The organism is Rothia nasimurium, assembly GCF_928381415.1.
Taxonomy (GTDB): Bacteria; Actinomycetota; Actinomycetes; order Actinomycetales; family Micrococcaceae; genus Rothia; species Rothia nasimurium_H.
In genome coordinates this window covers 1-230,686 of the sequence record NZ_CAKMSF010000006.1, presented here as the reverse complement: position 1 = coordinate 230,686, position 230,686 = coordinate 1, and the positions used below count along the sequence as shown (strand labels likewise).

Genomic DNA, 230,686 nt, shown 5'->3' with positions numbered 1-230,686 from the left:
ATGAGCAGGCAGCCGAGCGAGCAGAACAGAACCTGCCCGCTGCATAACGGCCTCTTAGCGACCACCGGTTAGCTGGTTCAGCAGCTCCTTCACGAAGGCCTCATTATCGGTATCCCCTGCCTGCGCATAGTGCTCTGCTGACCGCATAAGGTGAGCCTGGGCGGCGTCCGCGTCCCCGCCCTGAGCAGTAACTAGAGCCAGCAACTGGTAGGTTTCGCCCAAGAAGGCGTGGTCTTCCAGCTCACCGGCGAGGTCGAGGGCTTCGGTCAGCAGGGGACGGGCGGCGTCCGTATCCCCTAGCGCCAAGAGCCCCTGGGCCTGGGCGTTGCGCACGTGCATCAGCTGCACCGTGTGGTTGCCCGTCTTGTAAAGGTTATAAGCCTGGGCTAGGTAATCCTGGGCTTGCGCTTCGTCCTGAGCCTGCCGGGCCAGCCCTGCCAGCGCTACCAGGTTGTGGGCCTGCCCCTCAGTATTACTCAGGGCTTCATAGCCGCGCAGCCCCTGGGTGTACCAGGTTGCGGAGCGCTCAAAGTCGCCCAGTTCAGCGTGCAGGGAGCCTACCTCGGTAGCGAAATCGGGGAGCTGCTCCGCGTCGGGCTTAGCCTCCGCCAGCAGGGCATGTGCACGGGTTACCTGGGTAAGAGCAGGGGTGGGGTTGCCCAGATCGCGGTTGACCTCACTCAAAATTTTCAAGGAAAGAATCTGCCCAAAGACCTCGCCAGCGCTCTCAAAACCACCCACGGCAGTTTCAAGCGCGGGCAGGGCTTCGGTCAGCTGCCCGGCAGCGATGAGCTCCTGGGCGCGGGCAAGTTCGCGGTCGGCTTTTTCAAGAGGAGTTAGGTTCTGGGTCATGGCTTCCTAGTGGTGGTGGGCAGACGCGGCAGCCCGCCGCAGGCCCGCAATAGCGGCTTCGAGGTCGTCCGCCCCATAGACGGAGGAACCGGCAACAAAGCAGGTAGCCCCTGCCTCTGCCGCGCGCACAATGGTTTCTTCGGTAATGCCACCGTCCACCTGCAGAATGACATCAGCCCCGGAACCCTCAATAGCGGCAGCTGCCCGCTTGATCTTGGGCAGGGTGACGTCCAGGAAGGCCTGGCCGCCAAAGCCTGGTTCCACGGTCATGATCAGGAGCATGTCGAGCTCGCTGAGCATGTCCATGTAGGGTTCAACACCGGTAGCCGGGCGCAGGGCCATACCCGCTTTCGCGCCGCTTTCTCGCAGGGTACGGGCCAGCTTGATGGGAGCGATAGCGGCCTCAGCGTGGAAGGTCACCGACTCACACCCAGCTTCAGCGTAGGCAGGGGCCCAACGGTCGGCGTCCTCAATCATCAGGTGAACATCAAAAGGAATGGGCGAAACCTCTTTGAGGCGCTTGACCACGGGCAGCCCCCAGGTCAGATTGGGCACGAAGTGGCCATCCATCACATCGATGTGGGCGGCGTCAGCGGTCGAAATAGCGGCCAGCTCCTCCCCCAGCCGGGAGAAGTCAGCGCTCAAAATAGAGGGGTTAATCAGGCAGGTCATGGGCGTCCTTTCATCACTGGTCTACTACCCATCGTAGTGCCGCGCTCCCGGGCAAGCGAAAAGCAAGCCCCGTCACAGTCCAATGGGTGGTTTTCAAGGACGCCCCACGCCTAGAGAGGACTACACTTTAACGGTCTTTGACATATTTATTCAACGGTTAGGAAAATTATGAACTCGGTTCTGCTTGCGGTCCTGGTCATGCTCGTCCTCTCCGCAGCACGCGTACACGTCGTCCTCGCACTCTTCATTGGAGCTCTCGTGGGTGGCCTTCTCGGCGGGCTCGGACTGGACGGAACCATGGTCGCCTACCAGGAGGGCCTCTCTGGCGGCGCCATGCTGGCCCTCTCCTACGCCCTACTCGGCGCCTTCGCCATGGCGGTATCCAGCTCGGGCCTGCCCCAGCTCATCGCCAACGGCATCATTGCCAAGGTCGGTTCAGAAAGTTCAGAGACCAACCATCGCATCGAATTCACCGTCAAGTGGATGTTGCTGGCCGGTATTCTGGCCATGTCGATTATGTCGCAGAACCTCATCCCCGTTCATATCGCCTTCATTCCGCTGATTATCCCGCCCCTGCTGGCTGTCTTTAACCGCCTAAAGCTAGATCGCAGACTCATTGCCTGTGTGCTCACCTTCGGTTTGGTCACCACTTACATGTATGTGCCTGTCGGCTTTGGCGCGATCTTCCTGAACGATATTCTGCTGGGCAACATTGAACTGGCTGGCATGGACACCAGCGGAATCAACGTCATGACCGCCATGGCTATCCCCGCTCTGGGTATGGTCATTGGTCTGCTCTTTGCCATCTTCGTTAGCTACCGTAAGCCCCGCGCCTACCAGACTGTCGATCTAGCTCCCACTGAGACAGCCACCACCGAGATCAAGAAGTTCAAGGTCATCGTTGCCATTGTTGCTATTATCGCCACCTTCCTGGTTCAGGTAGTCATGCAGGCTTTGGGCACCGAAGCTAACTCGCTGCTGGTCGGCGCCCTGGTCGGTCTGACCATCTTCATGGTCACCGGCGCGGTCAAGTGGAAGGAGGCCGACGACGTCTTCACCGCCGGTATGCGCATGATGGCTCTGATTGGCTTCATCATGATTTCAGCCCAGGGTTTCGCTGCCGTCATGGACGCCACCGGCGATGTTGACCCCCTGGTCACTACCGTGGCTGACCTTTTCGCTGGCAACAAGGCGGCTGCCGCCATAGCGATGCTGGTGGTGGGTCTGATTGTCACCATGGGTATTGGCTCGTCCTTCTCCACCCTGCCCATCATCACCACCATCTATGTGCCCCTCTGCCTGGCTCTGGGTTTCTCGCCCCTGGCTACCGTGGCTATTATCGGTACTGCCGGTGCCCTGGGCGACGCGGGCTCCCCCGCCTCCGACTCCACTCTGGGCCCCACCGCCGGTTTAAACGTGGACGGCCAGCACGACCACATCCGTGATTCGGTGATTCCCACCTTCATCCACTACAACATCCCCCTGATGATTGCAGGTTGGGTAGCGGCGATGGTTCTCTAGTCGCCCTGTGCCCTAGGGGGACCTCAAAACTTAAAAAGGACCGCGTATTTTGCGGTCCTTTTTAGGTTTTGCGGTCCCCTTGTTTTCAGTGAAAGCTCAGGAGCCTAGTTCTTGCGGAAGAGGGCGAAGAACATAGCATCGGTGCCGTGGATGTGCGGCCAGAGCTGGGCGGTCGTTGCCCCCTCAGCTAGGGTCGCTCCCTTGGGGGCCTCCGGGGTGAAAGCCGGGTCCAGCTCCCCGGCAAGGACGGACGCCCCCGTCTCGTCCCTGCGGGCAACGGCCCGGAGGGCGGCGCCGGAGTCCAGCAGGGTTACATCGACCTTGCGCAGAATATCGTGAACAATACTCTGGGTTTCAGCCGTGTGGGGCGAGCAGGTCACGTAGGCAATCAGGCCGCCGGGGCGGGTCACCGAGGCAGCTGCCTTAAACAGGTCGAGTTGCAGGGGCAGCAGTTCAGCGATATCGCGGGGGCTCTTGCGCCAGCGGGCTTCGGGGCGGCGGCGCAGGGCGCCCAGACCGGAGCAGGGCACATCGACCATCACTCGGTCAAAGCGCACATCGCTGGGCATTCCCTCGGGCAGGTTGGTACCCGCAGCGACGGTGCGCTCAATCTGGCGGCCGTCACCGGCCACTACCGAGTAGGAGGCGGACGGCAGCGGGGCCAGGGAGCGGCGCACCAGCTCGGCCCGGTGCTCGGCAGCTTCGTTGGCCAGCAGGCGGGCCCCGCGCTGGGCGCCCAGGGCACCGAGCAGGGCAGCCTTACCGCCGGGGCCGGCGCAGAGGTCAAGCCAGTTACTGTCGCTGCCCTCAAGGGGGGCGTCAGCCAGGGCGCGGGCAACCAGCTGGGAGCCGGCGTCCTGGGCTCGCACAACCCCCTCCCGCACCGATTCAAGGCGGGCAAGGTCGCCTGCCGAGTAGAGGGCGGAGCCCTCGACCAGGGGGCCGTCCTCGGCACCGGCGGCGCGGGCTTCGTCCAGGGTTCCCAGGCCCGGCAGAGCGACCAGGTTGACCACGGGTGAGGCGTTGTCGGCATCCAGCAGGGCCTCAACTTCGCCAGGGTTACGGCCGTGGGCAGCCAGAGCCTGACGGAAGGAGCGCACCACCCAGGCCGGGTGAGACTTCTCAAGGGCCAAGCGGGTGAGCTCGTCGGGGGCTTCCTCGGCGATAAGGGCGTACCAGTCTTCGGGGGTTCGCTCAGAAACCCTGCGCAGTACCGCGTTCACAAAGTTAGCCGGGCCGGTGCCGATCTCGGCGCGGGCCAGGGCAACCGTCTGGTTAAGGGCGGCGTGGTCGGGCACGCGCATAGCCACCAGCTGGTGGACGCCCAGGCGCAGCACCAGCAGAATCTTGGTACCGATTTTCTCCACCGGGCGGTCAACGCAGCGGGCCAAAATCGCATCGTAGGTGCCCTGGTTGCGCAGGGTGCCGTAGGTCAGCTCGGTGGCAAAGCCAGCATCGCGGGCATCAAGCCGGGCGGAGCGAATCGCCTTGGGCAGCACCAGGTTCGCATAGGAGTCGTCCAGAGCAACAGCGCTCAGCACCTCAAAGGCCACGGCGCGGGCCCTATCTGCTGTGCGGGCGCGCTGGGAGGGGGCGGACGCCGAAAACGCCCGGTCCTTGACCGCCTTGCGGTTGCGCTCGTGCCCCTTAGCATTACGGCGGGTCTCTCCCCCGCCGCCGCGCTTGGCCTGGGGCTCGCCGCCTGGGTTGCGGTTACCGCGCGATCCACGGGGGTTCGGGGTGCCCCCGGCCTGCCCCTGCTGGGGGCGGTCATCGCGCTTGCGAGCCCCGCTGCGTCCCTGGCCAGCCCGGTTAGCACCGGATCGGTTAGCCCCCGCCCGGCCCTTGCCGCCGTTCGAGCGTCCGCCTGCGTTCATGCTCATACCAGCACCACTTTCCCTTCTGCCAGGGCCGAGCCCTGACCGCGCGCCCAGTCGGCGGCGTTCATCATTTTCTTGCCTGCAGGTTGCACCTGGGTCAGTTCTAGAGCACCGTCGGCGCAGGTGACGGCCACCTTTTTACCGGCCCAGAAGAGGGTTCCGGGCTCCCCCACAGGCTGCGCCTGGCTGGCCTTGGCCATGCCGAGTTTGAAGCGGGCTCCGTCCAGTTCTGCCCAGGCCCCGGGTTCGGGGGTCACACCGCGCAGCTGGGCAATAACGTCAGCGCAGGAACGGGCAAAATCAACCCTGCCATCGGCAATAGTGAGCTTGGCTGCGTGGGTGGCCTCCCCGGCCTGCGGGGTGCCGGTAGCCCCGGCGGCAATATCGTCAAAGGTAGCAGCCAGCAGGGCGCCGCCGGTCGAAGCCAGGCGGTTGAGCATGTCCCCGGCGGTATCGAGTTCCCCCACCGTGGCCGATTCGGAGCGGAATACGTCGCCGGTATCAAGCCCTGCGTCAATACGGAAGGTGTTGGAGAAAATCTCGGTCTCCCCCGCCATCAGGGCCCGCTGCACAGGAGCTGCCCCGCGCCAGGCAGGTAGCTGCGAGAAGTGCAGGTTCATCCAGCCCTGGGGCAGCAGGTCGAGGGCGCTCTGCGGCAGCAGGACGCCGAAAGCCACCACCGCCGCGATATCGGCACCCAGCTGCGCAACGGCGTCCGCAACCTCATCGGACCAACGGTTAGCCTTGATGATAGGCAGGCCCAGCTCCTGGGCGCGGGCTGCCACCGGGGACGGGGTCAACACCCGTTTGCGCCCCACGGGGGCGTCCTCGCGGGTGAGCACTCCCACCACCTCGTAGCCAGCCTCAAGCAGGCCGTTCAAGGGCGCGACGGCGACCTCCGGGGTACCGGCGTAGAGAACCTTCATGCTTACCTTTCCACTCAAACTTTCGAACCAGCAGGTTTAGATACCAAAAGCGCCGGGCTTTTTAGCAGCACCGAAGGAACCACCCAGGGCACCAAAGCCCGATGAAGTTTTCGCGGCGCGTTCACCCTGCACAGCGGCGGCTACCTGGTTGTAGTCGGCCTGGCGAATCTTGCGCCAGATATTTTTCTTGTCTTCGCCCTCAACCCGGTCGATGAACATGGTGCCGTAGAGGTGGTCGGTTTCGTGCTGAAGCATGCGGGCAAACAGGCCCTCACCCTCGTAGACCACCGGCTCGCCCTTACAGTTCACGCCGGTCACGCGCGCCCAGTTCTTGCGCGGGGTGGCAGCCGACAGGCCCGGTACTGACAGGCAGCCCTCGCCACCCTCCTGCGGTTCGTCGCCTACCTCAAGCACGGGGTTGATGATGTGCCCCTCACGGCCGTCAATATTGCCGAAGGTAAAGATGCGCTTAGAGATACCCACCTGGGGCCCAGCTAAACCTACGCCCTCTACGTCGTACATGGTTTCGAGCATGTCGGCCACCAGTTTTTCAAGGTCGGCGTCGAACACGGTGATGTCGTCGCACTCGGTGCGCAGAACGGGGTCGCCTACAGTGCGAATGGGCAGAATAGTCATGCTTCTCTTTCTCGTCGGTGAGGTTAGGACGCCGCTGCGTCGGGTAAATCTGTACCGGTAGCAGGCGGGGGCGGCACCACCGGCATGAGGGAATCTTCGGGGGTTTCTGAGAGATCGCGGTTGAGGTCCCAGACCCGTTTGAGGGCGCAGAACTTGTACCAGTTGCGCTCTAACACCTGGGGGTTGGCCTGCTGGGGTACCACCTGGGTCTCACCCAGGGCTACACCCATCAAAATGCTTGCGCCCCCGTGCTTCCAGGGTTCCCAGGTGCCGTGCTCGGCGTCAATGAGGGCTTCTTCAGCCTTGACCCCGGCGACCAGCTGCATCACGACCTTATCGTCGAGCGGCTTCACCCGCCCCTTCCGGTCGGTTCCCTTGGTCTTGTAATCAATGATGCAGGTGTGCCCGGCTATCTCGGCCACCAGGTCGAGGGTGCCCGCGTAGCCAACCGTCTCGTTCCAGATAGTAACTTCGGTAGCCAGGGGCTTGGGCCGGTAGAGTTCCCACCACTCATCAAAGCGGTCGGCGTAGGCCTGCTCGCCGTAGGCAATGAGGTTCTCCCGGTAACCCTCAACTTCGTGGGGCAGCCCCATGGCGCGCAGGGCAACCTGCTCTGCATAGTTGTGCACGCGGTCCCCCCGCGCCGCCGCTGCGTCGCGGTAGCGCTCCGAGGCGGCTGCGGCGTCCCGAATCACCGCGAATTTAAGCCCGGCCGAGCTAGAAGCCCGGTAGGAACGCTGGTCTTCCAGGGCGGCCTTGGCGGCCATATAGCCGTGCCAGCCCGCGAGGTCGTTAGCCTGCTGCCCAATCACCGTGGTAATCGAGGGAACCAGTAGCTCCCCGCCGACCGTGCGCGCGTACATGCGACCGTGGTCGGTTGCTGACGCTAGCATGGGTGTGGTCACGCGGCCGTCCTGACGTCGGGAGAAAAATCGAAAAGCGCCCAGCCTTCACAGCGTATCTGGCGCTCTATCGATTATACGCACCTCTCTTCCCGGGCACGAGAGGGCGGGCGGGTTAGACCGCTTACCCTAGCTCCACTGGCGGGCACCGGCCTCAGCCGCCCCCATAGACTCAACAATCTGCTGAACGCGGGCGTTGGACTGCTGGGCATAGTCTTCATCAACACAGTCGGAGGCAGGACGGCTGGGTGAGGTAATGCAGTAACGGTAGGCAGGGTTATCGACCATCGTGCTAGAAACCCAGCGGAAATCGCGTACCTGCCAGGTGCCGTCCTCCCCTCGCTCAAAAATAGGGTTGACCATAATTCCCTCGTTGTTGGCAACGTAGGAGGGTGAGAGCTCGGTGAGGTTGTTCCCCATGCCGTAGACAATCCAGGTTCCCTTGTAGTGTTCAATGGGCTGCACGGCGTGGGCGTGCTGGCCCACGATCAGGTCGAACTCCCCTGAATCAACGAGAGCGTGTGCCACCTCGACCTGCTGGGCGGAGGGCTCGTACACGTACTCATCGCCAGCGTGCATGTTGGCGATGACCAGGTCAGCGCCCTCTTCGCGGGCACGGGCAGCCTTAGCAATCATGGCTGCTGAGTCGAGCATATCGACCTGCCAGGGGTGTTCAGGAACGTAACCGTTGAGACCGTAGGTTCCGGTGATAATCGCTACCCGGGCACCGTTGGCGGTGGTGAAAATATCGGGCTGGGCTGCCTCTTCTTCGGTAAGAGAAGTGCCAGTAACTCCCATTCCCGCCGCTTCAACCGCGCGGTAGGTTCGCTCCAGCCCCTCGGTGCCCTGGTCGTAGGAGTGGTTAGATGCCGTCATACAGACATCCCACCCGGTTTGAGCGGCCGCCGTCAGAATCTGGGGCGGCACGTTGAAGTTGGGGTAGCCAGAAAAGGGGCCATCCGCATCGGCGACCACTGTTTCCATCTGGCAGACCGCCAGGTCAGCACGGTCTAGGTAGGGGCGCTGTTCGCTGATGAGGGGTGTGAAGTCCAGGCCCGAGCTACCGGCTGCCGCCGCGTCAGCCTCTGCCTGATCCCAGAGCATATTGTGCATCAGAAAATCACCGGTAAAGAGCAGGGAGACGCAATCCGCCTCGCCGCAGGCCCCACCGGCAGCTGAAGCGGTCAAGGTACCAGGCTCACTGGTCGGCCCCGCCTCTGCGCGTGTCACCTGCCCCTGCCCGTCCTGCTGGACGGCGGCGTCCGCCCCGCTACTTTCCGTGGTCTGCGGGCTACAACCTGCCAGGGTCAGGGTGCTCAGGCAGAGGAAGGTGAAGAGGCGACGGTGCACGGTGGGGTCCTTTCAGCAGGGGTGTTACCACCACAACCCTACCTAAAGGTGCCGCAGGGCACATATTGTTACCAGATGTCTACGCCTGCCAGGGCGTAGGTTGAAGCCCCGCCCTGCAACTCGATGGACGTTACTGTAGCACCATGCAGCTCATTGGGTAGGGTCAGGCAGATATGAGACTCGCGTATATACCCGCCGTTGGCTCACCGCGCAGGTTGCGGGGCCGATAAGAGGCCAGAAGTTTGAGCAGCCGGGCTGTGCGCTGACCGGTGTCTGGCTGGACGTCAATGACGGCGCACCTGCCGATACCCTCACCGGCAATCAGCTGCAGGCCGTGCAGCTCAGCCGGCACGCCGCGTCCTGCCTGGAGAGTAAGCGTTGTCCCCTGCCAGCTATCTTCAATGTAGGGCGTTGAGGTTTCTACCACCAGGTTACAGCGTAGCCTGGCCGCTATCTCATTCGGGTTCGGCGGCTGTTCAGGGTTGAGCTGGCGGGCAATCTCAGCCAATGTAGCGGTGCCGATGAGCGAGAAGGCCCCGGCATACACCAGGTTCTGCCGGGGTGCGAAGGCCAGGGCCACAGGCTTTCCTAGGTAGGCGCTGAGGGCTATGTTGACCGGGTGGTCGTAGACCGCAAGCTGTTTCTCGGCGCCCCAGGAGGTGAAGGTGCTGGTGGCAGCGTTGGTGAGGGCTGGGACTGTGTAGCTGCCTGCCCCGGGTATGTGCAGGGTGAGGTCTGTCTTTCCGTCGCGGGCAGTTAGATCGGTGGTGATGCCCATCAGGGTCGGGTGGGCGACGGTGCGCAGTACGGTGCGGTCGGTGGGTGAGACGAGGGCCCAGCGGCGGTTGTAGAGGGGGCCGGACGCGGTGATCTCGGCTGTGGTGCGCGCTTGATGGCGGGCGCCTTTGAGGGGGCTGTAACCGAAGTGCGTGACGGTGAGGTGCATGGTTCTAGTCTTGCACAGTGTGGTCTGATGTATGCGGGGCAAGTAAAAGGCTCCCTGGCCGAAGCCGGGGAGCCTTTCTTTGTGCGCGATACTGGGATCGAACCAGTGACCCCTTCCATGTCAAGGAAGTGCGCTACCGCTGCGCCAATCGCGCGTGGAGGTGAGGACGGGATTCGAACCCGCGTACACGGTTTTGCAGACCGTTGCCTAACCACTCGACCACCCCACCACACGCTCAGACCGTGGTCTGAGTTGCGAAAACGAGTTGTTTTCGAGAGAGCGGTTGACGAGACTTGAACTCGCGACATCCACCTTGGCAAGGTGGTGCTCTACCAACTGAGCTACAACCGCAACTCGCATTACTTTACACGAAGCCAGGCAGAGTTTCAACCGAGCTGCCTAGCTCGCTCTACGCCCGCTCAACTTCCCTGCCAGATCGAGGCCGCCCCGTGCGTCCGCCCCCTACACAACGAGCGTGCACCATATCGCCGAGCGTGCATCTTTCTGCCGCACGCTCGGCGATATGGTGCACGCTCGCCAAAAAGCTACCCCGGCACTAGGCAACTGGCTTCAGCCCGTGGCGCATCAGCAGGTCTTTAAGGTTCTCAGGGTGCGCGGTAATGTCGTCCCACCTCACACGCACCACAACGTATCCGAGCTGTTCCAGCTCTCTTTGTCGCAGGTGCTCCCGCTGTATCACCCCGGTCGGTTCTCCGTAGGTGCCATCGTATTTGATGGCTCCATCGACTTCTAAGATGAGCTTCAGCTCTTCCCACAGAAAATCTGGCCGATAAACCTTTCCTTTAACCACCAGCTTGGCCTGCTCTTGTGGCCGGGGAAACTTCCAGTCAATCATGTGGTTTCTGGCAATCGTTTCTGCAGGAGAGGCCGCGTGCCGACTCATTCGTTGCGCAATCTGGCGGGCCCGCGCAACACCTCGCCCACTCACGTTCATCAGCAGTGGTTTCAAAGCAGCCGGCGAGCAGAGCTTACTGTTCAGCATGTAGTCCACGATGCACAGTGCCTCAATCAGAGGAAGGGTGCGGGCACAATCAACCGAGGTCTGCAGCGGGTCGGTCAGGTAGACCCCTTCGTGCAGTAGCGCCCGCTCGCACTCTACTGCTCGATTAGAAAAAATCTTATGATGTTGCGTTCGCGCCCTAATATGCGCCGAGGGCACGCTAGCCCAGATATGGCCAGGCAGGCTCAGAAAAGGGGCACCCCAGAACAGTGCCGCCGAGGCATGGCTCAGAACATACCCCGGGTGATTTTTAGCGAATGCGTAGTGTCTGACTTTTAGTTGTTGTTCTGGGGTGAGGGAATTCCATTCGCGCGTTAGGCAGTAGCTGTTGGGGGCAATTTTGGCGTAGACCCCTTGTGCGCAGTAGGTGCGGACGCGCGTGTGCGAGATCCCTCTCGCGGCAAGTTCTCGTGAGGTTTTGACCCGATCTCTAAGTTCTTTCATAGCGCTATTGTGAGATGCCTTAGAGCGGGAACCGTTTATTTCTGAAGATTTCAGCGACACTGTGGATAACTCGGGGTTTTCAGCGGCCAATCAGCGATTGAACCGGCAGTTTTCCACAGGTCAGACGAGAGAACCGCACACTTCCCTAGTAGGACGAGGCCTGCCCCGCCTGGATCCACCGCCCCGCGCGTCCGCTCGTCTTATCCGTCCTGCGCATACTGTTCCAAACCGTGCACCGCCAGGACGCGCCGCACACTGCCACGCACTGCCGCGCCACGAGCGTGCGCCTTATCACTGAAAGTGCGGCAGACAGATGCACGCTCGGCGATTTGACGCACGCTGGGCAGAAAAACCTTAAGCCATGCACCACATGCACACGCTCACACGATATAAAACAAAAACCCCGGCTCAATGAACCGGGGCTTATCTGGAGCGGTTGACGAGACTTGAACTCGCGACATCCACCTTGGCAAGGTGGTGCTCTACCAACTGAGCTACAACCGCATATGCAATTATTTGCAATGGATTTTCATCCAGTGCGCGATACTGGGATCGAACCAGTGACCCCTTCCATGTCAAGGAAGTGCGCTACCGCTGCGCCAATCGCGCTAGACACTCGCAAGGAGTGTTGCGAGCGGTTGACGAGACTTGAACTCGCGACATCCACCTTGGCAAGGTGGTGCTCTACCAACTGAGCTACAACCGCATTGTGTTTCAATTCCTTTGGGGAACCGAACCAACGAGTAAATACTTTACACACTTTTCTGGCTCCTGCCAAATCAACACGCACCTTCGCGTAAACCCTTTTTTACCGCGTGTTTTCGCGGTTTTTACCGCCGCAACCCCGCTCAGTTCAAAATTTTTCTTCTATGCCCTGTGCCACATCTTTGGGGGCGTACACTGTAAAAAACATTTCTATTCATCGTGGAGTTTTCATGCACCCCCAGCTTCTCACCGAACGTTTCACCCTGCGCCCCTTGCGTGAGGCCGATGCAGCGGCGATGGCTCAGGCTTGCCAGGACCCGGACATTATTCGTTTTTGCCTATCCGTACCCCTGAACTATACGGAAGAGACTGCCCGCGATTTCGTTGCCTACACCCATCAGGCAAGCGAGAGCGGGCATGAGCTGGTCTGGGGCATCGACGCGAGCGGGGTTTTCGCCGGTGTGGTGAGTCTCTTTAACATCACGGGTTCTTCGGCTGAGGTCGGCTACTGGTTAGCACCGGGTAGTCGCGGTCAGGGCTTACTGACCGAGGCCCTGGGCATGATGGTGGGCTTTGCCCTTGACCCCCAGGGGCTGGGCCTCGACAGGCTGAGCTGGAAGGCGCTTGCTGATAATGATGCCTCTGAGCGGGTGGCTCGCCGGGTTGGGTTTACCGATTTCCGTACGTTGGTGAAAAGCGAGCCGGGCCGCCCGCTTGAGGACGGCTCCACTCCCCTGCTTGATATGCGCGCCGCTGAGCTGACGCGCGACCGCTGGGCACAGCTGGGCTTCCCCGGCTAGGGCGGTTTTTATATACAAGGACGCCGGGGCGCACCTACCTGCTGCAGGCAGGCTGGTGTGCCCCGGCGTCCTGGTTTCACGCCGTCTTATCGTCCAGCATCCCCTCACGTGCCAGAGCGGTAAGGCGTGAAACCGCACGGAAGTACTTTTTCTGGTACCCGCCGGTCATCATTTCTTCGGTGAAGACCCGGTCGAAGGGTACGCCGGAGGCGATGATGGGGAGGTCTTTGTCGTAGAGGCGGTCGGCGAGGACGACGAAGCGCAGGGCGACTGCTTGTTGGGTGATGGTGGTGACGTTGCGCCAGGCGATGGCGTCGAGGCCGTCGATGAATTGGCGGTAGCGGGAGGGGTGCACGCGGGAGAGGTGGTCGATGAGGGCTTCGAAGTCGTCGATGGCGACGGTGCCGAGCCCGTCGAAACGACTATCGACCAGGGAGTCGAAATCAGCATCTGCGACAGGTGCGGGGGCGGCGGGTAGGCCGCGGTGGCGGAAGTCTTCGCCGTCGACACGCAGCACGTCGAACTGGTCGGCGAGTACCTGTATTTCGCGTTTGAAGTCGGCTGCGGCGAAGCGTCCTTCGCCGAGGGCGCCGGGCAGGGTGTTGGAGGTGGCGACGAGTTTGACGCCTGCTTCGGCGAGTTCGCGCATGAGGCGGGACATGAGTACGGTGTCGCCGGGGTCGTCGAGTTCAAATTCGTCGATGCAGACCAGCTTGTAGTTAGAGAGAGCTTCGACGGTTTTGCGGAAGGTCAGGGCGCCGACCAGGTTGGTGTATTCGACGAAGGTGCCGAAGGCTTTGGGCCCTTCGACCATGTGCCAGAGGGAGGCGAGCAGGTGGGTTTTACCCACGCCGAAGCCGCCGTCGAGATAGAGGCCGGCCTTGGTGTCGTCCTTCTTTTTGCCGCCACCGAAGAGTTTGCCGAAGAAACCGCCCCCGCTGGTTGCTCCGCCGCGGTTGATGTTTTCGCCGAAGGCGCGCAGGGCATCGACGGCCGCCTGTTGGGAGGGCTGGGCGGGGTCGGGGCGGTAGGTGTTGAAAGACACTTCACCGAAGCGTTCTGAGGGTCTGAACCCTGAGAGGAGTTCGTCGGCTGATACGTGGGGGGTGCGGTCGGTGAGGTGGGTGTAGGTTGCCACGTGTGGTCTTTCCCTTGGGCGCGACGGTGCGCTGGTGATTCGTACACCCACAGTCTAGTAGCTGGTGGGCAGGTTGCCCAATGTTGCGGGGGTCTTAGGGCGAACCTGACTCTAAGCCGGTTGGCTTGTTCACAGATTTGATGGTCAGGCTCTGGGCGGACGCCGGTGGGCAGCTTCTCGTTTTAGGCTGGTAGGTGCATACCTATTGACGTGAGTGAAAGGGAAGAGAAACGGTGGCGAAGGCGAAGAAGAAGGGGGCGGCTACGGCTGCTCTGGCTCTGTTGCAGCAGACCGGTACCGCTTTTGAGGTGCGCGAGTATGAGCATGTGGACGGTGAAACCAACTTTGGTCTGGAGGCTGCCGAAAAGCTGGGCCGCTCCCCCGAGCAGGTTTTTAAGACCCTGATGATTACCCACGAGAAGGATTTTGCGGTCTGTGTGGTGCCGGTGGGTGGCAAGCTGAATGTGAAGGCTGCTGCGGCTGCGCTGGGTTGGAAGTCTGCGAAGATGGCTGCCCCTGATGTGGCGGAGAAGCGCACCGGGTATGTGGTGGGCGGTATTTCTCCCCTGGGGCAGAAGACGGCTCACCCTACCCTGGTGGACGAAACTGCCCAGCTTTTTGACACGATTTTGGTGTCGGGAGGGCGCCGCGGCCTGGATGTGGAGCTAGCTGCCGACGACCTGGTTGCGCTGACGCAGGGGGCTTACGCCGATATTGCGGCTGCTTAGCCAGTCGGTGACGGTGTCGAACCAGAGCTGCGGGTCTACGTTCCATTCCCTGGTGTGGGGGGCCTTTTCGAAGGGCACAAAGTCCACCAGAGGAGATAGTTCCGCCAGGGCCTGTGAGGGCTGGTAGGGCACATAGGTATCATCGACCGAGTGCATGATCAAAGTAGGCACGGTAATGTCACCTGCCCGGTGAGGCCAGGAAATCTGTTGCAGGCTGATGGGTTCTTTCAGCCCGGTGAGAGTGCTGAGGGCGGGGTGGGTGATCATCTGTACACCCAGCTGACCGATGCGCAGCGGGATCTTGTTCAGGTGCGTGTGGTACTGGATGAGCTCAAGCCAGTCCAGGGCAGGACCGTCCAGCACCAGGGCTTGAATAGCCCGGCGGTTACGGGCCAGGTCGGCGGTCTGCATACAGATTGACCCGCCCATAGACCACCCAAAGAGCACCACGCTGCGAGCGCCGTGGGCCAGGGCATAGTCGATAGCGACTTCAACGTCCCGCCATTCGGTGAAGCCTAGACCGTAGCGGCCGTCTTCGCTGGCGGGTGCTTCGCGGTCGTTGCGGTAGCTCATGTGCAGGCTGGTGAGGCCCAGGGCCTGGGTGGCGTCGAGGGCGCGCAGGGTTTCGGCGCGGGTGGCGCCCATGCCGTGCACCATGATGGCCCAGGTGTCGCTCGGTTCAGGGGTACCGGGTTCGCCAGTTGCTTGGCCCTCCGTTGTTTGCTCGCCCAGTGCAGCCCCGGGGTGTACGACCCAGGCAGGGGCGGGGCCTACCGGCAGGGACAGCTCAATATCTTCAGCCCGATAGCCAGCCATAGCGGGGTCGGTGGCAACAACCCCGGTCAGGCGTCCGCGCTTTATATCTGCCATTGTGCCCCGGTAAATTTTTTCGATGCTCCGCACCACAGTCTTGTCCCCCGGCAGGTAGGAGGTCAGCTCCCCCAGCAGGGCAAAGCCCGCCCCGCCTGAGAAGTAGAAGCCGTAGTGGCCCGGGGCCAAGGTACGCTCGGTGGCGTCTATACGGATGCTGGTAGGCTGCTGGCCCTCGGCGATGTCGGCGCTGCTGTAGCCCAGGGAGTGCACGCGGACGTCCTCAACCGGTGCCTTGGGGGGAACCACGATTTTGCGGGCGAAGTGGGTGGCGATTCCTGCGGTGCCCAGGGCAGCGGCGCAGGCCAGGGTCGCTCCGGCGGCCCCGGCAACCCCCGCTACGGTAGCTAGGGTGAGGGTGCGGGCGGGTGTGGGGTGTACGTGCTCAGTAGCCATAATGCCCAGTGTACGGGAATAAGGGCCCCCTGCGCCTGCTTATACTGGTGCACAGATACAGCCGTGATGAAAGCGAGCAAGCCATGAGTGATTCTCTGCCCGGCCTTGGTGCCATTGCCAAGAACTGGAAGGAAGTTCTGAACCCCGATGAGTACGCGGTGCTGCGCCAAGGTGGCACGGAGCGGGCTTTTACCGGTGAGTATTGGGACACCACCACCGAGGGCGTCTACGCCTGTAGGGCCTGCGGCACCGAGCTGTTCCGGTCGACCGAGAAGTTTGAGAGCCACTGCGGCTGGCCCTCTTTCTTTGAGCCGCTCGCTGCTGACCGGGTGCGCTACATTGAGGACCGCTCTTTAGGTATGGTGCGCGTTGAGGTGCGCTGTGCCGCCTGCGACTCCCACCTGGGCCACGTATTTGAGGGTGAGGGCTACGATACCCCCACCGACCTGCGCTACTGCATCAACTCAATTAGCCTGACGCTGCACGAGAAGCCGGTCGAAGGTTAGGGCGCACTAGCCCCGGCCAGCGGGGTAAAGCTGGCATAATAGGGAGGTAGTTTTCCACCGGGAGGGAGTTTTATGGTGGCGCAACCTGTAGGGGGAACAGGTTCTCAGTTTGATTTACCTGAGGGGATTAGTATCCCCGAGGTGGTGTATCTCGACGAGCCTGAGGGAGGCACGCCGAGCGTCATTAACACCGAACGCGGCCTGCACCGCGTTGCCGATATTTTGGCGGCCGAGAGCGGCCCGGTTGCTGTTGATACCGAGCGAGCTTCTGGCATTCGCTACGGTCAGCGAGCTTTTTTGGTCCAACTCAAGCGCGGTAATTCCGGGGTGATTCTGATTGACCCCGAGAGTTTTGACGACCTCACCCTGATTAACGATGCCCTGGCCGGGGCTGAGTGGGTCTTGCATGCCGCAACCCAGGATTTGCCGTGTTTGGCGGAGATCGGCATGTACCCCGATGCCCTCTTTGATACCGAGCTGGGCGGACGCCTGGCCGGGTTTGAGCGCGTGGGGCTGGGGTACATGGTAGAGAACCTGTTGGGCTACAAGCTGGCCAAGGAGCACTCTGCCGTGGACTGGTCCCACCGTCCGCTCCCCGCCGCCTGGCTGAACTATGCCGCTTTGGACGTTGATATTCTGCTTGATCTGCGCGATGCGGTGGAAGATGAGCTGCGAGCCCAGGGCAAGCTGGCCTACGCGCTTGAGGAGTTCCGCTACGTGTGCGAGCACCCTGAGCGTGAAGAGAAGCCCGACCCCTGGCGCAAGACCAAGGGCATTCGCGATTTGAAGACCCGCCGACAGCTCACCGCCCTGCGCAACCTCTGGTACGAGCGTGAGCACCTGGCGCAGAAGAAGGACGTTGCCCCCAAGCGCCTGCTGCCCGATGCGTCCTTGATTACTGCTGCCCGGCTCATGCCGCGCACCGTCCCGGCTATTTTGCAGATTCCCGGCTTTCAAACCCGCGCTCTTAAGCGGGAGGCTCCGCGCTGGCTGAAGGCCCTGGCGGACGCGAAGAAGGAGGCGGAGCCCGTCCCCTTCACGACCCCGGCGTCCGGTCCCCCGCCGCTGAAGGCGTGGGAGGTCAAGCGCCCCGAGTCCGCCCTGCTCATTGCTGAGGCAAAACCTGCGGTGCTCGCTGTGGGCGAGCGCCTGAACATGCCGCAGGAGAACGTCCTTGCCCCCGATGTGCTGCGCCGCCTGTGCTGGGACCCGCCTGCCGGGTCGTCCGTTGAGGAACTTAGGGTAGCCCTGCTTGAACTTGGGGCACGCCAGTGGCAGATTGAACTTATAGCCCCTGACCTGGCTGATGTTTTTGCCCGGGTTAGACATTCATCTACAAAGTAAGGTTCAACTATGTGCACTACCTGTGGTTGTCAGAAGGAAAACAAGGACGCTCCCGCCCCCGCTGAGCAGGTCGAGACCGGTGGGCGCGGGCTCACCCGCCGCCAGGCGGTAGCGGGCACTGCGGGTCTGGGCGCCGGTGCCGCGCTGCTAACTGCCTGCGGTTCTTCTGACGAGTCTGAGAGCCTGACCGCCAACGACGGCCGCCCGGCACAGGCCACCGACATGGCCGCGGTTGCGGACGTCCCCGTAGGCGGCGTCATTCAGGCCAACAACGACGGTGTGACCGTCATGATCACCCAGCCGTCTGAGGGCACCTTCCACGCCTTCTCATCGGTCTGCACCCACCAGGGCTGCCAGCTGAACGCACAGAAAGAAAAGACCATGACCTGCCCCTGCCACGCCTCAGTATTCTCACTGGAGGACGGCTCGGTCCAAGGCGGCCCAGCAGAAACCGCCCTGCCCGAGTTTACGGTGGAGGTCAAGGACGGCAGGATCTGGGTTTCCTAAGCTAGCCATAACGGATGCACGGGCTCACAGCGAAGCTGTTGGCACGGGGCTGGCGTGAATCGCTTGTGAGCGCTAGCGAACCAGCGAGAGGGTCGACAGCGAGCGTGAGCCCGTGCATCCTGTTCTAAGCACGCTTTGCGGCCCCTTAATTGCCGCCTAGCTAGTGTGCTTAGGCTTCTCACCTTCGGTGCGGGCGAAGGGCACCATGTTCCCGGCGAGCTGCGCGAGAATATCGGCACTAATTTTCTGGGGGGTAAGCCCGACTTCTTCGAGGATTTCGCCGCGTTCGGCGTGCTTGATGAATTCGGCGGGTAGGCCGAGTTCGTTGAGGGCGGTGTCGATTCCGGCTGCTCGCATTTCTTGGCGGATGCGGGAGCCTACGCCGCCTGCCCGCACGCCGTCCTCCATGGAGACGACGATGCGGTGTTCGCCGGCGAGGGTTACTACGCTGGCGGGTACGGGCATGACCCAGCGGGGGTCGATGACGGTTACGCTCACGCCCTGCTCGGCGAGTAGGTCTGCGGTGTCGAGGGCGAGACGGGCGAAGGCACCGACTCCGATGAGGAGCACGTCGCGCTGGCCGCTTTCGGGGTTGGGTTCGCCGTGGCGGGCGAGGACGTCCGTGCCGTCTGCCAGGCGCTCAAGTGCGGGGATGTCGGCGCCCACTGAGCCCTTGGGGTAGCGCACCACGGTGGGGGCGTCCTCGATGGCGACGGCTTCGCGGAGTTCTTCGCGCAAGGTTACAGCGTCGCGGGGGGCAGCTAAGTGCAGGCCGGGGATGAACTGCAGCAGGGCAAGGTCCCACATGCCGTGGTGGGAGGCTCCATCGGGGCCGGTGACGCCGGATCGGTCCAGCACTATGGTTACGCCGGCCTTGTGCAGGGCGACGTCCATGAGCAGCTGGTCGAAGCCGCGGTTGAGGAAGGTCGCGTAGAGGGCGATCACGGGGTGCTGGCCGCCGTAGGCCAGGCCCGCGCTCATAGCGATAGCGTGCTGTTCGGCGATACCCACGTCGATGACGCGGTCGGGGTGGGCGGCAGCCATAGGCTTGAGGCCAACGGGAATGAGCATAGCGCCGGTGACGCCGACGATGTCGTCGCGTTCATCGGCAATATCTTTGATTTCTTGGGCAAAGACGCTGGTCCAGGATTTTCCGGATGACTTGGCTAGAGCTTCGCCGGTATCGGGGTCGATGACGCCGACGGCGTGGAACATGTCGTCCTTATCGCTCACAGCAGGCGCGTAGCCGTGGCCCTTTTCGGTGATGGCGTGCACGATGACGGGCCCGCCAAAGTTTTTGGCCGATTCCAGGGCGGTTTCTACAGCTTCCAGGTCGTGCCCGTCGATGGGGCCCACGTACTTCATGCCGAGGTCTTCGAAGATACCGCCGGGTACCATGACGTCCTTGATGCCGGCCTTCATGCCGTGCAGGCCGCGGTAAATCATCTGGCCGACCGAGCCGCCCTTTTGGAGCTTTGTGCGGGCTGCGGCCAGGGTGCGCTCGTAACGGGAATCCAGGCGCACCTTATCGAGACGGTTCTGCAGTTCGTGCTGCAGGGCAGCCAGCTGGTTGGCAAAGCCGCCGACGGTAGGGGCGTAGGAGCGGCCGTTGTCGTTGACAACGATGACGACCTTGCGGTTTTTATCCGCTGCGATGTTGTTGACCGCTTCCCAGGCCATACCGCCGGTGAGCGCACCGTCGCCGATGACGGCTACGGTGTAGCGGTCGTCCTGCCCGGTGAGCTGGTAGGCGCGGGAGATGCCGTCTGCCCAGGAAAGGGACGAGGACGCGTGCGAGGACTCAACGATGTCGTGGTCAGATTCTGCGCGCTCAGGGTAGCCTGCAATGCCGCCCTTCTGGCGCAGGGTTTCAAAATTCTGGCGGCCGGTCACCAGCTTATGAACGTAGGACTGGTGGCCGGTATCAAAGACGATGGAATCGTGGGGGGAATTGAAGACCCGGTGAATGCCCAGGGTCAGTTCAACAACGCCCAGGTTGGGGCCCAGGTGCCCGCCGGTTCGCGAGACATTGTTAACGAGGAACTCACGAATCTCTTGGGCAAGCTCGGTGAGCTGCTCGGAGCTCAGAGCGTTCAGGTCGCTCGGCTCACCAATAGTTTCTAGTAGTCCCACGATTACTCCCCCGTTCACCGGCTAGCTGCACCCCAACGTCCTTGTAGCTGTGGGCGGCGGTCACCGGTCAAAAGTCTAGTGTGTTGCAATTAAGTAACTTTACCCGCTCAGTGCTGGTTTAGCGATTCACAGTGTGGGAAGCAGTGTAGCGCTTGTGTTTCAGTTAGGTTTCATCACGCGTGGCACTTTTCAAATGTATATACGAGCCGCTAGTATCAGTGTTCAACAGCTCACACTGTGCACTGGCACACAAATATAGGTCACAGTGAGACTGAATCATTACCAGGCTAGTTCCCTCACTAGCCCCGCACGAATGGATTTCTTCTATGACCGCAGCAATCGACTGGGCGAACAGTATTATCTGGTCACCCGTGCTGGTATATCTTTGCCTGGCTGTTGGCGTGTACTTCACCATCCGCACCCGCCTGCTCCAGATCCGTCAGATTCCCACCATGATTCGCGCGACCTTCAAGGGCGAGTCATCTAAGGACGGCGTCTCGTCCTTCCAGGCCCTTGCCATGTCACTCGCTGGCCGCGTAGGCACCGGTAACATCGCCGGCGTTGCCACCGCCATCGCCTTCGGCGGTCCCGGCGCCGTCTTCTGGATGTGGACCGTAGCCTTCCTGGGCTCATCAACCTCCTTCATCGAGTCCACCCTGGGACAGATTTATAAGGAACGCGATAAGGTCACCGGCGAGTACCGCGGCGGCCCTGCCTACTACTTTGAAAAGGCCTACCGTCACACCAAGTACTCCGGGCTCTTCAAGGTCTACGCCTCCATCTTTGCTTTTGCCACCGTCCTTGCCTGCGGTTTCTTCCTGCCGGGCGTTCAGGCTAACGGTATTGCAACCTCCATGCAGGGAGCCTTCCCCGAGGTTCACCCCTGGATGACCGCCACCGGCATCACCATCCTGCTGGCCTTCATCGTCGTTGGTGGCGTCAAGCGTATTGCAACCTTCGCCTCTGTTGTGGTTCCCTTCATGGCTATCATCTACATCGTGCTGGCCATGATCGTAGCCTTCATCAACATCAACATGCTGGGTGACGTTATCAACCTGATCTTCTCATCAGCATTTGGTCTGCACGCAACCTTCGGTGCCATCATCGGCACCGCCGTTGAGTGGGGCGTCAAGCGCGGCATCTACTCCAACGAAGCTGGCCAGGGCACCGGCCCCCACGCCGCTGCAGCTGCTGAGGTCAAGCACCCCGCCGCCCAGGGCTTCGTACAGGCAATGGCAGTCTACATCGACACCCTCTTCGTCTGCTCCGCTACTGCCTTCCTGATCCTTTCAACCGGCATGTACCGCGTCTACGAGGGCGGCTCAGCCGATACCCCGGTCCTGGCTGAGGGCTCGGGCAACCTGGCCGAAGGCGCTACCGTTGGTCCGGCATTTGCACAGTCCGCCTTCGATACGCTGATCCCCGGTGCTGGCCCGATCTTCATCGCAGTTTCACTGGGTTTCTTCGCCTTCACCACCATCGTGGCCTACTACTACATGGCAGAAACCAACCTGCGTTACCTGACCCGTAACCTGCAGAACAAGACCCTGGGCAACGCCCTGTTGCGTTTGCTGCAGCTGCTGATTCTGACCGCAACCGTTATTGGCTGCGTCAGCACCGCAGGTGCCGCCTGGGCCCTTGGCGATATCGGCGTAGGTCTGATGGCCTGGCTGAACATCGTGGGTATTCTGGTCATTCAGAAGCCCGCTCTACAGGTGCTCAAGGACTACGAGCAGCAGAAGAAGCAGGGCCTTGACCCCATGTTCGACCCCCGACCTCTCGGCATCAAGAACGCTGATTTCTGGGAGACCTACTACGATGTGAAGACCGGTGCTATCCCGGTTCAGGACGCCAAGTAAGACAAACTAGGCTTTAGCTACTCAGGCGCCCCGCACAGTCAAGGATTGTGCGGGGCGCTTCTGCGTGTAGGGTGGGGTCATGAGCACTCTTCATCCCTCCCCGCTGGGCGACCAGCGCCCCACTCGGGAGCAACTCCAAAACTTTGTCAACGGAACCCTAGATGACAGATTGCCCGTAGCTGGTACTCCCCTGCGCATGCTCATTGTTGGCATCAACCCTGGGCTGTGGACGTCCGCCGTTAACGCCCCCTTCGCTGGATCGCGCCGGAATCGTCACTCCTAGGGTGGACGCCTCACGCGGCCTGAGCGACGAGGTAGAGGAACAGCTAGCCCACCTGGGAATTGGTATCACCAATCTGGTTGACCGGGCAACTGCGCGGGCTGACGAGCTCACAGTCCAGGAGCTGAAGGACGCCCTCCCCCGGCTAGTTACCCTCACCCACGCCTATAGACCGCAGGCTGTAGCGATTGCGGGCATCACAGCCTATCGGACAGCCTTCGGCGATAGGAAGGCTCAGCTGGGGCGACAAGACACCTCCCAGATTGAGGGATGGAACCCGGCGAGCCAGCTCTGGGTCGTGCCTCAGCCTAGCGGTTTGAACGCCCACGAAAATATTGATTCCCTAGCGGATAAGTGGCGGCAAGTCTGGGACTCCACGCAGCCGCTCACCTAGCCACGCCCGTCCCTGCCCCCGTCCCCGCTACCGTTACCGCTACCGCACATAAGGGACCAGATTCCTCCCCAAATCCTCAATGCCTACCGATACTTCGAACAGTTATCTGGTCCCAACTTTATAGAAAACAAATAAAAAGGTCTGTGGCCCCCACTCGAAAGTGGGGGCCACAGACCGTGAACCTGTTAGCGCTCTAGAACTTAGGAGCCGCGGACCAGGTTGCGCAGAACGTACTGCAGGATGCCGCCGTTGCGGTAGTAGTCGGCTTCACCGGGGGTGTCGATGCGAACTACAGCGTCGAACTCGGTGACCTTGCCGTCTTCAGCGGTGGCGGTGACCTTGAGGGTCTTGGGGGTGGTGCCCTCGTTCAGTTCGGTCAGGCCGGTGATATCGAAAGTTTCGGTACCGGTCAGGCCGAGTGATTCGTGGGATTCACCGGCGGGGAACTGCAGGGGTACAACGCCCATACCGATCAGGTTTGAACGGTGGATACGCTCGAAGGATTCAGCGATCACTGCCTTGACGCCCAGCAGGGTGGTGCCCTTAGCAGCCCAGTCACGAGATGAACCGGTGCCGTATTCCTTACCGCCCAGAACAACCAGCGGAATGCCAGCTGCCTGGTAGTTCATGGAGGCATCGTAGACGGTGGACTGCTCACCGCCCTGGGTGAAGTCACGGGTAAAGCCGCCTTCAACGCCGTCCAGAAGCTGGTTCTTGATACGGATGTTGGCGAAGGTACCGCGAATCATGACCTCGTGGTTACCGCGGCGGGAGCCGTAGGAGTTGAAGTCCTTGCGTTCTACACCGTTTTCGATCAGGTACTTACCTGCGGGGGTGTCTGACTTGAAGGAACCTGCCGGTGAGATGTGGTCGGTGGTGACCGAGTCGCCCAGCTTGAGCAGCACGCGGGCGCCCTTGATGTCCTCAACGGGGGTGGTTTCCATGGTCATGCCCTCGAAGTACGGGGGCTTGCGCACGTAGGTGGACTTGTCGTCCCACTCGAAGGTGGAGCCGGTGGGGGTCTCCAGGGCCTGCCAGCGCTCGTCACCGTCGAAGATGGTGCCGTATTCCTTGGTGTACATGTCGGTATCGACTGATTCGTCGATAATCTTCTGTACTTCTTCGGGGTCGGGCCAGATGTCCTTGAGGAAGACCTCGTTGCCATCGGCGTCGGTGCCCAGGGCGTCCTTCTCGAAGTCGAAGTCCATGGTACCGGCCAGGGCGTAGGCGATGACCAGCGGCGGGGAGGCCAGGTAGTTCATCTTGACGTCCGGTGAGATACGGCCTTCGAAGTTACGGTTACCCGAGAGAACCGCGGTGACGGAGAGGTCTTCGCTCTGGATTGCCTCTGAGATTTCGGGCTCCAGGGGGCCGGAGTTACCGATACAGGTGGCGCAACCATAGCCGACGACGTAGAAGCCGAGCTTCTCGAGGTCAGGCAGCAGACCTGCCTTCTCGTAGTAGTCGGTGACGACCTTTGAGCCGGGGGCGATGGAGGTCTTGACCCAGGGCTTGGCGGTCAGGCCCTTGGCGGCGGCGTTGCGGGCGAGGACGCCTGCTGCCATCATGACCGAGGGGTTGGAGGTGTTGGTGCAGGAGGTAATCGAGGCGATGGACACCGCACCGTTCTTGAGCTCGAACTCGCGGCCGTCGGCCATGGAGACCTGGGCTGACTTGTCGGTCTCGCCGTCCTTGGCGTAGTTCTTGATGTCTGATTCGAACTGGCTCTTGGACTCTGAGAGCAGGATGCGGTCCTGGGGCCGCTTGGGGCCTGCGATAGAGGGGACCACGGTGGAGAGGTCCAGTTCCAGGTACTCGGAGTACTCAACGTCGACGGAGGGGTCGTGCCAGAGGCCCTGTTCCTTGGTGTAGGCCTCGACCAGGGCGACCTGCTCTTCGCTGCGGCCGGTGAGGCGTAGGTACTCGAGGGTCTTCTCGTCGATGGGGAACATGGCGGCGGTGGAGCCGAATTCGGGGCTCATGTTACCGATGGTTGCACGGTTTGCCAGGGGCACCTGGCCGACGCCTTCGCCGTAGAATTCAACGAACTTGCCGACGACGCCGTGTTCGCGCAGCATTTCGGTAATGGTGAGGACGACGTCGGTTGCGGTTGCGCCGGAGGGGATGGAGCCGGTGAGCTTGAAGCCGACGACGCGGGGAATCAGCATGGAGACGGGCTGGCCGAGCATTGCTGCCTCAGCTTCGATGCCGCCAACGCCCCAGCCGAGAACGCCCAGACCGTTCACCATGGTGGTGTGGGAGTCGGTTCCTACAACGGTGTCGGGGTAGGCGCGCAGGACGCCGTTGACCTCGCGGGCCATGATGGTGCGGGCCAAGTATTCGATGTTGACCTGGTGCACGATACCCATGCCGGGAGGAACGACCTTGAAGTCGTCGAAGGCGGTCTGACCCCAGCGCAGGAACTTGTAGCGTTCACCGTTGCGCTGGTATTCGATGTCCATGTTGCGGGTGATAGCGTCGGCGGTGCCGAAGGTATCAATCTGCACGGAGTGGTCGATGACTAGCTCGGCAGGTGCCAGGGGGTTGATCTTGGAGGGGTCACCGCCCAGTTCCTTCACGGCCTCGCGCATGGTGGCAAGGTCAACGACACAGGGTACGCCGGTGAAGTCCTGCATGATGACGCGGGCGGGGGTGAACTGGATTTCGGTATCGGGTTCCGCAGAGGGATCCCAGTTGGCGAGTGCCTTGATGTGGCCTTCGGTGATGTTGGCACCGTCTTCGGTGCGCAGAAGGTTTTCGAGTAGAACCTTCAGGGAGTAAGGCAGCTTCTGTGAGCCGTCTACTGCCTTCAGACGGAAAATTTCATAGTCGGTTCCGTTGACGGAAAGTACGCCCTTTGAACCGAAGCTATCCACAGTGCTCATATGTGGGACTCCTCTCGACACTGTCTTGCGATTGGCTCGTGCGCCGGTGGGCACCGTCGCGTCTGCGCGACGGGTGTGTGATGCTCGCTCTTGAGCCTGTGGGCACGAGGCCACTGCCTTTTAGTGTACCGCGTATCACGTTGTTCACATATTTTGAAGACGGTTCGTAAGCAAATGTTTCGTCTGCATGTTTCAGGGAGCGGACGCCCGCCCCAGCTCGGGCGCGACTTTTCGGCTTTGGCAAGGAAAATGTGCCGTTAATATATTGCGTTCTCGTGCCAGAATAGGGGCATGACGGTTTCTCCTGGACACCTGCACCGGGCACAAACAAGGCCTGTGGCAAACACACTCAATGTAGCCTTTCGGTGGCTTCTTATCGGTAGCGCTGCGGTTTTTGCGCTGGCCACCTCGGTAGCTCTAGCGCTCCCCCACCCGACCTCAGTTCAGCTTGAGTCGATGATCAGCTGGGCGGCAGTGCTTTCTTTCCTTGCGGGTGCCACCTCCCTATTGGGAGTGGGTATCACCGAGATTTTTCACAGTACATCCGCTGAAACGAAAACCAGCAGGGAGTATGTTAAGCCGACCCCGGGCGTCCGTCTGCCTCTTTCCTTTTGTGGGTTGGGGCTGGTGTTAGCTATCTACTACGGTTTGCATGTCTTTTGGTGGAATCCCCTAGCAACAGCCCCAGGCTACACCCTCAGCGAGATTTACAGCCTGATGAAGGAGACCAACCAATTTAGCCTCTTTGTCGTGATTGTGTGGGGCTTTATCGTTGCACTTCTTTTAGCCGCCCTGCCGAACGTGCACGAGTGGTTGCGGGGCATGGCATCCTACAGCACCAAACGCGCTATCGGTTTCTGTTCTCTTGCTGTAGCTATCGCTTGCTTCCTTCTCTTTCTGGGGTGGGGCTGGCACATGGGCGTGGGGCTGGCAGATACATTCATAACGACCGGCGGTGAGCACTCCCCCACAGCTGTTCCGTTTGGGGTAGCTACCCTCGTGCTCGGCGCGCTGGGCATCTACGGGCTCTTTGTACCTGCCCGTACCCGCTAGCACCAGCATCCAACCTGCTAGCGGCCCCCTTTCGCGGTAGAATAAACGAACCTATGTTCGAATTCCCAGGAAGAGGTCTCGATGGCTCGCCGCACCACCGCGCACGATGACTACCCCACCGACGTCGTCGAAAATATCGTCGATATCGACGTGACCAGCGAGATGGAAACCAGCTTCCTGGAATACTCCTACTCGGTCATCTACTCCCGCGCCCTACCCGATGCCCGCGACGGCCTCAAGCCCGTGCAGCGCCGCATCCTCTACATGATGCAGCAGATGGGCCTGCGCCCCGACAAGGGCCACGTCAAGAGCGCCCGTGTGATCGGCGAAGTCATGGGTAAGCTGCACCCCCACGGCGACGGCGCCATCTACGACGCCATGGTGCGCCTGGCCCAGCCCTTCTCTATGCGCCTGCCCGTGGTCGACGGCCACGGCAACTTCGGCTCCCTGGACGACGGCCCGGCAGCTTCCCGCTACACCGAGGTCCGCATGGCCCCAGCGGCCCTCGCCATGACCGCCAACCTGGACGAAGACGTCGTGGATTTCGTCCCCAACTACGACAACCAGTTCATGCAGCCGGCCGTCCTGCCCGCTGCCTACCCCAACCTTTTGGTCAATGGCTCAGCCGGTATCGCTGTCGGCATGGCCACCAACATGGCCCCCCACAACCTGCGCGAGGTCATAGCCGCTGCCCGCCACCTGCTCGATAACCCCGAGGCCACCCTCAAAGACATCATGAAGTTCGTGCCCGGCCCTGACCTGCCCTCCGGCGGCACCATCGTGGGCACCTCCGGCATTAAGGACGCCTACGAAAAGGGGCGCGGCATCTTCAAGACCCGCGCCAAGGTCTCCATCGAACAGGTCACCGCCCGCAAACAGGGCATTGTGGTCACCGAACTGCCCTACCTGGTTGGCCCCGAAAAGGTCATCGAAAAAATCAAGGACGGCGTCAACTCCAAGAAGCTGCAGGGCATCTCAGACGTCGTTGACCTGACCGACCGCAAAAACGGTCTGCGCATGGTCATTGAAATCAAGAATGGCTTCAACCCCAAGGCCGTGCTCGCCGCCCTCTACAAGCACACCCCGCTAGAAGACTCCTTCGGCATCAACAACGTAGCCCTGGTAGACGGCCAGCCCCAGACCCTGGGCCTGCTCGACCTGCTGCACGTCTACGTCAACCACCGCCTGGACGTCGTGCGCCGCCGCACCAACCACCGCCTAGGCAAGCGCCGCGACCGCCTGCACCTGGTCGAGGGCTTGCTGGTAGCCATCGTCGATATCGACGAGGTCATCCAGATTATCCGCTCCTCCGACGAAACCGCCCAGGCCCGTGAGCGCCTCATGCAGATTTACGACCTGAGCGAGGTACAGGCCAACCACATTCTCGAACTGCGCCTGCGCCAGCTCACCAAGTACTCCCGCATCGAGCTTGAAGCCGAACGCGACGAACTCTTGGCAGAAATCGCCTCCCTCGAAGAAATCCTCGGCTCCGACGTAAAACTCCGCGCCCTGGTCTCCGAAGAACTACAGCAGGTCGCCGACGAATACGGCACCGACCGCCGCACCAAAATCGTCACCAAGGACGAGCTAGCCGACGCGGTTGCCGCTCTGTCGGCGTCCGCCTCCAAGGCCAAAAAAGAAGCCGGCCTCTCCCTCGAAATCGCGGACGACCCCTGCTGGGTCCTGCTCTCCACCTCGGGCCAGCTGGGGCGCACCAGCGGCGTCAAGGGCCAACGCCCCACCCTGCTCGACCCGGGCAAACGCATCAAACACGACGCCTACCTCTCCATCGTGCCCACCAGCGCCCGCGGCGAAATCGGTGCGGTAACTTCAAGCGGTCGCCTGATTCGTGTGCCCGTCATCGACCTACCCGTCCTCGAAGAAGCCGGCGGCACACCCCAGCCCACCAGCGGCGTCAAAGCCGCAGACGCCATCACCCTAGCCCGCGGCGAAAAACTCGTCGGCCTGGCACCGCTCAATGCCATCCTGGCCCTGGCCACCGAACGCGGCGTCGTCAAACGAGTCAACCCCGACTACCCGCTCAACGCCACCGAGTTTGAGATCATGAAACTCAAGCCCAAGGACGCCGTCATCAGCGTAGCCGTCTGCGACTCCAACGACGCCCTACTCACCTTCATCACCGAACAAGCCAAACTCCTCACCTTCGACGCCGCCAAGGTCCGCCCCCAAGGACGCACCGGCGGCGGCATGGCCGGCATGAAGGTAGCCGACGACGACAAACTCATCGCCTTCGGCGTCACCGCTCCCGGCGCGGACGCCCAAGTCGTCACTATCACCGACGGCGGCGAAGACGGAGCCACCGCCAAAGTCACCGAACTCACCGAATTCCCGCAAAAGGGACGCGCAACCGGCGGCATGCGAGCCCACCGCTTCCTCAAGGGAGAAACCGCCCTCGCCCTCGCATGGGTGGGCGTCGGCCCCGCCAAGGCAGTCTCATCCGCCGGTGTTGCCCGCACCCTACCCACCGAATTCGGCCCTCGCGACGGATCCGGCGTACTCCTAGCCCAGAGCATCGACGCAATCGGCCCCAACTACCAGGCACTGACCTCCCCCGCACCTGTATCAGAGCTATCAGAAGAACCCGCCGACCAGCCTGAAGTTCAGGTTGAAGAGGACGCTCTCTTCTAATAAACCTGGTTAGCGGGGAAGGGAGTGTTGGTGTGCCTGCCGACCCTCTTGGGCTCGCGCTGGGGCGCTCGCCCAATTCACGCCAGCCCCGAGCCAGCAGGCACACCAACACTCCCTCCCCTGAAATCAGTTGCGGGCGCGCCCGCTACTTTCTTCCATTACACTGCTGAACGCAGCCGGGAATTCACTTCAGCAACCACCTGCTCGGGGTTGGTAGCGGACGCCGTCACCCGCCTACCGTTGATCAGGGTAAAGGTAACGGAGGGGCCGCCGGTCAGATAGCCGGTGTTACCTCCGCCCATAATTCTGAGACCGGCCCCCTGTGCCAGACCGGTTTCTGGCCCCACTTCTGCCTTCTCAATCTCGCTGTAGGGTAGCTCTTTCGAGAAGACCTTCATGGTGGTGATTTTGAGAGAAGTATCGAGCAGGTCAATGCGGGTGCTGCTAAAGATCATCGGAATAATAACCAGCGCTACGGAAGCTCCCACAAGCGCTGAAACGAGAAGCCCCTGGCTGGTGCCGTCCTTATCAACGGGGCCAAAAATCATGATGGGCAGTGCAACACTCAGCAGCACAAAAACTATGACCCCGCACAGAAACAGCTTGAACTTCTTAGTCAGGGGCGCAACGTAGCTGTGCTCTTGAAGAGTAGGCATGGGATTCACTCACTATCTGTAGCTCGAGCTCTAGAAATTTATTACCTAGAACACATTTTATCCCCCCATGGTAAATTTCCAGACAGCAGATACATTTACGCTGCCACTCTAGATACAGAAAGCCCCTCCCGCGTCGTCCTTTGATAGGAACCTTGGGAGGGGTCTTCTGCCAGCTATCGAAGCTTCACCACGGTATCGCAGGCCGCGATGTCCTCGGCGCGGTGGGAGACTAGGACGACCGCAGGCAGCTTGGTCTTGCCCTTGACCTTCTGGCCGGGGGCGCGCTTAGTACCGCGGGCAACCTCATTAATCAGAGCCACCGCAGCGGGGGCATCGAGGTGGGCGGTCGGCTCATCCATCAGCAGCAGGGGCGAATCCACCAGCAGGGTGCGGGCAATCGCAATACGCTGACGCTGACCGCCCGACACATAAGAACCACCAGCCCCCACCAGGGTCTGCAGGCCAGCAGGCAGGGACCGCACAAAATCGCCCAGCCCTACCCGGTCAAGCACCTCGTACATCTCTTCATCGGTGGGGCGCTCGTCCGCCGAACGGGCAATCGCCAGGTTATTAGCGATAGTGGACTCAAAGATATAGGCAGACTGGGGGCACCAGGCCGCGTACCCGCGCAAAGACTGGGCGTCAAAGGCACGACCGTTCACTCGAATCTGCCCCTGCTCAACGGGCAAGAAGCCCAGCAGGGTAGCCAGAGCAGTTGTCTTGCCCGAGCCCGAGGGGCCGGTGATACCCAGCCACTGCCCCGACGATACTGATGCTGACAGGCCGGTAAAGACAGGCTGCTCCATATCGGGCCAGCGGGTAGCGAGCGAATTCAGTTCCAGGGTGATGGACTTATGCGCTGCCCGGTTCTTAGCCCCGATACCGGGATCCCCAAGAATATCTCGGATCTCGCCCGTACCGGCGTCCTGCCCCTCAACTGCGGCGGTAGCGTCCACGGTCTCAAAGTTAGCGCGGGTGCGGGCAACCAGAGCCGCGAAAGCGGGCCAGCCGCGGACAGCGTCCAGGTGGGCGGCGGTGCTCTCGAACAGGCCGGTCATCATGAGAATGACGATGGCAGCGGTCGGCGCGGTTACAGTACCGGCTTCAACCGCCGGCCAAACACTAGCAACCACAGCTAGGGCGGCGCCCCACCAGGTTACGACCATGAGCCCCTGCCCCACACCAATGGCGCGGGAGCTCTTGAGACGGGAGGCTTGGGCGTAGCCGTCCTGACGGGAAACAGCCAGGGCAACGGTTTGGTCAAGGCCGTTGTTGTGCAGGTCGGTGGCAGCATCAAGAGCCGAGACGCCCAGGCGGAGCATGGCCGAGGTTTCCCGGCGGGCGACGGCGTCTGCGCGCTCGTCCGCACGCAGCACCACTGCCGGAATCACGAAGGTAGAGATAAGAATAGCGATGACGACCGGTAGCAGGGCCTGCGGGGTAGCCCAGGCCGTCACGCCCAGCACCAGCAGCATAACAATCAGGTGGGAGGCAAGGGGCAGGATTACACGCGGAATAGCGTCGCGTAGCTCATCGATATCTCCGACCAAGCGGTCGAGAATCTTATCGCCTCGCAGCAGGGAACGTACAGAAAGCACGGTTCGCCCAGCGGCATCCCAGGCACGCACGCGCAGGGTATTCGCTGCCCCCAGCACCAGGTCATGAGTACGTAGGCGCTCAGCATAGCGGGAGGTAGCCCGGCCCAGGCCGAAGAAGCGGACGCCAGTCACAGCAACCAGCAAGTACATCATGGCAGGCTGTTCGGCGGCACGCACAATCAGCCAGCCTGAGAGGGCGGTGAGGCTGACGGCAAAGACTACGGTAAGGACTGACAGTAGAATCGGCAGGGCCATATCGCGCTTGCGGATGCCGGTGAGCTCCCCCAGGTGGCGCAGGGTTTTCAGGACGCCCGCCGCGGCCGGCTCTGCCGCCTGTTCGGTTGAGCTTGCAGCAGCCTGCACGGGGGCAGAGTCTTCGAGCTCGCCGGTGGCGACGGCGTCCGCCAGGGTCGCAAGTGCGTAGCCGCCTAGTCCGTCGGTGTTCTGGGCGGTGAGCTCCCAGGTAACGCCGTGGGGCTTTGAAGTCGCCTGGAGCAGGTTGTTGGTGGCGGCAGCCAGGGCTGTGTCGTGGGTGACGATAATCAGGGTTGCGCCGGTTTCCTGCAGGGCAGCTAGGGCGACGTTCACCTTGGCCGCTGAAACCGGGTCGAGGTGGGCGGTGGGTTCGTCAATCAGTACGGTGACGCGTTCTTCCTGGGCCTGAAGTGTGGCAACGCGGGCCAGGGCACGGGCAATAGCAAGACGGCGCATCTGGCCAGCTGAGAGGGCTTCCGGCGGCAGGTCGGCGAGGTCAGACAGCCCTACCGAGTGCAGGAAGGAGGTGAAGTAATCGCGGTCCTCAGCGGTGAAAGCGACGGAATCATCGAGCAGGGTTGAGGCGTAGTTGATGCCTTCGAGGGCACCTTCGCCGCGGGTTACGGTGGCGTAGAGGGCGACCTCTGCCAGGGCTGTGGGGGCGATGAAGGTGGGTGACTGGCTAATCCAGACGGTGGAGCCGGTGCCAGATACCAGGCCGGAGACGTGCACCGGTTCGGTGGTGCCGGTGGGCACCAGATCGTTGCGCAGGGCTCCGCCCAGTACCGAGAGCAGGGTGGTTTTGCCGCAGCCGGAAGGCCCTGTGATTGCGGTGGTGGTTCCGTGGCGCAGGGTGAAGCTCACGCCGGTGAGGGTGCGGTCGCGGCCCGGGTAGGCGACAGAGAGCTGGCGCACCGAGATGCGGTCGCCGCCGGGGGCGACGGTGGCGTGGGGAATGGGCTGGTCGATGATGGCCTCGGCGCGGCGGAGGGCTGCCACGCCGTCCTCAGACTGATGGTAGGCGGTGCCCACATCGCGCAGGGGCTGGTAGCACTCGGGGGCCAGCAGCAGGGCGAAGAGGGCGACGTCGAGCCCCAGGTTCCCCTCCACTAGGCGCAGGCCAATCAGCACCGCTACCAGGGCTACCGAGATGGTGGTAATCAGTTCCAGGGCCAGCGATGAGAGGAAGGCCGAGCGCAGGGTGTACATGGTGGCCTTGCGGTAGCGCTCCCCCAGATCGCCCAGCGCCTTGGACTGGGCCCGCGAGCGCCCCAGACCCACCAGCACGGGCAGTCCCTTGACCAGTTCGACGATGTGGTCAGAAAGACGCAGCAGGTCGCGCTGGGCGCGGGCGGTGTCTTCTGCTGTGGTTCGGCCGATGAGCACCATGAAGAGAGGGATCAGCGGCAGGGTGCAGATGATCACCAGAGCTGAGACCCAGTCGTAGAAGGCGATGAAGATGAGCAGCAGGGTGGGCACTACGGCTGTGGAGACAAAGGCGGTAAGAGTCTTGGTGTAGTAGTCATCCAGGGCATTGAGGCCTCGGGAAAGCAGGACGGCGGTGGCACCGGTGCCGTCGGGGGTGTCGATACCGCCGGTGGCAAGGACGCGGCGGATGAGTTTGCGGCGGATGGTGGTTTTGGCACCCACCGCTGCCTGCTGGGCGTAGAAGCCCAGGGACCAGTCGGCGGCTGCGCGCACCAAAAGTGCAATGACGCCGGTGACCGCCAGGGAGAGCAGGCCCGGCTGCATGAAGGGGGTGGCAAAGAAGATACCGGTGAGCTGGGCCTGGCCGTTACCGGCGAAGATGGCAAGCTGCTCGGCGTGGGCAGAATCGTAGGTTTTACCCTCGTAGAGCACCGCATAAGTCATGCGGGCCAGCAGGGTGATGGCGGTGCCCAGCACCGCGGCAAAGACAATGAGCGCCAGGGTTTTGAGTGCGGTGAGCACGGCAAAAACGGTGAGGTTTCTCTTGGCATGGGGCCCCAGCGGGGGCCGCTTGCTCGTTGTGGGAGCGGTCATTCTCGATTGTGTCCTTGGTGCCGCGAACAGTTTGTTCACTATTCTAGTGGGAACTTTGTAGCCGGGAATACTCGGGGTCAGTGGCTGGGCCGTGGGTATGAGCACACCTGCCCACCCCGGGTAGGCGAAAGGACGCCGGGAGCTGCTCCCGGCGTCCTTGTCAGCTTCAGCCTTGAGCTAGCTGCTAGGCGTTGTGGGCGCTTGCACGAGTGGCGCGGGTGGCCAGCTCGGTGGCGTCGTGAGCATCGGGGATGCTCTCAACGCGCAGGCGCTTACGGAAGACCCAGTAGGTCCAGCTCTGGTAGACGAGCAGAATCGGGATGCCGAAGAGACCGACCCAGCTCATCACGCGCAGGGTGTACTCGGAGCTTGATGCGTTAGCGATGGTGAGGCTGTAGGCCTCATCGAGGGTTGAGGGCAGGACGTTGGGGTACAGGGCCAGGAAGATGGCCAGGACGCCGAAGCCCACAAATACCGCAAAGCCGGAGAAGGCCTTACCCTCGCTCCTGCGGCTGGCGAAGAACCAGGCAGCGGCAAGAGCCAGCACGGCGAGTACGGTCAACACGTAGGAGATGCCGTTACCGGTGGTCACCTGCATGTAAACGACCCAGACGACAACCGGGAGCACCAGCAGGGGTGAGAACTTGACCAGGGCAGCGCCGGCGCGGTGGCGCACCTCGCCGTCGGTCTTCAGCGCGATAAAGGCAAGACCCATAACCAGGGAAACACCGACCATGGCTAGGCCGCCCATAAAGACAGCGGGGGTCAGCCAGGCGAAGGCACCGCCCACACGGTCACCGTTTGCGTTGATGGGCAGGCCGGTGGAGGTCAGAGCCAGCAGGGCACCGACCAGGAAGGCGATGAAGAAGGAGCCCAGGGAGATAGCCAGGGTCCAGCCGGCAATCCAGCGCTCTGAATCCTTCTTACCGCGGTACTCGATAGCAACAGCGCGGAAAATTAGGGCCAGCAGGGCCAGGGTCAGCGGGATGTAGAGGGCCGAGAAGAGGGAGGCGTACCAGAGGGGGAAGGCGGCGAAGGTGGCAGCGCCACCGGTCACAACCCATACCTCGTTGCCATCCCAGACCGGGCCGATGGTGTTCAGCAGCAGGCGGCGTTCTTTCTCGTTTTTGGCAAAGATTCGGCTCATGAGCATGCCTACGCCCAGGTCGAAGCCGTCGAGGATGATGTAGCCCACCCAGAAGAAGCCGATGACGGCGAACCAGAGCGTCGGCAGAAGAGGCTGATCAGCAAAAAGCTCAAACATGTGTATAAGCCCCTTTCTTAGTAGGCGAACGCGAGCACGTCGCGGTCGTTCTTCTCGTCGGTATCGTGCGGGTCTTCAACAAGCTCGGGCATGGCCGCTGCCACACCGGCCTTGACGTACTTGGCCAGCAGGTAGACCTCAACAACCATCAGGACGCCATATACCAGCCCCAGGGAGATGAGCGAGAAGAGAATCTCGTAGCCCGAAACACCGGGTGAGACGGCTGCGGCGGTAAACATCATGATGGCGGGGTTGCCGTCGGGGTTGGGGGCAACCACGAAGGGCTGACGGCCCATTTCGGTGAAGATCCAGCCGGTGGCATTGGCGCCGAAGGGGGCTAGAATACCCGCGATCGCCAGGTTTGAAATCCACTTGGCTTCGGGTACAGTACCTTCGCCCTTCTTGCGGGTCACCCACAGAACGTAAAGGAAGGAGAGGGCGCTGATGCCGCCGAAGGTGATCATGCCGCGGAAGCCGTAGTAGGTCACTTCCATCAGGGGCAGGTACTCGACCTCGGTACCGGCACGTTCCCCGTAGAGCTCGGGGTTATCGGGGATGGTGGTGCCGTAGGTTTCTTCGTACTGGGGCAGCAGGGTGGTGATGCCGGGGACGTCGGTGGTGAAGTTGTTGTAGGCCAGGAAGGAGAGCAGGCCGGGAATTTCAATCACTGCCTGGACCTCATCACAGTTCTGGGCACCAGGTGATGAGAGAGAAAGGACAGAGAAGCCGGTGCCGTCGTGGCAGGCTGCCTCGGCAGCTGCCATCTTCATGGGCTGCTGCTCAATCATGAGCTGGGCCTGATGGTGGCCGGTAAAGGCGGTGCCAATGAAGGCTGCAAAGCCAACGATAGCGCCGATGCGCAGGGACTTGAACCAGACGTTGAAGTCGGTCTTGTCGCGGGCACCTTCGGTAGTTTCGCCGACGATAACCTTGCCGTCTTCTCCGATGGTGTCGATACCGTCGCGGCGGCGCTTCCAGAGCTTGTACCAGGCGATACCGACCAGGAAGCCACCGGCAACCTGCAGGGCACCGAAGATAGCGTGGGGGTAGGCCACCAGGGCGGTGTTGTTGGTCAGCACAGCTAAGACGTCGGTCATGACGGGGCGGCCGTCAATCATTTCAACGCCAACAGGGTGCTGCATCCAGGAGTTAGCCACGATGATGAAGTAGGCAGAGAGCCAGGAGGCCGCTACAGCAATCACCAGGCAGGCTGCGTGTACCTTGGGGGCAAGTTTGTCCCAGCCGAAGATGAAGAGGCCCAAGAAGGTGGACTCGACGAAGAAGGCCAGCAGGCCTTCCATCGCCAGAGGGGCACCGAAGACGTCGCCCACAAAGCGGGAGTATTCGCTCCAGGCCATACCGAACTGGAATTCCTGCACAAGGCCGGTTGCAACGCCCATGATGAAGTTGATGAGGTAGAGCTTGCCCCAGAACTTGGTCATGCGCTTGTATTCGTGCTTCTTGGTTCGCACGTAGGCGATGTAGAAGCCAGCTACAACGGCACCCAGGCCCAGGGTCAGCGGAACCATCATGAAGTGGTAGACGGTGGTGATACCGAATTGCCACCGCGCTAGTTCGAGGGGATCCATTGACATCCTTGAGAGTTAAAGTGATGCACCGCCTGCGGGCTGGCAACCTGCCGTGGGCCCGGCGCAACGGTGCGGGTGTGTTTTGCTCTAGGATAGCGGGCTTGCATGAGCGTACCCTTAGGGTAGTTTTGACCTCTTCACCAGGTGATTTGACGCTTCACTAAAGGTCACTTAAACGCTAAGACTCCCGCTGACCTAGAGGGTTCAGCGGGAGTCTCAGCAGGTTTTTTACACCGGGCACCCAGTTAGTGACACTTTGTCTAGTCACGCCGGGGCGGGCGTCTTAGCGGGGCCCGAGCAGGCCAAGCTGGGCGACGGCGTCCTTCTCTTCAACCAGCTCAGCCACAGAGGCCGCGATGCGCTGGCTGGCAAAATCTGAGTGCTGCAAACCGTGAACAATCTCATATCCACCTGATGAACATTTGACGGGGAAAGAGCTGATGAGCCCCTCGGGCACCCCGTAGGAGCCGTCGGAGGGCACCGCCATAGAGGTGGTCCGCTCCCCCGTTCCCAGCACCCAGTCACGCACGTGGGCTAGGGCGGCGTGGGCAGCTGAGGCGACGGACGACCCACCGCGCACCGCGATAATTTCGGCTCCACGCTGGGCAACGGTGGGGATGAAGGTTTCTTCGATCCAGGTCTGGCCAAGGTTATTGTCGGCAAGTGCGTCGATAGCGGGGCGGCCGCCGACGGTGGCGTGGAAGAGGTCGGGGTACTGGCTGGCAGAGTGGTTACCCCAGATGGTGATGCCGTCAATTTCGGGCACGGTAGCACCGGTGGCGGCAGCCAGCTGGGCAACCGCCCGGTGGTGGTCAAGGCGGGTGAGGGCGGTGAAGCGTTCCAGGGGGACGTCCGGCGCATGGGAGGCGGCAATGAGGGCGTTGGTATTAGCCGGGTTACCCACCACAGCTACTTTCACATCGTCAGCAGCCCGGTCGTTAATGGCCCTTCCCTGCACCGAGAAAATACTGCCGTTAGCTTCGAGCAGGTCGGCACGCTCCATGCCCTTTGTGCGGGGGCGGGAGCCAATGAGTAGGGCGATATTGGTGCCGTCGAAGCCAACGGAGGGGTCATCGGTGATATCGACAGATTCAAGCAGGGGGAAGGCGCAGTCGGCAAGCTCCATTGCGGTGCCCTCAGCGGCCTTGAGACCGGCAGGAATTTCGAGCAGGCGCAGGCGCACGGGAGTATCTGGGCCCAGCATTTCACCTGCTGCGATGCGGAAGAGGCTGGCATACCCAATCTGGCCAGCGGCGCCAGTAACGGTGACAGTAACAGGGTGCTTCATTGCATGTGTCATGCACAACATTTTACCCTTCCCCTGCCCACAACACGCTTAGGCGTCGATAGCTGTGTGGTCGAGCTTAGTCGCACCGCGAATGATGAAGTCCTTACGCGGTGCCACTTCTGAGCCCATCAAGAGGGTAAAGGCCCGCTCGGCAGCCTCGGCGTCCTCAACCCGCACGCGGCGGAGCATGCGGTGGCGGGGGTCCATAGTGGTCTCCGCCAGCTGGTCGGCATCCATCTCACCCAGGCCCTTATAGCGCTGGATTGGTTCCTTATAGCTCTTGCCCTCAGCTTCCAACCTATCCAAGAGCTCGTGGAGCTCCTTCTCAGAATAGGTGTACACCATCTCATTAGCCTTGCCACGATTAACCACCTCAACCCGATGCAGGGGCGGTACGGCAGCGTAAACGTGGCCTGCCTCAACCAGCGGCCGCATGTAACGGTAGAAGAGGGTCAGCAGCAGGGTGCGAATGTGGGCGCCGTCCACGTCCGCGTCCGTCATCATGATGATCTTGTTATAGCGCTTCTGCTCCAGGTCGAAGGTGCGGCCAGAGCCAGCCCCAATGACCTGAATAATGGCGGCGCACTCGGCGTTAGCCAGCATGTCGGTCAGGGAGGCCTTCTGCACGTTCAGAATCTTGCCGCGAATGGGCAAAAGGGCCTGGTAGGTCGAGGACCGCGCTAGGCGGGCTGTGCCGAGTGCCGAGTCGCCCTCCACAATAAAGAGCTCAGACTTCTCAACATCGGTAGACCGGCAGTCCACCAGCTTGGTGGGCATCGACGAGGTTTCCAGGGCATTCTTGCGGCGCTGGGTTTCCTTGTGAACTCGCGCCGAAATACGCGACTTCATCTCGGCGACCACCTTTTCAGACACAGCCGCTGCCTGGGTCTTCTCGCCCCGGGCGGTGGAGTTCAGCTTGGCCGCCAGCTGCTTGGCAACCACCTTGGAGACAATCTGGCGCACCGCCGGGGTACCCAGAATCTCCTTGGTCTGGCCCTCAAACTGGGGCTCGGCCAGACGCACGGTGAGCACGGCGGTCAGCCCCGCCAGTACGTCGTCCTTTTCAATTTTGTCGGTGCCCGCCTTGAACTTACGCGCATTATCGGCAATGTGCTTGCGGAAGGTCTTGAGCAGGCCCTGCTCAAAGCCGGTCTGGTGAGTGCCGCCCTTGGGGGTGGCGATGATGTTAACGAAGGTGCGCAGCTTGGTTTCGTAGCCGGTACCCCAGCGCAGGGCAACATCAACCTCGCACTCGCGCTCCACTTCGGTCAGCTGGGAGTGCCCCTCGGCATCGAGCACGGGGACAGTCTCGGTAAAGGTATCGGTGCCGGTGAAACGCCAGATGTCGGTCACAGCCTGGTCGTGGGCCAGGTAGTCCACGAACTCAGAGATACCACCATCGTGCTGGAAGACCTCTTCGTGGGTCTCAAACTCGCCGGGTGTGCCGGGCAGGCGGCGCTCATCGCGCACGGCAATCCGCAGACCGGGAATGAGGAAGGCAGTCTGGCGCGCACGAGCCGCCAGGTTCTCGTAGCTGAACCGGGCGTCCGGAGTGAAAATCATGGGATCGGCCCAGTAACGCACGCGGGTGCCGGTGACCCCGCGCTTAGCCTTACCCACCACCTGCAGGGCGTCGGTGGAAGCGGTGAAGGGGGCGTCGGGCTTGGGAGTGCGGGCGTCCTCAAAGATGCCGGGCACGCCGTGGCGGAAGCTCATCTGGTAGGTCTTGCCACCGCGGTCCACCTGCACGTCCAGGCGGGAAGAGAGCGCGTTGACGACCGAGGCACCCACACCGTGCAGACCGCCCGAGGCGTTGTAGGAGCCGCCGCCGAACTTACCGCCGGCGTGCAGCTTGGTGTAGACCACCTCAACGCCGGAGAGTCCGGTGCGGGGTTCAATGTCGGTGGGCACACCGCGGCCGTCGTCCTGTACCTCAACTGAGCCGTCCTTGTAGAGGATGACCTGGATGGACTGCCCATACCCGGCCAGGGCCTCATCGACCGAGTTGTCGATGATTTCCCAGAGGCAGTGCATGAGGCCGCGCGAGTCGGTGGAGCCGATGTACATGCCGGGGCGCTTGCGCACGGCTTCGAGGCCTTCGAGCACCGATAGGTTGCGGGCGGTGTAGTTGTTTGCTGCCACGAAACTCTCCTGCAGGTATGGACGGGGTGCCTATCTAGTGTAGTACACGTGTTCGGTTTGGCGGGTCTTTGGCGGCGCGGACGCCCGCGGCAGGCGGGGAGGGCGGGTTTAGCGCTGTGGGCGAAAGGACGTGCGGGGCGGCCCGGTCGGTGGTTGTATGGAGGGTGAGGAAGAAAGCTTTTGAAAGGAGCCTATCGTGAGTGCAACTCTTGAGACCCGCCGCGAACTGACTGCTGCTGACCGTTGCGATGCCTGCGGCGCCCAGGCCTATGTGCGTGTGGTGATGGAGTCAGGTCTCGACCTGCTCTTCTGCGGCCACCATGCTCGTGCCAAGGAAGAGGCCCTGCGCGCTGTAGCGGCCGAGTGGGACGACCAGACTGACCGCCTGAGCTAACGTCTGCTCCCCTGCCCGCCCCACCCCGCCGGGTAGGTACCACCTAAATCAGAAAAACCCACCAACTAGGTGGGTTTTTCTGATTTAAATGGTCTTTTCTGGGAACCGCTAGGCCCCGTACCGGCTAAACACCGCTACCGCTTCTACATGGTGGGTGTTGGGGTACATGTCGAAGGCTTCGACGCGTACAAGTCGCCAGCCCGCTGCGCGCAGGTAGCCGGTATCGCGCCCCAGGGCTGCCGGGTCACAGGCAACATAGACCAGGGTGGAGGGGTTCAGGTCAGATACCTGCTCCATCACGGTACGGCCTGCGCCCTCACGAGACGGGTCGCAAATCACCACGTCAGGGGCGGCGTAGCGCCCCTCGGCCACCTCACCGCTGATCTTCTCAAGCACCCGGGCGACGTCCCCGCGTTCCACGCGCACACGCGTCCGCTCAGACCTGTGGGTACGTGATGGGCCTTCGTCGCCAAAGTTCTCGGAGGCGTTGCCGCTGGTCAACGGGGATCCCTCAACGGACAGCACCGTGCCCCTGTCCCCCACCGCGTCAGCAGCCAGGGCGGTGAAGAAGCCAGCACCTGCGTAAAGGTCGTAGACCGTCATCCCCTTTTTCAGGCGGGCAGCCTCAAGCACGGCGTTACCCAGCACCTCGGGGGCAGCCCGGTGAATCTGCCAGAAGCCGGTAGCCGCCACGTTCCAGTAGAAGTCCTGGGCGTAGACGGTGGCGGTCTCCAGCAGGTTGGGGTTGGCGGCACCGGCGATGACGTCAGCGGGTTTGGTGCCGCGGCGGCGTCCGCCCTTTTTCTCGGGGGTAAAGACCAGGGTAATCATGCGCTCTTCCAGCGACCCCCACAGGGCCCGGGCCTGCTCTTCGATGCCTTCGGCAATCTCAGCAGGCGTAGTCCGCGCTGACACGGTAAAGACCACAGCTAGCATATCGGTGGCTGCTACAGCCACATCAACCCGGGTGATACCGGCCAGCTTGAGCCGGTGCAGTTCGAGGGCCTCAACGCGCTCATCGGCCAGGGGAAAACCGGTAACGGGCACGGGGGTTGGGCTAGAGTGCGGGAACATGGCAATCTGCTGGCTTTCGCGATCCACCGCAAAATGCACGCGGGTGCGCCAGTGCAGCCCCCGGTCATCGCCGGGCAGGGCGTGAACGGGTAGGGAGGCCAGCAGGGGGTGATGTTCAGGTAGCCCGCCCAGGCGCACCAGCTGTTCCTTCACAATCTGCTGCTTGTAGGCCCGCTGGGTCGCTAGGTCCAGGTGGCCGTATTCCATGCCGCCGAGGGGGTGAGCGGATGCGAGCGCGTCCGCCGGTGCCCAGGGGTGGGGGCGGCGCTCCGGTGCGGGGGCCGCTACGGAGACGACGTCTGCGAAGAAGAAGCGACCTTTGGGGCCGCGGCCGGTGATGCGGGCGGTGGCGGTCTCCCCCACGACTCCGTGGCGGACGAAGATGACGCGGTCGTCCGCTCTAGCGACGAGGGCGCCGCCGTGGGCCGGACGCTCGGGGGTGAGTTCTAGGAGGTCGCCGATAGCGGGTTCGGGTGTGGTGGGGGTGGTAGACATGTGTTTCTCGCTTTGAGGGTGGCTCGGTGGGTTTGTATTTTATCGTTCGATTTGCCAGGGCACGGAGGCTACAACGACGCCCGGTTCGTGGCGCAGGCGGGCTTTGAGTTTGTGCACGGTGCGGCGGTGGAAGATGCCCTGCCACCAGTAGGAGACCACGTATTCGGGTAGGTAGACCACGAGCACGTCGCGGGGGGATTTTTGGCGCATCTGTTGCACGTATTCGAGCACGCTGGCGGCGGGGTTGCGGTAGGGCGAGTCCAGTACGGTCAGGTCGACGGGCAGTTCGAGGGCTTCCCAGGTGTCGATGTTTTCGCGGGTGCGGGCTTCGTCCACGTTCACCACGAGAGCTTCGATGGACGAGGGGCGGGAGGCCCGTGCGTAGGCGAGGGCCCGGAGCACAGGTTTGCGTACCCGCTCAACGTAGATGAGGGCGTGGACGCGGGAGGGTAGCGCCCGGTCTGCGGCCAGTTGTTCGGGGTCGGCTGAGAGGGCTAGCTGCCGGTCGATATTGCTGTAGTGTTTGTTGGTTTTGATCATGAGCCAGGTCCGAAGAAGAATGAGCAGCACGGTGACCCAGGCACCGTGGGTGAACTTGGTAAGAATAATGACCACGAGTACGGTAACCGAGGCACCGGTACCGATGGCGCTGATGCCGATGTCGCGCCAGAGGGTGCGGCGTTTTTTGGTATCGAGGGTGATGCGCTGGGCCCGCCAGCGGTTGCGGAGCACCGCGTACTGGGTGAGGGTCATGGCGGTAAAGACACCCACAATGTACATCTGCACCAGGGCGTGCACGTTGGGGCCGACGATAGCGACCAGTAGCATAGAGCTGGACCCCAGGGTCAGCACGCCGTTGGCGTAGAGCGCGGTGGAGCTGCGCGCTGAGAGGTGCACCGGTAGGTACTGTTTTGCGGCAATCGTGGTCGCTAGCATGGGGAAGCCGGTGAAGGCTGTCATGGCCGCCACGAGCAGCACTCCGATGGTGGCAGTACCTAGCAGAATGCTGGCTAAGGGCAGGCCAAAGATAGCATCGGTAATTTGCAGGAGCACGGGTACCTGGTGGAAGTCCTCCCCCACCGGCTGGCCGTTGACGAGTAACCCATGGGCCGGGTCGAGGACGCTGACCACCCCGGTTTGCCGGGCCAGGTAGAGGACTCCCAGCAGGGAGAGGGCAGACAGGCCGCCAATCACCATCAGGCTGGTGGCCGCGTTGCGCTGACGCGGCGGCGCGAAAGCCTTGACCGCGTTACTGACGGTGTTAACTCCTGTCAGGGCCACAGAGCCAGAAGCAAAAGCCCTGACCAAGAGCAGGCCCACGCCGAGCTGCGTGGTCAGCACCTCGGCAGCACCGTCGGGTACCACCACCGTGTACTCAGCCGATACCGCGCGCCCGAGCTGCCCGGTGGCGTCCGCAATGAGACCGCAGGCAACGGTCACCGCAAGCAGCACCAAAAAGACATAGGAGGGAAGGTGCGACACCCGCAGCATCACCTTGAGGCCGCGCAGGCAGATAAAGGTCACCAGAGCAATGAGGAAACAGGCAATCAGCCGCTGATGCCCCAGCAGTACCGGGGTAATCGATTCAAGGTACTGGGCGGCAGAAGACAGCGACACCGCAACCGTGAGCATAAAGTCAACCATCAGGGCAGCGCCCAGCACGATAGCGGCGGTTATCCCCAGGTTCTGGTGCACCAGGGCGAAGTCGCCGTGCTCCCCCACATGCTGGATGTTATAGCGGTAGGCACCCACCACAACCAGCAGAATCAGGGCAATGCCCAGCCCCACCAGGGGCGAGTAGGCTAGGGCACCGTGGCCGGCCAGGAGCAGGATCAGCAGAATTTCGTCGGGGGCATAGGCAACCGACGAGAATCCGTCCGCCCCGAAGAGGGGTAGGGCACGGCGTTTGGGCAGGTTGCCCTTCTTAGCGTGCCTGCTGGTGACGGGGGCACCAAAAATCAGGCGGGTGGCCGCGCTCCTAATATTTCTCACAGGCTCTAACCGTAGTCGGTAGAGCGGGGAAAACACAGCTATACACACCACATTTTGCTCGTGGGTCAGGACGCCTCCGCGCGGCTATGGCGCGCCGGTTGGGTGGTGGGGCCGCCGGGCGTAGACTAGAGGCAACCCTGCTGTGCGGGGTTTATGTTTGTTTCCGTCGTGGTTTCGTGAGGTGCTAAGTGCCCCATTTTGTGATTATGGGTGCTGGTCGTGTGGGCGTTATGCTGGCCCATACCCTAGAAGATGCGGGTCATTCGGTTGCTGTAATCGATCAGGATGACCGGTCTTTCCGCAGGTTGCGTAAGGATTTTGCGGGTAAGAAGGTGACCGGTGTGGGCTTTGACCGCGAGACCCTCAAGCGGGCCGGCATTGAGCACGCCTACGCTTTTGCCGCGGTGTCTTCTGGCGATAACTCCAATATTATTGCCTCCCGTGTAGCCCGTGAGACCTTTGGGGTGCAGCACGTGGTAGCCCGTATCTACGACCCCAACCGGGCTGAGTTCTACCAGCGTCTGGGTATTCCCACGGTGGCTGCGGTGCGCTGGTCGACCGACCAGGTTCTGCGCCGCATTTTGCCGGAGCAGGCTATGGCCGGTGATTTCCGTGAGGCTTCGGGCCGCCTGATGCTCGGTGAGCTGCAGCTGCACGAGGACTGGGCTGGGCACGCCCTGACCGAGATTGAGCAGGCTGCCGGTGTGCGCGTGGCCTACCTGACCCGGTTTGGGGAGGGCATGCTCCCCACCAAGGAAACCTCCTACCAGCAGGGCGATACGGTGCACGCCATGATGCGCACCGAAGACATCAACGACATTGCCAGGGTGCTGAGTGCTCCCCCGGCACGCAACGCTGAGGGGGATCTGGAATGGAAGTAATCATTATCGGCGCTGGTTCGGTGGGCTCATCAAGCGCCCGCGAGCTGCTTTCTCACGGCCACACGGTCACCATTATCGACATCAAGCCCGAGGCGATTTCCCGCAGCGACATTCAGCATGCCCACTGGGTGATTGGGGACGCCTGCGAGCTGTCCGTCCTGCGCCAGGCCAAGCCCGAGAACGCGGACGTCATTGTGGCAGCCTCCGGCGACGATAAAACCAACCTGGTGGTATCGCTACTGGCCCGCAGTGAGTTCGGGGTGCCCCGTACCGTGGCCCGCGTGAACAACCCCAAAAATGAATGGCTCTTCGACGACTCCTGGGGCGTGGACGTTGCGGTTTCTACACCCCGCCTCATGACCGCTCTGGTGGAAGAGGCCGTTGAGGTGGGCGATGTGGTGCGCCTGCTGACCCTCAAGACCGGCAGCGCCACCCTGGTCGAGTACACCGTACCCACCGACCACCCGATTATTGGTCACACTGTCGATAACGTGCAGTGGCCCTACGAGACCACCCTCACCGCCATCCTGCGTGACGGGGTGCCGATTACCCCCAGCGGCGACGACGTGATTGAGGGCGGCGACGAGCTCTTCTTCATCACCACCCCCACCGGTGAGGACGATATCCGCGCCCTCTTCAGCTAGCCCCCCTTCCTGCTTTTCAGCAAAAAGGACGCCGGCCCCACCTTCTTCGCCGAAGGTGGGGCCGGCGTCCTTGTGCCTGCTACTAGAGGGCCGGAACAATCTCGTAGCGTGGGTTGTACATGAGGGGCTTCTCGCGGGTGCTCAGCATGCCCGAAACCCGAAGATAGCCGCCTGCCTCTATTCCCGGCACCTGACGCTGGCCCTGCCAAATCAGGGTCAGCACCGTACCTGGGCTCAGGGGCGGGAACTCCGGGTAGAGCACCCGGGGAGCCGCCCTGTTGACGCTAAACCGGGTGGTGAAGCCGGTCTCCTCATCCAGCACAGAAATCTGACCGGTTGAGGTGTCTTCGGTGGTGCTCACATCGGTGGTGTCATCAAGATCTTCACCGGTCTCTGCAATGGGCATACCCGTCATGGGGTGGGTCTTCGCCGGAGGCAGGGGCTTAGACTTATCGACCAGCAAGGTCACCTCGAACCGGGGGTTAGCTCCCACATGCGACATATGCACGCGGGTTACCCGCCCGGCGGCCCTGGCGCGAAACCGCTCGGGGTACTCTTCCAGACGGGTCACCGGCCCGGCAACCCGCTGCTGGGTAAAAGGAGACTCAGTCTCAGGCATGGGCGCTAGCCGATTTCAGTGATTTCGGGGCCGCGGCGGGGCACCTCAACAGTGGGCTTCTTCTCAGCCTGGGCAGCCGCTGCGGCAGCGGCCTGGGCGGCGGCGGCGTCCTGAATGTTCTGGGGTACGCGCATGGGCAAAAGATCGCGCGGGGGCATGGGGTCAGAACCACGGTTGACCACGATGGTGCGGAAGACCTCTTCAAGGGCAGTAGCGCTCTCACCGGATAGCACGGCCTTGCCCGAGAAGACACCGCGGACGAACCAGCGGGGCCCGTCCACACCCACAAAGCGGGCAATACGGAAGCCCTTGCGTCCGTCGGGGAGTTCAGCGGGTACGCGGGAGATCAGCTGACGCCCGAAGGGGCCGTCATTGATATCAACCTGGCCACCCTGGCGGCGCACGCTCTCAGACAGTTCCTTACGGATCTCATCCCAGATACCGCGGCTCTTAGGAGCCGCAAAAGCCTGCACCTGCAGGGTGCCCTCGCCCAGCTGCAGGGTCACCGCGATAACCTGCTGGGTCTTCTGGTCAGCCTCAAGGCGCAGGTTCAGCCCGGGGTTGCTCTTGACCAGCAGGCCGCCCAGGTCGATGTAGCTAGAGCCGGTGCGCTGCTCGGTAATGTCAAAGGGGCCGTTATCACGGGTAAATTCCACGAAAGACGCCGCAGGCTCCTGCTGCGCGGCAGGCTGCTGGGTGCCGACCTGGGCAGCCTCAGCAAGTGCCTCTTCAGCGGCGATTTCCTTCTCGTCGCTCTCTACAGCTGCCGCGCCCTGCTCACGCTCAGTCGCAGCGTCCGCGTCATTCTTTTTCTTACCAAAACCAAACATAGTGCCTCCTTCGGCCCTCGCCTATCTACTGCTCTTACTGTACGCCCGTTGAACCAAACCCGGCAGTTCCACGCTCAGTTTCGCTCAAACTCTGCACCACATTAAAAGTAGCCGACTCAAACCGCTGAATAACCAGCTGGGCAATGCGGTCACCGCGCTGAATCTCAAAAGCCTGCTCTCGGTCGGTGTTGAGCAGGCAGACCATGAGCTCGCCCCGATACCCGGAATCAACTGTGCCCGGTGCGTTCACAATCGTAATGCCGTGCTTAGCAGCCAGACCCGAACGAGGGTGTACCAGACCCACATAGCCCTCAGGCAGGGCGATCGCCACACCGGTCGGCACCAGGGCCCGCTCACCCGGTTGCAGGGTGAGGTCCACGCGCGAGCGCAAATCAGCACCGGCATCCCCGGGCTGGGCGTAGGCAGGGGGCTCAATTCCCTCATCGAGCATCTTGATATCAATCTTAATCTGGTTCATCACCCCTTTACTGTACCGGCTTAAGCTCTCCGGTGCCGCCCACATCGGGCGCCAAAACCCCTTAGACTAGAACCTGTGCGCCGGGTTTGCCCCGGCTCATACTTCACAATTTGTCCCTCGTCGAAGGAAGCTATGCCTGCTACCGCCCCCACCGTGCTGTACCGTGAACGTCTGGCCCCCGGAATCGGCCTGTGGATAGGCTGCCTGGGTGTTGGCCTAGCCTCTTTCCTTGTCGGCGCACCGATTAATATCACCGCTGGCATTATTGCCGGTATCGTGATGTTCCTTCTGGTCGGCGGAATACTCTACGGCAGCTCCCCCACCATCGAAATTACCGAGACCACCGTGCGTTTTGGCAGGGCCCGTATCGAACGTGACTATGTTGGTCGAGCCTACGCCTTCCGAGGTGAAGAGGCCCGCCTCGCTACCGGCCCGGCCCTCGATGGCCGCGCCTACATGTGTTTCCGCGGGTGGATTACCTCGGTCATTCGTGTTCAGATCACTGACCCGGCAGACCCCACCCCCTACTGGATTGCGTCCTCCCGCCACCCCGAAAAAATTGCCGCCATCCTGAATGAGGGGCTGCCCGAAGAAGACTAAGACACCCAAAGACTGTTAGCACCTGGCAGACCTAAGTCTCTAGGCGATACGAGGGCGGGCCCGCGTTGTATAACGCGGGCCCGCCCTCTTACTTTTGAAAGTTTCTTAGTCTTTAGCTCTCGCACTCGATGCAGAACTTGAGATCGCCCTCTTCGCGGGCAATCTGGGAACGATGACGCACTAGGAAGCAAGAAGCACAGGTGAACTCGTCGTCCTGTGCAGGGAGCACCACAACGTTCAGCTCTTCATTGGAGAGGTCAGCACCGGGCAGCTCAAAACTTTCGGCCGCTGCGTTTTCGTCCTCATCCACTGCACCTGACTGCATTTCTGAGGGGCGTGAACGCAGCTCCTCAAAGGACTGGTCCTTGCTCTCTTCATCCTGCTTGCGAGGTGCATCGTAATCGGTTGCCATGGTTTTCTCCGTATTAAGTGTGCGAAGGGTAGATACCCCCTCTGTCTGGTCTGGGGTACCTGCACCTCGGTCTTGGTGTCGACCAACTCTGCGCTCGTCAGGGTCTACGACTGTGTTGAGGTGACGGGTAGAATTGTTCACCATTGCCCCTGATAATGCAAGTGGAAACTTCATGTTCTCTCTCAGCGAGTCACAATGGCTCAGACAGGGCTGATACGGGAGCAGAAAAATATTTCAAGCTCTTGCTGAACTTGAGCGAAAAACCCTTGAAAAACCGGGTTTTTCCAAAACTTCTCTCCCGTCCCCAGCTACTTTAGCTTTCAAGCACAGCTTGAGCCGGTAGTCTTTCAAGTAAGTGTAAAGATTGAAGTGAGCACCCCTCTCTGCTGAGGTGGTGCCCGGCCCCATCTAAGGAGACCGAGCAGTGCGAGAACTGCGACTTGCTGGCATTCACGACGACGGTGAAAACCTCGTCCTCGAATCATCTGACGGTGCAACCTACCTCTTGCCCATCGACCAGAACCTACGGCAGAGCATTGCCCGCGCCCGCCGCATCAGCCCCCTGCGCGGGGGAAGCGCTAGCGGCACCTTTGGCCCCCGCGACATCCAGACCCGTTTCCGCCAGGGCGCAACGGTTGAAGAGATTGCCGCAGAGTCAGGGTGGGAGCCGGAGCGCGTGCGCCGCTACGAGTGGCCCATCGTCGCTGAACGCGCCAACATCATCCAGACAGCCCGCACCGTGGTCATCTCCCCCGCCCCCGGCCAGGGCGGAGCGGCACAAAGCCTCAACCAGCACATCGAAGCCGTATCTGAGCGCTTCGGCTTCGCCCAAGCCCCCATGGAATGGAGCACCTGGCAGCAGGAATCTGGCCAGTGGACCGTGTCTGTCGATGTAGAGCTAGGCGAGGACGCCCAGGCCAACCTACCGCGCGGCGTCATGTTCCCTGCCCGATGGAACTTCAACCCTGCCAACCAGAGCATCTACGCGTCCAATGAAGCTGCCTACTTCCTCATGGGCCGCGACCACTCCCACGATGCTCCCATTCCGGGCCCGACTAAACAGGCTGCAGCTCATCAGGAGGACTCTGCGGAGGAAGCCTCTGAACAGGCAGCCCCCGCCCCCGTTGGTGTTCAGGTCGCTGAACCCCGTTTGACCCGCGTGAGCGTTCCCGAGCAGAAGGAACAGAACGAGCTGCTCGACGAGCTCACCGCTCGCCGCGGCGTCCGCTCCTTTGACCCCGCCAGCGAGCGCAAACTGGCCGACCTACTCGAACGTGCCCGCCGCAGCTCTCGCCCTGCCCCCGCGGCCGAGGTGCAGGCTGAACCTGCCCCTGAAGCCGAAGAACCTGTTGCGTCGGTAGTCGACGAAACAGCCCAGCCGCAGACAGCCGCTAGCGAAAATACCGCTAGTGAAAATACCGTAGGGCAGCAGGCGCCTGAGGAGGCTACCGAGAATAGCGCCGAGTCTCCGGCAGCTCTTGAGGAAGCTCCCCTGCCCGCCGAGACTTCAAGTGCTCAGGGCGCCCAGCCTGATGAGCAGGTCCAGGGCACCGATGGCTCGCCCGTCGCTGTGGAGTCTAAGAGTGAAGACGACACTCAGGAGGCTGAGGCCCCCCTCGCCGAGACTGCAGAAGATGCCCCTGAGGCGCAGGCCGAGCAGGCAGAGGAGCCTAAGACCCAGCAGCCCAAGTCGAGCCGGGCCAAGCGCACGAGCGTACCGAGCTGGGATGACATCATCTTCGGCAACCAGCGCCGATAGAGCCACCGTTATCCGGTGTAGGTTATGGCCCCGCGTCCGCCTGTCTAGGTAGAACGCGGGGCCTTACCGTCTGACGAGAAACGGAAGGGGTTGCCCCGCACCGCCAGCATTTTCGTTAGAGGCACCACAGTACCGGCAAGCTTTCAGCGCGTACACTAGATACAGTAATCTCTCTTATTTTCACCGCACCAGCCCATGTCGCGCCCCTTTCGCAGACGGGTAAAGGGCTTATAAATACTTGATAAGGAAACCGTGACCACGCCCCGTTCCCACCAGTCACCAGATTCTAAAGACCAGAAGCCCACCGCCGCCGACGACGCCACAGAAGCTTTCCCTTCCCCCGCTGCCGAGGGCGCTACCGATGATGCAACCGAAGCTATGCCGCTAGCTAACGGTTACGAGTACGTGACTGAAGATAGCGGGAGCACCCGTACTGTTGTAGATACGGACGACGACTCTCTGGCCTTTGGCCTCATGCGCAACGGCGACGTCGTTGAGAAACTCACCCGGGAAGAGCGACGGGCAGACAGGGCTGCCGAAAAGGCCGCAGCTAAAGAAGCTGAACGGGCAGAAGAGGCCCGCAGGCAGGCGGCTCTTGCCGCAGCGGCGGCCGCAGCAGCTGAACGTGATCAGCTGAACCCCCGTCATGCGGAAGATGAGAAGGAAGAACGCAAGATCGGGTCAAAGGTCTTTTTTATCGGTTCCGCGGTACTCACGGCAGCCGCTATCGCCCTAGTCGCCGCTTTCTTACTACCCCTCAACGACGAAAGCTCTCAACAAACCACGGTAGAGGCGACCCCGACACCCACGGTGGCAGAGACCAGCTCAGCGGCTGCAGAAAGTTCAACTGCGGCACCCGTTCCTAGTTTTATCACCAAGGCACCGACTGTCACGGAACAAGACGGCGGTACCGAAGAGCCGGTCGCCCCCGGCAGTGTTCTTTACGCGCCGACCGAAGAAGCTCCTATAGTTGAGCAGGCCGCTGAGCCTACAGCAGCTGAGACAGTCATTGAAGCTACCGAACCGGCTCCCGTAGAAGAGACGCCGGTAGCAGAAGAAACCCTGGTTCTGGAGCCGACCGAGGTGGCTACTGATCCGGGCGAAGTTGTAGCTCCTGATGACGCTGCACCTGCCGAAGAACCGGACCGTTCCGTTGAAACTGCCGCTACCGATACTGCTAGCGCAGCGAGCCTATCTAGCGCTCCGGCCGCGGACGGCAGTAGCGTAGACCCCACCCTAGCGGCAACTACCGGCCCCTAGCCGCGCGCGGCGGGACGGGCGTCCGCACCGGTTCTAGCCGGTGGGCAACATCAACAGGGGCACCTGTGTTTCCTCAAGTGTGAGAGACCCGTGCTGACCCACCATCTGCAGGGCGTGGGGCTTGTAATGCCGCATATCGTAGAGGGCGATAGGTTCACGGGCAGCCACGATAATATCGCCGATACGGCGGCGGGCCTCGTCGGTTATCGGCTGACCAAAATAACCGGCATCGAACAGGTCTTCTGAGTCAAAGACCCAGGCCTGTTCTCCCCATGCCTCAGCCCACCGGCCCAGGGCGTCCTGGCGAGCAGAAGTACTGGCGTCCTTTAGGTAGAGCTGCACCATGCGGGGTTCGCCCGCGGTCAGCTCAATGTTATCCAGCAGAGCCGTATCGCCCGAGTAGTCGATGCGGCTCTCAGGGGCGATATCGACCATGCCGTGATCTGCCGTCACCAGTAGTAACACGTGCGGGGGCAGCCTGCGAGCCAGTGACTTCAGCGCAAGGTTGAGCTCTTCCAGCTGCTCTAGCCACTGGTCAGACCGGGTACCAAACTTATGCCCGGCCTGGTCAATTTCTCCCCAGTAGAGGTAGACCAGGGACGGCTTACGGGAGTTCAGCAGGCTAGCGGCCAGGGTGGTTCGGGCGGCGTACCCGGCTGCGTGCACAAAGCGTCCGCCCCGCAGACCCGCTTCGCTCAGACCGGTGCCCGCATACTTGCTCAGCGATACTGTCGCTACATCCAGGTGGTTTTGGTAGCGCTCAAAGACCGTGGGGTGGGGCTGCCACTGGTGGGGGTCGACAGCCTTGTCCCAGCCCGAGAGCTGGTTCATCACGGCCCCGGTGGCTGGGTTTTTCACCTCGTACCCGGCCATGCCGTGGTAGCCAGGTGGGGTTGCTGTGCCCAGGCTACTGAGTGAAGCCACCGTGGTCGAGGGGACGGCCGAGTGAATCGGGCCAAGCTGGGTGGCCTTCTTCAGGAAGGGGGCGTAGGAGCCGTAGGCATTCAGCAGGCTCTGCCCCAGACCGTCGACCATGACCAGGCAAACGCTACGGTAGCGGGTAGGGTCAACCCCGGCGGCGCGCAGGCGGTCTGCCAGGCCGATCAGGTCGTGACGTCCTGCCCCGTGCAGGGGGTGCGGGTCGGGGGTGATAGACCCCTGGGCTACCAGGGTGCCGCAGGATTCGAAGAGGTCAGCTAGGTTGTTACCGCCATAGCCGGGTTCGGTGGGCAGGGCGTTACCGCAGTAATCGGTCAGGACGCTCATGTTAGGCCCCTGCCTGCGCGGGGCCGCCTGCCGGGGCGGCTACCTGGTTCATTGCTGCCATGTGGGCAGAGCGCAGTGCGCGGGCGAAGCTCCTAGCCTGGGCGGTAGCCTCTTCCCCGTCGGCCGTGGCGCTTACGCGCAGGAGCATGTCTTCCCTCGGGCCCATACCGGTGTAGCCGTGGTCGGCATCGCAGGCGGGGTCGGGGCAGTCTGCCGGTTGTACGTCAAGGCGCTGGGAGCCTGTCCAGGCAATCAGCATCGAGACCTCTGAAACGGGGCTACCGGCCCGGTAGTGTTGGGGCTGCGGGTAGGTGTAACTGATGGTCAGGGTTCGAATACGGCTCACGTGCAGGGTCTCAACCGACACGTGGGCGAGCACCTGCTGGCCGCTTTCGTCGAGGTTCTGGTCATCCAGGTGGGCAACCAGGAGCATCTGACCGGCCAGCACCAGCACCGTAATGTGGCGGTGCACCTCGTTCTGGTCAAAGTGGGTCTCTACCTGAACCAGGTGTGAGGTAGGCACCAGCCCCGCCAGGGCTTCATCGACCGTATCGAGGACGAGCTCGGGGTAAAAGCCTGCCTGCTGAATATCCCTGGTAAGGGCTTCGGCTGCGCTGAGGTTCATCGTCTCGTCTCTTTCTAGGGTAGATATGGCCGGTAGGTCTACCCTCCATCTTAGGTCATGGCTAGGTTACACTTAGCTGCTCATGGTTCGGCGGGCAGAATCGGTGCGCTGCTGGGGGTTGCCCAGGCGTATCTTGGCACCCACCACTGTGAGGGTCTCTTGTGAGAGCAGAACGGGGTTGAGTTCAAGGTAGGCAATCTCGGGGTGGTTGTCTTTCATCAGGGCTACCCGGGCACAGAGGTCTTCGAGCAGGTCAACCCGCACCTGGGGCAGGTCGCCGTCGGCAAAGAGCTTGGCTGCTGCCTTGGGCGAGCGCACCATCTTGTAGACATCCCTTTCGGTTAGCGGTGGGATGCGGTGGGCCCAGTCTTCCAGCAGACTGGTGGCGTCCCCGGCCATGCCGAAGGAGACTACGGGGCCGATCAGGGGGTCTTCGATGCCGGTGAGTACCGCTGTTTGACCGGCCGGGGCCTGTTTTTGCACGGTGAGGTCGAACCTGCCGTAGGGTTCGAGCACGCGGTGCATTTGGGCTATTTCGCTGATGAGTTCGGCGTCGCTTTCGATGCCCAGGCGCACACCGCCCAGGTCTATGCGGTGGCGCAGGAAGTCGTCGGTGGTTTTCAAGACAACCGGGTAGCCACCTGCCTGGGCAGCGGCCTCAACCGCTTCTTCTGAGGTGTCAAAACCGTATTCGGGTAGCAGACTAATACCGTAGTGGGCAAGGAGCTCTTCGGTGGCTGCAGCTGGCAGGTCAAGCAGGTTTTCACCGGTCACCTGGGTCAGGTGCTGGGCTATATCGGCAGCCGCCGCCTTGGGGCTGACATTCTCAGGGGTGGCGAGCACACCGGTTTCCTTTTCGCGCCACTCCACATAGTCCATGACGCTGGCCAGGGCCAAAATTGAGGCACCCGGGGATTCGAAGCAGGGTAGCCCTTCTTGCAGGACGGGGGTGCTCTCCCCCGCTGTGCCGTGCTCTGCCGGGGCGGGCGTCCGCTCATCCGGGTCTTCCCAGATTCCGCGAAGGGCTGCTTCAAAGCTGAGCGTGCCGGGGAAGGCAGCCACCACGGGTTTTCCGGTGCGCTTGCCTGCGCGGTAAAGGACGCGGGCAACGTCCTTGGGGTCGATAGAGTCGCCGGTGAGGAAGACGCCGATGGCCGCATCAATATCTGATGCTTCGAGGGCGCTGGTTGCTACGTCTTCAAGTACCTCTAGCCCGTCGATACCGTCATCGGTAAGCCTCAGCATAGACTCGGTCACCCGCACATCGATGTTCAGGGCCTCGGACTTGTCGGCGATAATCTGCCCCAGGGCTGAGGCGTTGGAGAGGATAGCCACACGCCGCCCAGCAGGAAGGGGCTGGGAGACCAGCACCTGGGCAACGTCGAGCACCTGGTCAAAGGTTTCGGCACTGATAACTCCGGCCTGCTTGAACATGGCATCCAGGGCTTCGGTGGGGGCGATGGAGGTCCGCCCCGAATGCCCGGGAGGAAGCTGCTGGCCGGTCACAGCGTTCTTGGCCACGAGCACGGGTTTGACGCGGGATAGCCTGCGGGCGATACGGGAGAACTTTCGGGGGTTGCCGATAGATTCGAGGTAGAGGGCGCAGACGCGGGTAGCATCGTCGTCCTCCCAGTACTGCATGATGTCATTGCCCGAAACATCTGCTCGGTTACCAGCAGAGACCAGGGACGACACCCCGATGTTGCGTTTGACGGCGGTATTCGAGAACATGGCGCCGATAGCCGAGGACTGGCTAAAGAGCCCCAGGGCACCGGGCTTGGGGTCCTGGGCGCTGATGGTGGCGTCGAGGCGGACGCCAGGGTTATTGTTCAGCAGGCCGAAGGAGGCAGGGCCGATGACGCGCATACCGTGGCTACGTGCTGATTTCACCAGGGCTTTTTGGCGGGCGCGGCCGCGGGCCCCGTCGTCCGCGTAGCCGGAGGTGTAGATGAGGACGCCGCGGACGCCCGACTCGCCGCAGGCTTCTACGGCTGCGGCTACCTCGGCGATGGGGACGGCGATAATAGCTAAATCTACACGGGCCGGCACTTCACCGATGCTGGGGTAAACGGGCACCTCACCGGCAGGTAGCTGGTCCTCGTTAACGCCGTAGAGGGTGCCGGTGAATCCGCCTTCCACCAGGGTTTTAATGACCTTGTGACCGTTGGCCTCCCAGCGGGGTGCTGTACCGATCACGGCAACAGTGTCTGGGGCAAGGAGCTCAGCGATAGATTTGGCTTCGGCACGGTGCTCGCGGGCTTCCATCACGCCGCGGGAGCGGTCGGTGGGGTCGATGTTGAAGTAGACCATGACCAGGCCGTCTTCAAATTCGCGGGAAATCTCGTAGCCCGCATCGGTGAAGACATTGAGCATTTTGCGGTTCTGCGGCAGGACTTCGGCGCTGAACCTGTCGATACCGCGCTCGTTAGCAGCTGCTGCGAGGTGTTCTAGCAGGATTGACCCGATGCCGCGCCCCTGGTGGGCATCGGAGATCATGAAGGCCACTTCGGCCTCGGTGGGGTTGTGGGTGCGGTCGTAGCGGCCGATGCCGATCATTTCATCGCCCAGCATGATGACGAAGGCGACCCGGTTATTGTGGTCCACCGTGGTGAACCGAGTCAGTTCTTTGTCGCTCAGGGTGGGCTTGTGGGTGAAGAAACGCAGGTAGATAGTGCGTTCAGACTGGCCCGCGTACATTTTTTCGAGGGCTGCCCGGTCGGTAGGGACGACGGGGCGCAGGTTGGCGGTGGCTCCGTCGCGCAGGACGACGTCCGCCTCCCAGTGGGCCGGGTAGATGAAGGGGATTTCGTCGGTTGTGGGGTGGGCTGGGTCAGCCGGGGTGAAACGCGGGGCGTGGCCGTCCTGCTCGTAGCGGCCTGCGGGTGCTTCTGATTCAGTCACGGGGTGCTCCTGGGCATGCTGGGGGCGCTTTCCCCCATCATAACGCGATTGAGGTGGAGCTCACAGCCCCATGGTTGCGATGGGCCCTCTCGATGATTAGTGGAAGAATAAGAGTCGCTGCAGGCTCCCACTCATTTTTAGTAGCTGGTGTTGCTCTCGATACAGCGGGTGATAGCCTCTTCGTCCCCGGCGTGGGTGATTTCGCAGTTTGCGGTTTCGGCCCCGTTCAGGAACCAGCTCGCCATGAAGTAGAAGAAGACCGCCACCGGGATGCAGAGAATGCCCAGGGCAATGCCGCCCCAGGCCATACCGGCTGTCTGCCCATGAAAGCGGGTGCGCGGGTTACGCTTGCGAGCGTGTAAGGCTTTGATACCCAGCACGATAGCTGCCACCGCAGGGATGAGAGCCAGCAGGGAAAAAACTCCCGCCATGAGCACTACAAGCCAGCTCACTACGCCCACCGATAGTGCCATAACCGCCTGGTAGTAGCCACGGCCTCGCTTGTCACGCACCATTGCCCCATAGGGCCGACGGTGGGCATCAGGCACCCGGTACTGGGTAGGTTCGCCGAGGGTTTCGTAGTCCAGCGCAGGAGGCAGAAGGACGCCTGTGCCCGCGGGTGCTTGCGACTGGGGGGTAAGCGGGGGCTGGGTGCTCACGGCGTCCTCTTTCTTCCTAAAACCATTGGCCCGCTACTGGGCCTTATCCTATGGTCAGCTTACCAGCACCGTCACCTCGTAATCTAGGCAACAGTCCCGCTTCTACTCACCGCATAGAGGCGAAGAAACGGGGCTGGGACTTGCTGCTACTCAGAGAACTAGGCGGTAACAGCTACCTTTTTCGGAGCAATTTTGAGCAGGGCGGCACCAATAAAACCAAGCACAACTCCCAGTCCCATGACCAGGGCTGATACACCAAAGGAAACAACCGAGGTGAAGAGAGAAGCGCGCAAGAAAGAAGCGTCCATCACCAGGTTGCGGCGGGTCTGAAGTTCTTCTGCGAGCTGGTTGCTCGCTGCAACCCACACGGTGGCACCCCAGTCAGCATGACGATAGCGGCAAGAATCGCTACAAGCCCGGCAAGGCATGACATGGTAGCCCTCTCAAGAAATGCTTCAGACTGAATCACCTACACTAAGAGCACCTTTCAGGGCCATATCGTGCCGCAGCCACATTAGTTCGATACAGGTATCAATATCATTCAACCTACAGCCGGTGATCTGCTCAAATTTCGCGACCTTATTCCGCAAAGTATTCTCGTGGATATAGAGAGCCTGGGCAGCATCACGATAACTACGGCCATGCTCCAAAAACGCCCACACATACATCAGCAGGGCTTCACCGCCGCCGCGATTCTCCCGCAAAGGCGCCAATAACCCCTGTTCTACAACATCCCCCAGCCAGGGAGTACAGGCAACCGCTAGGCGCCAGCCCCGGCTACGCACATCAAAGCACCCTACGCTGCCCGGTTCTAACGAAGCCAAGACGATTCGTGCTTCTTCCAGCGATTCTGCAAGTTTTCCAATACGCACGGGGCACCCAAGAGCCAGAACTCCACCCCGAAGATCCTGCCGTTCACTCGCTCGGGAGGCAGCAGCGTCCGCCCCCTCAAGGGCTGGAAGCGTCCCCACCAGGCACCCCTCAACCGCATCGGCTACAGCCGGGGCAAGAGCATCCGAAAAAGCGTTCTCAACCTCAGCAGCCCATGTAATCGGGGAGATCTCCCGACCCAGAACTACCTGATATTCCAGCTCCCCGGGCAGCCCCAGGCGACTGGCCAGGCGCTCTTCGTCCGCCGCCTCCAAAACCCCCTGCACAAGACGAGTTAGAAAGTCGCGTTTTTCAACCTTTCTCCGCTCGGTGTCGCTCAACAGGGCAGGTTCATAGTCGCGCGCCGCCTGAACCATGAACCACTCACCCACCTCCCACATAACCCCCATGGCCTCCAAGCGCTTTTCAAAAGGCAAGCCAGAACACTCAGCCATCTGCACAAATCTTCGCTGGGTAGCAGATAGAGCAAGGCGGTGCGCCCTCAACACAGAGGCCAAAGAAACCCCCTGCACCTTTCGGCGAGGAGCCACCTCATAGACCCTTTCACGCCCACCATCCAAGACTTCATCTACAGGAGTAGAACTTTCTAGGCACATTATCGCCGCATCAAAAACCCCTGCCACGCTATCAACCAGCTCTTCACGTGGCACTGCCCGGTACTCCGAGAGCTCATCAACAACAGCTCTTACAGCACTCACCACCAGGGCATCCTTTTCCACAACCAGAGTTCGCAGTAAAACATCCAAGCTAATGTAAGGTATCTCACGCATATCACTATTGTAGAAAATTACACACCGGAACAACATGTAATGAAAAAACCTACATTGCCATGATGTAAATCACATTATTAGTGTTAGTGCAACGCCTACCGCACAGGGGGCGTCCGCACAAACAACACCAAGGGAACCAAAGATGACAGAAGCAATCTTCAAAGCAGAAAAGGTGATGCAGCCGGTACGTACCACAAAGCAAAAGCGCAAAGCCTTTATCGGGGCCGTCTCCGGGCACCTCATCGAATGGTACGACTACGGCGTCTACGGCTTCGTCGCCATCTACGTAGGCGCGGCCTTCTTCTCGGCCAATACACCGGCAGTAGCCCTGCTTGCCTCCTTTGCCACCTTCGCGCTTTCCTTCTTCATGCGCCCCCTCGGTGGCTTCGTCTTCGGCCCGCTCGGTGACCGCATCGGACGCAAAAACACCATGGCCCTGGTCATGTTCCTCATGTCGGGCTCCACCTTCATGATTGGCCTGCTCCCCACCTACGAAACCATCGGTTTTATAGCCCCAGCTCTGCTGATCCTGGCGCGCTGCCTTCAGGGGCTCTCTGCGGGCGGTGAAATCGGTACCGTCACTTCCTACGTCGCCGAATATGGAGGCCCCGAACGTCGCGGCCTAGCCACATCGCTACTCATGACTATCGCAGTCTCAGGCCTTATCTTGGGCTCCATCGTAGCCAACGGCCTTGCCTCAATCCTGGGCGATGCTGCCATGCAGGAATACGGCTGGCGTATTCCCTTCATCATTGCAGGCCCGCTCGGCCTCATCGCAGCTTTCATCCGCTCCCGCTTGGAAGACACCGCCCAGTTTGAGGCAATTTCAGAATCAGGCCATCAGGAGAAGCGCCCCATCCGCGCCACCTTCCAGTGGAAACTCAACATCACCCTGGTCGCAGGCTCCATCGCCCTGCTGGCAAGCATGTTCTACCTTATTTTGACCTACTCCTCCACCTACTTCGTCAAGGACCTAGGATTCTCAGCTAATACCCGTTTCTGGTTCATCACCATCGGCGGTCTAACGGCGGCCTCCCTCATGCCCCTGGGCGGCCTGATTACCGACGTTTTCGGCCGGCGCTGGTTCCTCATGGCAACCTCTGCGCTCACCATACCCGCGCTCTACTGGTACTTCACCACGGCCCCGGGCTCAACGCCGTCCGAAATCTTCCTGCCCTTTATGGTGATTTGCGTGCTCTTTGGCCTCTACTCTTCAACCCCCTACGCGGTGATGAGCGACCTGATTCCCACGTCCATTCGCGCCACCGGCATTTCCATGGGCTACAACATTCCCGTTGCAGTCTTCGGTGGCTCCGCGCCCTTCATAGCCACCTACCTGGTCAATGCAACCGGCGACATTACCTCGCCCATGTACTTCTTCATCGGGTGCGCGGTTCTCTCGTTCCTTGCCGCGGCGTTTACCACCCAGAAAAACTATCAGCGGGTTCGTGACGCCGATGCTGACCTCATGGAGAAGGTTGCTACTTCATCTATCCCCACGGTAGAGCCTAAGAAGTAACGCCAACTCGCGGAGACACAGAAAAGGCCCTCCGCCCGGATTATCCGGGCGGAGGGCCTCAATACTGTGGAGATGCGGGGAATCGAACCCCGGTCCGATGTGGCGTCAACGGGTCTTCTCCGTGCGCAGTTTGTGAAAGCGGTGTTTTCGGCTACCTTGCTTGCGCAAACACTTACAAGGCCTAACCTAGCCGTATAAAAGTCCCACCCGGCCCTACGACAAGGACGGGCAGCAGTGGCCTTTTAAACTGATGGTAGGGGCTGAGCCAAAGGCAAGCTCAGGCTACCAGACTGCATCGCTGGGATTATTAGGCAGCGAGTGCGAAGTCAGTGCGCTTAGATTCTGCACTTATTTTTTTGCAGAGGGCGTTAACGAGATAACCCTGCGTCCTCGGCACGCTTCATCCATCTCAACTCACATCGTCGAAACCGATCATCCCCATATTCTTTTATCAAAGAACGCCAAGCTAAGCGTTTTCCAGTGTTCTTTCGAGTCGCAACTCATCAGTAAAAGGCACCGGCCCAATTAGCTCGGATGTACCAGTCTACCAGCTGGCTCTCCATGCTGTAAAGAGCCAGCTGGCAGGTGAATTAGACGTTGCTGTTTGAATCTGTGACCTCAAGGCCCAGCTGCTGGTTAATGCACTGTTCCATGAGAACCTCGTCCTGAGAGTAGGCCATGCATTCACCGAAAGCTGAGAAAATCCAGCCGAAGAACACCAGCATTGCCAGGGAAATGAGAATACCCAGGGAGCTGAAAACAATACCGGTAATAGCCAGGCCCTTGCCGCCGCCACCGGTCTTGGTCTTACGCAGGGCGACAATACCCAGCACCAGACCAACGATGCCCAGGATGCCGCCCAGAATGACCCAGCCACCCAGGAAGGATAGGATACCTAGAATCAGCGACGTAATGGCAAGTCCCTTGGGTGCCGAGGCTACCTGCTGGCCGTAAGCGTCATACCCGTAGGAGGGGTAGCTGGCTGGCTGCTGGCCGTAGTTAGGCTGAGCATAGGTAGGCTGCGAGTAGCTGGGCTGTGAGGAAGCGCTGTTACCCTGCTGGCTGTAGTCCCCGTATGCCTGCTGGGGGCTGTTGTAGGTCTGAGTGTTATCGCTGGCGTAAGGATTATTCTGGGCTGCCTGCCCTGCAGCTTCATGCCCGTAGCTTGAAGAGCTGGGTGAAGCGTCCTGCTGGCCCTGTCCTGATGCACCTGAGCTGTGCTGCCCGGGCACGTAGTCGCCGTAGGGGTTTTCCTTGTTGTTTCCGGTGGTCATTTCTCTCCTTCGAGTAGGTTCTTATCCCAGGTTCTTATAGCGCATAGCGCGCTGGGCTTCGAGGTTGTCCTGACGCTCACGCAGGGCCTGGCGCTTGTCGTAGTCGCGTTTACCGGTGGCCAGGGCAATTTCTACCTTGGCGCGCCCCTTGCTGAAATAGAGCTTGAGGGGCACGACGGTATAGCCGCTTTCCTTGAGCTTCTGAGCGATTTTGTTGATTTCGCTGCGGTGCATGAGCAGTTTGCGACGGCGTCGGGCAGCGTGGTTAGTCCAGGAGCCACGACCGTACTCAGCAATATGGATACCCTCTAGCCACAGCTCGTTGCCGTACATCTGGCAGAAACCGTCGGTGATTGAGGCTCCCCCATCGCGCAGGGATTTAACCTCGGTGCCCATGAGCACCAGGCCGGCCTCCCAGGTTTCTACGATGTTGTAGTTATGGCGGGCGCGGCGGTTGGACGCTATGGTGTGGTTATTCGGGTCTTCTTTCGTTACTTTTTTCTTAGCCACGATTATTCTTCGTTCTTTCTTTTCTGTCGTTCTGCCGCGCGCCACCGCACGCCGGCGTCGATGAAACCGTCGAGCGCACCGTCGAATACGGCACTGGGGTTTCCCTCTTCGTAGTTGGTTCGTAGGTCTTTGACCATCTGGTAGGGGTTGAGCACATAGGATCGCATCTGGTCGCCCCATGAGGCTTTGACGTCACCGGCAAGTTCCTTCTTTTTGGCGTCCTCTTGCTCTTTGCGGAGCAGGAGGAGGCGGGATTGCAGGACGCGAAGTGCTGCGGCTCGGTTTTGTAGCTGGGACTTTTCGTTCTGCATCGAGACCACAATGCCCGTGGGGATGTGGGTCATGCGCACAGCTGAGTCTGTGGTGTTGACGGACTGGCCACCGGGGCCCGATGAGCGGAAGACATCGACCTTGAGTTCGGATTCTGGGATTTCGATGTGATCTGTCTGCTCGATGAGGGGGATTACCTCTACCGCGGCGAAGGAGGTCATACGTTTGCCCTGGCTGTTGAAGGGAGAGATACGCACCAGACGGTGGGTTCCCGCTTCAATTGATAAGCGCCCGAAAGCGTAGGGGGCTTTGACTTCGAAGGTTGCAGATTTGAGACCGGCTTCCTCGGCGTAGGAGGTATCCATGACCGTTGTGTCAAAGCCGTTTTTCTCTGCCCAGCGCAGGTACATACGCAGGAGCATTTCGGCAAAGTCGGCGGCGTCTACGCCACCGGCTCCTGCGCGGATGGTGACGACAGCATCCCGCTGGTCATATTCTCCCGAGAGTAGGGTTATGACTTCAAGCTCTGCTAGACGCTTTTCAATAGCGTGCAGTTCTGTTTCTGCTTCGGCGAGGGTAGCGGCGTCGTCCTCTTCATCGGCTAGTTCTACCAGGGCCTCGAGGTCGTCGATAGCCTGGCTTAGTTTGACGAGCTTGTCGAGCTCTGCCTGCTTGTGGGAGAGCTGGGAGGTTACCTTTTGGGCGGCGTCGGGGTCGTCCCAGAGGTCGGGAGCACCGGCTGCTTCAGAGAGTTCTGCGATGGTGGCACGCAGCTGCTCAACGTCGCTGACCTCTTCAATGGAGGCGTAGGTTGAGCGCAGGGTTTTAATCTGGGCAGAAAAATCTAAAGTAGCCATGACTATTAACCCTAACTGAAAACAGGAATAAGCGCCCGGTTTTGCCCCTGTTTTGCGCTGAGGGGGCAGAGCGCTTCTGTTCTAGTCTTGGGTGGTGATAACGCGCGCCCGGCCGGTAACGGTGATATCGATGCCGTCTGGTAATACAACAGAGAGAAGTGGTGGGTGGGCCCTGGCAGAAAGGACGATAACCGCAGTGTTGTTTCCCGACGCCCCGGTTGCGGGGTTTAAGGTCAGGTGGGAAAAGTCGGCACCGGCGCCGCTTTCTTGCAGAAAGGTATGAGCGGACGCCTGCACCCCGGCGCTAGTGAGAGTCACCTGGGCCTGGGCCTCCCCTACCGCTGTGATGCCCTCAATGCGCTGAGCGGCAGACGTCGCTGCTTGGTCGGCTAGAGCCTGGAGGCGCTGTCTTTCGAGGTAGACGGAGCTTACTCCAACGACGGTGGAAGCAACCAGCAGAAGTACCAGGCACAGCCCCACGATGAGTGGAAGGACGCTTCCCCGTTCAGCTTCGCTCTCGGCGGCCTTAGGGCAGGGCACCTGCTGAAACTGGATCTGTTTATACTGCGTCATGAGTAGTCTCCTCCCCAACTCACAGCCTGTGAGGTCATAGTGGCAAGAGTCGGTGCCCCTGGCCAGGGCACTAAAGGCAGCCCGACCTCAACGGTAACGTCCACCGACATCCGCTCCCCCGCAGCGCAGACGTCCTCGCAACTCAACGTGGCGGTAACGGTGTTAGCGTCTAGACCAAAGTCGCCAGCTGTTAGCGCCGCAACTGTTTGAACAGCAGATTGGTTACGTTGCTCCGGTGGCAGAAACTGAATCACCTGTAAAGCATGAGAACTGGCATTAGATGCCGCAAAAGCAGCCGATTGCATGGCAAAAACTGACAGTAGAAAATAGACTGTTGGAACCATCAGTAGGGCACCCAGACCAATAAATTCAACCAGGGCACTGCCCTGTTCAGGGTGGTCTGTACGTTGCATTTCTTCAGCTTTACTATTGGACTTACCACTGAACCACAGCATGCCCGCTCACCTCCCACTGGGCTGCTGCCCCAAAAGGCCCGAGCAGGGGAACCGGGGCGGTCACGGTAATCTGCACAGCTTCTACTCCCTGCCATTGGGTAATGGAGCTACTAATCGTCGTTGAATACCGGTCAGGAAGAACTGAGTACAGCAAATCACGCGTCCGTTCCTCCCCATCGGCAGGTTCCCGGTCGAGCATGGCCCCGTAACGTGCCCCCTGAGATGCCGCGTCCTGCAGCACGTTACGGGTAAATAGGGCAAAGGCAACCTGCAGGACGCCAAGAAAAAGCAAAACAACCAGAGCGGATACCATAATGAACTCCGCCGTCGCGTTACCTCTCTCATCCTCAGGGGGCGCTGCTCTCACGAGATTCTCCTAGCGGTTAATCATTGACATTGCGTTATTGAACATATTGACGAGAGCGTCCTGGGCAACCACCAAGATAGCGGCCACGAGTATCGCGGACATCATCGTTATCATCACCCAGCCAGGCACGTCCCCGCGCTCAGGGTCATCCTGGCTTGTCATAGGCGCAACAAGGCTGAGAAGGACTTTGAGGTAGGTGTCGGTCATGAACTTCTTCATGAGATTCTCCTTTGAATAGGGTGGGTGGGTATGGACTGCCCGCAAGCGGGCGGGATTAAAAATTGAGGTTTAGAAGAGAAAGACCTGGGAACATCGCAAAAAGTACGGTAAGGGGAAGAATCAGAAAGACGACGGGGGCCATCATCCCGATTTCTTTCTTTCCGGCCGTCTCCATCAGTTCTCGTTTGGCGTTGTCACGCACATCTTGTGCCTGGGCTCGCAGAACATCTGCCAGAGGTGTGCCGCGCTCGATAGCTACAACCAGACCGTCTACAAAACGAGATAGGGCTGCCACCGACGTCCGTTGTGAGAAGCTTTGCAACGCAAAGACCAGCGATTCGCCGGAGCGCGTCATCGCAAGGATGGTCTGAAATTCACGAGAAAGCTCGCCCTGCGAGCTACGCACTACTCGTTCAAGCGAACCGATGGCTGATTCGCCCGCAGTAACGGACAGGGCCATGAGCTCTGCCAGGGCAGGAAATTCAGCCAGCATGGCTTTCTCCCGTTTTGCAATCTGCTGAGACAGCCAATAGTCACGAGCAAGGAACCCGGCACCGGCGCCTAATACAATCAGGAGGATTCCGGGCACAAGGTTTACTTTTCCCTGGGCAAGTCCCACACCTACCAGACAGATACAGGACGCTGTAGCCACGAGACTCCACAAAACCTGTTGTACCCGATACTCAACAACCGTCAGATGCCCGCCTAACTGGGTAAGGCGTTTTTCAAGTGATACCGTGTCAAAGCTAGACCTACCCAGCCCACGGTAAATTTTTTCGACCCAGGGGGCGAGAAGGGCCGCACTTGCGCCGTACACCCCCTCAGGCAGCGTGCTATACGGCGTATCTGGGCGGTTCTTCTTCAGCTCCGCGGCACGAAGCTGGGGCGCTATACGGTCAGCAAAGCTCTCGCGGCGCTGGGTCCAGATACTCGAAAGCACCAGCCAGATTCCTGCCGCTAGGAAAAGGCCGAGGAGAAGGGAAAAGTTCATGCCAGTACCCTCTTCTCTTCTGGTAGGGCCCCAATACGCATCATCAGCCTGTATGCAATAACGGTCAGAGCCAGACCACTTGCAAGCACCACAAAACCTGCAAAGCTGTTGTAAATTCTGATAGTGCTGGGCTGGGTAGCCATAAGGCCTAAGACCACCCAGGGAGCAACACAGGCTAGACGGGCAGCGTTGACCGTCCATGACTGTCTAGCCTCAAGTTCAGATCGCGTTCTGCTGTTTTCACGCAAGAAAGTACTTAATGTGCCCAACAGGCGACCTAAATCAGTTCCGCCTACCTCACGAGTGACTTTGAGAGCTTCAATGATGTTGTCAGCGGTGGGGTCGCTCAAACGGTCCTTGAGACGGTTGAGGGCTGGAAGGAACTCCCCGCTAGCACGGTAGTCTGAAGCAAAACTAGTAAAAGCCGGACGCAGGGGCTCTGGCCCCCGGTACTGAAGCTGCATGAGAGCGTCCGGAAGCGACAAACCTGCACGGATTGCTGACCGCAGATGGTCCACCGCATCCGGCCATAAATCCCGCAACTGAGCCTGCCGCTGAGCAGCACGATGCTTAACCACTAACCGAGGGCTAAAGAACCCAACGCCCGCAGCCAGGGCAGCCAGAGGAACCAGTGAGGTCAACGCGAAGGTCAGCACCATTGCAACAAGAGCAGCTACAGCAGAAACCATATAAAACATAGTTACCGTGAACTTTTCTAGGTCTGCCTGGCGCAGCAGCTGTTGTATCGCTGGGGCTTTTCGTTCTTTTTTCTCCTTAGCGGGGAGCTCCCAAAAGGACATATAGATTAAGAGGGCGCCGATACCGAACATCAGCCCGAATAAAGCACTCATGCCAGTGCTCCCTCGCAGTTAAGAAGGGTCTCAGGGGCGTAGCCAGCACGAATAAATTTCTCAGGCGAAGGCACCTCAGAAGCAACACATACCAGCTGGTCACCTTCTCGTCTAAACAGTGTGCTGGTTTCAATTACCCCGTTTTCGACCCGGTTACCAACAGCAAGAATCTCTCGTACCTGCCGTTTGCCCCGCAGATTACGGTCGCAGTGAACCACTACATCAAAGCAAGAAGCCACGGTGGGGACGACAAACGAACTCGAAATGTTGTCACCGGCCAAGAGTGGAAGGGTGCACATCTTCGTGATTGCATCGCGAGCTGAGTTAGCGTGGATAGTACAAAGCCCCGGGAGCCCGGAGTTGAGCGCGATGAGCATATCAAGAGACTCAGCTTCGCGCACCTCACCAATGATGAGGCGGTCGGGTCTCATACGCAAAGCCTCTTTCACTAGGCGCCGGAGCGGAATCTCGCCGTGCCCTTCCAGGTTGGGCTGACGGCACTGCAAATTCACAACATCGCGGAGGGGAATTTTGAGCTCAAAAATCTCCTCACAGGTAATAACGCGCTCCCGCATGCCAATAGATGCTGACAGACAGTTCAACATGGTTGTTTTGCCAGCCTGAGTAGCACCAGAGACCAGGCAATTTAACCCGCTGGCCACGGCTGCATCTAAAAACTTTGCCGCATCTAGGCTGAGAGACCCCAGCTTAACCAAATCACTCAAGCGAGTTGCTCGCGCAATAAACTTACGGATATTGATGGCCCAATGACGGCGGGTAACATCAGGAATAGCTACATGGAGCCTAGAACCGTCCGGCAAGGAGCTGTCGACAAAAGGTGTGCTCAAATCAAGACGTCGTCCCGAGGTCTTGAGCATACGCTCTACCAGCGCACGAATCTGTTCCTCGCTCAGGGTAAGCCCGGTGAGCTCAGACTCTCCAGCACGAGCCACAAAAATCTCGTCCGGAGCGTTAATCCAGATCTCTTCAACAGAGCTATCATCAAGATACTGCTGAATCTCGCCAAAGCCGCATACCTTGTCGAAAAGGGAGCTGATCAGGGAGTCAGCATTCTCAAGTCGCGGCACTACACCCCGTAGCATCTGGCGCTCGTACTCAGCAATGGCCTGCTGGATGAGCTCCTTGGCTTCCACCTGCTGTACGAGTGGGTCGATACTGCTTCGGCGAATCAAGTCACGCACGTCTGCTTCAACCAGCTCTTCTGCTTGCGCTATAGACATCTGTCCCCCTTACGCTCCATTGCGATCAGTCGATGAATTACCAAACAAGATACAGTTGATTAGGTAAAACAATCAAACACCCCAGGGCTACCCTGTGGATAACTGTGCCCCGCACGCCTTTACCCAGCTAACAAGAATGCAATGAAGTTGCACCTGACAAGCCATAACGCATGAAGGCTAAAGTTTTTCCACAGCACCTCAAACCTACTACGGATAAACGTAATGTTTTGACACACAACTAGTTACTGACTAGTAACAACGCACAAAAATACCCACAAGCTATCTAGCTTGTGGGCATTTTTGGGGAAGGCTCCCTTAGTGGGATTTTGCCCTCATGAATTCAATCGCTTCGTCAATAGGGCCATCGAACTGCTTAGAGCCATGGTCCAGGACCACTCCGCGTTCACAGATCTTTGCCACCAAATCAAGGTCATGGCTCACCACAACCAGGGTTTTCCCTTCAGCGCTCAGATCTCGAATCTTAGCGATACATTTCTTCTGGAAAGGTTCATCACCCACAGCCAGAATCTCATCCACTAAGAAAATCTCCGGATCAGTATGAACAGCTACAGCAAAAGCCAGTCGCAGGTACATACCCGACGAGTAGAACTTAACCTCGGTATCGATAAAGTTGCCAATTTCAGAGAATTCAACAATTTCATCAAATTTTGCTTCAATCTGTTCCTTGCTCATACCAAGGATGGCAGCGTTCAGGTATACGTTGTCACGCCCGGTCAAATCGGGGTGGAAACCTGCTCCAACCTCGATAAGCCCAGCGATGCGTCCGCCGGTCAATACCCTGCCCTCATCCGGGTGCATCACACCCGAAATCAGCTTGAGCAGGGTAGATTTACCCGAACCGTTATAGCCCAGCAGGGCAACGCGCTCGCCTTCGCGAATGTCCAGAGAAACCCCGTTAAGAGCATTGAACTTCTCATTCAAGTCCCCCTTACGGCCCTTCATCAGCCAGACAAAGGCCTCCTTCATCGACCGAGTATGGCGCAGCACAAAGCGCTTCACCAGAGACTCAACCTTGATAACCACAGGAGCATTATCTGCCACGGGTGGTAAATCAAATTTCTTGATATCCACGTAAATCAGAGCTCCTGGGCGAAGTTGCCCTCTAGCTTACGGAAGAGTAAGTCACCGAGGAACAGGGTCACGAGAGAAACACCCAGGGCAACAGGTACCCACAGGGTAAGAAGGTGCGGAGGGATTTGAGATACCGGCAGTGCAGCAGACTCAGCTGAAAGGGTAGGCATCCAGAAAGCATAGTGGAAGAGCTCAACAGCCACAGTGAGCGGGTTCATCATGTACACGTTCATTACCCAGGGGTAAAGGGTATCGCGCACCATGGTCCACGAGTACAGGACCGGTGAGAACCAGGTAGCAACCATCAGGAGCATATCCACAATATTCTCAGAATCGCGGAAGAAAACGTTAGCTACACCGAAGATAAGGCCCAAGCCCGCTGAAAAGATCATCACGATAATCATGGCGACCAGGGCCGCCCCCAGCTGCTTCAAATCAGGGCTCCAACCAGCCACGAAACACGCGCCAAGAAGCACCAGAATCTGAGGAAGGAAATGGATAAGAGCCACCCAAATCGTTGAAACCGAGAACAGTTCACGAGGTAGATAAATCTTCTTGATGAGCGCCCCGTTAACTACCATGGCTTTAGCCCCGTTACTAAACCCTTCAGAGAAGAAGTTAATAACGATCATTCCAGAGAATAGGTAGATGGCGTAGTTCTGCATACCGCGTTCTAGCCCCAAGAAAAGACCTAAGGCGATATAGAAGACGGCGAACTGCACCCCAGGCTTGATATAGGACCAGAGAATACCGAGCACCGAGCCCCGGTACCTTACCTGTATCTCCTTATCAACCAGGAGTTTTAGCAAAAATCTGTTAGCAAAAACATCCCGTAGCCCACGGCCCTTACCGGGGGCTACGAGTTGTTTATTCATCGAATCATTCATCGAGTAAGTTCTGACTCCGTATGCTTGTCGAAGGTCTTCTTCCACTCTTCGATAGAAGTAATACGCTCTGCGGCCTCGGCATACTGCTTGCGCAGAGTAGGCCATTCACGCAGAATCTGAGCGGTCAGTTTAGATGACTCGATGAGCTTTGAACGGAGCTGTTCTGGGTCACGGCGGTACCACGAAACTGCGGTACCTTCAGCGTTTGATACCAGAGCCGAGTCGTACTGGGACATACGCCACCAGCGGTTATCCTGGTGAGCAATATGAGCCTGGGGGTTCTGCTTATATTCATCGCGCACAGGCTTGACCAGCTGCTTAGTGACAGTCTTCAAGGCCCAGGGAGCAAGAGTGCGGTAAGACGGAGCAGCAAAACCACGGCCATTGCGAGGGGGCTTTGCCATCCGAGGCTCCGGGAAGGACTCGACGTCTTCCTTGAACTGGGCGTCAGTGTACTCCTTAGTCAGAGCACGAATTTCGGGCAGACGCTGGGCAAGGAGGTCATGTAGCTGATCGGGGCCGGCAAGGACATCCTTCAGCGCCATAATACGACCGTGCTCGGTAAAGTACTGCATCGAGATAAGGTGCTTGACGTCTGCATAGAGCGACTCACGCAGCAGGCGTCCGCCTCGCTCATAGGGTGAGTGAATCAGCGAAGCAATGATGCGGTTACGGATGTGGAAGTAAGCCTGCCAGCCTACGAGGTCGTCCTTATCAATCCACGATACGTGCCAAACAGCGGCACCGGGAAGTGAGACGGTGTGGTAGCCGGCCTTTTTCGCGCGCAGGCCGAATTCAACGTCATCCCACTTGATGAAGACGGGCAGAGACAGGCCAATCTCACGAATAACCTGGGTAGGAATCAGGTCCATCCACCAGCCGTTGTAGTCTACGTCAGTGCGGCGGTGCAGCCAAGGGGTGCTACGCAGGTTGGAGTGCAGGAAGTCATGCCCCAGGGACTGGTCCTGGTGGGGCAGGTCAGGCTGGAAACGATAGGTGTTGACGACCTCGCCGAAGGTGTGCAGAACGGTACGGTTGTACAGATCAAACATGTGGCCACCTACGATAGTAGGCTTACGGCACATATCAGCGAAGGTGAGCAGTCGGATAATAGATTCCGGCTCAACAACCACGTCATCATCGAGCAGCAGGGCGTAGTCAGAACCGTTTTCTACAGCCTCGTACATACCGCGGGCGAAGCCACCTGAACCGCCCAGATTCGCCTGGTTAATAATACGAAGCTTGCCCTGCAAGGTAGCAGCAACTTCTTCAAAGTCAGGCTCGTCCTGGAGCTTCTGAGAGCCCTGGTCAACGATGAGGACTTCTTGAAGATGCTCTAGAACCTCGGGGTTGGCAGCCAGAGAACGCAGGTTATTCAGGCAGAATTCCTGCTTGTTCATGGTGGTAATTTCCAGGGTGATGCGACCGGGAGCCTTGCCGTTATCAGCGCCCTGCCACTCTGCTGATTCCAGCACCAGAGCTTCAGAGCCAGCGGCGAGTTCGAACCAGTACCAGCCGCCATCACCGAAGGGCTTCAGCGAGAGGTCAAACTGGGTGGTGGCAGCACCTTCTACGCGCTTGGAGTCTACACGCTGCAGCGAGCCACGAGCGTTTGACTTGTACACGATGACGGTGCCTTCGCCGTGAGTCTGGATATGCAGGCGGACGGAGGTCAGGTCAGTCCAGCGCTTCCAGTAGGATGCGGGGAAGGCATTGAAGTAGGTGCCAAAGGAGAGGCGGGTACCGGGGCGCACGAGGGTGGAGCGACGACCGATGAAGTCTTCAGTGTGTGCTTCGTTTGCTGAACCGCCGCTACTCTTGACCGGAGCTTTCTCGTCCTTCAAAGAGTCGTTCTGACTCAAGGCACCGTTCATGGTGGAGAGCTGCACGCCGGTTGCAATACCCGAATCGACGTAAAGCGATACGGTGTCCATCTGAGCGCGTTCGGGGAAGATAACGCGCTGCAGGGTTTTCATAGGGGTCTCTTGGGTGTTCTGCATAAGTTTTAGGCCTCGATTCCGCCAGATACCAGCTTTTCGCCCTTTTCGAAGTGGGGGCGGAGCTTGTTATCGAACATAGAGAGTGCAGCACCGATAGCCATGTGCATGTCGAGGTACTTGTAGGTACCTAGACGTCCGCCGAAGAGCACGTTCTGTTCTCCGCCAGCGAGTTCGCGGTACTTGAGGAGCATCTCGCGGTCAGCACTGGTGTTGATGGGGTAGTAGGGTTCGTCGCCCTTTTCCGCAAAGCGTGAGTATTCGCGGTGAATGACGGTGGCATCCTTAGTGTAGTCACGTTCGGGATGGAAGTGACGGAACTCGTGGATGCGAGTGAAGGGGTGGGTTGCATCAGGGTAGTTCATGACGGAGCAACCCTGGAAGTCTTCGATATCAAGGACTTCTTCTTCAAGGTCAATGGTACGCCAGGAGAGGTCACCTTCGGCGTAGTCGAAGTAACGGTCTACGGGGCCAGTGTAGACAACGGGGACCTGGCCTAGGACCTTGGAACGGGAGTATTCGTGGCCCTCTTCGAAGAAGTCGGTGTTGAGGTGCACCTCGATGTTGGGATGGGCTGCCATGCGCTCAAGCCAGGCGGTGTAGCCGTCGACGGGTAGCCCTTCGTACTTGTCGTTGAAGTAGCGGTTGTCGTAGTTGTAGCGCACGGGCAGACGGGAGATGATGGACGCGGGCAGGTCAGCGGGGTCGGTCTGCCACTGCTTTGCGGTGTAGTGCTTGATGAAGGCTTCGTAGAGCGGACGCCCGATGAGAGAGATCCCCTTATCGTTCAGGTTCTTGGGGTCGGTTCCTGCGAGTTCACCGGCCTGTTCCTGAATCAGGGCCTTGGCTTCTGCCGGTGAGTAGGCGGCGTTGAAGAACTGGTTGATAGTGCCCAGGTTGATGGGCATGGGGTACACGATACCGTTGTGGTTGGTGTAAACACGGTGGGTGTAGTTGGTGAAGCCGGTGAAACGGTTGACGTATTCCCAGACGCGTTCGTTAGAGGTGTGGAAGAGGTGGGCGCCGTAGCGGTGAACTTCGATTCCTGTCTTCTCTTCGTTTTCGCTGTATGCGTTACCGCCGATGTGATGACGGCGGTCGAGCAGGGCTACTTTGAGGCCAAGCTGGGTAGCAGCTTGCTCTGCAATGGTGAGGCCAAAGAGGCCAGAGCCTACGACTACGAGATCAGCGTTCACTTAACTTACTCCTTGTTAGGGGTTGCACAGCTATCGTGGGGAGTCTGGCAACCATGCTCTGCTACTACAGCGTAGAAGCTTAACTTCGGTGTGTTCCTTGACGGCAAGGCAAACACAGTTAATAACAAAAGTACCGGATATAGTCGGCGGCTACCCGCTAACAGGCTGCAAAGATCGTGTGATTATTCCCCGGTCACCCCTGTAGCAGTGATTTTTAAGAAAGAATTTCGACTTTTTTCGCATCTCAGCCGAAAAACAACGGCGAAAGTTTGTTTTTACGTTTTGCGCCCTTGCCTTGGCAGGTCTCCAGAACTTAGGTAGCTTTATGAAGCTTTTAGTGCGCGTCCAGCAGCCACCGGCGGGATCTTACCGGACAGTGGAGTTTGATTATTCGCCCGGCACAACTGGAGTAGATATCTACCGAGAACTCTCTAATGTGTGGGGTAGCGATAATTTCAGTTGGGGTGTTCAGGGGCAAGATATCAGGGAGCTTACTCCCGGCCAGGCTCCCTGGACTAGTGGTGCCCAGCTCACGGTGCTGCCCCTTGCATCTCATGCAACAGTTCTTCCTTTCCCAGAGGAGAAGGCCCTGTTTACCTTACGTGTGGTGCACGGGCCAGATTCTCATTCTCAGTTTCCGCTGTCTCGAGGTAGCTGGGAAATTGGTAGGCAGGCCTCCCTGCTCACAATCGACGACCCAGCGCTTGCACCGATTGAGGGCTTCCTAGAGGTGACGGCTAGCGGTGTGTATTTCTCGGATGAGGGCTCCCACCGCAAACTTGAGGTAGGGGAAAAATTTATTCTGGGTGGGAGCGTCCTTGTGCTTGACCAAGATGAGTACCGCGCTCCCCTCTTTCGTGACCCGGTAGTTCAAGACATTGATGCTCCCGCCCCTAAGTCCAAGCTGCTACTGGTAGCAACGATGGTTCTACCTCTCATTGTGGGCCTTCTGATTGCCTGGTTGACCCAGCTGTGGCTTGTTCTTCTCATGGCCTGTGGGTCCTCACTCTTAATGGGACTTCACGCTTTTTCTCAGGGGCGCGAAAGATCCTCTGTGCGCCGTCAGATAACGCAGCTTGCTCGGGAGGAAGAGGACGCTATAGCCCGCTACCGCGGGGCTGACCAGGTTGATGCTGATACAGGCATCGTGATAGGACGAGGCACCCGGCCAGTACGAATTAGAGGCAAGCAACGTGAGCTAGGGAGCCTCCCTGAAGTCCAGGGAGCCCCTTATGTCATAAGCGTAGAAGAACTTGCGCCCCTAGTCTCTGGGCTTCCTCTTTCGACCCAGCGTTTAGCCCTCTGCCAGCTCTTGGCTCAGAATCAGCCGGTCTACCTTCTTGTTCAGGAGCAGGAGGCTACTTGGTTTTTGCGTCTCATTGACCCGCTTCTTGCAGCAGCAAACGTGTGCACGGTGTCTCTTGCAGAGCTCAGTAGTTTAGAAACAGGTTTTTTGGTGTGCTCCTATCTGCCGCCGTCCTTACCTCCACAGCTTCTCCCCTTTCCCTTAGCCAACAAAGGGCTTCATAAAGAGCCTGCAGAGCTCTTTTCTCAGTCAACGAGCTGGCATGACGTCGTTTTAGACGGAATCAGCGAAGAGCGTTACTGTGCTCTCCTGGCGAGTTGGGGAAGAGTCACTACATCCTCTCTTCTCCAGAGAGTTAGCGTTGCAGCAACGAATACTTCTCAACTACCTGCTTATGCTCTCCCTGAGCTGCCGGAGGGTAACCAGCCGGGGAATCTATGGGCAGAAGAGATCTTTCTGTATGCGGGGCTAGCCTGTGAAAGTAACGATGACCTAAAACTCGGCCTTGTGCATCATGGCCCGCATTTTCTCTGTGCAGGGACTACAGGTTCAGGTAAGTCCCAGCTTCTTCGTTCCCTGCTATGGTCTGCAGCCCTCAGCTACCCGCCTCAGCGTCTTTCCTTCGTCCTCATAGATTTCAAAGGTGGTGCTGGTTTAGGCCCTCTAGCGTCTCTACCCCATTGTGTTTCGCTCATCTCTGACCTTGACGCGTCTCAGCTAATGCGCACTATGAAGTTCTTGCGGGCAGACCTTACCCACCGCAAACAGGTCTGGAAGCAGTTGGGCGTCAGTTCCTATGACGATTATATCGACCTCTGCAGAAACGCCCGCACAGCGCCTGATTTTCCGGAGCTAATTATCTGCATCGATGAGTTTCGCATGCTTGTCGATGATTACCCAGACATTATGAGCGAAATGATGAAGATAGCTACGATTGGCAGGTCGCTGGGTTACCACCTCGTCCTAGCTACCCAGCGCCCGCAGGGAGCAATTTCTCCCGATATCAGGGCAAATATCTCAACAGTGATGTGCCTTAGAGTAAGTTCTGCCCAGGAATCTTTCAATGTTCTAGGCTCGGAAGAAGCTTCTCATATCTCTGCTAGCTTCCCAGGGCGGGGCCTTCTACGGAGTGCAGATAATGAGATGGTTGAGTTTCAAGCTCCTTTAATCACGGGACTTTACAGGCAAGAGCACCAAGGACGATGCCGAGCACGTTTTGTGCTCGATTTGCCTGGTTCCCAGGAGCCCACCGATTGCCAGGCTCTGAGCGATGCAGAACTCGTTGCCACCAATACGGCTATCTACCAGGCCTACCAAATTGCACATCAGCTACCGACCTATCAGCCAATTCCGGCATCACTCTCAGCTCCTTGCCATACGGATTTGCCGGAGTCTGCTGGCCCCTTTGCCTTATTGCTCGGCCAGTACGAGATAGCAGAACTAGGGTTTCAAGCCCCCTTTATCTGGTCGGCGGAAGATGGCCCAATTTTAGTACAGGGAGGCAGCAATGAGTGGATACCTGCGCTTCGGGCAACCCTCCTTCAAGCTCTCGCTCAAGGGTACGCCGTATTATGTCTTACGCCGTCAGAACAGCGCGCACGAGAGATACGCAGCTGGGGCAAGGAATACGCAGAACAGTTTGACGTCTTTACCTACCAGGATTCCAACTATCTTCAGCACCTTCTAGCCTGCTGCGCAGAAACCCCAGGACCGGGCCAGCTCCTCATCATAGATACGCTAGAAACACTGCTAGATACGCTCCAACGGTACCCGGCTGCAGAAGCTCACCTGCAACAGATTCTCAACTTGGGTGATCACCCAACAGTTCAGGTTTTCTGCACTTCAGTAACAGGTGTACGAGGTAAGTACCAGCATATCTTTGAGCACACCTTCATGACTCGAGCAGCTGTTGAGAATGACCCTCTTCGTACCCACACTAGGGATTACACCCTGCCGGGCAGCGGGCAGTTTGCGATAGAAGGAAAGGTTATCTACGACTCCTCAGAAGGAAAAGTACAGGCAGGCACACTTGCTTGGACAGAGCTCAGCGCTCCGCTAGCTGCCCCAAAGACCGGTGCTCGGCAAGGCCCTAACCACCTGTTAAGCGACTCCCACAGATACTGGCTTTCCTGGCGTCCGCTCCCCTTGCACTCCCCGGTCAGCTCCCTCCCGTCAGCAGCCAAGCCCCACACCGGCGCGCTCGCCTGCGGTGTACTCAGGGACGGCTCGGTAGCCTTTACCCCGCCTTTGCGAGGTGGATTTATCAGCGTCAGCGGCCCGAGGGGATCCGGAAAAACGAGCCTACTTACGACCCTCGTCCAAGCTAATCCTGAGCATTTCTTCATTGTTATTTCATCAGATACCGGCACCGCAGCAGAAGATATCAGTCAAGCTCTTGCACGGAGCGAGAGCCTGGGGCTCCGCCCCATTCTGCTCATCGACGACCTTGATAAGCTCAGCCACGATATACAGCAGACGATACTAGCCCAGAAAGAAAAGTTTGGGTCTGTTGTCGTGACCTACACACCCTGGCCACGGTGGAGTAGCTCACCGATTCTTGCTGCCCTCAGCGGTACCTCTACGGGTATCGTCCTTACCCCGCATAGCTCCGCAGACATGTCCTTCTACCCGGGCGTACCTCTCCCCCTTGACCTTAAAACTTACGGCCAGCTCCCGGCAGGGCGGGGAGTCATGATTGATCACGCAACTATTACGGCTTTTCAGGCAGCCTTACCCGACTAACAGGTTACCGGGAGGAAGGAGCCAGATGCTCAAGAGTAGAGCGGGTAAAAAGTAGCAGGATGACAGCTCCGCTTATGCCTACCGTTGCTAGCCCTACCAGGTAATCTCCGCCCAGAGTAGTTTGAACGCCGATGATGACCGCGAAGAGTTGCCAAACAAGCACGAGAGGTTGCCCAAACCGCTGCGCCTTCCACACGGCAACAGCGCCCACGGCGAGAGCCAGGGCAATAATGAAATAAAAGGAGGCAATAACTGACGCTCCCCCAATATCGGAAGAAGCGAAAGTCCCGATGAGAGCAGTAACCACTAGATACAGGGCCTGAAGGAGGCTCAGCCCAACCAAGATTTTCACGGGAATTGGAAGGGCTGAAACGCTGGAAGAAGCCACGTTTATCTCATTTCTCTATGTACGAAGAAAGGGTCTCCTATCTAGAATAGGCACCCGGGAGTGTCACCTCTCACCCCGGCACCCCTTTGTGCACCCGCCTGTGACATTTACCTCAGGGCTGCAAGCAGATTTTCGCTCACAACCCCCTTGTATGACGCCCCATATCGTGGGAAAGTTATTGAGGTTCAAGTTTGGCTCCTTCTAGGAAAGGGGCCAGATTTTTTTGTTAGTTGCTGAGCTACTTTGCCTCAGCTTTAATCCGGTAAACCCTATAGGAGAGCATGCTAATGGATTGGCGTAGCCGTGCTGCTTGTCTTGAGAAAGACCCTGAACTCTTTTTCCCCGTAGGAAACACCGGGCCCGCCCTTCTTCAGATTGAAGAAGCTAAGAATGTCTGCCGCAGCTGCACTGTGATGGATACCTGCCTGCAGTGGGCTATCGAAACAGGCCAGGATTCTGGTGTGTGGGGCGGTATGAGTGAAGACGAGCGTCGCGCTATGAAGCGACGTGCTGCCCGAGCCCGCAGGGCCTCATAGTAGCAACTTCATGTAAGTGTTCTTTAGGAGGGGCGAACCGGTGTACCGGTTCGCCCCTCCTTTTTATGCGGCTTTCCTTTAGCTACACAATGGCAGCTTCAATTGTCACCAGTGTTCCGCCTTCAGGAGCAAGACTCCAGTGAATAGTACCGTTGAGCTCGCTGGCTACCAGGGTTTTAACAATTTGAGTCCCTAGACCGGTTCCGCCGCCAGTTCCCTCTAGCTCTCTAATTTTTTCGGCGCTAATTCCGGGGCCGCTATCTTGAACCGTCACGATAATGCTGTGCTCTTGCCCTTCTGAGTAGCGATGCTGGCAACCGAGGGTTACGGTACCGGTTTCTCCAGCTAAACCGTGTTCTACCGCGTTAGCCACAACCTCATTAATAACGAGGGCAAGAGGGGTGGCAATTTGGCTGGGTAGCTTCCCGAAAGATCCCTCGATCCGGGTGGCAACGTGCTGCCCTGGCGAGGCAAGCTCGGCAGCAAGCCTAAACTGTCGGCTAATGAGGTCATCAAAGTCTACGTCCTGAGTTAGCCCCTGGGAAAGGGCATCGTGTACCAGCGCGATAGTGGAGACACGGCGCATCGCCTGTTCCAGGCCTTCCTTCGCTTCGGGGGTGGTCATGCGTCTCGATTGCAGGCGAAGCAGGGCTGAGACTGTTTGGAGATTGTTTTTGACCCGGTGGTGGATTTCGCGGATAGTAGCGTCTTTCGACATCATTTCTTGCTCTCGGCGACGCAGCTCGGTGACGTCGCGGCAGAGTAGCAGGGCCCCGTAGCGTTCTTCGCCCAGGCGTGAAAAATGGCGCAGGGGGATGGCACGGAAGGTGACGTTTTTGCGGTTGGCTTTGATTTCTGCGCGCCAGGGCATGCGCCCGGTAAGAACCAGGGGTAGGGTTTCGTCCGCCTTCTCACCGGCAGGTAGCAGGGCCCGGGTGATATCGAGTAGGCTCGCACCGAGCATGTCACCTGCGTAGTTGAGACGCTTGTAGATAGACAGAGCATTAGGTGAAGCGTAGGTAACCCGTCCGTCCGTATCAAGCATGACCAAGCCGTCGCTCACACGGGGGTTGCCGTGGGCCGTTCCAACAGGGGCGGAGAACTCGGGCCAGGCACCGCGCGAGACCATCTGTAGAAGATGATGGGAGACGTCGCGGTAGACCCTCTCCGCTTTCTGGCGCTTTCGGGTACCCAGGCTCTCGCGGTGGACCGACAAGAGGGCTACGGGTCTGTCATTGCGTATTAGCGGAATGAACTCGGTATCAAGGACGATATCGGTGAGGTTGTGCTCGTCATTGAGGGTCTTGGGGGTTTGGCTGTTCCAGCTTGCGACCGCCCGCTCGCAGAGGGCCGGGTCGAGCTCTTTGCCGACCCAGTCGGTGTGAAAAACCGTGTGGGTGGTGGAGGGGCGAATCTGGGCGAGGTTGATGAACCCAGCGGACGCCGGCAGCGGCTGGGACAGGGAGAAGTAGCCCTCGATGGTGTCGGCTTGGGGCGCCCAGAGCATGAGGTCGCAGTAGCCGGTATCTGCAATGATTTGCCACTCGTTAGTGAGCAGGTGGAGCCACTCGATATCGCCCGGCCCGTAAGCGCCGGTGCGCATGAGGATTTCAGTGAGTGACAAGGGGGCCTCCTGGTGGTCTGGGCGGGGTGGGTTAGGAGCGGGGGCGGCGGGTAAATCGCACCCAGGGCTTCTTCTTTTCTACCATGCTCGGGCTCGGAGGGGGCGCTAGTGATGGGGCAGGTTTTCCGATCCCTAGGGTATTTTGGCTGGTGTCGGCGAGCGCCTGTAGCTGGCGGGCCAGTTCTGTTTGTGGGGCTACTTCAAGAATTGTTGTTCCTGCTAGGCGGGCTTTATCAGCGCTTGGGCTGTCTTCTGGTAGCTGGGCTGCTATGGGCAGGCTGGGGCCGAATCGCTCCCAGGAGTGTTCGAGAGCGGCCTGGGCAGATGGGCCTAGGGCCTCGGTGCGGACGCGGTTGAAGACAATGCTGATTCTTTGATCAAGGGCTGGCCCAAGTACCTGGCTAAGGGTGTCGTAGGCTTTGATAAGACGCGGTACGCCCACAAGGTCTGCTAGGCCAAGAGCTATCAGGTGGTCAGCTCGCGCCAGACTGGTTAAGGTTGCGTCGTTTCGTTGGGGAGTCAAACCGTCAAAGCTCAGGGCTGGGTCTTCCTCAAGGCAGAAAGAGGTATCGATAACCACCAGGTCGTATGTTGAAACCAGTGTATCGAGTACGAGGTCGAGAGCGTTTGAGCGTACCTCTACCCAGCGATCTGGTCGGTTGATGCCGGTGATGATGTCGAAGTAGTGAGAGCGGTGCGAGACGGTGTGGGTAAGTTCCTTGAGCTGTTGTTGGGTTATGCCTCCACGGTCTGCGTGGTGGCAGAGTTGGGCGAGGCTTGAGTAGTCATCAGTAAGGCCTAGAGCGGCTCCCACGGACGCCCCGTAGGTATCTGCGTCCACCAAGCAAACCGAGTACCCTGTTTCTGCGTAGGCTGCTGCCAGGTTGATGGCCAGGGTGGTGCGTCCCGGTGAACCGTAGGGGCCCCACACCGCTACTATCTTCCCTTCCGCAGGTGAGGGGGCAGGAGCGTCCTGCTTTTCGTCACCCCTTATGGGGTGACTTTGAGCCGGGGCGGAGAGGGCAGGCTCCTCGTGCTGGGCCTGGTTGGCCTGCTCACCGGTCTGCTCTGAATTCAGCAGGGTATCGACGGCCTTTTCGATCTCGCTAACGATCTCTGCGGTATCGGCTAGAGAATCAATCGGGTGGATGCCTTCTATAGGTGGCTGGGTTCCCTGGTCGTTGACAAGACACACTGCCACCTCAAGGTGGTGCAGGGATTTAACCATGGAAAGGGTGAGTTCTTCTCCCCCGGTCACGATCAGCACAGCGCGGGCAAGGCCGCTTTGGGCAAGTCCCAGCATTTCACCGATATCGTGCACGTGCCTGACCACGCTCACCTGGCCACGTTGAGACTCAATGGCTGAAACGAAACGTCCGCCCTCATCACCAACAATAACGATAGGAACCTGCATTAGTTCCCTCCCGGTGCGTAGGCCGACGGAACCAGGCTGATGACCGCTCCCTTGCTGGTGGCACCGAGGACTGTGGGCAGGACGTCCTGGTTTACCCACAATTCAACAGCCGAACGGCCGGTTCCTCCAATCACAGATTCTTGGGCCGTTACAGAATGCACCTCGGCTGATTCTGCGATGACCACGGGATCACCGTACGAGTTGGCCCCCTCTGTTTTGTAGGCAACCCAAATATCTACCCGATTGCCAGGAGCATATTCGGCTACCGCGTACTGATCAAGTAGCAGGGTAACGAGCCTGCGCCCGTCGCTTACCTCGGTGGACAGCGACCGGGGTGAGAGAAGCTCCCCCGCAGCTAGCGGACGGGTAGCTACCGACCCGTCAGCGATTACTTGCTCCGCCGAAAGGTAGAGACCTGCTGATTCACCTAGCTTGACCTGGGCAGTTGTCACGTTATCGGTGGTAATTTTTTCGCCGATACCGATATCTTTACTGGCAACATAGTAGGGCTGAGTCTGGTTGGTAGCTCGGATAAGGCCGACGACGCCCAGAACCGAGAGAAGAATAATTAGGACGCCCGCCAGCAGCTTAGGGTCGCGGAACCCCGGCTTTCTGAAACGGGGAGCAAGATTTTCTTGAGCCATCATGACACCTCTTTGAGTCAGGAAGTTTTCCTCGTTGACAGCAGTTTCCCTAATCAGAACATCAATTTCAAAGATTGCACGTATTTTTGACCAAGGTTACGCAAAATCAAGCAAGTTATCCACAGGCCTTGCTTCTTCTATCAAGGTAGTTCAAAATGCACTAAACTAAAGCAAAGGATCCCCCACCTACTCCCCCGTTTCAGAAGGAACCAGATATGGTTGAACAGCGCTTTCTCACCCTGACCGACGTCGGTGAAATTCTCAATATATCCCCCAGCCAAACTCGCGCCCTGGTGCGCTCAGGGGAGCTGAAGGCCATCCAGATTGGCGGCAGAAACCAGTGGCGGGTTGAAAAGAGCATGCTCGAAGCATATATCAGCGAGCGCTATGCGATGACCGAAGAAGCCATTCGGGCCGAGCAGGCCGAACGAGCCGATATCTCCTAAAACAGACTGTTTATCCCGCTACCCTGATAGCGGCAATTGAGGTGAAGAGGACGCTGCGTGGAGCTCCCCGAGTTCCGCGGGCGTCCTCTTTGTGTGCCTGCTGCCCCACGATTTCACAGTAGTCAGCACCAACTGCCCACACTTTACCTGCACTGGTGAGACCGGTTCCTCCTGCATGATAAATATGGATGTCACGTTGGGCAGCGCTGAGGGCCCGTAGGGCAGATCCCAGCGTGAGTTTGCGAGACACTTCATGAGCTTCGCCCACGGCCTGGTGGTTTCCACCTTCCCAGTAAAGAAGGTGCGCAAGCGGAAGAATGAGGCCGCCGGCGTCCGTTTCTAGCTGAAGCCACCCCAGCCCCAGAGTTTCTAGCCGTCCCCGCCAAATATCTCCAGTAGACCCGTGAATAGTCAGCAGCTGCCCAAGCTGGGCTGCCAAACGGTCGGCCACGGTGACGCGAGAAAGCTCTATCTGGCGGAGCTCGCGAGCATCTGCCTCGTAATCTCGGTGTTTTTGTGCTTCCATCTGGATTTCGTAATCGCGGAAGAGCAAATCTAGGTGTGCCATGCACTGAGGATACCCCGCCAAGGAAAATTTATTGAAAAATTTGCTACAAGCCTCTTGAATCCATCGCAAAGGGAAGTAATATGATGCATAAATCATCAAACTACATCAAATGACATGATTTGAGGTGAAAGAAGTGGCATCGCGATTTTTTGCCCTATGTACAGCCAATCTAATTCCCCTCCTAGCACTGGGCGGAGCTGGCGCCTCAGGCATGCTACTTCACTCACTTCTGAGCGAAGGGAATCAAGACCTAGGAATCACTTCTCGTAGCCCGGGCACCTGGATGAGCCTGCTAGTCTGCGCTATCGCTGGCCTGCTTTGTCTCTGCATCGCCCTCTGGTGGCTAGCTGGTTTAGTCTTCTACTACAGCGCCCTAGCTCGCGCCCGACGTTCTCCCCTGCACATACAACTTCCGGTATGGGCCCCGGGACTCCTCAAAACACTTGCGGGAGCTTCTTTAGGTCTGGGAGCTTTGGCCCCCACCCAGGCCTATGCCCTACCCTCTGAGCAAGCTATCTCGGTAACAGCTAGAGTTCACAACGGCGAGACAAACTCACCCCTATTCCCTCAGGCTTCTCAAATTAACCACGACGTCGAGGCATTATCAGCTGACTCCACCCTAGCCTCTGCTACTTCGCCCCTCTTTTCCCCAGAACAAACCCAGGAACGAGCAACAGTGAAGGTTCTTCCCGTTACGACAAAGAGCTACCAGCCCATTTCACCCCTCTTCGGGGGTGGCACCCGCGTGCAGCCGGACTTTTCAGAAGACGTAGCAGCTACCACCTATACCGTAGCCCCGGGCGACTCGCTATGGAGTATCGCAGAAGACCACCTGGCCCCCGATGCTTCAGGCGCTGAAGTGCTAGCGCTCGTGCACACTATCTGGCAACTCAACCAAAAGACCATTCCCACCCTGGACACCCTGATTTTCCCAGGTCAGACGATTACCCTACCCCACTAGGTTTTGCAAAGGAGCACACCATGAAAACCGCTTTCCCAGAACGTGATGACCGCAAATACATCATCGTCGAAGCTACCGAATACGCCGAAAAATATGCCCCCTACTTTGAAAAGGGTCAGCCAGCAGAACCCGCTGTCAGCCTCTCCTTTATCGATCAAGAAGAGCAGGCCCTTGAGCAACTGGGGGTTCGCATTGGTACCGCTGCCATCGAAGTTTTCATGGGGCGCAGGCCTCAGCACCATCTAGCTCCCTGGATGACAGCCGGCTGCTACCGCACCCTAGAAAAGCAGCTTGAACAGGCAAAAGCCGCCATTCGCTACCGACAGCGTCATTACCCCCAGGCCCCTTACCCCAGCAAGCCGCCTGCTGTAATCCGCCCGCGACGTATCATCGTCCAGAAAGTTGCTGAGACTGCCTATGAAATGAGTTTGCTGGTGACCGACGACGTCCGCACCCGGGCCGTAGCTCTACGGGCAGAACGCAAACGGGGCAACTGGAAAATCGCCACCCTCGCCATCGCATAACTCCCAGATATTTAGCAACTCCCACCTTCTCTTATGCCAACCCACCCCATCAAAAAGGCGGGTGCCCCTCGAGCTAGAAGGCTCAAGGGCACCCGCCTGTACCGAAACTACAGCAGTTCGGTTTTTAGTCTAGGTAGTCACGCAGAACCTGAGAACGGCTGGGGTGACGGAGCTTAGACATAGTCTTTGATTCAATCTGGCGGATACGCTCGCGGGTAACGCCGTAGACCTTGCCGATTTCATCAAGGGTCTTGGGCTGACCGTCGGTCATACCAAAGCGCATAGCAACAACACCTGCTTCGCGCTCAGAGAGGGTATCAAGCACCGAGTGCAGCTGCTCCTGGAGCAGGGTGAATGAGACAGCATCGGCAGGTACTACTGCTTCGGAGTCCTCAATCAGGTCGCCAAACTCAGAGTCGCCGTCCTCGCCCAGAGGGGTGTGCAGGGAGATCGGCTCACGGCCGTACTTCTGAACCTCGATGACCTTTTCGGGGGTCATATCGAGTTCCTTAGCGAGCTCTTCAGGGGTGGGTTCGCGGCCCAAATCCTGCAGCATCTGACGCTGGACGCGGGCCAGCTTGTTGATAACTTCAACCATGTGCACGGGGATGCGGATGGTGCGGGCCTGGTCAGCCATTGCACGGGTGATAGCCTGACGGATCCACCAGGTTGCGTAGGTTGAGAACTTGAAGCCCTTTGAGTAGTCGAACTTCTCAACGGCTCGAATCAGGCCCAGGTTACCTTCCTGAATCAGGTCGAGGAAGAGCATACCGCGGCCGGTGTAGCGCTTGGCCAGGGAGACCACCAGACGCAGGTTGGCTTCCAGCAGGTGGTTCTTGGCGCGACGGCCATCGTGAATTACCCAGCGCAGTTCCTTCTTGAGCTGCGGGTCCATATCGGGGTTCTCTTTGAGCTTGTGCTCGGCGTAGAGGCCGGCCTCAATACGCATAGCCAGGTCGACTTCCTGCTCAGCATTCAGCAGGGCAACCTTGCCGATCTGCTTGAGGTAGTCCTTGACGGGGTCTGCGGTAGCACCGGGGGTAACAACGCGGACGGCAGGGGCATCGTCTTCATCGTTGTTGGTCAGGACGAAGCCAGAACCCTTAGCTGCTACAGCTTCAGCTTCTTTCTTCTCTTCCTTGGTGACAGAGTCTGCCTCGTCTTCGTCATCGTCTTCATCGACATCTTCGATGTCGTCGGTATCGAGGTCTTCGTCGTCCAGATCGATATCGTCGTCGGCGAAATCGTCGTCCTCGTCCTTAGCCTTGCGGCTCTTCTTGGGGGCAGCCTTCTTAGCTGCGGTCTTCTTGGGGGCTCGCTGAGGTGCGGCGCTTTCTTCGTCGTCTGCTTCTACGGCGTCTGCTGCCTCGTCAGCCTTTTTTGCTTTGGCGCGAGTTGAGGTTTTTTTAGCGGTGGCTTTGGTTGCAGCGGTTTCGCTGGCTGCTTTCTTGCGTGCGGCTGGTGACACAGAAAACCTTTCTGAGCTAGTTGACCGTAGCGAGTGTGATGCGGTGTTCGCGGTCAAAACACCTAAGACCCTGTCAAGTGATCGATTCGCACAATACAGTTTCCAGGGTATCTATCGGTGGGTATAACGCCCGAGTAGGGGCTTCTATTCCCGATAGGAAGCTGTATTTTTGAAAGACACTTTGAGCGGGGTCAATAGTCAAGTATGACATGTTTTAGGTTTTCTAGCGAAGAAGGCACGGCCGCTTATCTGCGGTTCTTGGTCACGTAGGTCTCTGGGGCTCCGCCGGGCAGAGTAAGCCAGGTAGGGAAAGCACTGACGCTCAAAAGGTAATGCAGGGGTAGAGAGCCCCCATCGCGGCAGGTGCTGTCGATAGCCTCCAGCAGGTGGAAAGCTTCCGTAGAGTTGCCCCGCATCCAGCTTACCCACGCCTGTGCAGCAAGGAGGGAAGCTTCGGCTTTCCCCCTAGCGGAGCTTTCCAGCACGGCTGCCAAATGCCACAAGGCTTCCAGGCGCTTCCAGTCTGGCGGGGTGGGATCTACACCAAAGAGAGTTTCAGCCATTTCCTTCAGACTGTCTTCGGTGCTATCTATCTGCTCGTGCGCACCCTGTTCAGACTGGCTGAGACGATCGAGCTGGTACCGGTGCAGGGTTGACGGCAGGGGCAGAACCCTATCCCCCGCAGTCTGCCTGTTCAGCCCCAGCTCTTGGCTGCCCTGTTCTAGAGCCCTCAGAGCTGCTAACGAGTCTTTGAGGGTACGGCAGGCCTGAAGAATCACGAGCTGGAGGGTTGCAAAGCTATCGAAAGAAGCGATCAGAAAACCAGCTGCATCGGGAATCACCTCAGCGCGTATAGTATCGGCTAAGGTCCCAGCGTAGAGCCCCTTGCTACCCCGCGGCCCATCAAGCAGGGACGCAACGGCACCTATAGCCTGCTCCCACAGCTCTAGTTCAGCAGCAATTTGGCAGGCTTCTTGGGGGTTTTGCTCTTGTTTCTCTTCCAGGTAGAAAGCGCTATAGGCTTCTGTATTGACCTGCCACCGTTCTTGTTCCTCTGGGTCCTCAGTTCCCAGGGCTGTGCGATTCTTAAGTTCCTGGGCTTCATGTAAATCACTGGCAACAAGCGACCCGTGGGCTACCAGTTCGCTATACAGCGGGCTGGTCAAGACCTCGTCTAGAAAACCAGCAGGAGCCAGCTGCCCTTCCGCCGGATTCACAGCCCAGTAGGCCTGCTGCCCCACCGCAAGTACATCGAGTACATTCAGCCCGTGAAGGGTTGCGTGGGCTGGTGCGAGCTCCGCATAGCATTGGGCTGCTTCTAGGAAGGTTTTTTCTACCGAAACGTCCACTTCTCCGGATGCTGCGCCATCGGCGAAGAGCAGCAAGAATACACTGGTGATGGGGTCCCCGGTAGGGCTATGGGTGGGGAAGGCCTCGAAGATATAGGTCAGGAAGTCATCCGGCGCTACCTCAGAAACATCGGGCATATCAACACGCAGCAGGGGCCCTATTCCCCCATCGCTCAGAGCCAGGAGCATGATGGACTTTTCAGGCCAGTAGCCTAAAAGATGCAGGGCAAGGGCGAGGACGTCGCGCTCCGAGCTGAGGTAGGTAACGATAGGTTCTTCTGGGGTGTGGTGATTCTCTGTCATACCTATCAGGCTGATAGAGAAGAGTACCTAAGACGAGCCCAAGCAGGCCTGTGGATATTCCCCACCCGCTGGGCGTCCGACGTCCGCCCCTGTCAAAGCAAATAATCAAGCCCTCACGGGGCGCACGCTTCCCATAAATCGGTGAACCCGTGACGCATCTATGACGCCTCTAAAGCGGGTTTCCACAGGCAGTTTCACCGCGGGGCCAGGCCCGGCCCGGGCCGGTTTAGGAACCGGAGGGGCCCAGGCCGCGGGGGCCGTCGCCGTCCGCATCCCGAGTGTTATGGTCGAGCTGAGCCAAGAAGGCCTCTACCTCATCACCGATTTCATCCCGGCTAGGTACCCGACCAGCGGCACGCTCAGAGAGGGGGAGGCTACCGAACCCCTGGGCGGCGTTCGCGTCGTAGGACTCTTCGAGGCGCTGAATCATCATCTGAATTTCAGGGCTAGCGCTAGCCTGCTCGTCAATCTGCAGCTGAACATTCTCGGACAGCTCACGCAGGCGATCCGAGGGCAGGCTTAGCTTGGCTGCCAGCGACAGGTGCTCCATAGCGACAAGAGCGGTCTGGGGCAGCTCCGACTCCGACAGGTACTGCGGCACGTTCACTGCGAAACCGGCCGTTCCAATGCCGGCCTCGGTCAGGCGCACCTCCAGCAGGCTCGATACCGACCCGGGCACCAGAGCCTCGGGTTGGAAGGAGGAAATACCGACCGTCAGGTCCTTACGAGACCCGTGCGCCGTTACGGGGATAGGGCGGGTATGCGGCACCGGCATGGGGAAACCGGTCACAGACAGGGCTACCGATACCTCAAGACGCTGGGCAATATCCACCACATCGGCTGTAAACCGCTGCCACAGCAAATCGGGCTCAGCACCGGTCAGCAACAAGAAAGGCTTGCCCAGGCGGTCTTCTACCGCGTACAGCTTGAGTTCGGGAAGTACGGGGTTGGTGTAGTGGTCTTTTTTGAAGGTAATGCGGGGCTTGCGTGACCGGTAGTCATGCAGGCGGTCAGCATCAAACTCGATGACCGGCACATTATCAAGTTCATGCAGAAGCACTTCACCCAGGTGCCCCGCGGTGCCACCGGCGTCCTGGGGGTGCGAGAGAGCAATGACGAGGGGCAGACCTCTCAATCGGTCGTTTTCAAACGCCCCGGCGTGAGCTATATACAGCCGATCTTCGTGCGTCATCTTCCTAGCCCCCTTCTTATTTCCCGTCCTCTGTGAGTCTCTATAGTACTCCAGGGTGTAGCCGCTGTGTAGCCTAATGTCGCAGGTATAACGCTTGGAATATGCAGAACTATTCCTTCCAGGGCCGTAATTCTCACCCTGGCCCCTCTGCCTGTTCGCTCTGCGGTGATTTAGCCGTAAGGGGCGTTGCGCAGATTACATTCACGGGGCTTTTAGGCCTAGGCTTATAGACGATACTGCAGTTGCCCTAGAGCGCGGCTGCCCCTCTTATATCTACTGCGAAGGGAGATTTCTGTGAGCGATTCTCACGATCTGTCATTCTCTGTAACCGCCCCCGACCTTGAAGCCCTTGAGGCCGATGTGCTGGTGCTCGGTGTGTATTCCGGCAAGGAAGGCCCCTCACTGGCCGCTAACCCCCTCGATGCCGAAACCGCCGAGGGCCTTGAGGCTATTTTGGAAGATTTGGGCGTCAGCGGCGGGCAGGACGAGCTCGTTCGGCTTCCCGGCTTCGACGAGGCGGGCACCGACGTCGTTGCCCTCATCGGCCTAGGCTCTCAGAAGGAGGATGCCGCTGCCCACCGTGTTGCCCTGCGCTACGCAGCGGGCTCAGCCGTCCGCCAGCTTGCCGGTGTAGAAACCGTAGCCCTCGCCCTGGGCGCAGAATCCGTTGAGGAAGTAGCAGCTATCGCAGAAGGCGCCGCCTACGGCGCTTTTGCCGATACCCAGCTGCGGGCCAAGACTGCCGATTCAGTCAAGGCTCCCGTCGCCGAGGTTCTCATTGTCACCGATGTAGCCCCCGCTGAGGCAGAAGGTGCCCTGACTCGGGCTCTCATTCTGGGTGAGGCCGTTGACCACACCCGCCGCCTGGTCAACACCCCACCCTCCCATCTCTACCCCGAAACCTTCGCAGAGCGTGCCCTTGCCCGCGTAGAGGGCCTTGAAAATATTGAAACCAAGGTCTGGGACTACGAAGAACTCGTTGCCGAAGGCTTCGGCGGCATCGCGGGTGTCGGCCAGGGCTCAGAGCGCAAGCCCCGCCTGGTAGAGGTCAAGTACACCCCCGAAAAGGCCGAAAAGACCGTCGCCATTGTGGGCAAGGGCATCACCTTCGACACCGGTGGCATTTCGCTCAAGCCCGCCGGATCCATGACCACCATGAAGTCCGACATGGCAGGTGCCGCAACCGTCCTCAACGTCGTGGCAGCAGCTTCTGAGCTCAACCTGCCGGTTGCCGTACACGGCTACCTCTGCCTGGCCGAGAACATGCCCGGTGGCAACTCCATCCGCCCCGAAGATGTGCTGACCATGCGCAGCGGTCACACCGTTGAAGTCATGAATACCGACGCCGAAGGCCGCCTGGTCATGGCAGACGGCCTGGCCCTGGCATCCGAGGACGAGCCCGACGTCCTTCTCGACATCGCAACCCTGACCGGTGCCCAGCTCATCGCCCTGGGCGTGCGCACCGCAGCGGTCATGGGTGACGATACCGTCCGCCAACAGGTTGTTGAAGCAGCTACCGAAGCCGGCGAAGACTACTGGCCCATGCCCATGCCCGAGCACCTGCGCAAGAGCCTCAAGTCCCCCGTCGCCGATCTGCAGAACATCGGCTCCCGCTACGGTGGCATGCTGGTAGCAGGCCAGTTCCTCGAAGAATTCGTGGGCGAAAAGGACGGCGCAAAGATTCCCTGGGCCCACCTGGACTTCGCAGGCCCCTCCTTCAACGAGGAAGGCCCCTACGGCTTTACTCCTAAGGAAGGCACCGGCCACTCCATCGCCACCCTGATTAAGTTCATCGAGGCCTACGCCTAAACCTTACTTTCCAGGGAACTTTTACATTTGCACCCCGTTGCCCGCGTTCTAGCAGGTAACGGGGTGTAATCATGCCCACCCGAGCAATAAAACACCTGCCAATAGTGGCAGGCGGACGCATTCAAGGGATAAGCTAGAAAACGACAGTACATAAGGGGGCTTAGGCCTCCGCGACCCATGCAAGGGAGCGTCAACGTGGCCGATTCGGCAACAACAGAATTCGATATCCTCATCCTCGGTGGCGGTAGCGCCGGTTACTCCGCAGCTCTGCGCGCGGTACAGCTGGGCTTCACCGTAGGTCTGATCGAAAAGAGCAACCTGGGCGGCACCTGCCTGCACACCGGTTGCATCCCCACCAAGGCTTACCTGCACGCTGCAGAACTCGCATCCGAGGCTCAGCACGCTTCGAAGTACGGTGTAAACACCACCCTCGAGTCCATCGACATGGCTAAGGTTCGTGACTACAAGGACGGCATCGTCGCCGGCAAGTTCAAGGGCCTGACCGGCCTTCTCAAGATGAAGAAGGTCACCGTCATCGAGGGCGAAGGCAAGCTCACCGGCAAGGACACCATCACCGTCGCTGGCACCGAATACAAGGGCAAGCACATCATCCTGGCATCCGGTTCTGTCTCCAAGACTTTCGGCATCGAGATTCGTGACCGCGTGCTCACCTCCACCGAAGCCCTGCAGATGGACTACCTACCCAAGAGCGCTATCGTTCTGGGCGGCGGCGTCATCGGCTCCGAGTTCGCCTCCATGTGGAACTCCATGGGCGTAGAGGTCACCATCATTGAGGGCCTGCCCCACCTGGTCCCCAACGAAGACCCCTCCATCATCAAGGTCGTTGAGCGCGAATTCAAGAAGCGCGGCATCAAGTCCTCACTGGGCAAGTTCTTCAAGACCGTTGAACAGGACGCCAATGGCGCCAAGGTCACCCTTGAAGATGGCACCGTCTTCGAGGCAGACATCGTTCTTGTTGCTGTCGGCCGTGGCCCCAACACCGAGGGCTTTGGCTACGACGAGCAGGGCCTGACCATGGACCGTGGCTTCGTTATCACCAACGATCGCCTGCACACCGGCGTTGGCAACATCTACGCTATCGGCGACATCGTTCCCGGTGTTCAGCTGGCCCACCGCGGCTACCAGCAGGGCCGCTTCGTTGCCGAAGAAATCGCAGGCCTCAACCCCCAGATTGTTGAAGACATCAACATCCCCAAGGTCACCTTCTGCGAGCCTGAGATCGCCTCCATCGGCTACTCCCAGCCCAAGGCTGAAGAGAAGTTCGGCAAGGAAAACGTTGAGGTTGCAGAGTACAACCTGGCTGGCAACGGCAAGTCCTCTATCCTGGGCACCGGCGGCCTGGTCAAGGTCGTCCGCGAGAAGAACGGCCCCATCATCGGCGTTCACGCTGTTGGTAAGCGCATGGGCGAGCAGATTGGTGAGGCCCAGATGTGGGTTGTCTGGGAAGCCTTCCCCGAGGATGTCGCCCAGTTCATCCACGCCCACCCCACCCAGAACGAATCCCTGGGCGAGGCTGCAATGGCTCTGGCTGGCGCACCCCTGCACGGCTAAGACAAGCCCCTGCGGTAGGCGCTAGCCCTAACCCTGGTTATAGGGTCAGCGCCTACCCCCTACAGATTTTTATCACTCACAAGGAGAGCACGAAGGACTATGTCCACCACCGTAGAACTGCCCGCACTGGGCGAATCCGTAACCGAGGGTACCGTTACCCGCTGGCTCGTTGAGGTTGGCGAAACCGTTGAGGTTGACCAGCCCATCGTTGAGGTTTCCACCGACAAGGTCGACACCGAAGTTCCCTCACCCGTAGCCGGTGTTGTTGAGAAGATTCTCGTTGAAGAGGACGAGGACGTCGAGGTCGGCGCTCCCCTCATCGTTATTGGCGACGGCTCCGGCGCAGGCTCATCTGACGATGCCCCCGCTGCAGAAGCCCCCAAGGCTGAAGAAAAGGAAGAAGCTCCCGCAGCTGAGGAAAAGAAGGAAGAGGCACCCGCTGCCGCACCCGCGTCCTCAGGCTCAGCTTCTGGCACCGAGGTTACCCTGCCCGCTCTGGGCGAGTCCGTCACCGAAGGCACCATCACCCGCTGGCTCAAGGAAGTTGGCGAAGAAGTTGCTGTCGACGAGCCCCTCGTAGAGGTTTCCACCGACAAGGTCGACACCGAGGTTCCCTCACCCGTAGCCGGTACCCTGCTTGAAATCCGCATCCAGGAAGACGAGGACGCCGAAGTCGGCCAGGTTCTGGCTATCATCGGTGACGCTTCAGCCGCTTCTGCCCCCGCAGAAGAGAAGAAGGAAGAAGCACCCGCTGTTTCCTCCACCGACGAAGCTGCCGAGGCTCCCGCTGTTGAACTGCCCTCCGGCGAAAACGGCGAAGCCTACGTCACTCCCCTGGTCCGCAAGCTGGCCAAGCAGGAAGGCATCGACCTGTCCACCATCAAGGGCACCGGTGTTGGCGGCCGCATCCGCAAGCAGGACGTCCTGGCTGCTGCTGAAGCTAAGAAGGGCGCTGCTCCCGTAGCATCAGCCCCCGCTGCTGAAGCTCCCGCAACCGCAGCTCCTGCCAAGAAGGAAGCCCCCAAGGCTGCAGCGTCCTCAAAGCGCGGCACCACCGAAAAGGCTCCCCGCATCCGCCAGACCGTTGCTAAGCGCATGGTTGAGTCACTGGCTGTTTCTGCTCAGCTGACCACCGTCCAGGAAATCGACCTGACCCGTCTGGTTGCCCTGCGCAACAAGGCTAAGGCCGGCTTCGAGGCTCGCGAGGGCACCAAGCTCACCTTCCTGCCCTTCTTCACCAAGGCAGTCACCGAAGCTCTGCAGCAGTTCCCCCAGTTCAACTCGTCCATGAGCGATGACTTCAAGGAAATCACCTACCACGGTTCCGAGAACATCGGCCTGGCAGTTGACACCCCCAAGGGTCTGCTCGTTCCCGTTGTCAAGGACGCCGGCGACCTCAACATCGCAGGTATCGCCAAAAAGATCAACGACGTTGCCAAGCGCGCTCGTGACGGCCAGGTCGGCCCCGAGGAGCTGTCAGGTTCAACCTTCACCATCTCCTCCACCGGCCAGACCGGCGGTGTCTTCTTCACCCCGATCATCAACCAGCCCAACGTAGCGATCCTGGGCATCGGCTCCACCAACAAGCGTCCTGCTGTTATCCAGGATGCCGAGGGTAACGATGTTATCGCGATCCGCTCACTGGCTTACTTCTCACTGACCTACGACCACCGCGTTGTAGACGGTGCAGATGCTGGCCGCTTCCTGGCCTTCCTCAAGCAGCGCCTTGAAGAAGCAGCTTTCGAAGCTGAGGTTGGTCTCTAAACCACAGGTCTTAGTTCTCTGAACTAGGCTCTCAGGTGCCCCGCTGGCAGAAGTTAGCGGGGCACTTTACTTTCTCCCTTTTCTTGGCGTGGGCACTCCCACACTAGTTTTGGTGGCAAACTGTCGCTAAATAAACAGGTATTACGTAGACTTGTTATCATGGCTATCGCATTTTCAATTCTTCTTTTCTTGCACATCGTTGGTGCAGCAACGGTTTTCGGTCTCTGGCTGGGGACCTTTAAGCAGGGCATCGTCCTGCCCGGTCAGTTCCACGCAGCTCTTCTTCAGGTCGTGACCGGTTTTGCCCTCTACTTCATCCAGATGTCAGAAAACATGACTCTGAACCACATGATGATTGGCATCAAGATGGTCATCGCCCTGGTTATTGCTGTCGCTGCTTTCATGGGTCAGAAGAAGTACAAGGCTGCTCGTGCCCTGGGCACTCCCGAAAACGGCAAGAATATTGCCCTGGCCCACACTGTTGGTGGCCTGGCTCTGGTCAATATTGCTATCGCTGTTTTCATGCAGCACCTCCAGTTCTAAATATTCTGCTTTGAACCGGTAGGTTCTTAGCGTCAGGGGCGGTGTACCGGTTGAGGTACACCGCCCCTAGTTTTTGGGGAGGCAGAAAGTGGGCTAGGGCTTAGGCTGCTCGAGTGCTAGCGGTTGAGCTTGAGCTAGCAGGTAGCTTCCCCCCTGAATCTGCAGGGTTAGCTCTACCTGCTGAAGCACCTTTCCTTCTTCCACGCTGATGCCCTGGGCTGCTAGCTCCTCGCCGCTAGCAGTCGGGGTATAGCCGGTCGCTTGAACCGTTCCCCGGACCTTGAAGCCTTGCTCAGTCTGGGTAACCTCAGCGACGGCAAGCAGTTCTGTGCTCATTCCAGCTAAGTCAGCGGCACCTTGGCTGACCAGTAGTTGCCGGTCGGCTTCTGCCAGGGGTGAATCCATCACCGCATAGTCGCTGATACGCTCGGTGTCACCGCTAGCCAGAACCCGGCTACGGGAAGCCACAAGTTGCGCAGCTTCAAGGGCGAGCTCGTCATTGGTCGGTTCAGAGGCAGGATCCCGCTCTTGCCCATCAGCTATCTGCTGTGCCCCACCGGCTAGCTGCTGGCCTGCCTCTGGTAGCTCTAGAGCAGGCAGAGAGTGAGGGGCCTGGCTAGTTGCCGTAACGGCGTCCTCCCCCTGACCCTCTGCAAAGGAGAGCTGGTAGCCTACCCCACCTAAAGCTAGAGCTCCTATCAGAACAGCGCCGCTCATGGCCCACCGTTCTCGGATAAATCTTCCTAGTGGCAGCTGACGTGCGCCTTGACCGACAGGCTTACTACGAGATGGCTTGCGGGCCTTGGCCTTGCTCCCCCGGGAGAAATCAGGAAGTTTCCCGTACACCTGACGACGTTGTTTCACCGCCCGGCGGGGCTCGGCTGGCGCAGGCTGCCTGTAGGCAGGAAGACGGGGACGCACGCTCTGGTGGGCGCTGAGGTGAAGTTCGAGGGGCTCGGGGTCTGCCGCCAGCTCAATAAGGGCTAGTAGGTCAGCCAGCTGGGGCTGCTGGGCACGAGAGTCGATAGCGTCCTCAAGGGTCTGGGCCAGGGCGTCGCTGGCCTGGGGGACAGCCAGGTTCAGGGGAGCCCTCAGACGCATGGCCTTAGGCTCTTCCCCGGTAAGGCAGAGCCAGAGCAGGGCAGCGCAGGCTGCGATGTCTTCTGCCTGCCGGCTCTTCTGTACCGCGGACGCCAGTGGGCGGGTATCGATATCGGGGGCAAGGAGTTTCAGCTCGCCCCGCACGGTGAAAACGCAGTGGCGGGCCGCTAGCTCAGAATAGGCAAAGCCCTGTTCGTGGAGGTAACCCAGTGCCTGGGTGAGGGCTCTGGCAACGGTGGTTACCTGCCCCAGTGGCAGTTTTCCCTTGGCTCGGCAATAGTCGGCAAGGGTGCCAGCCTCAGCAGGTTCATACCAGATATGGTAGGAGTCCTGCGATGAGGTCACAGCATCGACTCTCAGCACTGCGGGGTGAGGGGTGAGGGAACACAGCCGTTCTGCGGATTTCGCACTAGCTTCTGCATCGCCGGTGATCTGAGTCAGAGTGTAGGGGCCCGCCTGCACCTCAAGGTGGGCGGCACTTTGGTAGCCGCAGTCCACAATCCAGGTGCTGTGGTGGGCTCCGCTTTCAAGGCGGTAGCGCGGGGTTACGTCGGGCAGGTTACCGGGTATCAGCAGGGCCTGGTCGTTTTCTGGTTCAGGCGGTACGGACGCCGGGGTCGGCTGGGGTAGATCTGTGGGGGTACTCATGCTTTAGCTATACACCACCTGGCAGCACCACCGCCGGGAGTATCCACAGGGCCAGCATTTACGCTAGTCAACCGCATGAAGGTACCCTGTGGATAAAAACGTCATCTAGCGTCACAACATCACATAGCGGGTTCAGACGACCAGAGTCTCCCTGAATATTTTCGCCCCACCGCCAAAAGGGCTACCCTAGAAGGTATGGCACTTTTGTTTGAACGGGTCGGGCTTGCCCCCGACTATGTGGAATACACCTCCGCGCTGGACTACCAGCGCACCGTCCACGAAGAAGTCGCCACCGGCGTCCGGCAAAATACCGTCCTACTGCTAGAACACGAAGAAGTCATTACCGCCGGTAAGCGCACCGAAGACCACGAATACCCGACCGATAACCGCGTGCCCGTCATCAAAATTGACCGCGGTGGTAAGCTCACCTGGCACGGCCCCGGCCAGCTGGTTGGCTACCCTATCGTGCAGCTGCCCGAGCCCATCGACGTCGTCCGCTACGTGCGGGTACTCGAAGAGGTGCTCATCAACGTCCTGACCGATCTGGGCATCACCTGCCAGCGGGTCGAGGGGCGTTCAGGGGTCTGGGTGCTAGGCGATGGCGCCCTGGTGCAGGACAAAAAAATTGCAGCTATCGGCATTCGCGTGGCAAAGAACACCACCATGCACGGTTTCTCTATCAACTGCAACAACCCCACCGACCCCTTCGGCGCCTTTATCCCCTGCGGCATCACCGATGCGGGCGTCACCACCGTTAGCGAACAGCTGGGCCGGAATATAACCCCCGCCGATATTGTTGACCGGGTAGAAGAAGAGCTGGCCCGTTACGCCGACCAGCTCGCCGCCGACTTCACACCGGCCCCCAGCGCATAAACCGCTCCCCGGCAGAAGCCGCCAGCACACCCACCACAGGTTTACCACCAAAAGGAGAACCCCACCTCATGAGCGCCCAGCCAGAAGGCCGCAAGCTACTTCGCGTTGAAGCCCGCAATGCAGAGGTCCCCATCGAGAAGAAGCCCTCATGGATCAAAACCAAGGCCAAGGTTGGCCCCGAATACAAAGAAATGGTTGACCTAGCCCGAGGCTCTGGCCTGCACACCGTGTGTGAAGAGGCCGGCTGCCCCAACATCTACGAGTGCTGGGAAGACCGCGAAGCAACCTACCTGATTGGCGGTTCAGAGTGCACCCGCCGCTGCGACTTCTGCATGATCGACACCGGTAAGCCCGTTGCTATTGACCGCACCGAGCCCCTTAAAGTGGCCCTCAACGTCAAGAAGATGGGCCTGCGCTACGCCACCGTCACCGGTGTAGCCCGTGACGACCTTGAGGACGGTGGCGCCTGGCTTTATGCCGAAACTATCCGCCAGATTCACCGCGTTTCACCCAACACCGGCGTCGAAATCCTGATCCCCGACTTCAAGGGGAAAGAAGAGGACGTGCAGCAGGTCATCGATGCAGCCCCCGAGGTCTTCGCCCACAACCTTGAGACCGTCCCGCGTATCTTCCGTCAGATTCGCCCTGCTTTCCGCTACGAGCGCTCCCTGGACGTCATCACCCAGGGTAAGGAAGCCGGTCTGATTACCAAGTCCAACCTGATTCTGGGCATGGGTGAAACCAACGAAGAGGTGTACGAGGCCCTCTGCGACCTGCACGATGCCGGCTGCGACCTGATTACCCTCACCCAGTACCTGCGCCCGGGCCCCCTCTTCCACCCCATCGAGCGTTGGGTCAAGCCCGCCGAGTTCGTTGAGCTCTCAAAGATGGCCGAAGAAATTGGCTTTGCCGGTGTGATGGCAGGCCCCATGGTGCGCTCGTCCTACCGTGCAGGTAAGCTCTGGGCCCGTGCCATGAAGAAGCAGGGGCGCGAAATCCCTGAGCACCTGTCGCATATCGACGATTCAGGCTTTGCTATGCAGGAGGCTAGCTCCCTGGTAGCAGCAGGGGCCTAAGGACGCTACCCCCTAGGGTTTCAAGCGCCCACCGGTTTCATCGGTGGGCGCTTGCCGTATAGAATGGGTAAGTTAGGGCGCGTATCGCACCCGCCCGCCCAGAATCGACTCACGAAGGAAACACAGTGGCTGAATCCCGTGGCAGCACCCGCGCACAGACCCGCGAAGAAAAGAAGAAGGCTCGCGAAGAGCGCCGCGCCAAGCGCGGCCCCGGCATGTTTGCTCAGATGAAGCAGGTCTATGCTATGACCCGCGAGCAGGACCCCAACATCCCCTGGATTCTTGCTCTGGTCTTCTTTGGCACCGTCCTGGTCTTCCTGCTGATCGGCCTGCTGCTCAACAACTGGATTACCTTCCTTCTCATCGGTATCCCCCTGGGCATTCTTTTCTCTGTCATGGTGCTCTCCCGCCGGGCAGAAAAGGCAGCTTTCGCCCAGCTGGAAGGCCAGCCCGGTCGCTCCGGTGCAGCTCTTTCAACCCTGCGCCGCGGTTGGATTTTCGAGCAGCAGCCCGTTGCCGCTAACAAGTCCCAGGACGTCGTCTTCCGCGCCATCGGCCGCCCCGGCATCGTCCTGGTCACCGAAGGCCCTACCGGCCGCGTCAACGGTCTGGTCCAGAAGGAAAAGCTCAAGTACTCCAAGATCGTACCGACCGTTCCCGTAACCGTTATCAACACCGGGCACGCTGACGGCCAGGTTGAACTCAAGCAGCTCACCAAGACCATGAACAAGCTGCCCAAGAAGCTCACCCAGCAGGAAATGCACCAGGTAGCTAACCGCATTGATTCACTCTCGAAGCACAACAACATGCTGAACGCTATTCCTAAGGGTATTGACCCCATGCGTATGCGCCCCGACCGTCGAGGCATGCGCTAAGCCGCAGGTTTCCCATCAAGAAGGGGCCCGCTCAACAGATGTTGAGCGGGCCCCTTCTTGATGCGTACAGGCTTTTACTGCACGGGCTTCTTCTTTGAACCGCGCCACCAGTTCATGATGAAAACGTAGGCGATCAGTGCCAGGGTTATCTGCATCATGTAGCGGTCGATGGTCTCGAGGGTGGGCTGGATGCCCTCGCCGAAACGCAGCCCCAGGTAGAGGTAAAAGAGCTTATTGCCGATTGCTAGCAGGTAGATGTAGAGACCGATAACCCAGCCCTTGAGTTTACGGATACCGGCGATAGCCACCAGAATCGTCGCCGGAATCGGTGAGAAAGGGATAAAACCCAGCAGCAGACTCAGAAAGAGGTGCTTCTCAACAAACCCCTCAAGTTTGCGCCACCACAGGGGGGTGTGGTTAGCGAACAGCCAGGTGATGAAGTCCTGCCCCCAGTGCTTCCCCATAAAGAAGTAGACCGCCATGAACTTGATGTGGCTGGCGGCAGCAGCTGCGGTCAGGGCTGCCAGCATAAGGGCAGCTCCCTGGTTCTGGGCAGCGGTAATCAGCAGCCCCAACCCCGAACCGGTCAGCAAAGAAACCAGCCAGGGCGCGTTGACCAGCAGATTAGGTCGCAGGGGAATCATGACCATCGAGAAAATGGTCATGAAGGCGAGCAGGCTCAGCAAGACCTTGTCGATTGGCCTGGGCTGGGTCAGAAAGGACGGCAGCGCCGGGTCGTTCTCTTTCGGCGGCTCTTCGCCGGTAGGGTTCGTCATATCGTCTTTCATTTATCGAATCATCACCAAAATAGTATGGCGGGCCCGGTCGTGCAGGCCGCGCTGGTCGGCATCCATAATGACAACGGGCAGCACCAGCATGACCATAGACTGGCGAATCAGAGCGGTCAGCCAGCCAGCGGGCTTACCATCAAGTCGCTGTACCTGCATACCGAGGGCAAAATGCCCCACCGTATGCCCCATAAAACCGACAGCAGCAACCATATAGAGCCAGAAAATAACCAGCTGGGCAACATCAAGCACAGCGGTATTCACGCCCGGAAAAACCGTCTGCCCCAGCACAAAAAACATGCCCTCAATGAGCAGCCAGTCAATCCAAAAGGCCAGCAAACGGCGCACCGGGCGAGCAATAGCACCCCGCCCCGACCGCGGCCTGCCCATATTCTGCCCGGGGTACTCCTGGTCGGTAGGAGCCCCCTCTATCCAAGAACCTAAATCTCTTCTCGTAACCACCCAACTAACCTTACCGGCTCCTACCCCCTTTCTGCCCAAGAAAACCGGGCGCAGGCGTCCTACCCTCTGAGAAACCCGGCCCCAAACCACCTACACTAGAAAAGGGGAACCTAGCCACCCAAACCCACGTAACACCAACGCAACCCAGCTGACGGTACGTTACACACGCGAAACAAAAGCGATACTTTAGGGCAAAAAATACGCTCTAGGCTAGAAACAACAGCGAGGGAGCCCAGGCAAACGGGCACCCATGGGTCGAAAACAACTCAAGGAGAACAAACGACCATGTTCACTACCGCACAGGAAGTCCTCGACTTCATCAAGAACGAAGACGTCAAGTTCGTTGATATCCGCTTCTGTGACCTGCCCGGCGTACAGCAGCACTTCAACCTGCCCGCTAAGGCTATCGACGAAGATTTCTTCATCAACGGTCAGATGTTTGACGGTTCCTCTATCCGCGGCTTCCAGGGCATCGCCGAATCAGATATGCAGCTGATTCCCGATGTTACCAGCTGCTACGTAGACCCCTTCCGCCTTGAGAAGACCCTGGTTGTTACCGGCTCCATCGTCAACCCTCGTACCGGCGAGTCCTACCACCGCGACCCCCGTGGCGTAGCAGAACGTGCCGAAGAGTACCTGAAGTCAACCGGCATCGCCGACACCGCCTTCTTCGCATCCGAAGCAGAATTCTTCGTCTTCGAAAACGTCCAGCACGAAGTATCCCCCCAGTCAGTCTTCTTCAAGATCGACTCCGACGAAGCTCCCTGGAATTCTGGCCGCAAGGAAGAGGGTGGCAACCTAGGCAATAAGACCCCTGTCAAGGGTGGCTACTTCCCCGTCTCCCCCGTCGATAAGCAGGCCGACCTGCGCGACGCCATGTGCGTAGCCCTCGACGAAGTGGGCCTTGAAGTAGAGCGCTCCCACCACGAAGTAGGTGCCCCCGGCCAGGCTGAGATTAACTACAAGTTCTCCACCCTCACCCAGGCCGCTGACGACCTGCTCAAGTTCAAGTACGTCATCAAGAACACCGCCGACCAGTGGGGCAAGACCGTTACCTTCATGCCCAAGCCCGTCTTCGGCGATAACGGTTCAGGTATGCACTGCCACCAGTCACTCTGGCAAGACGGTGAGCCCCTCTTCTACGACGAGCGCGGCTACGCAGGTCTTTCCGATGTTGCCCGCTGGTACATTGGCGGTCTGATTGAGCACTCCTCATCAGTTCTGGCTTTCACCAACCCCACCGTCAACTCCTACAAGCGCCTGGTGCCCGGCTACGAAGCCCCCATCAACATGGTCTACTCCCAGGGCAACCGTTCCGCCGGCATCCGCATCCCCATCACCGGTACCAACCCCAAGGCAAAGCGCCTCGAGTTCCGTGCACCCGACCCCTCATCCAACCCCTACCTGGCTTTCGCAGCCCAGCTCATGGCAGGTCTGGACGGCATCCGCAACCGCATCGAACCCCCGGCACCCATCGACAAGGACCTCTACGAGCTGCCCGCCGAAGAAGCAGCAGACATCAAGAAGGCACCCGCCAACCTTGAAGAAGCCCTTGACGCCCTCGAAAAGGACCACGATTTCCTTCTGGCAGGCGACGTCTTCACCGAAGACCTCATCTCAGCCTGGATTGACTACAAGCGCAGCAACGAGCTCGCTCCCCTGCTGTTGGTTCCCCACCCCCTCGAATACCAGATGTACTACGGCGTCTAAGCCCCGGTAAACTGACATTCACAAGCACAAAGCCGCGCTAGGCGTCCGCACCGCAAGGACGCCGCAGTGCGGCTTTTGCGCACCACCCCCGCTTACTCAAGGAGAGACCCATGAGCCCCCAAAGCTCCATTCTCGAAGGCCGCAGCACCATCTACCGCAACGAGGTCTTCCAAACCGGCCTGATGAGCCAGCTTCTCGACGGCATCTACGACGGGGATATGACCATCGGTGAGCTACTGGGCCACGGAAACTTCGGCGTGGGCACCTTCGACGGCCTCGACGGGGAAATGATCGTGCTCGACGGCACCTGCTACCAGATGCGCTACGACGGTTCCATCTCGCTCGCCTCGCTCGACCAGAAAACCCCCTTCGCCGTCATCACCAACTTTGTGCCCGCCATCAAGCGAGAACTCCCCACCAACCTGCTGCGCACCTCAGCTAGCCAGGTACTGGATAACTTCACCCTGTCAGATAACTACATGTACGCCATCAAGATCGTGGGCGACTTCGAGTGGGTACGCACCCGCACGGTCAAGAAGCAGGAGAAGCCCTACCCCAAGATGGTGGACGCTGTAGAGGGTGAAGACATCGTCCAGTTCAACAATGTACCCGGCACCATCGTGGGCTTCCGCACCCCCATCTACGAGCAGGGCATCGGTGTGCCCGGCTGCCACGCCCACTTCATCGACGACGAGCGCACCCGCGGCGGGCACGTGGTCGACTTCAAGCTGCGCAGCGCCCACGTGGAAATCTGCCCCGGCACCGGCCTGCGCCTACACCTGCCCCTCAACGAAGCGTTCTCAAACGCAGACCTATCGCCCGAAGACCTGGCAGACCAGATTTCAAAGGCTGAGAAGCACTAGGTAAACGGCTAATCTCTACCCCGGGTAGAACAGCTTTTCGTAGACGGCCCGGGCCTGGCGGGTGATGCGCAGGTAGTCATCTTCGAGGACGCGCGCTGAGTGGGGGGCATACCCGCACCAGCGGGCGATAGCTTCAAGGTCTGAGCGGGTGGTCGTCAGGGTATCCGAGGCGCGGCCGGTACGGAGCACGTTCAGGCCGCGTATCTTGGAGGCCAGTTTCCAGGCTGATGAGAGCAGGGTGGCGTCCCGTTCATCGACCAGCCCTGCCTGCACAGCGGCGTCCAGGGCCTTGAGGGTGGAGGTGGTGCGCATGCCCTCAACCCGGTGGGCGTGCTGCAGCTGTAGGAGCTGGACCAGCCACTCGATGTCCGTCAGCCCGCCTCTGCCCAGTTTGAGCTGGCGGGTCTTATCGGCGCCGCGGGGCATACGTTCGGTTTCGACCCGGGCTTTCATCCGGCGGATTTCGGTGACCTTCTCAGCGGGGAAGGTGGTGGGGTACCGGTAGGGGTCGATGAGCTCGATAAAAGCTGCCCCTACGTATTCGGACCCCGCGAAGGGACGGGCCCGCAGCAGGGCCTGGAACTCCCAGGTATCTGCCCAGCGCTCGTAGTATTCGCGGAAGGATTCCAGCGAGCGCACCATGGCGCCTGCCTTGCCTTCGGGGCGCAGGTCAGCGTCGATTTCGAGCACTTTTTCGGCGCGGATCGGCGGGGTGGTGGGTTGTTTGAGCAGGGCGACCATGCGGTTGATCAGGTCGGTGGCTTCGGTTTGGGCGGCTTTTTCGTCGGCTCCGTCGCGCGGTATGTGCACGTACATAAGGTCGGAGTCTGAGCCGTAGCCAATTTCGGCCCCGCCCTGGCGGCCCATGGCGATGACCGCTACGTCGGTGAGCGGGGTGCGGCCATCGATGTAGGTTTCTCGTTCGGCAATGGCAAGAGCCGACTGGATGGCGCCCCGGTCGATGTCGGATAGGCCGTGGGCTACTTCTGCGTTGCTGTTGATGCCGAGCGCTTCGCCCATGGCGAGGCGGAGAATTTCGCGGCGGCGCATCATGCGGACGGCGCGGATCGCTTCGGCTGAGTCAGTGTGGCGAGTGAGCTGGGAGCGCAGTTCGCCGATGATGACGTCGGTGGCGCGGGGTTTGAGGTCTTCGGTGCGGTCGAGCCAGGCGATAGGTTCGGGGGTATCTTCGAGCAGGTCGGTGATGAAGCGGGAGGACGCCAGCAGGGTGCAGAGGCGCTCTGCTGCGGCCGGTGAGTCGCGGAGCATTCGCAGGTACCAGGGGGTGCCGCCCAGGGACTCGCTGACGCGGCGGAAGCCGAGCAGGCCGGCGTCCGGGTCCACGCCCTTGGCGAACCAGCCGAGAAGCACGGGCATGAGGGTGCGCTGGATTTCGGCTGAGCGGCGTAGACCCTTGGTGAGGGCTTCGATGTGGCCCATGGCGCGGCGGGGGTCCTTGTAGCCCAGGGCTGCCAGGCGGTCTTGCGCTGCCTGCGGGGTGAGGGCCACTTCGTCTTTGGAGAGGTGGGCTACGGCGGCTAGCAGCGGACGGAAGAAGAGGCGCTCGTGCAGGGATTTCACGGCGCGTTTGATACCGGCCCACTGTTTGAGCATCTCTGGCTCGGTCAGCTGGGTGGGGGCCAGGGGGGAGTTCATGGCGCGCGCTAGCGAGCGCCGGTCGTTTTCTTTGACCGGCATCAGGTGGGTACGGCGCATGTAGAGCAGCTGGATGCGGTGCTCCATTACACGCAGGGTTGCGTAGTTATCTGCGAAGTCGTGGGCGTCCTTACGGCCGATGTAGCTGGCTTTTGCGAGGGCCGCGATGGAGTCGGTGGTGCTCTGGGTGCGGACGCTCTCATCGGTGCGGCCGTGCACGAGCTGCAGAAGCTGGACGGTAAATTCTACGTCGCGTAGGCCTCCGGGGCCGAGTTTGATTTGTCGGTCGACGTCAGCGGCGGGGATATTGTCGGTGACGCGTTGGCGCATGGCCTGCACTGACTCTACAAAGGAATCGCGGGCGGCAGATTCCCAGATGAAGGGGCGCATGGCTCGGGCCCAGCGGACGCCCAGTGCGGGGGTACCTGCGATGGGGCGGGCTTTGAGCAGGGCCTGGAATTCCCAGTTTTCGGCCCACCGCTTGTAGTAGGTGGTGTAGGACTCCACGGTGCGTACCAGGGCGCCGTCCTTACCTTCGGGGCGCAGGTTGGCATCGACCTCCCAGAGGGCCGGTTCGGGGGCCGGGGCCATGATGGCCTTGGAGAGGGCCATGACCAGCTCGGTACCGATCTGGGTCAGGGTATTTTCGTCGAGGGGGGCAAAGTCTTCGGGCAGGTCGGCCAGGGGCTTGTGGGCGACAGCGTAGACCACATCGACGTCTGAAATGTAGTTGAGTTCGCGGGCGCCGCATTTACCCATGCCGATAATGGCAAGTTCTACAGCGGCTACGGTCTGTTCGCTGCGGTTCTGGGCTACTTCGGCGCGGGCGATTGCCAGGGCCCCTTCGAGGGCAGCTGCGGCCAGGTCTGCCAGAAGACGGCCAACGGTGGGCATGAACTGTACCGGTGCGAAGCTGGTGAGGTCGTAGATCGCTAGTTCGGTCAGGTGACGGCGGTAGGCAACGCGCAGGGCGGTGTAGGCTTCTTTGCCGGTGAGCTGGGCGACCGGGGCGGACGCAGCCGGGTCGGCTCCCACAGCCGTTAGCAGGTCACGGCGGTAGACGGTATCGAGCGGAGCGATAGGGGTGAGGTATTCTTCGTCGGTCTCGGGCAGCAGCGAGACGGGAAAATCTTGGCCGTCAAAAGCCCTAGGGTCAATCTCTAGCAGGTCTGCGTGCTCGGGGTGGCGAACCAAGAACTCCCCCAGCGCCTCGGAGCCGCCCAGTAAGCGGTAGAGGGCCTCGGCGTCCGCTCCCCGCGCAGCTAGCTGCGCCACCTTAGGGGCGCGTTCAATGAGTCTGACCAGGGCAGGCAGGGCGATATCGGGAGAAGGGGCTAGGCGCAGACCCTCAAACAGCTTGGCGCGGTCTAGACCTTCGAGCTCCCGGGAGTTGAGCCAGCGGGCGCTTTTAGCCGCATCGTAGAACCCCAGCGATGCCATCTCGCTCAGCAGACGCACCTGAGCCTTGCGTTCTTCTTCGGCGCGGCGGGCGGCTTCTTCGGGGGTTTCGTTCTGCGGGGTCTGGGTCACCGCTGTCTCCTTAGGTATTAATTACAGCAGGCGCAACACCGCCTGTGGTGTTGCGCCTGCATACGGGCACTAGAGGATACCGAGATTGTTCTTGAGTTCGTAGGGGGTTACTTCGGCGCGGAAGGCGTTCCAGTCGCGGCGCTTGTTGCGCAGGAACTGCTCAAAGACCTGCTCGCCGAGGGTTTCGGCCATGAACTCTGATTCTTCGGTACGGTGGATGGCGTCGTGGAGAGAGGACGGCAGGGCGTGGTAGCCCATGGCGCGGCGTTCTGCGCTGGTCATCGCTGAGATGTCTTCGGTGACGGCGGCGCTGGGCAGCTCGTACTCGTTTTCGATGCCCTTGAGGCCAGCTGCCAGGATGACGGCGTAGGCCAGGTAGGGGTTGGCAGCTGAGTCGATGCCGCGGTACTCCATGCGGGCTGACTGCATCTTGTTGGGCTTGTAGAGGGGAACCCGCACCAGGGCGGAGCGGTTGTTGTGACCCCAGGAGACGTAGGAGGGGGCCTCGCCGCCGCCCCACAGGCGCTTGTAGGAGTTGACGAACTGGTTGGTGACCGAGGTGAACTCGGGAGCGTGGCGCAGGACGCCGGCAATAAAGTGCTTGGCGGTGCGGGAGAGCTGGTACTCAGCCCCTGCCTCAAAGAAGGCGTTGGTGTCGCCCTCGAAGAGGGAGAAGTGGGTGTGCATGCCGGAGCCTGCGTGCTCGGTGAAGGGCTTGGGCATGAAGGTGGCGTAGATACCCTGGGAGAGGGCGACTTCCTTGATCACGGTGCGGAAGCTCATGATGTTATCGGCGGTCTGCAGGGCATCGGCGTGGCGCAGGTCGATTTCGTTCTGGCCGGGACCGGTCTCGTGGTGGGAGAACTCCACCGAGATGCCGATTTCTTCCAGGGTGGTCACTGCCTTGCGGCGGAAGTCCTGCACCACGCCGCCGGGAGTGTGGTCGAAGTAGCTTTCGGAGTCAACCGGTTCGGGGAAGCCGCTGGGGCCCAGTTCCTTTGACTTGAGCAGATAAAACTCAATCTCGGGTGAGGTGTAGCAGGTAAAGCCCATACCCGCTGCCTTAGACAGCACGTTCTTGAGCACACCGCGGGTATCTGAGGCGCTGGGCTCCCCGTCGGGGGTGAGAATATCGCAGAACATACGGGAGGTCGGCTCTTCATCCCCGCGCCAGGGCAGCACCTGGAAGGTGGAGGGATCAGGCTGCAGCAGCATATCTGACTCGTACACGCGAGACAGGCCCTCAATCGATGAACCGTCAAAACCGATACCCTCGTCAAAGGCGCTCTCAACCTCAGCCGGTGCAATAGCAACAGACTTAAGCTGGCCCACCACATCGGTAAACCAGAGGCGGACGAAACGCACGTTGCGCTCTTCGATGGTGCGCAAAACGAATTCTTGCTGACGATCCATGTGACCTATCCGTTCATGTCTAAAGGTGGTGCCCGCACCCCGGTGGGCGGGCAAACGAATCCTTAGCATCAACTCTAGAACGTAACCGCCTTGCGTGCCCACCTGGCACGCTCTGACCCCGGTAACAGTAACGTGTTTTAAACATTTCTTTCACCGACTGAGATAAAGCGGGCCCGCTCCGGTTGCGGTGCGCCTGCAGGCTACTAGAGTTAAAGCATGCTCAACGAAGAAACAGCACCCTACGGGTCCTCAAACCCCACCCCCGCCAGCACTCCTCAGGACGCTGAGGCAAGCGTCCTCGCCGTCAAAAAGGTGCGCACCGTGCACCTGCAGCAGGCCAAGGACGCCGGTGAAAAGTTCGCCATGCTCACCAGCTACGACGCCCTGACCGCCACCATCTTCGACCGGGCCGGCATCGAACTGCTGCTCATTGGCGACTCTGCGGGCAACAATGTGCTGGGGCACGAATCAACCCTCACCATTACCGTTGACGAGATGATTCCCCTGGTCAAAGCTGTTTCTACCGCAGCCAAGCGGGCTATGGTCGTCGCGGACCTGCCCTTTGGCTCCTACGAGCAGTCTCCCGCCCAGGCCGTGGCAACCGCCGTGCGCTTCATGAAAGAAGGCGGAGCGCACGCTGTCAAGATGGAAGCCACCGCCCACCACGTAGACCACGTGCGCGCCATGGTTGCAGCGGGCATACCCGTGATGGCTCACATCGGCTTCACGCCCCAGTCTGAACACGCCCTCGGCGGCTACCGGGTGCAGGGCCGCGACGGCGGTCAGGCACTCAAAGACACAGCCCTGGCCCTCGAAGAAGCCGGTGCCTTCTGCCTGCTCATGGAAATGACCCGCTCCGATGTTGCCGCCGACATCGACGCCTCAGTGCGCATCCCCATCATCGGTATCGGGGCGGGCGCGGACGTCAGTGGGCAGGTGCTCGTCTGGCAGGACGCTTTCGGGCTGCGGCAGGGCAAGATGGCCCGCTTCGTCAAACAGTACGCCAATCTCTACGACACTCTGTTCGAAGGAGCAGCCGCCTACCGGTCAGACGTGCGCTCAGGCGCCTACCCGGCAGCGGAACACAGGTTCGACAGTTAAAAATTCTGCGTTGCCAAGAGTTGGGGAGGTAGCTAACCCGGGGCTCGCGCTCGCTGCCGACCCTCTCACGGGTTCGCTAGCTGGCTCGCAAGCTCGCCAGATTCGCACCGAGATTTATTTTCCTCGCGCACTCGGAATCTCGGTGCTCATCACACGTGATTCACGCCCCGCCTTGCGGCGGATTCCGTTCGCTCGTATGTGCTGACGCACCCGCTCACTCCATCGAGCCAGCAGCTTCGCTGCGAGCCCGGGTCAGCTTTCTCAACGCTAGTGAAAAATTCCTTCCCTACCAGGCGTCCTTACCCTCGTCCCATTCTTCGTTGCGCTTCTTCGCCTTCTCCATGGCATGCTCTGCTTCTTCACGGGTAGCGAAGGGGCCCCAGAGCTCGGTGATTTTGGACTGCTGGCCCTCTTCGACCTGGCCGGTGCTCAGGTTGTACCAGTACTGGGTGTCGTGGGGGCCGGGGGTGTAGTCGTTCAGTGACACAGGGTCTCCTTTGTAGTTGATTGATGTTGCATGCACCACTTTACGCCCGGTTAGGCAAAAGATACAGCTTTTGGCAACGCTCCTAGGCGGGCCAGCCGGTGCGTAGCGGATAAGCTAGAAGGCATGTCGACATCATCTAACAGCCACAACCTCCCCGCTGAGCCGGGTAAAGCCCCTGTGGGCAACCTGACGCCCGGCGTCGTAGCCCCCATGCGCCCGGTACCGGCGCACATCGTCCGCCCCGAATACGTGGGCAAGCCCGAAGCCAACGAGGGTCAGGGTTCAAACTTTTACACCCCCGAAGAAGTAGAAAAGGTGCGGGCCGCCGGCAAAATTGCCGCCGGTGCCATCGTTGAAGCTGAAAAGATCGCTGTTCCCGGCACCACCACCAACGACATCGACGTCTTGGTGCACGAATACATCTGCGACCACGGGGCCTACCCCTCAACCGTTGACTACCGCGGCTTCACCAAGAGCGTGTGCACCTCGCTGAACGAGGTCATCTGCCACGGTATCCCCGACTCCACCGTGCTTGAAGACGGCGATATTCTCAACCTCGACGTAACCGCCTACCTGCACGATATGCACGGTGACACCAACCGCACCCTGCTGGTAGGGAACGTGGATGAAGAGTCCCGCCTGCTGGTTGAGCGCACCGAAGAGGCCCTGAACCGCGCCATGAAGGCGGTACGCCCCGGCCGTGAAATCAACGTCATCGGGCGCGTCATCGAAAAGTACGCCGCCCGCTTTGGCTACGGCGTGGTGCGTGACTTTACCGGTCACGGTGTGGGCCGTGAATTCCACTCCGGCCTGATTATCCCCCACTACGATGCGGCCCCTGCCTACAACACCGTCATCGAAGAGGGCATGATTTTCACCATTGAACCCATGCTCACCCTGGGCACTATCGAATGGGATATGTGGGAGGACGACTGGACCGTCGTTACCCGCGATCGCAAGCGTACCGCCCAGTTTGAACACACCATGGTTGTCACCGCCGACGGCGTGGACATCCTTACCCTGCCCTAAACACCATCACTCTCAAAGGAGCGCTCATGACTGACGCAGTCACCCCCGAGGTCCCGGCACCTACCGCAGCTGACCTGGTTATCGGTATCGATATCGGAGGCACCGGCATGAAGGGCGGTATCGTTGATATCCGCACCGGCCAGCTGGTGGGCGAGCGCTTCCGCATCCCCACCCCGCAGCCTGCCACCCCCGAGGCCTGCGCATCTGTGGTTCGTGAAATCGTTGATGAGCTGCAGGGCCGTGAGCTTGCTCCCCTGCCCGATGCGGCTATCGGTATCGACTTCCCCGCCATCGTGAAGAACGGTGTTACCCTTTCTGCTGCGAATGTGCACGAGTCCTGGATTGGTGCTGACCTTGAGGGCATCATGAGCGAGGCCCTGGGCGGACGTACCGTCTACGCCCTGAACGACGCGGACGCTGCTGGCCTGGCCGAGGCTACCTACGGCCAGGGTAAGGACAAGGACGGCCTGATCGCCGTGATTACCCTGGGCACCGGTATCGGTTCAGCCCTCATTATCAACGGCCAACTGATTCCGAACACCGAGCTGGGTCACCTTGAGATTGACGGCCATAACGCCGAATCTCGTGCATCAGCCCGTGCCCGTGAAATTCACGAGCTGTCCTGGAAGAAGTACGGTAAGCGTCTGCAGCGCTACTTCTCCCACGTGGAGTTCCTCTTCTCCCCCGACCTGTTCATCATCGGCGGTGGTATCTCGAAGAACCCCGAGAAGTTTATGCCCTACTTTGAGGATGAAATCCGCACCCCCATGGTCATGGCCCAGCTGCGGAACAACGCTGGCATTGTGGGTGCTGCCCTGTGGGCAGCTGGCCACCCCAGCGAACACGAGCGCCGCGCCGCTGCTCAGGGCTAAAGCCCCAGCATTCAGTTAGCAGGACGCCGCCTGCTCACCTTCCTTGCCCGAGGGCGGAGAAGGTGAGCAGGCGGCGTCCTTGTGTCCCCTTTTTTGTTGGTGTGACGTTTTTTCATATTCTCTTAATGAAAGCTCCGTAAAGTTTCTTAGACAATCATTCATCAACCGGGCTTTCGCGGGCTCGGCTTTCGTAAGAAACACAGGTCATGCACCACACTCACACCAACGAACCGGTGCGCGTTGTGCTCTACAGCCACGATTCACAGGGGCTGGGGCATGTGCGCCGCAACCTAGCGATTGCCCACCACATTGCCCGGACCGTCCCTGAGCTCACCGGCCGGCCGGTAGCTGGTCTACTGGTATCAGGGCTGCCCCAGGCCAGTGTCTTTCCGCTTCCTGCCGGTTTTGATTGGGTCTTTATTCCCAGTATTCGCAAGGCTCAGGGCGAGTATGCTTCTCGTTCTCTTGGCGCTCCTACCTCCCTGCTGGTCGAGCTACGTTCCCAGCTGCTACATGCCTCGCTCTTGAGCTTTAACCCCGATGTGGTGATTATTGACCGGCATATTTTTGGGGTGATGCGTGAGTTGCAGCAGCCGCTGGCGGCGCTGCGCGAGCGTAACCCCTTTGCGCACGTGGTGCTGGGCCTTCGTGAGGTGCTTGATGCCCCGCAGGTAGCCCATGCTGAGTGGTATAAGAACGGTGACCCTGCTGAGCTTCGGTCGGCGATCGACTCCCTCTGGATTTATGGGGACCCCTCGGTGCATAACCCGGTTGAAGCTGGGGAGATACCCGCAGAACTCGCAGATAAGGCTAAATTCACCGGCTACCTGGCTCTTGGTAGGAGTGAGGCAGAGCCCACCCAGCCCCTTGAACATGAAAGGCCCTTTATCCTGACCACTGCCGGAGGCGGTGAGGACGGCGCGCCCCTGCTCGAGACTCTCGTGCAGGCAAGGGTTCCCGAAGGGTTCGAGCATCTGGTTATAACCGGCCCTCAGCTAGCTACCGAGACTTTTGATCACCTGGTGCAGTTAGCGGCTCCAGGCACCCGGGTTCTACATTCTCTGCCCGGGCTGAGTCACTATATCGAGCAGGCAGCTGCTGTGGTCTGCATGGGCGGGTATAACACCACCAACGAAGTGCTTGCATCGAGCACCCCGGCGCTGATTGTTCCTCGAGAAACCCCGCGCACTGAGCAGCTAATTAGGGCTCAGGCTATGTACGCTCACGGCGTGGTTGATTACTGCCGCGCTCAAGACCTAACCGTCACTACCGCCGAAGATTGGTTGAAGCAGGCGGTTCACCGCCGGGTAGATCGTACCCATATTGAACGTGATGGCCTGTGGCGTACCGCCACCCTTGTTGCAGAAATTGTGGTCGGTAGCCATCGCCCCACCCCACTTCAGGAGGACTCATGCCCCGCATAGGTTACGTACTCAAGGTTTACCCCAGGTTCTCTGAAACCTTTGTGGTCACCGAGATTCTGGCGCGTGAAGCTGCCGGTGAAGACCTCAGTATTTACGCCCTTCGCCCCACGACCGATACCCGTTTTCACCCCGAACTGGCCCGCGTTCAAGCACCTGTTACCTGGATTCCGCGTGCTAGCCAGTCAGCTAGGTTCTGGGAGCAAATCGCCCACTCTCTTCCCACCGCAGCAATGCGTGAGCGCTTTGGCCGTATTCTCCCCCAGCTGCTAGAACTTTCTGCCTCAGACGTGCTACAGGGCGTGACACTGGCTCAGCGCATCCAGCAGGACGGCGTTACCCACCTTCATGCCCATTTTGCGTCTTTGGCTGGGCGTATGGCCTGGGTTGCCCACCAGCTCACCGGTATTCCCTACACGGTCACCACCCACGCTAAAGATATTTTCCATGAGTCGGTTGATATGGCCTGGCTTCGCCGGATCTGCGGCGATGCCCAGCACACGATCGCTATCTCCCGCTACAACCAGCAGTACCTCAACCGGGTACTAGAAGGTACCGGCGCTAACGTCGTGCTGCAGTACAACGCTCTAGAGCTCGACCGCTTCCCCTACTCCACTCCCCCTCAGCCCCAGCCCGGCCAGCCTTTGCAGGTGGTTGCGGTCGGCAGGCACGTTACGAAAAAGGGGTTTGCCGAGCTGCTGGACGCCCTCAAACTCACTGTTGAGCGGGGTTTGGACGTCCGCCTCACCCTGGGTGGTTCAGGCGAGCTGACCCCTGCCCTCAAGCAGCAGGTGGCTGAGCTAGAGCTGGGCGACAGGGTTACCTTCCCCGGTCCCCTCACCCAGCAGGAGGTTCGCACCTTACTCGCCGACGCCCATGTCTTCGCGGCCCCCTGCATCCCGGCAGCCGACGGCAACATGGATGGGTTGCCCACCGTCGTCCTTGAAGCCATGGCAAGCGGCGCCCCGGTTATTGCCACCAGCGTGACCGGTCTGCCCGAGGTCGTTCACGACCGCGAAACCGGTCTGCTACTGGAACCCAAAGATATTACCGGCCTGGCTGATGTTCTTGAGGCGGTAGCAACCGGCCAGGTCGACACCCAGGCGCTGTCCCGTGCCGCCCGCGCACTCATCGAGCAGTCTTTCGATAGCCGCTCCCAGGCTCGGGCCCTGGCCGCTTTGAACCAGCCCTCTGATCACGAAGGAAAGAAATAATCATGCGTATTGCCTATGTTTGTGTTGACCCGGGCATTCCCGTTTTTGGTAGCAAGGGGGCTTCAGTCCATATTCAGGAAGTTGTGCGCGAGCTACTGGGCCGTGGCCACGAGGTCAAAATTTTTGCTACCCGCAGCGGCAAGCAGGTTCCCGCGGATTTGGCTGGTGTGCCCCTTGATGTCTACCGCATTGAGACTAAGGACGCCGGTGAGCGCGAAATTGCCCAGCAGCAGGTAGCAGCGCAAATGGTGGCAGACGTGCAGGAGTGGGGTGCCGACTTTGTCTACGAGCGCTATTCCCTCTTCTCCACGGTCCTAGCTGATAGCGGCCTGCCCGGTGTACTGGAGGTCAATGCTCCCCTGATCGAAGAGCAAAAGACCCACCGCGTGCTCGTCCATGAAGACCAGGCCCACGATGCACTAGCGCGTCAGGTAAGAGCAGCCTCAGCCGTCATCGCCGTCTCGGATCAGGTGCGCTCATGGGCAGAGCAGAAGGTGCCCGGAGCACAGGTAACCACTGTGCCCAACGGTGTAAGCATCAGCCGTATTACCCCCGCTCCCGAAAGCGAGCAGGGAGTTGTCGTCACTTTCGTAGGAACTCTCAAGCCCTGGCACGGCGTCTCAGACCTGATTGCGGCTGCTGCCCTGGCCAAGGAGCCCTGGAGACTGCGCATCCTCGGTGACGGGCCCGAACGTGAAGCTCTTGAAGCCCAGGCAGCCCACCTTGGCCTAGAGGTAGATTTCGCCGGTGCCATCGCGCCCGAAGAGATGCCCGCAGCCATTGCAGGCTCAGCGATTGGCGTTGCCCCCTACCCTGCCCCCTCAGACAATAGCGAGCACTATTTTTCACCGCTGAAGGTCTATGAGTACCTGGCAGCCGGTCTACCCGTGGTAGCAACGGGCATCGGCCAAATCCCTGAGACCATTGAAGGAGCTGGCACCCTGGTTCCCGGCTCAGACCCGCAGGCCCTGGCCCGCGCTATCGATGAGCTGGCAGCCGATCATCAGCTCCGCACCAGCTACGGCAAACGAGCCCGCGAACTGGCTGTTCAAAAGCACTCCTGGGAACAGGCCGTCACCCGCATCATGAGCCTGGCGGGGTACTAAGAATGGCCAAACGTATACAGAAAAAGGCCCTGCGCCGCACCCTCGAACTGATCGGCCCCGATATAAAGCCGCAGAAAACCCTAGCAGCAGGTGGCACTTTAGCCCTGCTCCTAGAGGTTGCCTTCCGTGTGCTTGAACCCTGGCCGCTCAAGTTCGTGGTGGACGCCCTATCGGTCAGCCTCGGTGCCCAGCAGAGCGGGCCAGCGGCGTCCTGGTCCCTGATCATCTGGTGCGGTCTGGCCCTGATTCTCATTGTCGCCCTGCGAGCCTTCACCAACTACCTCGCCACGGTAGCCTTCACCCTGGTCGGTTCCCGTGCCTCGACCCTGTTGCGGGCCCGGGTTTTCAACCACGTACAAGACCTGCACCAGGGCTTCCACGCCCGCAACCGCTCGGCAGATACCGTCCAGCGCATCGTGGGTGACGTAGCCAAGCTGCAAGAGGTAGCGGTCACCGCCGGTCTGCCTCTGATGGCTAACATGCTCACCCTGGTCGTCATGCTCATCGTCATGATGATCATTGACCCGGTGCTCTCCCTGGTCGTGGTCGTAGCCCTCATCGTCTTCCCGCTGATCTCCCGCGGCACCGCCCGCAAGATCACTCAAGCCTCCCGCCGCACCCGCAAGGCAGAAGGCCAGCTGGCAAATACCGCGCAGGAGTCACTTTCCTCCATTAAGGTGGTCCAGGCCTACAGTCTGCAGGAGCACATCGGCCAGCGCTTCGTGGTGGCCAATAAGAAGTCTTTGAAGGACGGGGTCCGCTCCCGCCGCCTGGCTGCCCGATTGGAGCGCGGAACCGATGTAATCGTGGGGATCGCAACGGCTGCCGTGATGGTGGGCGGCGCTTGGCGCGTCATGGAAAACCACATGACCATCGGGGATCTGGTGCTCTTTACCACCTACCTCAAGACCACCATGAAACCTCTGCGCGATATGGCAAAATACACCGGCCGGATCGCCCGGGCTACGGCAAGCGGCGAGCGCGTCGCTGACCTTATGGACGTGGAAAATGACCTCGCCCAGCTTGAGACACCTGAGCCTCTGGGTGAGGTAACAGGTCGCCTGGTCTTCGATGATGTGCATACCGAGTACGAGGGCAACCCCGTGCTGCGGGGACTGAATCTGACGGTGGAGCCGGGTGAATTTGTGGCTGTGATTGGGCCTTCGGGTGCCGGCAAGTCCACCCTGGTGTCCCTGCTGGGCCGGTCCCAGGATCCGGTCTGGGGTACCGTCAGCATCGATCAGACGACTGTTGCCACCACCGATATTGAGGAGCTTCGCGCCAATATTTCCCTGCTCCATCAGGAGGCCGTGCTCTTTACCGCCAGTATCCGTGACAACATCCGCTACGGCCGGTTCGATGCTACTGACGAGGAAATTGAGGCAGCTGCCCGTGCTGCCCACGCCGCTCCCTTTATCGAGAAGCTACCCGATGGTTACGACACCCTGGTCGGTGAGCGCGGCGGTACCCTGTCGGGCGGCCAGCGGCAGCGTATCGCCATTGCGCGGGCTCTGCTGCGCGATACACCGATTGTGGTGCTCGATGAGGCGACCACCGGTCTTGACCCCGAGTCTGCGGGTCTGGTGATGGACGCTATTGAGCAGCTCGTGGACGGCAAGACCACCCTGGCGGTCACCCACGATACCGAGGTTGCCCTGCGCGCTGACCGCGTGGTCTGGCTAGAGAACGGCAAGGTGCAGCTCGACGGCTCACCGGCTGAGCTGCTCAAGACCAGCAAGGTCTTCCGCACCTGGGTCTCGGCAGGAGAAAAGGACCACAACGAGATTCGGATGGGAGGTGCCTAGTGGTTGTTTCAACGACGTCTGCTGCTCTTAACGCGGTTCTTGAGCCCGGTTGGCTCAGTGACCGGGTGGGCCGACCGGTTGAGGCCAAGTCTGTGCGTATTAAGCCGGGAACCTCCCTGCTGGTGGGCTTTCAGGGCACTGGCACTAACGGTGAGGACGCCCCAGGCTGGTTACGGGTGATGTGGCCAGCAGGTGCCAAGAAGGCTGCCCGCCATGAGCTCAAGGCACGAGCGCTGGGTCTTGAGGCACCAGTGAGCCCAGCTCTGCCGCACCTGGTTCCGGGTTATTACCCGGTATCAGCTCACGAAGCGAGTACAGCCCAGGCCCGTGGCTTTGAAGCCGGTTCGGTAGTGCAGTTCGGTTCGGTTCTCTCTGACCCCAAGCTCATGGATGTTCTCCAGTCAACCGGTGCCCTCAATCCTCTCGCCGGTGCAAACCAGCCGAGCCCGAACGTCCTGCGGTATAACCCTGCCCGCCGCCTGGTTGTGCTGCGCGGACGCCGGGTGGAGCGGGTGCTCGCCGGTGGTGGGGCCCCCGATACCGCGATTCACCGGTTTGTGGGTAAGCATCTGCCGGTGCCGCCCCTGTTAGAACCGGCTGCCGATACCGGCCTACCTGCCCTTGAGTTTGTGGGTACTCGTGACCTCTCAGAGGCACAGACCGAGCAGCAGGCAGCCGCTGCCGGGGAGCTCTTTGCGAGGCTCCACGCCTGCATCCTTACCCTGCCCGCTACCCTTATGCGAGCGCTGGAAAAGAAGGCTCCTTCCTCTGAGGCAGGTAGCAGCGGGTCTCGGCAGCTTTCGGTCCATGCCTCAGTTTTAGAGTCTCTCGATGCGGAGCTAGCTGACAGGTGCCGGAACCTGGCTCGGGTTCTTCCGCCGGTTGCCGGTGGCCTGGTATTGCTGCACGGTGATGCTTCACCCGACCAGGTCATAACTGATGACGGGGATCAGCTGTGGCTGACCGATTTTGACCGGGCTCAGCTGGGGCCAGCGGCTCTCGACCTGGGCTCCTATAGCTGCACCAGTACGCCGCAGGCTACCGCCGCCTTTTTAGAGGGCTACCGGGCCGCTGGCGGGGCGAGAATCTCCCCCGAAGACCTGCTTCTAGGCAGTGCCCATGCGCTTGCTTTGCGGGCGGTTGAACCGCTGCGGCAGGCTCGACCCACCTGGCGTGAAGACATAGCCCGTAACCTGGCACGAATCGAGAACCTGCTATGAAACATTCCCCGGCATTTTCACGGATGCTCTCCGCGGCAACGGGTGACCTGCTTGCACCGGAGCAGACCATCAGGCGAGCCTGGCCGGGTAAGGCGGGCAGTTTGACGCTTGAAATCACCGATACCCGTACCGGTGAGCTCAGAGCCGGAACAATCGACGCTACCGGTGAGATCACTCTGCTCTCCCCTGCCGGTACCGACCCGAAGCTGCCAGAACTTGCCGCAGATAGCTCGGCTGCTGACGCCCAGCTACTGGTTCACCGGGCAGGTAAACGGGCAGTGGTGCGGCACCCGCAGAAGGTCACCAAACATCTCAAGCCCTCAAAGGTTTCCCAGGTTGCAACGGCCACTGAAGCGGTCGGTAGGTTGGCAGCTGCCAGCGGTTTTTCTGTGGCTCGGGTAGCTGCTACCAGCACCGGTCGCCTAGATTTTTCCCTCCTGCCGGGCAAGTCTCTGTTCGACTGGGCAGATCAAGGGCAGGACGCCTGGGTCAGGTTTACCGAGACCTGGCCAGAATTCTTGGCGTTGGGGGCGCAGGCTTATCGGGGTGGCCAGACGCTCCAGGCTAAACCCGGTAGCTTCACCCCGGCCGTGCACGGCAGTGAGCAAGAAGCGCAGGTGCTGGCTCAGTGGAAGGAGCAGGTCGAAAGCTTTGGAGCTTGTGCATCCTTCGCCTCGGGTCAGCACCTGCTCGATTACATCGGCCGTCTCATCGCAGACCTAGCCTTGGGTGCTGAGGACGACTACGTTCTGCTACACCGCGACCTTCACGATAAGCAGCTGCTGTGGGATGGCACCTCACTGGCACTGATTGATCTCGATACGGCTGCCTACGGTGAAGCTGCCCTCGACCTGGGCAATCTGCTGGCACACCTGGAGCTGCGGACAGTTCAGGGTATCTACCCGCAGGACTTCTCCCAGATTGTCATTCAGCTCCTCGAAGCACTAGGCACCGATAGCGGGATCAGCCCCCAGAGGTTGGAGCTCTACAGGCAGGCTGCCCGCGCCCGCATCGCCTGTGTCTACAGCTTTAGACCCTCCGCCCACCGCTGGTTAGAAACCTGGATTGACCACACGCTCAACCACCTCTAAAGACTCAAAGGAAACACACCATGAAAATCTCTGTTATCGGTTGCGGCTACCTCGGCGCCGTGCACGCAGCAGCAATGGCCCACCTGGGTCACCAGACCATCGGCATCGATGTTGACCCCCACAAAATCGAAACCCTCTCAGCGGGTCAGGCTCCCTTCTTCGAGCCGGGCTTCCCTCAGCTTCTGCGTTTCTCCCTCGACGCCGGCAAACTCAGCTTCCAGCTAGCGCCAGTCAGTGATACCCTCGCCGATGTTGATGTTCACTTTATCGCTGTGGGCACTCCCCAGTCCGATTCTGGCAAGGCAGCTAACCTCAGCTACGTTGAATCAGCCCTCGACATGATTCTTGAGGCAATTCCCGCCGAGAAGAAAGCTGCGGCTACGCCCGGGCGTCCTGCCACCGTCATCGTCGGCAAATCTACCGTTCCTGTGGGCACCGCCAGCCGCCTAGCTGAGCGCGCCGAGCAGGCAGGAGCCGTACTGCTCTGGAACCCCGAATTCTTGCGCGAGGGCTTTGCAGTACAAGATACCCTGCACCCCGACCGCCTGGTCTACGGCCTGCCCGCAGAACCCCGGGCAGCCCAGGCCGGGGCAAAGGCGCTCGATGCTGTCTACGCACCGCTACTAGCCGAGGGCATCCCCCAGATCAAGACCAACTACCCCACCGCTGAACTGGTCAAGGTAGCGGCTAACTCCTTCCTTGCCACCAAGATTTCCTTCATCAACGCCATGGCCGAGCTCTGCGAAGCTACCGGCGGCGATGTGACCGAGCTAGCCCACGCAATTGGCTACGACGAGCGCATTGGCAACAAGTTCCTGCGCGCCGGTGTGGGCTTTGGCGGCGGCTGCCTGCCCAAGGACATCCGTGCCTTCATGGCCCGGGCCGAAGAGTTGGGAGTTGAAGATGCAGTAAGCTTCCTCAGAGATATCGATGCCATCAACCAGCGCCGCCGCGACAGGGTCGTCACCGAATCCATCAAGGCCTTCGGTGGAGACATTGAGGGAGCCCGCATCACCGTTCTAGGTGCTGCTTTCAAGCCCAACAGCGACGATATCCGAGACTCACCGGCCCTGGAGGTCGCCCTACGCCTGGCAGATGCCGGTGCCGCTGTGACCATCAGCGACCCCGAGGCCCTACCCGGTGTTGCCGCCCGCTACCCCCAGCTCACCTGTGTGCAGGATCCAGAACAGGCCCTGGCAGGTGCCCAGCTGGTACTTCTTCTGACCGAATGGCAGACCTTTATTGAGCTCGACCCTGCCCGCGTAGCGTCGTTGGTTGAGCGCCCCCGCATTATTGACGGCCGCAACGCCCTGGATAAGGACGCCTGGCTGGCAGCGGGCTGGGACTACGCGGGCTTGGGTCGGTAGGGTTAACCCTCGGTTCGAGCTAACGGATAGAGCAAAGCCGCCTGCTCACCTTCCTTGCCCTAGGGCAGAGAAAGTGGGTAGGCGGCGTCCTTTTTCTGGAGCTAAAGCAGGGTAGGCTGCTCTCCCTCGTCCGCCCCCGCCTCGCGCAGGGCTGCGATAGCCCGCTCGAAGTCATCGAGCGATTCAAAAGCCTGGTAGACGCTGGCGAAACGCAGGTAGGCGACGGTATCCAGCTTCGACAGGGGCTCAAGGATAGATAGCCCTACCTCATGGGCGTCAATTTCTGCGATTCCCTTCGCGCGGATTGCCTCTTCGACTTCCTGTGCTAGCTTAGCCAGGTCGTCCTCCCCCACGGGGCGCCCCTGGCAGGCCTTACGCACGCCAGAGACAATCTTGGCCCGGTCAAAGGGTTCGGTCACGCCACTTCGCTTAATCACCGAAACAGCGGTGGTTTCGACGGTGGTGAACCGCTTGCCGCAGTTGCTGCACTGGCGGCGGCGGCGAATTGCTGAGTTGTCGTCGGTAGTTCGCGAGTCAACTACCTTTGAGGTGGAATTACGGCAGAAGGGGCAGTTCATGTGGTTCCTCCGGTGGGTACCTTATTTGGTCTGGCCGGTACGCGCGGTGATGGCTTCACCATGGGCGGGTAGGTCTTCGTCGTGGGCAACCGCGACAATGGCATCGCCGATCTCGGCCAGGGCGCTCTGACTGTAGTTAATCAGCTGCACAGCCTTCATAAAGACGGTGGTGTTGAGCCCCGATGCGTAGGCAGCTGAACCGCCGGTGGGCAGGACGTGGTTGGAGCCGGCCGCGTAGTCGCCCAGGGGCACCGGGGAGTAGGGGCCAATGAAGATAGCCCCGGCGTTACGGACCCGACCGGCCACCTCTTCTGCCTTCTCGGTATGGATTTCAAGGTGCTCTGCTGCGTAGGCGTCGGCTACCGCGATTGAGGCTTCGAGGCTGTCGGTGAGCACCACGCCAGACTGGGGGCCGGTCAGGGCAGTGGCAACGCGTTCGCTGTGCTTGGTCTCAGCGGCTCGTTGATTGATGGCGTCCTGCACGGCGGCGGCGAGGGTTGGGCTGTGGGTGATAAGGACGGACCCGGCGTTAGGGTCGTGTTCGGCCTGGGAGATCAGGTCGGCGGCAACGTAGTCGGGGTTGGCGGTGTCGTCGGCGATGACGGCGATTTCGGTGGTTCCGGCTTCGCCGTCCACCCCCACAACGCCCTGCAGGGCCCGCTTGGCCATGGCGACAAAGATGTTGCCGGGGCCAGTGATGGTATCGACGGGTTCAAGAACTTCACCGGCGTCGTCCAGCCCGTAGGCCATAGCGCCCAGGGCACCGGCGCCGCCGATGGCCCAGACTTCGGCAATGCCCAGCAGCCCGGCTGCACCCAGGATGGTGGGGTGGGGCAGGCCGTCGAATTCTTTTTGGGGCGGGGTGCAGAGCACGATGGAGCCGACGCCCGCTGCCTGGGCGGGTACGGTGTTCATAATGACCGATGAGGGGTAGACGGCCAGGCCGCCGGGCACGTACACGCCGGCGCGGCGCACGGGGATCCAGCGGTTGGTGAGGACGGCCCCGGGGGCAACTTCGATGGTCTGATCGGCGGGGCGCTGGGCGGCTGCAAAAGCACGGGTGCGCTCGATGGCGATTTCTAGGCCCTTGCGGACGCCCGGGTCAAGGTTCTCGACCGCCCGGTCGATAGCGCTCTGCGGTACGCGCAGGGCGCCCTGCTCTACTCCGTCGAAACGGGCGGAGAGTTCTCGCAGGTAGTCAGCGCCGCGGTCCTGGACGTTCTCGAGGATTTCGTGCACGGTGGTGAGCGCATTGCCCACGAACTCTGTGGTCTGGCGCGGGACGATACGGCGCAACTCTGCGTAGGAGTGGTTGCTGCCGCGCAGGTCGATAGTGCGCAGGGTGAAGTCTGCAGGTGCAGTGGAGTTCTGGGTATTGTCTGTTGTGCTCACTCTTTGATTTTAACGCGGCCGTCAAGCCGCAGCGGGTTAGGCCGGTGGGTTTTCCGGCTGGTGAGATTCTGCCGCCTTGAGTTTTTCTGCCACGGCCTGCCAGCCGGGCGGACGCTTACGAGCAGGCAGGGACTCGACCACGGTGAGGTAGGACTCGGCGATAAGCTCGGCTAGCAGCTCGCCAGTCACATCTGGGTGGGGCACGAGACTGTACCAGTGGGTTTTGTTCATGTGCCAGGCAGGGCACGCCGCCGGGTGGGTTTCGATGATAGCTGCAACGTCGGCCGGGTGGGCTTTGAGGTTGACCAGCTGGGTGCCGTCCTTCTCAGCTAACACCATGAACCATCTGCCACCCACGCGGGCGGCTTCGGCGTCGCTGCGGGAGGTGAAGCGGTAGAGCTCGGTTGCGGGCAGGGCCAGGGCGTGCGCGGACGCCGCCTCGTAGAGGGCGCGGGAGGTGGAAAGGGGCATGAGGTTCAAAGCTTAGTGGTCACTCTTCTTTATAAGGTGAAGCAGGCTCACGCTCGCTGCCGACCCTCTCGCTGGTTCGCTAGCGCTCACAAGCGATTCACGCCAGCCCCGAGCCAGCAGCTTCGCTGTGAGCCTGCTTCACCTGTCATCTGGACAGCTAGTTAGTAGTGTATTAACGCTCCGAGACAAGTGGTGAAATAATCAGAGTTTCTAGCTAACTATCATCTGTAGTAGTTGCCGAATCAGTGAAATGATAATGGTGGCAGCTTCACTTGGTCCATCCTGTTTGAGTTGTTCTTTCATGCGCTCAAAAAATGAGTCTGCTTTTTCAGCGGCAGCGGCCTGAGTTTCAGCCTGCTTAATCTGTTGCTCGCAGTCAGTTACGATTTCTTGGAGGGCAGCTCGCTGATTAAAGTCTGTGATAAATTCACCAATTTGCGTGCTCATCGATTCAAACAGCAACTCAATTTTTTTAGCTTGCTCCGCTGAAAATATTTCCGATGATCCGAAGTTATTTATTACCCCGCTTTGCGTCACAGAGTTATTATTTCCAGAAAAATTAATATTCTGTATATTTTGAGAGCCCACATTTAAACTAACTTGACCAGACACGTCCAACCAAGCTGGCGGGGTATCAGATTGAATAATATTATACCACTCAATGCTACCGCTAGGAAGATCCACCCTGATAGGAATGCTAGACCCCCAAGCACGTTGAGCTTTAATTATTCCCAACTTATCCAACTCTAGCAGGGCAAACTCAATAATTTGCTTATCTATCTTTCCTTCTAATTCAGCGATCAATTGCCGGATTACATCGCCCCTCAGAGACCTTACTTCTGAAAGTTTATTGAGAATAATGAGTTGAGCTCTACCCATTTGGCCTGGCCCATTGACCCATTGGGCAGCTGCATTCAACATTCGCTGCCCCTTCTGAGTGAATTGCAAGAAGGAGCCACCTAATGTGTCTACGATTTCAGCCAAACCTTGCTCGGATAACAGATATCGGTTATCTTCAAGCACGCCATTGTAATCGCCTAGGGACAACTCCCCCGTAGCTTTGCCATCATCAAGAATCTGAGCCAGCAGAAATCTTTCAGCAGGGTCAAAACCATCTAATAGCTTCTGAGACATACCCGTTAGCTCCAATCAGGAAACTATAGATTATTAGTGACACCTTAAACCTATTTTAGAACAGGTATTCTAGTCAATGCTTTTTAGAACATTTATTCTAGATACTGGATTTCATATCGCCACCTCAGACCCCACTGTATAGGCTCTTATTCGCCCTTATACTTCAGCTTCTGCAGCTCCGGCTTGTACTCGAAGTCAACAATGTCACCGTTGATGACCATGGGAATAGCTTGATCAATGACATCTAGCGGTACTATGAACCACTCTGAGGGTTTGAAAGGCTGCCCAGCTTCGTCGCTCAAAACGATGTCCAGACGTACGTCACTAAAGATTCTGTGGAGGAGGTGCTCCAGCCTTGAAGCCTTCACATTCTGCACTGCGTATTCTGCAACCAATTCAACCGGTGCCATCAGGTAGGTGGGCTGTGTCTCTGCATGAGCTATTCGCTTCTGCACAGGCCCACGCGAAAACCCGATCTTATAAAGGTCACGAAGCTGCGCAATATCCGGGTTAGTGCTCATCGATTTCAGCACATAAATGTAGCCATCGGGCATGAAATTATCGCCCAGCTCTTCAGTAACGAACTCACTATGGCTGGTTTCTTGTAGGGCAAGCCCGTCTTTCTCGCCCAAGCGCCCAGCTAATGACTGACGGTACATAGAGGACTCAGTTCCATTTTCAAAAATGACTCGTAGACGTTCCTTAGGTACCTTCCGATCGCCATTCTTAACGTATTCGGTCTCCCCCACTTCTGCCACGTAGAGCATGACTCCGCCCAGTACGAAGAAGCGCCCCTGCTTGATAGTTGAGACGCCTGAGAATTTACCAAGTTTCAGCTCGCCGGTTTCCAGCTGCTGGTGCTTAAGCTCAAAGAAGGGTTTGAACTTGTTAAAGTCTTCAGCCTTTTTACGTTGGGCGACATCGAACTCATCGGGTTCTCGTTGCAGCTCCTCCATGCCGGTGAAGTCGTAGATATCATTCCCGTCTTCAAGCAGGTCGAGTACATCGATGTCACTTTCAAATAGCTCCTCGACGCTGGTGGGGGCTTCGGGCAGTGTTAGAAGGTCAAACTCATCTAGGTGCCGTACCAGGTCAGCTTTAGCTTCATCATTGAGAAAGCCCACTAGTCGTGCCCCTAGTTTCCGTTCTGAAATCTCAAGGGTTTCAGGCGAGGGCAGGCGGTCGTGCTCCCGTCGGAAATCTACGATCTCAAGAAAGGCACGTTCAAGCCGATCGGTAGCGGTAATGGGCTTGGGTTTTTCGGGGGTATCGAGCAGCCCGTCGGTGTCATCAGCAATGAGCTGGTCTAACAAATCATCAAATGAGGGTTTCTCAGTGCTCATGGATTAGCCTTCCTAGCTCTGTGACGCTGTTTCGGGTGCCTGCCCAGCAGCTGCCCGTCGCTGTTCCCGTTCTCGCTTAGCTTTTTGCAGGATGAGTAGGGCTTCAGCATAGGTACGTTCGGTGGCATCTTCTGTTCGACGTTCGGGCTTGCGGCCGTTGACCTGTGCCCACATTTTAATTTTGGGGTAGAGCGCTAAGGCTTCTTCCGGTGTCATCACAATTTTATTGGTGGCTATGGTATCTGAAATAAGCCGAAGCACATTGGGGGTGACTGACTTAGAGAGCACCTCAAAGGCTTTCTGGAAGGGGTTAATAGTGTCAATCAGGTTGATGTTGAGTTCATCAATGTTGATGAACTTATTTGCCATCACCACAAATTTTTTGTCGCCTACGTTGCGGACTTCGCTGTTTTTGACGACGGAGTCCACGACTACCTGTTGGCGGACTTCTTCTACTTCGTCTTCGGTGAGGTCGGGGTATTGGGTGCGGATAATTTTGGGGATGATGACCTTGTTGGTGGTTTCTGCGTCGAGGGATCCTGTTGCGGCACGGGCAAAGGAGTCGTCTTGCAGGATTTTTGCTTTGAGGTCGTTGAGGTCGGTGCGGACGATTTGGCGTACTCGCTCTGTTGAGGGCTCCTTGAATCCTTTGATGGCGATGGTGCCGGGGTCGGGGTAGTCGTCGTTTCCTTTTTTGGCTTTGAAGGTGAAGTTGGGGGCTAGCACCTGTTCCATGAGCAGGGAGGCTGTGATGGCTTTGAGGGTGTTGTTGACGGAGACTGTGACCTGGCTTTGGGCGGCGTCTGGTTCTGCTATGAGGTTGGTGAATTGGGCGTGGGTTTTACCTTCTGAGTCTCGGGTGACTCGCCCGATGATTTGGATGACTTCGGTGAGGGAGGCTCGGTAGCCGACGGTGAGGGCGTGTTCTGCGTAGGGCCAGTCGAAGCCTTCTTTGGCCATGCCGAGTGCGATGATGATGTCTACTGCGTCGCGGTTTTTGGAGGCGACGGTGGTGAGATAGGTGAGGGTAGCGCTGCGTTTTTTGGGATCGGTGTCGTCTACGAGGTCGGCTACGCGCACCAACTGGCCGGTGTCTTTGCGGCGCATGACGATGATTCCGGTTTCGTCTTCGGTTTCTACGTGGTCGCCGATGGTGTCGAGGATGAAGCCGACTTCTTCGTATTTGTCTTTGGTAGATTCGCCTGAGCCTACGCTGGGTATGTGCAGGATGGTTTTCTTGTCGAGGTCGAGTACCTGGTCGATGGCGTCGGTGTAGCGTCCCTGGTAGAAGTGGTGGCCGATTCCTAGGGTTTTGAGGTGCTGGTAGCCGTTGAGCTGGTCGTAGTAGTTGAAGGTGACGGGGGTGAATTTGGCTTCGTCTTCGGGGGTGAGCACGGGTACAGAGTCGCCGCGGAAGTAGGAACCAGTCATGGCGACGATATGGGCGTCGGAGTGGGCCATAATGTCGCTGAGCAGAGAGCCGAGGCGGCTGTTGTCGAGGTCTGCTGAGACGTGGTGGAATTCGTCGATGGCGAGTACGGTGCCGTTGAATTCTTCGGGGGCGAGTTTTTCGAAGGCGAAGCGTAGGGTGGCGTGGGTGCAGACGAGGACGGCGTCTGGGCCTTTGAGGAAGGCGGTGAAGCGGTCTACTTTTCCGCTGGATGAGCCGGGGGTGCAGAGGTTGTTTTCGGGTTTGACGTCCCAGTCGGCGAAGAAGCCGTGGGCAGTGAGGTTGGTACTGGCGAAGGAGGCGCCGATGGAGCGTTCAGGAACAGCTACGATGACCTTGGTGCGGCCTTGGTTGAAGAGTTTGTCGAGGCCGACGAACATGAGGGCACGGGATTTGCCGGAGGCCGGGGGTGCTTTGACCAGTAGGTATTGGGCGGCTCGTTCGGCGTAGACGCGGCGCTGCATTTCGCGCATGCCCAGTTCGTCGGTGGTGACGGAGGTACCTGCCTGGGCGTAGGTGACGTTGACGATGTTATTGATGTTGTCGGTTGGGGTGCTCATGGTTAGTTCTCGTGGGTGGTGGGTGTGGTGGCAGGTGCGGACGCGGTTGCCTTGGGTCCGCGGGCACTGCGGTTGGTTTTCTTGGCGGCTTTGGCAGCTGCTTCGCGCTCTGCTTCTTCGGCGATCATTTTTTCGTAGAGGTCAAAGAGCACTTCCAGGCGTTCTTCGTCAGTTTCGAAGGGCTTTTTGGAGTAGAGAGAGTCGACGAGGTAGTCGATGGATAGGTGGGCATTTTTCAGGTCGGCTGGCATTTTGTCGGGGTCGTAGAGTTCAGCCAGGGTCTTCTCGCAGTGGTACTCGCGAACGTCGAGGACGCGTAGGGCGGCAGCAGTCAGCTTCTCCTTGGTTTTCTCGCTGAGGGGAGGAACCGGAAAATTGTTGTAGACCAGAGTATTGGAATAGCGTAACCGAGTTTCAAGTTTACCTCCCACCGCAGCAACCCAGGCCATATGCAAACGTGAGGTGAGGAGTGCAAAGAGCCAAGGCTCTGCGTCATACACAGCGAATGCTGAATCAGAAACCACCGTGTCTGGTCCTAAATACCCTATCGGTACATATGTCCTGCGTTCTGATGAAACGCGAGGAACAATAATCGAATCAGTTGGCTTATACCTGATTTCTGTAAATTTATAGGGTTTAGCAGCCATCGCCTGTGTGCCACCTTTGAACTAGCTTGCCTCATCTCTTTAACTGCACTAAAGCGTTCTCTAAAAAACCCAATCGAAGAGACTTCACCATAGTTTTCCCCTTCAACCCAAATACAATACCGAATATTTCCTTTAATAAATTCATCCGAACCAATAAATTTTTTAATAAAATCAACAGCATTAGGATAAATTTGCAACAACCCCTCCTTATCAGTTTCGCTAAGCACAAGAGCACCACCATCGGTAGGTTGACTCCCCTTGGTCATACTAGAGAGGTGGTTCGAAAGTGGATTTCGGCGAGATTTTATTACCAAATCACTACCATTTGATAGGTAAGGGTTTATATTATCAACAGATTTAATCAGACCATCGCTAAATATTAATTTTTGACTTTGACTCAGATTTCTCAGAGAAATAACTACGACAGTCACGCCTGCATTGCGTTTTGCATTGTTCTCCCATTTAAAGGAGGTATAAGCGTAGCCGATTTCGATTCCACCACTAAGGATCGTAGGGAACATGAGGGCTACGTGGTCGCCTTGAGCTACTGAGTTCGTTGAGACGAAAGCTAGCTGGGCTTGAGTGCCGCGAATATAGTCAGCTCCCTTGACGAACCAGAGGGCAATATAGTCCAGCTTCTTAGAGTAGGGTCGCTCCCCAAACACGTAGGGGAAGTCTGCCTTTTGCTCCTTGGTCTGCATGGACGAACCAACATAGGGCGGGTTACCGATGAGGTAAATTTCGTCTGCGCCCTTGTTGAGGCAGATCTGGTTCCAGTCGAGGCGGGTGGCGTTACCAGCCTTAATCTGGCCTGTCTCTTTGAGGGGAATCAGGGGAATCTCAATGCTGAATTTTTCTTTGAATTCCCGGTTCATCTGGTGCTTGGCAATCCAGAGAGACAGCACCGCTATTTCTACCGCAAAGTCATCAATCTCGATACCGTAAAAGTGTTCAATTGAAATCTGGGAATCATGGTAGAGGAAGCCTTGCTTGTTACCGCCAATTACCTGGAGGCGCTCTAAGATAGCGTGTTCGAGGCGGCGGAGCTCCTTGTAAGCAATGACCAAGAAATTACCGGACCCACAAGCAGGGTCAAAGATTCGGATATCCGCTATGCGATCTAGCAGTTTCTGAAGCTTCTTGACGCTGTTGTAGGCGGCGTCAAACTCTTCGCGCAACTCATCCAGGAAGAGGGGTTCAATCGTTTTGAGAATGTTCGGCACCGAGGTGTAGTGCTGCCCTAGGTCGGATCGCTGCCCCGGGGCAACCACTGCCTGGAACATGGAACCGAAAATATCCGGGTTGATCTCCTGCCATTTCAGGGTACCCAATTCGATGAGGGTTTCCCGTGCTTTCTGGGTAAAGGCAGGCACCACAAGCCCGGCATTCTCACCGCCCCTACTGAATAGTCGGCCGTTCACGTAGGGGAAGTCCGCAAAAACCCCGGTTTTCTCCTGGGGATCAGAGGTATCAAGGGCATCAAAGAGACCTGTCAAGAATTCCTGGGTGTCGCTACCGTCCGCCTGGGTGAAGCTGCTGACCGCATTCGTGAACTGGTTATCGTCAAAAATACCAGTATCCTCTGCGAAGAAGCAGAAGAGCAGGCGGGTAAAGAATACGTTGAGTAGGTGGCGGGCGCTCTCCGACTCAGTTACATGCGGATTGGCTGAAAGGAGTTCGTCAAAGAGCTTGCCCATCTTTTCAGCTGCCTTGACATCGGCGTGGGCTTCTGAGGTGTATTGGGCTTTTTCCATCCCGGCCCAGGGAAGAAAGAAGGTGAACTTCTGGTCAATCTGGGCTATGGGGGTAGCGAGTGTTTCACCGGTTTTGGTGTCTGCTGCCAGCAGTTCCTGGTAGTCAGTCACGATAATAAACCGCGGGGAATAGCGGGTGACGTGGGCTGCGAGCCGGAGCTTTTCTAAAAGTTCTAGGGTGTCTTGGCCGGGCTGGGTTTCGCTGAAGTAGACGTAGTTCTTCAGGGCTACCTCGCGGTCATGCTCTTGAGCAACATTCAGGTGTCCACTTTTGAGGCGGCTGATGGTGCTTTTGGGGCGGCCGTAAGCTGCCAGCAGGTCGAAAATGAAGTCCTGGTCGTAAACTTCACGCCGCCCTAGCGGCTTCATGCGTTCCTCAATTGCGGAAAGGTTCAACCGAGCCATGCCACTCCCCTATGGTGATAAGATTTCGACTTCTCTAAGGATACCTATTCTGGGCTTCGGCTAGACGATGTGGACACTACAGCCTCACAGCGAAAGGCTTTCTGGAGCCTATCTACCCTGGGATAATTGGAGAATGGTGTTTACAGCTACTCTTGATCCTTGGTCCTTTTTGAAAACCGAAGCCGTTCCGCTGACCGTCATAACAGCAATTCTTGGTGTTATTTTTGCGGTGCTCAACCTCATGAAGCTAGCGTCAGACTCTCGCGAGCGCACCAGGCCCTACATCGCTCTCGAGCCGAGACTGGGCGTCCATCTCGACGGTGCAATTGATTTAGTGGTTACTAACTACGGTCAATCCCCCGCTCACAACGTTGTTCTCAAGCCTCTTGGCAAGCTTGAAGCTGGTAAAGACGAATACATTTTGCCTCTTCTGGACAAAGTTTTTAATCGCTCTTTCTATTTAGCTCCACACGCGAGTTTTAGAATCATGTGGCGGACGATAGAGGCGGGGAGAGAATGCGGTGCCCCTGAAGTTCTGGACGTTGAAGTAACGTATAGCTGGAGTAAACCTACTCTACTGCGGCGAAACCGTGATTACACAGAAGTAATCACGGTTGACACAGGCTTCACTGCTGCAGCGCCTATGCCTGCAACGGGGTCGATACGTAAACTTGGTAGCCCTAGCGAAAAATCCTTAGCTAACATCGACAATGCAATTAGGACACTGAGTCAGCACGTTGCAAATCGCTACTAGTGTTTTTCAGCATCAGGTGAACATTCATTGACGGTTCGTTCAAAGATGTTTCGTCAAGAAAAGGAACATAGGAAGGAGCAACTCCTCAGCCTCGTGTGCCGACGTGAAAAGCGAAGAGTTGGTTAGCTTTACTCAAAGAACTATTTTTGCCCCTACCCTCCACGATGCTATGGGCGGTGGTCTCTCGGAGAAACCGGGGTCGTATACCCCTTCCATGTATGACTAGAGTGAGAAAAGAGTTTGAATACTTCTGGCAAGAGGGGCTGCCCAAGACCAGCTCGTACATAGAGATCATCCAGCGAGGCAATGACATCCGCAACAGATCGAGGCTCGAACTGCCCCACTAGCCTTTTAGCTTTTACTCGAACATTGTTAGGGGTAGGGCCAGCATCAATCACCGAGTGGTGCCACAAGCGACTATGATGAGCACATCTATTTCTCAGGTACACCAGCGCCCTAATTCTATAGGCAAAGCCTGCTTTAGCTACCCCGAGTTCTTGAGCTACTTTTCGGGCTAGTTCTCCGCTATCACCTAGCTCAATCACTTTAGATAGGGTGCCAAAGGAAAATGCCTCAACCGCAGACCAAATCGGTAAAGACTGAAGGCCGTCTTCTTGACTGGCACCCTGTTCCATATACTTCAAGATGTGCCGGTCACGGCTTCTAGCTATATCCCTGGTACAGGCTAACCGAACGTGGTCACCAGTTGACCCATAAAAATCAGAATCTAGATAGCGACGGTATGCCTCATAGTCTCGGGCCAGTACCCTAGCAAGTACTGTTCTGAGTAGCAGCTCAATCTCGGTTAGGCGAGCAAGTAGCAAAGCACGCAGCCTGGCGTCATCGTCATAAACCTGACAAATAGCACTGAAAGATACTCCGGTGCGGAATGTATCATCACCTCGTTCTGGAGCGACCTGAAAATACCGGGCATACCCTGAAAATCTGTAATAGTTATTGGCCCTGAAGAATTCTAGACAGGCATCTAAATCATCTACTACTAGACCCCGTTTCACCACGAGATCAGCCTGTTCTTCTGGGGTAAGGTAGGGCTTCATTGCACACCTTTCAGATACAAAAGGCCCCTCCCATTTGAGCTTCTGCGAGAGGCTTGGGAGGGGGACGATTGTCTCCATCATAGCATTGATACAGGCTATATGAAACTCGATAGATCTTACAGGGCAGCCTTGGTGCCAGCTGCGTTGGCAATCGGTGATCTACCTTAACCAGGTCGCGTTAGACCACCGCCAGCAGTGTGTGCGGGCAATGGGGCCACACCCAGCACCAGTTCTTGCCGCTGTTCGGCAGCTGCGCGGACAGCAACGTCCGAGGCCCGTGCGACATGAGCTCCAGTGTAGTACCACCTGAAAAGTGCACGTGCCGCTGCAAAAAGCAACGGCACGTGCACTTTTCCGAGGGCATTTACCTACAGGGCAGCTTTACTTACCCTGGGCTGCTGCCTCATCAGCTGACGCAACGGTGAAGCGGGTACCGGCGTGGGCGGGGTTTTCGATTTCGTCCAGAGCTGCTACAGCGAAGTCCTGGGTTGAGACGAACATGCCGGCAGGTACATCTAGCTCAGTGCGGTAGTCACCGGTGCGGGCGCCGGGGGCGATCATGGGTGAGGGGGCCAGGACGGTCCACTTGAGGTCGGTAGCTGCCCGGTAGTCGCCCAGAATCTCAGCAAAGGTCTTGGCTTCGGTCAGGTATTCTTCGGGGAAGTCGGGACTCTCCAGCAGCAGACCCTCGCTAGCGTTGAGGGAACCGGCGCCGCCGACGATGAGGAAGCGGCCGGTGGGGGCTGCCGCTATGAGGGCGCGGTGGGCGGCGATAGCTGCGGAGTAGTCGTCGCGGCTAGCAACGGAGATGACGGTTGCCTCGGATGAGTTGATGATCTCTACCAGGGCCTCGGTGGTGGCCAGGTCGAGGGGCAGGGTACCTGCTGAGCCGCTGCGGGTGTAGCTGGTTACCTGGTGGCCGCGATTCTGTGCTTCTGCAACGATTGCTGAGCCGACCATACCTGCTGCGCCGATCACTGAGATGTTCATGGGTTTTCTCCTTGAAGAGTTGGTTTTCTGTATCGAACAGTTCTATAGTATGTTTTAGAAACCAATTACCTCAAGGTAACTATTAGGGGTTTTTAAAAAACTTTCAGAAAGGCCCACCGTGACATCATCGCCCCAGGTCAGCGCGGACGTCCGCCCCGCCTCCCAGCCGGCAGCAGAGCAGCTGCCCGCCAACGTCCTCGACCAGAACTGCCCCTCGCGCACCGTGCTGCGCCACCTCACCGACCGGTGGACTCCCCTGATTGTCACAGTGCTGGCAGACGGTGAGCCGGTACGGTTCAAGGATCTCAAAAGCACCATCCAGGGGGTCTCCCCCAAAGTGCTGACCGAAACCCTGCGCTCGATGGAACGTGACGGACTGCTGACCCGCCACATCACCGCCAGCGTTCCCCCGCGCGTGGACTACCAGCTCACCGACCTGGGGCTGACCACCGTTGAGCCGCTCACCGCCGTCCGCCTCTGGGCAGAAACCCACCTGGAAGAGGTGCAGGCCAACCGCGAGCGCTACGACGCTGCCCAGGCTCTCTAAGAACACCCTTGATAAAAGAATGTGCCGCCCGATTCCGAGCGAAGGAGTCTTACTCCCCCGCTCGATATCAGGCGGCACATCCGGTGCTTCTTAGCTACCTAGAGGTCCAGGCAGGCCGGGCCCAACAGCACCTTGAGGTCACCAAAGAGGGCCGGGTTAGGGTTGACCCGCAGGTCAGCACCTAGCCGGATCAGCAGGCGCTTGGTGCGGGTGGTCATCGCGATGCGCACCTCGGATTCGCCCTTATGATTCCGCAAAATATCGCGCAGCTGGCCCAGGGTCTCCTCGGTCGCCTTGTACTCGGGGATAGCGATAGTGACGGGCCCGCCGGTGCCGTCCGCTGAAATCTCGGGGATATTCAGCTCCTGGGCACTCAGGGTCACAGAGCCGTCATCGCGGCGCTGCAAGCGCCCCTTGATGGTACAAATCAGGTCTTCTGCCAGCACACCGGCAATCGGCTCGTAGGCCCGGCCAAAGAACATGACCTCGATGGAGCCGGTGCGGTCTTCCATCTCAATACGGGCATAGGGGTTACCGGAGTTCTTCGCGATACGGCGAGAAACGCTGGTAATCATGCCCGCAATAGTCACAATCGCCCCATCGGGCTTCACCGAATCTTCAGACACAAGACCCTGAATCGTAGAATCCGACAGAGAGTCCAGGGCATCTTCAAGACCGCGCAGGGGGTGGTCAGAGACGTAGAGGCCCAGCATCTCGCGCTCAAAGTTGAGCTTATCGCGCTTCTCCCACTCGGGGACGTCCGGAATCTGTACCGCCAGTTCGTTCGCCGGGTTATCGTCGTCCATCCCCAGACCGCCAAAGAGGTCGAACTGGCCGGCAGCCTCCTGACGCTTGACCGAGACGGTCGCGTCGATGGCCTCTTCGTGAATCATGGAGAGCGGACGCCGGTCGTGGCCCAGCGAGTCAAAGGCACCGGCCTTGATGAGGGAGTCCACGGTGCGCTTGTTACAGACAACAATCGGAACCTTGGCCAGGAAGTCGTTGAAGTTCTCGTAGCGGCCCTTTTCTTCGCGGGCATCGACCATAGCAGAGACCACGTTGGCACCCACGTTACGGATAGCACCCATGCCGAAGCGGATATCGTCGCCCACAGGGGTGAAGTTCAGGGCAGACTCGTTCACATCGGGCGGCAGCACCGTAATCTTCATGTGGCGGCACTCGTTCAGGTAGAGGGCGAGCTTGTCCTTGTCATCACCAACTGAGGTCAGCAGCGCAGCCATGTACTCCTGGGGGTAGTGGGCCTTCAGGTAGGCCGTCCAGTAGGAAACCAGACCGTAGGCCGCCGTATGAGCCTTGTTAAAGGCGTAGTCAGAGAAGGGCAGCAGAATATCCCAGAGGGCCTTTACCGCCCCTTCGGAGTAGCCGTTATCGAGCATGCCCTGGTGGAAGGTGGCATACTGCTTATCCAGCTCCTCCTTCTTCTTCTTACCCATAGCGCGACGCAAAATATCTGCCTCACCCAGGGAGTAATTAGCGACCTTCTGGGCAATCGCCATAACCTGCTCCTGATACACGATCAGGCCGTAGGTGGTATCGAGGATCTCCGCCAGGGGCTCTTCGAGCTCCGGGTGGATGGGGGTGACCTCCTGCAGACCGTTCTTACGCAGGGCGTAGTTGGTGTGGGAGTTCGCGCCCATGGGGCCGGGGCGGTAGAGCGCCAAGACCGCCGAAATGTGCTCAAAGTGGTCAGGCTGCATGAGCTTGAGTAGCTGGCGCATGGGCCCACCATCGAGCTGGAAAACACCCAGGGTATCGCCCCGGGCCAGCAGCTTATAGGACTCAGCATCATCCAGCTCTAGGGTTTCCAGATCTAGGTCTTCGCCACGGTTGAGCTTAATGTTCTCAATCGCGTCCGAGATGATGGTCAGGTTACGCAGGCCCAAGAAGTCCATCTTGATCAGCCCCAGCCCTTCACAGGTGGGGTAATCGAACTGGGTGATAACCTGGCCGTCCTGCTCACGGCGCATGATGGGGATAACGTCAATCAGGTCGTGGCTCGACATGATGACGCCCGCCGCGTGCACGCCCCACTGGCGCTTCAGACCCTCGATACCCTTCGCGGTCTCAAAGACCTTCGAAGCATCGGCATCAGACTCGATGAGGTCGCGCAGCTCCTGGGCGTCGTTATAGCGCTTGTCCTCGGGGTTGTAGACGTTCGCTAGGGCAATATTCTTGCCCATGACGTCCTCGGGCATTGCCTTGGTCAGACGCTCGCCGGTGGAGAAGGGGTAGCCCAGCACACGGGAGGAGTCCTTGAGGGCCTGCTTAGCTTTGATGGTGCCGTAGGTGACGATCATTGCCACCTTGTCTTCGCCGTACTTCTCGGTCACATAGTGAATCACTTCAGAACGGCGGCGATCATCGAAGTCCACGTCGAAGTCGGGCATGGAGACGCGGTCGGGGTTGAGGAAGCGTTCGAAGATCAGGTCGTGTTCCAGCGGGTTCAGGTCGGTAATACGCATGGCGTAGGCGACCATGGAACCTGCACCCGAGCCACGGCCCGGGCCCACACGGATGCCGTTCTCCTTGGCCCAGTTGATAAAGTCAGCAACCACCAAGAAGTAGCCGGGGAAGCCCATCTGCGAAATGATGCCCACCTCGTACTCAGCCTGTTTGCGCACTTCATCGGGCACACCCTTGGGGAAGCGGTAGTGCAGGCCGCGCTCAACCTCTTTGACGAACCAGGATTCCTCGTTTTCGCCCTCAGGCACGGGGAAGTTGGGCATGTAGTTGGCCTTGGTATTGAACTCCACGGAGCAGCGCTCGGCGATTTCCATGGTGTTGTTGCAGGCCTCGGGGTAGTCGCGGAAGAGCTCGCGCATCTCAGCCGGCGACTTGAGGTAGAAGTTATCGGCGTCGAACTTGAAGCGCTTGGGGTCCTGCAGGGTGGAGCCTGACTGCACGCACAGCAGCGCGGCGTGGGCCTTGGCGTCCTCTGCGTGGGTGTAGTGCAGGTCGTTGGTGGCAACTAGGGGAAGCTTCAGTTCTTTGGCCAGCTTGAGCAGGTCGGCCATGACGTTCTTCTCGATATCAAGCCCGTGATCCATGAGCTCGCAGTAGAAGTTTTCCTTGCCGAAGATATCGCGGAAGTCGCTGGCTGCCTGCATGGCCTCCTTGTACTGCCCCAGGCGCAGACGGGTCTGCACCTCACCCGAGGGGCAGCCGGTGGTGGCGATCAGACCCTTACCGTAGGTCTGGAGTAGCTCACGGTCCATACGCGGCTTATAGAAGTGGCCTTCAAGCGAGGCTAGAGAGGACGCCCGGAACAGGTTATGCATACCCTGCGTGTTCTCTGCCCACATAGTCATGTGGGTGTAAGCGCCACCGCCGGAAACGTCATCGCGCCCGCCCTCACCAAATTTCACGCGGGTGCGGTCCTGACGGGCGGTACCCGGAGTCAGGTAGGCCTCCACACCGATAATGGGTTTGACCCCGGCGTTATTGGCCTTGTTCCAAAAGTCGAAGGCGCCAAAGAGGAAGCCGTGGTCGGTGGTTGCCAGGGCGTTCATGCCCAGCTGCTTCGAGTGCTCAAAGAGGTCGGTTAGACGGGCAGCGCCATCGAGCATGGAGTACTCGGTGTGCACGTGCAGGTGGGTGAAGTCGGTGTTAGCCATGCGGGTTGCGTCCTTAGCGTCGGGCTCTAGAAGTTGCCCTCACGCAGGGTATCGAGAGCGTACTGAAGGTCAGGGGTGTAGGGGCTTTCGAACTCCACCTGCTCACCGCTGGTGGGGTGGGTGAAGCCCAGCCGGTGGGCATGCAGCCACTGGCGGGTAAGGCCCAGATGCGCGCTCATGGTGGGGTCTGCCCCGTAGGTCAGATCGCCCGCGCAGGGGTGGCGCAGGGCAGAGAAATGCACACGAATCTGGTGGGTACGGCCGGTTTCAAGGTGCACCTCAACCAAGGACGCCGGCCCAAAGGCTTCGAGCACCTCATAGTGGGTGATAGCCGGCTTGCCGTCCTCGTTGACCGCAAACTTCCATTCGCTGCCGGGGTGGCGGCCAATAGGGGCATCGATAGTACCCTTGAGCGGGTCGGGTAGCCCCTGCACTAGGGTGTGGTAGACCTTGGTGACGGTACGGTCCTTGAAGGCCTTCTTCATGACCGAGTAGGCTCGCTCGTTCTTGGTCACAACCATCAGCCCCGAGGTTCCGACGTCCAGGCGGTGCACAATCCCCTGACGCTCAGCAGCACCGCTGGTGGCAATATCAATCCCGGCGTGCTTCAGGGCCCCAACAACCGTAGGGCCGTGCCAGCCCATCGACGGGTGGGCGGCAACACCGGTGGGCTTATCGACCACCACGATGTCGTCATCCTGGTAGACAATCGAAAAACCGTCAACCTGCTCAGCCTCAATCTGCGTTAGATCACGCGGCGGAGTGCCCGCAGCCTGCACGGTCATTCCCTCAAGCAGTTTGGACGAGGCCTTAGCCTTCACTCCCCTGCCCTTGGCATCGAGAAGCTGAACCTCGCCGTCCTTAACCCAGCTACTCACCGTTGTGCGCGACTGGCCACTCAGCTCAGCGAGCAGGGCATCAAGCCGGGTACCGGCCTGGTCGGCTCCTACCACAAATGTCAGTTCAATCTTCTGAGACACTAGACCCCCACCTCGTTCTTCTTTGCCTTATCGGCTCGTACTTCACGCTGGCCGTCCATGCGGTAGCCCAGAAAAGTCAGCACAACAATCGCCGCCATTGATACACAGATTGCTGCATCGGCAATATTAAAAATCGCAAAATTAGGTACAGAAATATAATCGACCACGTGCCCGATGCCGAATCCAGGCTCACGGAAGAGGCGGTCGTGCAGGTTGCCCACAATGCCCCCTGCCAGGGTCGCCAGCAGAATAACCCAGGGCAGGGTCTTAGCCCGCACCACCAGGGTCAGCGTCACCAGGGCACCCACCGTTGAAATCAGGGTGAACAGCCAGGTAGACCCCTCGCCCATAGAGAAAGCGGCACCCGGGTTCAGGTAGTAACGCCACCAGAGCAAGCCGTCGATCACGGTGATGGTCTGCCCCACGGTCATGGTTATCTCTACCAGATGCTTGACCCACTGGTCAGCCCCGTATACCAGGGCAAACAGTGCCAGGGCCAACAGGGCCTTAGCCACCCCAGAAATCGTACGAACCGGCACCAAAACAGTGCCCTCCTGCTGGGTTTTAGCCACCGTACTCCCTGCCTTCAAACGTCAAAAACTGCACACACCAGCTTATCGCGTTCGGAACCTAGCCGGTACCACAGGTCGATATCTTAAACATCTCAGGCGGCCCCTCTTACCGAGGAGCCGCCTGAGCATATGGAGGCTACCGCCTAAACACTAGGAAAGCCTAGGAGTTGTTGCTGAAAACCCCGTTACGCTGGCCAAACGCGCCGAAGCCCTGGGACTGTGCTGCCGCTGCTGCGGGAGCACCCTCAGCCTTGGGTTCAAGAGCGGGGGTCTCTTCGAGGGTGGTCAGCTGCTTGTTCAGGTAATCGCGCAGGGAAGTGCGGTACTGGTTCTCGAAGGAACGCAGCTTGGCAACAGAAACCTCGAGGTCGCTCTTGGTCTTTTCCAGATCGCCAAGCACCTGGTTCGACTTCTGCTCAGCTTCAGAAACAAGCTTGGCGGCTTCGTCACGACCTTCGGTAATCAGGCGTTCACGCTCGCGCTTGCCCTCGAAGACGTAGTCATCGTGAACCTTCTGGGCCATAGCCAGCAGGCCGGTGGCGCTAGAGGGTGACAGAGTGGGCTCAGCGGCGGCAGGTGCTGCTGCCGGAGCAGGAGTTGCCGCAGCGGGCTGAGAATCAACCACAATTTCAGCCTCGGCCAGGGCACCGCCCTGCTGGGCAGGAGCCAGTGAAATCTTCGCCTCTGCCTCTTCAAGCTGGCGCTTGAGGCTAGCATTCTCGGCGTTCAGACGACGCAGTTCAATGACAATCTCGTCAAGGAAATCGTCAACCTCTTCAGGGTTGTAGCCTTCCTTGAACTTAGTCGGCTGGAAGCGCTTATTGATTACTTCCTCAGGCGTGAGTGCCACGATTATTCACCTCTATTTTCTAAAAATCTTTATGCTTTGGCCCGTAGTGTTCCCGGTGCGCAGTATGTGCTGGAGTCAGGCGCATGAAGCTCGAACTTTCAGCGCGCTAAAAGTTCGGGTAGTCCCCTATTTACTACAACACAAAATTACCTGGCAAAGGGGCACCGCGCAACACTATGACCCCAGTTAAGTGTGAGCCACTGGTCACGTCACCACTTGAGGGGACAACCCCCAGCCTGCTGACTGACAGGATTCATCAGCCACCTTGCACACCCTACGTGCAGCAGGTGTTTACCTACCAGGTTCTAAACGGAGAGGTTGTAGGCCAGGTTAGTTAGCAGGGAATAAGCGAACCAGAGAGCCATCAACAGAATCATGAAGCCCACATCCAAGGAAATACCACCCAGGTTAATGGGCTTAATCAGGCGGCGGGCAGCATTCATGGGCGGGTCGGTGACCGCGTAGACAAATGAAGCAACCACCAGTACGACCCCTCGGGGCCGCCAGTAGCGGGCAAACATCTGCACCCAGTCGAGTACCAGGCGGATCATAAAAACGACAATCAGCAGGTAGGCGACGATAGCCAAGAGAGCAAAAAGATAACCCACTGTGCTGTTTAGGCCTGGTTGAAGGGGGTGACGTCGTCGCTGTCCAGAGCTACCGGAACCTCGGTGCCCTCAGCACCGAGAACCTCAAGGTTAGCGGGGGTCAGCAGGAATACCTTGTCGGTCACGCGCTCGATGTGACCGTTCAGGGCAAAAGCCAGGCCGGCAGAAAAGTCGATGAGACGCTTGGCGTCGGTATCGCCCATGTCGGTGACGTTCATAATCACGGGGATATTCTCGCGGAAGGACTCACCGATAATCTTGGCGTCGTTGTAGGAGCGGGGGTGGATGGTGGTGATACGGCGCAATTCTTCGCTGCTTTCTTCGGTGAAGGAGGGGGTCAGGGCGGTTGAGGTGTAGTTGGTTGCCTGCTGGTGGGTACCGGGGAAGTCCCAGTCGGTGCCGGGGCTTTCGACCTGTTCAAGAAGCTGATCGTCGGCCTCGGCTACAGAAACGCTACCGGCAGTTGCTTCGGGAGCCGGACGGCTGCGGATGGCCTCGGGTGAAATACCCAGAAGGACGTCACGGTCGGCAGTGGACGAGATATGGGCACGCCCTTCAGCGGGAGCTAGCTCATCGGGGTAGGCATCGTACTGGTCATCAGCCTCAAAAACGGTCTCTTCATAGATCGTTTCAGGGTGGCGCTGGGGCCGCTCTGTGCGCTGCGCTTCGTCTTCTACCTGGCCCAGGCCCAGGTAGGCCATTGCCTGGTGTAGTGTGCGAGCCATTCTTACCCTCCCTTTGAGTAGCCTTTCCGCCGGTTGACGGGGCTTAAAACCTCTGTTGCTATCAACCTTTTACGGTACCAAAAAGTCGCCTGTCTTTCTCGCAGACAAGCCCAAGGAAAACCTCAGTATTCCCGGTGAATTATGGGCCTCTGCCCTTAGTGGGCCGGACGGGCTCCCATGATTGAGGAGCCAACCCGCACAGAAGTAGCTCCCCAGCGAATTGCCTCAACCAGGTCGTGGCTCATACCCGCCGAGATAGTGGTTGCCTCAGGGTAGTGTTCCATCAGCTGCTGGGAGTAGCCGTGCAGCCTCTCAAAGGCGGCTGCAGCGTCCTGGCCCAGCGGGGCAACCGCCATGAGCCCACCCAGGGTAAGGCCCGGCAGGGAGCTAATATGGTCGGCAAGGGCCAAAATCTCGGTGGGGTCTGCTCCCCCGCGCGCACCCAGGGCAGCCTGCCCGGCGGTGGCTTCAACGGTGGTATCGAGCCCTACCTGGATAAGGCAGCGCAGACCACCGTGTGCCAGTGCTGCCGGAGCCTCAACCTCACCGTTCTCATAGCGGGCCAGACGGTTACTGTAGGCCTTAGAGAGGGCATCGGCCAGTTGAGGGCGGTCAACCGACTGCACCTCGTGCGCATACTGCACCACAGACTTAGCCTTGTTGGTCTGCAGCTGGCCAATAAAGGACCAGCGCAGCGGGTCATCGCTGCCCGTGTAGGCGGCCAGCTCACGGGCCTTGCCAGCGGCCTCTTGGTCGCGGTTCTCACCCACAGCGCGCACACCGGCGTCGTACAGGGCAGCTACGTCTGAGGCCGGGAAAAACTTAGTGACCACAATCAGCTCAGGAAGAGGGGACGAGGCAGTTCGGGTACCGCTCATATCAGCGGCAGCATCGCGAATGCGAGCCTGTACTGCAGACAGGCGCTCGCTCAGTTCTGCACGACGTTCGGGGCTGTAGGTCAGAGTCATATTTCCATTCCTTAGAGCGGGCATCTGGGTTACAGGTGGGAGGGGCTGGGCACCTCAGCGGCCAGAGGGCCAGCTTCTACCCAGACCAGACCAGCGATACGCCCGGCAGGCTCCTGCTTCTGGGTATGGCCGCGGTGCGAGAAGAGGTGCTCATGTTCAAAGGTACAGGCCGCAAGGTCGCTATGCACGCGGGTTACCTGCGGCAGGGAGGCGAGGACGGTGCGGGCCCCGGCAGGTAGGTCAAGGCCGGGAGTGCCCCAGGAGGTGCTGGAATACACCTGCGGAATCAGCGCAGCAGATTCCTGCCGCATCGCCTCGGGAACCTCGTAGCAGCGTCCGCAGATCGAGGGGCCAATCCATGCCTGAATGTTCTCGGCACCGTTCTGCGCCATAGCTTCAACCTGGTGTTGAATTACACCGTCGAGCAGGCCCCGCCGTCCAGCATGGGCCACGCCCAAGACTGGCTGGCCCGTTTGGGCGTGCTCCCCCACAAAGACCAGGGGGATACAGTCAGCCACCATAATGGCCAGGGGCCGCCCCTCACAAGAGACGGCAGCATCGGCGACCGGTGCAGTATCACGAATCTCTTGAGGGCTAAGACCCTTCTCAGTCTCGACGCTAAGCCGGTCTGAGGCGTCCGCATCAAAGACCACGGTGCCGTGCACCTGGTTGAGGTAGGTAAAGCCGCAGGACGCCCCTTCCCCCAGCAGCGCGTCTTCAAGGGTCTGCCGGTGGGCCAGGGTCTGGTCAAGGTCATCGCCCACGTGCAGACCCAGGTTACCAGCTGCATCCGATGTGAAGGCTACATTGACCCGGGCACCATTCGCCAGGGTTACTAGCCGGTGCGAGAAAAGAGCGTCGACCATGGGCCTCGCCTACCTTTCGAAAAAGAGCGGGAAATACTGAAGGGGGTGAAAGCTAAGTCTAGCTTTCACCCCCTCTCGGCCTTTAGACGGCTTGTTTCCGTCTAGGGTGTGGGTCTGAAGTCTTTACTTCAGGAAGTCGGGCACATCGAGGGTGTCACGACGTGCTGACTGGGAGTCCTCAACAACGGGGGGCAGGTCAACATCGAAGCCAGCGTTGGTGGGAACGTCGTTGCCGCCCTTGTTCCAGCTGTTACCTGCTGCGGGTGCTGAACCGAAGCCAGCGCCTGCGGCGGGAGCTGCTGAAGCGCCACCGAAGTTCTGCTGGGTACGAGCAGCCTGGTTAGCGGCGGGGTTGGTGTTGTTGGAGTTGGTTTCGGGGTTGACCGAGTCAAAGCCTGCGGCAATAACGGTCACGCGAGCCTCGTCACCCAGAGCGTCGTCGATGACGGCACCGAAGATGATGTTGGCGTCGGGGTGGGCAACTTCCTGCACCAGGCGGGCAGCTTCGTTGATTTCGAAGAGGCCCAGGTCTGAACCACCCTGGATGGAGAGCAGGACGCCGTGAGCACCGTCGATGGATGCTTCCAGCAGGGGTGAGGCGATAGCCAGTTCGGCTGCCTTGACGGCGCGGTCTTCACCGGAGGCTGAGCCGATACCCATGAGAGCTGAACCTGCACCCTGCATGACGGACTTGACGTCTGCGAAGTCGAGGTTGATCAGGCCGGGGGTGGTGATCAGGTCGGTGATGCCCTGGACACCGGAGAGCAGAACCTGGTCTGCTGACTTGAAGGCGTCGAGCATGGAGACGTTGCGGTCTGAGATGGAGAGCAGTCGATCGTTGGGAATAACGATCAGGGTGTCGACCTCGTCGCGCAGGGCGGCGATGCCGGTCTCTGCCTGGTTGGAGCGGCGACGGCCTTCGAAGGTGAAGGGACGGGTCACAACACCGATGGTCAGTGCGCCCAGGGAGCGGGCGATGCGGGCAACAACGGGAGCGCCACCGGTACCGGTGCCGCCGCCTTCGCCTGCGGTCACGAAGACCATGTCGGCACCCTTAAGTACCTCTTCGATTTCCTGTTCGTGGTCTTCTGCTGCCTGGCGTCCAACGTCGGGGTTAGCGCCTGCACCCAGGCCGCGGGTCAGTTCGCGACCCACGTCGAGCTTGACGTCTGCATCAGACATGAGCAGAGCCTGGGCGTCGGTGTTGATCGCGATGAATTCAACGCCACGCAGACCAACCTCAATCATGCGGTTGACAGCGTTGACGCCACCGCCGCCGATACCGACGACCTTAATGACTGCCAGGTAGTTCTGGGGAGTTGCTGTATCCATGGATTCCCTACTAATTTGTGCCTTGTTTCAAACCAACTCAACCTTAGAGTGAAAGTTGAGATTGGAGTAAACCTATTGTTTCAATCAATGAAAGAGTATCAACTTCACCTTGCAATGTCGCCCTCGTTTCACCCATGACCTTATTTTTCTCAGAAAATATCAAGGACAAGAGGGAACTTCAGGTATAAGTTGAAACTATTTTACAGTGGGGACGAGGGGGCTTGAGACATCGTAGGTTTCTACGGCCTGCTGGCTACCCACCGAGTCCATAAGCTGAACTAGAACTTTAGCTTTAAGGTCGCTGTCTTCCGGGGTGCCCCAGACGACCTGCGTACCGTCAATCATCTCTAAAGTAATGGTTGATGCCGAATCAGCCTTAGCCTCGGATACCTGCGACAAAATCGAGGTCGGCAGAGCCGCCAGCACACCGGTTACGGTACTAAAAGCAGCCGACCCCAGAATATCCAGACCTCCGGCAACCAGCGGAACACCGGCGTCCTCAACCGACGCTGCGGTGCCCAGTTGCATGCCCTCATTGTCGACCAGCACGAAGCTGCCCTCGTTCTCCACCACGGCCACGGGCACCCGCTCATGCAACTGCACTACCAGCTCGTGGGGCGGATTCGCCTGCAGGGTCACCCCGTAGAGCACGTTCTCGTTACCAATCAGAGAAGCAACCTCAGACTCGCTAATGCGGGTCATGGGCACCCCCTGGAGCTGGCTCAGCTGCTGCTGCACAGTAGCCTCATCCAGCAAAGAAGCGCCTTCTACCGTAATCGTCCGGGTAGCCAGCAGGGGCGAGAAGAAAACAACCCCCACAAAAATCAGGGTAGCGAGCACCAGGGCACCTGCCCCGTAGGCCCACTTCTTCCAGCTACCGGCTGCCCGACGTTTGGGGCGCAACTGCACGGGAGCAGAAGGTAGACTCTGAGGCTCGTTCTGCCCGCTCTGCCGCTCCTCTTCCTGGGCCTGGCGCCACTGGGCAAAACGGCTGTTTTCAGAGATATCCACCAGGTTATCGCCAGCCTCTGGTAGCTGGCTCACCTTAGCGGAGTTCAGGCGAATACGGGGCTTCTTTTCATCGGCCACTAGAGCGCAGCACCTTCACGGGCAGAAAGCTTCTCTACCAGCACCCGGCCCAGGGCGGTCACGTCACCGGCACCAACCGTCATGATGATATCGCCGGGCAGGGCGGCGGCTACGACAGCGTCAATCGCCTGGTCGGTGCTCTCAGCGTAGTGCACCTCGGAGAAACCGGCCTCGGTGATGAGATGGCTGGTTACGCCCTCCATGGGCTTCTCGCGGGCGGGGTAGATATCGAGCACGTAACTACGGTCAGCCTGAGACAGCGATTCAGCGAACTCGGTAGCGAACTCCTTGGTGCGGGAGAAGAGGTGGGGCTGGAAAATCACGTAGAGGTTATGCCCGGCAGCGACTGTACGGCCGGTTTCCAGGGCGCGGTGTACTTCGGTGGGGTGATGGGCATAGTCATCAAAGACCTTGACCCCGGCAGCTTCACCGCGCAGGGTAAAGCGGCGGTCAGTACCCGAGAAGTGGGCCAGCGCCTTCACAGCCTCTTCGGGGCTGGCACCTGCCAGCAGGGCACAGACAAAGGACGCCGTAGCGTTGAGCTGGTTATGAATGCCGGGTACCGGCAGGGTCAGGGTAATCTGCCCCGCGAACTGCTGGCCGCCTACGGTGAAGTCCCAGACCAGATTCGAAGAACAGTCGGTTCCTTCAGAAGTGATACCGGTCAGGCGAACCATGGCGCCCTCCCCCTCGCCGTAGGTGACAACCTGCACACCGGCGTCCGCGGCCTGAGCAGCAAGGGTGGCTGCACCGGCGTCGTCAGCACAGGTCACAAAAACACCGTCGGGAGCCATGGAGGCAATAAAACGGTTGAAGGCCTCAAAGACCCGCTCGCTCGTGCCGTAGAAATCAAGGTGGTCGGGCTCGGCGTTGGTGATCACCGCAATCTCGGGGCGGTAGCGCACAAAGGAGCCATCGGATTCATCGGCTTCAGCCACGAACCAGGACTCAGGGCCTGAAGCCCCCAGATGGGCGTTGGTGTTGTAACCGGCAATAGTGGAGCCGACAGCAAAGGAGGGGTCTAAGCCCAGGCCATCGAGCATCACCGAAATCATCGATGAAGTGGTGGTTTTACCGTGGGTACCGGCAACAGCGATGACCTTAGAATCCCGCATAGTCGCAGCCAGGGCTTCAGAGCGGTGCAGCACGCGCAGGCCGCGGGCCCGGGCAGCAGCGAGTTCGGGGTTATCTTCGCGAATCGCGGTTGAAATCACCACGGTATCGACACCCTCGATATTCTCGGCAGCCTGGGGCACCGATACCCGGGCACCCAGCTCTCGCAGGCTATCAACAGCGGCGCTCTCAGCCTGGTCAGACCCGCTCACGGTCATGCCAGCGCGCAGCATCAGCCGGGCGATAGCCGACATGCCGGCCCCACCAATACCCACAAAATGCACCCGGCCCAGGTCGGCCAGGGCCGGACGCTCGGGGAAGGGAGGGTTGAGAGGAGCGGGAAGGTCGATTGAAAGATCCATTAGTGAGGTGCTCATACGCGGGCCGCCTTCAGTACTTCGTCTGCCATAACCTGCGCAGCATCACGGATGCCGTGCCGGTAGGACTTTTCTGCCATGTCGGTAAGTTTATCGGTGTCTGCTAGCAGGGCCGGTACATTCTGACGGAACCAGCTAGCGGTGAAATCTGAGTCGTCTACCAGTAAGGCTGCCCCGGCAGCCACCAGGGAACGGGCGTTGAGAGCCTGCTCGCCGTTACCGATGGGTAGGGGAACAAAGATAGCCGGTAGGCCCACGGCAGCGACCTCGCTGACGGTTGCCGCACCAGAGCGCACAATCATGAGGTCGGCAGCGGCGTAGACATCTTCCATGGAGGTAATGAACTCAACCTGCTGGTAGCCGGGGGCTGTGCGGAGCTGGCCGGACTCGTCCTTAACCGCCTTGTCACGGCCAGTGATGTGCAGCAGCTGGTAGCCAGCCGGAGCAATCTCATCAATAATCTCGGCGACTGCCCGGTTAAGGCTCAAGGCTCCCAGGGACCCGCCGGTGACCACCAGGGTGGGCAGAGCCGGGTCAAGGCCCAGACGCTCCCGGGCAGCGCCCTGTTCAGAGGCGCGGTCGAGGTCGGCGATGTTCTGGCGCATAGGCATACCCACGGTGCGGGCGCCAGCAATTGGGGTATCTGGGAAGGCGGTAGCTACCAGGGCTGCATTCTTCGCACCCACCTTGTTGGCGAGGCCGGGCTTGGCGTTGGCCTCGTGAATTACTACGGGCACGCCCAGCTTACGGGCTGCCAGGTACATGGGGGTGCACACGTAACCGCCCACGCCCACCAGGACGTCCGCCCCGGTGTCGGTCAGAATCTTCTCGGCCTGCTTGAGCGAGGCCCGGAACCGGCCGGGGAACTTGATGGCGTCCAGGTTGGGGCGGCGGGGGAAGGGCACTTTAGGGATAAAGCTGATGTCGTAGCCCGCTGCCGGTACGAGCCGGGCCTCCATGCTATTTTCGGTGCCGACGGTCATGATGGTGACGTCAGGCTCGCGCTCCTGGAGGGCTCGGGCGATAGCCAGCATGGGGTTGATATGCCCGGCTGTGCCGCCGCCTGCCAGCACGACAGTGGGTGCGTGGGTCATCAGGTTTCACTCCCTTAGTGTTCTGTTTCGACCCTTAGTTTACGCGGATTGGGCCACAGGCACACCTTGAGGCCCCTGGTCGTGAGCCACCTTACCCCCTTAGTGCTCCTCGGGGAGCTTGCGGGCTTTGCGGATAGTGCGCAGGCCAGCGGGCAGTTTTTGTTCCTTGGGGGCGGGGGCTTGCGGCTCGGTGGTCTGCGGCTTGGCTGCGGTGCTGGGCGCAGCCGGGCGGGCAGGGTGCTGGGGCTGAGCCGCAGTGGTGCGGGTGTGAGCCTGCTGCACGCTGGCAGAGGGGCGGGCCCCGCTGGCCGAGCTAGAGCGTCGGGCCATAGCGGCCTCGGCACTGGCTTCAGCTGACAGGGGGCTTGACCGGCGGACGGTCTGGGCGGACGGACGCGCCGTAGCTGCCGAGGGCCTCACGGTGCGCGCACTCCCCTGGGCGCGTTGAGGGGCGGACGCCACCGGGCGGGCCGGGGTGCGCCCGTCGACGAGGGCGCCCAGGCGGGTGGTGAGCTTATCGAGAGTCCAGCCTGTGCCGTCGGGGTCTGCGGCGATGATGGCCTGCTCCCGCTCAGCGATACGGGCCAGGGCAACGCGACGGGCGGCGTCCTTTTGCATCTTACTATTGGCGATGCCGGTACGCTCCCCCACAATCGGGTTAAGGGGGGTCTGGCGGGCAAATGCGATCAGAATTCCGATACCGGTCAGCGACGAGACCAGGGCGGAACCACCGGCAGAAATAAAGGGCAGGGGCACACCGATGACGGGCATAAGCCCTACCACCATAGCGATGTTGAGCAGGGCCTGGCCGGCGATCCAGGTGATGATGCCAATGGTGGCGTAGCGAATAAAGAGGTCAGAGGAGCGCAGCAGGATACGCATAGCGCAGTAGATTAGGGCTGCGTAGAGCAGCAGCACAGCGATAGCACCAATCAGACCCAGTTCTTCACCGACCACCGCGAAAATGTAGTCGTTGTGGGCTTCAGGCAGGTAGTTGTACTTCTGGCGGGACTGGCCCAGGCCCACGCCCCAGAAGCCGCCGGTAGCGAGTGCTGCCAGGCCAGAGTTGGCCTGGTCGCAGGTGGCCTCAACGCAGTCGCGCCAGAAGGCAAAGGTGTTGAAGAGACGCTCGATGCGGTTGGGGCTGATGGCTACCATCATGATGGCGGCCAAGGTGCCCAGGCCCGCACTAATCGTCACTAGCCCGCGGGAGGGGCGGGCTGCCAGGAAGATTGCGCTGAAGAAGAGGGCGTAGATGAGCACCGTGCCCACGTCGTGGCCTGCCAGGATCAGGGTGACAATCAGGCCAAAGCCTAAGAAGGCAGGAACGAGCCCCTTGTAGGCAGTCTGGGCCAGGGTCCCGCGGTCGATGCGCCCCTGACGGGAGTAGACCGAGGCCAGCCAGAGAATCATGATGGGCTTGGCGAACTCTGAAGGCTGGATCGAGAAACCTGCGATGTTGATCCAGTTACGGTTACCGTTGACGGTGGTACCCACAAAAATTACGGCGATGAGCAGCAGGGCTGCGATTCCCAGCAGAGAGTGCACTGCCCAGGGCCGTCGGTACCAGGTGACCGGCACCAGATAACCCACGAGCACCATTGAAACGAGACCCAGTACCGCGAACATACCCTGGGAGCGGGCCTGGCTGAAGGCACCTGCGCCCGATGAAATCTGCTCCACGCTTGAGGCAGAGAGCACCATCATCACACCAAAGAGGGTGAGCACGGTGGCGGTCACTACCAGCACAATCGGTACGTCGGTCAACACCATAGACCCCAAACGTACCTGGGCGTTCTCCCAGGTAGTCCGGGATTTCTCCCACAGACGCCGAATCAAGCCAGGACGCTGCGGTGACCGGGGTTCTGCTGCCAGGCTCATAGTCTTTTCGCTTCTCTTCTCTCGGGTGAGGACGCCCCACCGTAGGTGCGGTTAAAGGTGAGGGAGGGTGGGAACCAGTGGTTACTGATTGCCCGCCCTCCGCACCGATAGGTTCTAGGAATTGATCTGGTTGACCAGGTCGGCTACCGCGTCGATGAAGGCGTTGCCGCGCTCTGCGTACGAGGTGAACTGGTCCATTGAGGCTGCTGCAGGGGCCATGAGCACGGTGTCGTTCTGTTCCGAAATCTCGTGGGCTTTGGCGACCGCCAGTTTCATGACGGCCCGTCCGTCGCTGGCATCGGCCAGAAGGGGGCTCTCGCTGATCTTGTAGACCGGCACGTCCGGGGCCTGCTCAGCCAGGGCTGATACCAGGGCTGCGGTGTCGGTGCCGATCATGACCACGGCCTTGAGGCGGTCCTTGTGTTCAGCAACCAGTTCATCGTAGGTCACGCCCTTCGACAGGCCACCGGCTACCCAAATCACGGGGTTGAAGGAGGCCAAGGAAGCATTCGCTGCGTGGGGGTTGGTGGCCTTAGAGTCGTTGACCCAGAGCACCCCGTGGGTGTTGGCTACCAGCTGGATGCGGTGGGCACCGGGTTCGTAGTTCTGCAAGCCAGCCTTGACCTGTTCAGGTTCAATACCGGCTGCCCGGGTCAGGGCGGCGGCAACCAGGGCATTCTCCACGGTGTGCTTGGTCGGCAGCTGACCGGTATCTGCTACCTCAGCCACTTCCAGGGCCTGGTTGCGGCGGTCATCGAGGAAGGCCCGGTCAACGAGCAGGCCGTCAATCACACCCAGCATGGAAAGACCGGGAGTATCAGCCCAGAAACCGATGGCGCGAGCGCCCTCAACGACGTCCGCCTCTTCGACCATCTGCACGATCTCGGGGTAGTTAGCGTTGAAGATGCAGGCTACCTGGGTGTTCTCGTAGATGCGGGCTTTATCGGCCAGGTAGTTCTCGTAGCCAGCGTGCCAGTCCACGTGATCTTCTGCCACGTTGAGCACAACAGAGGCTAAGGGCGACATGGAGTAGGTCCAGTGCAGCTGGAAGCTGGAGAGCTCCACAGCAAAGAAGTCGTAGTCGACGGGGTCGCGCAGGGCATCCAGGATGGGGGTGCCGACGTTACCCACGGCAATGGCCTTGTAGCCTGCGGTCTGCAGGATAGATTCGGTCATACCCACGGTGGTGGTCTTGCCGTTGGTACCGGTAATGGCCAGCCAGGGGGCGACCTTGCGTCCTTCGCGCTGGCGCAGGCGCCAGGCTAGCTCTACATCGCCCCAGATTTGAATCTTCTGGGCTACCGCATCGGCCAGAATGCCGATGGTGGGGGCAAGCCCGGGTGAGGTGACCACCAGGTCAGCGGGCTGGCCCTCGACCAGGGGAAGGGCATCCATGGCTCCGGCGCCCAGCACCGAACCGGCTGCGCCCACAATCTTGAGGGTATCGGCCTTACCGCGAGTAGCTTCGTTGTCGTTACCGTCCACCACGACCACGCGGGCGCCCAGTTCAATCAGGGTATCGGCAGCTGAAAAACCTGAGATACCCAAACCGGCTACGACCACGCGCAGGCCGGCCCAGTCAGACTCCCAGCTGGTCAGCTTTTCCAGGCGTTCATACCCGTAGACGGGGTTGGCATTAGTTGCCTGCATTAGAAAACACCTCCGTTGCTCAGTAGCCAGTCACCGTAGAAGATGCCCAATGCGATAGCCACAAACAGGCCAGCGAGAATCCAGAAGCGGATTACTACGTTCACTTCGGTCCAGCCCTTGAGCTCAAAGTGGTGTTGCAGGGGGGCCATGCGGAAGACGCGCTTGCCCCCGCTCATCTTGAAGTAGCCCACCTGAATAATGACGGAGAGGGCAATCATCACGAAGAGGCCTGCGATAATCGGCAGAAGCATCTGGGTGCGGGTGATGATGGCGAAGGCCGCCAGGGCACCGCCCAAACCTAAGGAACCGGTATCGCCCATGAAGATAGTAGCCGGTGATGTGTTCCACCAGAGGAAGCCGATCAGGGCACCAATCAGGGAGGCTGCCAGCATAGCCATCTGGCCTGAGTCAGGAACCTCGTAGCAGACGTTATCCAGGGAGCCGGGGGCGCACAGGTGCTGCTGCTGCCACATAGAAATCAGTAGGTAGCCGCTGAAAACCATAATGGCTGCACCGGTTGCCAGACCGTCCAGCCCATCGGTCAGGTTCACGGCGTTAGTGGTGGCCGTAGCAATCAGGTTGGCCCAGATGATGAAGAGGATAATACCCACCACAGGCCCGGCAAAGGCCAAATCCAGCCAGGAGATATCGCGGGTGAAGGAGAGGTTGAAGGAGGCAGGTGACCAGCCGCGCTCGTCCTTAATCAGCAGCGCACCAACCGCAAAGAGGGTACCGATGAGCCCCTGGAGCACGATTTTGCCCTTGGGAGTCAGGCCCTCACTCTGCTTCTTCCAAATCTTCTGGAAGTCGTCGATGAAGCCAACGCCAGCCATACCCAGCATGAGGAACATAGCCAAAAGAACCGAGGCGGACGGAGCCAGGCTAGTCCCGGTGAGCAGGGCTGAGAGGCCCAGGGCCAGGAAGAAACCGAGGACGGTTGCTGCCATCATCATGACACCGCCCATGGTGGGGGTGCCCCGCTTGGTCTGGTGTGAGGTGGGGCCGTCTTCGCGAATGAACTGGCCGAACTGCTGCTTCACCAACCATTTGGTGTAGAGCGGGGTTCCGGTGATCGAGATGATCAAGCCGAAAGCGGCAGCCAACAGGATGGAAATCATGCGGTGTCTGTGCCTTCCCGGTTATGAGTTATCTGTGGTCTTGGCGGCAGCATCTGGCTGGGCGCCACTGTCTGAGTTTAGTACCTGGACGAAGTCACCGGCGCTTAACCAGGGCTGTGATTGCCCACTATCGCCTTCGTCTCGGGTGAGTTTGCCCTCATAGTCAGCAACTTTTTGACCGAGAAGGCCCAGGCCAGCCCCGTTGGAGGACTTGAAAAGGACAATATCACCCGGCTCAAGAGCGCCGCGCAGGAGCTCGAAGGCTTCGTCGGTGCTGGCAACCCAGGTTGCCTCATTGCCCCAGGAACCTTCAAGGTGGGCGGTGTTGTAGATGGGCTTGGCAATATCCCCAACAGCAATGAGTTTGGAGATGTTGAGGCGTACGGCTAGCTGACCGATACGGTCGTGTTCGGTGAGGGTCTGCTCGCCGAGTTCCAGCATGGCACCGAGTACGGCCCAGGTGCGATTGGTTGAGGGCAGACGGCCCAGCTGGGCAAGGGTTTGCAGGGCAGCGGTCATGGATTCGGGGTTGGCGTTGTAGGCGTCGTTAATAACGGTGACGCCATCGGGGCGGTCAGTGCGCTGCATACGCCACTTGGAGGCAGCTCCAGCAGTGTTGAGTTGCTCTGCAATGCGCTGGGGGGCAATACCGGCCTGATAGGCCACGGTGGCTGCCGCCAGCAGGTTATAGACGTGGTGCTCGCCAATGAGCTGGGAGCTAATGTCAAAGCTCTGTCCATCGGGGAAGGTCAGAGTAAAGGCCGGCTTACCCTCATCGGTGGTGGTGAGGTTGGACGCCGTCATCCGGTGTTCTGCTACCCCGGGGTTGCTGGTGTGGGTCAGCTCGGCTTCGCGGCCCTCCACACCAAAGTAGGTGACGGGAGTAGAGGCCCGGTTGATCATGCGGCGCACCCGGTAGTCATCAATGTTCAGGCCCAGGCCCAGGCGGACGCCTTCGGCCATCTCGCCCTTGGTTGCTTCGATATTATCGACGCCACCAAATTCCCCCGCATGGGCGGTGCCGACCTTGAGCACAATGCCGTAGTCAGGGGAAATCATATCGGTCAGGTACTTGATGTTACCCACCCGGTCAGCGCCCATCTCAATGACCAGGTAACGAGTGTCTTCCTCTGCCCTAAAGACGGTCAGCGGTACGCCAACTTCACCGTTGAAGGACCCGATGGGGGCTACAGTCTTGCCCTCAGCGCCAAAGATGGCTGCCAGCAGGTCCTTGGTGGTGGTCTTACCCGCTGAGCCGGTAATACCCACAACCGTTACCTCCCCGCGCTCGCGCAGGCGGGTCACGATGTAGGCGGCCAGACGGCCCATAGCCAGCACAACGTCGTCCACCAGAATGGAGGGGTAGACCTGACCAGCAGCGTCCTGAACCTCACGTTCAACAAGAGCTAGAGAGGCACCCTGCTCAAAGGCGGCAGGCAGGAAGTGATGGCCGTCCGTCACTTCGCCAGGCTTGGCAATAAAGAGGCAGCCGAGGCCGACCTCGCGGGAGTCTGTGGTGGCAGAAGTGCAGCTCAGAGCAGGAGCAGCGGCAGGGTCTACCCCCAGGAGGGTGCCCGCTACAGCTTCTTCAATCTCAAGCGCTGAAAGTTCAATCATAGGTTTACCTTTAGGTTACTTCTGGTGGTTCTGGTAGGCCGGGAGCACGCTGAAACCAGCATCTTGCAGGGCGCGGGCGGTTTCTACACGATCATCGAGATCTACATCGGTACCGGCAACGTCCTGGGCTACCTCATGCCCGCGTCCCGCCACCAGTATTGAGTCCTTGGGGCCAGCCAGGGCGATAGCCTCGTCGATTGCTGCCGCACGGGGCTCAATGTTGAGCACCCGGTAGGCTCGGGCACCGGCTTCACAGGCCGTGCGGGCACCGGCCTCAACGGCCTCACGAATGGGGGCGGGGTCTTCACCGTGGGGGTCATCGTCCGTCACCACCACGATATCGGCGTAGGTGGCCGCAATTTCGCCCATGAGGGGGCGCTTGGTCTGGTCGCGTTCACCGGTTGCACCGAAAACGATAATGACCTTGCCGCCCTCCTCTGCTGGTTCGATGGCTTCCAGGGCGCGTTTTAGAGCATCGGGGTTGTGGGCGAAATCCACCAGGGCGGTAGGTTCGGTGGAAATCAGCTGCATGCGTCCGGGCACGACAGGGGTCAGGGTCTCGGTGCGCGATAGCGCCTCCACGATGCGGTCACGTTCTAGACCATCGCGGGCGCTCTCAAAGACCATCACGGCGGCTAATGCGGCGTTCGAGACGTTGAAATCGGCAGGGAGCAGGGTGGCGCTGGGTAGTTCAAAACCGTCACCCCGGCGCAGGGTAAAGGAGTGGCCGATGCCGGAGCGCTCTACCTTCACCAGGGCCCAGTCCTGAGCTGCGAGGGAGGTCAGCACGTCCGCCCCCGGCTCATAGCCAGCACCGAAGTTGGTGAAGAGACGCACCACCGCACGGGCTCCCAGGGCCTGGACAGCGCGGTCTGCCATAGCAAGGCCCCAGCGGTCGTCGGCGGTAATGACGGCGCGGCGGGTGCGGGCCGGGGTGAAGAGCTCGGCCTTGGAGTCGAAGTAGCTCTCCATGGTGCCGTGCAGGTCTAGGTGGTCCTGGGTGAGGTTGGTAAAGCCCGCAATGTCGTATCGGATGCCATCGACACGGCGGTAATCCAGGGCATGGGATGACACCTCCATCGCTGCGCTGGTAATACCCTGCTCACGCATCAGAGCGATAAGGGAGTGCACGTGGGGGGACTCGGGAGTGGTGAGCTTAGAGGGAATAGCCTGGCCACCGGCAAGAATCTCAATGGTTCCAATCAGGCCGGTGGTGTGGCCCAGGGCCTGCATGATCGAGTTGGTCATGTAGGTGGTGGTGGTCTTGCCGTTGGTACCGGTCACCGCAAAAAGGCGGGGTGCTCCCCCGCTGCTGGGCTGGGAGGCATAGATACGGGCAGAGAGCGGCCCCACAGCGGCCCGTACCTGGTCGGTGGTCACAAGGCCCAGCCCCTCTGGGAGCCCCAGGTCACGGGCAATAGCAAGGCCAGCCTCATCGGTCAGCAGGGCGGACGCTCCCAGCTCGATAGCTGCGGGCAGGAAGGCAGCCCCGTGCACCTTAGCACCGCCCAGGGCAACGTAGAGGTCGCCGGGCTGCACCTCGCGAGAGTCCATGGTGATACCCGTGATGGGGCGGGCGGACGCCTGCACTAGCTGCGCTCCTAACCCCACCTCGGTCAGCCAGTCGGCGACCTCAGCGCCGGTGCGCTCGGTAACCTGACGGGGGCGCAACGTCTGGGCGCTGCCATCAAGTGCTCGGTTTTCTGTCACAGGCTTTCCCTCCAATAGGCGGTCAATCGTTGAGGTGCGCCCTCGGGCGCGGGTGCTAGTAGGGTCTACTTTAGCCGTTTTCGTCGTGGCCCTCAGCGAACTTAGGGGTCTCTTGCGGCTCAGTGGTGGAACGCGGCACATTGTAGATGTGCAGGGTTTTCTCCATAATCTCCGCGAACTGGGCCGTAGCGTTGGCCAGGCCAACAGCCGATGCCGTGGTCTGCGGACGGTGCATGGTTACCGAGACCAGGAAGCGGGGGTTCTCGGTGGGAGCGACCCCCACAAATGAGGTAGCCCAACCGTCATAGGTACTAGAACCCTCACCCACGTTTTCTGCGGTACCGGTCTTACCGGCAACCCGGTAACCGTTAATCTGGGCACCTTTCGCACCACGACCCTGGTACACGACAGCTTCCATGACCTGGAGGGTCTTCCGGGCGGTTTCTTCACTCACCATGCGGGTACCTTCAGCGACCTCGCGGACTTCCTCGGTGCCGTCCGTATCAATCACAGCATCAATAATTCGGGGCTTGAGCATAACCCCCTTATTCGCCACAGCCTGGAAAATCATTGAGGTCTGCAGGGCCGACTGGGCAACGCCCTGGCCAAAGAGAACCGTGTACTGCTGGCGGATATCCCAGTCCCGCCAGTCACTGACCAGGCCCTGGGATTCGCCGGTTAGCTCAATACCGGTGAACTCCCCCATGCCAAACTTCTTAAGCCAGTTGTATCGCTGCTCCTTGGTGAGCTTGCTACCCATCATGACGGTACCGGTGTTCATCGAGTCAGCAATAATACCGGCAACAGTGCGCTTCTGGGCGGGGTGCACGAAAGGATCAGTAATGGTCTGCTGGTCAATTTCGAGCTCAGCAGGCACATCGTAAACGGTCTCAGGTTCAGCGATACCCTCTTCAAAGACGGCAGCAATGGTCAAAATCTTCTCGGGAGAGCCAGGCTCAAAAACCTGGGTGATAGCGCGGGGGTTCATATCGGCTAGCTCAAAGCGCTCAGCGCCGGGGTCCATCGTCGAAGAATCCGCTAGGGCCAGGATAGAGCCGTCGCGCACGTCCATCACAATAGCCGTTCCCCACTCGGCTTTCAGCTCCTCAGTGCGGGCCTTGACCACCTGCTGGGCAAAGTACTGTACATCCTGGTTAATGGTCAGGCGCACACTCTTGCCGTCCTGGGCGGGGGTGTTTTGTTCATCCCCGATAGGGATGCGGATGCCGTCGGCTGAAATTTCGTAGATGCGTTCGCCATCAATACCGGCCAGGTACTCCCCCATGGTGCGTTCAATACCCACCGAGTTATTCACCTGGCGGGTCTCGCCGCTGGTACCGTCCACGGCTTCTTCAATAATGCTAAAGCGGCCCACCACCGAGCCACCTACCTGGCCATTGGGGTACTTACGATCAGACAGAATCTCACCGTAAATATAGGGAGCGCCCAGGGCATCTACCTTGTTATAGATCGCAGGAGTAACGTTCTCCTTCACAATCTTGTATTTGAGGTCGCCATCGAGCGCCGCCTTCACATCGGCGTCACTCATTTCAAGAATATCGGCCAGCTCATACACTAGCTCGGTGGGAGTCACTTCGACCGGGTCACGGCTTTCCTCGGTGTAGCGCTTAAAGTTAGCCACGGCAGACTGATCAACGGTGATATTGTAGCGCTGCACGCTACGCGCTAGCACGTTGCCGTTAATATCGAGAATCTCTCCACGCAGGGCCGGAATGGTCTGCTTACGGGTACGCTGGGCTTTCGCAGCATCGGCTAGACCGTTCGAATCAAGACCCTGCAACCAGGCAAGGCGCAGGCCCACGACGCCCAGGCCACCGATACCCAGGGTACCCGCGATAAAGCCACGCCTCCCTACGGTGCGTTTGATGCCCTGGACGGGTTCGTTCTGCTCAGTGCCGCTCATCGTCCCCTATTTCTCTTCTGCTGTGATTCACTCTTACCTCCGGTTGCCTAGCCCGAGGTTACCTGCTGGCTCAGAACGCGAACAGGTGCCCACCACTGAGGCAGGCACCGTATCACGCGCTTGCTATTGACCGCCTGCGCTCGCCGCAGTGGACGGCTGGGCTGAGGTCTGGGCCGCGGGTGAGGCGCTGGCAGGAGCTGAGGCCTGGGCACTTGCTGAAGCGGCCGCGCTGGCTGATGCTTCTGCTGAGGCCTTGGCTTCGGCTTCTTCCTTCTTGCGCTGTTCCTCGGCCCGGGCGCTGGCCTCTTCGTAGGCCTGGGTGTCGGCCAGGGCAGGGGGTGCAATCAGGTTCTTTGTTGCGGCTTCGCCTTCAACCGCAGCCAGGGGGGTGCCGGTAATTTCACCGGTTTGCAGGTCGAGAGTGGCCTGGCTAGAGGCAGCTACCAGCCCTAGCTGGCTTGCGCGGATAGCCAGGTCCTGGGGGGCCTGGTGGAATTCGATTTCCTGGGCCAGGGCCTCATTCTGCTGGATGAGGGCCTGCTCTTGAGCTCGTAGCTCAACCAGGTCGTACTGGCGGGAGGCCATGACGATGCTCAGCACCAGCACGGTGAGCAGGGCAACGAGCATGGCGCCCAGGGCCACGAAGACGCGCCAGCGGTTGGAGGTAGCGCGCAGGGCCCGGGAGCGTGAGAGAGGACGGCGGGCGGGGGCTGCTTCTTGAGGTTCATCGCGCACCACAGACAGGCGGGGCTTGTTCAGCTGCCCGCCCTCGTCGGTTGAGGTGGGGAAACGGGGTTCCGCGCTCATCGTGTTGCCTTTGGTGTCTTGATTTTTTCTGCTGCCCTCAGTTTTGCGGACGCCGCCCGCGAGTTCTCTTCAATTTCCTGCTCGGTGGGGGGTTCAGCACCGCGGGTAATGATTTTAAGTTCAGGTTTGTGTTCTTCGAGCTCAACGGGAAAGCCCTTGGGGGCGCTGGAGGTGGCCCGGGCGGTGAAGGCTCGTTTGACGATTTTGTCTTCGAGGCTGTGGTAGCTCATGGCCACGCAGCGTCCGCCCAGGTTGAGGGCGTCGATTGCTGCCGGTATGGCACGCTCTAGGGCATCGAGTTCGTGGTTGACCTCGATGCGCAGGGCCTGGAAGGTGCGCTTGGCGGGGTGCCCGCCCTTGCGCTGGGCGGCTACGGGCACGGCCTGCTGAATTACTTTGACCAGCTGGCCGGTCGTCTCAAAAGGACGCTCGGCGCGGGCCGCTACGATACGGGAGGCAATGCGGGCTGCGAATTTTTCTTCACCCCACTGGCGGATGATGCGGCGAAGCTCTGCTTCTTCGTAGGTGTTGACCACGATAGCGGCGGTGAGCTCCTCGGTGTTGTCCATACGCATATCGAGCGGGGCGTCGTAGGAGTAGGCGAAGCCGCGTTCACGCTCATCGAGCTGCATGGACGATACGCCCAGGTCAAAGAGCACGCCGTCGACCTGGGTGACGCCGGCTTCTGCCATAGCGCGGGGAATCTCGTCGTACACGGCGTGTACGGGGATGAAGCGGTCGCCAAAGCGGGCCAGGCGCTCACCGGCGAGCTTGTGAGCCATGAGGTCGCGGTCAATACCGATGAGGGTGAGGTCTTTGAAGCGTTCCAGCATGGCTTCTGAGTGGCCACCCATGCCCAGGGTTCCGTCGATGACGACGGCGCCGGGGCGGGAAATTGCGGGCGCGAGGAGGTCGAGGCAGCGGTCAAGCATGACCGGCACGTGCCTGTCTTTGGCGTCCTTGCCGGGTGAGAGGTTCTCTACCTGAGTCAAGGGGTGCTCCTCGTGTTGATGGTTTTGTGGTCCGCGGTCTGTGGGGTTAGAGCATGAGCCCTGGCAGGATTTCATCATCGGTGCCAGAGAAGGCTTCTTCCTGTTCTTTCAGGTAGTCCTCCCAGGCTTCGGTGCTCCATATTTCTGCCCGTGAGCCTGCGCCGATGACCGTGAGGTCTTTTTCCAGCCCGGCGTAGTCTCTGAGGTTTTGAGGTATGGTGATTCGCCCCTGCTTATCGGGCACCTCATCAGAGGCCCCCGATAGAAAAACTCGAATGTAGTCTCGCGCCTGCTTCGACGACAGCGGAGCCGTGCGCAACTGTTCGTGAATACGCTCGAACTCGGTCATGGTGAAGACGTAGAGGCAGCGTTCCTGCCCGCGGGTGAGCACCAGACCTGCTTCCAGCTGCTCGCGAAATTTCGCGGGAAGAATCAGGCGCCCCTTGGCGTCCAGACGCGGGGTGTGAGTTCCAAGAAACACGGCACCACCGCCTCTACCTGTCGCCTGTGCTCCCCCTAGCAAGCGGGGAAACTACATCAGTGTTGTTCTATCCCCTCCACTTTACTCCACTACGCCCCACCGAATGTACCAAATACGGAATTTTTACCGGGTTTTTGAGTGTTTTCACATGGAATGAGATGGTTACAAAATTTTCTGCTTCATGAAGCGCCCATCGGGCAGCCAATCCGCACCTCCCGTATATAACTTTGAAGGCATACAAAAACCGCCCGGTGCAGGCCGGGCGGTTAAACGTTAATCTATGGAGGGCTAGAAGCGAGAGCCGCCTTGGCGCTCATCCCACTTGTTTTCGAGGTTCTGCATAAAGCGAGAATTTCCCTTGTTTTTTGAAGGGGTCGGGCGGGCAGATGCCCCACCGGCAGCTTTAGTGCCTTTTCCCTTGGGCGCAGTCGTAGCGAAATACACGCCAGCAGCTGCTACGACAAAACCCAGTACGCCCAACAGGATGAGCTTAGTAGAGACTCCAGCGATGATGATGCCCAGACCCACCACAGCAACGAGGGCGCCAATCACCAGGTTGCGGGGTGATGACGAGACAGCCGGAGCCACAAGGGGCTGGGGGCCGGTCATGGTTGACGCAAAGGCGGGGTCTTCGTTGAGCTGCTTTTCGAGCTGGGCAAGAAGTTCCTGTTCCCGTTCTGAAAGCGCCATGGTGTCTCCTTAGCTTGTGCGGTGAGCCTAAACGCGCAGGTGGGGCGAGCAGCACCGGACGCGAGCGCGCGTCAGGTTGTCTCCCCATCTTACCGGTTGCTCTTGAGGGCAGCCTAGCTGCTCCCTGAAAATGACCTTGCATTTCATTGCTGTTTTCGGCTACCGGGGCTAAGCAGGCTGGCCGGAAGTAAGCCTTTGGCCCCGAAGCGGGCATTGATGGTATCCATGGTATTTTCGGCGTCTTCCCATTCTTGGGCCAGGGCATCTTGGGTGAGCGGGGCGGCGGCACCTGCTCCTGCAGGTGATGCCGGGGTGAAGAGGTGCATTTGGACCCCGACTTCCCGCCCTTCCAGTTTTTCTGCCCGTACTCCCAGCAGGCGCAGGGGCCGGGGTGACGAGCCATCTGCTTGTAGTACCTCTAGCTGTTTGAGGTGGGCGATGACGGCGTCAAACATGACGCGGCCAGATACGGTTGCAAGGGGTAGGGGGCAGGAGCGGGTGAGAGTTTCGAAGTCCGAGTAGCGGATTTTGAGGCTGAGGGTTCGGGTTTGCCGCCCGGCGGCCCGCAGTCTGCGGGCTACGGTCAGGCAGAGGGTGTAGAGCTCTGCGGCGATAGCCTCAGCATCTGTCTGGTCGGTGGTGAAGGTGTGCTCGGCACCGATTGATTTTTCGATGCGTTCGGGGGTTACTTCTCGGCGGTCGATGCCCCGGGCCAGTTCGTAGAGGTGCAGACCTGCCGCCTGGCCGCAGCGCCCCTGAAGCCAGGGCAGGTCGTATTCTCGTAACTGGGCGACGGTATGGATTCCAAGTCCTTCGAGGAAGGCGGCGCTTTTAGCCCCGACGCCCCAGAGCTTACCGACCGGTAGGGGGTCCAGGAATTCTTGAACCCGCTGAGGTGGGACCACCCAGAGACCGTTGGGCTTAGAACCGGCGGACGCCATCTTGGCAACGAATTTACTCGATGAAATCCCTACGGAGCTCGGCAGACCCAGCTCGGTTTTAATGCGGTCGCGGGCCTGTTGCGCGATATCGACGGGGCTCCCTTGGGCTCGGACGGCGCCGGTGAGGTCGAGGAAGGCTTCATCAACGCTGACCTGCTCTAGGCGGTCGGTAATCGTGCCTAAGATAGCCATTACCTGGGCCGAGTAGCTGCGGTAGTGGGCGGACGGCTCCAGTAGCAGGGCAGCAGGGCAGAGCTGGCGGGCGCGGGCCAATGGCATGGCTGAGCGTACTCCGTAGCGGCGGGCTTCGTAGGATGCGGAGAGGACGACCGAGCGCGGCGAGTTGCGGGCAACGATGAGCGGACGCCCGCGCAGCTGGGGCTGTGCAAGAAGCTCAACATTGACGAAGAAGGCATCCATATCAAGGTGCATGATGATGCGGGCAGGTGCATCCGCACGCACACCCTGAGTAGCCTGCTGGTCCATCTGCCCCACCCCCATCAATCGAAACTATGTTCTAATCCATCCTAGATGAGCAGGGCAGTTTTGACTAGGTGCAGGCCCCTATCTACTAGACTGGTGTGCAGAGCTATCCCCAGACCCAAGGACGTCATGACCCCCCAGCCAGCCCCCGCTACCGGCCCCGACGAGTCCGCAGCCTACCTTGAGGCTCTCGAAGCCGAAATGGGCCGCTTTTTTGATACCCAGCAAGAACTTATGGCGACCGTCTCGGTTGAGACCCTGCCCCTGTTGGAGTCCGTCCGCGCCCTTTCCACCGGCGGTAAACGCCTTCGAGCGCTCTTGGCCTACTGGGGCTACCGCGGAGCTGGTGGAGCTGGAGTGACCGAGTCCATCGTTCGGGCAGGTGTAGCGATCGAGCTCTTCCAGACCGCTGCCCTGATCCACGATGACATTATCGATGCCTCCGATACCCGACGGGGTGCCCCCAGCGTGCACCGCCGGTTTGAGGCCATGCACCGGGAGCTGGGCTATAAGACCAGCCCCTCCGCCTTCGGGGTCTCAAGCGCAATCTTGGCCGGCGACCTGTGCCTGTCCTGGTCAGAAATGGTATTCTCGTCCATTCCTGAACTCACCGCCGCCAGCGAGGCCCGCTTTATCTTTGACCTGATGCGCACCGAAGTGATGGCCGGCCAGTACCTCGACATTGTGGGCGAAGTCGTGCCCGAAGAAGAGCCAGAAGTTGCCCTTGAGCGGGCCAAGAACGTGATTCGCTACAAGGCCGCTAAATACTCCTGCGAACACCCCATTGCCCTGGGCGGGGCCCTGGGTCTTAACCTGAAACACGGGGAGACCTCCGAACTGGTTGCCGGCTACCGGGCCTTTGCCCTGCCCCTGGGCGAGGGCTTCCAGCTGCGCGATGACGTACTGGGGGTCTTCGGCGAGCCCGAAACCACCGGCAAGCCCGCTGGCGATGACCTGCGCGAGGGCAAGCGCACCGTCCTCACGGCCTTTACGGCCATGAAGAGTAACGCCGACCAGCGGGCCTTCCTCGAAGGCTCCCTGGGTTCCCCTACCCTGGGGGCAGAGACCATCGAAGAGCTTCAGCGCCTCATGAGAGACTCCGGTGCCCTCCAGGCCGTTGAAGAGATGATTCAGGCCAAGGGGGACGAGGCCCTAGCTGCCCTTGAAGCCCTCGATCTCGAAGCGTCCGTACAGCAGGCCCTACGGGCCATAGCGGCCAAGGCTCTGCACCGCTCCTTCTAGGGCAGCGCCAGTATCTATCAGGTAATAGAACAGCAGGCTCACACCGGAGTGTGAGCCTGCTGTTCTCTATCTAAATCTTTAAAAGCCTTACCAGGCCAGGGCCGAGGCGCGGCGGCGGATTTCGGTCTTGCGACCGTCAATCAGGGCGTCGATAGGACGGCCGGGCAGGGTGTCGTCAGCAGTGTAGAGCCAAACGATAGCTTCTTCTGCAGTGAAACCGGCATCGGCCAGCACGCTCAGGGTGCCTTTGAGGGGCTCAAGCACGCGGTCTTCGCGCATGAAGAGGGCGGGGACCTTGCGGACGCCGGTTTCGGGGTCGCGCACGGCCAGCAGGGTTCCGTCAGCCAGCAGGTTGTGGACGCGGGTGACCTTGAGGTCAAGGGCTTCTGCGATATCGGGGATGGTCAGCCAATCGCCAACCAGAGCAATTACTTCAGGTGTAGTTTTTTCATCAGTCACCTATCCATTGTGCCCCAGAAACCGGGGAATCGGTAGGTAGCATCGGTAGGGGCACAGCGAGTTTCGTTTTCGGTCTCTTCCCAGGGGCCGCCCGTACAATAGTGAGGATGACTGATGACTTCTCTGCTATTCCCTGGCTGACCGGGGTTATTTTCAAGGGCCATTTTGAGGTGGGCCACCTGATTGCGCGCGGTGGTATGGCCGAGGTGTACCATGCGGTTGATCTGTGGTCAGATAACCCGGTGGCGCTCAAGGTGCTACTCCCCCACCTCTCTACCGACCCAGCTCAGCAACAGAAGTTTTTCCGAGAGGGCTCGGCGCTCAAGAAGATTCAGCATGAGAACGTTGTAGGTGTCATCGACGAGGGCACCGAGGTAGTTCACGGTCAGCAGGTCATGTTCTTGGTCTTAGAGTACGTGCACGGGTGTACCCTGGCGCAGCTGACGCAGCTACGACCGGTGCTCTCGGTGGGCGAGATGCTCGATATCATGATTCCTGCGGTTGAGGGCCTATCAGAGGTGCATGCCCACCATCTGATTCACCGCGATATCAAGCCCGCCAATATTCTCTTAGAGGCCGATACAGGGGGCGTTAAGCTCTCCGACTTTGGCCTAACGCGAAGGGCCGATCAAAGCGCCACCGGCCAACTCATGGGCACCCCCTCCTTCGTAGCTCCCGAAATCCTCGACGTTGCCTCACCAGTGGGCCCACCTGCCGATATTTTTGCCCTGGGCGTGATGATGTATCGCCTGCTCACCGGCCGTATGCCGTTTGCCGGGGCCGATAACGACCAGCAGGTGCTCTACCACAACATGAACACCGATATTCCCTCCCTCGCTCACCTGGCCGAGGGTATCTCTTCCGATATCGCGGGTGTGGTGAGCTGGTGCACCCGACGCAGCCCCCGCGACCGCCCCCAAGACGCCACCGAGCTCTACCGGGCCCTGCGCGATATTGAGGCCCGCGCCAGTGAGCAGGAGAAGGACTACCGGCTAGGTCAGGCGGATCAGCCAGCAACAACGCTATGGGAAGATGTCGCCGATATCGCTGAGCAGTCGGGGCGGGTGCGCCACGAGCAGACCGCTATCACCGGTTTTGGAGCCGCCGATGACCTACTCGATGCAGGTTCTTCTGGCCCGCTCAGCGATCACGAGCAGGCAGTGCGTTCAGCCGCGGACGCTCCCGTTGAGATTTACGCCCCCACCGACTTCCCCGGGGTTGGGCCCAAGACCGAGACCCAGGCTGTACTTGATGCCCAGCTATCTGAGCAAGAAGCCGACCAGGACCCAGCTGTCGTAGAACACTCCCCTATCTCAGCCGGCTACAACAGGCAGCGGGCTGCCGCCTACCGTAGCGAGCGCGCGGACGCAACACCCGCGTCCGCCCCGCAAGCAGCCTCGGCGCGCCCCGCCGACCCCGCCCAGTGGACCGAAGCCCAGCGCCGGACCCCGGCTGAGAGGTGGCGCCCGCCCCTCTCCCCGGTTTCTATAGTCCTGATTCTTGCTCTGGTTCTGTTGGGCTTTGTCGCAGCAGGTCTTGTGGGCTGGTGGCTGGCAAGCCTTATTCTCTAGCGCAGGCGGCCCTCACGCCAGTACAGAACCCGAGGGGAACACCCGGGCATAGAAAAGCCGCCGTGGCCCTATTCTTGAAACCTGTGTTCAAGAGAAGGCGACGGCGGCTTGCTCTGTGCCTTAAAGGCCTTAGCCTTAGCGGCGGGCCAGGTACTCAGCAACCTGGAAAGCGATTTCCAGGGACTGCTGGTGGTTCAGTCGGGGGTCACAGAGGGTCTCGTAACGGTCAGCGAAAGCTGCTTCTTCGATGGGGTCAGAACCGCCCAGGCATTCAGCGACGTCGTCGCCGGTCATCTCTACGTGGATACCGCCGGGGAAGGTGCCCAGGGCCTCGTGCACCTCGAAGAAGCCCTGAACCTCGTTCATGACGTCGTCGAAGCGGCGGGTCTTGTAACCGGACGGTACGGAGATGGTGTTGCCGTGCATGGGGTCGGTGACCCATACGACCTTGGCGCCTTCCTTCTGCACGCCCTCAACGATGGCGGGCAGGTTTTCGCGGATCTTGCCGGCGCCCATGCGGGTGATGAAGGTCAGTCGGCCGGGCTCGCGGTTGGGGTCCAGCTTGTCGATCAGGGCCATGGCATCGTCAGCAGTGGTGGTGGGGCCGAGCTTGACGCCGATGGGGTTGCGGACCTTGGAAAGGAAGTTGACGTGGGCATCATCCAGGCCGCGGGTACGCTCACCGATCCAGAGGAAGTGGGCGGAGGTGTCGTAGGGCAGGTGGGTGCGGGAGTCAACGCGGGTCATGGCGCGTTCGAAGTCCAGCAGCAGGGCCTCGTGGCCGGTGTAGACGTCGGTGGTCTTCAGGGGGCCGAAGTCGGTGCCGCAGGCTTCCATGAACTTAATAGCGCGGTCGATTTCACCGGCGATGGACTCGTAGCGGGCGTGGGCAGGGTTGGAGGTGAAGCCCTTGTTCCAGGAGTGCACCGAGCGCAGGTCAGCGAAGCCGCCCTTAGTGAAGGCCCGAATCAGGTTAAGGGTGCTGGCGCTGGTGTGGTAGCCGCGCAGCATACGGTTGGGGTCGTGCACACGGGATTCTTCGGTGAAGTCAAAGCCGTTGACCATTTCACCGCGGAAGGAGGGCAGGGTGACGCCGTCACGGGTTTCGTCGTTCGATGAGCGGGGCTTAGAGAACTGCCCTGCCATACGGCCCATCTTAACCACGGGCATAGAGGCCCCGTAGGTCAGCACAACGGCCATCTGCAGCAGGGTGCGCACACGGCCTGAAATCTTATCGGCGGTAGCACCAGCGAAAGTTTCGGCGCAGTCGCCGCCCTGCAGCAAGAAGGCTTCACCTTCAGCAACACGAGCCAGGTCGGCGCGCATCTGGTCAACCTCACCGGCAAAAACCAGCGGAGGAACGCTGTTCAGCTCATTGATGACGGCAGTAAAGTCGGGGTGCTCAGCCCACTGGGGGTGCTGGTCGATGTGCAGGGAGCGCCACTCTTCGAGTTCGGGGAAGTCGTTCGGGGTGGGTACGGCACCGGGGTTGGTCACGGGGTGACTCCTTTGTATGTGGTCGCTAGAGCCTAGCTGAAGGTTAGGCTCTTGTCTCTTATTCAAAAGTATTGGGGCTTAGGTGTAGGGTTCAAAGCTGTGTCCACCATGTGACATACAGCTCTTAGGACGGAGGCGGACGAGCTAGGAGCGGGTTTCAAGCAGACGACTGGTGGCCTCGTCCGCACTGATTCCTTCAGCCGTCATGAGCTTTTTAACGTCGGCCGCATAGACCGGGGTGATGGGGCGGCCGGTCATCTGGCTAATCCGCTCAATAACCAGGTCTGCCAGTTCCCGCTGGGCGGCCCATTCGTCGTCCCGCCCCAGATAGGGGGTCACATCGATGGGTTCACCGATGACGGTCTTCACCCGGATCGGTTTGCCGTCCTTCCGCAGGCGCAGGCGGTTGGAGCCAGGAACCTGCACGTCCTCGTTACCGAACTGGGCAACGGGGATAATGGGGACACCGGCCTCCAGAGCCAGGCGGGCCACACCAATTTTGGCCCGGTAGAGGCGAGCATCGGGGCTACGGGTCCCCTCGGGGTAGATACCCACGAGCTTGCCCTCGCGCAGGGCGGCAACAGCAGCAGCCAGAGATTCAGCCGACTTAGCACCACCGGAGCGGTCAATAGGTAGCTGGCCCACAGAAGTGAAGAACCACTTCATCAGGCGCCCCTTAAGACCGGGAGTAGTGAAGTAGTCTGACTTGGCCAAGAAAAATACCTGACGCGGAGCCGCAAGAGGCAAGAAAATAGAGTCAATAAAAGACACGTGGTTACTTGCCAGAATAGCGCCGCTTGCTGCCGGGATATTTTCAGCCCCCACGACCTCGTGGTGATAGGCCCGCTGCAAGAAGGGCTTGAGCACGGTGCGTAGCTGCATATACATGGTGTCTCTCCTTGCGATAGAGCAATGTCAGGGGTCTCGTGGCTAAAGCAGTCAGCGAGCGGCTTTCCACTACATATTGTATGCCCGAGTGTGACGAGTTATCTAAACCAGTCAGTATGAGTAAACCTCGCTGGCGGCGAAGCTATTCCCCTCAGAGCGTCACGCCCCTCAAAAGTAGGGTTATCGCCAGGGGCGGGCTGTAAAATGGCCAGGAAGAACCTCGTGCACAGGCATCGTTGCCGATGCACTTTACCCCTCCCCCGCCGCCGGGGCCCGTTAGAGACAAGGTAACACCGTGAAAGAAATTCACTCCCCCCAGATTGTTACTGTTGATCCGGCAGTTAACATCACCGACATGGTGGAACGCCGCGCTCAGGACAGCCGCAATCCTCTGGTCTACCGGGTGCAGAAATCAACCGGCAACTGGGTTCCCGTCACCGCCAAGGACTTCCGCCGTCAGGTCATTGATCTGGCTAAGGGCCTTATGGCAGCAGGTATTGGGGCAGGCGACGTCGTTGGCATTATGAGCCGTACCCGCTACGAGTGGACCCTGATTGACTTCGCTATCTGGTACGCGGGCGCTGTATCTGTACCCGTCTATGAGACCTCATCTCCTGCCCAGGCTGCCTGGGCTCTGTCTCACTCCGGTGCCAAGGCTGTCTTCGTTGAGAACAGCAAACTGGCAGACGTCATTAGCCAGGCCCGTGAGCTTACCGATGATGAGCTCTCCCTTGATGCTTTGAAGGACGTCTGGGTGATCGACGATTCGGTTCTCCCCACCCTGGTCTCTGGCGGCGTTTCTATCTCTGATGAGGAGGTCGAAGAACGCCGTTCTCTCGCCAACCTCGATACCGTGGCGACCATCGTCTATACCTCCGGTACCACCGGCCGCCCCAAGGCCTGCCCGATTACCCACGGCAACTTCGTCCGTCTCTCTGCCAATACCAAGCTCACCATCCCTGAGATTGCCAACGAGACCAACTCAACCCTGCTCTTCCTGCCCCTGGCCCACGTGCTGGGTCGCCTGATTCAGGTTCTGGCTTTCGATGCGGGCCTGACGGTAGGCCACGCCCCCAATATCAAGAACCTCTCCACCGACCTGGCGTCCTTCCAGCCCACCATGCTGCTGGTTGTGCCCCGCGTCTTTGAAAAGGTCTACGAGGGGGCTATCAAGAAGGCGGAAAAGGGCGGTAAGGTCAACGCCAAGCTCTTCCAGCGCTCAGTGGACGTGGCTATCAAGTGGTCCCAGGCCAAGATTGCGGGCAAGATGACCCGTGCCCTTACCCTGCAGCATAGGTTCTACGACAAGCTGGTCTACTCCAAGCTGCGCGACGCCATGGGCGGTAAGGTGCGCTTTGCGGTATCCGGCGGCGGACGCCTGGCCCCCCACTACGGCCACTTCTACCACGCTGTGGGCATCGAGGTCGTTGAGGGCTACGGCCTGACCGAGACCACCGCTCCCCTGGCCGTTGGCCGCATCCGCAACTTTGATATCGGCAACGTGGGTACCCTGATTCCCGGTGGCTCTGCCCGTATCGCTGAGGACGGCGAACTCGAGTTCAAGGGCATCGGCCTTATCTCTGGCTACCTCAACAACCCCGAAGAGAACGCTGCGGCCTTCACCGAGGACGGCTGGTTCCGCACCGGCGACCTGGCCCGTATCGACGATGACGGCAAAATCTTTATTACCGGCCGCAAGAAGGAAATCATTGTGACCGCCGGCGGTAAGAACGTCATGCCGGTACCCGCCGAAGACCGCCTGCGCCAGTCCCCCTTCGTCTCCCAGGCCATGCTGGTGGGCGACGAGAAGCCCTTCATCTCGGCACTCATTACCCTGGACCCAGACGTCCTGCCCGATGAGCTCGAGCGCATCGGGCTGCCCCGCACCCTCTCCCTCAAGGAGGCCTCCACCAACCCCCGCGTCCGTGAGGCTATCCAGAAGTTCATCGACGACGCCAACGCCTTTGTGTCGAGGGCCGAGTCTATCCGCGAGTTCCGCATTCTTGATAAGGACTTCACCGAGGCTGAGGGGCACCTGACCCCCTCCATGAAGGTGCGCCGCAAGCAGGTGCTGGCTGACTTCAACTCCTATGTTGAAGATATGTACAACCGCACCAAGTCCACCGTGACCGAGACCGCCGCTCACACCGCTGAGCGCGTTCAGGAGCTGCGTGCCGAGCAGACCGAGAAATGGGACCAGTTCAAGGCTGTACAGGCTGAGAAGATTCAGGAGTTCACCGAAACCCAGGGGCAGAAGCTGCACGAGCTGGCAGATAAGATCCAGCAGGTCGCTCCCCTACCCGGGGCGAAGGATCAGAACAACGAAGAGCGGGCTCAATAAAGCTTATTCATAAGCGGTTTCGCAGGCTCACGCTCGCTGCCGACCCTCTCGCCTGGTTCGCTTCGCTCACAAGGGCGATTCACGCCAGCCGCCGAGCCAGCAGCTTCGCTGTGAGCCTGCTACACCTCCCATTATGAATAAGCAGTAGCGCCTTTATCTGCCCGCATATAGAAGAATCCCCGAGCCAATTTCAGCTCGGGGATTTTTTATTTCTATTGGAAAGCCTAGTCGAGCTCTAGTCCCAGAAGGGCGTTTTCCACGACCTCGGTGAGGGCCGGATGGATCCAGTACTGGCCGCGAGCCATATCGCGAGCGCTCAGGCCAAAGCTCATGGCCTGAATCAGAGGCTGAATCAGGTTGGGGGAATCTTCACCGATCAGGTGGGCACCCAGTAGCTCCCCGGTATCCTTGCGGGCAATCAGCTTGCAGACACCTTCGCTATCGTCCATAGCCCAGCCGTAGGCTACGTCGCCGAACTTCTGTTCCTTGACGGTAATCTCAAACCCTTCAGCAGCAGCCTGCTCCCGTGCCTGGCTTTCGGTCAGGCCCACAGCGGCAATGGGCGGGTGCGTGAACACAGCAGCGGGCACGTAGCGGTGGTCGGTGGCCCGTAGCTGGTCGGGGTGCACGATATTCCACTGCACGGTGCGCATCTCGGCGTTCGCCACGTGCTTGAGCTGGTAGGGGGAGCTCACATCGCCCAGGGCCCAGACGCCCTTGACCGGCTGGCCGCCGGAGAGCACCCGCTGGTACTCATCCACCTGCACCAGGCCCCGCTCATCCACATCAAAGTAGGTGGCAGCATCGAGAGTATCGGAGTTGGGGGTGCGACCCGTTGCCACCAGCACCAGATCAGCGGGCACGGCAACCCGCTCACCGGCGTCCTCAAATACCACCGTCACAGACCCGTCGTCAGCAGCCTCGATAGCCTTCAGGGCGTGGTTGGTGCGCAGGTCCCACTGGCGGGCGGCCTCACGGGTAAAGATCTCGGCAATGGTATCGTCGTGGCTGCGGAGCAGGCGGTCTGAGCGCACAGCCTGGGTCACCTGAGCGCCAAGACCCGAGAAGACGTGAGCAAACTCGGCTGCGATGAAGCCGCCGCCAATGACCACCACGCGCTCGGGTAGCTCATCAATACGCATGACGGTATCTGAGGTGTGCACCTGGGGCAGGTCGATACCGGGGACCTGGGGCAGGGTAACACGGGATCCGGTAGCCAGCACCAGCTGGTCAGCGGTCAGCTCAAGGCCGGACGCCGTAACCACGCTCCGGGGGCCGGTCAGCTGAGCGTACTCCTCGTAGACATCCACGTTCTCAAGGGACTTCCGCCAGGCCAGCCCACCCTCGCTAATAGCGTCGATGCGGCCAAAGATTCGGTCGCGAATCTGCCGCCAGGCGGTGTGCTTGTGCTCTAGCTCTACACCCAGACGGGCAGCGTCCTTAGCGCGGGCAACGGTAGAGGCCGGGTAGACATACATCTTGGTGGGAATACAGCCCACGTTGAGGCAGGTACCGCCGAAGCGGCCGCCGTCGATGATGGCAATCTTCTTGCCCTCGTAGTCCTCGTTGGGCAGGGAGTTACCGGAGCCAGATCCGATAATGATGAGGTCGTAGTGGCGGGGTGAGCTCATGGGGCTACCTTTCGTGCGGGGTACGTCTGTGGTTTTCAACGGGATAGGCTAAGGTTTCATTCCCGGCTGTCAGCTCCACTGCGTGCCTGTGCTGCAGCTTCTGCGTTATCGCGGAAGTTCTTTTGCATCTGGCGGAAGACCAGCACGTTACCGACCACGATATGAAGGAAGCCGAGAATCATCACGTAGATATTCCAGCCGCCCTGCGGGGCGAGCACACCCAGTAGCAGCAGAATCGCTCCGAAACCAATAATCATCAGGTGAGTTACGTTCATGCTTTCTAGCCTACAGGCAGGGACCAGATTCCTCTCAAAATCCCTGTGCACAGCACATACTTTCGTCACTTTTCTGGTCCCTACTTGAGATAACAAGAGAGCGGACGCCCACCCCCGACTTTCGCAAGCCGGGTGCGGGCGTCCGCCCCTTGGGTATTCCTGATACGGGGTTACTTGACGTTGACCACGATCAGCAGGTCACCACCAGCTACCTGGGAGACCTCGTTGTAGACAACGCGCTCGACGGTGCCTGAGACCGCTGAGGTGATGGAGGCTTCCATCTTCATGGCCTCGATGGTGGCTACCTGGTCGCCGGCTGAGATTTCGTCGCCGGGCTTGACCGAGATAGACACGCCACCAGCGAAGGGGGCTGCGATGTGGCCAGGGTTAGAGGCGTCTGCCTTCTCAGCTTCCTTCACGTTGGACTCAACGGAGGTGTCGCGGACGTTGACGGTGCGCTGCTGGCCGTTCAGGGTGCAGATCACCTCGCGCATACCCTTTTCGTCGGGTTCTGAGATAGCCTGCAGGGTTGCAATCAGGCGCACGCCCTTACCCAGCGAAATCACGTGTTCACGCTTGAACATCATGCCGTAGAGGAAGTCGCGGGTGTGCAGAATCGACAGGTCGCCGAATTCCTCGCGGGCCTTCTCAAAGTCGCGGGTGGGCCCGGCAAAGAGGAGGCGGTTGAGGGTGGCGCGGCGGGTGGCTGAGTCCCCGTTCAGGGCTTCCAGGTCTTCGGCTGACAGGTCGTTGACCGAGGGCTTGGAGAGCTTACGGCCTTCCAGGGCACGGGTGCGGAAAGGCTCGGGCCAGCCAGCGGGCGGGGTGCCCAGCTCGCCGTTGAGGAAACCAATCACCGAGTCGGGGATATCGAACTTCTGCGGGTCCTTCTCGAAGTCCTCGGGTGAGACGCCCATGCCAACCAGCTGTAGGGCGAGGTCGCCAACAACCTTCGATGAGGGGGTTACCTTGACGATGTGCCCCAGCATGCGGTCAGCAGCTGCGTACATGTCTTCGATGTCCTCGAAGCGCTCCCCCAGGCCCAGGGCGGTTGCCTGAGCGCGCAGGTTGGAGAGCTGGCCACCGGGGATTTCGTGGGTGTAGACACGACCGGTGGGCGATGACAGGCCCATCTCGAAGGGCTTGTAGATGGCGCGGACGGCTTCCCAGTAGGGTTCCAGCGCGCAGGCAGCTTCCAGGGTGATGGAGGGGGCGCGGTCAGTGTACTGGAGGGCGCCAACCAGGGCGGAGAAGGAGGGCTGGGAGGTGGTACCTGCCATGGAGGCGGTTGCTACGTCGACGACGTCCACGCCTGCCTCAACGGCAGCCAGCAGGGTGCCGACCTGGCCACCTGCGGTGTCGTGGGTGTGCAGGTGAACCGGCAGGTCGAAGCGCTCGCGCAGGGCGGTGACCAGGCGGCGGGCAGCTTCCGGACGCAGCAGGCCGGCCATGTCCTTGATGGCAAGGATGTGGGCGCCGGCTTCTACCACCTGGTCAGCCAGGTTCAGGTAGTAGTCCAGGGTGTAGGTCTGCTCTGCAGGGTCCAGCATGTCGCCGGTGTAGCAGATAGCGACCTCGGCAACTGCGGTACCGGTGGCACGCACGGCCTTGATAGCCGGGGTCATCTGGGAGACGTCGTTGAGGGAGTCAAAGATACGGAAGATATCAACGCCGGTCTCGGCGGCTTCCTTGACGAATGCGTCGGTGACCTCGGTGGGGTACGGGGTGTAGCCCACGGTGTTGCGGCCGCGTAGCAGCATCTGGATGGGCAGGTTGGGCATGGCCGCACGCAGGTGGGCCAGACGCTCCCAGGGGTCCTCGGAGAGGAAGCGCAGGGCGACGTCGTAGGTTGCACCGCCCCAGGCTTCTACGGAGAAGAGCTCGGGGGTTACGTGGGCTACTGCGGGCGCGGCGGCTAGCAGGTCGCGGGTGCGGACGCGGGTGGCCAGCAGGGACTGGTGGGCGTCACGGAAGGTGGTGTCGGTGATCAGCACTTCCTTGGTGTCGCGTACAGCCTTGGCGAACCCTTCGGGGCCCAGTTCGAGCAGGCGCTGACGCCAGCCTGCCGGGGGCTCGTGGGTAGAAGCGTCGAAGGGTGAGCGGTAGGGCTCTTCGGTCTTATCACCGGGGAAAGCAGGTAGCTTCAAGCGGGGGTCAAGACCCTCGATACGCTCACCGTGGGGCTTATTGACGGTGACATTTGCCAGGTACTGCAGGGCCTTGGTGCCGCGGTCGGCTGAAGGCTTCTTGGTCAGCAGCTCGGGGTGCTCATCGATGAAGGGGGTGGAGACATCACCAGCACGGAAGGTGGGGTCTTCGAGTACCGCCTTGATGAAGGGGATGTTGGTGGCGACGCCGCGAATACGGAACTCGGCCAGGGCGCGAGAAGCGCGGCGGACGGCGTCCTCGAAGGTGCGGCCACGGCAGGTGAGCTTGACCAGCATGGAGTCAAAGTGGGGTGAAATCTGGGCACCGGTGTAGACGGTACCGCCGTCCAGGCGGATGCCAGAGCCACCGGCTGAGCGGTAGTAGGTAACCTTACCAACGTCGGGGCGGAAGCCGTTCGCCGGGTCTTCGGTAGTGATGCGGGACTGCAGGGCGAAGCCGCGCACGCGCAGGTCTTCCTGACGGATGCCCAGGTCTTCTAGGGTCTCACCGGCAGCGATCCGCATCTGCGACTGGACCAGGTCAACGTCGGTGACTTCTTCGGTCACGGTGTGCTCAACCTGAATGCGGGGGTTCATTTCGATAAAGACATGCTGGCCAGCGCGTTCACCGGCGGTATCGACCAGGAACTCCACGGTACCGGCGTTGACGTAGCCCAGTTCCTTGGCGAACTTAACAGCGTCGCGGAAGAGAGCCTGGCGGATCTCTTCATCGAGATTGGGGGCAGGCGCAATTTCAACGACCTTCTGGTGGCGGCGCTGAAGGGAGCAGTCGCGCTCAAAGAGGTGAACAATATTGCCTTCACCGTCAGCCAGAATCTGCACCTCGATGTGGCGGGGGCGCAGCACAGCCTGCTCTAGGAAGACAGTGGGGTCACCAAAAGCGGTATCAGCTTCGCGCATCGCCGCTTCCATAGCGCCGCGCAGGTCTTCACGCTTTTCGACGCGGCGCATACCGCGTCCACCGCCACCGGCAACTGCCTTAACGAAGATGGGGAAGCCGATTTCTTCTGCCTCTGCCAGCAGCTTCTCAACGTCGGAGCTGGGCTCGGTGGACTTGAGTACCGGGATACCTGCACGGCGGGCAGCCTTCAGCGCCTCAACCTTATTACCTGCCAGTTCTAGAACTTCCGGCGGGGGGCCAATGAAGGTGATGCCGGCGTCCGCAGCGGCACGGGCCAGCTCGGGGTTCTCAGAGAGGAAGCCGTAGCCCGGGTAGATAGCATCAGCGCCGGCTTCTTTGGCGACGCGAATAATCTCCTCAACATCGAGGTAGGCTCGGACGGGATGGCCCTCTTCACCAATTGGGTAGGCCTCATCAGCCTGCTGCCGGTGAATGGAGTGGCGGTCTTCATACGGGAAGACGCCGACGGTCTTAGCGCCGAGCTCGTAGGCCGCGCGGTAGGCGCGGATTGCGATTTCGCCGCGGTTAGCGACCAGAATCTTTGAAAACATTTTCTTCCGTTCCGCCCCACCCAGCACAGCGGGGTGCGGTGAGGCTAAGCCACAGTTCGTGTGTGAACACCTCAAATATATCTTTAGACTTCCTAAAGCACCTGGTTTTGTCTCATTTTTTGTGATGCGGGACGTAATGAAAAGATTTTATTGTGAGCATGACTACACAGTGCCTTGTTGCTCGCTGTGAGCTTGCCTGACTTTCTGCACCGCTTGGCGGTAGCTGGTACACCTCTTCGGTAGCATAGAAGGTCAGTGTGTATCCGCCGAATTTGAGAGGCTTTCGTGGCAATGAGCAGCGTGGTAAGTATCAGCAGTCTAAAAGGCGGCGTAGGCAAAACATCGGTCGTGCTGGGGCTGGCGTCCGCTGCTCAGGCAAGCAGCCTGCGCACCCTCGTCATCGACCTCGACCCCCACGGGGACGCCTCAACCGGCCTCGGCGTGAACACCGCCGAAGGCACCGACATGGGTACCATTCTGCTCGCCCCTTCCGATTTTTCCCTGGCGGACGAGCTCGCCCCCGCTTCGTGGGCCGCCCTCGGCAGCCTGGGCAACGCCTCCCGCACCGGACTGGACGCAGGCACCTGGGTTGGGCGCGCGTCCGCCCGTCTCACCTCCCTAGAACAGCTCGACTCAGCCACCCTGCTCCCCCGCCTGGCAGACCTCCTTGAGCCTGTCCGTGAGAGCTTTGACCTGATTCTCATCGACTGCCCGCCCACCCTGGGCCGTCTCACCGAGATGGCATGGGCTGCTTCTGACCGGGTGCTGTCTGTCGCCGAGCCTTCCCTCTTCTCTGTCGCGGGCTCCGAACGCACCCTGCGCGCCATTGCCCGCTTCGAAGCCAATACCCCCTATGCCGTGGAGTCTGCCTCTATCGTGATCAATAAGGTACGTGCAGGCGACCCCGAACACGACTATCGCATCGAGGAAATGAAGGTGCTCTTTGGCGACCTGGTCGCTGAGACTATCCTGCCCGAGACGCACCTGCTCCAGCGCATTCAGGGGTCCGCCTACCCCGTGCACTACTGGCCCGAGGAAGAAGCCCAGGAACTCGCCAGCGCCTTCACCGCGCTGCTGGCCGGTCTGTACGACGCAGGTACTGATAGATAGGAATAGAGCGCAACAAAAAACTACCCCGCCTTCGCATCTGCGAGGCGGGGTAGTTTTCTATGTTCTTTAGGCGCCGGCTTTGCGGGCGCGGCGGGCCGAAAGTTCGTCGTGGATCTCGGTCTCTGCCTGGACTTCCTGGGCGGTGCTTTCGCCGGGCAGTTCGCTCAGCGATACTTCCAGTTCGCGCCAGACGCGACCGATAGCGATACCGAAGACGCCCTGGCCTGCCTGTACCAGGTCAATGACCTCAGAGGCTGAGGTGCATTCGTAGACCGAGGCGCCGTCAGACATGAGGGTGATTCCAGCAAGATCCTCAACGCCGCGGGAACGCAGGTGGTCGACCGAGGTGCGAATCTGCTGCAGGGATACACCGGTATCGAGCAGGCTCTTGACAATCTTGAGTACGAGCACATCGCGGAAAGAGTAAAGACGCTGGGAGCCAGAGCCCTGGGCTGAGCGGACGGTGGGCTCCACCAGGTGGGTGCGAGCCCAGTAGTCGAGCTGGCGGTAGGTAATACCCGCTGCCTTGCAGGCGGTGGGGCCGCGGTAGCCCAGGTTCTCATCAACCAGAGAAACGGGGTCGTCAAAGAGGACGCCCTGCTCACCCACCGGGGAGGTGCGGGGCATGACGTCTTCGAAGCCCAACAGGGGCTGATCCATGGGGGCAGGTACGCCTCGAAGCGCGGCGGGGGCGCTAGGGTCACCGTTGTACTGTGTCACGGTTTGAGGTTCCTTCCCTTGAACTGATCATGGACTCTCTTATCCTACCTGCCCAGTAACCCTTTTGCCGGTTAATCGGTCGGCAGGGGCACCGGCGTTTTAACGTGGTTCTGGTCATTAAGACAGACCACGTTCACCCGGTACCCCATCACGCAAGGATAGGTGGGGTTAGTCGAAGCTGGGCATACTCCCGGCAACCAGGGCCATGTGCAGACGGAGCAGAAGCTGGGCAATATCACCGGCGAGTTCAGCAGCACGGGCCTGGGATTCTTCGTCCTTGCGCAGGGCCAGGGGGCCCACCGCGGTTTCTACCAGGTCGACTTCGCGGTCGGCGGCGGCCCGGAAGGCTCGCAGGTGGCGCGGGTGCAGGCCGTGGGCGGTGAGCTGGTCACTCACCCTGGTGACGGCCAGGTCGTACTGGTCGTATTCTTCTTTGTTGTCTGCCAGCAGACCGTAGTTCATGAGCTCACGCAGCAGGGGCATATCGACCCCGGCTTCCTGACCCAACTCACGCAGAGTGTAGGTGCGGGCAGGTTCTGCCTCTGCTGCCGGGCGGGCGCTCGGCAGCTCTTCGGCACCCGGCTGCGCGGACGCGTCCGCCCCGCTCCCCTGCCCCTCGGCAGGTTCGCTACCGGGGGCGGGTGCTAGCCCCGCGTCGATGTCAGCCAGGCGCTGACGAATCACCTTGAGCGGCAGGTACTGGTCGCGCTGCAGCTGCAGCACAAAACGCAGGCGCTCAATATCTTCTTCGGAGTACTTGCGGTAACCGGTATTGGTACGCTGCGGGCTCACCAGACCCTTATCTTCAAGAAAGCGAATCTTCGAGGCGCTAATGCCCTCAAATTCCCCTTCAAGGGCGCTGAGCACCTGACCGATGGTCTTATTTTTTGCCCCAGCAGTTTCAGCAGAGTGAGCCTGAGCCATGGTTACTGCCCCTGGCCCTGGTAGAAGGCGAAGTGGAACTTGCCGATGTAGATTTCGTCGCCGTTGCGCAGGTAGGCCTCGTCCACGCGGTCTTTGTTCACGTAGGTGCCGTTCAGGGAGTCAGCATCGGTCAGGATGAAGCTGCCCGCGTTGGGGATGAAGAGGGCGTGGCGGCGGGAGACGGTGACGTCGTCCAGGTAGATGTCTGACTGGGGGCTACGGCCTGCGATGATGGGCAGGTCAGCGCCGTCTTCGTCGGTTTCGGGGTTCAGGAGGAAGCGGGCGCCCTTGAACTGGCCATCCAGACCAATGAGGACGGCTGAGCCGGCGGGCAGGGTTGCCAGCAGGTCGCGTTCTTCGGCGGTGGGGTTATGGGACTGGGATACACCCAGGGCTACCATGGCGATGGTGCTTGTGGGCGGGTGTGCTTCATGCTGGGCCATACGGTCTCGTCCTTATGTCTTCGGGCGGCGGGGCCTACGCCCGTACTGTGCCTGTGTTCTAAATGTTATGTGTGGTGTGGTGTAAGCGGTTCAAGGTCACGAAATGGTAAACAGTGAACCGTTCGTTTAATCTTAGCCACTTCGCCTCTATTCTGCCCGGTTCGCGCCGTGTTCTCCCACCAAATTTTCCTGTTTTTTACCTAGAGCAAAAGGACCGCCTTTCCCTGCGGAAAAGGCGGCCCTTGCACGGGCTCATAGCGTGGTGCTACTGACGGGTTTTAGGCGATTTCTGCCTCGTAGTCAGCGGCTGAGAGCAGGCCTTCGATGTCTGCGGCGTCGTTGGGGCGAACCTCGATGAGCCAGCCCGCGCCGTAGGGGTCTGAGTTGACGGTTTCGGGGGCATCTGCCAGGTCTTCGTTGACGGCCACGACTTCACCGGCGATGGGAGCAAAGAGGTCAGAGACGCTCTTGGTGGATTCGATTTCGCCGAAGGTTGCTTCTGCGTCGATGGTTTCGCCTACCTCGGGCAGGTCGACGTAGACGACGTCGCCCAGTTCGCTCTGTGCGTGGTCGGTAACACCGATGCGGACGGTGCCATCAGCGGTGAGTTCGCTGACCCACTCGTGCTCTTTGGTGTACTTGAGTTCTGCAGGAACGTTGCTCATCGGAGGTGTCCTTTTCTTTTGTGGGACTTCTGTGGGAGTGCCGATCGAGGTGCGTGAAACTCGACGAGGTGAGCTCCGACGAGGGAGAAGGAGCTCTCACCTAACGATTATATGACACAGGGTACAGGTGCTGGTGGCGGGCGCCACCGAAACGGCCGGGTTTTCTCTTAAATAAAAAGGACGCCCCACCCCACTTCCCTGCGGAGGGGAAGCGGGGTGGGGCGTCCTTACCTAGACCTCTTAGATAACACCCTCAGAGAACTTGTAGGGGTTGCCGAAGCGGTGGGCGGTGATGGAGACTGCCTGCTCGCGGACGAAGGGCAGCATCTCGATGCGGCCGGCTTCGGTAACAGGCTGGAAGTAGACCGCGATGTCGGGGCGGCCATCGAGTGCCTCGTAGATGCTGGTGGCGTCGCTACCGATGTAGCGGATGCGGGCACCTTCGAAGGCGGTTCCCTCAAGCTGCTTTGAGGGGGTCTTTGCAATCTTGGCCAGCGAAGCACGGTAGGCGGCGTCGCTCTGCTCAACCAGGGTGACGCCCGCACCGCGCAGGGCGCCGGCAACAGCCACCGGGATACTCTGGCCGGTGGAGAACTCGATGGTGGCACCGGCTGCTACACCTGCCAGCAGGACGCGCAGGGCGCGGTCGCGGTCGCCGTCCTCATCCAGACGCACCTGGACGGTGGTGGGCAGGTAGCGCAGGATGTTGCGCTCAACGCCCAGCTGGCTGGGGTCGTGGCCCACACCGAACTCGGTGGCCCAGGCCTCGGCATCGGAGCTTGCCGCGCGGGCCAGCATGTCGAGGGAACCGTCGTTGGTGGCGGTGGGTTCGCGCAGGGCAGCCAGGATGGAGCGGACGCCCGCGTGTGAGGGGGCGGTGGTGGCGGTGGACTCTGCGGTCTCCCAGTCGGAGAGGGCAACCAGGTAGTTGGGGCCACCGGCCTTGGTGCCGGAACCTACGGTTGACTTCTTCCAGCCACCGAAGGGCTGACGCTGCACGATAGCGCCGGTGATGCCGCGGTTGACGTAGAGGTTACCTGCCTGGACCTTGGAGAGCCAGAGTTCCAGCTCGCCGGAGTCAAGGGAGTGCAAGCCTGCGGTCAGACCGTAGTCGGTGGCGTTCTGCAGCTCGATAGCCTCTTCGAGGGTAGCGGCCTTCATGACACCCAGGATGGGGCCGAAGTACTCGGTCAGGTGGTATTCACTGCCGGGCTTGACGCCTGCGCGAACGCCGGGTGACCAGAGGCGGCCGGTCTCATCGAGCTGTTCGGGCTTGATGATCCAGGTTTCACCCTCGCCCAGGGTGGTCAAGCCTCGCTTGAGCTTGCCCTCGGGCTTCTCGATGACGGGACCCATTTCTGACTCGATGTCCTGGGGGTGGGCAACGTGCAGGGACTTCACAGCGTCAACCAGCTGGTTGTAGAAGCGCTTGGACTCCCCTACCGAACCAACCAGAATCACGGTGGATGCAGCCGAGCACTTCTGGCCCGCGTGGCCGAAGGCTGAGTAGACGACGTCCTTGACCGCCAGGTCGAGGTCGGCATTGGGGGTGACGATGATGGAGTTCTTGCCGGAGGTCTCGCCGAAGAGGGGCAGGTCCTTACGCCAGGATCGGAACATCTCGGCGGTCTCGTAGCCACCGGTCAGAATCAGGCGGTCAACGGCGGGGTGGGCAATCATCTTTGAACCGGCATCACGGTCGGTGACCTTGACCAGGCGCAGGGCCTCGCGGGGTACGCCAGCTTCCCACAGCACCTCAGCAATGAGAGCACCGATGCGGGCGGTGTTGGAGGCGGGCTTGAAGATAACCGCTGAACCCGCTGCCAGGGCTGAGATAACGCCACCGACGGGAATCGCGGTGGGGAAGTTCCACGGCGGGATGACCAGGGTCAACTTAACCGGGTGATGCTGGGCGCCGTCTACCGAGTCGAGGCGCTCTGCCAGCATGGCGTAGTAGTAGGCAAAGTCAACGGCTTCTGAGACTTCAACGTCGCCCTGGTCCAGGGTCTTGCCAGCCTCGTGCGCCATGATTTCCATGAAGTCGCCGCGGCGTACTGCCAGGGCTACCGCTACCTTACGCAGAATCTCAGCACGCTCTGAAGCGGGGCGGGCACCCCACGCCTCGCCAGCTGCCACGGTCTCGGCAACCAGGGTTTCGGCGTCCTCGGCAGAACCCAACTCATTGGCGGCCAGGGTTTCGATACCGATCTGGGTGGTCTTTGAGCGCTCCAGGATGGCGCGGCCCCACTCGCGGTTACCGGCCAGGGCGGGGTCGGTATCGGGGGTGTTTTCGAAGGTGCCATCGGCAGGCTTGAAGACGTTCTCTTCGGTTTCTTCCAGACGGTTCTGGGTGCGCTGCGGGGGCTGCACCTCGTCGGTGACCTCATTCAGGGAACGCAGGAAGCGGTTCTTCTCGCGGTCAAAGAGGGCGGGTGAAGAGTCGAGGTCAAAGACGGCGCTCATGAAGTTCTCGCTTGAGGCGTTTTCCTCCAGGCGGCGAACCAGGTAGGAGATTGCGACGTCGAACTCTTCGGGGCGTACGACGGGGGTATAGAGCAGCAGGTGGCCTACGCGCTGGCGAATGACCTCAGCCTGCTGGGAGGCCATACCGATGAGCATTTCGAACTCGATGTCCTTTTCGACACCGCGGTCTTCGGCCAGCAGCAGGGCGAAGGCGACGTCGAAGAGGTTGTGGCCGGCAACACCCAGGCGGATGTTCTTGATGTGCTCGGGCTGCAGGGCGTAGTTGAGGATGCGCTTGTAGTTGGTATCTGAGTCCTGCTTGGAGTCGCAGGTGGTCAGGGGCCAACCGTGTACAGCGGCTTCAACCTTCTCCATAGAAAGGTTGGCACCCTTAACCAGGCGGACCTTAATACGGGCACCACCGGCCTCAACGCGCTTAGCTGCCCATTCCTGCAGGCGCTGCATCGCAGCCAGGGTGTCGGGCAGGTAGGCCTGGAGCACGATACCGGCTTCAAGGTTTTTCAGGTGGGGTTGGTCAAGGATCTTGGTGAAGACCTCGATGGTCATATCGAGGTCCTTGTACTCTTCCATGTCCAGGTTGATGAACTTCTGGGCGGGAGAGTTAGCGGCCAGCTCGTAGAGGGGGGTGAGGCGGCGGACGGCTTCGTCCACGACTTCTTCGAAGGCCCAGTGGGAGTGGGGGCCAGAAACGGAGGAAACCTTAATGGAGACGTAGTCGACGTCGTCGCGGGCCAGCAGGCGCTTGGTTTCGGTCAGGCGGCGCTCTGCTTCGCGGTCACCGAGCACTGCTTCACCGAGCAGGTTGATGTTGAGCTTGTTGCCGGTTGAGGTGAGGTGCTTGATGGCGGGGCCCAGCTTTTCGTCGCGGGCATCGACAATCAGGTGACCAACCATCTGACGCAGGACGGTGCGGGCGATCGGCACGGTGGGCCAGGAGGCCTTAGCAGCCAGCTTGCCGCCCAGACCTACGGCGCTCTTCATGTACCAGGGCAGGAAGGAGGGGACGATGGGGGCAATGCGGCCCAGGTTCTTACCGGCAACGGCCTGGTCTTCGGGGCGTACCACACCGTCGACAAAGCCGACGGTAAATTCAAGGCCGTTGGGGTCCTTCAGGACGCCTGCCAGCTTCTCTGCTGCGGGGTCGGCGGGGATGTTCTGGGCTGCTTTGACCCAGTCGGCGACGAGCTGGACGGCCTGGTCAGCTAGCTGCTGATGGTGGGTATCGCTAAAAGGCTGTGCCAAGGGTGGTACCTCCTGCTAGCCCGCACAAGGGCGGGGTGAATTTGTTGCTTGTTATCCATTTCACCATCTTTAGGTGTAAGTTACACTATTAGAAAAAATGAATATTATTTAGGCAGTACGTTTAGTTCTGCTAATCTGTATTCGTGACGCTATTCACCCCTTCCTAAGGAGTGCCCCATGTACGATTTGCGCCGCCTGGCCATGCTGCTTGAGATCCACGAGCGAGGCACGCTCGCCGCTACAGCTAAAGCCCTACACCTGACGTCCTCCGCTATATCCCAGCAGATAACCACCCTGGAAAAAGAGGTGGGCACTCCCCTGCTGCGTAAGGTGGGGCGCCGGGTGGAGCTGACCACCGAGGCTCTGATTCTGGTGGAGAGCACCCGCAATATTTTGAAGGAGCTGGACGCCGCCCGCACCCGCATCACCCTGCTGGAGGGGGTACCTGCCGGGCAGGTACGACTGGCGATTTTCCAATCGGCAGCCAAGGCTCTGTTGCCGGGCGCCCTGGCTCATCTGGCGGAGCACGCCCCGCAGGTGCAGCTACACGTGGTGCAGATTGACCCCGAAACCGGTCTCTCACTGACCCGAAGCCGGGAGTTTGACCTTGTGATTGCAGAATCCTACCCCCACCACTACATTCCCGAGTACCCCGAGCTCACCTCTGAACTCTTGACCGAGGACGCCCTCAACCTGGTAGTTGCCGCCGATTCTGAGGTTGAGAGCTTGGACGATGCTGCCCGCCTACCCTGGGTTTTTGAGGGTGAGCACAACACATCACGTACCTGGGGTATCAATCAGTGCCGGGCTGCGGGGTTTGAGCCGCAGGTGCGCTATGTAATCGATGATTTGAACACGCATTTGCAGCTGGCAGCGGGCGGGGCAGCGGCCATTATGCCGTCCTTTGCCTTGCCCGCTGCCGGCAACGAGCTAAGCCGGGCACACGGGGTGAAGGCTATTCCGCTGCCAGGTGCCCCCTACCGCGAAATTTATGTGGCTACCCGCACCGAAAGCACAGGCCAACCCGCTATTAGGGCGGTGAAGGACGCCCTGCAAACAGCGGTGGCCACTCCCCCGCATCTGGGCCCAAAAAGAAGGCAGTAAAACACATGTTCACCCTTTTTTCAGTTGCAGAGACCCCCATCGCCCAAGATTTTTCCCTTGACCCCACCGTACTGGCTGAAGTAGCTGACACTCCATGCCTAGGGCGCTTACTCTCTTCCCATGTACTTGAGGTTGAATCTCTGAGTTATTTGGGTAGCCAAGCCCCCACCGCGGCAATGGAAAACCTGGGACCTGCCCTTCGCTATTCCATAGAACGGCGGATTTGCCTCTGGCTCGGTCTTGTAGATGTAAATGACCTACCCCGCATCCAGGCTATTCTTGGTGACTCCTGCCAAGTAGCGGGCCCAGAAGTCAGCCCACCTGAGAGCTGGAAACACCGTCTACCTACAAGCTCCAGCGTCCAGCCCATCGCCGTCAGCCCCCAGCGACTCCTGCGGATCCTCCTAGCCCCCTCCAGCCCCCTCCAAGAATGTACCCTGCGGCACCTTGAAGGCATCGACCCCAAACGTATAGCCAGGTCAGAACTCCTTGAGCTGCAGAGCAAGGGAATCCCCATGGTTCCCCGCTCCCTACCATTCCGGCTAGCCCATTCACCGATAGTGTGGGCCTACGCCCTGATCATGCTCTATTCGGCATGCCGGGCAATTCCGGTGGCCTTCCTGCCAGGTTTCCAGGGCAACATATGGATACTGTGGGGCCTAGACGTCGGCGGGGCCCTCCCCTATGCCTGGGGTGTCATTGCCATGTTTACCGCCCAAAAGGTCCTGGTACGCCTTGCCGCCCTCGTCCTTGCGCTTATTACCTTCCTGGCCCCCTATGCCTATTTCTGGTCCGCTGGCCAACACTACCCTTTCTATGTCAATGTCATTGTGGCCTGCATTATCACCTGCGCGGTAGGATTTGAAGTTTTCCGATATATACGCGAAAAACGGGTGCGGGCCCGAGTAGCTCAGGCAGGCGCTCCCCTTGTCACCGATAACTGCGGTGGGTGCTTATCCTAGTCAGCCAGTTTTCTGGGCTGCTCTGCACCGAAGAAGGTCCGCCAGGCACAGGTGACAACGAACCAGCCCCCGCTGATCCAAAAAGCCACCAGCAACCAGAAGGGTTTTGCGGGGGCAAGGGCAATGAGGGCAGCCGTTGCTGCAATCCAAACAGTGATAGCTGCGATGTTAATACCCATAAACCTCTTCACACGGAAAGGATGGGTGTAATAGGTGGGGGTCAGGGTCAAGACGGCCAGGAGGACGATAGCAATGATATTGAAGGTGGCACCGGTGCCCATAATAAACATCACGGCAGCAACGATATTCCAGGCTGCGGGGAACCCAACGAAGTAGAAATCGCTGGATTTCCACTGTTCGTTGGCGTAGCAAAACATGGAAGAGGTCAGAACCAGAATAACGAGGGCCAAGGCCACAGGCTGCGGGCCGAGTGGTAGGGCAAGGTACATGAAGAGGGCAGGGATGAAGGTCCAGGTGAGGTAGTCGACGGCGATGTCGACGATTCCTCCGTCAAACCAGGGGATGACGTCCTTAACCCGGGCCTTACGGGCCAGGGTTCCGTCAACAGCGTCAACGACTAAGGCAATGCCCAGCCACAGCCACATAGCGGTGTAGTCCCCTTCTATGAGGGCGATCCCGGCGAGGGTTGCCCAGGCGAGGCCTGTGAGAGTGAAGGCGTGGACGAGCCAGGCGGCTAGTCGCTGTTTGGCGGTTGGCATGGTTGCCCTTTCTGGCGTATGAAGTGGCTGCTGAGGTCTAAGGGTCGGTCTCTACTGTAGCTGTTTTTGGTCCCGACCCTCAGCGTCCAGTGCCCACTTTTCTTTCGAATGTCTGTAAGATTTTCGGACGTTCGAAAGAAAGGCGGGCAGCTGAGGCCAGTGTTGGTAGCTGGCACCGCCGCCAGAAGAAAAGCCCCCTAGAGAAGCCTTTCTGCCAGGTCTGCCTCTACCACCAGGTCGGTGATCGCGCCGGTGGCTAGGGCGGCCCGCAGGGCAACTGCGCGGTGGCGGCCAGCAGCCGCGCACACCCGTCGTCCGATCTTCACCAGCTCAGCCGGGGTGGGACCGGTGGCCCGCTGGTTGACCGCCAAATCAGCCCAGGTACCGTCCTCCCGGATCATGACGGTGCACAAGTCCCCCACAATCCCCTCAGTCTGCAGCTGCCGCATCTGCTCACCATCAAAATAGCCACCGCTATAGACGTGCGACTTCACCTCGCCGCCAAAAGCACCCACGCCAAACAGGGCAATATCAGCCTGCCGCTGCACCGCCAGCACACCACGAATCGACCGCTCCCGCCACATAGCGGCCTTCGTATCAGCAAAATCAAAGAAGGCAGGCACCGGGAAGTGCACCATCTGCGCCCCGTAGGCGGATGACACCTGCCCCAGAATCGCACCCGAATAGGGAATACCCGTCTGCACGGCATTGCCCGCCCCGTTGAGCTGTACCACCGTCACCCCGGTCAGGGGTCGTTTGGGCAGGAACTGGGCTACCTCGGTCACCGTGGAACCCCAGGCAACGCCCAGGGTGGTGCCTGGCACCATGAGAGAGTCCACCAGGTTAGCCGTGGCGATAGCCACCCGGCGCATGCGGGCCTGCTCGGTCGCGTGTTCAGGGGCCCGAACCACAGTAGCCCGCACCCGATAAAGATCGGCAAGCCGCTTTTCCAGGGGATCAGATCTATAGGCCTTCTCGTTGATCTGGATGGTCACAACCCCGGTTTCACGTGCCGTTTTAAGCAAGCGCGATACCGTGGGCCGCGACACCCCCAGCCGGCTAGCAATGGCCGCCATGGTCTGGTGTTCCCGGTAGTAAAGATGGGCTGCCTCCACCACCTGATTCTGACTTTTGTTCATCATCTCTCAATACTAGATGAAATTTTGTTCATACAGCTGGCCTAATCTGCACCGGGTAGTTGAAATAGTTACCAAGACATTAACCAGGCAACCCGTCGCAAGGAAGATCCCCATGACTGCCACCTTCACCACCCAATCCCACCTCACCGCAGAAACCCGCACCCAGGCCCTAGCCGCCATGACCGATGAAGCGGGCGTAGACGTCCTCGTCATCGGCGGCGGCGTGACCGGCGCAGGCATCGCCCTGGACGCCGCAACCCGCGGCCTACGCACCGCCATTGTTGAGGCAGGCGACTGGGCAGCTGGCACCAGCGCCTGGTCCTCCAAGCTCGTGCACGGTGGCCTGCGCTACCTCTACAACCTGGACTTCAAGCTGGTAGCCGAAGCCCTCAAGGAACGTGGCCTGCTGCTCGAACGCACAGCTCCCCACCTGGTCAAGGCCCAGCCCTTCCTCTGGCCCCTCAAGATGCCCGTGATTGAGCGCGCCTACTCCGCTGTGGGTATCGGCATGTACGACACCATGGCCTTCGCCGGTGCCGGCGGCCACCGCACCGTGCCCGCCCAGCGCCACTTCACCAAGGAAGGCACCAAGAAGGTCTTCCCCGGTATCAAAGATTCAGCCTTCACCGGCGCCATTCAGTTCTACGATGCCCGCGTGGACGATGCCCGCCTGGTCATTGACCTCGTCCGCACCGCCGCAGGCTACGGCGCTCTGGCAGCTTCCCGCACCCAGGTCACCGCTATTAACAAGGACGCCGCCGGGCGAGTCACCGGCGCCCAGATTGTTGACCTTGAAACCGGCGACGAGAAGACCGTCAAGGCCGCCCACATTATCAACGCAACCGGCGTGTGGACCGAAGAATCAGAGTCCATGGCAACCAAGGACCAGGGCCTGAAGGTGCTGGCTTCTAAGGGCGTGCACATCACCGTTCCCCGCGACCGTATCAAGGCAACCAGCGGTATCTTCACTAAGACTGAAAAGTCCGTGCTCTTCATCATCCCCTGGCAGCGCTACTGGATTATCGGCACTACCGATACCCCCTACACCGAAGACCGCGAGCGCCCCGTCGCCACCAAGGCTGACATTCGCTACGTGCTCGACCAGGCTAACAAGCTGATTGCCGATGAGCTGACCGAGGCCGATATTATTAGCTCTTACGCTGGTCTGCGCCCCCTGCTGCAGCCGGTGGCTAAGAAGGGTGAGAATGCCGCATCGACCAAGGTGTCGCGTGAGCACACCGTCATGGAAATCGCCCCGGGTATGAGCGCTATTGCCGGTGGTAAGCTGACCACCTACCGCGTGATGGCTGAGGACGCCGTGGACTTTGCCCTGGGCGACCGCGCTAAGACCCTGCCCTCTGTCACCGAGAACATTAAGCTGGTCGGTGCTGAAGGTTATGAAGCTTTGGCTGCCCGCGCCGATGCGCTGGCCGCTGAGAACGGCTGGGATGCTGCCCGCGTGGAGCACCTGCTGGAGCGCTACGGCGCTGAGCTGGCCGATGTGATCTCCCTGATCAATGAGGACCCCGCCCTGGGTACTCCCCTGGCCCAGGCACCCCAGTTCCTGCGGGCCGATGTGGCCATGGCCGTGCGTGCCGAAGGTGCTCTGCACCTTGAGGACGTGCTGGTGCGCCGCGTCCGCCTGGATCTTGAGGCTACCGACCGCGGACTGTCCGCCGCCGACGAGATCCTTGAGATTATGGCCGCTGAACTTGGCTGGGACGAGGCCACCGTGGCCCGCGAAAAGGCAATTTACGCCGAGCGGGTTGAGGCTATCGCCGCAGCTGAAACTCATACCGAGGACGCGGACGCCGCGGCTGAGGTTCTCGGGGCAACCCACGTGGCTCCCCGACGTCCTGTCACTACTCTCCACTAAAACATCATTAATCACTAACAACTGCCGGGTGCCCGTTTCGGGCACCCGGCCTGCACAGAAAATACGAGGTCAACGATGAGCTCACTACTGGCAGCTGGTGCTGAAGCTAGCGTCCAGGCAAGCGCCCTTATCTCAGCAGACGGCAATGCGACCCTGCTTGGCGCTTTTGTTTCTGAAGTTATCGGTACCGGCATTCTGATTCTGCTGGGTGCTGGCGTGTGTGCCGCAGTTACCCTGCCCAAGTCAGCCGCTAAGAATACCGACTGGCTGACCATCGCCTTTGGTTGGGGTTTTGCGGTTTTCGCGGCCGTTTATATGTCTGCCCCTTCAGGTGCTCACCTCAACCCCGCTGTTACCCTGGGTCTTTTGATTTCCGGTGGTGACTTTGCCCCCGGTATCACCCCCACCGTGGGTCACTTCTTCGTCTACGTCGCAGCCCAGATGATTGGTGCCTTCCTGGGTGCCTGGGGTGCCTACCTTGTGTACAAGAAGCACTTTGACGAGGCTGAGCCCGGAACCACCAAGGGTATCTTCTCCACCGGCCCCGCCATTCGCTCCTACGGCTGGAACACCCTGACCGAAGCCTTCGGTACCTTCGTCCTGGTGGGCTTCGTACTGGCCTCCGGTAGCACCCCCTCGGGTCTTGGCCCTCTAGCTGTCGCCTTCATCGTTGTAGCAATCGGCCTCTCCCTGGGTACCCCCACCGGCTACGCCATCAACCCCGCCCGCGACCTGGCTCCCCGTATCGCCCACGCCCTCATGCCCATCAAGGGTAAGGGTTCCTCCGACTGGGCTTACGCCTGGGTTCCCGTTGTCGGCCCCCTCATCGGTGCAGCAGCAGCTGCCATCCTCGTCCCCGCTCTGCTGGTCTAAGCCGAGCACCGGCGTCCGCGCCCTAAACTAAAGACAAAACCCCTTACCGCGCCAAAGACGGCGCGCACACGAAAAGAGAAAAACCATGTCACAGCTCCCCGAGCGTAAGAAGTACGTCCTCTCCATCGACCAGGGCACTACCAGCTCCCGCGCCATTCTCTTCACCAAGTCCGGTGAAATCAAGAGCGTCGGCCAGCACGAACACGAGCAGATCTTCCCCAAGGCCGGCTGGGTTGAGCACGACCCCATGGAAATCTGGGAAAACGTGCGTCAGTCCGTGGGTGAAGCCCTCACCAAGGCAGAGGTCAACCACCACGAAATCGCAGCCGTCGGCATCACCAACCAGCGTGAAACCGCCGTGGTCTGGGATAAGAACACCGGTAAGCCCGTCTACAACGCCATCGTCTGGCAGGATACCCGCACCCAGAAAATCTGCGACGAGCTGGCTGGTGAGGACGGCCCCGGTAAGTACCACGACATCGTCGGCCTCAACCTGGCCACCTACTTCTCAGGCCCGAAGGTCAAGTGGATCCTCGACAACGTCGAAGGTGCCCGCGAGAAGGCAGAAGCAGGCGACCTGCTCTTCGGTAACACCGACACCTGGGTCCTCTGGAACCTGACCGGCGGTGTAGAGGGCGGTGTGCACGTCACCGACGTCACCAACGCTTCCCGTACCCTGCTGATGAACATCAAGACCCTGGAATGGGACGAATCCATCGCAGCAGACATGGGTATTCCCATGAGCATGCTGCCCGAGATCAAGTCCTCCTCCGAAGTCTACGGTCACGGCCGTTCCAAGGGCCTGCTCAACGGCACCCCCATCTCAGGTATTCTGGGCGACCAGCAGGCAGCCACCTTCGGCCAGGCCTGCTTCGAAAAGGGCATGGCCAAGAACACCTACGGCACCGGTAACTTCATGCTCATGAACACCGGCAACGAGCCCGTCATCTCAGAAAACGGCCTGCTCACCACCGTGGCCTACAAGCTGGGCGACGCCGACCCCGTCTACGCCCTCGAAGGCTCCGTTGCGGTCTCCGGCTCCCTGATCCAGTGGCTACGCGACAACCTCAAGATGATCGACAACGCCGCCGAGTCAGAAGAACTGGCCACCAGCGTTGAGAACTCCGGTGGCGCCTACGTCGTCCCCGCCTTCTCCGGCCTCTTCGCTCCCCACTGGAAGTCAGATGCCCGCGGCGTCATCGTTGGCCTGACCCGCTACGTCAACCGCGCCCACATCGTCCGCGCAGCTCTTGAGGCAACCGCCTTCCAGACCCGCGAAGTTTTGGACGCCATGAACGCCGACGCCGAAGCAGCAGGCACCAAGGTCTCCCTGGAAGAACTGCGCGTCGACGGCGGTATGACCGCCAACGAGTTCCTCATGCAGTTCCAGGCCGACCTGCTGGGTGTGCCCGTCATCCGCCCCAAGGTCATTGAAACCACCGCCCTGGGTGCCGCCTACGCCGCCGGTATCGCCGTCGGCTTCTGGGAGGGCGAGCAGGACGTCATCGACAACTGGTCCGAAGACAAGCGCTGGGAGCCCCAGATGGACAAGGACGAGGTCGAACGCCAGTACCGTCTGTGGAAGAAGGCTGTCTCTAAGACCCTGGACTGGGTCGATGAGGACGTCGAACAGGACTAAGCACCCGGCTCAACGAGACTCTAGCGTTAGGCTGGTTGTCTTGCGCTGAAACAATAGCCCTGCATCGTCACCTACCGGTGAGGTGCAGGGCTATTTGTATACCGCCGAACTAGACTACTTACATGACCTACCACGCCCATACCCTTACCCCGCTGGGTGAAATGATCTTGGCCTCCGACGGGCAGGCCCTCACCGGTGCCTGGTTTACCGGCCAAGCCCACTTCCCCAAGCAGGAGGACCTGGGGCATCGCATTGAGGTGAGCGACTGTGAGGTGCTGACCGATGCCCAGGCCCAGCTGCTGGAATACTTTGCCGGGAAACGGACCGTTTTTGAGCTGCCGATCGCTCCTGACGGCACCGATTTTCAGCTGGCGGTGTGGGCGGCCCTGCGCGAGATTCCCTACGGCTACACCACCACCTACGGGGCTATTTCCAAGATTGTGGGACCGGGTGCCCCGGCTCAGGCGGTTGGCCAGGCCGTGGGCCGCAATAAGGTCACCATTTTTATCCCCTGCCACCGGGTGGTAGCCTCAGACGGCAAGCTCACCGGCTACGCGGGCGGGCTGGAACGTAAAGAGTTTCTGCTGGCCCTCGAAGAGCCCAGCGCCGAGATTGAAGGGCGGCTCTTCTAATGACCGATACCCGGGTAGGTACCGACGGGCTAGTGCGCCCGGTCTGGGCCGCAGACGATGGTGATATGCAGGCCTACTACGACACCGAGTGGGGTGTGCCCGTCACCGACGAGCAGGGAGTCTTTGAGCGCCTCTGCCTCGAAGGTTTTCAGGCCGGGCTCTCCTGGCGCACTATCTTGACCAAGCGCGAGGCCTTCCGCGAGCTCTTTGAGGGCTTTGAGGTTGAGAAGGTTGCGGCTTTCACCGAGGACGACGTGGAGCGGCTAGCTGCGGACGCCCGCATTATTCGCCACCGCGGCAAGATTCGCGCAGCTATCGGCAACGCCCAGGCTACACTTGCTCTACGATCGGCTGTTCAGGTAGTAGCTCCCGGCAGAACCACTATCGACCTAGGTGCGCGGACGCTGGCAGCAGGCCAGCAGGTTGAGGCAGGTTTGCCAGCCCTCATCTGGTCTTTCCAGCCCGAGCGTACCCCTACCCCGGCCGTCCTCTTCGATATACCCACGCAGGATGGGAACTCCCTACTACTCTCTAAAACCTTGAAGAAGCTGGGCTTTAAGTTCATCGGGCCAACCAGTGCCTACGCCATGATGGAGGCTATCGGGGTGCTCGATACGCACCTGGTGACCTCCCACCGCCGCGGTGTCTCAGGGCTATGGGATGAGGACGGCACCCGACGAAGCTAGAGCCCCGCAGCTGGGGCGGGGCTCTCAATGTCCAAGCATTTCTAGACTATTAGCTGTAGGGGCCCATGAAACGTGAACCGTTGAGATGCATCATGTGGGTCGGTTCTTCAGCAATCCAGGCTTCAGTTTCCCACGCCAAATCAGCGATAAACTTGCGAAGCGTTGAACGGTTCGGAAAACAAGAAACGTAGACTAGCCCCGCAGAAGTCTGTGAAAATAGAGATTCAAGTTCTGAATAACGCCAATGGTCGATAGGGCCGTGCGTCGAACACGCTTCTATCAGAAATAACCAATGTTTATCAGGCTGGTACACGATAAGGTCTGGCATTTTTCCATGGTCAGGCAATTCAACGCCTAGCTGACTGAGGCGCTGTTTATCATAGATACCTTCTTTGCTATCGGCATCCCCGATGTATAGTACCTGAGCATCAGGAATAAACTGCGGGCAAAAATCAGTGATGATTTTTTCAATAAGCTGGTTCTGCCCACCTCGTTTCAGAGAAACTTGTTCGCCCTGGGGCAGAGTTACATTGAATCTAGATAGTTCTCTAGCTTTAGCATATTTATCGGTAAGAACAATTTTAGATTTTAGATATTTTTCTATTATTTTCTCACTACCATCACGCTGATAAGAGCGTATAACGGCGAGCGCTTCATCAGAGAGTCGATAGACATTTTTCGACGAATTTGTTGGCCTTCCGGGGTCATCATCGTTATGTAAACAGAAGCCAGCTTCAACAAACTGTTTCAATACGAATCGTCTGATGGTTTCTCGAGTATTTTCAGCAACCTGAAAATCCAACTCGTTCCGCATCCAGTCCATGATGGAGCGGACGCCCATACGTGGGTTACTTGCCGCATCCCACTCCTGGTCTGGGGTGAGCTGGGCTAAAGCTAGGAGGGTTCTTGCGGCCATAATATTTGTGCGCTGACGGTCAAACCCTAATTTTTTGAGGAGTTCCTGTGCGTCGTTAAGCTGCGGCATGAGCCTCTTCCTTATCACCAAGAACTTCTTGCACAGCTGCGTCAGGTTCCATACCGGTGCGTGCTAAGTCTAGGAGCTGCTGTACAGAGGGGTAGGGCATCATGCGTAAATCTGTGGCATTTACCTGAGTATGGCCCGAAAAAATACGGAAATATCTATCAACATAGCTTGAATTCAGCCAGAGCGTTAGCCCTAAAGCCAGGTCGGGAGGAAGCCCCTCCCCCTGGCGGTGAAAGTAGTTTGTCTTATTGTCAAAGGCCACAAGACCCGGTGATTCCCATACAGCTGCTGTAACTCTACGTTTTTCTTCTTTAGCACTAAATCGCTTTACTAATACGAAGGAGCCGGGCGCAACGGTGTTCTTGTCATCCGATGTGACACGGTAATACTGAGGTTTCTTCAAATCTATTTTGGGGTGCTCAAGGTTCCCAGCTGTAAAGTGTGCTGGATATACCATGGGAACGGTTTGGCCAGTTGGTTGAAACTGAAGTTTGTCTTTATTCCTAAAGTCAACCACTTTCCCAGTTGATACCTGCAATCCAAGATTGCTGAGCTTATTGGAAGCCCGTGCCATCCAAGCAATAATCTCTTCATCTTCTTGATGGGCAGGAACGAAGATTACGCCCTGAGATTCGACGGCTTCTCTAGCAACGGTTCGGGTCTTGGTTTCCTGCCCTTGCGCTACTGAGCTACTAATCAGCACGTGTTTGGTTGGCAGGTTATTCTCGAACTTAGTGATGACCGATTCTTGCAGTACTCCGGTGTCTTTAAATACTTCTTTCCGGGACTTAAAGGTATGGATATGGGTAAGTGAACAGGTACGATGCAGAAGCTCTCTGTACTGTTGAAAATAGGGACCGTTCATCCATGAGCGGGGAGTAATTGCAATAAGCTGCCCATTAGGTGAAAGCATCTGTGCACCGAGGGCAACAAATGCAGCATACAAGTTAGGAACATTTACATCATGCACTCTCAGATGCTTTGCTTCAGCGCTTGACGCAGCTATCTTCGCATAAGGGGGATTCATGATGACCACGTCAAAGTCCTGCTCCTGTGGATCTCCCGAACTCATAAGGTCCTGGTACGCCCAATACACAAAATCTTGCTGATGGACAGTGTAGGTGAAATCTCCCAGGTGAGCCTCAGCATCAGTGAGAGCGGCTTCAAGAGTTGCTAACAGAGAAGGGTCTTTTTCGATAGCTACAACGTGGATAGGCATCTGGGGTAAAGCTTCTCGAATACGTTGACCTGCTGCAATGGCCAATACGCCAATACCTGCACCGGGATCAAGAATTCTGATTTCTTTTTTCTCTGCTAATGGTGAGACGTCTACCAGGTCTGCCATAATTTCCGCTACCGCAATGGGCGTGAAGAACTGCTCAAATTCACTCAGATTTTCTAGACCTATGCGCTGAAGCGTTGAGGTGCGTACATTTTCTGTACGTTGAAGCAGTGTATTCATGTATCAGGCCCTCTAGTTGGTGCAGTAGGTCAAGCTGAGATAGTTCTGGTGACCGTTCTTAAAGTTTACTGAACTGCTTCTTTATCTGTATAGGAGCTGCCGAGAGCTAACCTGCGTAGGCTTCACCCCATATCCAGCTAGAACCTATGAGCCCCGCACATAGGCTACGGGGCCCATAGTTTATCAAGCTGAATTTTATGAGGAGCGACGAGAACGTACGACGGTGGTTCCGCCTCCAATCACCAGTAGCAGGGCACACAGGCCTACAGCTACCAGGCCCGGGGCGACGCCGGTTGAGGCAAGCTGACCTGTTGAAGGCTTTGATTGTTCTTGGAGCGCCTGTGTCTTTGCACTGCTTGTAGCTTGTTCTGCAGAACCTACAATCTGAGGTGCGGCAGTGGTATTCGCCGTAGCCCCTGTGCCCCCGGAGGAGGGTCGAGGCAGGGCAGCCTGCTGTTCAGACCTAGAGCTAGCCGAAGTGCTAGGGGCAGGTGCCGGAGCAGCAAGAGTAGCTGAGGCTGATGGCTCAGGGTCGCGCGCCACCTCAGGGCTGGGCTCCTGGGTTGCTTCGGGTGCAGGGGTTTCGGTCGTTTCGGGAGCTGGCTCTGGTGTTGTTACGGGGTCAGGAACCGGTTGAGCAATGGGTGTTTCGTCAATCTCGTCGCTGGGATTTGGAGACTCTTCGGGTAGAGGCTCTTCAGCGTCTAGGGCGTCCTCGGCTGCGTCCTGGGCAAGAAGGTCTTCTAGCTTTTCGGGGTTAGTCTCATTGATTTCGCCCCAGGCGGGGTCTGCCACATCGGTTCGACTAATTCCGCTCAGGCAGCTCCAGTCATCAAAGAGGTTGTACTGGAGCCGCAGGCTGGTCAGGCTGGTATTTTCTTCCCAGACTTTCATAGGGCAAGGGTCGCCAATGAAGTTGTTGCGAAGATCAACGCTTTCAATGGTTTCTAGGGTAGTGAGGGGGTCGACCGACGTAATTCGGTTATGGCGCAGGGACAGCGTGCGCAGATAGGGAGTAGTTGAGAAAGAGGTTCCGCTCATATCGCTCACGCGGTTGTTATCTGCCCGCACAGTGTAGATATGGTAGGGCAGGCCTTTCAGACTGGTGAGACGGTTATTATTCACCGAGAGAGTCTGCAAATCAGTTAGCTCTGTGAGAGAGTCAATAGTCCTGATTTTGTTGTTGTCAGCGGTGATGCTTTGTAAAGAAGTCACCTTGGCTAAAGGGGCCAAAGACCTTACCTGATTATGCGAAATATCGATGCTGTGCAGCTTGGTAAGACCGGATAGAGGGGAAAGGTCTTCTACCGCGTGGTAGGGAATGCGCAACCAGCTGAGGTTACGGGCATGCTCAAGGCCGGTCAAATCTTTGATTTTCTGGTCTTCAGGTACGTTGTAGCCAATGCAGGGTACCGTCTGGAGCTGCTGCAGTACCTTGTTGACGATAGCCGTTTCTTCGGGGATACCCAGGGTTGAGAAGATGCAGCTTCGCAGGGTGGGGTCAGGAACATTAACTTCGAAGGTTTCTTCATCAGGATCAATCAGGGGCGGGCGGTAGAAGGGGTCCTCGTAGCGGTCGGGAAACAGCTTCCAGAAGATAGGGAGAGGACGCTCAGGCGCCTGGGGGTCGCCGGTATAGATTTCAAAGGTGGCGACAAAAGGCGCACCTTTATCGCCGGAGTAGAAGCCGACGATGCGTTCTGAGAGCTGGGTAATCACCGGGGTATGTGAGTAGACCAGCAGAGTATTGCCGCGAATTTCCCAGGCTAAATCGGGGAGGTCTGCGATGGCTTCTTGGGTTGCGTTTGCGGGGCCTGTGCCTGCCATGGTGTTAGCGGTTGAGGCATCGACAAGAAGTTGTTTTGTGGCGAAATCAATAGTCAGGTTTTTGAAATGTACATCGAGGTAGCCGTCGTATTTGCTCCAGTGCACGTGGCCGGTGAAATGGAGTTTGCCGGGGTTCTCGGGGTCAAAGGTTTGGCCGGGTTTTGCTTGCCATTCGATGTCTTTAGTACCGGCTACTAGACCTGCGCCGTCGAGAAAGTTTTCTGAGCTAGCCCCCAGATAGCTCCGCCAGCTATTGACGTAGTTCCAGTTGGCGCTACCTGCTACCAGGCGGTTTTCTTCCGAGGCTGGCAGGCTATCAGCGCTAGCAAAGGTGGCGGGTAGGTCAGTAGCAGTGGGTGTGGCACTGGCGGTGGGAGCTGCGGCTCCGCCCATAATGAGCGCCGTAGTGAGAGCGGTTGTAGCAAGTAGTGGCTTCACGTCAGTCGTCCTTGATGAGGTGGTGTGTAGGGAGAGCACCAGCAGCCCATTACGTTTTACTTAGGGCTACCTTATAAATAAGTTTGGGTGCCTAAATATAATAATGAGGTAGGCCAAAACAAGACAAGGCCACCAGGGCAATTAAGTTATATTTTTATAACCTATTTATGATGAGTCACTGGCGCTTCATCTCCGCAGGCATCTATTCACTCCCCTGTGCGAAGATAGGAGCTATGACTTCCACTTTCCCTCCCGCCTCAGCTCCCACCGCCTGCGTCTGGATTAACGGTGATGCCGCCGAGGCTGCCACCTACTATGCACAAGCCCTGCCGCTGACTGCGTCCGCCCCGGCTCCCGGTATGGGCACCCTCAGCATCGACGGAACCGGCCTACTCCTGTTGGGAGCGGACGCCTGCGCCAAGCTGCTGAGCATGGGCAAGATAGATTTGAACCAACTGTAGAGAGCCTATGAACCTGCTCGCTTACGCTCAGAAGCACCTGCACGATACTCCGCAGGAGCGTCCGCTCACCCATGTTGACCTCTGTCTGCTCAATGAGCTGGCCTACCTTCCCCTTGATGTGATTGCAGAGCACCATGCCGGGTTTGCCTACGGGATAGGTGCGGCGCAGATTTACCAGGAGTTCTACAGCGACAGCGAGCTGCGTGCCAACTGGTTCTTGGCTACCGCCCAGCGGCTGCAGCTGCTTAAGCTGGTGGCAGCGTCCGCCCGCTTTGCCGGGCTCAAGTTCTACCGTTATGAGGCGCGGCAGGACGACGCGGAGCAGGTTCAGTTTGCGGCTCTCACCCTGGTGCTCCCCGGGGTGCTCAAACAGGTTATTTTTCGCGGCACCGACGATACGCTGACCGGCTGGAAAGAGGATTTTCATCTGGCTGCCCGGCAGCAGATTCCGGCTCAGGCGCTGGCGGTTGATTACCTCTCACGCGCGCTGGCCCGGGCGCCGAAGACTCCCCTGTATGTCACCGGCCATTCTAAGGGCGGGCATCTGGCGGTACACGCAGCCAGTATGCAGAGCGAGCAGGCCCAGAGTCATATTGACGAGCTGATTACCTTTGACTCCCCGGGCTTTGTTCCCGACTTTCTCAATCACCCCGGCTACCGGCGTACCCTGGGTAAAACGGTGGAGTATATTCCGGTCGACAGCATCGTGGGCCGCCTGATGTTCAAGCAGGGCAGCCCGCAGGCGGTGGCCAGTAGCTTCTTCGGCCTGGTTCAGCATTCCATTTTTAACTGGCATGCTGATGCTCGGGGGCACTTCATGCTGGCTGAGCACCCCACGCCCGCCAGCGACCGGGTTGAGACGGTCACCCGGGCCTGGCTAGAGCGCCACTCCCCCGAAGAGGTGCAGCAGGTGGTGGATATTTGTTTTGGCCTAGCCATGGATGAGGGCTACACCAGCCTGCTAGCTATTAGCCAGAACATTGTGCCCTTCATCCAGCTCGTGCGCACCAAAGCGCAGGGGCTTGACCCCGAAACCTACCAGCTAGTGCAGGGAGCCCTCGACGATTTCTTGGTCTTGTGGCGCCAGACCCGCAGTGAGCAGCGGAAGGCGAGCGGGGGCGTCCTTAAAATAGCTAGGCCCCGGCTTCTTCCCACCGTGCGGGTGGGGAACCGGGACCTGGCTGATTTATTCTCTACTGAGCGGGGCGGACGCCTGCCCTAGCTGACGGTGACGCGCACGCCGGTCTTGGGGCGGGTCAGCAGCTGGGTCATGCTGAAGGTGGTGTCCTCGGTATCTTCAGAGATGGTGACATTATCTGCTGAGAGCGCTGCGATGGTAGAAGACAGCGCAGCCACCGCGATTTTCTCGCCGGGGCAACGGTGACCGGTCAGCACATCGCCGCCACCCTGGGGGATGAAGCCCTTGATAGCTTCGTAGTCGGGCTGGTCGAGGAAGCGCTGGGGGTCGAAGCTGGTGGCGTTCTTCCAGAGCTGGGGTGAGGTGTTGGTGCCCAGAATGTCCAGCAGCACGCGCTGGCCCTTCTGAATCGGGCAGCCCGAAAGTTCTGTATCTTCTTTGACCATGGCGGGGAGCATGGGAACGAAGGGGTACTTGCGGCGGGTTTCCTGGGCGAATGCAACGGCTTCAGGGATGTTGACCAGGCGGCCATCGGCGTCCTCCACTGCCTTCTTGACCTTAGCAGCCCACTCGGGGTTCTCGACCATAGCGACGGCTGCGAAAGCGGCGAAGCGGGAGACAGCCACGGTGGGGCGGGTAAGGTTCTGCAGCTCGATACCGGCCAGCTTGGCAGTGACCAGCTCGCCCTTTTCGTCGCGCAGGTCAGCCATGTGACGTACTACCGAGTCGGGTTCGACGGTCAGTTCGCCGGAGCGGACCTTTTCGATGAGCTCTTCGGCCCAGGCGTCCAGCTTCTTGCGGTCAATCCAGGAGAGTACGTTCTGCTTGAGCTCACCGAAGGTGTCGAGCAGATGGCTCATCTGGGTAGCACGCTTGTTGAGCTCGCGGTCGGACGCGGGCACCCCGGCCCAGCGGAAGGCGGCGCGGCCGTAGGCTACAGCGACATCGTCGTAGATGTTACCGGGGTTGGTCTTCCACCGTTCAATAAGGGCCTTCATCTCTTCTTCAACGAAGCCCTTGAAAGCCTCAACGCGCTCGTCGGCGTAAGCCATTTCAGCCATCTTGGCCTTACGAACCTTGTGGGCTTCACCGTCGAGGGTGTGAACGGCACCTTCGCCAAAGAGGGGCCCCTGGATTGCTGCGGGCATGGCGCCTCCGCGGCTAATCTTGGACTCGTCGTAGAAGAAATCCACGGCTTCTTCGCCACGAATCAGGGTTGCGGTGCCACCCAGAGCGGAGAAGGTGACGGGGCAGTGCGACTCTGCGGAGACCCCGGCCTTGCGGCGCTGGTGCGACATAAAGAGGTAGCCCTGCTTGATGAAGCTGGGCAGCTGGTCATTCAATAGGTTTTTTACGGGTGTGATGCTCATACCAACAGTTTACTTTCTTTCAGCGGGTATTTAGACCAGCTAGTCAGGCGAGTTGGCCTTCACTTTGCTGGAGCAAGAAAAGGACGCCCGCCCCAGCTCCCCTGCCCGGTGGCAGGGTGGTGGGGCGGGCGTCCTGATATATCAGCGCCGGGTGCTGTCGTCAGCCTTAGGCGGGCATGATCAGCGAGAGTACGAAGACCCAGACACAGAGGATAACCAGCAGAGCCAGCGAGTACTTGATGGCTGCGTTGGTGATCTTTGATTCCTGGCCAGACATGTTCACCGATGCCGCCGCAATCGCGATGGACTGGGGTGAAACGACCTTAGCCATCACACCGCCGGCAGTGTTAGCTGCAACCAGCAGGCCGGAGTTGGCGCCAATCTGGCTTGCGGTGGTGGCCTGCAGGCCGGCGAAGAGGGTGTTGTTGTTGACCACGGAGCCGGTGACGAACACGCCAATCCAGCCGATGATGGGCGAGAAGAGCGGGAAGATGGAACCGACAGCTGCCAGGGCCAGAGCCAGGGCTGAGGACATACCGCCGAAGTTCATCACGTTAGCAACAGCCATGACCAGGCAGATGAGCAGAATGGGCTGCCAGAGCTGCTTCCAGGCGCCGCCGAGTTCTTCAAAGGCGGCCTTCCAGCTGATGTTAGAGATGGCGATAGTGATGAGGGCGGCGAAGAGGATAGCGGTACCTGATGCGCCGAAGAGGGTCCAGTTCCAGACTGCCTTCATGGCGGTTTCTTCTGCCACGATGGGGGCGACCTGGGAAATCTGGCCGTGCAGGGCGGGCATCTGGACGGGGATGGTGGTCCAGTTAAGAGCACCCGCTGCGCTGGTTTCGGTCTCAGCCTTAACCAGGGCCTTAATGAGGGGGGTCGACCAGAGCAGAATCATGATGGACAGAATGATGAAGGGGCTCCATGCCTTGACGACGCCGGAGAAGGTGAAGGCGCTGGGGCTCTTCTTAAGTTCTTCGAGGGAGGGAGCGCCGGGTTCGCGGTAGATGTGGGCGGGCTGCCACTTCATCATGGTGACGGCCAGCAGAATCAGGCCAAGCAGGAAGGGGATGATGTCTACGAGTTCGGGGCCGATAGCCAGCAGGACGCCTGCCTGGGCAGCGGAGACAACCACGCCTAGGCCCAGGGCAACCAGACCGGTCTCTTTGAGGCCGCGGATGCCGTCCAGCATCATGACCAGCAGAACGGGGATGAAGATGGTGATGATCTGCAGGACCCAGACCATCATGGAGTTCAGTTCAGCCTGGGGCACGCCTGAGACGGTGGAGCCGGTGAGGACGGGGATGCCGATAGCGCCGTAGGCACCGGAGGCGACGTTGGAGACCAGAGCCAGGAGACATGCCTTGACGGGTTCAAAACCGAGGGTTACCAGCAGGGCTGCACAGATAGCAATCGGGATACCGAAACCCGCAGCACCTTCGAGGAAGCCGCCGAAGCAGAAGGCAATCAGAAGAACCTGGATGCGCTGGTCAGCAGAAATCGCTGAGACCGAACCGCGGATCACTTCGAAGTTACCGGCGCGGACGGTGATGCGGTAGAGCCAGACGGCCATGAGCACAATCCAGCCGATGGGCCACATGCCAGAGAGGAAGCCGTAGCCGATGGCTGAGAGGGAGGAGGCAAAGGGCATGCCGAAGACGAGGACGGCCAGTGCCACGGCCGAAGCCAGGGAGACGAGGGCTGCGTGCAGGCCCTTCATTTTCAGGACGGTGAGCCCTAGGAGGAAGACGAGGATCGGCACTGCCGCCACGAGGGCTGAGAGCGCCTGGTTGTTCAGTGGGTCATAGACCTGCTGCCACATGAGTATGGGTTCCTTCGCTGCGGAGGTACGTTCCGCGATTGGTTTTGTGTGCTGTTTGCACTTTTCCACCTCCTAAATTACCACCAATTCACACACAAAACTTACAAAAACCAACCCCGCGCGAGGGTATCTGTAAAGGTCAAAAAAGACCTAAGTGAGCCTGTCTAAGATGCATACCTGCATCGGAGGGTTCATTTTCACATCAGGCCTAGTCAAAAGCAACTCACCCTTCCACTCAACATGTGTTACCCCACTTAAAAACACCCCCACCCTAACACCGTGGACTTGCTTACACCGGCAACAGTTTCCACCCCAATAACCACACCGCTTAAGCAAAACCCACAGACCCACACATACCCACCGACAAAGTGGCAAAAATTAACCGTCCCGCTACTTAATTTTTGAATCGCGGCTTTAAATTTTGTACAGGCAAGACCCTAGAATGGTGTGAGGTGGCTCCATGAGTCACATCACCACACATCTACTGTTAACATTCCCCAAGGATTCTCATGCCTGATTTCCGACGCCTATCACACCACCGTACGGCGCTTGCTCTTCTTGCCTCCACCGCCACACTGACTCCCCTACTCACGGCCCTTCCGGCCCAAGCTGCCGAGCTCACCTCGATTGCTACTATCCAGGGCACCGGAGCTACCAGCCCGCTCGCCGGTCAAAGCGTCACTACCCGCGGTGTCGTCACAGCCGTCTATGCCGAGGGCGGCCTACGCGGCTACTTTATTCAGACCGAGGGAACAGGTGCAGAGAACCGCACTCCGGGTGCTTCTGACGGCATCTTCGTTTACTCACCCTCCACCGTAGCGCAGGTTTCTCAGGGCGACCTCGTTGAAGTAACCGGCGCAGTTTCTGAATATAATGGGCAAACCCAGATTACGGTTTCCCGCGCGGCTGACCTCACCGTCCTTGCTGTCCCCTTTGCCCCTGTCGCCCCGGTGACCGGCCAGCTACCTGAGGGTGAAGAGGCCCGTGAAGCCCTCGAAGGCATGCTCCTACAGCCCACCGGCGATATCACCGTCACCGATAACTACAACACCAACCGCTACGGTGAAGTTGGCCTTGTCAACGGCACCCAGGCCCTGCGCACCGCAACCGACGTCGTAGCCCCCGGTGCCGCAGCCCTCGCCTACGAAGCAGATAATGCGGCTAAGGTTCTTCTGCTCGATGACGGTGCAACCGTGGATTACAGCCGAGCAGGCACCGGCACCCCGCTGCCCTATGTCTCCACCAGCAACCCGCTGCGCGTCGGAGCTGCCGTCAGCTTCAACAATCCGGTTGTTCTGGGCTACTCTTTCAACGCCTGGCGTCTGCAGCCCACCGCTCCGGTCAACGGCGCAACTGACCCCGCTGCGTTGCCGGCGTCCTGGTCCAACACCCGCACAGCGGCCCCTGAGGTAGCAAGCGAGCACAGCATCTCTAGCTTCAACGTCCTCAACTACTTCACCACCGTGGGCGACACCGTCGCAGGCTGCAAGTTCTACACCGACCGCGAGAAAAACCCCATCACCGTCAGCGGCAGCTGCTCGGTACGAGGGGCAGCTACCCTAGCTAGCTTCGAACGCCAGCAGTCCAAAATCGTGCAGGCTATCAACAAGATTGATACTTCTGTGCTCTCCCTAGAAGAAATTGAGAACACTCTAGCCACCGGCCACGATAACCGCGATATCGCCCTGAACAAACTGGTTGAAGAGCTCAATAAGGACGCTGGCTACGAGAAGTGGGCGGCTGTTGCTTCCCCCACCACTCTGCCTGCCAGCGAGGACGTCATCCGCACCGCCTTCATCTACCAGCCTGCTGAGGTAACCCCCGTCGGTGAGTCCGCAATTCTTGACGATGCGGCTTTCTCCAACGCCCGTCAGCCCCTAGCCCAAGCTTTTGTACCCGCAGGTTCAGCAGCAACCAGCGGTGACGATGTCTTTGTAGCTGTTGTTAACCACTTCAAGTCCAAGGGCTCCGGTAGCGGCGCCGATGCTGACCAGAATGACGGCCAGGGTAGCTCCAACGCTTCTCGCGTCGCCCAGGCCCAGGCTCTGGTGAACTTCGCTGCGGCCCAGGGTGAACGGCACGGCACCCAGAACATCATGCTGCTGGGTGACTTCAACTCCTACACCCAGGAGGACCCCATGCAGGTACTCTACTCTGCCGGTTACACCAACCTGGGTGAGAAGTACGACGCTGGCCATACCTACCTGTACGGCGGTCGCGTTGGCTCGCTCGATCATATTCTGGCTTCCCCTGCCCTGGCTGAGAAGGTAGAGAGTGCCCAGGTCTGGAACATCAACTCTGTTGAGTCCGTGGCGCTCGAATACAGCCGCTACAACAGCAACATCACCGATTTCTACGAGGCTAACGAGTTCCGTTCATCAGACCACGACCCCCTGCTGGTCGGTATGAACCTGACTCCCGAGCCGATTTCTTTTGTTGATGTTACCGAAGCCGATATTTTCTACCGTGAAATTATGTGGCTGGCTCAGCAGCGCATCACGACCGGCTGGGCAGACGGTACCTTCCGCCCCTACGACCATGTTGACCGCGGAGCTACAGCCGCTTTCTTCTACCGTCTAGCGGGCTCCCCCTCCTTTGAGGCCCCCGAGACCCCCTCTTTCAAGGACGTAGACCAGACCCACCCCTTCTACAAGGAAATTGAGTGGCTCAAGGCTGAGGGTATTACCACTGGCTGGGGCGACGGCACCTTCCGCCCCTTCGAACCCATTAAGCGCGATGCCATGGCGGCCTTCTTCTACCGCTACGCGGGTAAGCCCTACTATGTAGCACCTAAGGGGTCACAGTTTGTGGATGTTCCCGAGAGCACCATTTTCTACCGTGAAATTATGTGGCTGCGTTCTCGCGGTATCACCACGGGGTGGGGCGACGGCACCTTCCGCCCCTACGAGCCTATTAAGCGCGATGCCATGGCCGCGTTTATCTACCGCTACGCTCACAACAAGTAGCAGTTGCCTTACACCTGCCTGTGAGTGCTACTAGATAGCAGTACGACCGCCTGCTCCGGCTACTTCGGGGCAGGCGGTTCTTTATAGTTTGATGCGGTAGCGCTGTGTGCTCGGCTTCTCTGCCAAATCGGTGAGGGTTCTCTCCAGGCTGGTGATGCGGATGCCCGGGGCGAGCACGGTGGTATCGGTAGGCAGGTGCAGCTCCCCGTGGTGCACGGTGTAGTCTTTGGCGCGGGTACGGTGGTAGCAGTAGACATGTACCGTCTCGGGCAGGCTTTCTAGGGGCAACCCGTGGAGCAGGGCGGCTGTCTGGTGGGAGAAAATAATTCCGGGGTAGGACGCCGCCAGCGCCAGTACCCGGGCAAGATAAACGTCTTCCGGCGTGAGGCTTTCCCAGTCGGTGCGGTGCAGGTAGAAACCGCGTACTACCCGCCGGTAGAGCCCCCGTGCTATTGCGGCCTCAAGCCGGTAACGGTTAGGGTAGCGGGCGGTGAGCTGCTGACAGGTGAGTAGTTTCTGGTTGAGTTCTTCTAGCTGAGTCATGCCACTAGGCTAGAAAAACCAGGGCTGGCCAGTACAGGCAGGGGCAGCCTGTGGATAACCTCGCAACCACACCCACCCCGTATTTTCCGGGCAAACCCGGGGCGCGGGCGTCCGCACCTCCCCGAAAACGGTGGAGTCGTGACGCGACCATGACGCCCTATAAACGATATCCACAGGGTAGCTTCACCAGCTACCCCCGCTTTTAGGCAACAAAAAGCTCCGACCACTAGGTTTTACCCTAGTGGCCGGAGCTTTATCTGTCGGGTTGACAGGATTTGAACCTGCGACCCCTTGACCCCCAGTCAAGTGCGCTACCAAGCTGCGCCACAACCCGATTGTCTCTCGTGAACTTTGCTGTTCCCGTGAGCACTCGTATAACTATACACACCTCTTTGAGAGAGTGCAAAATCGAAAACCGGGTTTTTGGGGCTTTTTTAGAGCGTTTTAGGTCACACTTCAAATAGGCCGGTGTTAGCGGCGTCCGCCCTTACCCGACTTACCGCTCTGGCGCTCCCCCAGGCTGCGGCGCTCACGCACGCGCATGGTGATGTCAATGGGGGTGCCGGTGAAGTCGAAGGTTTCACGCAGACGGCGGGCGATGAAGCGGCGGTAGCCGGGGTCCAGGAAGCCGGTGGTGAAGAGAACGAACTTAGGCGGACGGGAGGATACCTGGGTGCCGAAGAGGATACGGGGCTGCTTACCGCCACGCAGGGGATGGGGGTGGGCTGCCACGATTTCACCCAGGAAGGCGTTGAGACGGCCGGTGGGAATACGGGAATCCCAGGATTCCAGGGAGTGTTCCAGCGCGGGAACCAGCTTGTCCTTGTGCCAGCCGGTCTTTGCTGAGATGTTCACGCGCGGTGCCCACTTCACGTGGGCCAGGTCGCGCTCGATTTCGCGTTCGAGCATTTCGCGGCGGTCTTCATCCAGGGTGTCCCACTTGTTGAAAGCCAGCACCATGGCGCGTCCGGAGTCAACCGCCATCTGGACGATACGGACGTCCTGCTCGCTCAGGGGCTCTGAAACATCCAGCAGAACGACAGCAACCTCGGCGCGTTCAATCGCGGTCTGGGTGCGTAGGGAGGCGTAGAAGTCAGCGCCCTTGGCCATGTGCTGCCGGCGGCGGATACCTGCGGTATCAACAAAGCGCCAGGGACGGCCGCCCAGTTCGACGATTTCGTCCACGGGGTCGCGGGTGGTGCCAGCCAGGTCGTTGACCACGGCTCGTTCTTCGCCTGCCAGCTTGTTGAGCAGGGAGGACTTGCCCACGTTGGGGCGGCCGATCAGGGCGATACGGCGGGGGCCACCAAGGGCCTCGGGCTCGGCGTACTGAGAGTGCTCAGGCAGTACTTCCATCATGGCGTCGAGCATATCGGCCAGGCCGCGGCCGTGGACACCTGAGACGGGGTGGGGCTGCCCCATGCCGAGTGACCAGAGCGCGTGAATTTCAGCTTCCTGGTGTTCGGTATCAACCTTGTTGGCAACCAGCAGGATGGGCTTGTCGACGCGGCGCAACATACGCACGATAGCTTCGTCGGTGGCTGAAATACCGACCATGGCGTCGACAACCAGCAGCACAACGTCCGCATGGGCGACGGCGATTTCTGCCTGGGCAGCTACCTGGGCGTCGATTCCCTTGGCGTCGGCTTCCCAACCGCCGGTGTCGACCAGGGTGAAGTCCTTGCCGTTGTGTTCAGCCTTGTAGGAGACACGGTCACGGGTGACACCGGGCTTATCTTCAACCACGGCTTCACGGCGGCCGAGGATTCGGTTGATAATGGTGGACTTGCCGACGTTGGGGCGGCCGACGATCGCGACGACGGGGTCAGCTTCCAGGTTGTCGTCCTCATCGATGTCGAAGCCCCAGGAGCCCAGTAGGGCGCGGTCTTCTTCGTCCAGGTCATAGTCTTCGAGGCCGGCCAGTAGGGCTTCTGCGCGCTGGTTGGCTGTTTCATCGTCGATTTCGGCGAGGCGGTCCGATACGTCATCGTCGCCGCCGCCGAGGAACTTGACCTCGTAGTCGTCGTGGGGGGTGAGTTCGTCGCTCATGGGCGATACCTCCTGTGGTGGGTTCCGGCGGGTGCCGGGGCGTTGGTAGATAAGTTTAGTTGAGAGCGGGCGGACGCGGGTGCGCGGCTGTCCGTTTAGCGGTTGAGCTGACTTTCAACGGCTTCGATGACCGCTGCGATGGTCTCTTCAAAGTTGAGGTCTGAGGAATCGACCAGGGCTACGCCCTCGGCTGCTTCGGTGAAGCTGGTGACTTTGGAGTCCTTGGCGTCGCGGGCTGAGACCTGGGAGGCAAGCTGCTCGGAATTCTGGGTGCCGCCCAGCTGCAGGCCGCGGCGGGCCAGGCGGACTTCTTCGCTGGCGGTGAGCAGGACGCGGGCGTCGGCATCTGGGGCAACGACGGTGGTGATGTCGCGGCCTTCTGCCACCATGCCGGTCTTGGATCGAGCGATGAAGTCCCGTTGCAGGTCAATGAGGATCTGACGGACGTCCAGGTTGGAAGCAACTGCCGAGACTGCCTCAGAAATACGGGGCTCGCGGATAGCATCGCGCACGTCCACTCCCCCGACCTCGATGACCTCTTCATCGGGGCTGGTGCCCTGCACGTAGGGGAAGCTGCGGGCGGCGGCAACCAGGGCTGCGGCGTCCTCGGTATCAACCCGGGTATCGAGGCAGTACCAGGTCAGGGCGCGGTACATGGCACCGGTATCCAGGTATTCGAGCCCGTAGTGGCGGGCTACAGCTTTAGATACCGAGGACTTGCCAGAACCTGAAGGGCCGTCAATGGCGATCACGAGCTTGTCAGACATGGTTTTCTTCCTTACTTGACGACCTTCCAGCCGCGGCTGGTGAGGTCTTCGATCAGTTTTTCGTGTTCGTTGGGGTTAACCGATAGTTCAGCCATGCCCACCTGGGCACCGGGGGAATGCTCTAGGCGCAGGTCTTCCAGGTTGACTCCCAGTTCACCGATTTCAACGAGCAGGCGGGCTAGGGTGCCGGGGGTGTCGTCCACCAGCACGGTGAGCTGGGCAAAAGCGGACGGTGATCCGCCGTGCTTACCGGGAATACGGGCAACACCAGAGTTTCCTTCGCTCATGAGCTGGGCGATATCGAGTCGGGCTCCGGCTGCGGTGGGAGCCTCCAGGGTGCTGATGAGACGTTCAAGGTCCTCACGCACCCCGTAGAGGGTCTGAACCACAGGTTCGGCGTTGGCTGAGAGTATCTGCACCCACAGGCCCGGGTCTGAAGCGGCGATACGGGTGGTATCGCGCAAGCCCTGCCCGGCCAGACCCAGCGCATAGAGAGGGGTGTCCTGCAAGCGGGAAGCCAGCAGGGAGCTCATGACCTGGGGCACGTGCGAAATCAAGGCGACGGTGCGGTCGTGCTCTTCCACGTCCATATGGGTGATGGTTGAGCCCAGTTCAGTTGCCAGCTGTTGGGCTACCTTGATCAGTTCGGGGCGCACGGTCTCATGGTCGCAGAGCACCCAGGGGCGGGCTGAGAAGAGCTCACCGCGGGCAGCCACGGGGCCGGATTTTTCACGCCCGGCCATGGGGTGGGTGCCCAGGTAGCGGCTCACATCAGCCCCTGCTTCCTGCACCGCGCTCAAGATACCCGACTTCACCGAGGCTATGTCGATGACAAAGGACGCCGGGTAGTCAGCGAGCGCGCGCGCCACCAGGTCGGCGGTGACGTCCGGGGGTGCCGCCACGACGACCAGCTGAGGGGTAAGTTCCAGCTGGTCGGGGGCTTCCTGCCCTGTTTTCCTTTGCCACTCGGTGGCTAGGGCTCGCAGGGAGGTACCGGCACCGATGTCTTCGGCGACGGCTTCGGTGGTGGGTGAGATATCGGAGATGTAGACCGTGTAGCCGCGGTGGCTCAGGCCCAGCCCGATGGAGGCACCCAGCAGGCCCGCGCCAATCACCAGGACGGGGCCGTGCAGGTGGGAGTCGAAGACGGTGGGTGAACCGCTCATTACATGCCTACCGAGGCCAGCAGCTTACCGATTTCGACCTTGGACAGGTTGCGTACGGTGCCCTGCTTCTGGGAGCCTATGTGGATGGGGCCCATCTCAACGCGCACGAGCTTCTCGACGGGGTAGCCGACGTGCTCGAACATGCGGCGGATGATGCGGTTCTTGCCGGAGTGGATGGTGACCTCAACCAGGACGTGGCCGGGGGTTGAGTCGACCAGCTTGAACTCGTCGACGCGGGTGACGCCGTCCTCCAGGCGCAGGCCCTTCTTCATGGCTGCACCGATACCGGGTTCCATGGGGCCGGGTACCTGCACCAGGTAGGTCTTGGGTACCTCGTAGGAGGGGTGGGTCAGGCGGTTGGCCAGCTCGCCGTCGTTGGTCAGCAGGAGCAGACCTTCGGTTTCAACGTCCAGGCGGCCCACGTGGAAGACGCGTTCGGTCATGGATGAGCGCAGGAAGTTGGAGATGTTGGGGCGGCCGTCGGGGTCGTCCATGGCTGAGACGACGCCGGCGGGCTTGTTGAGCACCATGTAGACCAGCTTGTCGTTGGTCTGGATGGTCATGCCGTCAACCTGGATGGTGACCTGGTCGGGGTTAACACGTACGCCGAGTTCGGTCACCAGGACGTCGTTGACGGTCACGCGACCTTCTTCAATCATTTCTTCGCAGACGCGGCGGGAGGCCACACCGGCGGATGCCATGATCTTCTGCAGGCGGACGCCCTCGTGGTCATAGAAGGGGTAGTGGTCAACGGGCGCGTTCTTGGGGCGGCGCGGACGGTGGGGGCCAAAGTTCTTGGAGCCGCGGTTAGCGGGGCGGAACTCGCCCATTTCCTTAGCGAAGGGCTGGCCTGAGCGGAACTTGGGGCCCTTACCGGTACCGGCCTTGCGGGGGCCGCCGGGGGTGCCGGGCTTAGCGCCCTTGTTACCGGCAAAACCTGAACGACCTGAACCGCCCTTACCGGCTCCGCCCTTGCCAGCGCCGGCAAAGCCCTTGCCGCTGCGTCCGGCTCCTGCCTTGCCTGCACCGGGGCGGCCGCCGCGGTTTGAGTTACCTCGTGATGAGTTGTTTCCGTATGCCATTTCTTTTATCTCTTTCCTCTGTGTCGTAGTTTCTGGTGATGCCGCAGCTAGCGTGTGCGCTAGCTGGGGTCATCCAAGTCTAGGGTGGTGCTGCTGCCCACCTCGTGGGGGTCGGGTAGGTAGGGAGCCAGGGCGGGAAGCTCGTCGAGGGAGTTCAGCCCCAGCTTTTCAAGCAGGGTGTCGGTGGTGATGTATTGGGTGGCCCCGGTTTCATCGGGCACGGTCTCGGTGATGAGGCCGCGCTGTAGGAGGTTGCGCACCGCCGCGTCCGCCGAAACCCCGCGTACCTGGGCGATATAGGCCCTGGTGGCCGGTTGCTGATAGGCAATGACGGCCAGGGTTTCGAGGGCTGCCTTGGTGAGTTTGACGGTCTGGGCGCCCACCACGAACCGGCTGACCCAGGGTGAAAAATCAGCCCGGGAGTAGAGCCGCCAGCCACCTGCCACCTGGCGGAGTTCAAAGCCGCGGGGCTCGTGGGTGCCGGTGGCGTCGTCGTAGCCGTCGTAGTCGCGCATCAGCTCGTCGAGGGCGGTTTCGATGGCTCGTTCTGAGACAATCAGGGCCGCCGCGAACTCGCGGACGCTCACCGGCACATCGGCTACCGCCAAAATCGCCTCGATAGCGGCTTTCACGCCGCCGGGCTGGAGCTCAACTCGGTTGAGTTCGTGGGCGGACGCCGCCACCTGCGGAGCGGCTTTCGTTGGCTTAGCAGCGGGTTGGGGTGCCACCGGGGAGGTTTCTTCTGGTACTGGCTCGGGCTGCGGTGCTGGTTCAGACTTGGGCTCCTGCTCCGGTTCAGCGTCCCAGCTGCCGGAGAGCAGAATCTTGAGGTCATCGTCGGTGTAGTCGGGGTTCCCGCTCATTCTGTCTCTCCTTCCCGGTGGGTGGTTGCTGAGTCTTCAAGGCGCAGGGTGATGGGGCCCAGGGCCTGGCTCTGTTCTACGGCGAGTTTGCCCTCTTTATAGAGTTCTAGCACCGCAAGAAAGCGGACGGCCACGACTTCGCGGCTGGCGGCGTCCGCGCAGGCCTCGGCGAAGCTCAACTGCCCACCGTTCTCCCCCAGCTTGGCCAATAGTGTCGCTTCTTCGGCTGCGATGGTGGTGGCCGGGGTGTAGATGTGGCCGGTGTCGATGTGCTCGGGCTCCGGCTCGATGTCGGGGTCTTCGTGCAGGCGCAGGGCGTGGGCGGCAATCTCAGCAAATGCCTGCGGGGTCAGGTCGAAGACCAGCTCGGGTAGTACCTTGGTGAAGGCCGGTTCGAGGGCGACGGTGCGGGAAAAGCGCTGGTTTTCTGCGGTGAATCGCTCTTCGAGCACGCTTGCTACCTCGCGGTAGGCCCGGTACTGAAGCAGGCGGGCAAAGAGCAGGTCGCGGGCTTCAAGCAGGTCGGGGTTAGCGGCTAGAGCTTTGTCGCTGCGCGGGAGCAGTCGCGCTGTTTTGAGTTCGAGCAGGGTGGAAGCGGTGACGAGGAAGTCGCTTGCGGTGTTGAGGGCGGCGTCGCTGCCGTCTTCAAGCAGGGGTCGGATGTAGGTGAGAAATTCGTCGGTGACTTCGGCCAGGGCGATATCGGTGATATCGAGTTTACGGCGGGAAATCAGGGTGAGCAGCAGGTCGAAGGGGCCTTCGAAGTTACTCAGGGTGAGCGTAAAGGGCGCAGGGGCGCTCTGGGTAAGTGTGTTCGGTACCGTCACGGCAGCGAGTCTCCTGTGGGTCTTTGAGCCAGGATTTGGCGGCTTCTCATGAGCCGTTCTTTTTCTGTGTTTTAACCATTGTGCCCGCCTGCCCCGAGGTTCTTCAAGGGCAGACGGGCAAAAGTAGCCTAGAGCATAGGGGCAGGTGCGTTTAGGGGGCTCCGCCGCGGGAGATCAGCTCGCGGGCTAGCTGGCGGTAGGCCTCGGCACCGGGGTGGTTGGAGGCGTACGACAGGATAGGTTCTGCCGATACGGAGGCATCGGGGAACTTAACGGTGCGCTTGATGACGGTGTCGAAGACCTTGTCACCAAAGGCGTCAACGATGCGGGCCAGCACCTCTTTTGAGTGTAGGGTGCGGGAGTCGAACATGGTGGCCAGCACGCCGTCAATTTCGAGCTTGGGGTTCAGACGGTCCTGGACCTTTTCGATGGAGTCCACCAGCAGGGCTACCGCGCGCAGGGCGAAGAACTCGCAGATGAGCGGGATGATGACGCCGTGGCTGGCGGTCAGAGCATTGACGGTCAGCAGGCCCAGGGAGGGTTGGCAGTCAATCAGGATCACGTCGTAGTCGTTTTCGACCTTGCGCAGGGCACTGGCGAGAACCTGTTCGCGGGCTACCTCGTTGACTAGCTGCACTTCGGCGGCGGAGAGGTCAATGTTGGCTGGCAGCAGGTCGATGTTGTCGAATTCGGTGCTCTGGATAACCTCGCGGATATCGACCTTGCGGTCCATCATGACGTTGTAGACGGTGAGGTCAAGTTCGTGGGGGTTAGCACCGAAACCGGCGGAGAGGGCGCCCTGGGGGTCGAAATCAACGAGCAGGACGCGGCGTCCGGCTTCTGCGAGCGCGGCCCCGAGGTTGATGGTGGAGGTTGTTTTTCCGACGCCGCCCTTTTGGTTGACCATGGAGATGATGCGGGCGGGCCCGTGGGTGGAGAGGGGGGCGGGGTCGGGGTAGATGCGCAGGGGGCGGCCGGTGGGGCCGAGCTGCTCAGCGCCGGTTTCAGTCACTGTGTTTCACCTTTGGTTGGGTTCAAGACTTTTACCTACCAGTTTAGCCGGTGGGTGCAAGTCATCACCTTCTAGTTCATTTCAACGACGATTTTGCCGGGGCCGCCTTGCCTGCTGCGAGCAGGTCGAGGGCTTCTTCCAAACGCTAGGAACCAGGAGGTTATGCCAGGTAGCTGTTACCACAGCTCCAAAGGATTAAACCAATGATCGTTGTTAGGGAACACCTTGAGTGAGTTATCAGTATGAGCGACCTCAGCAGTCACTGAAGTTACAGATTTACCAGATTTGGAATCTCAAAACCTTCTGTGCGGTGACTACATGCCACTACAATCGTTAACAACTCATCAGAACTCCAAATCTCTTGATTTTATAAGTAAAGGTTGCCCATGGATTCCACAGTTCCTGCCGCTAAGCCAACAGTAGATGAAGACTCTAAAAGCACTGAACTAAATCTAGATTCAGCGTTACCCCCGTCTGAGGCCCTTCAACCCGTTACAGACGAAGTTACTGACGACGAGGCAGAAGAAATAGGTAGAAAATTTATCACTACCATCACTCGCCTTAAGGGTGTCAAAATTGACAGAGAGGCGTTCATTAGGAGTGAACTTGAAAAGGCATTCATTCCTGAAGACAAAATTGATGAGGTAATCAATTCTACTCCCGCTCAGGCCGGTATAGACTCGCGTCTTATCGATAAACTTGCAAAATCTGCTATCGAATTTGAGACTCGTAAATCCTCAGCAATCTCTTTTGCTGCCGGCCTTCCTGGCGGGTTTGGAATGATTGCAACCATTCCCGCTGATGTTACGCAATACTATGTACATGCATTCCGCGTGATGCAGAAATTAGCATATTTGTATGGATGGCAGTCGTTCATCTCTGATTTGAACGAAAAAGATGATGAAACAGTTGCAAAATTTGCGATGTTTCTTGGAGTAATGCTTGGAGTAGGGGGTGCGGCAAATAATCTCATGAAATTTGCGAACGATATAGCTCGCCCTGCTGTTCAACGAAATATCGCTAAAAAGGCTCTAACGAAAACCTTTTATTACGGCCCAATCAAAAAGACACTGAGATTTATCGGGGTTAAGGTTACCAAAGACAGCTTTGCAAAAGGTGTAGCAAAGGCTGTCCCCCTGGCTGGCGGGATAATTTCCGGAAGCCTAACCTACGCGTCCCTTAAATCCCAATCAGGCCAGCTTCAGAAGCACCTAAAGGGACTCCCACTAGCATGGCCCGATGGCAAGGTGCCCGAAGAGTTTATCCTCGATGAAGATGAGTCCAAGACCAACAAAAAAGAGCAAGCTAAACAAATTATCGGTTCAGCAAAAGGAAAGCTTCCCCTTTCTCTAAAAAATAGAAAGAAAAGCTAAATTCAATTGTTGAAGTAAGATTATTAAGTGAAACCACCGAACTCTCGAGAGTTCGGTGGTTTCACTCAAAATTCGATTACCTCTAATTCGTTTCAACGACGATTTTGCCGGGGCCACCCTTGCCTGCTGCGAGTAAGTTAAGGGCTTCTTCCAGGCGGTCAAAGGGCAGAGTCTGGGCCACGAGGGGCTTGATAGCGCCAGATTCGATAGCGGGCGTGTAGCTCTTGAGCTGGTCTGCCTCAGCCCGCATGAAGAGGAACTTGTAGGTCACGCCGAGCTTCTTGGCAGCAGCCCGCTCCTTTCGGCTGAGGAACCACATGACCGGTGTCAGGGCCTTCTTGCCGAGTTGGGCGGCGAAGTCGGTGTCGGGGGCGCCGACCACGGTCACCAGGGTGCCGCCGGATGCCAGTACCTTCATGGAACGAGTGGTTTCCCCCTTGCCCAGGGTGTCGAGCACGATGTCGTAGCCCGAGATGTGCTCCTCGTAGTTCTGGGTGCGGTAGTCGATAACCACGTCAGCCCCCAGGGTCTTAGCCAGCTCGACGTTCTTGGTGCTGACGGTGGTGGCGACGGTTGCGCCCAGATACTTGGCGACCTGGATAGCGATAGAGCCCAATCCACCGGTACCGCCCTGGATGAAGACCTTATCGCCGGGCTTGATGGGAGCCTTTTCGGTGAAGGCCTGGATAGCGGTCAGCAGGACGAGGGGCAGGCCAGCAGCTTCAGCGTAGGTCAGGTTGGCAGGCATGGGCGCAACCTGGGCAGCCTCTATAGCGACCTGCTCGGCGAAGCCACCAATAGCGTCGATGGGCAGGCGGGTAAAGACCTTATCCCCCACTGCATAGTCGGTAACCCCGCTGCCGACGGCGAGGACGTCCCCGGCGACTTCCTGCCCCAGGATGAGGGGGAGCTTGTAGGGCAGGAGCTGCTTGAAATCACCGCGGGCAATCATGGCATCAAGCGGGTTGAGGCCTGCGGCGCGGACGCCAACAACCACCTGGCCGGGCCCGGCGACGGGGGCGGGGACGTCCGCCCACTGGGTAGCGCCGCCGTCGACGTAGGAGGTGAGGGTAAATGCTTTCATGGTTTTCTCTTTCGGGTGGGTGATGATAGTGATGTTAGATTTAAGCGTCGGGGTGGGCTGCTAGGTAGCTGGCCCTGATATCTTCGATGACCGCATCCAGGGTGATTCCTGCTAACTGGTCGGTCATGGCCTGTTCGGCGCGGGCGGCGATGGGGTCGAGCACCGAGTTAATGTGGCCCCCTACCGGGCATTCCGGGTTGGCGTTTTGGTGGGTATCAATGTGGATGTTGGGGTTAACGGCCCGGTAGATATCGAGCAGGGTCATTTCGGTTTTCGGCTTACCGAGCTGGTAGTCAAAGCTACCGGGGATGCGGTCAAGCAGGTCTGCTTTTTTGAGCAGGGAGATGATTTTGCGAATGTAGCTGGCGTTGGTGCCCGCGCTGGTTGCTATGGCCTCAGAGGTGAGTTTATCGTCGGCTTCCGAGAGCATGACCAGGGTGTGTACGGCGACCGAGAATTTTGTATCCACAGAACATCCTTTTTGTATTTGTTTCAGCAACAGATACAAATATAGGGCACGAATCGACACAAATCAAATCTTCCCCAGCTAACAAACAGCCAGCACCCCAAAGAAGACTGCCCCTACTAGCAACATCAGGCTATAGAGAGCGGTTAGGTTGGCATTCTTAATCCTTGCAAGCACACCTGTGACAGCGTGAGCAAAGCCCGGGAAGCGGTCCCAGCTTGCTTCGAGTAGCAGGTAGGGCCCAACCATACCGACTGTAAAGATGAGATAGGCCAGCACCCATTCAACCGCGTTGTGGCTCACCGTTGTGAGCAGGCGACCCACCATATACATCGTTGCCATCGAGCTCAATCCGATAGCCGAATTCAAGAAGCCTGCTAGCACAGCTTTCCGGGGTGAGAGGTGTAAGTTTTTAACCTTATGTGCCCTCTTGGGGCGGTTTCTGCGCGTCCAGAGCAGGACTGCCGATAGTGCAAGCAGCAGGGCAGCGCCGGCGTCGATGCTTTTTCGCACGAGGATTTTGCTCGCATCGCTGTGAACCAGCTGTATTAGGTTCTCTGGGTCAACGAAGCGGAAGAGTAGGACGAGGACGGTAGCCCCCATGACAATCCCGCCACTAATCCAGCGGACGATGTGCATTTTGCTGAGGTCGTTGATGAGCGCCAGAAAGGTGATGCTGTAGAGCGAGGGGCTAAAGCCCATCATGAGTCCCAATCCGAGCAGGGCAGGCGCAGCGGTGAGAAGGGTTGTCATGGCTACCAGTATGGCACGGGCAACCAGCCCTACCCAGATCGCGCCTCTAACCCCTACCAGGCTAACCAAGAGGCTTATTCATAGGAGGCTCCGCAGGCTCACGCTCACTGTGAGCCTGCGAAGCCCCTTATGAGTTAGCTACGCAGCACCTTAGCGATATCGTCCAGCACGCTCATATCTTCAATAGTGGAGGGCACGGTGTACTGCTCGCCGTCGGCAATCTGGCGCATGGTCTTGCGCAGGATCTTGCCGGAGCGGGTCTTGGGCAGGCCGTCCACAATCTTGACGTCCTTGAAGTCGGCTACCGCACCGATGTCATTGCGCACGCTGGCGATGAGTTCGGCAGCCAGCTGCTCTTCGGTGATGTCGGCACCGGCTTTGAGCACCACGTAGCCGGCGGGCCGCTGGCCCTTGAGCTGGTCAGCCACACCGATCACAGCACACTCAGCGACAGCAGGGTGGCCGGCGAGTACCTGTTCCATAGCACCGGTTGAGAGGCGGTGGCCCGATACGTTGATGACGTCATCCGTGCGCCCCATGACGAAGACATAGCCGTCCTCGTCGATGTAGCCAGAGTCGCCGGTGGTGTAGTAGCCGGGGAAGGCATCCAGATAGGAGGAGATGTAGCGGTCATCGTTCCCCCAGAGGGTGGGCAGGGTACCCGGGGGCATGGGTAGCTTGATGGCCAGGTTACCCTCTTCGCCGGGGCCGACGGGCTCACCGAAGGGGTCGAGTACCTGCAGGTTGTAGCCGGGTGAGGGCACAGAGGGGGAACCGGGCTTCAGCGGCAGGGCTTCAAGACCGCGGGGGTTAGCAGCAATGGCCCAGCCGGTTTCGGTCTGCCACCAGTTATCAATGACGGGCACGCCCAGCTTTTCAGTGGCCCAGTGGTAGGTTTCGGGGTCAAGACGCTCACCTGCCACAAAGAGTAGTTGCAGCGAGGAAATATCGTAGTTACCCAGCAGTTCTGCCTCAGGGTCAGCCTTACGGATAGCTCGCAGGGCGGTGGGAGCGGTAAAGAGGGACTTGGCACCAGATTCTTGGACGACGCGCCAGAAGGCACCAGCGTCCGGGGTTCCTACGGGCTTACCCTCATAGAGCACGGTGGTTGCCCCTGCCAGAAGGGGGCCATAGACGATATAGGAGTGGCCCACTACCCAGCCAACGTCCGAGGCGCACCACATCACCTCGCCGGGGCCCACGTTGTAGATGTTTTTCATAGTCCAGGTCAGCGCCACGGCATGGCCACCGTTATCGCGCACAACGCCCTTGGGTGAGCCGGTAGTGCCCGAGGTGTAGAGAATGTAGAGGGGGTCGGTCGCTTTCACCTCAACCGGGGCATGGGGGTCGGCAGCAGCCACCGCCTGCCCCCAATCCAGCCAGGTCACCCCGGTGGAGCCTGCTTCAGCCCGAGCAGCCGCATCGGCCACGGAATTCTCAAAGCCTTCACGTTCAAAAACCACAACAGTTGATGGCTTAGTCTGAGAAAGCTCAATGGCTTTTTCAACCGCTGGGATGTATTCGATACGACGCTTAGGTTCCACACCGCCAGAAGCGGTCAGGACGACGGTGGGCGAGCAGTCGTTGATACGGCTAGCCAGTTCGTTGGGGGCAAAGCCACCAAAGACCACCGAATGCACGGCGCCCAGGCGGGCAACCGCCAGCATGGCCATAGCAGCCTGGGGAATCATGGGCATATAGATGAGTACGCGGTCGCCTTTTTCGACCCCGGCGGACGCGAGCGCCCCGGCAATTTTTTCTACCTCGCCTTTGAGTTCTGAGTAGGTGATGTTCTGGCGGGTGCCGAGCATGGCTGAGTCGTAGGTGATGGCGGTGCGATCGCCGTGGCCGGCTTCTACGTGGCGGTCAACGGCGTTGTAGCAGGTGTTGAGGGTGCCGTCGGGGAACCAGCGGTACAGCGGGGCAGCATCGCTATCGAGGGCGCGGGTTGGTTCGGTTGACCAGCTAATGGCCTGTGCCTGCTCTAGCCAGAACTCTTCCTGGTTTTCGATGCTGCGGGTGTAGGTGTCAGCGTATGTTGCCATGTGGGGTGCTCCTTTACGGACGCCGGTGGTGGGTTGTCATGAGGGAGTGACTCCAACCTAGTGCGAGGGGTCACATTTGGCAAGGTTTTGTATACAGAAATTTGTGAAACTGATGAAAATGACACATTATTTCACGCATAGTCCGAAAAATTTCCCCCTTTTGTATACAAAACTCGGGTCGGTGTTTTAGAGTGGTCACAACCGCCAATTTCAGTGCAACACATCACAAAACTGTGAAAGGAGAGAGCGAATGAGAGCTGGTGAACTGGCCTATCAGAGCCTGCGCAGCGACATCATGGAGGGAATGCTCGCTCCCGGTTCTGTGATTGCAGAGGTAGAACAGTCAGAGCGTCTGGGGGTCTCTCGCACCCCCGTCCGCGAAGCTATATCCCGCCTTCTCGCCGAGGGTCTTGCCGAACCGGCACCGGGCCGCGGCGTTATCGTTGCACCGATTTCTCTAGCGAATGTGTACGCCCTCTTTGAGCTACGCACCTCGCTCGACAGCACTGCGGCAGCACTTGCAGCACGGCGGGGTGATTCCAAGGTCTTCAAAGAGCTGGCACAGGCCTTTGAAGAGGCATCGTTCGCCCTGCACCGCGGAGAAGCCTCACTGGCGGAGTACTACTCCCTAGTGGATGAGCTCGATACCGCGATCGACGCGGCAGCCAACAACCGCTACCTGCACCAAGCACAGACGTCCTTGCGCACCCAGCTCACCCGCATCCGCAAGCTTTCTAAAGCCAACCCCATCCGGCTAGAGCAGGCGGCTGAAGAGCACGCCCAGATTGCCCGCTGCATCGCCTCCGGCAACCCGCAGCTTGCTGAAGCCGCTACCCGCCTGCACCTGGCCAACGCGCTCTACGCCATCGAAGAGGCCGCAGCCTCTCAGAGCCAACACAGTCTTTTCAACCATCCAGAACCAACAGCCTAAGAATCCCCTCACCGGCGCCGCTGCCGGTAGGAACAACCTGAAAGGAAACATCAGTGACCAAGCTGCACTCCGTTCGAGTTTATAAGTCCGAAGAAAACCTGCCCCGCGAAGACCAGCTCGCCTACAAGCTCGCCCAGGTAGCCACCGACCCCGTTGAGGTGCTCCCCGAGGTCGAAGAGATGGTCATCAACCGCATTATCGACAACGCCTCTGTCGCTATCGCTTCTCTCAACCGCGGCCCCATCATCTCCGCCCGCGACCAGGCCCTCACCCACGCCCACTCCCCCAACGGCAATGGCGCAGCCATCTTCGGCGTCCCCGCCAGCACCAAGGTCTCCCCCGAATGGGCAGCCTGGGCCAACGGCGTGGCAGTGCGCGAACTCGACTACCACGACACCTTCCTGGCTGCCGAATACTCCCACCCCGGCGACAACATTCCCCCGATTCTGGCAGTAGCCCAGCACGTGGGCTCCACCGGGCGCGACCTGATTCGCGGCATCGCTACCGGCTACGAGGTCCAGGTCGACCTGGTCAAGGCCATCTGCCTGCACAAGCACAAGATTGACCACGTAGCCCACATCGGCCCGTCCGCCTCCGCTGGCATCGGCACCCTGCTGGGCCTGGATACCGAAACCATCTTCCAGGCCATCGGTCAGGGCCTACACACCACCACCGCTACCCGCCAGTCCCGCAAGGGCGAAATCTCCACCTGGAAGGCCCACGCCCCCGCCTTTGCAGGCAAGATGGCAGTTGAAGCGGTCGACCGCGCTATGCGCGGCCAGACCTCCCCCGTGCCGATCTACGAAGGTGAGGACGGCGTCATCGCCTGGATGCTGGACGGCCCCGACGCCCACTACGAAGTGCCCCTGCCCGAAATCGGCGAGCCCAAGCGAGCAATCCTCGACACCTACACCAAGGAGCACTCCGCGGAGTACCAGGCCCAGGCATGGATTGACCTGGCCCGCAAGCTGCACCGCGAACACCCCGAATTCACCAACCCCGAGAACATCGAGTCGATTGTTCTGCATACCTCCCACCACACCCACTACGTCATCGGCTCTGGCGCCAACGACCCCCAGAAGTACGACCCCACCGCTACCCGCGAGACTCTGGACCACTCCATCCCCTACATCTTCACCGTTATGCTGCAGGACGGCGAGTGGGACCACGTCGGCTCCTACGCCCCCGAGCGTGCCCAGCGCGAAGACACCGTAGCCCTCTGGCACAAGGTCACCACCGCAGAGGACGCCGAGTGGACCCGCCGCTACCACTCCAACGACCCCGCAGAAAAGGCCTTCGGTGGCCGCGTTGAAATCAAGCTGGCTAACGGCGAGACCTTCAGCGAAGAAATCGCTGTGGCGGACGCCCACCCGCTCGGCGCCCGTCCTTTCGCCCGCGAGGACTACATCGGCAAGTTCCGCAAGCTGGCCGAGGGCAAGGTCTCTGAAGAAGAGCAGAACCGCTTCATCGAGGCAGCCGAGAACCTGGCTAACCTGGGTGCAGGTGAGCTGGACGCCCTCAATATCACCGCCTCCATCGACCTTGAAACCGGCAAGAAGGGTATCTTCTAATGCTGTACGCTTCAAAAACCGCAGCCGAAAAGCGCAAAAACCTACGCGAGATGCTGGCCAGCGACCAGATTCGCCAGTTCCCCGGCACCTACACCCCTATCTCAGCCCGCCTGGTTGAAGAAAAAGGCTTTGACGGTATCTACATCTCGGGTGCAGTGCTGGCCAACGAGCTGGGATTTCCGGACGTCGGCCTCACCACCCTCTCCGAGGTAGCCCAGCGCGCAGGGCAGATTGCCCGCATTACCAATCTGCCCGCTATCGTGGACGCCGACACCGGCTTCGGTGAGCCCATGAACGTGGCCCGCACCATCCAGGAGTTCGAAGAGTATGGCCTGGCAGGCTGCCACATCGAGGACCAGTTCAACCCCAAGCGCTGCGGCCACCTCGACAACAAGAACATGGTTGACCTTGAAACCGCGACCAAGCGAATCAAGGCGGCAGCCGAGGCCCGCCGGGACGAGAACTTCCTGATTATGGCCCGCACCGACCTGCGCGGTACCTCTTCCCTTGAGGAAACCATCAACCGTATCAAGGCTCTGGTCGATGCCGGCGCCGATGCGATTTTCCCCGAGGCCATGAAGAATCTCGACGAGTTCAAGGCTGTCTGCGACGCTGTAGACGTGCCGGTTCTTGCCAACATGACCGAGTTCGGTAAGAGCGAGCTTTACACCAAGGAACAGCTAGCTGAAGCGGGTATCTCAATGATTATCTACCCCGTCACCCTGCTGCGCTCCTCGCTGGGAGCCATGGAACGCGTCCTGGAAACCATCGAGCGTGATGGCACCCAGGAGGCCTACGTGGACCAAATGTTCACCCGCTCCCGCCTCTACGACCTGGTCGACTACGAGGCCTACAACCAGTTCGACACCGGCATCTTCAACTTCGAGGTTCCCGGTAAGTTCGAAGCCTAAACGCACAAGGAGAAACAGACATGAGCGACAACGAGGTCAAAAAAGGTCTGGCCGGTGTAGTTGCTGATTACACCGCCATCTCAAAGGTCAACGCAGAAACCAACTCCCTGCTCTACCGGGGCTACCCGGTGCAGGAACTGGCGACCGTTCCCTTTGAGAAGGTAGCCCTGCTGCTCTGGAACGGGGAGCTACCCACCAACGAAGAGCTGGCAGAGTTCACCGCTTTCGAGCGAGCTCACCGCCAGCTTCCCGAGGCCCTCAAGACCGTCATCGACGCCCTGCCCACCGACTGCCACCCTATGGATGTCTGCCGCACCGCAACGTCCTTCCTGGGCGCAGCTGACCCCAAGAGCGAGGACCTATCTCCCGAAACCGAGCTGCTCAAGGCCAAGGAACTCTTTGCAGTCATGCCGGCGGTAGTCTGCTACGACCAGCGTCGCCGCCGGGGCCAGAGCATCATTGCCCCGCGCGAAGACCTGGACTACTGCGATAACTTCCTCTACATGGCCTTCGGCGAAGTCCCGGCCCCCGAGGTCAAGACCGCTTTCAACGTCTCCATGGTCATGTACGCCGAGCACTCCTTCAACGCCTCTACCTTCACCGCCCGCGTCATTACCTCCTCCCTCTCAGACCTGCACTCAGCCGTCACCGGCGCCATCGGTGCCCTTAAGGGCCCCCTGCACGGTGGTGCCAACGAGGCCGTGCAGCACACCTTTGATGAAATCGGTGTGATTGAGGGTGAGTCCCAGGCAGACGCTAAGGCTCGTGCAAAGGCATGGATGGAGGCCGCCCTGGCAGAGAAGAAGAAGATTATGGGCTTCGGCCACCGGGTCTACAAGAACGGCGATTCCCGTGTGCCCACCATGCAGAAGTCCTTCTTCGATATGGTCGAATACTACGGCCGCCACGACATCATCGGTCTCTACCAGGGTCTGGCTGAAGCAATGGACGAGGCTAAGGGGATCAAGCCCAACCTGGATTACCCTGCTGGCCCCACCTACCACCTGATGGGCTTTGATACCCCCACCTTCACCCCCATCTTCGTGGCTTCCCGTATCACCGGCTGGACCGCCCACATCCTGGAGCAGCGCGCAGCGAATTCACTGATCCGCCCGCTCTCTGCCTACAACGGTGTGGACGAGCGCCACCTGAGCTAATCTCCACCTTTAGCAGCGACTCGCTGAGTCGGCTGGCTGAGAAGCTTCTCGTTCCTCAGCCAGCCGACTTTGTGCTATTTACCTATCTGGCAGTACTAGCGCAGCTCCCTAGGGAGTTTTTCAAGCAGACGCAGCCAGATTTCTGAGGACGTTGGGTAGGCAGGTACCGCGTGCCGCAGCAGCTTAACGGGTAGCTGGGCGGTAACGGCAATCGTGGCTGCGTGCAGGAGCTCGGCAGCTTCCTCCCCCACAAAGACGGCACCCAGTAGGACGCCGGTGTCGGCATCAACGGTTAGTTCTGCAAAGCCCCGGTTGAGGTTAGACAGTAAGGAGGTACCGGCGGCCTCCTTCATGGCGGCCCGGCTGGTGACCACGCTATGGCCCTGTTGGGTGGCCTGAGGAGCGGTGAGCCCGACCTGGGCTACCTGGGGCTGGCTGAAGATCACCTGGGGTACTGGAGCTTCTTGTTCTGGGGCGTACTCTTCCTGCCCGGCGAGGGCGGCCCCTAGAACCCGTGCCCGGTATTTACCCTGGTGTGTGAGTAGTACCTGCCCGGCGGCGTCCCCAATCAGGTGGAGCCAGTCGGGCCCCTCACCCGCCAGGGCCGCCTCCGGGCTAAGACCAATAGTGTGGAGCCCTACCGCTTCTAGGGCAGGGGTGCGCCCGGTCGCTAGCAGCAGTTCATCACTGACCAGGGTCTGCCCGTCATCAAAGGTGAGCGTAACTTCCCCACCGTGCACCCTACCGAGCCCTGTGGCGCTGGGGGCCTCGCGGCGGGCGTCCGTAACCCGGGCACCGTAGCGGAGGGTGATGCCGGCATCGGTCAGGGCCGTAGCAATCATATCGCTGAGCCCCTCGACCTCTGCACCTAGCCTGCCCAAGAGGTGCTGTCCGCGCACCAGCAGGGTCACTTCGCTTCCCAGGGCAGTCATCCAGGTGGCAGCTTCCACTGCCACCACCCCACCTCCCACAATGATGAGTCGTCGGGGAATCTCAACCACGCCGGTGGCGTCCCTGTTATCCCAGGCTTCAAGCCCCGTGTAGAGATCAGGTACCGCTGCGCGAGACCCGGTTGCCAGAACTACGGCTTTTCGCGCCGTCAGAGTTCGGTCTGCCCCATCTGCAGAGGTCACCCTGACGGTTTTCCTACCGACTAGCTCACCGTGACCGCGCACCACGGTTATACCGGCGGACTTTGCCCATCGCATCTGCCCTGTATCCCTGTACCGAGAAACCCAGGCATCGCGCCGTTTCAGCAGGTCATGTGAGTTTACTGTGGTGCCGGTAAGCCCCGGAAGGTGCCCGGCGACTTCCGCCACTTGCAGGGGGCGCAGCAGCGCTTTGGAGGGCATACAAGCATAGTAGGAGCATTCACCACCCAGCAGGTCATGTTCTATCAGGGCAGCGCTGAGCCCACCCTGGGTGACGTAGTCGGCAAGGTTCTCACCTACCGGCCCGGCACCAATGACAAGTACGTCAAAAGTATCGTCATCAGGCGAAGTCTTGTCTGTTTGTTCGGAAGGGGTCATCGTATTCTCTCCTCTATCTAGCGGGCGCGGGGGTGGCTAGCTGCAAAGACCTCACGCAGGGTATCTGCGGTGACCTTGGTATAGACCTGGGTTGTGGTCACCGAGGCATGCCCCAGCAGTTCCTGTACCACGCGAATATCGGCCCCACCTTCCAGCAGGTGGGTTGCGAAGGAGTGGCGCAGGGTGTGCGGTGAAATCTCGGCCTGAATTTTCGCGCGTTCAGCATGATTTTTGAGGATCAGGTAGGCCCCCTGCCGGGTGATGCGCCCGCCTCTGGCGTTGAGAAAGAGGGCAGCACCTCCCCTACCCCGGGAGGCGAGCGCCGGGCGTCCGCGCACCAGGTAGTCGTCAATAGCTCGGGCAGCGTAGGAGCCGACCGGCACGACCCGTTCCTTGTTGCCTTTGCCAAAGAGCCTGACAACGGCAGGCAGCTGGCCGGCCTCATCTGAGCCTGGCCGGTCAATGACGATATCGTCGATGTCCACGGTGATAGCTTCGCTGATGCGGGCACCCGTGGAGTAGAGGAATTCGAGCAGGGCCCTATCGCGCAGCCCCGCGGGGGTGGCGGGGTCGGGGCTTTCAAGCAGGCGGGTGATGTCGGCCAGGGGCAGGGCCTTGGGCAGACGGGCGGCGGGAGTGGGCGGACGGACGGTCGCCGCGGGGTCTGTGGGCGTGGTGCCTTCGCGGTACCAGAAGGAATGGGCCCCGCGAACGCCGCTGATGATGCGGGCGGCCGATTTCGCTGCGAGGCCTGCTCCCCCATCCTTGCCCGGGGCAGAGCAGTGGGCAGCGAAGTCGCGCACGTGTTTTTTGGTAATCGTACCCGGGTCGATCACGCCCTGGCCTGCCAGGTAGGTGCTGTAGCGGGTGAGGTCGCGGCGGTAGGCTGCCTGGGTGTTGGCGGCAAGGCCCCGTTCGATGGCCAGGTGGTTGAGGTAGGCCTCGATGGCCCTGTCGAGCGGGGTGGGTGCAGCCGGGGCGCTGGGGGCCACCTTAGAGACCTTCGGCGGGGCGGATTTCGCCGCGGTAGTTTGCCTCGCGCAGGGCGGGGTGGGCGGTGAAGGGGGCGGACGCCGGGTAGAGGGTTTCGAAGTTACGGCGGGCTGCGGCGTCGGCGGCAAGAATCGCGTTGGTGGAGGCGGCATTGTGGATTCGTCCGGCCAGCACAGCGCGGACGGCCTCATCGAGCGGTACCCAGCGCTGCACGATTTCTGATTCTTCGTGGACCCGTTCTTCGCGGTCCTCAGCGGGGATGGCGCTGAGATCGCGGGCCAGGTAGATACGGCAGGCCTCGCCCATACCGCCGGGTGAGTTGTAGAACTCCATGAGGGTATCCCACCGAGCGGCTTGGAGGTCGGTTTCTTCTGCCAGTTCGCGGGCAGCTGCATGGACGGGGTCTTCCCCGTCTATGTCGAGTAGGCCAGCTGGGATTTCCCAGAGGTTGGCGCGGACGGGGTGGCGGTACTGGTTGATGAGCAGCACCTCGTTCTTCTCGTTGAGAGCAAGGACGGCTACCGCCCCGGGATGCAACAGAAAATCTCGTTCGAAGGGTTCGGCACCTTCTTCCAGCGCTATGCCCTCGCGGATAACGTCCCAGACGTAGCCCTCAAATTTGGTGGTGCGGCTGGTGACGTAGCGGGGGTTGGCGATGTCAGCGATTGTATCTTGGGTCGCGGCGAGCGCCGGGGCGTCGAGGCGGGGGGCGTCCCCCACCTCATACGAGAGATTCTGTTGCATACCTTAGAACAGTACTAGCCGTTCTTGCGGGCCTCAAGCGCCGCCTTAATCAGCCCCGCAAAGAGGGGGTGGGGGCGGGTGGGGCGGGAGCGGTATTCGGGGTGGGCCTGGGTGGCGATGTAGTAGGGGTGCTCGCTCACGGGCAGCTCTACGAACTCCACCAGGGAGGAATCAGGAGAGGTACCGGAGATAACCAACCCGGCTTCTTCCAGCTGCTGACGGTAGTCGTTATTGACCTCGTAGCGGTGGCGGTGACGCTCCGCTACCTCACTTTCCCCGTAGACGCTTTCAGCCAGGGAACCGGCAGCCAGGGTCGCCGGGTAGAGGCCCAGGCGCATGGTACCGCCCAGGTCACCTGCGCCGTCCACGAAGGCCTTCTGTTCTTCGATGGTAGCGATCAGCGGTGAGGCGGTCTCGGGGTCGAACTCGGTGGATGAGGCGTCCTTGATACCGAGTACGTTGCGGGCGTATTCGAGCACCATGGACTGCAACCCTAAGCAGATACCCAGGGTGGGAATCTTGTGTTCGCGGGCGTGGCGCAGGGCGCCAATCTTGCCGTCGAGGCCACGGATACCGAAGCCGCCGGGCACGAGAATGGCGTCCATGCCGCGCAGCTGGTGGGCGGCGTCCTCCTGGCTTGCGCAGAGGTCGGCGGCAACCCACTTGATGTTGACCTTAGCGTCATTGGCAAAGCCGCCGGCGCGCAGGGCCTCGGTGACCGAGAGGTAGGCGTCGGGCAGGTCGATGTACTTGCCGACCAGGGCAACGTTGACCTCGGTTTTGGGGGTGTGGACGGCGCTCAGCAGCTTATCCCACTGGGTGAAGTCAACGGGCTCGGCGTCGATGCCCAGGTAGTCCAGGATGTAGGCGTCCAGGTTCTGGCTGTGCAGGGTCTTGGGGATGTCGTAGATGCTGGGGGCATCTGCGCAGGAGATGACAGCCTCGGGCTCAACGTCGCAGGCATGACCAATCTTGATCTTGTGTGACTCGGGCACTTCGCGTTCACAGCGCAGAATCAGACCATCTGGAATAATACCCAGGCCACGCAGGGCAGCAACGGAGTGCTGGGTGGGCTTTGTTTTCAGTTCACCGGACGGCCCGATGAAGGGAACCAGGGAGACATGCAGGAAGAAGACGTTGCGGCGGCCCACATCGCGGCGCACCTGGCGGGCGGCTTCGAGGAAGGGCAGGGATTCGATGTCGCCCACGGTGCCACCAATTTCGGTGATGATGATGTCCGGGGCATTCTCACCGTCGGCTGGCAGGCGCATGCGGCGCTTGATTTCGTCGGTGATGTGGGGAATAACCTGCACGGTATCGCCCAGGTATTCGCCGCGGCGTTCCTTGGCGATCACGTGGGAGTAGACCTGGCCGGTGGTCACGTTGGCTGCCTGGGAGAGGTTCTCGTCGAGGAAACGTTCGTAGTGGCCAATATCCAGGTCGGTTTCTGCCCCATCGTCGGTGACGAAAACTTCACCGTGCTGGAAGGGGTTCATGGTTCCGGGATCGACGTTGAGATAGGGGTCGAGCTTCTGCATGGTCACTGAAAGACCGCGAGAGCGAAGAAGTCGGCCAAGAGATGAGGCCGAAAGGCCCTTGCCGAGAGATGATGCAACACCGCCGGTGACGAAGATCTGGCGGGTTACTTTACCGTTGTTTGATGCTTTTGTATCTACCACGGAATTTCAGCCTATCACCCCTTCTGTTTCGCGCGTGTAAACGCTGGAAGGCCGGCGAAGAATGGCGCTGTAATGAGGCTTATTCATAAGAGGCGTCCTACCAACTAGACAACGACCCACTAGGCGGCAAAATATGAGAGTTAAATCGCCAGAAATAACCTCAAGCCATATCAGAAAGACCGTTACCCCACCAGCCTACAACATGCCTAACCCACCTGGTAAAACCCACCACGAGACATCATAGGGCACTGATATGTACTGGGTTTAGTTCCGACCCCGTACATATCAAGCCTCTAGTCACAGGCTAGGACGACGCCGACCCAGTCACCGCGGGGATGAAAGAAGGAAGGGATGCTGGTACCCCAATAAGACACCAAGCACCCTGTAACCAGTAACAATCCAAAAACGATAACCGTCAGACCTCTACCTACCGGGACACAAAATCCACCGGTGAACCATCCACAGCCTTAATATCCTGAACATTGGGGTACCTATGCATAAAATCAAAGCGATTAACTACGAACCTATACCTCTCACCTGGCACTAAGCGATCCGTCGCTTCCCTCATACCCAAACCATCAACCACCGGAGAATAAAACCTCAGTTCCCCACATTCCTCAGTCTCAATGATAGAAGTGGCCGAGGAGGAAGGCTTACCAGCTGAACCGGTTGAACGCACAACGGTCTCAGCAGAAACCACCGTACAGTCAATATCCTTGGTGTAATGAGAATCCACGTATTTTTGCACCGGCAAGGAAATAACTCCTATAATGACGAAACCCAGAAAATACCAAATCCAATTGTCCTTGATGTACCTATATACCTTTTTCATGAACCACACCTACTTCTCAGGAACAAAATTCTGACGCCGAACACTCTCAACACCACCTACATCCTCAGTCACCACACGATACTCACCCTTCACACCGTTGAGCTCACCACCCAAGGTATAAATCTTCTGCCCCTTCACAGGGGATAACCGCACATCACCATTAGTAATCACATGAGCATTAAAAGACGAAGGAGAAACTACAGACCCTTCAGTATGCGTTCCCAAGTTCACACCCTCCATCACCGGAACACTGCGCACCGGGGAATAATGACTAGGACTATAGCTAGCCAGACCACTTTGCAGACCGCCCTTTAGAGCTTCATTATGCAGTTTTAAAGGATCCATATCGTTGAGAGAAGTGCCGTTGCTCATCTCCTGCCCTACATAGTTAAGCCCACCACCTGCATATCCACCAGAAAACTCACTAACAGCAGCTGTCACCGGCAAATGCACAGCACGCTGACCAGGCTGAACATTCCCACCAAAACGAGCATTCAAACCCAACTGCATCTTAGAAGCAACACCCCCCCCTGCAAACCACCAGAGACAACACCAGAGCCCGTATGCCCCAAAAGCCCACCCAGACTCTTATTCGAAATAGAAGAATCAGTCATATATGTCATCGCATTCGAAGCACCGCCAATAGATGAATTCATAACAACACTCTGGCCCACCATGCCCACTCCACGGCTAGCAACTATCCCAGCAGCACCAAAACCCACAGGAGTAGCAAGTCCGGCAATAGAAGTGTTCAAAGAAGTCCTTTTATAGTCAACCTGAGAAAAATCCCAATCTGCTTCATATGCTTGCATCCCTACGTCTATCACACCAGTGGCAGTCATAGTCAACAGCATGGCAGCACCCAAAGGAGCAAGCGGGGTAAAAAGAAGAACCACACCAACAGCAGCTGTAGCCCCAGCCACCCAATACTGCCAATTATCCTTAAAAGACTCCCAACTAGCAGAAACCTGATGCTTCATCTGTTGCCACACCACAGGAGCAAGAACTTCTGCTTTTTGCAAGGCACTATTTGTCCACTGGGTAGCTGCCTGCGCCCATTCTTGAACTGTCTTAGATAGCCCAGTAAGAGCATTCTGGCCAAGGCGCAAGATGCTAGAAGCCTGAGAGAAAATATCTCCTATATCAAATCCTGCTCCTGGCAGGATAGAACTAGACTGCCTCCCCATAGCACCGAACAAACCCCACGGACCCAGCCCCAGCGCCATAGCACCCAAGCCCCAACCACCCCGAGCCGAACCTGCACCAGCAGAAGCATACTCCCGAAACTCCCCCGCCGTCATCGGAGACAAACCCCACGGATCAACCAAACCCACCGGAGCAAAACCCACAAACGCATACACATTCGCAGACCAACCAGCACCCACCGGCGACACCAACGGATCAGGAGACATAAACCCACGCACCTGCCAGTCATACACACGAGCCCCCAGAATCTCCAGGTCCCCCACAGCCAACGATCCAGAGACAACTACACCCGTTAGGGCCACATGCTAGAGGTTGACAAGCCAGAAGAAGAAAAAAGGACGGACGCCATGGGGCAAGGACGCGAGATAGCAGCAAGACCCAGCGC

191 protein-coding genes, 7 tRNA genes, 1 other RNA gene and 1 pseudogene (1 of these 200 cut by a window edge) are annotated in these 230,686 nt (G+C 59.6%); 64 read left to right on the top strand and 136 right to left on the bottom strand.

Annotated features, from left to right (window positions below; genetic code table 11):
• Positions 1–47 carry the 3' end of a hypothetical protein gene (locus L7A20_RS08680; protein ID WP_237223096.1) on the top strand. The gene continues 262 nt to the left of window position 1, outside the view, so only the last 47 of its 309 coding nucleotides appear in the window; its start codon lies beyond the left edge, outside the window; the stop codon is at positions 45–47.
• A gap of 7 nt (positions 48–54) precedes the next feature.
• Here L7A20_RS08680 and L7A20_RS08675 read toward each other — a convergent pair whose 3' ends face one another.
• Positions 55–852, bottom strand: a complete 798-nt coding sequence (locus tag L7A20_RS08675; protein ID WP_237223095.1) for a tetratricopeptide repeat protein — start codon at positions 850–852, stop codon at positions 55–57.
• A gap of 6 nt (positions 853–858) precedes the next feature.
• Positions 859–1,524 carry a ribulose-phosphate 3-epimerase gene (rpe, locus tag L7A20_RS08670; protein WP_237223094.1) on the bottom strand — a complete coding sequence of 222 codons (666 nt, stop codon included), beginning with the start codon at positions 1,522–1,524 and terminating at the stop codon, positions 859–861.
• 168 nt (positions 1,525–1,692) lie between these two features.
• On the opposite strand from rpe, the gene L7A20_RS08665 reads away from it, so the two are divergent.
• On the top strand, positions 1,693–3,045 hold the full coding sequence (locus L7A20_RS08665; RefSeq protein ID WP_237223093.1) for a Na+/H+ antiporter family protein: 1,353 nt from the start codon (positions 1,693–1,695) through the stop codon (positions 3,043–3,045).
• 104 nt (positions 3,046–3,149) lie between these two features.
• On the opposite strand, the gene L7A20_RS08660 is transcribed toward L7A20_RS08665, so the two are convergent.
• From L7A20_RS08660 to L7A20_RS08600, 13 genes are all read right to left on the bottom strand, one after another.
• Positions 3,150–4,928: an RsmB/NOP family class I SAM-dependent RNA methyltransferase gene (locus L7A20_RS08660; protein WP_237223092.1), complete on the bottom strand. Its 1,779-nt coding sequence runs from the start codon at positions 4,926–4,928 to the stop codon at positions 3,150–3,152.
• Positions 4,925–5,851, bottom strand: coding sequence for a methionyl-tRNA formyltransferase (fmt, locus tag L7A20_RS08655; protein WP_237223091.1), 927 nt, complete (start codon positions 5,849–5,851; stop codon positions 4,925–4,927). Before fmt ends, L7A20_RS08660 begins: the two co-directional genes overlap by 4 nt.
• A gap of 36 nt (positions 5,852–5,887) precedes the next feature.
• Positions 5,888–6,487, bottom strand: a complete 600-nt coding sequence (def, locus tag L7A20_RS08650; protein WP_237185335.1) for a peptide deformylase — start codon at positions 6,485–6,487, stop codon at positions 5,888–5,890.
• 23 nt (positions 6,488–6,510) lie between these two features.
• Positions 6,511–7,392: a cytochrome gene (locus tag L7A20_RS08645; RefSeq protein WP_237223090.1), complete on the bottom strand. Its 882-nt coding sequence runs from the start codon at positions 7,390–7,392 to the stop codon at positions 6,511–6,513.
• A 126-nt stretch (positions 7,393–7,518) separates the two neighbouring features.
• Positions 7,519–8,739 carry a CapA family protein gene (locus L7A20_RS08640; protein WP_237223089.1) on the bottom strand — a complete coding sequence of 407 codons (1,221 nt, stop codon included), beginning with the start codon at positions 8,737–8,739 and terminating at the stop codon, positions 7,519–7,521.
• Between the two features lie 163 nt (positions 8,740–8,902).
• Positions 8,903–9,685: an MOSC N-terminal beta barrel domain-containing protein gene (locus tag L7A20_RS08635; RefSeq protein WP_237223088.1), complete on the bottom strand. Its 783-nt coding sequence runs from the start codon at positions 9,683–9,685 to the stop codon at positions 8,903–8,905.
• A gap of 82 nt (positions 9,686–9,767) precedes the next feature.
• A tRNA-Val gene (locus L7A20_RS08630) sits at positions 9,768–9,839 on the bottom strand.
• Position 9,840: 1 nt separating this feature from the next.
• Positions 9,841–9,914, bottom strand: a tRNA-Cys gene (locus tag L7A20_RS08625).
• A gap of 49 nt (positions 9,915–9,963) precedes the next feature.
• Positions 9,964–10,036, bottom strand: a tRNA-Gly gene (locus L7A20_RS08620).
• A 205-nt stretch (positions 10,037–10,241) separates the two neighbouring features.
• Positions 10,242–11,150 (bottom strand): DUF559 domain-containing protein, encoded by a 909-nt coding sequence (locus L7A20_RS08615; RefSeq protein WP_237223087.1) that lies wholly within the window; start codon positions 11,148–11,150, stop codon positions 10,242–10,244.
• 428 nt (positions 11,151–11,578) lie between these two features.
• Positions 11,579–11,654 (bottom strand) — tRNA-Gly (locus L7A20_RS08610).
• A 33-nt stretch (positions 11,655–11,687) separates the two neighbouring features.
• Positions 11,688–11,759: transfer RNA gene (locus tag L7A20_RS08605), tRNA-Val, on the bottom strand.
• A 24-nt stretch (positions 11,760–11,783) separates the two neighbouring features.
• A tRNA-Gly gene (locus L7A20_RS08600) sits at positions 11,784–11,856 on the bottom strand.
• Positions 11,857–12,085: 229 nt separating this feature from the next.
• Here L7A20_RS08600 and L7A20_RS08595 point away from each other — a divergent pair.
• The gene (locus L7A20_RS08595; RefSeq protein WP_237223086.1) at positions 12,086–12,655 is read left to right on the top strand and encodes a GNAT family N-acetyltransferase; all 570 of its coding nucleotides are present in this window, start codon (positions 12,086–12,088) and stop codon (positions 12,653–12,655) included.
• A 76-nt stretch (positions 12,656–12,731) separates the two neighbouring features.
• On the opposite strand, the gene zapE is transcribed toward L7A20_RS08595, so the two are convergent.
• Positions 12,732–13,793 (bottom strand): cell division protein ZapE, encoded by a 1,062-nt coding sequence (gene zapE / locus L7A20_RS08590; protein ID WP_237223085.1) that lies wholly within the window; start codon positions 13,791–13,793, stop codon positions 12,732–12,734.
• Positions 13,794–14,026: 233 nt separating this feature from the next.
• On the opposite strand from zapE, the gene ybaK reads away from it, so the two are divergent.
• Positions 14,027–14,521, top strand: coding sequence for a Cys-tRNA(Pro) deacylase (ybaK, locus tag L7A20_RS08585; RefSeq protein ID WP_185173059.1), 495 nt, complete (start codon positions 14,027–14,029; stop codon positions 14,519–14,521).
• On the opposite strand, the gene L7A20_RS08580 is transcribed toward ybaK, so the two are convergent.
• A complete protein-coding gene (locus tag L7A20_RS08580; protein WP_237223084.1) occupies positions 14,459–15,787 on the bottom strand; it encodes an alpha/beta hydrolase family protein in 1,329 nt (442 codons plus the stop codon). The genes ybaK and L7A20_RS08580 overlap by 63 nt on opposite strands.
• Before the next feature lie 83 nt (positions 15,788–15,870).
• Between L7A20_RS08580 and msrB the strand changes: the two genes are divergently transcribed.
• The 3 genes from msrB to L7A20_RS08565 all read left to right on the top strand — a co-directional run bounded on the left by msrB (position 15,871) and on the right by L7A20_RS08565 (position 18,144).
• Positions 15,871–16,293, top strand: a complete 423-nt coding sequence (msrB, locus tag L7A20_RS08575; RefSeq protein ID WP_185173061.1) for a peptide-methionine (R)-S-oxide reductase MsrB — start codon at positions 15,871–15,873, stop codon at positions 16,291–16,293.
• A gap of 72 nt (positions 16,294–16,365) precedes the next feature.
• The gene (locus tag L7A20_RS08570; RefSeq protein ID WP_237223083.1) at positions 16,366–17,637 is read left to right on the top strand and encodes an HRDC domain-containing protein; all 1,272 of its coding nucleotides are present in this window, start codon (positions 16,366–16,368) and stop codon (positions 17,635–17,637) included.
• A gap of 9 nt (positions 17,638–17,646) precedes the next feature.
• Positions 17,647–18,144, top strand: coding sequence for a Rieske (2Fe-2S) protein (locus L7A20_RS08565; RefSeq protein WP_237211999.1), 498 nt, complete (start codon positions 17,647–17,649; stop codon positions 18,142–18,144).
• 156 nt (positions 18,145–18,300) lie between these two features.
• Here L7A20_RS08565 and dxs read toward each other — a convergent pair whose 3' ends face one another.
• A complete protein-coding gene (gene dxs / locus L7A20_RS08560; protein WP_237223082.1) occupies positions 18,301–20,277 on the bottom strand; it encodes a 1-deoxy-D-xylulose-5-phosphate synthase in 1,977 nt (658 codons plus the stop codon).
• A gap of 326 nt (positions 20,278–20,603) precedes the next feature.
• Between dxs and L7A20_RS08555 the strand changes: the two genes are divergently transcribed.
• The 3 genes from L7A20_RS08555 to L7A20_RS08550 all read left to right on the top strand — a co-directional run bounded on the left by L7A20_RS08555 (position 20,604) and on the right by L7A20_RS08550 (position 22,810).
• A complete protein-coding gene (locus tag L7A20_RS08555; RefSeq protein ID WP_237204819.1) occupies positions 20,604–22,136 on the top strand; it encodes an alanine/glycine:cation symporter family protein in 1,533 nt (510 codons plus the stop codon).
• A 79-nt stretch (positions 22,137–22,215) separates the two neighbouring features.
• Positions 22,216–22,419 (top strand): hypothetical protein, encoded by a 204-nt coding sequence (locus L7A20_RS12045; RefSeq protein WP_336603571.1) that lies wholly within the window; start codon positions 22,216–22,218, stop codon positions 22,417–22,419.
• A gap of 1 nt (position 22,420) precedes the next feature.
• Positions 22,421–22,810 carry a mismatch-specific DNA-glycosylase gene (locus L7A20_RS08550; protein ID WP_336603570.1) on the top strand — a complete coding sequence of 130 codons (390 nt, stop codon included), beginning with the start codon at positions 22,421–22,423 and terminating at the stop codon, positions 22,808–22,810.
• 200 nt (positions 22,811–23,010) lie between these two features.
• Here the strand turns inward: L7A20_RS08550 and acnA are convergent, their stop codons facing one another.
• The gene (acnA, locus tag L7A20_RS08545; RefSeq protein ID WP_237223081.1) at positions 23,011–25,695 is read right to left on the bottom strand and encodes an aconitate hydratase AcnA; all 2,685 of its coding nucleotides are present in this window, start codon (positions 25,693–25,695) and stop codon (positions 23,011–23,013) included.
• A 336-nt stretch (positions 25,696–26,031) separates the two neighbouring features.
• Here acnA and L7A20_RS08540 point away from each other — a divergent pair, with 336 nt between their 5' ends.
• A complete protein-coding gene (locus tag L7A20_RS08540; protein WP_237223080.1) occupies positions 26,032–26,748 on the top strand; it encodes a hypothetical protein in 717 nt (238 codons plus the stop codon).
• Between the two features lie 81 nt (positions 26,749–26,829).
• Positions 26,830–29,397 carry a DNA gyrase/topoisomerase IV subunit A gene (locus L7A20_RS08535; protein ID WP_237223079.1) on the top strand — a complete coding sequence of 856 codons (2,568 nt, stop codon included), beginning with the start codon at positions 26,830–26,832 and terminating at the stop codon, positions 29,395–29,397.
• Between the two features lie 158 nt (positions 29,398–29,555).
• On the opposite strand, the gene L7A20_RS08530 is transcribed toward L7A20_RS08535, so the two are convergent.
• From L7A20_RS08530 to L7A20_RS08505, 6 genes are all read right to left on the bottom strand, one after another.
• Positions 29,556–30,053 (bottom strand): hypothetical protein, encoded by a 498-nt coding sequence (locus tag L7A20_RS08530; protein ID WP_237223078.1) that lies wholly within the window; start codon positions 30,051–30,053, stop codon positions 29,556–29,558.
• Between the two features lie 173 nt (positions 30,054–30,226).
• A complete protein-coding gene (cydC, locus tag L7A20_RS08525) occupies positions 30,227–33,928 on the bottom strand; it encodes a thiol reductant ABC exporter subunit CydC (protein WP_237223077.1) in 3,702 nt (1,233 codons plus the stop codon).
• A 184-nt stretch (positions 33,929–34,112) separates the two neighbouring features.
• Positions 34,113–35,192 (bottom strand): cytochrome d ubiquinol oxidase subunit II, encoded by a 1,080-nt coding sequence (gene cydB / locus L7A20_RS08520; RefSeq protein ID WP_237195518.1) that lies wholly within the window; start codon positions 35,190–35,192, stop codon positions 34,113–34,115.
• 17 nt (positions 35,193–35,209) lie between these two features.
• The gene (locus tag L7A20_RS08515) at positions 35,210–36,781 is read right to left on the bottom strand and encodes a cytochrome ubiquinol oxidase subunit I (RefSeq protein WP_237195516.1); all 1,572 of its coding nucleotides are present in this window, start codon (positions 36,779–36,781) and stop codon (positions 35,210–35,212) included.
• Between the two features lie 283 nt (positions 36,782–37,064).
• The gene (locus L7A20_RS08510; RefSeq protein WP_237207137.1) at positions 37,065–38,081 is read right to left on the bottom strand and encodes a malate dehydrogenase; all 1,017 of its coding nucleotides are present in this window, start codon (positions 38,079–38,081) and stop codon (positions 37,065–37,067) included.
• A 36-nt stretch (positions 38,082–38,117) separates the two neighbouring features.
• Positions 38,118–40,211: a DNA gyrase/topoisomerase IV subunit B gene (locus L7A20_RS08505; protein ID WP_185173083.1), complete on the bottom strand. Its 2,094-nt coding sequence runs from the start codon at positions 40,209–40,211 to the stop codon at positions 38,118–38,120.
• Positions 40,212–40,407: 196 nt separating this feature from the next.
• Here L7A20_RS08505 and L7A20_RS08500 point away from each other — a divergent pair, with 196 nt between their 5' ends.
• Positions 40,408–40,605: a DUF7455 domain-containing protein gene (locus tag L7A20_RS08500; RefSeq protein ID WP_135011882.1), complete on the top strand. Its 198-nt coding sequence runs from the start codon at positions 40,408–40,410 to the stop codon at positions 40,603–40,605.
• A 108-nt stretch (positions 40,606–40,713) separates the two neighbouring features.
• On the opposite strand, the gene L7A20_RS08495 is transcribed toward L7A20_RS08500, so the two are convergent.
• A complete protein-coding gene (locus L7A20_RS08495) occupies positions 40,714–42,174 on the bottom strand; it encodes a class I SAM-dependent RNA methyltransferase (RefSeq protein ID WP_237223076.1) in 1,461 nt (486 codons plus the stop codon).
• Positions 42,175–42,213: 39 nt separating this feature from the next.
• On the bottom strand, positions 42,214–44,166 hold the full coding sequence (locus L7A20_RS08490) for an APC family permease (RefSeq protein ID WP_237223075.1): 1,953 nt from the start codon (positions 44,164–44,166) through the stop codon (positions 42,214–42,216).
• A 188-nt stretch (positions 44,167–44,354) separates the two neighbouring features.
• Between L7A20_RS08490 and L7A20_RS08485 the strand changes: the two genes are divergently transcribed.
• Positions 44,355–45,047: a potassium channel family protein gene (locus L7A20_RS08485; protein ID WP_237195506.1), complete on the top strand. Its 693-nt coding sequence runs from the start codon at positions 44,355–44,357 to the stop codon at positions 45,045–45,047.
• Positions 45,038–45,691 (top strand): potassium channel family protein, encoded by a 654-nt coding sequence (locus L7A20_RS08480; protein ID WP_237185374.1) that lies wholly within the window; start codon positions 45,038–45,040, stop codon positions 45,689–45,691. Before L7A20_RS08485 ends, L7A20_RS08480 begins: the two co-directional genes overlap by 10 nt.
• Positions 45,692–45,773: 82 nt before the next feature.
• On the opposite strand, the gene L7A20_RS08475 is transcribed toward L7A20_RS08480, so the two are convergent.
• From L7A20_RS08475 to dut, 3 genes are read right to left on the bottom strand one after another with little or no spacing between them, the layout of a single operon-like run.
• Entirely contained in the window at positions 45,774–46,310 is a 537-nt protein-coding gene (locus L7A20_RS08475; protein ID WP_237195504.1) for an asparaginase, read from the bottom strand.
• 5 nt (positions 46,311–46,315) lie between these two features.
• Positions 46,316–47,140 (bottom strand): DUF3710 domain-containing protein, encoded by an 825-nt coding sequence (locus L7A20_RS08470; RefSeq protein WP_237195495.1) that lies wholly within the window; start codon positions 47,138–47,140, stop codon positions 46,316–46,318.
• 34 nt (positions 47,141–47,174) lie between these two features.
• Positions 47,175–47,618 carry a dUTP diphosphatase gene (dut, locus tag L7A20_RS08465; protein ID WP_237195492.1) on the bottom strand — a complete coding sequence of 148 codons (444 nt, stop codon included), beginning with the start codon at positions 47,616–47,618 and terminating at the stop codon, positions 47,175–47,177.
• Between the two features lie 132 nt (positions 47,619–47,750).
• Here dut and L7A20_RS08460 point away from each other — a divergent pair, with 132 nt between their 5' ends.
• Positions 47,751–48,218, top strand: coding sequence for a DUF3093 domain-containing protein (locus L7A20_RS08460; RefSeq protein ID WP_237195490.1), 468 nt, complete (start codon positions 47,751–47,753; stop codon positions 48,216–48,218).
• 112 nt (positions 48,219–48,330) lie between these two features.
• Here L7A20_RS08460 and L7A20_RS08455 read toward each other — a convergent pair whose 3' ends face one another.
• Positions 48,331–48,630 (bottom strand): DUF4193 domain-containing protein, encoded by a 300-nt coding sequence (locus tag L7A20_RS08455; protein WP_083091691.1) that lies wholly within the window; start codon positions 48,628–48,630, stop codon positions 48,331–48,333.
• 424 nt (positions 48,631–49,054) lie between these two features.
• Between L7A20_RS08455 and sepH the strand changes: the two genes are divergently transcribed.
• Together sepH and L7A20_RS08445 are read left to right on the top strand one after the other, a co-directional pair.
• Positions 49,055–50,389: a septation protein SepH gene (gene sepH, locus L7A20_RS08450; RefSeq protein WP_237195487.1), complete on the top strand. Its 1,335-nt coding sequence runs from the start codon at positions 49,055–49,057 to the stop codon at positions 50,387–50,389.
• Between the two features lie 252 nt (positions 50,390–50,641).
• Complete coding sequence (locus L7A20_RS08445) at positions 50,642–51,649, top strand: hypothetical protein (RefSeq protein ID WP_237195485.1); 1,008 nt, start codon at positions 50,642–50,644, stop codon at positions 51,647–51,649.
• Positions 51,650–51,682: 33 nt separating this feature from the next.
• On the opposite strand, the gene L7A20_RS08440 is transcribed toward L7A20_RS08445, so the two are convergent.
• The 6 genes from L7A20_RS08440 to L7A20_RS08415 all read right to left on the bottom strand — a co-directional run bounded on the left by L7A20_RS08440 (position 51,683) and on the right by L7A20_RS08415 (position 58,761).
• Positions 51,683–52,915 (bottom strand): alkaline phosphatase family protein, encoded by a 1,233-nt coding sequence (locus tag L7A20_RS08440; protein ID WP_237195483.1) that lies wholly within the window; start codon positions 52,913–52,915, stop codon positions 51,683–51,685.
• A gap of 1 nt (position 52,916) precedes the next feature.
• Positions 52,917–53,540 (bottom strand): DUF5998 family protein, encoded by a 624-nt coding sequence (locus L7A20_RS08435; RefSeq protein WP_237195482.1) that lies wholly within the window; start codon positions 53,538–53,540, stop codon positions 52,917–52,919.
• 72 nt (positions 53,541–53,612) lie between these two features.
• Entirely contained in the window at positions 53,613–56,441 is a 2,829-nt protein-coding gene (locus L7A20_RS08430) for a GNAT family N-acetyltransferase (protein ID WP_336603569.1), read from the bottom strand.
• A gap of 137 nt (positions 56,442–56,578) precedes the next feature.
• Positions 56,579–57,100 (bottom strand): DUF4190 domain-containing protein, encoded by a 522-nt coding sequence (locus L7A20_RS08425; protein WP_237223074.1) that lies wholly within the window; start codon positions 57,098–57,100, stop codon positions 56,579–56,581.
• Between the two features lie 158 nt (positions 57,101–57,258).
• On the bottom strand, positions 57,259–57,468 hold the full coding sequence (locus L7A20_RS08420) for a hypothetical protein (RefSeq protein ID WP_336603568.1): 210 nt from the start codon (positions 57,466–57,468) through the stop codon (positions 57,259–57,261).
• Positions 57,469–57,555: 87 nt separating this feature from the next.
• A complete protein-coding gene (locus L7A20_RS08415; RefSeq protein WP_237223073.1) occupies positions 57,556–58,761 on the bottom strand; it encodes a PucR family transcriptional regulator in 1,206 nt (401 codons plus the stop codon).
• A gap of 142 nt (positions 58,762–58,903) precedes the next feature.
• On the opposite strand from L7A20_RS08415, the gene L7A20_RS08410 reads away from it, so the two are divergent.
• Positions 58,904–60,280, top strand: coding sequence for an MFS transporter (locus L7A20_RS08410; RefSeq protein ID WP_237185386.1), 1,377 nt, complete (start codon positions 58,904–58,906; stop codon positions 60,278–60,280).
• A 64-nt stretch (positions 60,281–60,344) separates the two neighbouring features.
• On the opposite strand, the gene ssrA is transcribed toward L7A20_RS08410, so the two are convergent.
• The 15 genes from ssrA to glf form a co-directional block, all read right to left on the bottom strand.
• Positions 60,345–60,720, bottom strand: a transfer-messenger RNA (tmRNA) gene (gene ssrA / locus L7A20_RS08405).
• A gap of 150 nt (positions 60,721–60,870) precedes the next feature.
• Positions 60,871–61,554: a DUF4190 domain-containing protein gene (locus tag L7A20_RS08400; RefSeq protein ID WP_237223072.1), complete on the bottom strand. Its 684-nt coding sequence runs from the start codon at positions 61,552–61,554 to the stop codon at positions 60,871–60,873.
• 21 nt (positions 61,555–61,575) lie between these two features.
• Positions 61,576–62,070 carry an SsrA-binding protein SmpB gene (gene smpB, locus L7A20_RS08395; RefSeq protein ID WP_135012007.1) on the bottom strand — a complete coding sequence of 165 codons (495 nt, stop codon included), beginning with the start codon at positions 62,068–62,070 and terminating at the stop codon, positions 61,576–61,578.
• Positions 62,067–63,191 (bottom strand): peptide chain release factor 2, encoded by a 1,125-nt coding sequence (gene prfB / locus L7A20_RS08390; RefSeq protein WP_237223071.1) that lies wholly within the window; start codon positions 63,189–63,191, stop codon positions 62,067–62,069. Before prfB ends, smpB begins: the two co-directional genes overlap by 4 nt.
• Positions 63,192–63,272: 81 nt before the next feature.
• Positions 63,273–63,764 (bottom strand): pilus assembly protein TadG-related protein, encoded by a 492-nt coding sequence (locus L7A20_RS08385; RefSeq protein WP_237223070.1) that lies wholly within the window; start codon positions 63,762–63,764, stop codon positions 63,273–63,275.
• Positions 63,761–64,219 (bottom strand): pilus assembly protein TadE, encoded by a 459-nt coding sequence (locus tag L7A20_RS08380; protein ID WP_237195454.1) that lies wholly within the window; start codon positions 64,217–64,219, stop codon positions 63,761–63,763. Before L7A20_RS08380 ends, L7A20_RS08385 begins: the two co-directional genes overlap by 4 nt.
• The gene (locus L7A20_RS08375) at positions 64,200–64,586 is read right to left on the bottom strand and encodes a TadE/TadG family type IV pilus assembly protein (RefSeq protein ID WP_237223069.1); all 387 of its coding nucleotides are present in this window, start codon (positions 64,584–64,586) and stop codon (positions 64,200–64,202) included. Before L7A20_RS08375 ends, L7A20_RS08380 begins: the two co-directional genes overlap by 20 nt.
• A 9-nt stretch (positions 64,587–64,595) precedes the next feature.
• Positions 64,596–64,793, bottom strand: a complete 198-nt coding sequence (locus tag L7A20_RS08370; RefSeq protein ID WP_237195971.1) for a hypothetical protein — start codon at positions 64,791–64,793, stop codon at positions 64,596–64,598.
• 67 nt (positions 64,794–64,860) lie between these two features.
• Positions 64,861–65,796, bottom strand: coding sequence for a type II secretion system F family protein (locus tag L7A20_RS08365; RefSeq protein WP_237195449.1), 936 nt, complete (start codon positions 65,794–65,796; stop codon positions 64,861–64,863).
• A complete protein-coding gene (locus L7A20_RS08360) occupies positions 65,793–66,647 on the bottom strand; it encodes a type II secretion system F family protein (protein WP_237223068.1) in 855 nt (284 codons plus the stop codon). The genes L7A20_RS08365 and L7A20_RS08360 overlap by 4 nt, the downstream gene beginning before the upstream one ends.
• Positions 66,644–67,888 carry a CpaF family protein gene (locus L7A20_RS08355; protein ID WP_237195430.1) on the bottom strand — a complete coding sequence of 415 codons (1,245 nt, stop codon included), beginning with the start codon at positions 67,886–67,888 and terminating at the stop codon, positions 66,644–66,646. Before L7A20_RS08355 ends, L7A20_RS08360 begins: the two co-directional genes overlap by 4 nt.
• 315 nt (positions 67,889–68,203) lie before the next feature.
• A complete protein-coding gene (locus L7A20_RS08350) occupies positions 68,204–68,980 on the bottom strand; it encodes an ABC transporter ATP-binding protein (protein ID WP_237185394.1) in 777 nt (258 codons plus the stop codon).
• 5 nt (positions 68,981–68,985) lie between these two features.
• Complete coding sequence (locus L7A20_RS08345) at positions 68,986–69,855, bottom strand: ABC transporter permease (RefSeq protein WP_377126142.1); 870 nt, start codon at positions 69,853–69,855, stop codon at positions 68,986–68,988.
• Between the two features lie 8 nt (positions 69,856–69,863).
• Positions 69,864–71,843 carry a glycosyltransferase gene (locus tag L7A20_RS08340; RefSeq protein ID WP_237195425.1) on the bottom strand — a complete coding sequence of 660 codons (1,980 nt, stop codon included), beginning with the start codon at positions 71,841–71,843 and terminating at the stop codon, positions 69,864–69,866.
• A gap of 29 nt (positions 71,844–71,872) precedes the next feature.
• Positions 71,873–73,060, bottom strand: a complete 1,188-nt coding sequence (gene glf, locus L7A20_RS08335; protein ID WP_237207161.1) for a UDP-galactopyranose mutase — start codon at positions 73,058–73,060, stop codon at positions 71,873–71,875.
• Between the two features lie 325 nt (positions 73,061–73,385).
• Between glf and L7A20_RS08330 the strand changes: the two genes are divergently transcribed.
• Positions 73,386–77,108 (top strand): FtsK/SpoIIIE domain-containing protein, encoded by a 3,723-nt coding sequence (locus L7A20_RS08330; RefSeq protein ID WP_237223067.1) that lies wholly within the window; start codon positions 73,386–73,388, stop codon positions 77,106–77,108.
• Positions 77,109–77,112: 4 nt separating this feature from the next.
• Here L7A20_RS08330 and L7A20_RS08325 read toward each other — a convergent pair whose 3' ends face one another.
• Positions 77,113–77,496 (bottom strand): hypothetical protein, encoded by a 384-nt coding sequence (locus L7A20_RS08325; protein ID WP_237223066.1) that lies wholly within the window; start codon positions 77,494–77,496, stop codon positions 77,113–77,115.
• Positions 77,497–77,783: 287 nt separating this feature from the next.
• Between L7A20_RS08325 and L7A20_RS08320 the strand changes: the two genes are divergently transcribed.
• Positions 77,784–78,032 carry a WhiB family transcriptional regulator gene (locus tag L7A20_RS08320; protein WP_135013289.1) on the top strand — a complete coding sequence of 83 codons (249 nt, stop codon included), beginning with the start codon at positions 77,784–77,786 and terminating at the stop codon, positions 78,030–78,032.
• A gap of 82 nt (positions 78,033–78,114) precedes the next feature.
• On the opposite strand, the gene L7A20_RS08315 is transcribed toward L7A20_RS08320, so the two are convergent.
• Genes L7A20_RS08315 through L7A20_RS08305 form a run of 3 tightly spaced genes read right to left on the bottom strand, consistent with a single transcriptional unit; the run spans position 78,115 to position 81,717 of the window.
• Positions 78,115–79,656 (bottom strand): sensor histidine kinase, encoded by a 1,542-nt coding sequence (locus tag L7A20_RS08315; RefSeq protein ID WP_272879218.1) that lies wholly within the window; start codon positions 79,654–79,656, stop codon positions 78,115–78,117.
• Positions 79,657–79,687: 31 nt separating this feature from the next.
• Positions 79,688–81,070 carry an AAA family ATPase gene (locus L7A20_RS08310; protein ID WP_237223065.1) on the bottom strand — a complete coding sequence of 461 codons (1,383 nt, stop codon included), beginning with the start codon at positions 81,068–81,070 and terminating at the stop codon, positions 79,688–79,690.
• On the bottom strand, positions 81,070–81,717 hold the full coding sequence (locus tag L7A20_RS08305; RefSeq protein ID WP_237207164.1) for an SAF domain-containing protein: 648 nt from the start codon (positions 81,715–81,717) through the stop codon (positions 81,070–81,072). The genes L7A20_RS08310 and L7A20_RS08305 overlap by 1 nt, the downstream gene beginning before the upstream one ends.
• A gap of 212 nt (positions 81,718–81,929) precedes the next feature.
• Here L7A20_RS08305 and L7A20_RS08300 point away from each other — a divergent pair, with 212 nt between their 5' ends.
• A complete protein-coding gene (locus L7A20_RS08300; protein WP_135011335.1) occupies positions 81,930–82,160 on the top strand; it encodes a helix-turn-helix domain-containing protein in 231 nt (76 codons plus the stop codon).
• A gap of 10 nt (positions 82,161–82,170) precedes the next feature.
• On the opposite strand, the gene L7A20_RS08295 is transcribed toward L7A20_RS08300, so the two are convergent.
• The gene (locus L7A20_RS08295; protein WP_237185401.1) at positions 82,171–82,728 is read right to left on the bottom strand and encodes a hypothetical protein; all 558 of its coding nucleotides are present in this window, start codon (positions 82,726–82,728) and stop codon (positions 82,171–82,173) included.
• 211 nt (positions 82,729–82,939) lie between these two features.
• On the opposite strand from L7A20_RS08295, the gene L7A20_RS08290 reads away from it, so the two are divergent.
• Both L7A20_RS08290 and L7A20_RS08285 read left to right on the top strand, forming a co-directional pair.
• On the top strand, positions 82,940–83,689 hold the full coding sequence (locus tag L7A20_RS08290) for a LysM peptidoglycan-binding domain-containing protein (protein WP_237223064.1): 750 nt from the start codon (positions 82,940–82,942) through the stop codon (positions 83,687–83,689).
• A gap of 20 nt (positions 83,690–83,709) precedes the next feature.
• On the top strand, positions 83,710–84,213 hold the full coding sequence (locus L7A20_RS08285; RefSeq protein WP_237223063.1) for an Rv3235 family protein: 504 nt from the start codon (positions 83,710–83,712) through the stop codon (positions 84,211–84,213).
• A 124-nt stretch (positions 84,214–84,337) separates the two neighbouring features.
• Here the strand turns inward: L7A20_RS08285 and L7A20_RS08280 are convergent, their stop codons facing one another.
• The 3 genes from L7A20_RS08280 to L7A20_RS08270 form a co-directional block, all read right to left on the bottom strand.
• On the bottom strand, positions 84,338–85,738 hold the full coding sequence (locus L7A20_RS08280; RefSeq protein ID WP_272878678.1) for an RNA polymerase sigma factor: 1,401 nt from the start codon (positions 85,736–85,738) through the stop codon (positions 84,338–84,340).
• Positions 85,739–85,926: 188 nt separating this feature from the next.
• The gene (locus L7A20_RS08275) at positions 85,927–87,333 is read right to left on the bottom strand and encodes a DUF4192 family protein (RefSeq protein ID WP_237223062.1); all 1,407 of its coding nucleotides are present in this window, start codon (positions 87,331–87,333) and stop codon (positions 85,927–85,929) included.
• Between the two features lie 226 nt (positions 87,334–87,559).
• Positions 87,560–88,525, bottom strand: a complete 966-nt coding sequence (locus tag L7A20_RS08270; protein WP_237185406.1) for a proteasome assembly chaperone family protein — start codon at positions 88,523–88,525, stop codon at positions 87,560–87,562.
• 294 nt (positions 88,526–88,819) lie between these two features.
• On the opposite strand from L7A20_RS08270, the gene L7A20_RS08265 reads away from it, so the two are divergent.
• The 4 genes from L7A20_RS08265 to L7A20_RS08250 all read left to right on the top strand — a co-directional run bounded on the left by L7A20_RS08265 (position 88,820) and on the right by L7A20_RS08250 (position 94,213).
• Positions 88,820–90,334 carry a leucyl aminopeptidase gene (locus L7A20_RS08265; protein ID WP_237223061.1) on the top strand — a complete coding sequence of 505 codons (1,515 nt, stop codon included), beginning with the start codon at positions 88,820–88,822 and terminating at the stop codon, positions 90,332–90,334.
• A gap of 177 nt (positions 90,335–90,511) precedes the next feature.
• A complete protein-coding gene (gene lpdA / locus L7A20_RS08260; protein ID WP_237223060.1) occupies positions 90,512–91,906 on the top strand; it encodes a dihydrolipoyl dehydrogenase in 1,395 nt (464 codons plus the stop codon).
• 99 nt (positions 91,907–92,005) lie between these two features.
• Positions 92,006–93,670, top strand: a complete 1,665-nt coding sequence (sucB, locus tag L7A20_RS08255) for a 2-oxoglutarate dehydrogenase, E2 component, dihydrolipoamide succinyltransferase (RefSeq protein WP_237223059.1) — start codon at positions 92,006–92,008, stop codon at positions 93,668–93,670.
• Between the two features lie 159 nt (positions 93,671–93,829).
• Entirely contained in the window at positions 93,830–94,213 is a 384-nt protein-coding gene (locus tag L7A20_RS08250) for a hypothetical protein (RefSeq protein ID WP_237223058.1), read from the top strand.
• A gap of 93 nt (positions 94,214–94,306) precedes the next feature.
• Here L7A20_RS08250 and L7A20_RS08245 read toward each other — a convergent pair whose 3' ends face one another.
• Positions 94,307–95,962, bottom strand: a complete 1,656-nt coding sequence (locus L7A20_RS08245; protein WP_237223057.1) for a protein kinase — start codon at positions 95,960–95,962, stop codon at positions 94,307–94,309.
• A 195-nt stretch (positions 95,963–96,157) separates the two neighbouring features.
• On the opposite strand from L7A20_RS08245, the gene lipB reads away from it, so the two are divergent.
• From lipB to L7A20_RS08230, 3 genes are all read left to right on the top strand, one after another.
• Positions 96,158–96,835, top strand: a complete 678-nt coding sequence (lipB, locus tag L7A20_RS08240; protein ID WP_185173126.1) for a lipoyl(octanoyl) transferase LipB — start codon at positions 96,158–96,160, stop codon at positions 96,833–96,835.
• A 68-nt stretch (positions 96,836–96,903) separates the two neighbouring features.
• Positions 96,904–97,911, top strand: coding sequence for a lipoyl synthase (lipA, locus tag L7A20_RS08235; protein ID WP_185173127.1), 1,008 nt, complete (start codon positions 96,904–96,906; stop codon positions 97,909–97,911).
• A 125-nt stretch (positions 97,912–98,036) separates the two neighbouring features.
• Positions 98,037–98,786, top strand: a complete 750-nt coding sequence (locus L7A20_RS08230; RefSeq protein ID WP_237195381.1) for a DUF4191 domain-containing protein — start codon at positions 98,037–98,039, stop codon at positions 98,784–98,786.
• Positions 98,787–98,860: 74 nt separating this feature from the next.
• Here L7A20_RS08230 and L7A20_RS08225 read toward each other — a convergent pair whose 3' ends face one another.
• Positions 98,861–99,562: a VTT domain-containing protein gene (locus tag L7A20_RS08225; RefSeq protein WP_237198429.1), complete on the bottom strand. Its 702-nt coding sequence runs from the start codon at positions 99,560–99,562 to the stop codon at positions 98,861–98,863.
• 12 nt (positions 99,563–99,574) lie between these two features.
• The gene (locus L7A20_RS08220) at positions 99,575–99,964 is read right to left on the bottom strand and encodes an RDD family protein (protein WP_237185413.1); all 390 of its coding nucleotides are present in this window, start codon (positions 99,962–99,964) and stop codon (positions 99,575–99,577) included.
• A 357-nt stretch (positions 99,965–100,321) separates the two neighbouring features.
• On the opposite strand from L7A20_RS08220, the gene glnA (L7A20_RS08215) reads away from it, so the two are divergent.
• Both glnA (L7A20_RS08215) and budA read left to right on the top strand, forming a co-directional pair.
• Positions 100,322–101,746: a type I glutamate--ammonia ligase gene (gene glnA, locus L7A20_RS08215; protein WP_237223056.1), complete on the top strand. Its 1,425-nt coding sequence runs from the start codon at positions 100,322–100,324 to the stop codon at positions 101,744–101,746.
• A gap of 110 nt (positions 101,747–101,856) precedes the next feature.
• Positions 101,857–102,609 carry an acetolactate decarboxylase gene (gene budA, locus L7A20_RS08210; protein ID WP_185173131.1) on the top strand — a complete coding sequence of 251 codons (753 nt, stop codon included), beginning with the start codon at positions 101,857–101,859 and terminating at the stop codon, positions 102,607–102,609.
• 15 nt (positions 102,610–102,624) lie between these two features.
• Here budA and L7A20_RS08205 read toward each other — a convergent pair whose 3' ends face one another.
• Positions 102,625–105,795: a bifunctional [glutamine synthetase] adenylyltransferase/[glutamine synthetase]-adenylyl-L-tyrosine phosphorylase gene (locus tag L7A20_RS08205; protein WP_272879217.1), complete on the bottom strand. Its 3,171-nt coding sequence runs from the start codon at positions 105,793–105,795 to the stop codon at positions 102,625–102,627.
• Between the two features lie 69 nt (positions 105,796–105,864).
• Positions 105,865–107,208: a type I glutamate--ammonia ligase gene (glnA, locus tag L7A20_RS08200; protein WP_237185416.1), complete on the bottom strand. Its 1,344-nt coding sequence runs from the start codon at positions 107,206–107,208 to the stop codon at positions 105,865–105,867.
• 216 nt (positions 107,209–107,424) lie between these two features.
• Between glnA (L7A20_RS08200) and panB the strand changes: the two genes are divergently transcribed.
• Positions 107,425–108,309, top strand: coding sequence for a 3-methyl-2-oxobutanoate hydroxymethyltransferase (gene panB / locus L7A20_RS08195; RefSeq protein ID WP_237223055.1), 885 nt, complete (start codon positions 107,425–107,427; stop codon positions 108,307–108,309).
• A 286-nt stretch (positions 108,310–108,595) separates the two neighbouring features.
• Here the strand turns inward: panB and L7A20_RS08190 are convergent, their stop codons facing one another.
• Positions 108,596–108,796: an SPOR domain-containing protein gene (locus L7A20_RS08190; protein WP_237195370.1), complete on the bottom strand. Its 201-nt coding sequence runs from the start codon at positions 108,794–108,796 to the stop codon at positions 108,596–108,598.
• A gap of 123 nt (positions 108,797–108,919) precedes the next feature.
• On the opposite strand from L7A20_RS08190, the gene map reads away from it, so the two are divergent.
• From map to L7A20_RS08145, 9 genes are all read left to right on the top strand, one after another.
• Positions 108,920–109,825 (top strand): type I methionyl aminopeptidase, encoded by a 906-nt coding sequence (gene map / locus L7A20_RS08185; protein WP_237223054.1) that lies wholly within the window; start codon positions 108,920–108,922, stop codon positions 109,823–109,825.
• A gap of 26 nt (positions 109,826–109,851) precedes the next feature.
• Complete coding sequence (gene ppgK / locus L7A20_RS08180; RefSeq protein ID WP_185173136.1) at positions 109,852–110,697, top strand: polyphosphate--glucose phosphotransferase; 846 nt, start codon at positions 109,852–109,854, stop codon at positions 110,695–110,697.
• A 206-nt stretch (positions 110,698–110,903) separates the two neighbouring features.
• Entirely contained in the window at positions 110,904–112,121 is a 1,218-nt protein-coding gene (locus tag L7A20_RS08175; RefSeq protein WP_237223053.1) for a glycosyltransferase family protein, read from the top strand.
• On the top strand, positions 112,109–113,332 hold the full coding sequence (locus L7A20_RS08170) for a glycosyltransferase family 4 protein (protein ID WP_237223052.1): 1,224 nt from the start codon (positions 112,109–112,111) through the stop codon (positions 113,330–113,332). The genes L7A20_RS08175 and L7A20_RS08170 overlap by 13 nt, the downstream gene beginning before the upstream one ends.
• A 2-nt stretch (positions 113,333–113,334) precedes the next feature.
• Positions 113,335–114,438, top strand: a complete 1,104-nt coding sequence (locus L7A20_RS08165; RefSeq protein WP_237223051.1) for a glycosyltransferase family 4 protein — start codon at positions 113,335–113,337, stop codon at positions 114,436–114,438.
• Positions 114,439–114,440: 2 nt separating this feature from the next.
• Positions 114,441–116,243, top strand: a complete 1,803-nt coding sequence (locus L7A20_RS08160) for an ABC transporter ATP-binding protein (protein ID WP_237223050.1) — start codon at positions 114,441–114,443, stop codon at positions 116,241–116,243.
• Positions 116,243–117,463, top strand: coding sequence for a phosphotransferase family protein (locus L7A20_RS08155; RefSeq protein WP_237223049.1), 1,221 nt, complete (start codon positions 116,243–116,245; stop codon positions 117,461–117,463). Before L7A20_RS08160 ends, L7A20_RS08155 begins: the two co-directional genes overlap by 1 nt.
• Positions 117,460–118,554: a phosphotransferase gene (locus L7A20_RS08150; protein ID WP_237223048.1), complete on the top strand. Its 1,095-nt coding sequence runs from the start codon at positions 117,460–117,462 to the stop codon at positions 118,552–118,554. The genes L7A20_RS08155 and L7A20_RS08150 overlap by 4 nt, the downstream gene beginning before the upstream one ends.
• A 20-nt stretch (positions 118,555–118,574) precedes the next feature.
• On the top strand, positions 118,575–119,921 hold the full coding sequence (locus L7A20_RS08145; RefSeq protein ID WP_237223047.1) for a UDP-glucose dehydrogenase family protein: 1,347 nt from the start codon (positions 118,575–118,577) through the stop codon (positions 119,919–119,921).
• A gap of 101 nt (positions 119,922–120,022) precedes the next feature.
• On the opposite strand, the gene nrdR is transcribed toward L7A20_RS08145, so the two are convergent.
• From nrdR to L7A20_RS08105, 7 genes and pseudogenes are all read right to left on the bottom strand, one after another.
• Complete coding sequence (nrdR, locus tag L7A20_RS08140) at positions 120,023–120,499, bottom strand: transcriptional regulator NrdR (protein WP_135011358.1); 477 nt, start codon at positions 120,497–120,499, stop codon at positions 120,023–120,025.
• Positions 120,500–120,520: 21 nt separating this feature from the next.
• Positions 120,521–121,891: a histidinol dehydrogenase gene (gene hisD, locus L7A20_RS08135; RefSeq protein ID WP_237223046.1), complete on the bottom strand. Its 1,371-nt coding sequence runs from the start codon at positions 121,889–121,891 to the stop codon at positions 120,521–120,523.
• A gap of 36 nt (positions 121,892–121,927) precedes the next feature.
• The gene (locus tag L7A20_RS08130; RefSeq protein WP_237223113.1) at positions 121,928–122,362 is read right to left on the bottom strand and encodes an MmcQ/YjbR family DNA-binding protein; all 435 of its coding nucleotides are present in this window, start codon (positions 122,360–122,362) and stop codon (positions 121,928–121,930) included.
• 210 nt (positions 122,363–122,572) lie between these two features.
• The gene (locus L7A20_RS08125) at positions 122,573–123,496 is read right to left on the bottom strand and encodes a hypothetical protein (protein WP_237223045.1); all 924 of its coding nucleotides are present in this window, start codon (positions 123,494–123,496) and stop codon (positions 122,573–122,575) included.
• A gap of 146 nt (positions 123,497–123,642) precedes the next feature.
• Complete coding sequence (locus L7A20_RS08120) at positions 123,643–124,839, bottom strand: GIY-YIG nuclease family protein (protein ID WP_237223044.1); 1,197 nt, start codon at positions 124,837–124,839, stop codon at positions 123,643–123,645.
• 12 nt (positions 124,840–124,851) lie between these two features.
• The gene (locus tag L7A20_RS08115; protein ID WP_237223043.1) at positions 124,852–126,849 is read right to left on the bottom strand and encodes a DEAD/DEAH box helicase; all 1,998 of its coding nucleotides are present in this window, start codon (positions 126,847–126,849) and stop codon (positions 124,852–124,854) included.
• A 2-nt stretch (positions 126,850–126,851) separates the two neighbouring features.
• Positions 126,852–129,619, bottom strand: a pseudogene (locus L7A20_RS08105) (DNA methyltransferase).
• Between the two features lie 169 nt (positions 129,620–129,788).
• Here L7A20_RS08105 and L7A20_RS08100 point away from each other — a divergent pair.
• Positions 129,789–130,409, top strand: a complete 621-nt coding sequence (locus tag L7A20_RS08100) for a hypothetical protein (protein WP_237223040.1) — start codon at positions 129,789–129,791, stop codon at positions 130,407–130,409.
• Positions 130,410–130,576: 167 nt separating this feature from the next.
• On the opposite strand, the gene L7A20_RS08095 is transcribed toward L7A20_RS08100, so the two are convergent.
• Entirely contained in the window at positions 130,577–131,467 is an 891-nt protein-coding gene (locus L7A20_RS08095) for an Abi family protein (protein WP_237223039.1), read from the bottom strand.
• Positions 131,468–131,848: 381 nt separating this feature from the next.
• Positions 131,849–132,457 carry an NAD(P)-dependent oxidoreductase gene (locus tag L7A20_RS08090; RefSeq protein ID WP_237223038.1) on the bottom strand — a complete coding sequence of 203 codons (609 nt, stop codon included), beginning with the start codon at positions 132,455–132,457 and terminating at the stop codon, positions 131,849–131,851.
• A gap of 118 nt (positions 132,458–132,575) precedes the next feature.
• On the opposite strand from L7A20_RS08090, the gene L7A20_RS08085 reads away from it, so the two are divergent.
• A complete protein-coding gene (locus tag L7A20_RS08085; protein ID WP_237195334.1) occupies positions 132,576–133,004 on the top strand; it encodes a winged helix-turn-helix transcriptional regulator in 429 nt (142 codons plus the stop codon).
• A 98-nt stretch (positions 133,005–133,102) separates the two neighbouring features.
• Here the strand turns inward: L7A20_RS08085 and dnaE are convergent, their stop codons facing one another.
• The 23 genes from dnaE to dinB form a co-directional block, all read right to left on the bottom strand.
• Complete coding sequence (gene dnaE, locus L7A20_RS08080) at positions 133,103–136,639, bottom strand: DNA polymerase III subunit alpha (protein ID WP_237223037.1); 3,537 nt, start codon at positions 136,637–136,639, stop codon at positions 133,103–133,105.
• Between the two features lie 26 nt (positions 136,640–136,665).
• Complete coding sequence (locus L7A20_RS08075) at positions 136,666–137,619, bottom strand: RluA family pseudouridine synthase (RefSeq protein ID WP_237185426.1); 954 nt, start codon at positions 137,617–137,619, stop codon at positions 136,666–136,668.
• Positions 137,619–138,191, bottom strand: a complete 573-nt coding sequence (gene lspA / locus L7A20_RS08070) for a signal peptidase II (RefSeq protein ID WP_237207188.1) — start codon at positions 138,189–138,191, stop codon at positions 137,619–137,621. The genes L7A20_RS08075 and lspA overlap by 1 nt, the downstream gene beginning before the upstream one ends.
• 160 nt (positions 138,192–138,351) lie before the next feature.
• Positions 138,352–139,041: a DivIVA domain-containing protein gene (locus tag L7A20_RS08065; protein ID WP_237207189.1), complete on the bottom strand. Its 690-nt coding sequence runs from the start codon at positions 139,039–139,041 to the stop codon at positions 138,352–138,354.
• A 305-nt stretch (positions 139,042–139,346) separates the two neighbouring features.
• Positions 139,347–139,649, bottom strand: coding sequence for a YggT family protein (locus L7A20_RS08060; RefSeq protein WP_237195326.1), 303 nt, complete (start codon positions 139,647–139,649; stop codon positions 139,347–139,349).
• An 8-nt stretch (positions 139,650–139,657) separates the two neighbouring features.
• Positions 139,658–140,374, bottom strand: coding sequence for a cell division protein SepF (locus tag L7A20_RS08055; RefSeq protein WP_336603537.1), 717 nt, complete (start codon positions 140,372–140,374; stop codon positions 139,658–139,660).
• Positions 140,375–140,529: 155 nt separating this feature from the next.
• Positions 140,530–141,342, bottom strand: a complete 813-nt coding sequence (locus L7A20_RS08050) for a YggS family pyridoxal phosphate-dependent enzyme (RefSeq protein ID WP_237223036.1) — start codon at positions 141,340–141,342, stop codon at positions 140,530–140,532.
• 29 nt (positions 141,343–141,371) lie between these two features.
• Positions 141,372–142,208, bottom strand: a complete 837-nt coding sequence (locus L7A20_RS08045) for a polyphenol oxidase family protein (RefSeq protein ID WP_237198407.1) — start codon at positions 142,206–142,208, stop codon at positions 141,372–141,374.
• 123 nt (positions 142,209–142,331) lie between these two features.
• Complete coding sequence (gene ftsZ, locus L7A20_RS08040; protein WP_237185432.1) at positions 142,332–143,540, bottom strand: cell division protein FtsZ; 1,209 nt, start codon at positions 143,538–143,540, stop codon at positions 142,332–142,334.
• Between the two features lie 195 nt (positions 143,541–143,735).
• On the bottom strand, positions 143,736–144,629 hold the full coding sequence (locus L7A20_RS08035; RefSeq protein ID WP_237223035.1) for a cell division protein FtsQ/DivIB: 894 nt from the start codon (positions 144,627–144,629) through the stop codon (positions 143,736–143,738).
• Complete coding sequence (gene murC / locus L7A20_RS08030) at positions 144,629–146,119, bottom strand: UDP-N-acetylmuramate--L-alanine ligase (RefSeq protein ID WP_237223034.1); 1,491 nt, start codon at positions 146,117–146,119, stop codon at positions 144,629–144,631. The genes L7A20_RS08035 and murC overlap by 1 nt, the downstream gene beginning before the upstream one ends.
• Positions 146,116–147,213, bottom strand: coding sequence for an undecaprenyldiphospho-muramoylpentapeptide beta-N-acetylglucosaminyltransferase (gene murG / locus L7A20_RS08025; protein ID WP_185173158.1), 1,098 nt, complete (start codon positions 147,211–147,213; stop codon positions 146,116–146,118). Before murG ends, murC begins: the two co-directional genes overlap by 4 nt.
• Positions 147,214–147,312: 99 nt before the next feature.
• Complete coding sequence (locus L7A20_RS08020; protein WP_237223033.1) at positions 147,313–149,094, bottom strand: FtsW/RodA/SpoVE family cell cycle protein; 1,782 nt, start codon at positions 149,092–149,094, stop codon at positions 147,313–147,315.
• A 114-nt stretch (positions 149,095–149,208) separates the two neighbouring features.
• Positions 149,209–150,744, bottom strand: coding sequence for a UDP-N-acetylmuramoyl-L-alanine--D-glutamate ligase (murD, locus tag L7A20_RS08015; protein WP_237223032.1), 1,536 nt, complete (start codon positions 150,742–150,744; stop codon positions 149,209–149,211).
• Positions 150,744–151,862: a phospho-N-acetylmuramoyl-pentapeptide-transferase gene (gene mraY, locus L7A20_RS08010; protein ID WP_237223031.1), complete on the bottom strand. Its 1,119-nt coding sequence runs from the start codon at positions 151,860–151,862 to the stop codon at positions 150,744–150,746. The genes murD and mraY overlap by 1 nt, the downstream gene beginning before the upstream one ends.
• A gap of 21 nt (positions 151,863–151,883) precedes the next feature.
• On the bottom strand, positions 151,884–153,479 hold the full coding sequence (locus L7A20_RS08005) for a UDP-N-acetylmuramoyl-tripeptide--D-alanyl-D-alanine ligase (RefSeq protein ID WP_237223030.1): 1,596 nt from the start codon (positions 153,477–153,479) through the stop codon (positions 151,884–151,886).
• 15 nt (positions 153,480–153,494) lie between these two features.
• The gene (locus L7A20_RS08000; RefSeq protein WP_237223029.1) at positions 153,495–155,189 is read right to left on the bottom strand and encodes a UDP-N-acetylmuramoyl-L-alanyl-D-glutamate--2,6-diaminopimelate ligase; all 1,695 of its coding nucleotides are present in this window, start codon (positions 155,187–155,189) and stop codon (positions 153,495–153,497) included.
• Positions 155,190–155,259: 70 nt separating this feature from the next.
• The gene (locus L7A20_RS07995; RefSeq protein ID WP_237223028.1) at positions 155,260–157,113 is read right to left on the bottom strand and encodes a peptidoglycan D,D-transpeptidase FtsI family protein; all 1,854 of its coding nucleotides are present in this window, start codon (positions 157,111–157,113) and stop codon (positions 155,260–155,262) included.
• 123 nt (positions 157,114–157,236) lie between these two features.
• The gene (locus tag L7A20_RS07990) at positions 157,237–157,920 is read right to left on the bottom strand and encodes a hypothetical protein (protein ID WP_237185442.1); all 684 of its coding nucleotides are present in this window, start codon (positions 157,918–157,920) and stop codon (positions 157,237–157,239) included.
• Positions 157,917–158,912, bottom strand: coding sequence for a 16S rRNA (cytosine(1402)-N(4))-methyltransferase RsmH (gene rsmH / locus L7A20_RS07985; RefSeq protein WP_272879216.1), 996 nt, complete (start codon positions 158,910–158,912; stop codon positions 157,917–157,919). The genes L7A20_RS07990 and rsmH overlap by 4 nt, the downstream gene beginning before the upstream one ends.
• A 46-nt stretch (positions 158,913–158,958) precedes the next feature.
• On the bottom strand, positions 158,959–159,393 hold the full coding sequence (gene mraZ, locus L7A20_RS07980; protein ID WP_237223027.1) for a division/cell wall cluster transcriptional repressor MraZ: 435 nt from the start codon (positions 159,391–159,393) through the stop codon (positions 158,959–158,961).
• 288 nt (positions 159,394–159,681) lie between these two features.
• The gene (locus L7A20_RS07975; RefSeq protein ID WP_237195299.1) at positions 159,682–160,083 is read right to left on the bottom strand and encodes a DUF3040 domain-containing protein; all 402 of its coding nucleotides are present in this window, start codon (positions 160,081–160,083) and stop codon (positions 159,682–159,684) included.
• Positions 160,084–160,226: 143 nt separating this feature from the next.
• Positions 160,227–161,510 carry a DNA polymerase IV gene (dinB, locus tag L7A20_RS07970; RefSeq protein ID WP_237223026.1) on the bottom strand — a complete coding sequence of 428 codons (1,284 nt, stop codon included), beginning with the start codon at positions 161,508–161,510 and terminating at the stop codon, positions 160,227–160,229.
• A 126-nt stretch (positions 161,511–161,636) separates the two neighbouring features.
• On the opposite strand from dinB, the gene L7A20_RS07965 reads away from it, so the two are divergent.
• A complete protein-coding gene (locus L7A20_RS07965; protein WP_237223025.1) occupies positions 161,637–162,749 on the top strand; it encodes a polyprenyl synthetase family protein in 1,113 nt (370 codons plus the stop codon).
• 87 nt (positions 162,750–162,836) lie between these two features.
• Here the strand turns inward: L7A20_RS07965 and L7A20_RS07960 are convergent, their stop codons facing one another.
• Positions 162,837–163,208, bottom strand: coding sequence for an Rv2175c family DNA-binding protein (locus L7A20_RS07960; RefSeq protein WP_185173169.1), 372 nt, complete (start codon positions 163,206–163,208; stop codon positions 162,837–162,839).
• Between the two features lie 107 nt (positions 163,209–163,315).
• Between L7A20_RS07960 and L7A20_RS07955 the strand changes: the two genes are divergently transcribed.
• Entirely contained in the window at positions 163,316–164,779 is a 1,464-nt protein-coding gene (locus L7A20_RS07955; protein ID WP_237223024.1) for a serine/threonine protein kinase, read from the top strand.
• A gap of 135 nt (positions 164,780–164,914) precedes the next feature.
• Here the strand turns inward: L7A20_RS07955 and L7A20_RS07950 are convergent, their stop codons facing one another.
• Together L7A20_RS07950 and L7A20_RS07945 are read right to left on the bottom strand one after the other, a co-directional pair.
• Positions 164,915–166,276, bottom strand: a complete 1,362-nt coding sequence (locus tag L7A20_RS07950; RefSeq protein ID WP_237223023.1) for a class II 3-deoxy-7-phosphoheptulonate synthase — start codon at positions 166,274–166,276, stop codon at positions 164,915–164,917.
• 144 nt (positions 166,277–166,420) lie between these two features.
• Positions 166,421–167,164, bottom strand: coding sequence for a lysophospholipid acyltransferase family protein (locus L7A20_RS07945; protein WP_237223022.1), 744 nt, complete (start codon positions 167,162–167,164; stop codon positions 166,421–166,423).
• 295 nt (positions 167,165–167,459) lie between these two features.
• On the opposite strand from L7A20_RS07945, the gene L7A20_RS07940 reads away from it, so the two are divergent.
• The gene (locus L7A20_RS07940; RefSeq protein WP_237223021.1) at positions 167,460–169,505 is read left to right on the top strand and encodes an AMP-dependent synthetase/ligase; all 2,046 of its coding nucleotides are present in this window, start codon (positions 167,460–167,462) and stop codon (positions 169,503–169,505) included.
• A 224-nt stretch (positions 169,506–169,729) separates the two neighbouring features.
• Here L7A20_RS07940 and L7A20_RS07935 read toward each other — a convergent pair whose 3' ends face one another.
• From L7A20_RS07935 to L7A20_RS07925, 3 genes are all read right to left on the bottom strand, one after another.
• Complete coding sequence (locus L7A20_RS07935; protein WP_237223020.1) at positions 169,730–171,136, bottom strand: mycothione reductase; 1,407 nt, start codon at positions 171,134–171,136, stop codon at positions 169,730–169,732.
• 56 nt (positions 171,137–171,192) lie between these two features.
• Positions 171,193–171,411, bottom strand: a complete 219-nt coding sequence (locus L7A20_RS07930) for a hypothetical protein (protein WP_237223019.1) — start codon at positions 171,409–171,411, stop codon at positions 171,193–171,195.
• Between the two features lie 170 nt (positions 171,412–171,581).
• Positions 171,582–175,031 (bottom strand): pyruvate carboxylase, encoded by a 3,450-nt coding sequence (locus L7A20_RS07925; protein ID WP_237223018.1) that lies wholly within the window; start codon positions 175,029–175,031, stop codon positions 171,582–171,584.
• Positions 175,032–175,322: 291 nt separating this feature from the next.
• On the opposite strand from L7A20_RS07925, the gene L7A20_RS07920 reads away from it, so the two are divergent.
• On the top strand, positions 175,323–176,141 hold the full coding sequence (locus L7A20_RS07920; RefSeq protein ID WP_237223111.1) for a ParA family protein: 819 nt from the start codon (positions 175,323–175,325) through the stop codon (positions 176,139–176,141).
• Positions 176,142–176,207: 66 nt separating this feature from the next.
• On the opposite strand, the gene L7A20_RS07915 is transcribed toward L7A20_RS07920, so the two are convergent.
• The 5 genes from L7A20_RS07915 to L7A20_RS07895 all read right to left on the bottom strand — a co-directional run bounded on the left by L7A20_RS07915 (position 176,208) and on the right by L7A20_RS07895 (position 182,619).
• A complete protein-coding gene (locus tag L7A20_RS07915) occupies positions 176,208–176,801 on the bottom strand; it encodes a MerR family transcriptional regulator (protein ID WP_237223110.1) in 594 nt (197 codons plus the stop codon).
• Between the two features lie 228 nt (positions 176,802–177,029).
• Positions 177,030–177,785, bottom strand: coding sequence for a MerR family transcriptional regulator (locus L7A20_RS07910; RefSeq protein WP_237223017.1), 756 nt, complete (start codon positions 177,783–177,785; stop codon positions 177,030–177,032).
• 2 nt (positions 177,786–177,787) lie between these two features.
• On the bottom strand, positions 177,788–178,228 hold the full coding sequence (locus L7A20_RS07905) for an FHA domain-containing protein (protein WP_237185455.1): 441 nt from the start codon (positions 178,226–178,228) through the stop codon (positions 177,788–177,790).
• A 278-nt stretch (positions 178,229–178,506) separates the two neighbouring features.
• Positions 178,507–178,893 (bottom strand): glycine cleavage system protein GcvH, encoded by a 387-nt coding sequence (gene gcvH, locus L7A20_RS07900; RefSeq protein ID WP_135011394.1) that lies wholly within the window; start codon positions 178,891–178,893, stop codon positions 178,507–178,509.
• Positions 178,894–179,133: 240 nt separating this feature from the next.
• Complete coding sequence (locus tag L7A20_RS07895) at positions 179,134–182,619, bottom strand: proline dehydrogenase family protein (protein WP_237223016.1); 3,486 nt, start codon at positions 182,617–182,619, stop codon at positions 179,134–179,136.
• Positions 182,620–182,796: 177 nt separating this feature from the next.
• On the opposite strand from L7A20_RS07895, the gene L7A20_RS07890 reads away from it, so the two are divergent.
• A complete protein-coding gene (locus L7A20_RS07890) occupies positions 182,797–183,723 on the top strand; it encodes a LysR family transcriptional regulator (RefSeq protein ID WP_237209194.1) in 927 nt (308 codons plus the stop codon).
• Between the two features lie 5 nt (positions 183,724–183,728).
• A complete protein-coding gene (locus tag L7A20_RS07885; protein WP_237223015.1) occupies positions 183,729–184,685 on the top strand; it encodes a hypothetical protein in 957 nt (318 codons plus the stop codon).
• Here the strand turns inward: L7A20_RS07885 and L7A20_RS07880 are convergent.
• Entirely contained in the window at positions 184,682–185,404 is a 723-nt protein-coding gene (locus tag L7A20_RS07880; protein WP_237185460.1) for a CDP-alcohol phosphatidyltransferase family protein, read from the bottom strand. The two genes, L7A20_RS07885 and L7A20_RS07880, sit on opposite strands and share 4 nt — an antisense overlap.
• Before the next feature lie 197 nt (positions 185,405–185,601).
• Entirely contained in the window at positions 185,602–186,543 is a 942-nt protein-coding gene (locus L7A20_RS07875) for a sugar-binding transcriptional regulator (RefSeq protein ID WP_237223109.1), read from the bottom strand.
• 112 nt (positions 186,544–186,655) lie between these two features.
• On the opposite strand from L7A20_RS07875, the gene L7A20_RS07870 reads away from it, so the two are divergent.
• The 5 genes from L7A20_RS07870 (at position 186,656) to L7A20_RS07850 (ending at position 192,249) form a co-directional block, all read left to right on the top strand.
• Positions 186,656–188,419, top strand: coding sequence for a glycerol-3-phosphate dehydrogenase/oxidase (locus L7A20_RS07870; RefSeq protein ID WP_237223014.1), 1,764 nt, complete (start codon positions 186,656–186,658; stop codon positions 188,417–188,419).
• Between the two features lie 75 nt (positions 188,420–188,494).
• A complete protein-coding gene (locus L7A20_RS07865; RefSeq protein WP_237223013.1) occupies positions 188,495–189,292 on the top strand; it encodes an MIP/aquaporin family protein in 798 nt (265 codons plus the stop codon).
• A gap of 85 nt (positions 189,293–189,377) precedes the next feature.
• Positions 189,378–190,931: a glycerol kinase GlpK gene (gene glpK, locus L7A20_RS07860; RefSeq protein WP_237223012.1), complete on the top strand. Its 1,554-nt coding sequence runs from the start codon at positions 189,378–189,380 to the stop codon at positions 190,929–190,931.
• 122 nt (positions 190,932–191,053) lie between these two features.
• Positions 191,054–191,563 (top strand): methylated-DNA--[protein]-cysteine S-methyltransferase, encoded by a 510-nt coding sequence (locus L7A20_RS07855; RefSeq protein ID WP_237211958.1) that lies wholly within the window; start codon positions 191,054–191,056, stop codon positions 191,561–191,563.
• On the top strand, positions 191,563–192,249 hold the full coding sequence (locus L7A20_RS07850) for a DNA-3-methyladenine glycosylase I (protein ID WP_237223011.1): 687 nt from the start codon (positions 191,563–191,565) through the stop codon (positions 192,247–192,249). The genes L7A20_RS07855 and L7A20_RS07850 overlap by 1 nt, the downstream gene beginning before the upstream one ends.
• A gap of 49 nt (positions 192,250–192,298) precedes the next feature.
• Here the strand turns inward: L7A20_RS07850 and L7A20_RS07845 are convergent, their stop codons facing one another.
• The 3 genes from L7A20_RS07845 to L7A20_RS07835 form a co-directional block, all read right to left on the bottom strand.
• Entirely contained in the window at positions 192,299–193,234 is a 936-nt protein-coding gene (locus L7A20_RS07845; protein ID WP_237223010.1) for a BsuBI/PstI family type II restriction endonuclease, read from the bottom strand.
• Positions 193,221–194,696 (bottom strand): Eco57I restriction-modification methylase domain-containing protein, encoded by a 1,476-nt coding sequence (locus L7A20_RS07840; RefSeq protein ID WP_237223009.1) that lies wholly within the window; start codon positions 194,694–194,696, stop codon positions 193,221–193,223. The genes L7A20_RS07845 and L7A20_RS07840 overlap by 14 nt, the downstream gene beginning before the upstream one ends.
• A gap of 195 nt (positions 194,697–194,891) precedes the next feature.
• The gene (locus tag L7A20_RS07835) at positions 194,892–196,961 is read right to left on the bottom strand and encodes a leucine-rich repeat domain-containing protein (protein WP_237223008.1); all 2,070 of its coding nucleotides are present in this window, start codon (positions 196,959–196,961) and stop codon (positions 194,892–194,894) included.
• 233 nt (positions 196,962–197,194) lie between these two features.
• On the opposite strand from L7A20_RS07835, the gene L7A20_RS07830 reads away from it, so the two are divergent.
• Together L7A20_RS07830 and L7A20_RS07825 are read left to right on the top strand one after the other, a co-directional pair.
• Positions 197,195–197,422: a VOC family protein gene (locus tag L7A20_RS07830; protein ID WP_237223007.1), complete on the top strand. Its 228-nt coding sequence runs from the start codon at positions 197,195–197,197 to the stop codon at positions 197,420–197,422.
• 7 nt (positions 197,423–197,429) lie between these two features.
• Positions 197,430–198,644 (top strand): Mbeg1-like protein, encoded by a 1,215-nt coding sequence (locus L7A20_RS07825; RefSeq protein ID WP_237223006.1) that lies wholly within the window; start codon positions 197,430–197,432, stop codon positions 198,642–198,644.
• On the opposite strand, the gene L7A20_RS07820 is transcribed toward L7A20_RS07825, so the two are convergent.
• Together L7A20_RS07820 and L7A20_RS07815 are read right to left on the bottom strand one after the other, a co-directional pair.
• Positions 198,641–199,930, bottom strand: a complete 1,290-nt coding sequence (locus tag L7A20_RS07820) for a cytochrome P450 (RefSeq protein WP_237223005.1) — start codon at positions 199,928–199,930, stop codon at positions 198,641–198,643. The genes L7A20_RS07825 and L7A20_RS07820 overlap by 4 nt on opposite strands.
• Before the next feature lie 166 nt (positions 199,931–200,096).
• Positions 200,097–201,752, bottom strand: coding sequence for an L-lactate permease (locus L7A20_RS07815; RefSeq protein ID WP_237204981.1), 1,656 nt, complete (start codon positions 201,750–201,752; stop codon positions 200,097–200,099).
• Between the two features lie 509 nt (positions 201,753–202,261).
• Here L7A20_RS07815 and L7A20_RS07810 point away from each other — a divergent pair.
• The gene (locus L7A20_RS07810; protein ID WP_237223004.1) at positions 202,262–204,718 is read left to right on the top strand and encodes an ExeM/NucH family extracellular endonuclease; all 2,457 of its coding nucleotides are present in this window, start codon (positions 202,262–202,264) and stop codon (positions 204,716–204,718) included.
• Positions 204,719–204,799: 81 nt separating this feature from the next.
• Here L7A20_RS07810 and L7A20_RS07805 read toward each other — a convergent pair whose 3' ends face one another.
• The 9 genes from L7A20_RS07805 to L7A20_RS07765 form a co-directional block, all read right to left on the bottom strand.
• Complete coding sequence (locus L7A20_RS07805; protein ID WP_237223003.1) at positions 204,800–205,261, bottom strand: hypothetical protein; 462 nt, start codon at positions 205,259–205,261, stop codon at positions 204,800–204,802.
• Positions 205,262–205,521: 260 nt separating this feature from the next.
• A tRNA-Pro gene (locus L7A20_RS07800) sits at positions 205,522–205,595 on the bottom strand.
• Positions 205,596–205,732: 137 nt separating this feature from the next.
• A complete protein-coding gene (der, locus tag L7A20_RS07795) occupies positions 205,733–207,310 on the bottom strand; it encodes a ribosome biogenesis GTPase Der (RefSeq protein WP_237223002.1) in 1,578 nt (525 codons plus the stop codon).
• Between the two features lie 95 nt (positions 207,311–207,405).
• The gene (gene cmk / locus L7A20_RS07790; RefSeq protein WP_237223001.1) at positions 207,406–208,077 is read right to left on the bottom strand and encodes a (d)CMP kinase; all 672 of its coding nucleotides are present in this window, start codon (positions 208,075–208,077) and stop codon (positions 207,406–207,408) included.
• An 11-nt stretch (positions 208,078–208,088) separates the two neighbouring features.
• Complete coding sequence (locus tag L7A20_RS07785) at positions 208,089–209,243, bottom strand: prephenate dehydrogenase (protein ID WP_237204976.1); 1,155 nt, start codon at positions 209,241–209,243, stop codon at positions 208,089–208,091.
• Entirely contained in the window at positions 209,243–210,325 is a 1,083-nt protein-coding gene (locus tag L7A20_RS07780; protein WP_237204975.1) for a pseudouridine synthase, read from the bottom strand. The genes L7A20_RS07785 and L7A20_RS07780 overlap by 1 nt, the downstream gene beginning before the upstream one ends.
• Before the next feature lie 59 nt (positions 210,326–210,384).
• Positions 210,385–211,188, bottom strand: a complete 804-nt coding sequence (scpB, locus tag L7A20_RS07775) for an SMC-Scp complex subunit ScpB (RefSeq protein ID WP_237223000.1) — start codon at positions 211,186–211,188, stop codon at positions 210,385–210,387.
• Positions 211,185–212,015, bottom strand: coding sequence for a segregation and condensation protein A (locus L7A20_RS07770; RefSeq protein WP_237222999.1), 831 nt, complete (start codon positions 212,013–212,015; stop codon positions 211,185–211,187). Before L7A20_RS07770 ends, scpB begins: the two co-directional genes overlap by 4 nt.
• A 151-nt stretch (positions 212,016–212,166) precedes the next feature.
• Positions 212,167–213,027 (bottom strand): ParA family protein, encoded by an 861-nt coding sequence (locus L7A20_RS07765; protein WP_237222998.1) that lies wholly within the window; start codon positions 213,025–213,027, stop codon positions 212,167–212,169.
• A 386-nt stretch (positions 213,028–213,413) separates the two neighbouring features.
• Here L7A20_RS07765 and L7A20_RS07760 point away from each other — a divergent pair, with 386 nt between their 5' ends.
• Positions 213,414–214,400 (top strand): hypothetical protein, encoded by a 987-nt coding sequence (locus tag L7A20_RS07760; protein WP_237204972.1) that lies wholly within the window; start codon positions 213,414–213,416, stop codon positions 214,398–214,400.
• Positions 214,401–214,482: 82 nt separating this feature from the next.
• On the opposite strand, the gene L7A20_RS07755 is transcribed toward L7A20_RS07760, so the two are convergent.
• From L7A20_RS07755 to L7A20_RS07740, 4 genes are all read right to left on the bottom strand, one after another.
• Positions 214,483–215,484, bottom strand: a complete 1,002-nt coding sequence (locus tag L7A20_RS07755; protein ID WP_237222997.1) for an NADP-dependent oxidoreductase — start codon at positions 215,482–215,484, stop codon at positions 214,483–214,485.
• Between the two features lie 40 nt (positions 215,485–215,524).
• Complete coding sequence (locus tag L7A20_RS07750) at positions 215,525–215,953, bottom strand: Rrf2 family transcriptional regulator (protein WP_237195224.1); 429 nt, start codon at positions 215,951–215,953, stop codon at positions 215,525–215,527.
• A 78-nt stretch (positions 215,954–216,031) separates the two neighbouring features.
• Positions 216,032–216,703: a hypothetical protein gene (locus L7A20_RS07745; protein WP_237195222.1), complete on the bottom strand. Its 672-nt coding sequence runs from the start codon at positions 216,701–216,703 to the stop codon at positions 216,032–216,034.
• Positions 216,704–216,837: 134 nt separating this feature from the next.
• Positions 216,838–218,748 carry a propionyl-CoA synthetase gene (locus L7A20_RS07740; protein ID WP_237195220.1) on the bottom strand — a complete coding sequence of 637 codons (1,911 nt, stop codon included), beginning with the start codon at positions 218,746–218,748 and terminating at the stop codon, positions 216,838–216,840.
• Positions 218,749–218,998: 250 nt separating this feature from the next.
• Here L7A20_RS07740 and L7A20_RS07735 point away from each other — a divergent pair, with 250 nt between their 5' ends.
• Genes L7A20_RS07735 through L7A20_RS07720 form a run of 4 tightly spaced genes read left to right on the top strand, consistent with a single transcriptional unit; the run spans position 218,999 to position 223,318 of the window.
• Complete coding sequence (locus L7A20_RS07735; protein ID WP_237195219.1) at positions 218,999–219,679, top strand: GntR family transcriptional regulator; 681 nt, start codon at positions 218,999–219,001, stop codon at positions 219,677–219,679.
• Positions 219,680–219,732: 53 nt separating this feature from the next.
• Positions 219,733–221,250: an MmgE/PrpD family protein gene (locus L7A20_RS07730; RefSeq protein ID WP_237195217.1), complete on the top strand. Its 1,518-nt coding sequence runs from the start codon at positions 219,733–219,735 to the stop codon at positions 221,248–221,250.
• Positions 221,250–222,161 (top strand): methylisocitrate lyase, encoded by a 912-nt coding sequence (gene prpB / locus L7A20_RS07725; protein ID WP_237195213.1) that lies wholly within the window; start codon positions 221,250–221,252, stop codon positions 222,159–222,161. Before L7A20_RS07730 ends, prpB begins: the two co-directional genes overlap by 1 nt.
• A 20-nt stretch (positions 222,162–222,181) precedes the next feature.
• Positions 222,182–223,318, top strand: a complete 1,137-nt coding sequence (locus L7A20_RS07720) for a bifunctional 2-methylcitrate synthase/citrate synthase (RefSeq protein WP_237195211.1) — start codon at positions 222,182–222,184, stop codon at positions 223,316–223,318.
• A 95-nt stretch (positions 223,319–223,413) separates the two neighbouring features.
• Here L7A20_RS07720 and L7A20_RS07715 read toward each other — a convergent pair whose 3' ends face one another.
• From L7A20_RS07715 to L7A20_RS07685, 7 genes are all read right to left on the bottom strand, one after another.
• Positions 223,414–224,847: a dihydrolipoyl dehydrogenase family protein gene (locus L7A20_RS07715; RefSeq protein WP_237195207.1), complete on the bottom strand. Its 1,434-nt coding sequence runs from the start codon at positions 224,845–224,847 to the stop codon at positions 223,414–223,416.
• Positions 224,848–224,864: 17 nt separating this feature from the next.
• Positions 224,865–225,839 carry a site-specific tyrosine recombinase XerD gene (locus tag L7A20_RS07710; protein WP_237195206.1) on the bottom strand — a complete coding sequence of 325 codons (975 nt, stop codon included), beginning with the start codon at positions 225,837–225,839 and terminating at the stop codon, positions 224,865–224,867.
• 1 nt (position 225,840) lies between these two features.
• Positions 225,841–226,584 carry an NUDIX domain-containing protein gene (locus L7A20_RS07705; protein WP_237207237.1) on the bottom strand — a complete coding sequence of 248 codons (744 nt, stop codon included), beginning with the start codon at positions 226,582–226,584 and terminating at the stop codon, positions 225,841–225,843.
• 14 nt (positions 226,585–226,598) lie between these two features.
• Positions 226,599–228,263, bottom strand: a complete 1,665-nt coding sequence (locus tag L7A20_RS07700) for a CTP synthase (RefSeq protein WP_237195204.1) — start codon at positions 228,261–228,263, stop codon at positions 226,599–226,601.
• Positions 228,264–228,690: 427 nt separating this feature from the next.
• Positions 228,691–229,095: a hypothetical protein gene (locus tag L7A20_RS07695; protein ID WP_237195203.1), complete on the bottom strand. Its 405-nt coding sequence runs from the start codon at positions 229,093–229,095 to the stop codon at positions 228,691–228,693.
• Between the two features lie 9 nt (positions 229,096–229,104).
• The gene (locus tag L7A20_RS07690) at positions 229,105–229,593 is read right to left on the bottom strand and encodes a hypothetical protein (RefSeq protein WP_237195201.1); all 489 of its coding nucleotides are present in this window, start codon (positions 229,591–229,593) and stop codon (positions 229,105–229,107) included.
• On the bottom strand, positions 229,590–230,534 hold the full coding sequence (locus tag L7A20_RS07685) for a hypothetical protein (protein ID WP_237195200.1): 945 nt from the start codon (positions 230,532–230,534) through the stop codon (positions 229,590–229,592). The genes L7A20_RS07690 and L7A20_RS07685 overlap by 4 nt, the downstream gene beginning before the upstream one ends.
• Between the last annotated feature and the right edge of the window lie 152 nt (positions 230,535–230,686).

Bases quoted from the DNA above. Each gene is read 5' to 3' on its own strand.
- glpK (WP_237223012.1), top strand. From the start codon at position 189,378: ATGTCACAGCTCCCCGAGCGTAAGAAGTACGTCCTCTCCATCGACCAG.
- cydB (WP_237195518.1), bottom strand. From the start codon at position 35,192: ATGTTTGAGCTTTTTGCTGATCAGCCTCTTCTGCCGACGCTCTGGTTC.
- L7A20_RS08675 (WP_237223095.1), bottom strand. From the start codon at position 852: ATGACCCAGAACCTAACTCCTCTTGAAAAAGCCGACCGCGAACTTGCC.
- L7A20_RS07845 (WP_237223010.1), bottom strand. From the start codon at position 193,234: ATGCCGCAGCTTAACGACGCACAGGAACTCCTCAAAAAATTAGGGTTT.
- L7A20_RS08270 (WP_237185406.1), bottom strand. From the start codon at position 88,525: ATGACGCACGAAGATCGGCTGTATATAGCTCACGCCGGGGCGTTTGAA.
- der (WP_237223002.1), bottom strand. From the start codon at position 207,310: ATGAGCGACGAACTCACCCCCCACGACGACTACGAGGTCAAGTTCCTC.
- scpB (WP_237223000.1), bottom strand. From the start codon at position 211,188: ATGAGCGGGAACCCCGACTACACCGACGATGACCTCAAGATTCTGCTC.
- L7A20_RS07955 (WP_237223024.1), top strand. From the start codon at position 163,316: ATGACTGATGACTTCTCTGCTATTCCCTGGCTGACCGGGGTTATTTTC.
- L7A20_RS08120 (WP_237223044.1), bottom strand. From the start codon at position 124,839: ATGAGCACTGAGAAACCCTCATTTGATGATTTGTTAGACCAGCTCATT.
- L7A20_RS07875 (WP_237223109.1), bottom strand. From the start codon at position 186,543: ATGAACAAAAGTCAGAATCAGGTGGTGGAGGCAGCCCATCTTTACTAC.
- L7A20_RS08125 (WP_237223045.1), bottom strand. From the start codon at position 123,496: ATGTCTCAGAAGCTATTAGATGGTTTTGACCCTGCTGAAAGATTTCTG.
- L7A20_RS07695 (WP_237195203.1), bottom strand. From the start codon at position 229,095: ATGAAAAAGGTATATAGGTACATCAAGGACAATTGGATTTGGTATTTT.
- L7A20_RS08310 (WP_237223065.1), bottom strand. From the start codon at position 81,070: ATGCAGGTTCCTATCGTTATTGTTGGTGATGAGGGCGGACGTTTCGTT.
- dut (WP_237195492.1), bottom strand. From the start codon at position 47,618: ATGAACCAGATTAAGATTGATATCAAGATGCTCGATGAGGGAATTGAG.
- map (WP_237223054.1), top strand. From the start codon at position 108,920: ATGTCGACATCATCTAACAGCCACAACCTCCCCGCTGAGCCGGGTAAA.
- L7A20_RS07920 (WP_237223111.1), top strand. From the start codon at position 175,323: ATGAGCAGCGTGGTAAGTATCAGCAGTCTAAAAGGCGGCGTAGGCAAA.
- lpdA (WP_237223060.1), top strand. From the start codon at position 90,512: ATGCAAGGGAGCGTCAACGTGGCCGATTCGGCAACAACAGAATTCGAT.
- L7A20_RS08470 (WP_237195495.1), bottom strand. From the start codon at position 47,140: ATGTTTGGTTTTGGTAAGAAAAAGAATGACGCGGACGCTGCGACTGAG.
- lipB (WP_185173126.1), top strand. From the start codon at position 96,158: ATGGCACTTTTGTTTGAACGGGTCGGGCTTGCCCCCGACTATGTGGAA.
- L7A20_RS08385 (WP_237223070.1), bottom strand. From the start codon at position 63,764: ATGACGCAGTATAAACAGATCCAGTTTCAGCAGGTGCCCTGCCCTAAG.
- L7A20_RS08275 (WP_237223062.1), bottom strand. From the start codon at position 87,333: ATGACAGAGAATCACCACACCCCAGAAGAACCTATCGTTACCTACCTC.
- rpe (WP_237223094.1), bottom strand. From the start codon at position 1,524: ATGACCTGCCTGATTAACCCCTCTATTTTGAGCGCTGACTTCTCCCGG.
- L7A20_RS08515 (WP_237195516.1), bottom strand. From the start codon at position 36,781: ATGGATCCCCTCGAACTAGCGCGGTGGCAATTCGGTATCACCACCGTC.
- L7A20_RS08510 (WP_237207137.1), bottom strand. From the start codon at position 38,081: ATGACACATGCAATGAAGCACCCTGTTACTGTCACCGTTACTGGCGCC.
- L7A20_RS07885 (WP_237223015.1), top strand. From the start codon at position 183,729: ATGTTCACCCTTTTTTCAGTTGCAGAGACCCCCATCGCCCAAGATTTT.
- L7A20_RS08580 (WP_237223084.1), bottom strand. From the start codon at position 15,787: ATGGCTACTGAGCACGTACACCCCACACCCGCCCGCACCCTCACCCTA.
- def (WP_237185335.1), bottom strand. From the start codon at position 6,487: ATGACTATTCTGCCCATTCGCACTGTAGGCGACCCCGTTCTGCGCACC.
- L7A20_RS08220 (WP_237185413.1), bottom strand. From the start codon at position 99,964: ATGGGCAGGCCGCGGTCGGGGCGGGGTGCTATTGCTCGCCCGGTGCGC.
- murC (WP_237223034.1), bottom strand. From the start codon at position 146,119: ATGAGCACCTCACTAATGGATCTTTCAATCGACCTTCCCGCTCCTCTC.
- L7A20_RS08170 (WP_237223052.1), top strand. From the start codon at position 112,109: ATGCCCCGCATAGGTTACGTACTCAAGGTTTACCCCAGGTTCTCTGAA.
- L7A20_RS07870 (WP_237223014.1), top strand. From the start codon at position 186,656: ATGACTGCCACCTTCACCACCCAATCCCACCTCACCGCAGAAACCCGC.
- L7A20_RS08415 (WP_237223073.1), bottom strand. From the start codon at position 58,761: ATGCGTGAGATACCTTACATTAGCTTGGATGTTTTACTGCGAACTCTG.
- L7A20_RS08115 (WP_237223043.1), bottom strand. From the start codon at position 126,849: ATGAGCACCCCAACCGACAACATCAATAACATCGTCAACGTCACCTAC.
- L7A20_RS07905 (WP_237185455.1), bottom strand. From the start codon at position 178,228: ATGGCCCAGCATGAAGCACACCCGCCCACAAGCACCATCGCCATGGTA.
- L7A20_RS08345 (WP_377126142.1), bottom strand. From the start codon at position 69,855: ATGAATAAACAACTCGTAGCCCCCGGTAAGGGCCGTGGGCTACGGGAT.
- L7A20_RS07865 (WP_237223013.1), top strand. From the start codon at position 188,495: ATGAGCTCACTACTGGCAGCTGGTGCTGAAGCTAGCGTCCAGGCAAGC.
- L7A20_RS08055 (WP_336603537.1), bottom strand. From the start codon at position 140,374: ATGGCTCGCACACTACACCAGGCAATGGCCTACCTGGGCCTGGGCCAG.
- L7A20_RS08440 (WP_237195483.1), bottom strand. From the start codon at position 52,915: ATGAGCGTCCTGACCGATTACTGCGGTAACGCCCTGCCCACCGAACCC.
- L7A20_RS08045 (WP_237198407.1), bottom strand. From the start codon at position 142,208: ATGGTCGACGCTCTTTTCTCGCACCGGCTAGTAACCCTGGCGAATGGT.
- L7A20_RS07745 (WP_237195222.1), bottom strand. From the start codon at position 216,703: ATGACAACCCTTCTCACCGCTGCGCCTGCCCTGCTCGGATTGGGACTC.
- L7A20_RS08245 (WP_237223057.1), bottom strand. From the start codon at position 95,962: ATGAGTACCCCCACAGATCTACCCCAGCCGACCCCGGCGTCCGTACCG.
- L7A20_RS07805 (WP_237223003.1), bottom strand. From the start codon at position 205,261: ATGACTCAGCTAGAAGAACTCAACCAGAAACTACTCACCTGTCAGCAG.
- L7A20_RS08455 (WP_083091691.1), bottom strand. From the start codon at position 48,630: ATGGCAACCGATTACGATGCACCTCGCAAGCAGGATGAAGAGAGCAAG.
- L7A20_RS07760 (WP_237204972.1), top strand. From the start codon at position 213,414: ATGGATTCCACAGTTCCTGCCGCTAAGCCAACAGTAGATGAAGACTCT.
- L7A20_RS08290 (WP_237223064.1), top strand. From the start codon at position 82,940: ATGCTACTTCACTCACTTCTGAGCGAAGGGAATCAAGACCTAGGAATC.
- L7A20_RS07965 (WP_237223025.1), top strand. From the start codon at position 161,637: ATGACCCCCCAGCCAGCCCCCGCTACCGGCCCCGACGAGTCCGCAGCC.
- glnA (WP_237185416.1), bottom strand. From the start codon at position 107,208: ATGGATCGTCAGCAAGAATTCGTTTTGCGCACCATCGAAGAGCGCAAC.
- L7A20_RS07880 (WP_237185460.1), bottom strand. From the start codon at position 185,404: ATGCCAACCGCCAAACAGCGACTAGCCGCCTGGCTCGTCCACGCCTTC.
- L7A20_RS07830 (WP_237223007.1), top strand. From the start codon at position 197,195: ATGACTTCCACTTTCCCTCCCGCCTCAGCTCCCACCGCCTGCGTCTGG.
- L7A20_RS07890 (WP_237209194.1), top strand. From the start codon at position 182,797: ATGTACGATTTGCGCCGCCTGGCCATGCTGCTTGAGATCCACGAGCGA.
- L7A20_RS07755 (WP_237222997.1), bottom strand. From the start codon at position 215,484: ATGAAAGCATTTACCCTCACCTCCTACGTCGACGGCGGCGCTACCCAG.
- L7A20_RS08400 (WP_237223072.1), bottom strand. From the start codon at position 61,554: ATGACCACCGGAAACAACAAGGAAAACCCCTACGGCGACTACGTGCCC.
- L7A20_RS08530 (WP_237223078.1), bottom strand. From the start codon at position 30,053: ATGCCTACTCTTCAAGAGCACAGCTACGTTGCGCCCCTGACTAAGAAG.
- cmk (WP_237223001.1), bottom strand. From the start codon at position 208,077: ATGTCTGACAAGCTCGTGATCGCCATTGACGGCCCTTCAGGTTCTGGC.
- L7A20_RS08330 (WP_237223067.1), top strand. From the start codon at position 73,386: ATGAAGCTTTTAGTGCGCGTCCAGCAGCCACCGGCGGGATCTTACCGG.
- murG (WP_185173158.1), bottom strand. From the start codon at position 147,213: ATGACCCACGCACCCACTGTCGTGCTGGCAGGCGGCGGCACAGCCGGG.
- L7A20_RS08095 (WP_237223039.1), bottom strand. From the start codon at position 131,467: ATGAAGCCCTACCTTACCCCAGAAGAACAGGCTGATCTCGTGGTGAAA.
- L7A20_RS07715 (WP_237195207.1), bottom strand. From the start codon at position 224,847: ATGACCCCTTCCGAACAAACAGACAAGACTTCGCCTGATGACGATACT.
- L7A20_RS08460 (WP_237195490.1), top strand. From the start codon at position 47,751: ATGCCTGCTACCGCCCCCACCGTGCTGTACCGTGAACGTCTGGCCCCC.
- L7A20_RS07925 (WP_237223018.1), bottom strand. From the start codon at position 175,031: ATGTTTTCAAAGATTCTGGTCGCTAACCGCGGCGAAATCGCAATCCGC.
- L7A20_RS07995 (WP_237223028.1), bottom strand. From the start codon at position 157,113: ATGAGCGGCACTGAGCAGAACGAACCCGTCCAGGGCATCAAACGCACC.
- L7A20_RS08295 (WP_237185401.1), bottom strand. From the start codon at position 82,728: ATGGCACACCTAGATTTGCTCTTCCGCGATTACGAAATCCAGATGGAA.
- L7A20_RS07785 (WP_237204976.1), bottom strand. From the start codon at position 209,243: ATGAGCGGTTCACCCACCGTCTTCGACTCCCACCTGCACGGCCCCGTC.
- prfB (WP_237223071.1), bottom strand. From the start codon at position 63,191: ATGGCTACTTTAGATTTTTCTGCCCAGATTAAAACCCTGCGCTCAACC.
- L7A20_RS08660 (WP_237223092.1), bottom strand. From the start codon at position 4,928: ATGAGCATGAACGCAGGCGGACGCTCGAACGGCGGCAAGGGCCGGGCG.
- L7A20_RS07935 (WP_237223020.1), bottom strand. From the start codon at position 171,136: ATGAGCTCACCCCGCCACTACGACCTCATCATTATCGGATCTGGCTCC.
- lipA (WP_185173127.1), top strand. From the start codon at position 96,904: ATGAGCGCCCAGCCAGAAGGCCGCAAGCTACTTCGCGTTGAAGCCCGC.
- L7A20_RS08360 (WP_237223068.1), bottom strand. From the start codon at position 66,647: ATGAGTGCTTTATTCGGGCTGATGTTCGGTATCGGCGCCCTCTTAATC.
- L7A20_RS07735 (WP_237195219.1), top strand. From the start codon at position 218,999: ATGAGAGCTGGTGAACTGGCCTATCAGAGCCTGCGCAGCGACATCATG.
- L7A20_RS08130 (WP_237223113.1), bottom strand. From the start codon at position 122,362: ATGCCCCTTTCCACCTCCCGCGCCCTCTACGAGGCGGCGTCCGCGCAC.
- nrdR (WP_135011358.1), bottom strand. From the start codon at position 120,499: ATGAACTGCCCCTTCTGCCGTAATTCCACCTCAAAGGTAGTTGACTCG.
- L7A20_RS08160 (WP_237223050.1), top strand. From the start codon at position 114,441: ATGGCCAAACGTATACAGAAAAAGGCCCTGCGCCGCACCCTCGAACTG.
- L7A20_RS08475 (WP_237195504.1), bottom strand. From the start codon at position 46,310: ATGCCTGAGACTGAGTCTCCTTTTACCCAGCAGCGGGTTGCCGGGCCG.
- sucB (WP_237223059.1), top strand. From the start codon at position 92,006: ATGTCCACCACCGTAGAACTGCCCGCACTGGGCGAATCCGTAACCGAG.
- msrB (WP_185173061.1), top strand. From the start codon at position 15,871: ATGAGTGATTCTCTGCCCGGCCTTGGTGCCATTGCCAAGAACTGGAAG.
- L7A20_RS08635 (WP_237223088.1), bottom strand. From the start codon at position 9,685: ATGCACCTCACCGTCACGCACTTCGGTTACAGCCCCCTCAAAGGCGCC.
- L7A20_RS07780 (WP_237204975.1), bottom strand. From the start codon at position 210,325: ATGGCATACGGAAACAACTCATCACGAGGTAACTCAAACCGCGGCGGC.
- L7A20_RS08555 (WP_237204819.1), top strand. From the start codon at position 20,604: ATGACCGCAGCAATCGACTGGGCGAACAGTATTATCTGGTCACCCGTG.
- L7A20_RS08145 (WP_237223047.1), top strand. From the start codon at position 118,575: ATGAAAATCTCTGTTATCGGTTGCGGCTACCTCGGCGCCGTGCACGCA.
- L7A20_RS07910 (WP_237223017.1), bottom strand. From the start codon at position 177,785: ATGGCTCAGGCTCACTCTGCTGAAACTGCTGGGGCAAAAAATAAGACC.
- L7A20_RS07855 (WP_237211958.1), top strand. From the start codon at position 191,054: ATGACCTACCACGCCCATACCCTTACCCCGCTGGGTGAAATGATCTTG.
- L7A20_RS08165 (WP_237223051.1), top strand. From the start codon at position 113,335: ATGCGTATTGCCTATGTTTGTGTTGACCCGGGCATTCCCGTTTTTGGT.
- L7A20_RS08050 (WP_237223036.1), bottom strand. From the start codon at position 141,342: ATGACTCTGACCTACAGCCCCGAACGTCGTGCAGAACTGAGCGAGCGC.
- L7A20_RS07850 (WP_237223011.1), top strand. From the start codon at position 191,563: ATGACCGATACCCGGGTAGGTACCGACGGGCTAGTGCGCCCGGTCTGG.
- L7A20_RS08300 (WP_135011335.1), top strand. From the start codon at position 81,930: ATGGTTGAACAGCGCTTTCTCACCCTGACCGACGTCGGTGAAATTCTC.
- L7A20_RS08225 (WP_237198429.1), bottom strand. From the start codon at position 99,562: ATGACGAACCCTACCGGCGAAGAGCCGCCGAAAGAGAACGACCCGGCG.
- L7A20_RS08100 (WP_237223040.1), top strand. From the start codon at position 129,789: ATGGTGTTTACAGCTACTCTTGATCCTTGGTCCTTTTTGAAAACCGAA.
- L7A20_RS07840 (WP_237223009.1), bottom strand. From the start codon at position 194,696: ATGAATACACTGCTTCAACGTACAGAAAATGTACGCACCTCAACGCTT.
- ppgK (WP_185173136.1), top strand. From the start codon at position 109,852: ATGACTGACGCAGTCACCCCCGAGGTCCCGGCACCTACCGCAGCTGAC.
- gcvH (WP_135011394.1), bottom strand. From the start codon at position 178,893: ATGAGCAACGTTCCTGCAGAACTCAAGTACACCAAAGAGCACGAGTGG.
- L7A20_RS08090 (WP_237223038.1), bottom strand. From the start codon at position 132,457: ATGAACATCTCAGTGATCGGCGCAGCAGGTATGGTCGGCTCAGCAATC.
- L7A20_RS08305 (WP_237207164.1), bottom strand. From the start codon at position 81,717: ATGATGGCTCAAGAAAATCTTGCTCCCCGTTTCAGAAAGCCGGGGTTC.
- glnA (WP_237223056.1), top strand. From the start codon at position 100,322: ATGTTCACTACCGCACAGGAAGTCCTCGACTTCATCAAGAACGAAGAC.
- L7A20_RS12045 (WP_336603571.1), top strand. From the start codon at position 22,216: ATGAGCACTCTTCATCCCTCCCCGCTGGGCGACCAGCGCCCCACTCGG.
- murD (WP_237223032.1), bottom strand. From the start codon at position 150,744: ATGCAGGCAACTAATGCCAACCCCGTCTACGGGTATGAACGCCTGGAA.
- L7A20_RS08150 (WP_237223048.1), top strand. From the start codon at position 117,460: ATGAAACATTCCCCGGCATTTTCACGGATGCTCTCCGCGGCAACGGGT.
- prpB (WP_237195213.1), top strand. From the start codon at position 221,250: ATGCTGTACGCTTCAAAAACCGCAGCCGAAAAGCGCAAAAACCTACGC.
- L7A20_RS07990 (WP_237185442.1), bottom strand. From the start codon at position 157,920: ATGAGCGCGGAACCCCGTTTCCCCACCTCAACCGACGAGGGCGGGCAG.
- budA (WP_185173131.1), top strand. From the start codon at position 101,857: ATGAGCCCCCAAAGCTCCATTCTCGAAGGCCGCAGCACCATCTACCGC.
- L7A20_RS08020 (WP_237223033.1), bottom strand. From the start codon at position 149,094: ATGAGCCTGGCAGCAGAACCCCGGTCACCGCAGCGTCCTGGCTTGATT.
- L7A20_RS07930 (WP_237223019.1), bottom strand. From the start codon at position 171,411: ATGAACGTAACTCACCTGATGATTATTGGTTTCGGAGCGATTCTGCTG.
- mraY (WP_237223031.1), bottom strand. From the start codon at position 151,862: ATGATTTCCATCCTGTTGGCTGCCGCTTTCGGCTTGATCATCTCGATC.
- cydC (WP_237223077.1), bottom strand. From the start codon at position 33,928: ATGACCGCTCCCACAACGAGCAAGCGGCCCCCGCTGGGGCCCCATGCC.
- L7A20_RS07945 (WP_237223022.1), bottom strand. From the start codon at position 167,164: ATGTATATGCAGCTACGCACCGTGCTCAAGCCCTTCTTGCAGCGGGCC.
- L7A20_RS08495 (WP_237223076.1), bottom strand. From the start codon at position 42,174: ATGTCTACCACCCCCACCACACCCGAACCCGCTATCGGCGACCTCCTA.
- L7A20_RS08615 (WP_237223087.1), bottom strand. From the start codon at position 11,150: ATGAAAGAACTTAGAGATCGGGTCAAAACCTCACGAGAACTTGCCGCG.
- L7A20_RS08570 (WP_237223083.1), top strand. From the start codon at position 16,366: ATGGTGGCGCAACCTGTAGGGGGAACAGGTTCTCAGTTTGATTTACCT.
- L7A20_RS08340 (WP_237195425.1), bottom strand. From the start codon at position 71,843: ATGAAAACCCTGCAGCGCGTTATCTTCCCCGAACGCGCTCAGATGGAC.
- L7A20_RS07705 (WP_237207237.1), bottom strand. From the start codon at position 226,584: ATGCAACAGAATCTCTCGTATGAGGTGGGGGACGCCCCCCGCCTCGAC.
- L7A20_RS08665 (WP_237223093.1), top strand. From the start codon at position 1,693: ATGAACTCGGTTCTGCTTGCGGTCCTGGTCATGCTCGTCCTCTCCGCA.
- L7A20_RS08370 (WP_237195971.1), bottom strand. From the start codon at position 64,793: ATGACCGACACCTACCTCAAAGTCCTTCTCAGCCTTGTTGCGCCTATG.
- L7A20_RS08365 (WP_237195449.1), bottom strand. From the start codon at position 65,796: ATGAACTTTTCCCTTCTCCTCGGCCTTTTCCTAGCGGCAGGAATCTGG.
- L7A20_RS07810 (WP_237223004.1), top strand. From the start codon at position 202,262: ATGCCTGATTTCCGACGCCTATCACACCACCGTACGGCGCTTGCTCTT.
- L7A20_RS08355 (WP_237195430.1), bottom strand. From the start codon at position 67,888: ATGTCTATAGCGCAAGCAGAAGAGCTGGTTGAAGCAGACGTGCGTGAC.
- L7A20_RS08380 (WP_237195454.1), bottom strand. From the start codon at position 64,219: ATGCTGTGGTTCAGTGGTAAGTCCAATAGTAAAGCTGAAGAAATGCAA.
- panB (WP_237223055.1), top strand. From the start codon at position 107,425: ATGCTCAACGAAGAAACAGCACCCTACGGGTCCTCAAACCCCACCCCC.
- L7A20_RS07915 (WP_237223110.1), bottom strand. From the start codon at position 176,801: ATGGATCAGCCCCTGTTGGGCTTCGAAGACGTCATGCCCCGCACCTCC.
- L7A20_RS07975 (WP_237195299.1), bottom strand. From the start codon at position 160,083: ATGGCGCTTTCAGAACGGGAACAGGAACTTCTTGCCCAGCTCGAAAAG.
- dnaE (WP_237223037.1), bottom strand. From the start codon at position 136,639: ATGGCTAACACCGACTTCACCCACCTGCACGTGCACACCGAGTACTCC.
- L7A20_RS08435 (WP_237195482.1), bottom strand. From the start codon at position 53,540: ATGAACCTCAGCGCAGCCGAAGCCCTTACCAGGGATATTCAGCAGGCA.
- L7A20_RS08595 (WP_237223086.1), top strand. From the start codon at position 12,086: ATGCACCCCCAGCTTCTCACCGAACGTTTCACCCTGCGCCCCTTGCGT.
- L7A20_RS08250 (WP_237223058.1), top strand. From the start codon at position 93,830: ATGGCTATCGCATTTTCAATTCTTCTTTTCTTGCACATCGTTGGTGCA.
- L7A20_RS08175 (WP_237223053.1), top strand. From the start codon at position 110,904: ATGCACCACACTCACACCAACGAACCGGTGCGCGTTGTGCTCTACAGC.
- fmt (WP_237223091.1), bottom strand. From the start codon at position 5,851: ATGAAGGTTCTCTACGCCGGTACCCCGGAGGTCGCCGTCGCGCCCTTG.
- L7A20_RS08320 (WP_135013289.1), top strand. From the start codon at position 77,784: ATGGATTGGCGTAGCCGTGCTGCTTGTCTTGAGAAAGACCCTGAACTC.
- L7A20_RS07820 (WP_237223005.1), bottom strand. From the start codon at position 199,930: ATGAGCATCACACCCGTAAAAAACCTATTGAATGACCAGCTGCCCAGC.
- dinB (WP_237223026.1), bottom strand. From the start codon at position 161,510: ATGGACCAGCAGGCTACTCAGGGTGTGCGTGCGGATGCACCTGCCCGC.
- L7A20_RS07825 (WP_237223006.1), top strand. From the start codon at position 197,430: ATGAACCTGCTCGCTTACGCTCAGAAGCACCTGCACGATACTCCGCAG.
- L7A20_RS07740 (WP_237195220.1), bottom strand. From the start codon at position 218,748: ATGGCAACATACGCTGACACCTACACCCGCAGCATCGAAAACCAGGAA.
- L7A20_RS08285 (WP_237223063.1), top strand. From the start codon at position 83,710: ATGAAAACCGCTTTCCCAGAACGTGATGACCGCAAATACATCATCGTC.
- L7A20_RS07720 (WP_237195211.1), top strand. From the start codon at position 222,182: ATGAGCGACAACGAGGTCAAAAAAGGTCTGGCCGGTGTAGTTGCTGAT.
- acnA (WP_237223081.1), bottom strand. From the start codon at position 25,695: ATGAGCACTGTGGATAGCTTCGGTTCAAAGGGCGTACTTTCCGTCAAC.
- L7A20_RS08005 (WP_237223030.1), bottom strand. From the start codon at position 153,479: ATGATTGAACTTTCAGCGCTTGAGATTGAAGAAGCTGTAGCGGGCACC.
- L7A20_RS07815 (WP_237204981.1), bottom strand. From the start codon at position 201,752: ATGTGGCAGCAGGTCTATGACCCACTGAACAACCAGGCGCTCTCAGCC.
- L7A20_RS08480 (WP_237185374.1), top strand. From the start codon at position 45,038: ATGGAAGTAATCATTATCGGCGCTGGTTCGGTGGGCTCATCAAGCGCC.
- L7A20_RS08565 (WP_237211999.1), top strand. From the start codon at position 17,647: ATGTGCACTACCTGTGGTTGTCAGAAGGAAAACAAGGACGCTCCCGCC.
- L7A20_RS08410 (WP_237185386.1), top strand. From the start codon at position 58,904: ATGACAGAAGCAATCTTCAAAGCAGAAAAGGTGATGCAGCCGGTACGT.
- L7A20_RS08535 (WP_237223079.1), top strand. From the start codon at position 26,830: ATGGCTCGCCGCACCACCGCGCACGATGACTACCCCACCGACGTCGTC.
- ftsZ (WP_237185432.1), bottom strand. From the start codon at position 143,540: ATGGATACAGCAACTCCCCAGAACTACCTGGCAGTCATTAAGGTCGTC.